This is a genomic window from Bacillus xiamenensis (assembly GCF_001857925.1).
GTDB lineage: Bacteria > Bacillota > Bacilli > Bacillales > Bacillaceae > Bacillus > Bacillus xiamenensis.
Genome location: NZ_CP017786.1, coordinates 2595217 through 2825902, shown reverse-complemented (window position 1 = coordinate 2825902; position 230686 = coordinate 2595217). Strand labels below are relative to the sequence as shown.

Genomic DNA, 230686 nt, shown 5'->3' with positions numbered 1-230686 from the left:
GTCACATCTATGGTTTGAGAAGCCAGCTTCTTTTTCACTTCTTCTGCTTCCAGTTGTTCATTTTTTTCCGCAATGGCACTAGCAATCTGCTCTCTTACTTCGTTTGCGAGTGCGCCCATTTTTGGTCTTTCTTCAGCGGAAAGCTTGCCCATCCCGCGAAGCACTTCTGTAATCGGGCCTTTTTTTCCTAGATATTGAACACGAATGTCATTGACCTCTTTGAGCGAGCTAGCTGCTTCTACCTTCGCTATCGCCTCTGTTTCAAGCTGTTTTAACGTTTCTTGCATGAGTGTAATCCTCCTTTTGATATACAAAACCGCCTGGATAAACGGCTGTTTGATCGTTTAAAGACAATAAAAAAACTCGTCACTTCAATATAGAAGGGACGAGTTGTGGTCGCGGTACCACCCTTGTTAAGCACACATGTGCGAATAAGCTTCATTGACATAACGGAATCAAACGAATCCGGTTCACCTTTACGCAAAACTTGCGGTCCCGGTGACAACTCCAGAGGTGAATTCCTGTTTCAGCATTCCTTAAATGCACTTTCAGTCTACGATGCATTCTCCCTATAAGGACGCTCCTTGAAACAATCTTCCTCTATCATGGTTTTTAAAATATTAGTTTTATTATAGTGAAAAATAGTGCATGATGCAACACTATCCACGCAAATGGTAGACAAGAACAGCGGCTGCGACGGCAACATTTAAGGATTCTGCTTGCCCATACATCGGAACATATAAATTCTGATCTGTCATTTGAAGGATCTCTGGATCAATGCCTGCTCCCTCGTTGCCAACAATTAACGCAAACGGACCTTCTGCCGCTATGTGTCTGTACTCTTTTGCATCCTTTAAGGCGCTTCCGTACACTGGTATGCCCTGCTCTTTAAATACTGGAATCGCCTGTTGAAGTGTTTGCTTTAAGATAGGCAGATGAAAATGTGAGCCTTGTGCTGAACGGAGCGTTTTTCCGTTAAACGCATCAACGGTTCCATCCCCTAAGATCACAGCATCAAGACCAGCGGCATCTGCTGTCCGGATCAGTGTGCCTAAATTTCCAGGGTCCTGCACCGCATCTAACAGAAGAATTCGCTCATACTTCTTTTCTTTAAACTCGGGAAGTGTGCAAACCGCTGCGATATGCTGAGGTGTTTCCGTTTCTGTCATCGCAGCAAAAGCCTCTTCACTTAATTCATACAGCTCAATGTCAGGCTGGGTGTCAGCAGGTAGCATGTCAGGCGCTGTGACCATTAACTCTTTCACAACCCCGTACTTTAATGCTTCTTCTACTAAGTGTTTTCCTTCAACGAGAAACAGTCCTGTTTTCGTTCGTTCTTTTTTTGTATGGAGCTTTTTCCATTGTTTAATGTTTGTGTTTTTAGCAGATTCTATATATTTCAAGCGACTTTAACTCCTTTAAATATCATGAATGTATTATATCTCATGCACACTACATAATAAACCTGTCTTTGAGACAGAATAGGGCTATTACCATCAAAAAAGGAGTGTGGGCAATGGATTTTAATTTAAGAGGTGCAGTCATTCAAAACATTACTGGCCATAATCAAGAGCAGCTTGAGCATACGATTTTAGATGCGATTCAAAGTGGCGAGGAAAAAATGCTCCCTGGTCTTGGCGTTTTGTTCGAAGTATTATGGCAAGAGGCATCAGAGGACGAAAAAAATGAAATCCTTGAAACATTAGAGCAAGGCTTAAAGCCTCAACAGCAGCAATAAAAAGAAGCCGGTTTGCTGATAGATAAGCAAATCGGCTTTGTTCATTTAGCCAGTGATCGGCGTTTCCATTCGAAGAGCTGGATCACGCCAGATTTCGACCCATTTTTTAATAGCGAACACGATAATGACAAAACCTAAGATCAGCATAATGATAGACAGAACCGCATTCAGCACGCTGTAGCCAGATGCTTCAGGATTGAGATAGACATTCGCAACCATCCAATAACCCGCATAATTTACCGTCACATATAAGTAAGCAAGAGGAATTAAACAAGTGAGCATATATCGCCTTTTATCCGCAATTTTCAGCACAACTGTCGCCCCAATGATTAAGCCGACCGAAGCCATTAATTGGTTTGAAACCCCAAAGAGTGCCCAAATGGACCCAATGTCTCCAGAGTAAAGCAAGTAGCCCCACATAAAACAAGCAAGTGCGCTTGCAAAGACAGATCCTGGGACCCAGTCATTTCGTTTGAGTGGTTTATAGGCTTCTCCAAAGAAGTCTTGGATTAAATATCGCGCGACACGGGTTCCCGCGTCAATCGCCGTTAAAATAAAGACAGCTTCAAACATAATAACGAATTGGAAGAAATAAGATGCCAAATGACTAAAGAACGGAATTCCCGTAAAGATGTATGCCATCCCTACAGCTAATGTAACGGCTCCACCAGTTCTTCCTTCTAAATCAAGGCCAATTTCCTTACTCAGCTGCGGAAGGTTCTCGACACTCATACCAAGCGTCCGGAACATTTCAGGTGTACTGTTAATCGCAAAATAATCTCCTGGATGCAGGGCAGTCGCAGCAATTAATGCCATGATCCCAACCAAGCATTCTACCAGCATTGCGCCAAACGCTACAGGCTTCATATCACTCCAGCGATCCAGCATTTTAGGCGTTGTCCCTGAGCCAACAAATGCGTGAAAACCGGAAATCGCGCCGCAGGCAATCGTGATGGAAATAAATGGCCAGACAGGACCAGCTAAAACAGGCCCTCCTCCATTCACAAACTCTGTAAACGCCGGAAATTGAATCGTTGGATTGACCACAAAGATCCCGGCAATGAGAGCGATGAACACACCAATTTTCATAAAACTGCTTAAATAGTCTCTTGGTGCCAAAAGCAGCCACACCGGCAAGGCCGCAGCAAAAAATGCATAGATCGGCAGGGCGAGAGCGAGTGTTTTTGTATCAAGGGTTAAAAGATCACCAAGTGCTGTTCCTTGAATATTTGGTCCAAGGAATACACCAAGCATCAGCAAAATAAATCCTGCAGATGTAGCCAGCTTTAAATTGCCGGTCTTTTTATAATAAAGACCGACCCCCATCGCAATTGGAATCGTGATTCCGACCGCAAATGTTCCCCAAGGATTTCGTTCTAAAGCATGAAGCACAACCATGGACAATCCTGCCATCGTAATCGTAATAATAAATAGCATCGCAAGCCCTGTACAAAATCCTGCAACAGGTCCTAGCTCTTCTTTCGCAACCTCTGATAGTGATTTCCCCTTTTTTCGCATCGAAGCAAATAACACGACAAGGTCATGTACAGCTCCCCCAATCACTGCCCCAATTAAAAGCCAAAGGAGACCAGGTAAATACCCAAATTGTGCGGCTAAAATTGGACCAACTAATGGGCCGGCAGCTGCAATTGCAGCAAAGTGATGTCCAAATGTGACCCATTTATTTGTTGGCACATAATCTTTACCATCCTCTAGCGTATGGGCCGGTGTAGGATGATCGTCTGTGACCTTTAATACCTTCACCATCATAAATGTGCCATAGAGACGATACGCAATCGCTAAAATACACATAGACCCTATAACAATTGTAACCGCATTCATTCAACCATCCCCTTTTTGAAAACAATTTGTTACAAATATAACATAAATTGATTGATTTTTTTTCCTTTAAAACCAAGTTGACAAATAGGAATAATTGATTTAATCTTAAATAAGCTTCACCTACTTCCATAAACTCTCTTTTGGCAGAGCGATCTCTAAGCTCTGTCCTTTTTATTGATTTCATCTTACAAAAATAAAAGATGGATCACATGTGCCTTATTAACTAGAAAATTCTCTCTTCATCCGCTAAAAATAGTTCTTTTGATACAAATTAAAAACGATTCATTTCCTGGGAAATTCAATGGTGCAAAAAAGCCTTTCCTCTACACTGAGGAAAGGCTTTTCTATTAAGAACCATACGTAATTTGTTCGACAGTTTTTTGATCAAGTCTTTTGATAACTTCTGTTAAAAGCTTCACTGCATTTTCATAATCATCTCGGTGAATCATTGCTGCATGGGTATGAATATACCTGCTTGGAATCCCGATGGATAGTGATGGAACACCATGACCTGTTAAATGGATACCCCCAGCATCTGTCCCCCCGCCAGGCACTGAATCATATTGATAAGGGATGTTCAATTCATCCGCTGTCTGGACAACAAAATCGCGAAGTCCTTTATGAGAAATCATAGAAGCATCAAATACGACAATCGTTGGTCCTTTGCCAAGTTTGCTCGTTGCTTCTTTTTCAGTGATGCCTGGCGTATCTCCTGCTACACCAACATCAATGGCAAATCCAATATCAGGCTGGATCGCGGCAGCAGCCGTTTTGGCTCCGCGCAGGCCTACTTCCTCTTGAACAGTTGCCACACTGTAAGCGATATTTTCATGCTGAGCACCATGTAAATTCTTCATGACATCAATCGCCACTGCACAGCCGATACGATTGTCCCATGCTTTTGCAAGGAGCATTTTTTCATCATTCATGACCGTAAACTCAAAGTAAGGAACAATTTGATCTCCAGGCAGCACGCCCCACTCCATCGCCTGTTCTTTGCTTGAAGCCCCAATATCAATAAACATATCAGTAATTTCAATTGTTTTTTTGCGGGCTTCTGGTGATAAGACATGTGGCGGTTTGGAACCAATCACACCTGTGATGTCCCCTTTTTTCGTCACAATGGTGACACGCTGTGCCAGCATGACCTGTGACCACCAGCCACCGACCGTTTGAAAACGAATATAGCCTTTGTCATCAATTTTTGTCACCATGAATCCTACTTCATCTAAGTGACCAGCGAGCATGATTTTAGGCCCATTTGCATTTCCTTCCTTCTTAGCGATGAAGCTGCCAAGGCGGTCTGTAGAAATTTCATCTGCATATGTTTCTATGTATGTCTGCATGACTTTTTTGACATCACGTTCATTTCCTGGAATCCCTTTTGCATCCGTTAGGTCTTTCAGCATAGTTAATGTTTGATCTAGTTTTGTCATTCCGTTCATCCTCCTTTATCTTCATGGTGCATTCTTATTATACAAAACCTCATTCGTTCAATACGATCTTTTTATGAATATTTTTTCGTTTAACGAAATATTTTTTTAAAAAAGTTGAAACCTTTTGGCCTTTTCATTCGTAGTACATCAGATAACGGTATTGGAGGTGCATCCTGTCATGTTTGTTATCCTCATTAGACTTGCTCTTGTTGCACTGCTTGTCTATATTTTCTACATGGCGGTAAAATTCTTCTCAAACCCGAGAAGAAAGCTGAAACAAGCAAAATTAAAAGAAGGCTTTTATTTTATGGACGAACAGCAAAATGCCCGCAAAAATTTTAATTTCGTCTATAAAGGTGTCTTGTTTGAAGGGGAAAAGCACGTTCCTTCTAAGGATCATCCTCTGTTTGTCCACTCCATTTACGTTTGGACGGAGTCACCTGAGAAGCTAAATGAATTTACATTAGAAGACTTTGAAAAACTTGAGGAGAACATCATCGAACGATATCCTCAGACCAAAATTGATTGGGATCAGCCCATCAAAAAAATCAAACAAAAAAAAGGAGCAGACACGCCGTCTTGATGGCGTCTGCTCCTTTTTCAGATGAAATGCAAATATCCTAATATGACCAATTGAACAACAATTAGAACAGGCATGCCGATTTGAAAGGCAGGATGCTTAGTTTTATGACGGAAATACTGCATGCCAAGAAACGACCCAGCAGCACCAAAAAGCACTGCGGTACTCCATAAGTGCGCTTCTGATATTCTCCATTTATGCGCTTTCGCCCGGCGTTTATCTTCTCCCATGAGAAAAAAACCATAGACATTTACCAAGATGAGCAGCACGATCAGAGCGATGTTCATTTCTTTCACCTCACATGATGAGAAAAAAGATCACTCCTCGACGGAATGATCTTTTATATGACTTACTTGTCTAGTTGTGCTTTTGCAGCATCAGCAAGCTGATTGAATGCGTTTAGGTCATTCACAGCAAGGTCAGCAAGCATTTTGCGGTTGACTTCGATACCAGAAAGCTTTAAGCCATGCATTAAACGGCTGTAAGAAAGACCGTTCATACGAGCTGCAGCATTGATACGAGTGATCCATAGTTTACGGAAGTCACGTTTTTTCTGACGACGGTCACGGAAAGCGTAGTTTCCAGATTTCATGACCTGTTGGTTTGCTACTTTGTATAATCTATGTTTTGAACCGAAATAACCTTTTGCTAATTTAAGAACCTTTTTACGACGCTGACGCGACACAGTTCCGCCTTTTACTCTTGGCATTGTATTTCCCTCCTATGATTCCTATTCCAAATTACTTGATGTTTGCAAGTTGTTGTTTGATACGTTTGAAATCTCCAGCACTTACGATTGCGCTCTTACGCAATTTACGTTTTTGCTTTGTAGATTTGTTAGCGAACAAGTGACTTGTGTACGCATGAGAACGTTTAAGTTTACCAGAACCTGTTTTTTTGAAGCGTTTAGCAGATCCGCGGTGAGTTTTCATTTTTGGCATTGGATGTTTCCTCCCTCTGTTACTTTACTTTTCGACTTTTGGTGCAAGCATGAGGAACATGCTACGTCCGTCCATCTTAGGTTTTGTTTCTACTGTTGCTACTTCAGCGCAAGCTTCAGAGAAACGGTCTAACACGCGCTGTCCGATTTCTTTATGCGTAATCGCACGCCCTTTAAAGCGGATAGAAGCTTTCACTTTATCTCCCTTTTCAAGGAATTTGATGGCATTACGGAGCTTCGTGTTAAAGTCATGTTCATCGATTGTCGGGCTCAACCGAACTTCTTTTAAGCTAATGATTTTCTGATTCTTACGTGCCTCTTTTTCCTTCTTCTGCTGTTCGAATCGGAACTTACCGTAGTCCATGATTCGGCAAACAGGTGGTTTTGCATTTGCAGCAACTAACACAAGGTCAAGATTAGCTTTAGCAGCAATTTCCAGAGCTTCCTGGCGGGATTTAATCCCCAGCTGATCGCCATTTTGTCCGATCAAACGAACTTCACGCGCACGAATACCTTCATTAACTAATTGATCTTTGCTAATAGTGAGCCACCTCCATGAGATTTTGAATTGAGTTCACAACTCATTTTGACCATTTCGTTGTATGTTTTACAGGCAAACAAAAAGTGTGGGCATATAAAACACCCACACTGCGAACATTTGCATGAAAAAATAAATGTACGGTCAACCTGTCAACTACAAGCATGTGTCAATCAGGTGAGAAGCGGGTGCTTCTGCTTGTGATATCTATTCAATTCGTTAATTATTTTACACAATTTTCATTTGTCCGTCAAGTAACCGAACTCTTGAAACAACTTTTTCATTTTAGCATGATGAAACGATTTGAGCAAGACTTTTTTAAACCATGATGTCATCAAAGAAGCAATTGCAGAAAGATTGGGATGACAATCACGCTCAAAAGCCCCCAATCATCAGCAAAAGGCTTTGCAAACAGCAGAATAATGATAACTCCATCTCAACACCAAACAGTGCTGCCTGTTGTTACTAAAAGAAGCAAAAATAAAAAAAGGATGTCCTTTTTCCGAAACCCTTGGTTGTGAAGCAGTAGATTGCGAAAGCCCTTCACATGCGCAAGCACAAAACCTAAAATAACGATGATCCCCACATGCTCGATCATCATCAAAATGAAATGAAGCAAACCAGCCACCTCAGTTGATGTCAATAGTCATGAGCAGTCAATGCTCACATCTCTCTCAAATCTTTTCTTTATTGCCCTCTCCTTCTATTGTAAAATGAACATGAGCCTGTCACATGCAATTGAAGGTAACTACATACATAACAAGGGAGAAGATCATGAAAGCCGTATTTTTCGATTTAGATGACACTTTGCTTTGGGATGAAAAAAGCATTCACACGACTTTTCAAGAAACATGCCGGGAAGCGGAAAAGAAATATGGACTTGATTCAGAAACATTTGAGCAGATTGTACGTGAAGAAGCAAGAAAGCTGTACTCTTCCTATGAAACATATGATTATACTGTCATGATCGGTATTAATCCTTTTGAAGGACTGTGGTCAAATTTTAGTGAACCGATTAGCGAAGGCTTTCAAAAGTTGAACGCCCTTGCACCAGAGTATCGTAAAAACGCTTGGACGAACGGCTTAAAAAAGGCGGGAATTGACGATGAGGCATTTGGACAATACTTGGCTGATTTCTTTGCAGCAGAACGGAGAAAACGCCCGTATGTCTATGAAGAAACGTATCCTGTTTTAGACCGCCTGAAAGGCAGATATGAACTACTCCTATTAACAAATGGAGACCCTAGTCTTCAAAAGGAAAAGCTTGCAGGTGTACCAGAGCTTGCGCCTTATTTTAATGAAATTGTGATTTCAGGAGATTATGGGAAAGGCAAGCCTGACCCTGGCATCTTTGAGCACTGCCTCCAGCTGTTAAATCTCACAAAAGATGACGTCATTATGGTAGGAGATAATCCAAAAACAGATATTCTCGGAGCATCTCGCGTTGGCATCCAAACCGTTTGGATCAACCGCCACGGCAAGAAGAATGAAACAGATGTGACGCCAGATTATGAAATTAAAGACTTACATGAATTGTTTGATATATTAAAGTAGATTCAAAGAGAAAACACCCTTCTCCAGACGAGATAGGGTGTTTTTGGTCTCTCGGTTACACAATGTCCGCTAGACTCTGTGCTTGACGATCTAAGCCGCGGGCTGCTTCTCCTACATTGATGAATTCTTCGCTTGCCTGCTTCACAAGATCCCGGTTTGTAAACACACTCGTTTTTGCCCGGCTCGTTCCGCTGCTGACCTTTTCTACTTCTATATGAATTGCTTTCACATATCGATCCACTTTTACGATTGCTTCCTTTGAATCTGTCGCAAGCTTTCGAATTTCCGCCGCCACCACACTAAAGCCATTTCCATAGGAGCCCGCATGTGCAGCTTCTATAGCTGCATTCAGTGCGAGCAGCTGCGTTTGGGAAGCAATGCTGTGAATGGTCGTCGCAATTGAGCTAATCGACTCAACCTGCTCTGTTAAGCCTTCTAGTAAGCTCATGTTTTGATCTGTTTCATTGGCGATATGTTCAAAAGAAGCATTGACACTTTGACTATGCTGAATACCAATTTCTGCCCGCTCCATTAATTTCGCAGACATGTCCTTTAAATCTTTTACGACCTGCTTCATTGAGTTTTCTCTCTCTGTAATATCTGTTGCCACTTTCACAACAGCTACGACGTTCCCCTTGTCATTGAGGACTGGTGTATACGTCGCTTCAAGCCATAAGGTGTCACCGTACTTAGTGATCCGCTGCACCTTTTCCTGGAAAACGCGACCATCCTTTAAACGCTCCCAAAACATTTGATAACTTGTGTGCTCTGCAATATGCGGAGGACAAAATTGTCTATGTTTTAAACCAATCATTTCTTCCTTAGAATAGCCCATGGCTTTTGCGAAAATATCATTGACCCATAGCACCTCACCCGTCACATCAAATTCAATCATTGCTAGTGAATGCTCTAATGCACCAAGAACGGCTGACTGTTCCAATACTTGTGATGATAATACGTTTGTTGTTTGAACCATCTCTTTCATTCCCCCATTTTCTTCTCTCACCAATAGTACATACTTACCCGTACTTTCGTACTATCTAAACGTATCATTCAAGCATCTGGATCACCAGAGGAGAATTTTTTTCCATAAGAAAAAACCAGTGATCTCAAAGGAAAGAGATCACCGGCTGCATTGTTTGAAAAGATTATTTTTTCGCTTCTGCTACTGCATGTTTCACAAAAGCTTCAAGGTCCATTGTTTCTGAATCTTGTTCACCGTATTTTCTTACATTGACTGCGCCATTTTCTGCTTCTTGATCACCGACAACCAGCATGTACGGAATCTTTTGCATTTGCGCTTCTCTAATTTTGTATCCAATTTTTTCATCACGGCTGTCAAGCTCTACACGCAGACCTTCAAGCTGCAAACGTTCTTGCACTTTTTTCGCGTAGTCTAGATGAACAGACGGTGAAACCGGGATGACTTGGAATTGTACAGGTGCCAGCCATGTTGGAAGAGCTCCTTTGTATTCTTCAATTAAGAAGGCAACAAAGCGCTCCATTGTGGACACGACCCCTCTATGAATCACCACTGGACGATGGTGCTTCCCATCTTCTCCGATATATGTGAGATCGAAGCGCTCTGGAAGTAAGAAATCAAGCTGTACAGTGGACAGCGTCTCTTCTTTCCCAAGAGCTGTCTTCACTTGTACATCAAGCTTCGGTCCATAAAATGCCGCTTCGCCTTCTGCTTCATAGTAGTCATGTCCAAGCTCGTCCATTGCATCTTTCAGCATGGACTGTGCTTTATTCCACATGGCATCATCATCGAAATACTTTTCTGTATCCTCTGGATCACGATAAGATAAGCGGAATGTGTAATCATTTAAGCCGAAGTCTTGATACACTTCTTCAATTAAACGAACTGTACGGATGAACTCGTCTTTGATTTGATCTGGACGAACGAAGATATGTGCATCGTTTAATGTCATGCCGCGAACACGCTGAAGGCCAGATAAAGCACCTGACATTTCATAGCGGTGCATTGTCCCAAGCTCTGCAATCCGAATTGGCAATTCGCGATAGCTGTGCGGTTCATTTTTATAAATCATCATATGGTGCGGGCAGTTCATTGGACGAAGGACAAGATCTTCGTTGTCCATTTCCATGACTGGGAACATATCTTCTTGATAATGCGCCCAGTGGCCTGATGTTTTATATAATTCTACACTCGCTAAAACAGGTGTATACACATGTTCATAACCAAGGCGTACTTCTTTATCAACAATGTAGCGCTCAATCACGCGGCGGATGGTTGCCCCTTTTGGCAGCCAGAGCGGAAGGCCTTGACCTACCTTTTGAGAGTTCGCAAACAGCTTCAGCTCTTTCCCAAGTTTACGGTGATCGCGTTCTTTTGCTTCTTCAAGTAGACGTAAATGTTCATTTAAATCTTCTTTATTAAAGAAAGCTGTTCCGTAAATACGCTGCAGCATTTGATTGTTACTGTCACCTCTCCAGTATGCACCTGCAAGGCTTAACAGCTTGAACTCTTTGATTTTTCCTGTAGACGGCAAGTGAATGCCGCGGCATAGGTCAAAGAATTCACCCTGCTCATAAATTGTGACAGTTTCGCCTTCTGGAATCGCCTCTAACAGCTCGAGCTTCAATTCATCGCCAATTGCTTCAAAACGTGCTTTCGCTTCTTCTCTAGATACTTCAACACGCTCAATCGGCAGGTTGCTGTTAATGATTTTCTTCATTTCTTTTTCAATCTTTGGTAAATCTTCAGGTGTAATGGCAACATCGATATCGACATCGTAGTAGAAGCCATTTTCAATCACAGGGCCTACGCCAAACTGGACGTGATGCTCTTTTCCATAAATGCGTTTGATCGCTTGTGCCAGCAAATGGGCTGTGCTGTGACGCATAATATCGAGGGCTTCTTCACTTTTATCTGTGATGATCTCAATTGTTCCACTTTCTAATAGCGGCGTACGCAGATCTATTTCTTTGCCGTTCAATTTACCGGCAAGCGCTTTTTTCTTTAGGCCCGGGCTAATTGATGCCGCGATGTCTTCTGTTGTTGCTGTTTTGTCAAACTCCTTGACTGCTCCATCTGGAAATGTAAGTTGAATTTGTTCTGACATCTCTGGTCACTCCTTTTTTGGCAATATAAAAACCCCGCCCCCTGGAAAGGGACGAGGTTGAATAAACGGAATCGTGGTTCCACCCTTTTTCCCGTATTTGCAGCTTGCTTTGTCAAAAGCAAATACGGCTTGTGGTTCGATAACGGGAATTCCCGTCAGCTATTACTAAAAAAGTTCACAGCTGATGTTCAAAGGTGGTAAAGCAAATGGTCCTCAGCTAGGAAGCTTTCAGCCGCGGCTTCCCTCTCTTTAAGCGGGTGTTCATTTGTTCATGTCCTTATCAATACGGTCTCTGTATGAAGTTACACCGTATTATAAAACGTTTTTTCGTGAAAATCAAGAAAGCTTTTCACTTTTCTTTTCCAAATGGTCATGAACAAATTGAACATTCTGCTCCTGAAACGAATGAGGCGGGAAGACCTCGACTCTTTCTTGAAAAATATTTTGAATGGTTTGTACCATTGAATGACCTGTATCATTTGTAAATAGGTCAATTTTTTGTGGAGCGATGGATACAAGCGGTGCAATCAGCTGCGAATCAATATACATTGGATGCTCTCTTACAAACTGTCTGTCTATGTATTGTTTTTGATCACGTTCAGAAGCGTAGCGAAATTCCCAAATCACCAGACGGTCCTCATGCACAACATGTACTTTCTCAAGCTTAGGTTCTCTTGCCATCACATAGTCTCGAAGGGATTGAATAAAGTTTTGGTATTCTTGTTCCATTTTGTATTCTTCAATGGACACTTCTACATAATTCTTTAGCCTTTGATCATACTCTGCGAGCCTAAATGTCATAAATGAACCAATTGAAAAAATACCTTGCTGTAAAGAGATCGTCTCTAGCTCCTTTTTTAACAGGGCTTCCCTTGACGGGTCTTGATGAATCCCAGGAATATCCTCTATATCCCCTTTCATGATGCTATGGGCGATCGAAAGAATTTGGTGCTGCTCTTCGGGATCTTTAAATAAGTATGTGTTTTCAAGGATGCTGCGCATGCGCTCATTTTCTTTGCATTCTAAAAAAAAGTGAACCAGTAAAGGCCGCACAACGTGCTCAAGTGCTTCTCCTGATTTCTTCGCCTCTATGAGAAGCCGGTCTTTCCCCTGTTGAATCGAGATGTGATGCCGACTGTCCAAGTGTTCAGCAAGGTGTAAAAAAGCGGCGGTATCATATTCATCTTCAAAGATTATTTCAAGCATGTTTGTCCCCCCTAACGACATCTGTTACATATATATGGGGAGAACATCAAAAATAGACGCCTAAAATAAATCAGGCATCTTTCTTTTTAAAATGAGTGGAACAGAGATAAAGATCAAATAAATCAAACAAACAATCGCTAAGGCGGCATAATTGCCACTCACAAAGCTTGACCCGAGAACATTCAATGCAACTGTGCCCGGTATTAGTCCTAAAAAGGTAGCGGCCGTAAATGCACGATAATTCGCATGTGAAGCTGCTGCCGCATAGCTGACAAAATCAAAATGAATTGGAGCAATGCGCAATAACAAAATATAAAGAAACCCATGCTCTTGAATGCGAGACGTCACCGCCTTTAGCTTCCGGCTGCTTGATTTCGTTTCTTGCTTGTTTGAACGGAAGGTGGAAGCAAGCAGGAAAGACCCCGTTGCGCCAGCTGTAGCACCGACGAGGGCATAAATGGTCCCAAGGACACTGCCAAACGCCAAACCTGCTGCTAGTGAAAAGACGGTGAGAGGGACAAGCACAAACGGACGAAAAAGTGATAAGAAAAGAAAAACAAACGGGGCCAGCAGCCCAAATTGAAGAATCCAATTTTTCACATCTTTCGGCGACAGCTGAAGATGCTGTTTGTTCAGCCACCATAGCGCAGCAGCCAGAACGCCGATGACGAGAATAAGCAGCCATTTTCTTTTGTTCATCTCATCCGCTCCCCCCCTCACGTAACGCATCCTTTTATAAATGACGGCGATTTTCTCCTTCAAGCAAAACTGGCTCGGCTAAATAAAGAATCCGTTCCATTAAACGAGCTGCTTTGACCTCTTCTTTTTCCCCGCGCTGCGAGTACGTAAAGTGATGCTTCAAGTCACTCGGTGAGAAATTAGAAGAGAAGAAAGTCGGGAGCTGCTCTGCCATGCGGTATTGCAAGATCGTTCCTAAAAGTTCATCTCGTACCCAGCTCGTCATCGACTCTGCTCCAATATCATCAAGCATTAAAATCGGTGTTGATTTGACCATATTCAGCTTCTCTTCGAGAGTATGATCGGCTAATGAATTTTTTAACTCTCTCACAAATTCAGGCACATAGACAAGGAGAGATGGATATTCTTTTACCGCTAGCTGCTGTGCAATCGCTGCTAGAATAAATGTTTTTCCTACCCCAAACTTTCCGTGTAAATAAAGGCCTTTGCCCTTACCAGTCTCATCATAGCTTTGCAGGAATTGACCTACTTTTTGAATGACCTCTTGTCTTCCCACAACATTCAAATCAGCAAACGTCGCTTGAAGAACATTCTGCGGAATGTACATGCTTTTCATGAGTTCTTGCTGTTTCTTCTGTCGATCGAGCCGCAGTTTTACAGGACAAGGGGAATATTCAATATCAATGCTCTGACCTTTGATCACAAGTTTCGGGTGATATCCGTCTAAAATGGCATTTACATTCTCGTCCTCTAAGCAGTAAGAACAGCCCTTTGATTGCTGAACATATTCAAAGAGCCTGTTTAAGCTGCGATTAATCATGTCTTCTTGTATCTCTTCCTCGTGCTCTTTTAAAAAGGCCTTCACATCTTCATCAGACAATACACTTTCTTTAATCTGATTGTATCTCACGCGAAAATCTACTCGTCCTTTTAGTTGTTCAAATGAACGACCGATCGGTTTCATTTCCATCTCACCTCACATTAATGTGCATTGTACTTTTTCATATTATTAAACTGATTTAACAATTTTTCTTTTTCTCGTTCAAGGTCCTCTGTAGACAAACGATCCGTCTGTTCTTTTGCAGGCTGTTCTTTCGTTTCAGTTTCTTTCATCCAGTCAGGCAGTTTCTCCTCTCGGATGACTTTCCCTGATCCATACGAGTTTCGCTGCTTTTTCTGCTGCGCCCACTCTGTCATTTGTCTGTTCTCTTCTTTGGCAATTTTCATAGCAGCTGCAACGGTTTTGATTTTCTTTCGCACCCAATGAGCGGCGATTTTTTGCATATAGGTTTTGGACAGCTTCATATCCGTTTTCAGCAGTGTATAGTAGATCAAGACATTCATGACCCCAGGCTCTAGCTTCTGCTCAAGCATAATATCTTCAACAATTCTTAAGTCTGCATACGTCGGCTCAATGCCATCTGCCATATCTTTCAAAAGCTCTCTAGGCGAAATATGATCCAGCTTTTCAATCAATGTCGCATCAGGCGTATCTGCCTCTTTATGCTGCGCGGCATCGTGTCGTAAATGCCTTGGCTGTTTTTGATCAATCAGCTTCGGCTGTTCGCCTCTGTATTCGATTTGGTACCAGTCTCTCGCTGCTTTTCGTAGATCTTCAGTTGAAATCATCTGATCCGGCCCACAGGCGCCTGCGACAATATTTTGCATTTGCAGCGGCGTAATGCCATATACGACAGCTAACTTCTTAATTGTCTCTTTCACTTGCTTTGTCAAAGCCTTTCTTGGGATCATCATGTCTGACATACCTGCTAATAACAGATCAAAATCAAAGGATTCATCTGAAAGCGGCGCAGACTGACTAGATCCGACGGTCACATATTCGTAGCCCTCGTCAAGCGATGACGCCTGATTGATTTCCTCTGTCATCTTGCGCTCTCCCGGCTGCAATACGTGAAACACTTCTTCAAACGATCGTGAAATGTTCTTTGCATCAGCAGGAACACTTGGATAAGAAAAATAATCACGAAGCTGCATATATTTTGCTTTCTCTACCCGATGATACAAAAGGACATTCAGCATACCGTCTTGGAAAAACTCATCCGGTCTTAGCGGCGGCACAAGCTCATATGTAAACAGTCTGCCCTCTTTCGTTTCCTGTTCATATGTGCGGAGTAAGCCGATCGCTTCAAGCTTTAAGCGCTCTTCAAAAATATCATTTAAATTCGTTTGCAGCATGACCATGAGCTGCCGATGAGGTGCGGGTTTACCCCATATCCGATTTTGTTCCAGCTCTCCCCACAGCGTCATGTATAAACTGAAAGCGGACATGCCAATAAGCGGCTGATATAAAAGAGTGATGAGCTGTCTATCGATGTCACCGAGCAATGAAGCGCTTTTGACGACATACGGATCGACGGCTAGCACTTCCTTCCAATGCTCTGTCATATGCTGATCCTCCCTTAATGCGGTTGTTTCCATTGTACACTCTTTTTGCGTTTTACGCTTTACGCAGGAAAAAGAGCATGAAGAATCTTCAGCTCTTTTTTAGCGTTCTTTCTTTAATAAATCTTTTAATTCATCAATAAAGACATTGATATCTTTAAACTGACGATAAACCGAGGCAAACCTGACGTAAGACACTTCATCAATTTTCGCCAGCTCGTCCATCACCATTTCACCGACAAGCTCGCTTTTCACCTCTGACATGCCTTGATTACGCAATTCCTTTTCAATGTTAAAGCAGACATCTTCCAGCTGTTTTAAAGCGACAGGGCGCTTTTCACACGCTTTGATCAGTCCTCTTAGCATCTTTTCCCGGCTGAATTCTTCTCGGATTCCTTCTTTTTTCACCACAATCAGCGGCAATTCTTCTAATTTTTCAAACGTCGTAAAGCGATATTGGCAGCTTTCGCACTCTCTTCTGCGACGGATGGATTTCCCTTCATCTACTGGTCTTGAATCAAGCACCCTTGTACCAAGGTGCTGACATGTGGGACATTTCATTTCATCAGCTCCGATCTATTCTTGGAAGTTGTTTGTCTAGTTCTTTATAAAGGGACAAAACTGCCTTTTGACTAAAGCCAAAGTCTGTTGGCAGGGCCGTTTCTGTTGTCACATTAAAATCGACAGCTGTTTCAAAAGGACGAATTGAAATGACAGTCGCCACGAGAAAGGCTTTTTTCGGCGTTCGTATGTTTGCGCTGATTTCACCTCGTTCTGCTGAAACAGATGTCACTTGATAGGATTCGTTGCGGGAAAGAATGGCTTCCACCGCTTGAAAAACTTGTGTATTTGTCGATTTGTAGTAATGGCTTTTCAGCTCTGACACCGGATGATGGTCAGATGTTTCCGTATGATTGGAAATGAATCGTTTTAGCTTTTGTCCTAAAGTCATACACGTATCCCCTTTGTCTTTAACCCTCTTCTTTATTTTATAAAAAAAACCTTTGTTTTCCTAGAACAAAAGTATAGTCAGGTTGGAGAATGTTGGATGCTGTGTATGAAACAAATATAAAAAGGAGCATAACACAAAGGCATTTAATGCTTTTGGCCAGCTCCCATTGCAATCTTTTTTATGTTTACAGTGCTTTGGCTTGCGCCTGTTTCACTTGTACAGGTCCCATGCCTCGAGGAATTTCGATGTTTTCTCTTGTTTCAGCACCTAGTTCATCTCCGATATGATCTGCTGCAATATTCGGATCTAGATCGCCGCAAGTATAAACATCTATGCTCGCATAACCATGTTCAGGAAAGCTGTGAATTGTCAGATGAGATTCAGAAATAATGACAACTCCACTTACTCCTTGAGGTGCAAATTTGTGAAAAGCAACCTCTCTTACTTCAGCTCCTGATTTCAAAGCTGCATTTACAAATGTTTTTTCAATAAAATCCATGTCGTTCAGTTTATCACAGTCGCATCCCCATAATTCAGAGATAACGTGACGTCCGATTGTTTCCATCATGGACCCCCCTTAAACAAGAATGAAAGAGTGAAGTTCTAAGCAGCCGGACCGGACATATACCACGGGGGAAAGTTAGTCCTAAGAGGTCCTAACCCTTTAAGTATACCCGAATGAGTCTGCGAACAAGAAGTTCACGAAAAATAGTATACTTTGTTTAGACCCATTTTGCAAGCTGTGTTTTTAGTGGGATTTTCTCTCATTTCTTGAAAAGGGACGTTCGTCTTCTTCATTTCAAACAGCAGACAGCTCTTTCATCTGTGCCCCAACAAACTTCACAAGATCGACCACCCTGCATGAATAGCCCCATTCATTGTCGTACCATGCAAGAACTTTCACTTTTCTGCCTTCCATCACCATCGTTGTAAGTCCATCAACGACAGCTGAATAAGGGTTTGTGTTAAAGTCTGTGGAGACAAGCGGTTCTTCCGTGTAGTCTAAAATGCCAGCAAGAGATGTTTTTGATGCAGTTGCGAAGGCAGCATTTACCTCTTCTGCTGTCACATCTTTTTTTAAGTCGACCACAAGATCGACCATCGACACATTTGAGACTGGGACGCGTAGCGCAAGTCCATGCAATTTCCCTTTCATATGAGGAAGCACTAAAGAAAGCGCTTTAGCGGCACCCGTCGTTGTAGGAATGATGGACTGAGCACATGCTCTTGCTCGGCGCAAATCCTTGTGCGGGTTGTCGATATTTTTTTGATCATTTGTATAAGCATGAACCGTTGTCATTAAGCCGTTGTCGATGCCAAATTCATCATCTAACAGCTTGACAACTGGAGCTAAACAGTTTGTTGTACAGGATGCATTTGAAATAATGACGTGCTTTTCAGGATCAAGATCATCCTCATTGACACCCATCACAATTGTAATGTCTTCATTTTTACCTGGAGCTGTTAACACGACCTTTTTCGCTCCGGCATCTATATGGCTCATCGCTTGATCTTTTGAATTAAATTTCCCAGTTGCTTCTATGACGATATCAATTCCAAGCTCTCCCCATGGAAGCTGCTTTGGATCTCTGTTATTGAGCAAAAGCACTCTTTTTCCATTGACAATCAAAGCGTCATCTTCTGCTGTCACATCACATTCGTAGCGTCCATGATTTGTGTCATATTTGATTAAATGTGCTAGTGTTTCGGCAGGATAGCTTGCGTTCACCGCTACAATTTGAATTTGATCGTCAAGCATTGCTTTTCTGAAGACCATGCGTCCAATTCTGCCAAACCCATTGATCGCTGCTTTTACTTTCATGAACAGGTCACTCCCCTATTATGTGTTATACTTAATAAATTCATTCACGAAATTAGTATATCACATTAGAATGTAATTACCAGTATATAAACGTACATTTTCGAAAAAGGGCTGTTCTTTTCAAAGGAAATGACAAAAAAGCATAAAAAAAGAAGAGTACGTGTATGTACTCTTACTTATCTGTATGTTCCCATTCGTTTAATATGTTCTGTAATTGCTTTCTCATAAAAGCGAGATCTTTTGTGTTATCTATCACGCGGTCTGCTTTTTGGCATTTCTCCTCAAGAGGCAGCTGGGAGTGAATGCGGTTCAGCGCTTCTTCCTCGCTAAGGCCGTTGCGATTCATGAGCCTTGATAGCTGCAATTCAGGCGTCGTGTACACAACGATGATGCGGTCGACCAGCCCCTCCAGCTTGCTCTCAAATAACAGCGGGATATCGAGCACAACAAATGTTTCTTGCTGATTGATCCCTTCATCTCGCTGCTTGAGCATTTCCTTTCTGACCTCTGGATGAACGATGGCATTGAGCTGTTTTCTTTTCTCTTCGTCAGAAAAAATGATTGCTCCAAGCTGCTGCCGGTTCAATTCACCATTTGGCAGGAGGACTTCCTCACCGAAGGTTTGAACGATTTGATGAAGGGCCTTCGTTCCTTTAGAAACGACTTCTTTTGCAATGACATCTGCATCCACCACGCGGATGCCCTTCTCTTTTATCATCTGCGAGACTGTGCTTTTTCCACTAGCAATCCCGCCTGTTAATCCAATGACAAGCGTCAATTGATTTCCTCCTTTACAGCTTCCATACACCAATGAGAATAAGCAAAAACCCTGGTAAGCATGCAAGCTTATCGATCCAGCGCCAATTTGCCAAGTAATGTCCGGCACGAATCCCGATACATACAAAAAGTGAACTCATGACCGCAACCGTTATACTCATCACAATTGGAGAAAACCCTAGAATCGCTGCGCCGATCCCTGCTCCGAATGCATCAATAGATAAAGCAATCCCAAGGAGCACAGCTTCTATCCCATTGATCGTACCAGAGCGGTCAATATCTGCACTTGTCGGCTTTCGTAAAATTTGAATGACAAGACCGAGCGACTGCACTTCTACATTGACGAGTGTTCTTTCTTGAAGAAGCAAGTCACGTTCTTTCGCTGGTTTGTAAAATTGATACAACACCCAAAGTCCAATCGCAATCAAGATTCCTCCGCCAAGCTTATCGGTCACTGAGACAGGGAGGAATGTCGTCAAGAGGTTCCCAATCAGCATGGAAATCAGCAGCACAATTCCTGAACAACAGGCAATAATGACAATGGCTTTAAATGGAATTCTCATTTTGCGAAGACCATACGTAAAGCCTACAGAAAAGCTGTCAATGCTGACTGCAATAGCTAAAAACAGAAGCGAAAACGAAATCATACCTGAACTCTTCCTTTCTGTTCATGCAACGATGATCAAGAGTCTCTAGGCGTCCTTAGACTCTTCTTCACTATATGAAGAGCAGGTGGGCTGTGTGTCAGTCTACACCTCGCTGAAAAAAGAATGTTTTTTATCGTATGCATGGCAAAAAGGAAGCATGCTGATGGCTTTACCTTTATTGAGGACGTTTTTGGCAGGTCACGCAAAAATGAGTGCCTCGCCCTCCAACAACTGTTTTCTCGATGATACTTCCACATGTCTGGCACGGCTCTCCCCGCCGGTCATATACAAGAAGCTGCATTTGAAATGTGCCAATATCGCCCTGTGAATTGATGTAAGAGCGAATGGTGCTTCCTCCCGCATCAACTGCGACTTGAAGCGTGTCGATGATATGTTTGTGGAGCACCTTGCATGATTCAAGGCTTAGCTGATTTGCTTTTGTTTCTGGGTGAATGCCTGCCTTAAATAGAACTTCATCCACATAAATATTACCAAGTCCTACAACAATCTTTTGATCAAGTAAAGCTGTTTTGACCACGCGGGAGGTTTTCTTCAATTGCTCCCATAGATATGCTGGTGTAAATGCGTCTGAAAAAGGCTCATATCCGAGCTGAGACAGCGGAAGTTCTTTTTCTTCCTCCCCTGGATGAAAGAGATGCATTGTGCCAAATTTGCGTACATCATGATACCGAAGCTCGGTCCCATCTGTAAACGTAAAGACGACGTGTACATGTTTATCATAAGGATCATTTGCTTCATGTACACGGTATTTCCCTTCCATCCTTAAATGGGAGACCATCACATAGTGGTCTAAATGAAAGAGTAGGAACTTCCCTCTTCTTTCAATGGTTTGAATGGTTTCTCCTGCCATCCTTCTAGCGAACTCTTCCGGTTCCCCAGGACGTTTGATGATATTTGGCCATTTGATATCGACCGTTTCAATCGTTTTTCCTTTGACTAACCGCTTGAGAGTTCGCCGGACGGTTTCAACTTCTGGTAATTCCGGCATGCTCCTCGCTCCTTTGTTCTCTCTTTATTTAGCGTCGTACCAAGATGGGCCTGAAGCAAAATCGACTTTTAGCGGCACATCGAGCTGAAGTGTGTTTTCCATCACTTCAGGGACAATTTTTTCTAGTATGGCGATTTCTTCTTTCGGTGCTTCGAAAATCAGTTCATCGTGCACCTGCAATAAAAGATTTGCCTGCAAGTTTTCTTCTTTTAGCTTTCGCACCATATCAATCATTGCTTTTTTAATGATATCTGCGGCACTGCCTTGAATTGGTGTGTTCATTGCCGTTCTTTCCGCAAAGCTTTTGATATTAAAATTACGGCTTGTGATATCCGGGATATATCGTCTGCGTTTGAGAAGCGTCGTGACATAGCCTTTTTGTTTTGCTTCCTGCACGATCTCTTCCATATATGTTTTGACGCCTTTAAAACTTGTTAAATAGCGTTCAATAAAGGCGGCTGCTTCTTTTCTTGTAATTCCAAGGTTTTGAGAAAGGCCATAATCACTAATTCCATACACAATTCCGAAGTTGACAGCTTTGGCTTGTCTTCTCATAGAGGAAGTCACTTCTTCTTCCGAGACATGGAACACATCCATGGCTGTTTTCGTGTGAATATCCATATCCTGCGTAAAGGCTTCAATCAAGTTCTCGTCTTGAGAAATGTGCGCAAGTACACGCAGCTCGATTTGAGAATAGTCAGCAGCAAACATAAGCCAGCCCTCTTTTGACGGGATAAATGCTTGTCGAATCTTTCGGCCTTCTTCTAACCGAATCGGGATGTTTTGAAGATTTGGGTCTGTAGAGCTTAGTCTTCCTGTTTGTGTAAGCGCCTGATTAAATCTTGTATGGACTTTATGGGTATCTTTGCGCGTCACTTTCATTAAGCCTTCGACATAGGTAGATTGCAGCTTGCCAATTTGGCGGTAATGCAGAATCGACCGAATGATTTCGTGCTTGTCTTCAAGCTTTTCAAGAACATCCGCAGACGTAGAGTAGCCTGTTTTGGTCTTTTTGATAATCGGCAGTCCTAATTTTTCAAATAAAATCACACCAAGCTGCTTCGGTGAATTGATGTTAAAGGTTTCTCCCGCTAAACGGTGAATGGTTTCTTCATACTCCTTCAGCTTCTTCGTTAGTTCTTCACCCATTTTCTGAAGGCGTTCAATATCCACTTTTACCCCAAGAGATTCCATTTCACCTAAGATAAGCGCAAGTGGCAGCTCTAAATCTTCATACAGCTCATGCTGATCATTTTTTTCTAACGCTTCAAGTGTCAAATCATGCAGGGCAGAAATCGCCGCTGCTTTCCGTCCAAGATGATCTTTGAGCTCATCTTCTGGCGGAATGGCCTGCTTCGCTCCTTTTCCGTATACCTTTTCATCGGAAAGGGCGATATTCAGGCCGTATTCCTTCGCCACACTTGCCACGTCCTCATAGGATTTCTGTGGATTGACGACATAGGAAGCGAGCAAGACGTCGTTATCGACACCTTTTAGATCAACACCATGCCACCTGAGGGCGACAACCGCTCTTTTGGAATCAAAGACCCATTTTTTCTTCGTTTCATCTTGCGCCCATTGTTTAAACGCTTCTGATTGAAGAGCATCTTCTTTTGTGATAAAAAACGCACCGTTTTCATTATGGATCGCAAAACCGATCAAATCTGCTTCGTGATAATTGTCTCCCAGCTGTTCTACCACAAGCGCCGCATGATCTGTCAGCATGTCCTCTGTGACATCTGTTATTTTCTTCACATCTATTTCGTCTATTTCAACTGGTTCATCTGATTCTGGCGCTTCTCCTAAACGCTCTAGCAGCGTTTGAAAGCCCAGTTCTTTATAAAGGGAGATGACCTGCTCCATGTGAGGGCCTTCATAAGCGAGATCTTTGCTTGACACATCAATTGGTGCTTCTACGAGAATCGTCGCCAGCTTTTTACTCATTACCGCTTGTTCTTTATATTCTTCAAGCTTTTCTTTTAGCTTTTTCCCGCTGACTTCGTCAATATGTTCAAGTAGATTTTCAACCGTTCCAAACTGCTTTAACAATTTGATCGCTGTTTTTTCACCAACACCAGGAACGCCTGGGATATTATCTGATGAATCTCCCATCAGTCCTTTCATGTCGATGATTTGATCTGGGCGCAGGCCATATTTCTCTTCAATATGGGCCGGTGTGTAGTATTCTACTTCAGTGATGCCTTTTTTCGTAATGGCTACCGTCGTGCGGTCTGTTGAAAGCTGTGTTAAGTCTTTATCTCCTGAGAAGATTTTGACCTCAAAGCCGTCTTTTTCTGCTTCTACAGCCAGTGTACCGATGATATCATCTGCCTCATATTGCGGCAGCTCGTACCTTTTCACCTGATATGCATCTAATAGCTCACGGATGAACGGCATTTGTTCTGATAGTTCTGGCGGTGTTTTTTGTCTTCCGCCTTTATATTCCTTAAATGTCTCGTGACGAAAGGTGGTTTTCCCCGCATCAAATGCAACAAGCATATGAGTCGGCTTCTCATCCTCCAGCATCTTCATTAAGATCATCGCAAAGCCGTAAATGGCATTCGTATGTACGCCTTTATCATTAGATAATAGCGGCAAAGCAAAAAAAGCTCGATAGGCGAGACTGTTTCCATCCACAAGTACTAATTTCTTTTGATCTGTCATGTTTTAATCCTCCATCGACTGAGCCGGCTCAGTCGTCTCTTTCACACATTGTATGTTCATTTTATCAAAGTTTATTTTGAAAAGAAAATAGACGAGCCTGCATAAAAAAAGGGACGAAAACAACAAGTGTTTTCGTCCTTCCAAAATTGGCTCCTTGGATGAAGGGGTTCCTATTCATCCTACCAATGATTGTTTAACAAAACATGAATTCATTGTAAAGATCATGTAAATTTTGACGTCACTTTCCTTTTTACTCTATTTTGCCTTCAAACTCACTGTAAACGTCGTCCCTTTGCCTTGTTTGCTATGGACAGAAATCGTCCCTTCATGCGCCTCGACAAGGTGTTTCACAATCGCAAGGCCAAGCCCTGTACCACCAGAGTTTCTACTTCTATCTTTATCAATCCGATAAAATCTCTCAAATATTCTTGGAATCTCACTTTTTTTCATGCCGATCCCTGTATCTGCTATATCAAATTCACAGCTGTTTTTCCTCGGTCTCGCTGTGATCGTGACACTTCCTCCATCCGGTGTATAAGTGAGGGCGTTGTTGACGAGATTGAGGAAAATTTGCTTTAATCTCAGCGGGTCTGCCATGACATAGACCGGCTCTTTTGGGACACGTACTTGTAATTGAATGCCTTTTTCTGCAGCCTTTTGTTTTAGCAGCACTTCAATCTCTTGAATGATTTCTGACGCATTGGCTTCTTGAATATTCAGCTTAAAATGCTGCTGTTCAATTTTAGAGAGATCTAGTAAATCTTGAATAAGCGTTTCTAAACGGATGCTCTCTTTTAAGATGATTGAAAGGAATTCTGTCAGCGCTTCTTTGTCATCAATGGCTCCATCGAGAAGCGTTTCGGAAAATCCTTTAATAGATGTAATCGGTGTCTTTAATTCATGTGACACGTTAGCGACAAAGTCTTTTCGCATTTGTTCTAGTTGCTTTGTTTCTGTCACATCATGAAACACAAGGACAATTCCTTTCCATTCATCATCTGTACTTAAGATCGGAACACCATCGACTTGGAAATAGCGGCGCTCGATGTCAACAGCAAGACGCAGAAACTTGCGTACTTTGGTTTCTGTCATGAAAATTTCGTCAATTAGTTCAATTACCTCTTCATGTGTAAAGGCTTCATGATACAGCTTGTGCATGTAAATATGCTTTTGCACCTTAAATTGCTTACGGAAGGTTCGATTGACCAAGTGAATATAGCCCATCTTATCAATCAAAATAATCCCTGCTCCGATGTTTTCAATGACTGTTTGCAGACGATCTCGCTGCATTTCACCAGCGCTTGTCATGTCTTGAAGGCTTTCTGCCAGACGCTTCATGGATGTATTGAGTTCACTTGTTTCAATGATCAGCTCTTCATAGTTATTCGTATCATAGTTCCCACGTTCAAGCTGTTTGGCTACCTTGGTGGCATAATCAATCGGTTTCACATACTTCATCGACATGCGGTAGCCAAAAAAGACGATGATCACGATAGCCGAGCCAAGACAAAAGGCTAATGCAAGCCAGAGCTGGCCGTCAATTTCATTTAAAGGCTGGTATGAGGCATGGAGAAATAAATATCCCGCCGGCTCGTTTTGTTTCATAATAGGGACTGCATAATGAAAAAGCGCATCCTTCTCATCATCAATAACCGTTCCTTTTGTTTGGAGGCGTTCATTTTTCAGCGTGTTTTGAATGATAGCTCTTTGCTCTGCTTGACCCGTTGTATGTATGATATTCCCCTTCACGTCCACAATCGACGCATTCATATCGAGATGCTGCTTGGCTTGATTGAGGATCTCCTGGTTCTGCTTTGCCTTCAGGTCATCCCCATTCATTGAAGAAAGGAGAAAGCTTGCTTCTTTTTCCATTCGCTGCGTTAATTTTGTTTCATAGAAAACATGAAACATATGATCCAAGAAAAGGCCAAGTGCGACAAACACAATAAAAAGGAGAAAAATGAGCCCAGAAAACAGGCGGGTTCTAATTTTACTCATTTGCCTTTGGCTCCTCCAATTTATAGCCTAAGCCACGAATGGTTTTAATATATGTTGGTTTTTTTGTGTTTTTTTCAATTTTGTCCCGCAAGTGGCTGATATGTACATCCACAATACGAGTATCACCTGCAAAGTCATAATTCCAAACCGCACTTAACAATAGATCACGCGTGAGGACACGGCCTTTATGCTTAGCCAAATAAAGCAGCAGTTCAAATTCCTTTGGCGTGAGCTCCAGACGTTCTTCTTGGAAATAGACTTCGTAATGTTCGGGTAAAATGCGCAGTTCACCAATTTTCATTTGGTCTGCAATGATCTCTTCCTTCTCCTCTTGCGAAGGGGCAGGTTGAGATTGCTGCGCTCTTCTCAAAATCGCTTTTACCCGAGCACCCACTTCTCTAGGACTGAACGGTTTTGTCATGTAATCATCGGCTCCAAGTTCAAGACCGAGCACCTTATCAAATTCATCGTCCTTTGCTGTCAGCATTAAAATAGGGAACATCATTTTTTGAATTCTCAGCTGCTTGCACACTTCAATGCCGTCCATCTTCGGAAGCATTAAATCTAACACAATGAGATCAGGCTGTTCACTTGCCGCTTTTTCAAGCGCTTCTTCTCCGTCTCTTGCTGTGACGACATCGTAGCCCGCCCTTTCAAGGTTATAGCTTAGAAGTGTTACAATCGATTCTTCATCATCCACAACTAATATTTTTTTATTCATGTTGTGCCTCCAATTAGTGATTTCCCCTGCATCCGTTTTTTTGTATCTTATGTGAAAAGCGAGAAGTCATGCTTTCTCTTTCATTTTAACGAAAGCTTAACAAGAGGACAATTTAAAATTTCGACAAGATTTATTTTGTAAACAAAAAGAAGACTCCCCTTAAGAGAAGTCTTCTTTTTTATTCATATTAAGACAATACTTTCATGACGTTCTTAACAGACTCAACAGAGCGATCAAGCTGACTTCTTTCTTCTTCTGTCAGTTCAAGCTCAATGATCTGTTCAAGGCCGTTTCCGCCTACGATTGTTGGAACACCAAGGTAAATGCCTTCGTAGCCATATTCACCTTCAAGGTATGCAATCGTTGGGATGACGCGGCGCTGATCTTTTAAGATGGCCTCAACCATTTCAACGAGTGAAGCAGCAGGTGCATAATACGCACTACCGTTACCTAATAGGTTGACGATTTCACCGCCGCCTTTTCTTGTTCTTTCCACAATCGCATCAATTCGATCTTTAGGAATCAATGTTTCAAGCGGGATACCGCCTGCATAAGAGTAACGAACAAGCGGAACCATGTCGTCGCCATGCCCGCCAAGAACAAATCCTGTCACATCTTTAACAGATAGGTTTAGTTCTTGTGCAACGAATGTACGGAAACGGGCTGTATCAAGAATGCCTGATTGTCCGATGACCTTTTCTTTTGGTAATCCTGATTCTTTATAAACTGCATATGTCATTGCATCAACTGGGTTTGTTAACACAACGATGATCGCTTCTGGAGAATATTTGACGATTTCGCGTGTCACACTGCGCATGATTTTTTCATTTGTTGACACGAGGTCGTCACGGCTCATTCCCGGCTTTCTTGCAATTCCTGCCGTAATGACCACGACATCAGAACCGGCTGTATCTTCGTAGTTAGAAGTTCCTGTAATATTCGCATCGAAGCCTTGAACAGGGCTTGCTTCCAGCATATCAAGTGCTTTCCCTTTTGTCGGGTTTTCAAGCTGCGGGATATCAACTAATACGACATCCGCTAATTCTTTTTGAGCTGTTAGAAATGCTGTAGTGGCTCCAGTAAAGCCTGCTCCGATGACAGATACTTTTTTACGCTTGTTTGCCATTTCCCTTTTCCCCTTTAACTTTAAAGTTTAAGAATCAAGACAAGTTTTTGATGAGCTCGTCAGCGAACTCAGAACACTTCACTTCTGTTGCGCCATCCATTAATCTAGCAAAATCGTACGTGACGACTTTTGAAGCAATTGTTTTTTCAACAGATTGAATCACGAGATCAGCTGCTTCCTGCCAGCCAAGGTGCTCTAGTAAAAGCACGCCTGATAGAAGAACAGAAGACGGATTCACTTTATCAAGACCAGCATATTTTGGTGCTGTTCCGTGAGTTGCTTCAAAGATAGCGTGTCCTGTTTCGTAGTTGATGTTCGCACCCGGTGCGATACCAATTCCGCCCACTTGTGCTGCAAGTGCATCAGAGATGTAGTCTCCGTTTAAGTTCATTGTTGCCACAACATCGAACTCAGCTGGACGAGTTAAAATTTGTTGAAGGAAAATATCTGCAATGCTGTCTTTGACAATGATTTTCCCAGCAGCTTCTGCTTCACTTTGCGCTTTGTTTGCCGCGTCTTTTCCATCTTTTTCTACAATACGATCATATTGTGCCCATGTAAAGACTTTGTCGCCAAACTCTTTTTCAGCCACTTCGTAGCCCCAGTTTTTGAAGGCACCTTCTGTAAATTTCATGATATTTCCTTTGTGAACAAGTGTCACAGATTTACGACCTTGGTCGATTGCATATTGAATAGCTGCTCTGACAAGGCGAGATGTTCCTTCTTCAGAAACTGGTTTGATTCCGATACCTGAAGTTTCTGGGAAACGGATTTTATTCACACCTAATTCGTTTTTCAAGAAGTCGATTAACTTCTTCACTTCGTCTGATCCTTTTGCATACTCGATCCCTGCATAAATATCTTCTGTGTTCTCACGGAAGATAACCATATCTGTGTCTTCTGGACGTTTCACAGGAGATGGTACGCCTTTGAACCAGCGAACTGGACGTAAGCATGTGAATAAATCAAGTTCTTGTCTTAGTGCCACGTTCAATGAACGGATTCCACCACCAATTGGTGTTGTCAGTGGTCCTTTGATGGCAATTAAGTATTCACGAATGTCTTCAAGCGTTTGCTCTGGAAGCCACTCTCCAGTTTTATTGTAAGCTTTCTCACCTGCATATACTTCTTTCCAAGTGATTTGCTTTTCACCTTTATATGCTTTTTCAACAGCGGCTTCAAGAACTCTTGATGCTGCTTTCCAAATGTCAGGACCAATTCCGTCCCCTTCGATAAACGGGATAATTGGATTATTTGGTACATTCAATACGCCGCCAGTAACTGTAATTTTTTCGCCTTGTGACAATGATATTACCTCCCAGATTATGTAGTGAATATTTGAAACTTCTTGGCTTGATGTCTGCAAGCGAAGAAGTTTTTCACATGATTCATTTTTTGTTGATATGGAGGCTGATGGGTTTGTTTGGATCAGCCTCCGCTTATTCTATAAACATTAGTCTCTTTCACTGATCGGAACAAACGTTTGAAGATCAGGCCCAATGTATTCAGCTCTTGGACGGATCAGACGATTGTTGTCATATTGCTCTAAAATGTGAGCAATCCATCCAGAGAATCGGCTGATCACGAAAATAGGTGTAAACAGGTCATGATCAATCCCAAGACTGTGATAGACAGAAGCAGAATAAAAATCAACATTCGGTGGAAGATTTTTCTCTGATGTCACGATTTCCTCTGCGCGAACAGACATTTCATACCATTTCGGCTCGCCTGTGAGGTTTGTTAAACGCTGGCTCATTTCTTTTAAATGCTTTGCACGCGGGTCACCTTTACGGTATACGCGGTGGCCAAAGCCCATAATTTTTTCCTTCTTCTCTAGCTTACCATGAATATAGGAATCTACGTTTTCAAGTTCGCCAATTTCTGAAAGCATCTTCATTACGCCTTCATTGGCGCCGCCATGAAGTGGTCCTTTAAGCGCACCGATAGCCGCTGTTACACCAGAGTAGATATCTGATAGTGTAGCAACACATACACGCGCTGTAAATGTCGAGGCGTTTAATTCATGATCCGCATGTAAAATGAGGGCCTTATCAATTGCCTCAATTTCTACTGGTGATGGCTCTTCACCATTTAGCATATACAAGAAGTTCGCAGCATAGCTGTACTCTTCTTTTGGCTGTACAGGCTCAAGTCCCTTTCGAATGCGTGAAAATGCAGCGACAAGTCCAGAAATTTTCGCCTGTAATCGAATGGCTTTTCTGTAATTCGCTTCTTTGTCCATAATCTCTGATTCGTCATCTAGTAAACCTAGTAAGGATACGGCTGTACGAATCGCAGACATTGGATGAACCCCATCCATCGAGTAAGATTTAAAGTGCTCAATGATTTCTTGCGGAATATGAGCATTTTCATTGAGCTGCTGCTTTAACTCACTCAACTCTTGCTCATTCGGTAGCTTTAAGTGCCATAACAGGTAGACAATTTCTTCGAATGTAGCTTTTTCAGTTAAATCATCGATATTGTACCCTACATAAGTAAGAGTATCATCAATAATTGAGCTTACGGATGAAGTTGTTGCCACAATACCTTCAAGACCTCTTGTTGCTGTCATGTTCAATCTCCCCTTTTTAAAAAGATTCCCCTTTGTTGCAGAATTCTCGCTTTTTGAAAGCGCTATCCAACCTGAATATGCTGGCAGGTTCAAAAAAGAAAATGCTTACATTTACCTATATGGTTAGAGCGCTTTTAACCTCATTTCTCCTATGTGATCAATGAGTTCAAAATTAAGCCTATTCCCATTATAAACAATAATCAGACATTTGTTAAATGTTTAACTATAATTTTTTTTGATAATTTTTTTTCCAGCCTGCCGTTTAGGGCATGGAATAAAGGGATTTTGCTACTTTTAATATATTTAATTATGTTTTTTTGCAAAAGCTCGCGTAAGAAAAAATAAAAAAGAAAGTGACATACGCCACTCTCTTTTCATCCGCTGAAAAATTTCACAGCCTGCATCGCCAAATAGGCAATTCCTGCACCAATCAGCGGACCGACAGCCACACCTTTGAATAAACTGACGGCCAAAATGGTACCGAATACAAGCGCCGCCGTAATATGGGGATCATTTTCGAGTAGCACAATGCCGTTTTTTGCAATCAGTGCTACTAATATACCCGCTCCAAGTGCAATCCAAGCATAGGAAGATTTCATCGCTTCTCCAAGCTGTTTAAATCCAATGTCACCTGTTGCAATCGGTACAAGTACAGCGATTGTAATGATGGTTACACCCCAATTGATGCCTTTAGATTGCAGAACCGGGAAAATTTTTTGATCCAGGCCCATGAGCTTAATCACAATCAGCACAGAAACCGCTAAAATTAACGAATTGTTCTTCGCAATGAGTGCAATAACGAGTAAAAGAGCCAAAAATAAATTGGCTTGTGTCAACATATGCCGCCACTTCCTTTCTTTTTATTGCGACCTTTTCATATTACTAATCTTTTTGAATAAAATGAAGTATCGGACATGCTTGTTTTTTGGAGGGGATTGTGTGAATCACACCTATGTGGCCATTTTTCTGCGCAGTTTGATGATCATCAGCATTGCCGTTTTTGCTGTTGTCTTTTTATATCAGTCTTTTCCGTTTTTATATCCATTTTGGATTGCACTTGCCCTGTCATGTTTGATTCATCCAGCCGTATGTAAAATAGAAGAAATGACCGGGATGCCAAGAGGTTTTGTCGTCATCATTGTGCTATTGCTCTTTTTAGTGGCGGCAGCAGGTTTCATGACGCTTTTAGTGGCGGAAATCATTTCAGGAAGTGCTTATTTAGCAAAGGTTCTACCTGGCCATCTTGATCAAATGGTCAGTATTGTGGAACGGTTTTTCACTGATAAAATTCTACCTTTATATCATGATTTGACTGCTCAATTTAATACACTTCAAGCTGGTCAAAAGGAGTCTATTTTGGGACAAATTCAAGCGCTTGGCGACGAAGCAGCGGCGAAAGTCGGAGCTCTTCTTTCAAAAACACTTGAATTCATTCCGGCTTTTTTAGGTCTTTTGCCTGATGCAGCAGCGACTCTTTTATTTTCCGCACTGGCGACTTTTTTTATCACAAAAGATTGGTTTACATTAAAAAAATATGGTGCCCGTATCTTTCCCGCAAAGTGGATGCTGCATACACGCGCAATCTTATCTGAAATCAAAAAAGCCATTACTGGCTTTATGAAAGCCCAGCTTCTGCTCGTTGCCATGACCATCGGTATTGTGCTGATTGGGCTGATCATCTTAAAGGTCGAGCATGCGATTGTGATCGCTCTTTGTATTGGACTTGTCGATTTACTTCCTTACATCGGCAGCGGTACTGTTTTTCTTCCGTGGATCATTTACTCCGCCATGACAGGAAATCTTTCACTTGCCATCGGGCTAGGCATTTTGTATATCGTGGTGCTCATTCAAAGACAAATATCAGAGCCGAAAGTCTTAAGTAAATCGATTGGGCTTAATCCTTTAGCAACACTTGTGGCGCTATTTGTTGGATTAAAATGGTTTGGTTTTCTAGGACTTGCTCTAGGTCCCGCTTCTCTTGTCGTGTGGCAGGCGTTTCGTAATGCTGGTGTTTTCAGCGAAATTTATCAGTACATTCGGTATGGTATGCAAAAGTAAAAGAGACCTCAGCTGCAGGTCTCTTTAACGAATGATCGTATAACGATTGCGATTGGACATGTTTCTAAGCCAGCGCTCAAAGAGCGGCTTGATCCGTTTTCTCGTCACCGGAATGAGCAGAAAAGCCCCAATCAAATCTGATAGAAATCCAGGAATGAGCAGCAGTAATCCGCCGATAAGAATACAGAAACCATCAACAATGGTTGCCCCTGGCATCTTGCCATATTGTAAATCTCGTTGCACTTTTTGGAATGCTTCCATTCCTTGTTTTCTTGCAAAGTAAGCACCTAGTGCACTTGTCAGCACAATGACTAGCATCGTTGGTAAAATGCCAATGATTTTACTTGAGATTAAAAATAAACTAATTTCCACTGCGGGAAACAGAATGAATAATAGTAGAAAATATTTTTTCAACCATATCACCTCATGGGGTCTCTTTCATCGAAAGCTGTTGCTTTTTTTAGTGTAACATAAAAAAAGAGAGGAGTCAGACAACTCCCCTCGAGTGTGATTTAAAGGACGCTTGCACGGCCTTTGTAGATCGCTCCGCGTGATGGATCTACTGTAATTTCTTCGCCCTCTTTTAGAAGTGTTGTTGCGCTGTCAAGACCAACAATCACCGGAATGCCAAGACTGAGCCCAACGACTGCTGCATGACTTGTTAAACCGCCTTCTTCAGTGATAAGGGCAGAAGCTTTTTCTAAAGCACCCATCATATCACGATCTGTGCAGTTTGCTACAAGAATCGCACCATCGTACATTTTTTCGTCTGCTTCTTTTCCGCTTTGTGCAATGACAACCGGTCCAAATGCAGATTTGCGGCCAATTCCTTGACCCTTCGCAATGATATCGCCAACAACATACACTTTCATTAAGTTCGTTGTACCTGCTTCGCCAACTGGCACACCAGCTGTAATGACAATCAGGTCGCCATGTCTTACATAGCCAGATTCAATTGACTTTTCTACTGCATTCTCAAGCATTTCATCTGTAGAAGACGTATTTGATCCGCTCTTCGCAAATACACCGAAGACAAGAGATAGCTTTCTAGCCACTGATTCGTTTGCTGTTACTGCAACGATTGGTGCTTTTGGTCTATATTTTGAAATCATTCTCGCTGTATGACCACTCTCAGTCGGCGTCACAATCGCTGCCACATCAAGCTTCATCGCTGTATGTGCTACAGATTGACCGATGGCATCTGTAATACTGACTTCTACTTCTTCGCTTCTGCGAGAAAGAATGGCTTTATAGTTAAGTGCTTCTTCTGAACGTGATGCAATGTTATGCATCGTTTGAACAGCTTCCACTGGATATGTCCCAGCTGCTGTTTCACCAGAAAGCATAATGGCATCTGTGCCGTCAAAAATGGCATTTGCCACGTCACTTGCTTCCGCTCGAGTTGGGCGCGGGTTACGCTGCATGCTGTCCAGCATTTGAGTAGCTGTGATGACAGGCTTGCCTAAACGATTGCATTTTTTGATCAGCATTTTTTGAACAAGCGGTACTTCTTCTGCCGGGATCTCTACACCAAGATCTCCACGTGCCACCATCAAGCCGTCTGATACCTCAAGGATTTCATCAATGTTATCAACGCCCTCTTGGTTTTCAATCTTCGGAATGATTTGAATGTCAGCTGCGTTATTCTTTTCAAGCAGCTCACGAATTTCAAGAACATCAGAAGCTCGTCTAACAAAAGAAGCTGCGATGAAATCGACGCCTTGTTCAATTCCAAACAGAATATCATTGGCATCTTTTTCTGTAATACCTGGCAGGTTCACACTGACTCCTGGTACGTTCACACCTTTTTTGTTTTTGAGGGTGCCTGTATTCATGACCTTTGTGACGATTTCTTTGCGGTCCATGTTCAGTTCTTTTACCTCTAAACCAATAAGACCATCATCTAATAAAATCGTTGAACCCACTTCTACATCATGAATTAAATCTTCGTATGTCACACTGATTTTTTCCTTATTCCCAACAATGTCTTCCATACTAACGATAAGATCATCACCAGCGACTAGCTCAATTGAGCCGTTTTCAACTGTACGTGTACGGATCTCTGGACCTTTTGTGTCAAGAAGGATCGCAATGTCCTTGCCTAATGCTTTACCTGCTTTACGAATGTTTTCAATGCGTGCACCATGCTCTTCAAAATCTCCATGTGAGAAGTTTAGTCTGGCTACATTCATTCCTGCTTCAATCAATTCAGTCAGCTTTTCAATGCTTTCACTTGCTGGACCAATTGTACAAACGATTTTTGTCTTTCTCATTACTGTTCCTCCTAAGGTCTTCTCGTTTTATATAGAGAGCTCTTGTGAAAGTCGGTACATATTTTGATCGACTGTATGTTTTTTATCTAAGATTTCTAAAATATCGTGGTGAACGAGTTCATTGCTTTGAATGCCTACACAGCGTCCGCCTTTTCCTTCAAGAAGAAGTTCTACTGCATACGCTCCTAAACGGCTTGCCAGCACTCGGTCAAACGCACTTGGAGAACCTCCGCGCTGAATATGCCCTAAGACAGATACACGCGTTTCAAGGCTTGTCTCCTCTTCAATTCGCTTACCAAATTCAACACCGCTGCCTACGCCTTCTGCTACGATGATGATACTGTGCTTCTTGCCGCGCTCATGTCCTCTTCTCAACCTGGCAATAATTTCGTCCATGTCATAGTCTGCCTCAGGAATCAAAATGGATTCGGCTCCGCCCGCAAGACCTGACCAAAGGGCAATATCTCCAGCATGTCTTCCCATTACTTCAACTACGTATGTACGTTCATGAGATGTGGCTGTATCACGAATTTTATCAATGGCATCAATCACTGTATTAAGTGCCGTATCAAAGCCAATAGTGAAATCAGTACCTGGAATATCGTTATCAATCGTGCCCGGGACACCTACACATGGAAAACCGAGCTCTGTTAATTTCTTCGCTCCCATGAATGAGCCATCTCCACCGATGACAACAAGTCCTTCGATACCGAATTTTTTTAAGTTTTCAATCCCTTTTTCACGGCCTTCAACTGTCTTGAATTCAGGACATCTTGCCGTGTAAAGTTTTGTTCCTCCACGATGAATGATATCGCCTACCGAACCTATTTCGAGTTTCTCAATTTTACCGTTAATTAGACCTGAATATCCATTATAAATACCATAAACTTCAACATTATGATAAATTGCTTTTCTTACAACTGCGCGCACAGCTGCATTCATTCCTGGGGAATCCCCACCGCTCGTTAAAACTCCTATACGCTTCATCTTTTTCACCTCAGAGACCATATATGAATTAAACATACCATTTCCATTGCTTGAAAACAATCATGAGCCAAACCAGATGTTTTCAATATGAATTTCTAAAACCGTCCTTATTATACAATTAAATAAACTGTTTTTAAACAAAAGTTAAGAAAGATATGAAAGCAAATCTTTGAGCAACTAGTCAGTTCAAGTGCTCTAAACCTTATCATATCAAGGTTTTTAGACGTTTCAAATTTTATGAAAACAAAAGAAAATTATTTTCAAATAGCGCTTACATAAGGGGGTGTTTCATGAAAAAGACGAAAAAAATAAACGCCAGCCAAAAGGCTGTACGTTTATTTAGTTTACCCCAATATATTGATTTTCAATCGAGACTTTCCCGATTGCTTTGTATTTTTGATATCTTTGTTCGACTAATTCTTCAGGCGAAAGTTTGAGCAAAGATGAAAGTGATTGTTTCAATGTTTTTTCCATGTAGGCTGCTTGTTGTTTCACGTCTCGATGTGCTCCACCTTGCACTTCTTTAATAACATCATCTATAATATCTAATTCTTTTAGGTCTGGAGCGGTAATTTTCATTGTTTCTGCAGCTTTTTTAGCAAGTGACGAGTCCTTCCAGAGCAGTGCTGCTGCACCTTCAGGTGAAATCACTGAATACGTTGAGTTCTCTAGCATGAATAGGTGGTTTCCTACGCCTAAGCCCAGTGCCCCGCCACTTCCGCCTTCTCCAATGACAATACAGACAACCGGTACACGAAGTCCTGCCATTTCGAATAAGTTTTTCGCAATTGCTTCACTTTGTCCGCGTTCTTCAGCTGCTTTACCAGGATAAGCTCCTTTTGTATCAATAAAGCAAATGATAGGGCGATTAAATTTATCTGCCTGTTTCATCAAGCGCAATGCTTTACGGTAACCTTCTGGATGAGGCATCCCGAAATTACGGCGCAAGTTTTCTTTTGTGTCTTTTCCGCGCTGATGGCCAATAACTGTGACAGGAAGCCCTTTAAACGTAGCAATTCCTCCAACGATGGCTTCATCATCGCCATAGAAACGGTCACCATGACATTCGAAAAAGTTGTCAAACAGCTCTTGAATGTAATCGAGAGTTGTTGGGCGCATCGCATGACGAGCAATTTGTACTCTGTCCCACGGCTTTAAATTTGTATAAATGTCCGCTTCAAGCTTACTCAGACGTGTTTCAAGGCGCTCAATTTCCGCACTTAAATCCATCTCTGAATTTTGTGTGAGCTTTTTCAATTCATCAATTTTTGCTCGAAGTTCAATGACAGGTTTTTCAAATTCTAGTTCTCCAGCCACTCTCGTTCACCTCCTGTGCTGTGTAATGCTAAGATTCGGCCTAATGTTTCTTTCATGTCGGCACGGTGGATCACAGCATCGAGCTGACCATGCTTCAATAAAAATTCAGCCGTTTGGAAGTCCTCTGGCAGGTCTTCACGAATGGTTTGTTCAATGATTCTGCGGCCAGCAAAACCAATCAATGCTCCCGGCTCTGCAAAGTTGTAATCACCGAGAGACGCAAAACTAGCTGATACACCGCCAGTTGTAGGGTTCGTCATCACTGAGATAATCAAACCTTGATCCTCGCTGAACAGCTTTAATGCTGAGCTTGTTTTGGCCATCTGCATCAGACTAAGAATACCCTCTTGCATTCTTGCTCCTCCAGATGCAGTAAAGATAATAAATGGCACCTTGTCCGCTTTTGCTTTCTCGATCGCCAGTGTGATCTTTTCACCCACAACCGAGCCCATGCTGCCCATACGGAATGTGGCATCCATGACAGCGATCACAACACTTTGGCCTTCAATTTCACCTTTACCTGTCACAATGGCTTCATTCAAAGATGTTTTTTCTCTGTCTTTCTCAAGCTTTTCTTCGTAGCCTGGGAAACCGAGCGGGTTCTCAGAAATGAGGTGTCCGTTAAATTCTTCAAATGTGCCTTCGTCTACAAGGCTTTCAATACGCTGTTTTGCATTCATTTGCAAATGTCTGCCGCAATTCATACAAACACGTAAATTTTTATCTAGTTCTTTGGTGAGCATTATTTTTTTACATTGCGGACATTTGGTCATGATGCCTTCAGGCACATCTTGACTTGCCTGTTCAGAGGGTACAGAAGCATACTTTTTCTTTTTACTGAAAATGTTCTTGATTGACAAATGACTACCTCCCTTTTTGAAGGGTTTTTTCTTTACACGCACATCCACTATTATAGGACATGTCATAACTGTACCGAAACTATTGTACTTTTTTTGTCAAACGCTGTCATCCTTCATTCAATTTTTTCAGGGGGGAATTGATGAGAAATGAGTATAGGTTTGGGGCGCTGAGCAGTTGATATATTTGAATTGTGAACGTCTACAAAAAAATCTCATTCCGGATGAAAAAAATTTCACATAAGAGAGGAAATGGTGCACGTTTTTCATCCAAATTCAGAAAGAACGTGCACACTTTTCCAGTTCGATTACTCGCCGATAATCGTTAATTTTCTTGTTTTTTCTGCAACAGCTTCTGGGTCTACTTTAATTCTTGCAACACCCGTTTCCATTGCTGCTTTTGCTACTGCTTTTGCTACCGCTGGTGCTACGCGTGCATCAAATGGTGCAGGAATGACGTATTCTGCTGTCAATTCTTCATCTGATACAAGAGAAGCAATCGCTTCAACAGCTGCAATTTTCATTTCTTCGTTAATATGTGTTGCCCGTACATCGAGCGCTCCGCGGAAAATACCTGGGAATGCAAGTACGTTGTTCACTTGGTTTGGAAAGTCAGAACGACCAGTTCCTACAACACTTGCACCTGCTGCATGTGCATCTTCTGGCATGATCTCTGGATTTGGATTAGCCATTGCGAAGATCACAGGATCTTTTGCCATTTTTCCTACCATTTCTTTTGTTAAAGCACCTGCTACTGAAACGCCGATGAAGACATCTGCGCCTTCAATGACTTCTTCTAAAGAACCTTCTTTACGGTCTTGGTTCGTGAATTTAGCTACTTCGTTTTTCACTGCATTCATACCATTTGGGCGGCCTTCATAAATAGCGCCTTTTGTATCACACATGATGATATCACGTACACCGAAATGATAAAGAAGTTTGATAATCGCAATACCTGCTGCTCCAGCGCCGTTTGCAACCACTTTAATTGAAGACATTGATTTTCCAGACAGTTTAAGGGCATTCACAAGTCCTGCCACTGTCACAATCGCTGTTCCGTGCTGATCATCGTGGAAAACAGGAATGTTTGTCTCTTTTTTCAAACGCTCTTCAATGATGAAGCAGTTAGGAGCTGCAATATCTTCAAGGTTCACACCGCCAAACGTTGGCTCAAGAAGCTTCACTGTTTCAACGATTTTGTCTACATCGTTTGTGGAAAGCGCGATTGGGAATGCATCAACGCCTGCAAAGCTTTTGAATAATACAGCTTTCCCTTCCATCACTGGAAGAGATGCTTCTGCACCAATGTTTCCAAGCCCTAAAACAGCGCTTCCGTCTGTCACAACAGCGACCATATTGCCTTTCATTGTATAATCATACACTTTGCTTGTGTCGTCATAAATATCTTTACATGGTTCAGCAACACCCGGTGAGTAAGCCAAGCTTAAGTCTTTTGCGTTTTTCACTTGTACTTTTGATTTTGATTCGAGTTTGCCTTGATTCTCTTTGTGCATATGTAATGCTTCTTCTCTTAATGACATGTAATGAACACTCCTTCAACTGGAAATTGATTTAATGAATTGCTAAGTTGATAAGCACATACTGGCAGTTTTAAATACACAGAATCTTTAAAATGATAACACAATAGGCGAAATTGTAAAACGTATTCAGACGATTTGTCATCATTTAATTACAACATTTTGTTCACCGAGCAGCTCTTTTAACTGGAAGATCACGGCATGATCTGCATGAACTTTGTATGCATCTGGAAGTCTCATCGTCTTTTTTTGCTTTTCATAATACAAATAGACATCTGCTTCTCCGCTGTGCATGGAGATCACTCGTTTTACTTGCTCAAGCAGCTCCTGCGTATGGTTCTCCTCTTTGACTCGAATGTAGACAGACTCTTTTCTTTTTGTGCCCATCTCTTCAAGCAGAACAGCCTCCTGCACGATGATTTGACTGCTGTCGTTTCTGGCCTCTACTCTGCCTTCGACATACAGCATTGCGCCCTCCTCAAGTAAGGGGGACAGCTTTCTAAATTGCTCTGGAAAGACGACGCCTTCCATTTCTCCTGTTTCATCCCCAAATGTGACAAATGCCATCGATTGTCCATTTTTTGTCCGAATCGATTTCACCTTTGTCAAAAGACCACCCATTGAGATTTTTCGCTTCATATAAGAAGAAAGTCTGATGATTTCCACTGCACCATTCTCTCTCAAGCGATCTCGATACGCTTGTACTGGGTGATTTGATAAATATAACCCGAGTGCCTCTTTTTCAAATTGCAAGAGGTCGACAAGCGGCAACTCGTCTATCTCAGCATATTTTGGCTTAATGGAGAAGGTGGTATCCCCAAGAAAGTCCAGCTGACCCTCAGGTGTTAAAAATGACACGTGGTCTAACGCAATATCTATCGATGCTAATAACGAAGCACGATTTGGATGAAGCTCATCCATTGCCCCTGAAAAAATGAGCGCTTCGATCGTTTTTCGGTTAACACTCTTTGGTGATACCCTTGCGCAAAAATCAAATAAATCTGCAAACGGCTTTTCCTGTCTTGCTCTGTATATATCCTTTACAGCTGACACTCCGACATTTTTGATCGCTCTTAAGCTGTAGCGGATCTCCCCTTTTTCAACCGTGAATGGAAATTCGCTCTTATTAATAGAAGGCTTCAACACAGAGATCCCTTTTTCCTTTGCCTCATAGAAATATTGAGCCACTTTGTCTTCATTTCCAATCACACTCGTTAAAAGTCCGCACATAAAATATAACGGATAATGCGCTTTTAAATAAGCAAGCTGAAAGCCGATCATGCTATATGCGACAGCATGGCTTCTATTAAAACCATAGTTTGCAAATTTGACGATTAGGTCATAAACGTCATTTGCAATGTTAACAGGATACTCCTTTTTTAGGCATCCTTCAACAAAACGGCTTCGCTGTTCATCAAGCACCTTTTTATCCTTCTTTGAAACGGCTCTTCTTAAAAGATCGGCTTCTCCCAGCTGAAAGCCTGCCATCTTGGCTGCAATCAGCATGATTTGCTCCTGATAGACAATGACTCCGTATGTGTCCTTTAAAATGTCATACAAATCTGGATGAGGGTAAGAGACTTCGACTCTGCCATGCTTTCGGTCGATAAAAAGCGGGATATTCTCCATCGGACCTGGGCGGTATAGGGCATTGACTGCCACGATGTCTTCTAGACTGGATGGATTCAGCCGTCTTAGCACCTGACGCATTCCTTGTGATTCAAGCTGGAAAATCCCTGTCGTATCTCCCGCCGATAACAATTCAAACGTTTTTTGGTCCTGATACGATATATCACTAAAATGAATGTGGACGTTTTCCTGTCTTTCAATCTGGTTTTTAATGGATTCAATTAAGGTTAAGTTTCTCAATCCTAAAAAATCCATTTTTAAAAGACCAAGATCTTCTAAGTAATTCATTGCATATTGCGTCAAATACACCCCATCATGGCCTTCTTGAATAGGCACGACTTGTGTGAGCGGCTCCTCGCTTAGTACAACGCCGGCTGCATGTGTCGACGTATGTCTAGGCAAACCTTCTACCTTTAACGCGGTTTGGAAGACCTTTCGAAGCTCTTCGGATTGCTGGAGCAGCGTTTTTAATTCAGAAGAGGTGGCCACCGCTTCTTTCAGCGTCGTCCCTGGCTTGGATGGGATAAGCTTTGCAAGGCGGTCTGCTGCCTTTGAATCAATTCCCATCACACGTCCGACATCCCTTAAGGCTGCTTTTGCGGCAAGCGTCCCAAACGTGATAATCTGCGCTACATGCATGTCCCCGTATTTGTTTTTGACATAAGCAATGATTTCATCTCTTCTCGTGTCAGGGAAATCGATATCAATATCCGGCATGCTGATTCGTTCCGGATTCAAAAACCGTTCAAATAAAAGTCCGTGACGGATCGGATCAACATCGGTAATCGACAGAACATAAGCAACAAGAGAGCCTGCTGCTGATCCCCGTCCTGGACCTGTCACAATGCCTTGGTCATGAGCATACTTCATAAAATCCCACACAATGAGAAAATAATCACTGAAATTCATTTTTTGGATAATGCTCAGCTCATACTCAAGCCTTTTGATATACGTTTCATTTGAAGCAATTTTTCTTCGCTCCATGCCTTCTGCACACACTTTGCGTAAAAACTGATCGGCTGTTGATTGATCAGGAGTCGGATAGGTTGGCAGTTTTGTCTGTCCAAGATTTAAATCGACTTCACAGCGATCTGCGATCTCGACCGTTCTTGTCAGCAGTTCTGGATCATCCGCATACCATTCCATCATTTCTTCTATTGATCTGAAATGCTTTTCCCCTCGGTCTTCCTCTATTTCTGATAGCTGCTGTCCGGCTTTAATGGCCTTCAAACATGTGTATGCGGTTTTGTCCTCTCGATTGATGTAGTGGACGTCACCCGTCGCTACAAGAGGAATATTCACCCTTGTTGAGACCTCCCGCAGCTGATTAGACAGCTCTTCGTCCTGCTGAAATGGCTGAACCGCTAAATACACATGCTCCTCACCAAAAATACTTTTTAAATGGCTGGCCGCATCCTGCGCCTCTTCTAGCTGATCATTTTGCAGCAGCGTTTCAATATAGCCGTTCGCACCTGGTGTGATAGCAATAAGTCCATGATGATAGGCTTTCAGCCAGTTCTCTTTTAAGCCGGCTTTTGACTTTGATTTCAGCACACTGCTAATTTTGATCAAATTTTGATAGCCTTCATTGTTTTTTGCAAGGAGCACCAAAGGATAAGCCTCTGTCTCTTGTTCATCTATGAAGACAGAAGCTGTTAAACCGATTACCGGCTTGATGCCATGTTTTTTACATTCCTTATAAAATTCAACCGTTCCATACATCACATGGTCATCGGTAAGAGCGAGCGCTTTATAGCCAAGTTCTTTCGCTTTCAGTACGAGCTCCTTGACCTTAGCAGCACTGCTCAACAAGCTGTATCCACTGTGGACCTGAAGATGAACATAAGACATGCTTAATCCACTCCTTTCGTCTAAATTCATTCTTTCATTATAAAACGCGATGCGGTGAGAAACAAATGTTCTTTCTTTTTCGCCCGTTCATACTTGTCCAGCAAACGCCATATATTGAATAGAGTGAGGTGGAAAAAATGGATGTGAAGGAAGCCTTTATTCCGAATTTTATTAGTTGTTACTTTATCGCACTGGGGGTCATTTTGGGCGGTGCCATTATAGGCGGTGTAGGTGCATATTTATCTGGTCAGCCGCCACTATCAATCATTTCAAGTCTGGCCAATCGCTTAAAAATTTGGGCGCTTGTCGCCGCAATCGGCGGAACATTTGATGCCGTCTATAGCTTTGAAAGAGGTATTTTTGAAGGGAACACGCGTGATATTTTCAAGCAGATTTTATTGATTGTCTCTGCTATGGGCGGGGCACAAACGGGCTATCTCATTATTACATGGCTCACCCAGGAGCATGTGTCATCATGAGGGTGCCGGAGCTGTATAAACGTCCAGGCTGGCAGCGTTTTTTTGCTGGAATGATGTTCGGCGCGATTATCAGCTGGCTGATTTTCCTTTTTACGTATGGAATCTTTCAGGAAAAGCAGGTGACGCTCCTCAGAAGCCAGCAGCACCATATGGACAGTCTGAAAGAACAAATCACACTCTATCGGGAAGATCTGCATAAATTAAATGAAGACAATAAGCAGCGGCTGCTGATCCAAAGCATAGACGTTCATCTCGTCAATCGTGAGCAGTATAAAATCCCTGAGCCAGATACGCTAAAGTTTGAAGAACAGGTCAAAGAGGATATCTCAGAGGTCATTACAAAGGATATTGAAAGTGTCTATAAAACAAAAGAGCTGTTAAAGCGGACAGTGGAAAATAAAGAATATACGATTAGGGAAAAGGCATACCGCGCCAAAGTCACAGAGCTAACGATTTATACGAAGCTTTCACTTGAAGTACGGATTTCATTTGCTGAATAAATGATGATGTGGAATTTTTATGAATTTCTGCTCTCAATGATCGCTTTTCACTCTTCATTTTTATACACTAAAAGAAGAACGAGATCTTCACAAGAAAGAGGTGAGAACAATGGAGGTTTACAGCTATCGTCAAATGGCACGAGACAAAGCAAGCCGAATTAAAGACGGCATGTGCGCTTATGCTGAGACAGAAATGATGGCCCATTTAATTAAAAAAGAATTAAAGCATCAAAATCTCCAAGCCTATGAAGATTCAACTGACATCGGCTGCTGGTTTATTCCTGTATCCAAGTAACCCTTTTCTCAAAGCTCAAAAAAAGAGAGGGGGACTTGAAGCCCCTCTCTCACGATGATTTACATACTTCTTCTAAATCACGCAAAATTTCATCTGCCACGGCCCAATCATATATGGACGCACCGGCTGCAAGCGGGTGACCGCCGCCATGATATTTTTTAGCAATGGTGTTAATCACAACGCCTTTTGAGCGGAACCTGACACGAATCTGATCGTTCTCTTCCACAAAAAAGACCCAAGCCTTAATCCCTGCAATATTTCCAAGTGTCCCAACAAGCTGTGAGGCTTGCTGCGCCGTTGTTTGGAACGATTCCAAAATGTCACGCTTAATAAAAACAGAGGCTACCCCATTTTCTGACAAAGAGATATGCTGAAAAATATAGCCATTTAATTTCACGACATTCAAATCCGTTTCATACAATTGATTGAAAAGGTCTGATGATGAAAACGGATATTCGATAAGTTCCCCTGCATATTTGAGTGTCTTTTTCGTCGTATTTGGGAAAAGGAAACGGCCTGTATCTCCTACAATGCCGGCATAAATGAGTTCAGCCGCCTTTGTATTCAGCTGATATCCTTCTTCTTTCCCCTCTAAATACAGCTCATAAATCATTTCACTCACAGAGCTTGCCTCTGTATCAACCCAAAGCAAGTCACCATACGGATCTTCATTTGGATGATGATCAATTTTCATCAGCTTATCACCCATAGAATAGCGCTGATCATCAATTCTTGCTTGATTCGCCGTGTCACAGACAATGACAAGGGCGCCTTTATACACTTCATCCGGCACCTCATCTAATTCATATAAAAATGAAAGGGATGGCTCAGGGGTTCCTGTCGCATAAATATTTTTTTCTGGATAGGTGGCACGCAAGATTTCTGTAAGGCCGCACTGCGATCCATACGCGTCAGGATCAGGTCTTACATGTCTATGAATGATGATGGTGTCATATAATGATATGGTTTTAATCAGTTCTTTTTTCATAAAAACTCCTTCTCATGCGATACTCTTTTTATTATTAAATCATAATCTATCCTGACGGAAAAGTGAGGAATAGACAATTTATTCTAGTAAGCAAGCCTATTTACGTTTAAAATAGGGTTGTAATCACTTACAATGGAGGCTTGGCACATGCTTGTTTTGATTGTGTTTATTATTTGTTCTGCCATGTTTTATTTATACTACAAAGCAAAAAACGTCCGTACGAACCGGCCGGTCGAGAAAAAATTCTGGTCTGCAAAATCAAGTATGGCACTCGGCTGCTTTGTCCTGCTCTTCGGTGTGAATCAATTATTTTTAAACCGCTCGTCACTCGCATTTGTCATTGGATTTATTTTTGTTGCAGTCGGTATCGGCAGTACGTGGGCTGGGTATAAAGCCTACAAGCACTACCTTCCGCTTTTTTTAAAGGAAGGCGAAAAAGATCACGCATAATAGAGGAAAGGGCGAGTGTATGTCGCCCTTTTTTGTCATTTATCCTCTCTCCATCAGCTGCACCATCAGCATCGCTTTCCCTACGATATTTGATTGGTGGTAAACCTCCACTTCCAGCTTTCCAAACTTGCGTCCTACTTCTAAAATATTTGGCTTGATTTGAATCGTTGATTCCATTTGAACCGGTTTCAAGAAGTAGACAGAGAGACTTTCCACAATCAGTTCGCCTTTTTTATGAGATTTTAAGAAGCGATTGGCTGATTCAATTAAAATTTGCGTAAACACACCATATGAAATATTGCCAAGCTGATTTGTCATTTGTGGTGTGACCTCATATTGATACACCGCATCTGTTTTTGGCTTTTCCGTATCGGTCTCTTTAAATCCTCTTGAAACGACATCATCCAGCTTTTCACCAACCTGCGGCTGCTTCTGAATCATTTGCAGCGCCTTCAGCACATCTTGCCGGCTGATCATCCCAATCAGCTTCGCATGATCATCTACAACTGGTAGCACTTCAATGCCTTCCCATACCATCATTTGGGCTGCTGAGGCGACTGATGTTTTGCCAATGACGGTGAGCGGATTTTTCGTCATCACCTTTTCAATCGGTGTGGAGCGGTCATGACCTGCAATATCCTTTGAGGTAAGAATGCCGTGAATCTTCATTTGATCGTCTGCTACTGGAAAGCGGCCGTGTCCTGTTTCGTAATTCTTCTCATACCACTTCTCAAGCTTGTCCTCTGGCGATAAATAGACGGTCCGTTCAATCGGCGTTAAAATATCTTCTACAAGCACAATCTCTTTTTTAATTAACTGGTCATAAATGGCCCGGTTAATGAGAGCCGCTACCGTAAATGTATCGTAGCTTGTCGATAAAATGGGAAGCTCAAGCTCATCTGCAAGCTGAATGATCTCCTCATCTGTTGAGAATCCGCCTGTGACTAGCACAGCCGCTCCTGCCTCTAACGCCTGCCTATGAGCATTGATTCGGTTTCCGACGATCAGCAGGTTGCCAGCTGCTGTGTATCGCATCATCGCATCCAGTTCCATTGCACCGATGACAAATTTATTTAAGGTTTTATGTAAGCCGGCTCGTCCTCCAAGCACCTGCCCATCAATGACATTGACCACTTCCGCATAGGTCAGCTTTTCAATATTTTCTTTTTTCTTCTGTTCAATTCGAATGGTACCGACTCGTTCAATGGTACTGACGAATCCTTTATTTTCAGCATCTTTGATGGCCCGATAAGCGGTGCCTTCACTTACTTTCATTTCTTTCGCTATACGCCGGACAGAAATTTTCTCCCCGACGTCTAATGAATCAATATACGATAAAATTTGCTCATGCTTTGTCGCCAATCCCGTTCACCCTTTTTGTTTTCAGCGTTTTCATCTATGTTTCATTATAAGGGCAGGAGGCTTTTAATAGCAATTTGTCTTTTACGCCAGCACGAGACAGGCAAACAAAAAAACCGGCATTTGTGTACCGGCTTTACTTAATGAAGATCAAATATTGATGGATTCTCCGCTGTTTAACACGTGACCCACACCGCCATGCAGGCTGTCTGCAAATGCATGAGGATCTTGCTCAATCGGCGGGAATGTACTGTAATGAATCGGAACGACCTGCTTAGCACGAAGCCATTCTGCTGCAATTCTTGCATCCTCTGGTCCCATGGTGAAGTTATCACCAATTGGAAGGAAGGCTAGGTCAATATGATTCAGCTCCCCAATCAGCTTCATATCTGAAAAGAGGGCCGTGTCCCCAGCGTGATAAATCGTTTTGCCTTCAGCTGTAAATAAAATTCCTGATGGCATGCCGGTATACGTAATCGTTTTTGCCTCTTCATCAATGATAGCAGAACCATGGAACGCTTGTGTGAGCTTAACTTTACCAAATTCAAACTCACGTCCGCCTCCAATAGAAAGCGGGTGCGTTTTCACCCCTTGCCAGCTTAAATAAGTGGCAAGTTCGAATGGCGCAATAACGAGCGCATCATTGTTTTTAGCGATTTCAATGGTGTCACCGACGTGATCTCCATGCCCGTGCGTGAGTAAAATGACATCCGCTTTGACATCTTGCGGCTTGATATCTGTGTGCTTATTTCCATTTAAAAATGGATCAATCCAAATATGGTATCCGTTTGTTTCAATGTGTACGACTGAATGTCCGTGATATGTAGCTTTCATGTGAGTATATCCACCTTTCGAATTTGATCTCATTTCATCTATTCCCTCTATAAAAAGCTGAAAAACTTAGTGTCTGTGAATCACGTTAAGACCACCTGTCGCTTCAATAACGGTTCCTGTAATCAGGTCAGAGCGGTCATCGCATAAAAATGAAATGATGCGCCCGATATCTTCTCCAGTACCAGACCTGCCAATTGGTGTTTCATCGTCTTTCATCTGACGGGCTGCTTCTATTGTCGATTCTTTCATATCTCCAACGATTTTGCCTGGACAAACCATATTGGCCGTGATGCCATTTTCAGCTTCCTCTATCGCAATGGTTTTCGTCAATGACGCCAGTCCCACTTTTGCCGCTCCAAAGGCTGATCTGTGCATCCAGCCTGGTGCATGATCTGCCCCTTGGAAGCCATACGTAATGATGCGGCCAAAGCCTTGCTTTCTCATCATGGGGATGACCATTCGGAACAAATGGAACACCGCTGATAGGTTGCCTTCCATCATTTGATACCATTCATCTTCAGAGTAATCTGCGAGTTTCTTTCGTTCAAAAATATAAGGCCCGGCATTATTGATTAGAGCGTCAATCCGCCCAAACCGCTCTATTGCCAGCTCGACCATGTTTTTTAAATCTTCTTTGTTTGTCACATCACCTTGGACAAATTGAAGCTTATCTTCATATTCCTGCAATTCTTCTTTCATCTGCCGCACAGCTTCATCATCACTTCGATAATTCACTGTCACAGAATACCCCATATTCAGTAAAGACTCGGTGACTTTCCGGCCAAGCCCTTTAGAACCCGCTGTTATTAATGCGTGTCGCACACAATCTCCTCCTAAAGCAAAGGTTGCAAGTTCATGTGTTTCTCATACTATCTTTACTTTACTATAAACCGGCTCCCTTCGCACTTTTGAACCCTTCATTGTTGCTCGTAAACCGTACAGGGTGATTCATCCACTTTTTCATATCCCATGAGCCATGGATATCGAGAAGGAGCGAAACAAAACGATAGCATTCTCTCACCTCATGAAGCTGGCGAGGAAGCGGACAAATCTCTTCATAGCCCGCTTGAACATCCTGTGCAGCTTCTTTCGTCAAAAGGTATTCCAGTGCAATAAAATCAAACGCAGCTGGTCCATATACGACATATTCCGTATCAACTAGACTCGTCACTTGATCATTTTTTTCAATATATTGCGACGGATCTAAATCAATTAAAATGAGACTGGCTGAATCAGGAGGCCTCAGCTTGCCAAGCTTTTGCTGCACAATTTCTGCATAACACTGAAGTTCAGTCTGATCAGCGTAATAGCAGCTGATCAGTTTGGACACGGCCTTTTTTAACAGAGCATGAAATTCTCTCAAATGCCGCTTTTCAGCTCCGTATACTGCACCGAAAGAGTGGATTCGATCTGAATGAAGACGTGCTAGTTTCCTCCCATAATCTTGATAGAAGTTTGATGAACGACCCTCAAAAGATGTTAAAGGTGTTCCTTCTACTTTTTCCATGATATAAAAATATCTCCCTGCCTTCTTCACTTTACGAACAACTTCTGGAATATGAAAGGAATTCGTATGAGACAGCTTTTGATTGATTTGATCGATATGCTCTTGTACAGTATGGGCATCTACTCCATAGATCATGTTGATCCCAAAGACAAATTCACTTTCTTCTCTTGCCATTTTAGGAGATTTAATCACGTATTCCGTTTGATCTTGTAAGGAGACAAGCCACACATCATTAGCCCGTCCGGCATATTGTTCTCCTAACGTTTGAACTGATACGATCGGTTGATGAAACAAAGCCTCCAGCGTTTTCTTCATGATCTGCTGTCACTCCTTCCTCAGCTTGACTCTGGTACGCTTTCATTTTCTCCAATGATGATCAATCTCCTTTTTTCATTACAAAAAACCATCCGTATCAACGAATGGTTTTGGTGAGTTACGCTAGGCAGGCTTTTGCTTTTTCTAAAGCAAGCTGAATTTGTTTGAATCCAGTACCTCCTGCACTTGTTCTTTTTTCAACAGCAACATATGGATCAAGAACAGTGTAAATGTCTTGTTCAAAAAGATCGCTTGCTTCTGTAAATGTTTCAAAAGGAAGATCACTTAGATAGATACCTTTTTGAATGCATGTATACACAAGTTTTCCAACGATTTCGTGTGCTTCACGGAATGGCATGCCTTTTTTCGCAAGATAGTCTGCCACCTCTGTCGCATTTGAGAAATCTTCTTTTGTTGCTTTTTTCATAACGTCTTCGTTCACTGTCATTGTTTGAATCATGCCTGTGAAGATTTGAAGGCTGCCAGCGATCGTTTTTACCGTATCAAACATGCCTTCTTTGTCCTCTTGCAGATCTTTGTTATACGTAAGCGGCAAGCCTTTCATAATGGTGAGAAGCCCCATCAGGTTGCCATATACCCGGCCTGTTTTCCCGCGGATCAATTCTGCCATATCCGGGTTTTTCTTTTGCGGCATCATGCTGCTGCCTGTTGCGTACGTGTCATCAAGTTCAATGAATTTGAATTCTTGAGAGCACCATAAAATGATTTCTTCACAAAGACGTGAGAGATGCATCATCACAAGGCTACTATTAGACAAGAATTCTAAAATGAAGTCCCGATCACTTACGCCATCAAGGCTGTTCTCGTAAATATGATCAAAGCCAAGCAGCTCTGCTGTATATTCACGATCAATTGGGAATGTCGTTCCTGCTAACGCCCCGCACCCAAGCGGAGAGACGTTAATCCGCTTCAAAGAATCTTGAAAGCGCGCTTTGTCACGCTCAAGCATCCAAAAATACGCAAGCATATGATGGGCAAAGGAAATAGGCTGTGCACGCTGCAGGTGCGTATATCCTGGAAAGATCGTTTCAACGTGCTGTTCTGCCTTTTCTACAAGCACCGTTTGAAAGGAAGAGATCAGCTCAATGATATGCTCTACTTGGTTATTCAAATATAAATGCATATCGGTTGCGACCTGATCATTCCGGCTTCTCGCTGTGTGCAATTTGCCTCCAAGCGGACCAATCTCATCAATGAGCATTTTTTCAAGGTTTAGGTGAATATCCTCATAGTCTACTGAGAAATCGAGTTCATCCGCCTCTGCCTTTTTCATCAGGGTATTCAATCCGTCTTTGATGACAGCGGCCTCCTCATCGCCGAGGATACCGCATTTATTCAGCATACTTGCATGGGCAAGGGAGCCGGTCAGATCTTCTTTGACTAATTGTTTGTCGAAATGAATGGACGCGCCAAACTCATCGACCCATTTTTCTGGTGTTTTTTGAAATCGGCCTCCCCAAAGCTTTTTCATGCTTTAACCTGCTCCTTTTTATTCACGATGCTGTTTACTTTTGTTGGTAAACCCCAAAGGTTAATAAATCCTACAGCTGCATCATGATCGAATTCATCTGCTTTTGTGTAAGTCGCTAGATTTTCATCATAAAGTGAATATGGTGATTTACGTCCTTCTACAATGGCATGGCCTTTAAATAGTTTCACACGTACAACACCTGTTACGTTCTTTTGTGTTTCTTGTAAGAATGCATCTAGTGCTGCTTTTAGTGGTGAGAACCATAGGCCGTTGTATATTAATTCAGCCATTTTTTGTTCAACGATTGGCTTAAAATGCGCCACTTCTTTGACAAGTGTTAAGTCTTCAAGCTCTTTATGTGCTTTTAATAGTGTAACTGCGCCTGGGCACTCGTACACTTCACGAGATTTGATTCCAACAAGACGGTTTTCCACGTGATCGATTCTGCCAACACCATGCTGACCAGCGACTTCATTTAAATGAAGGATGAGATCAGATAATGAATACTGGATACCGTCAATGGCTGTTGGTTTTCCTTTTTCAAACGTGATTTCAATGATCTCAGGTGTGTCAGGTGTTTTTTCAAGTGGGTTTGTCAGGTCATATGCACCTTCTGGCGGCGCAGCCCAAGGATCTTCTAAGATGCCGCATTCGTTACTTCTGCCCCAAAGGTTTTGGTCAATTGAATACGGGCTGTCTAAGTTAATCGGAATTGGAATGCCGTGTTTTTGTGCATATTCGATTTCTTCATCACGAGACCATTTCCATTCACGCACTGGTGCAAGAACTTCTAGGTCTGGATTCAATGCTTTAATGGATACTTCGAAACGAACTTGGTCGTTTCCTTTTCCAGTACATCCGTGTGCAACGGCTACTGCATTTTCTTTCTCTGCTACTTCCACTAATTTCTTTGCAATAAGCGGACGAGATAGTGCAGACACAAGCGGGTATTTCCCTTCATACATCGTGTGTGCTTGCAGTGCAGCAAGTGCAAATTCTTCAGCAAATTCTTCTTTTGCGTCGATCATGTATGATTGAACGGCTCCGACTTGAAGTGCTTTTTGCTGAACGAATGCTAAGTCTTTTCCTTCACCTACATCCAGGCAGCAAGCGACAACCTCGTATCCTTGCTCTTGTAACCATTTAACTGCAACAGAGGTATCAAGACCTCCGGAATATGCTAATACGACTTTTTTATTTTGTGACATGTTTGAAAAGCTCCTCTCGCTTGTTTTGATTCTGTGAATGTTTTTTTGCATAAAAATAAGTTTTAATTTATAAACATGCATTTAGTATGTATACACTGTAACAAGGAAAAATTGTTTTTTCAACCCCTTTATGAAAAAAACTCTGCCAAATTTTCTTGGCAGAGTCATTTTGGGCTATTTTTGATCTTTTTCAAGCTCTCGCAACACATGAGGAAGCTCTGGAATAATGAGTTTGGTCATGGCTAACCGAACTGCTCCGGTAGAGCCTGGTGTGGCAAAAACGGCTTTTTGGTTCATCACCCCTGCCGTCGCTCTAGATAAGATAGCGGCTGATCCAATATCTTCTGTATAGCTCAGCATGCGAAAAATTTCTCCAAAGCCCGGCAGCTCTTTTGAGAAAAGAGGTGTAATGGATTCAATGGTGACATCCCTTGCTGCAATCCCTGTTCCCCCGTTTAACAAGACCGCATCAATCTTCGCTTCACTCGTTCCTTCTAATACAGCGTCTTGAATCGCTCCAATGTCATCTTTTACAATATCGTATGCCAAAATGAGATGCCCCTGTTCTTTAAGCAAATCAATCATCAGGCGGCCGCTTTTATCTGTTTCTTTTGTCCTTGTATCACTGACTGTAATGACTTTTATGTTCAGCCTCTTTTTCGCTTCTCGTTTATGTTCTTCAACGCTCATTGCTCACACCGTCCCTTTCACTTCGTATTGCACCACATTATAGCATGCTGCTTTGAATAGAAAAAAGCTCTTTCCCTTATAGGGAAAGAGCTGCACAACTTATTACGCTAAACGCATAACGTCTCTTGCAATCATGACTTCTTCGTTCGTTGGAATGACAATCACTTTCACAGGAGAGTGAGGGTAGCTGATGAATGCTTCTTCGCCTCTCATGTTGTTAAGAGAAGGATCCCAGTATACGCCCATGAATTCTAGACCACGAAGTACACGTGCTCTCACTTCTGAACTGTTTTCACCGATACCAGCTGTGAAAATGATTGCATCTACGCCATTCATTCTCGCTGCATAAGAACCGATGTATTTATGAATACGGCTTGCAAAAATATCAAGCGCTACTTCTGCACGGTCGTTTCCTTCTTCTGTTGCTTCTTCGATATCACGAAGATCACTTGAAAGACCAGACACCCCTAAAAGACCACTCTTCTTATTTAAAGTAGAAAGAACTTCTTCAGCAGTATGTCCTGTTTTCTCCATAATAAATGGAATAAGGGCAGGGTCAATGTTACCTGAACGTGTACCCATCGCAACACCCGCAAGTGGTGTGAAGCCCATTGATGTATCGATTGATTTTCCGCCTTCAACTGCGGCAATACTTGCACCGTTTCCTAAGTGACAAGAAATCAAACGAAGCTCTTCAAGAGGACGGCCTAATAGCTCTGCTGCACGCTCTGTGACGAATTTGTGGCTTGTCCCGTGGAATCCGTATTTACGAATACCATATTTTTTGTAGTAGTCGTATGGAAGGCTGTATAGGTAAGACTGCTCTGGCATCGTTTGGTGGAAGGCTGTATCGAACACAGCCACCGCTGGAACGTCAGGCAGAATTTGTTTGAATGCTTTGATTCCTACAACGTTTGCAGGGTTGTGAAGTGGTGCAAGCTCAGAAAGCTGATCAATTTCATTGATGACTTCGTCTGTTAATAGAACAGAATCGCTGAACTTTTCTCCACCGTGAACGACGCGGTGTCCTACACCATCAATTTCGTTAAAGTCTTTGATGATGTTGAATTCAATGAGCTTTTCAAGCAGCATTTTTACCGCTACTGCGTGATCTGGGATATCAGTGACTTCTGTTTTCTTTTCTCCATCTACAGAAATCGTAAAGATACTGTTGTCCATTCCAATTCTTTCAACAAGACCTTTCGTTAAAACGGTTTCTTCTGGCATATTGAACAATTGAAATTTAAGAGATGAGCTTCCTGCGTTGATTGCAATAATTTTGGACATTCTTGTCGCTCCTTTTACTCTGTTGTTATATAAGGTTTCACGTTTTTTCCGGTGCTATATTCAACCTGTTGAACGGGTCTTTTATAGTTTAACGATAAGTCCGAAAAATATCTGACTTTTTCATTTAAACATTGAAAACTTCGCATTTCAAGTACACCTTCGAACTGTTACCGCTTACATCGATAAGTCGTTATTTTCTGAATAATAAAATAGCCAGACATCACTCTGGCTATTCTTTCGTTTCTTTTTCTTCAATAAACCACTGGTCTAATTTTCTCATGACACTCACCATCGCTTCCTTCTGTGAGAAAGATGGAAGGTTCGCAAACAGCATACGTTTCGGCGCTTTTAGTCCTTCTTTTTTCTTTTGCATCACGAATAGGCTTTTGGCGTGCTTTTTGTCTTTGAACATGGAGACTGGCAGCTGAATTAAAGCATTCATATACGCGTGATCTTTGATGAAATCCTTCAATTGCACGCTTTCTTTTCCTTCAAACAAATCGTTTGGAATGATGAAGAATAAGAAGCCGCCTTCTTTCGTGTAACGAAGACTTTGTTCAATGAATAAATAATGGGCAAAGGAATGGCCTTCTTTTGCCTTTAATTCATAGTCTGCCGCACGCTCATCATTTGGATAATAGCCGACTGGAAGACTGCACACGGTCACATCTGCCGGTGAGATGAGAAGCGGCTCAAGGCTGTCCTGATGGAAAAGCTCTACTTCTTTCTCTTCTAAATTCGCCTGTGCCCACGCAATTTTAATGAGCACATCATCAATTTCAGAGGCAAAACCACGTTTTGTTTCTGCAGTGAGATTGTTTAAGACTGCTAGCAGTAAATTCCCTGTTCCCGCTGCTGGATCAAAGACAACCAGCTCTTTTTGTCCTTCTAAAAATTTATTGACCAAATAGCTGACAAACAGACCAATTGTATCAGGTGTCATCTGCCGGTTTGGATGTGAAATATCCTTTTGTCCTTTTAATACGGCGAGCTGAAACGCTTTACGAATCTGCTCATGATCATAAGAGGCGAAATCTGCTTTCTCTATTAAATCTTTTAGTAAACCGTTTCGATCATTTGCCTGGAAAAAGGCTTCTCCTGCTTCTGCCAATGCTTCAATATAGGAAATGTCCTGTTCCTTTTTTAAACGAATGGACGCTGTATCGAGCAGCTCAAAAATCGTACTCACTTGATCTTTCTGCAATGCTTTTCTCTCCTCGCTTTGCTAAAAGCTATATATTCTCATTGAAAAGAGCCCCAGTATGAAGCCGGAGCTCTTGTCGATGCTGCTTTTATAACAGTGCTTTTGCAGCTTCAATGGCCTTTTCATAATTTGGATGATTCGTTGCTTCGCTTACGTATTCAGTGTAAACCACTTTTCCGCTCGGGTCTAATACGAAGACTGCACGCGCCAATAAACGCAATTCTTTCATATAAACACCAAATGCTTCACCAAAAGACATATCTCTATGATCAGATAATGTTTCGACATTTTCAATTCCGTTTGCTCCGCACCAGCGTGCTTGTGCAAATGGAAGGTCTGCACTAATCGTATAAATATTGACTGGACCTAAACCAGCTGCCTCTTCATTGAAACGTCTTGTTTGTGCGTCACACACACCTGTATCAATAGAAGGAATCACTGAGATGATCGTCACTTTTCCTGTTAAATCAGAAAGTGAAACTTCCCCTAGTGAGTTCGTTAATACCGTAAAATCAGGAGCCTGCTCGCCTACTTTCACTTCATTTCCTACAAGCGTTACTGGGCTCCCTTTAAATGTGATCGATGCCAAAACAATTCCTCCCTTATCAAATGTATGGTTCTATCATAGTAGAGAACGCCAAAAACTGCAAAGCCTAATCGTCCATTTTGAAAAAAAAGTTAACTGCATCGCAGCTAACTTTTTAAAGGTCTATGTCATCTAGTTTTCGTTCTTTGTGACGGTGCTCCCGTTCATCCTTCTTAAACATGTGCTGAAGACGTTCAATTGCTTGAGGAGCAGAATCCAATATTTTATCGAGCAGATGTGTGTGTTCATCCAAATGAAGCATTCGAACACCATTTGTTCCCACAATTAAAAAGGCGATTGGTGTAATGGATACCCCGCCGCCGCTTCCGCCGCCAAATGGGAGTTTCGGTTCTTTTCGTTCTTGTTCATCAGAACGTTTTTCTTTCTTTTGGTTACCGTTGAATTCACTGCCGCCGGCTGCAAATCCAAAACCGACCTTTGACACAGTGAGAATGACACTGCCGTCAGGGGTTTCGACTGGATCGCCGATGATCGTATTCACATCAATCATTTCTTTTAAGTTTTCCATCGCTGTCTTCATGAGACCTTGGATTGGATGATCTGCCATTTTCGGGTTCCTCCTTAAACAGATGATTCATTCTTCGTTGCTTGAAGAGAGGCATTTTTCCTCGCCTTTCTCCCTTTTAACCAATGGACAAGTAATCGAATGGCTGCAAGCATAGCATGTCCAATACGAAAATAAGCTATACATGTAAAGTGTGTCTGTGACACATTGTGCTGAAAAGCGGGAATCACTTCATAGACAGGTTTACGCTTAAAGGTGAGATGCTCCTGCATAAAGGCAAGGAGCGCTCCTTTGACTGACCAAACGCCGCCGGCTGCCACACCTGTTAAAGCTGCGTCATGAAAACCAATCCATGTTGACCAGTGAAACGAGACAATTTTTATATGAATGAAGAACTTACGCATGATCCTGTTTAGATCGACAATCTCTTTTGTGATGCGCTCCATTTGCTGAAGGATTTCCTTCACATCACGCTTGCCGACTTTTTTATGGATGGTTTCTTTTTCGTGATTAGGCGTTTTGGAGCTGGCCATTTTCTTTTCACGAATATCAATGGTTTGATCTTCCGTGTTCAATTTCACCATCGGAATGTCTTTCTTCAGTCTAACGATTCCGTATAAGGTGATGACCTTCACCGCAATGTGGTCATTGTCATTTGCATGTGAATAGTCCAGTGAAAGGGTCACTTTCATGAAGATCAATAAGATCACCAGAAACAAAAAAGCTGCGATCCAAACGTACAGCACTGCGCTCACTTCCTCCATAACAAATCTTGCTTCCTCTACGATTATGGCTTTGATTCCAGATTTTATACCCAATCATCAAAAAAGAGTTTGACCGGCACCGGTCAAACTCCCTGTAAGTTACACGTTTGATTCTGTTTTTTCATATAAATGCTCATGGACGACCACTGTATCCGCAAAGTAGTCATGAACCCCTTGCTTTTTCGGTGAGAACCCAACAACAGCATAGAGAACAAAAAGCGTGTTAATATATCGGCCAACAATTTCTCTAAAGAAAATGACATCCCATGACAGCTGCTTCTCAGGCTGAAGTGAGACAACTTTGATTCCAAATACCATCTTCCCAAGGGTTTGTTGAAACATTTTCGTCATGATCGCAAAATAAAGCAGAAAGACAATCGTCGTCGTGACGGAAAATGGCGAAAACCAGCCGCCGCCTTTTGACCAGCCAAACAGACTAAAGATTGGAGAAACCGTCAAATGGTTAACACCCCAGACGACGAGCCAATCAAGGATAAATGCCCAAAATCTAATCCAAAAACCGGCAAAGGCCTGTGTCTCAATTGAAGCGCGCTTCGCAAGGACCGGCTTCGAGTCTTCCTCTTGGCTGCGGCTTCCCTTTACTTCATCGAATGTAGAATCCATCTATGATCCCTCCTTTATTTTGAATAGAGATACATCGGTTTAGACCCATTTGAGCCAGCCAGTGTTTCTTTTAAATTCAGAAAATCAATTTCACTTTTAAAGAGCTTGGTTGCACTCATATTAAGGAGAGAGTTCCAGCCAAAGCTTTGAGAATAGCTGATAACCTTTGCTCCTTTTAAGCCTTTTTCATTTTTCTTCATCGCTTTTAGCGCATCTTCATAGTATCCAAGCTCATCCACTAACCCGTTGGCCTTCGCCTGTGTTCCGTCATATACTCGGCCATCGGCAATTTTCTTCACGTCTTTTTTAGACATGCCGCGTCCTTCCGAGATGACTTTGACAAACCCTTCATAAGAGTTGTCGACCATGCTTTGCATGATGCTGCGTTCATCCTTTGTCATATCACGATTTGGAGACATGATGTCTTTATATTTTCCACTCTTAATGGTTTCATATTTAATGCCTAAATTATCCGCAAGCTTTGAATAATTCAAGCTTTGCATGATGACACCTAGAGAACCGGTTAATGTTTCAGGTGAAGCAAAGATTTTATTCGCTGGTGTCGACACGTAATAGCCGCCAGAAGCCGCCATTGATCCCATAGATACATAAATTGGCTTCTTTGCTTTTTTCACTTCTTCTAATTTTTTATGTATTTCAGCACTTTCATAGACACCGCCGCCAGGAGAGTTGACGCGAAGCAGTATACCTTTTACAGAAATATCATCTTTTGCTTTATCTATTTCTTTTAAGAACGCACGATGGTCATACGCTTCTCCGCCTAAAAGGCTTGATGCACCGCCGTTATCTTGAATCGTTCCATTAATCTCAAGAACGGCAATTTTATTCGCTCCGCTCCCTTCCTCTAGTACCTTTTCTTCGATTTCATCCCCAAATTGATAGCTCATTTTATTGTCATTGAAGTTTTCGAACACGGCCATCGTGATACTAATCACAATCGAAAATCCGAAAACACCAAGTGCAATGATTAACGCTACCCATCTTTTCGCATTCATCTCTTTCTCCTCCTTTTTTGTCTCACTTCATTCATACGAATACACACATGAAATGTTTCACAAGAACTGTGGTTTTTTTACATTTCATTTCAACATATGATAGCACCGATCTTAAATGACGATCAACTTTACATCTTTTATCATGAGAATCTCACCACGAGAAATTGGCTATTTTATCCTCTCCCCACACCTAATAGCATAGATACTCACCACAACGAAACACCCAAACCTCTCCTGCATCAAAAAACAGCTATTAAATTATGCTCAAAGTCCGCGAGTTCGAATCACTTACATCGACTCATTTCTAAAAGAAGAACCTAGTATCATCTGCGTCTTTCTAATATTTTTACTTTCATATGAAAAAAGTGTAAAATGTGACCAAGGGTTTTATATGTAAGCCCTTTAATAATGGAAATCTATTTTTGACAACAAAGGGGAGAACGTCAATGACAGACAATCGCCGCAATGTATTTTTCTTTTACAAAAAAGATCATGAATTGGATGGACATATTTCTTCTCTGGAGAAGCTCGCTACCGATCAAGGCTTTCAAGTCGTCAAGCGTGCAGAAGATGCCCATATTATTGCTTCAATTGGCGGAGATGGCACATTTCTTCAAGCAGTTCGTAAAACGAAATTCCGTGATGACTGCTTGTATGTAGGGGTATCAAAAACAGAGAATTCACATTTATACTGTGATTTTTCATTAGAGCATTTTGATAAAATGATTGATGCCATGAACACCGAAAAAATTGAAGTAAGAAAATATCCAATCATTGATGTAAGCATCGACAGTACAAATCAATTCCATTGCTTAAACGAACTGTCGATCCGCTCTAGCATCATTAAAACATTTGTCATCGATGTGTATATAGATGATTTTCATTTTGAAACCTTTAGAGGTGACGGGATGATTATTTCCACTCCGACCGGCTCAACGGCATACAACAAATCCGTAAACGGCGCCGTGGTTGACCCGATGCTTCCTTGTATGCAAGTGACAGAGCTTGCATCTCTGAATAACAACTCGTACCGGACACTTGGCGCCCCATTTATTTTAAGCAGTGACCGCAAGCTGACGCTGAAGGTGGTCCAAGATGGAAACGACCATCCGATTATCGGACTTGATAACGAAGCGCTCGGTACAAAACACGTCAAACAAATTGACATTGGGCTTTCAGGCAAAGTAATTAAAACGGTCAAATTGAAAGATAACTCCTATTGGGAAAAAGTCAAACGCAGATTTCTTTAAAGGAAAGCCCCTATATGGGGCTTTCAAATTGTTGACAAAGGGCTAAAATGTTGTTGATTTTAGCCCTTTGTCTTCTTTTCAGCGTGACATGAAAACCTTTGCAGTCTAGGAAGGACGAGTACTGGCGCGGAGCGAATTTGACAATCGTGAGCACCAGCACGCAGGACTGACACCAAATGCGAGGGTTTGTCTACACGCTGAAAGCTCCTATATGGGGCTTTTTTTCATGTGAGCATGGCGTCTTTGAAAAGATATGGTATGATGTCACAAGTATGAATGTACGAAAAGGAGAACACGATGCCATTACAACAATTTGATCAATATCCATTAAGTGATGAATTAAAACAAGCGCTAGAAGCGCTTCACTTCCATACACCTACACCCGTTCAGCATGAGACGTTGTCCGTTGCTTTTTCCAAGCAGGATTTAATCGTCAAATCTCAGACAGGCAGCGGCAAGACAGCGGCCTATGGTCTGCCCATTTGTGAAATGGTGGATTGGGCTGAAAATAAACCTCAAGCCCTTATTCTCGTCCCAACGAGAGAACTTGCGATGCAGGTCAAACAGGACCTTACCAGCATTGGACGATTTAAACGAATCAAAGCCGCAGCCATTTATGGAAAAGCTTCTTTTCAAGCACAAAAAGTAGAGCTTGCACAAAAAAATCATATTGTATGCGGAACACCAGGGCGCATATTGGATCACCTTGAAAAAGGGACACTTTCTTTAGAAAATCTCAAATTCTTCGTGTTAGATGAAGCAGATGAGATGCTGAACATGGGGTTTATTGAGCAAGTTTCATCTATTATTCAGCATCTGCCGGCAAAGCGTATGTCGATGCTGTTTTCAGCGACAATGTCTGATGAAATGAAGGATTTGAGCGAGCAGTTTTTACAATCGCCAAAAGTGATTGAGATTGCACGGGAGGAAACGACTGTACAGCACATCACCCACACGTTGATTGAAACAGAGGAAGAAGCCAAATTTTCATTGCTTCAACGAACGATCGTCATGGAAAATCCAGATAGCTGCATCATTTTCTGCAATACGCAGGAACGAGTGAATGAACTGACGATGAAGCTGGACGAGTGGGATGTTCCTTGCGACAAAATTCACGGCGGAATGAAGCAGGAAGACCGTTTTGCCGTCATGGATGAATTTAAAAACGGGGAGTTCCGTTATTTGATCGCAACAGATATTGCAGCCCGAGGAATTGATGTAAGTGATATGACACACGTCATTCATTACGACCTGCCTTATGAAAAAGAACGCTATATTCACCGAACTGGAAGAACCGGCAGAGCGGGCAAAAGCGGGAAAACGATTGCGTTTATGACAAGGCATGCGCAGCCGCTCATTGAAGAATTAAAGCAGGATGCCGGCATTGACTTTCAGACTCAGCCTTATCCTACAAAAGAAGAAGCAGAGCAGCATGTAGAAGCCTTTGAAGAGAAGATTGAAACGCCTATTCAAAAGGAAAATAAGCAGGCCGGTGTAGAGAAGGATATCATGAAGCTTTATTTTAACGGCGGGAAGAAAAAGAAACTCAGGGCCGTCGATTTCGTTGGGACCATTGCCAAAATAGAAGGCGTTGCATTTGATGACATTGGGATTATTACCATTCAGGAAACGAAAACGTATGTAGATATTTTAAATGGCAAAGGCCCTCTTGTGCTAAATGCGATGAGGCATACTACCATTAAAGGCAAGCAGTTAAAAGTACATGAAGCACGCTCATAACAAGTGAGGGCCTGGCGCCTTCACTTTTTTTTAATCAATATCACCACTTACAAACCCTTATACCGCAAGCTTTTTTCATGACCAACATGACAAATGTCATGTTGTATACATGATGGGTACTACTATGAGCATCACACCTTTCCTTCTATACTTTGAAGTAGAAAGAAACGGAAAGGACTTGAACCTTCATGACAAATTCAACAAACACACAGCAGCAAGCCACTTTAAGAAAACAAGTAGGTCAATTTTCTGGTGCTGACTCTAAAAAAAGTATCATGCAGCTTTTCAATACATTTATCCCATTTTTCGGACTTTGGTTTCTAGCCTATTATAGTCTGAACATCTCCTATCTTCTCACCCTCTTCATTGCGGTTATTGCAGCTGGATTTTTAGTGCGCGTCTTTATCATTTTTCACGACTGCTGCCACCAATCTTTTTTTAAACAGAAGCCGCTGAATCACCTGTTTGGTTTCTTAACGGGTGTCCTCACCCTTTTCCCTTATCTTCAATGGCAAAGAGATCATTCGATTCACCATGCCACAAGCAGTAATTTAGATAAACGAGGTACTGGTGACATTTGGCTTCTGACAGTCAAAGAATATCAAGAAGCATCTGTATGGACGAAAATTCGTTACAGAATTTATCGTAATCCCTTTGTGATGTTTATTTTAGGACCGATCTTTGTGTTTCTCATTCAAAACCGTTTCAATGTGAAAAGTGCTCGTAAAAAAGAGCGCTGGAATACGTATTTGACAAACGTGACGATTGTTTTATTAGCAGCAGCCACATGTCTACTCTTTGGCTGGCAGGGCTTCCTACTTGTTCAAGGTCCGATTTTCCTCATTTCTGGATCAATCGGTGTATGGTTATTTTATGTGCAGCATACATTTGAAGATTCTTACTTTGAAGCAGATGAACATTGGAATTATGTGCAGGCAGCTGTAGAAGGCAGTTCCTTTTACAAATTGCCAAAGCTCCTTCAATGGTTAACAGGTAATATCGGGTACCACCATGTCCATCATTTAAGCCCGAGGGTACCAAATTATCATTTAGAGCATGCCCATGAGCATAGTGAGCCGCTTCAAAATGTTCCAACCATCACGTTGAAAACTAGCATTGAGTCAATGAAGTTCAGGCTATGGGATGAAGATACGAAAGCATTTGTTACCTTTAAAGAAGCACGTCAGATTAGAAACACCCCTGTGATAAAAGGAGACATACTCAAGAAGAATGCATAATTGGCGCAAGCTCTTTCTTACAATAGAAGGAGCTTGTTGTATTTGCAGGATGCGGTAACGTGTTCAATTTGATAAAGTAGTGAAAAAGACTGAAAAAATGGAAAAGGTGAATCACGGATGAAAAAACAACTAAAAATTCAAAAACTGCATGGGATTTCCCCATATATATGGGCGATTTTTTTCATCCTGCCCTTTTACTTTATCTTTAAGACCCCTTCCACTTTAGGCATTGTGATCGGCATTATTTTAAACGTCGTCTTTTTTGCTGTCTACCGTTTCGCCTTTGTCGCAAAAGGGTGGTCTTTATATGTATTCGGCCTTCTATTAATCGCCATTTCGACTGGCTATGTGATGCTTTACAGCTACATTTATTTTGCTTTTTGTATCGCCTATTTCAATGGACATATCAAAAAAAAGGTTCCTTTCTATATCCTATACTATATTCATCTAGCGAGCGCCGCCGTGGCGGTGAACTTTAGTTTGATCTTAAAAAAAGGCTGGTTTCTCACACAAATTCCGTTTGTTGTGATCACACTTATTAGCGCCATCCTCCTCCCTCTGAGTATTCGAAGCAGGAAGGAACGTGAACGGCTCGAGGAGAAATTAGAATATGCAAACGAACGGATCGCCGATCTTGTGAAGCTTGAAGAAAGACAGCGCATTGCACGCGACCTGCATGACACACTTGGACAAAAGCTCTCTCTCATCGGTTTAAAGAGTGATCTTGCCCGTAAACTTGTGTATAAAGATCCTGAACAGGCCCGTGCCGAACTAAAAAGCGTGCAGCAGACAGCTAGAACGTCTCTTAATGAAGTGCGAAAAATTGTTTCCTCCATGAAAGGTATTCGGATCAAAGATGAAATATTGAACATTCGGCAAATTCTTAAAGCGGCCGATATTGAATTGATTTATGATGAAAAGGAAGCACCAAAACAGATCACTCTCCTCAACGAAAACATTGTGAGCATGTGCATCAAAGAAGCTGTAACGAATGTCGTCAAACATAGTGATGCCACTGTCTGTAAGCTCACCATTCATCAAAAATCAAAAGAAGCCGTCATTACCGTTGAGGATAATGGAACATTTAAAGGTGATCATCCATCCTCGCAAACGAAGGGACATGGCCTTTTAGGCATTAGAGAAAGATTGGAATTTGCAAATGGACGCCTGCGCATTGAGACAAAGGACGGGACAAAGCTGATCATGAGCATTCCAAATGATTCAGCAGCAAAACATAAGGAGGCAATAAAATGATTAATATCTTTATCGCAGAAGATCAGCAAATGCTGCTTGGTGCTCTTGGGTCGCTTCTCGATTTAGAAGACGATATGACCGTTGTTGGAAAAGGGACAAACGGCCAGGACGCCATTGATTTTGCTAAAAAACATCCAGTCGATATTTGTTTAATGGATATTGAAATGCCCGGGAAATCTGGGCTCGACGCCGCTGAAGAACTCAAAAAGTCTGATGTGAAGATCATCATTTTAACGACCTTTGCCCGCTCTGGATATTTCCAAAGAGCACTGAAAGCTGGCGTTAGCGGCTATATGCTGAAAGACAGCCCAAGTGAGGATCTGGCAAGTGCCATCCGCAGCGTGATGAAAGGGAAAAAGGTGTACGCCCCTGAATTAATGGAAGACTTATACAGTGACGAAAACCCTTTAACCGAACGAGAAAGATCTGTTCTTGAACTCGTCGCAGACGGCAAAAACACAAAAGAGATCGCAAAGGAACTAAGCATTAAAAGCGGCACTGTCCGAAACTATATATCCATTATTTTAGATAAACTAGAAGTCAAAAATCGAATTGAAGCCATCACACGCTCAAAAGAAAAAGGCTGGTTTAAATAAGAAAAAAGATCAGGTCACATGCTGCCTTGATCTTTTTTTCTTTCTATGAGAAATTCTCTGTTTTTTTTATCACCAACTATCAAAATGTAATTGACAACAGACCGCAATTCTGTGATATGATAACTTAGTGATAATAATTATCATTATCACTAATACAACCAAATATCCGGCTCATGTGCCGATTTCAAAGGAGTCTACATTCATGAAGAAAATATTGTTCCCTCTGATGCTCATTTTCGTACTTGCGTTGAGCGCATGTGGCAATAGCAGCAACTCTTCCTCAAATAAAGGAAATCAATCAACGTCATCTGACACGATTACATATCAATCTGAAAATGGACCTGTGAAGCTACCAGCGAATCCAAAACGTGTCGTGGTTCTCGGCTCTTATTCAGGAAATGTCATGTCACTTGGTGTGAACCTTGTAGGCGTTGACTCTTGGTCAAAAAAGAATCCACGTTTCCAAAAGAAATTAAAAAATGTAGCAGAAGTTTCGGATGAAAATGTAGAAAAAATCATGAAGCTAAAGCCTGATGTCATCATCGGTTTGAGCAATGCAAAAAATGTAGAAAAACTTAAAAAAATCGCCCCGACAGTCTTGTTCACGTACAACAAAGTCGATTACCTTCAGCAGCATATTGAAATTGGAAAAGTCTTAAACAAAGAAAAAGAAGCGAGAGCTTGGGTAAAAGATTTCAAAAAACGTGCAACTGAAGCTGGAAAAGAAATCAAAGCAAAAATTGGTAAAGATGCGACAGTATCTGTCTTTGAAAGCGGCACAAAAGATCTCTATGTATTTGGAGATGCATGGGGTCGTGGAACCGAAATTCTCTATCAAGCAATGAAACTGAAAATGCCTGAAAAAGTAAAAGAAAAAGCATTAAAAGCCGGTTATTACGCGGTGTCACAAGAGGTTATCCCTGAATTTGCCGGGGACTACATGATCATTAGTCAAAACAATGAAATGGACAATTCCTATCAAAACAGTGAAATCTATAAGTCCATCCCTGCTGTGAAAAAACATCGTGTGTACGTAGCAAATGCTGAAGAATTTTACTTTAATGACCCACTCACACTTGAATATCAACTATCATTCTTTAAAAAGCATTTTTTAGGTAAATAAGCTGAAGCAAGGGATCTTCTTCCCTTGCTTTTTTTGTCTGCTTCTAGCGGGAGTACTGGCCCTATGATGTGTATGAGATCAACGATTTTCATCAGGCGATATACAGCTGTCAAAGTACGACCACTGTCATTGGTGCCGGATGATTTCACATTTATTCAAACAAATGAATGAAAGCGAAGAAAAACAAAGCTTGTACACGATCCTGCGTAGGTTTCATTTTACGGAAAAAGATCTCTTAAAAGGTGTTCGGCTAAAGCAGCTATTTAACTTTGACATTCCGTTTCTCGCCGGGCTGCTGCACAGCTGCTTTGCTGTACAATCTGGCTGTTTTTTTATTCGGCGGTGAGCTGTGAATACAAATGCGGATGGTCGTATCAATTGATACCGTTTTTGTCATGTACTTCCCATAGGCAAAGGCCTATGGGGGATTGTGCTTTATTTTGTTGATTCAAACTGATGCGATAAGATGTGATCTCTTGCTGCATAAGCTTTTTGTTTGATCTCGTCTAGGTTCACTCCAACTAGCTTCCCATTTTGCTTCACTGCCTTTCCGGCAACATAGACGGAATCAACATTTGAAGGGTGTGCCGTTTGGACAACCGCTCCAGCTGGATCTGTCATTGGAAGTAGATTCATGCTTGTCCGATCAATCAAGATGAAATCAGCTTCTTTTCCAGGTGTGAGTGATCCAATTTTGTCATCAAGCTTCAATGCACGGGCTCCATTTATCGTTGCTGCTTCCAGCATTTGATGAGCAGACAGGCCAAGCTCAGGTCCTGGCATCGTCCCCTCCATCAATAAAGCTTGATTTTGGATCGCCCGCTCTGCCTGAAGTCCGAATTTCATTTGGGTAAACAAATCCCCTCCTGTGGCTGTCACCACATCTACACCGAGCGTTGGAAGAACTCCATTCTCAATGGCGAGCCCCGTTACAGGATAACCGTGCCCCATCATCATTTCAATCTCCGGTGTAATGGATATTGAGCTTCCACTGTCGGCGAGCATTTTCATTTGTTCTGCATCAATTGCATTGATATGCACCATATTCAGATCAGGCCCCAGCAGCCCTGCTTGATGAAGCCGCTCAATCGAACGATCCGCTGCCCCCCAATTTCCAAAGCCAATGTGCATACTACATAATGCATCTAGGGATCTTGCTGTTTCAATTTCATATACCGAGGTCTCCCATGAGGAAAACTCAGGGCCACGAATGGCAAGTCCCATCGTCAGCAGCTGGTCTGACGATTGAAAATGCGTTTTTTTCACGCGGGCTGCGTCTTCCATATTCGTTAGTGTACTCTCTCTATCCCAATACTCTGCATCTCCAGAGGTACCAAAACCAAAGACAGCACGAATGCCTGCATCTTTTAATCCTTCAATGAGCTCATCTGTATGATCTATTGAATTGATCATCGTCCAATCGAAAAATGTGGTTACCCCTGCATCTAAAGCCTCTAGTGCCCCTAAGTAATTAGCAATTCGATCATCTGATGGCCGTCTCATGGCTCCATAGTTGCCATAATAGATTTTGCTCAAATACGTCTGTAAAGACCAATCTGCTCCTATGCCCCTTATGACAGACTGCCACACATGACGATGGGTATCCACAAGCCCTGGCATGATGACCATGTCAGATGCATCGACAATGTCAGCACCACTTGCTTCAATCGAAGGTCCAACTTCTACAATGTGTGCCCCTTCAATTAAGAGATCTCCCTTTTCCAAAAAACCTAAAGATGGATCAAGTGTAATGAGCGCCGCATCTTTAAACAATGTTTTCTTCATTCATATCCCCCTTTTCAAATAACGAGGATGAGTCTCACCCTCTATGACATTTTAAAACATAATAGGATCAAATTAGAAGAAAAGTGACTCAAGGAATGTGGTTTATGAGCTAATATTCCGAAAATAGTCGTATATCCGTTTTAATTTCACGTCATGCTTCCCTTTTGGACTTTCCATCATGCCAAATTCGAAGAACTTCACCGGTTTAATCCCGACATATTGTAAAAGAGCTCGTTTCATTAAGATTTTGTGGGCATTTTGCAAAAAGAAGAAAGGGTAGTGGGTCGGTCCTTGCATTGTCGATACACATACAGCCCTCTTTCCTTTTAACAAGCCTTCTGGAAGCAGCCCGCCTGTTTGACGGTAAGCAAAATTTGCTGCAAACATTCGATCAATAAAACCAAGCAGCATGGCTGGCGGCCGCCCCCACCAAATCGGATAAACAAACACGATATTGTCTGCCCATTTGATTTTCTCTTGATATTCTTGAATCTCAGGGTCCTTATGCATATCACGTCTTTTTTTCTCTTCATTAAAAATAAGTACAGGATCAAATTTGTCTTGGTATAAATCTATGATTCTCACTTCTTGAACGTTTGGATTTTCTTTACTGCCCTTTAGGATTTCTTTAAAAAAAGCACCATTTAAACTATTGTGATGGGGGTGAGTATAAATCATGAGTACATTCATGGCTTGTCTCCTTTAGTTATCATTTGATAACAAAAAGCATACACCCCTCTTTTTTGGTTGTCAAATGATAATTGTTTTTTGATAATAATTTTGGTATGGTACGTAGGAGGTGAAAAATGATGAAAAACCCACATTTTTTCAAAGAGTTTGTCACATTTGCTTCTACTTTTTCGGAGCTGAAACACGCTATGATGAGCAAGATCAAACCATCTGATCTAACCACTCTACAATATTTGATTCTGGAGCAGTTAGCCGTCAGTGAGCCGCTAACACCTAGTGAAATCGCCGATTGTCAGCACATGTCTCTTCCGAATGTCAGCAGAGAATTGAAAAAGCTTCACGAAAAACAATTCATTGATAGACAAGAAGATAAAGATGACAAGCGAAAACATGTCATTATGCTGTCTAAAAAAGGCCGTGCGTGTATGGACAAAGCATTTCAACAAATTGAATCCATGCTCATGGACAGCCTTTCTTCCTCTGACCAAAATCAAATGGATGATATCGTACAAGCTCTCCGTCTATTAAATCAAACCATCTTCAAAAAATGATCGAATGAAAAAAGCATGAGCGTATCGCTCATGCAAATGATTTTTGAACACATTAGTAAAGAGATGCCAAAAGATACGTGATGAAACCTACTATTGGAATAATCGGGATCATCAGCTTCAATGTTTTATTCGTATTCTTATATAAATTCCACAACAAGACTGGTACACCAAACGTCAATGTATCAAAGACAGCAAGCACTGCCCCTTTACGCTGTTCTTTATGAGCCATTTGAAAACCTCCAATTCACCAAACTTTTTTCACACAATAACCTGCTATCCCAGCCGATATTCCTGCATTAATGACTGTACATGCTATACAACCAACAGGTCCTGTTAAACAAACATAATAACAAGCCCCAAGAACCATTGAACGAAGCGGAAGAGATTCATTCGGGCCACTTTTCTTTTTTAAACAACTCCAAAATTTGTTCCAATTAAAGCTCGTTTGAATTTCCGAATCTTCAGCATTCATAATTTTTCTATTTAATTCCATCATATCTTTTTTCGCACCGTTTTCACCATAGGTAAAAGATCCTTTTAAAAACTCCCCATTTGGATTGATATGAAACTCATTCTTCAACTTTCCATTTAAATCCCATAAAAATCATACCTTTTTATGGAAAATGGCATAAGAGGCTTATTTACCAAAAAAAACCACTATAAATAGTGTAGCATATCTCCTACTTGATATCATTTCCTTCAGGTAATTGAATCGTCAGTATGTCTGAGATAAATGAACGGGGTGTAACTGATGCTTGCCCCGAGACAGTAGACAACAAAAAAGCGCCAGATGTTTTCCATCCAACGCTTTTTTCCCATGACATGTTCAGCACTCATTTTCATGCATCACGTCGCTTTTGCTCTATGTATCCTTTATCCAATAAGCTGATAGGCGATATATAATGCAACCAGCCAGATCATGACCGCAGAGGCTTTATTGATCCGGTTCATCCACTTGCCGTTTGTATCTAGCTTTCCTAACATTTTCCCGAGAAGAGCAAGACCCATAAACCATAACCACGAGACAATGATACAGGCTGCGGTAAATGCCACCTTTTCCGCCCCATGATATTGAAGAGAGTTCGTCCCTATCACTCCTATTGTATCGAGAATCGCGTGAGGATTTAAAAGTGAAACGGAACAGGCAAATATGATTTGTTTTCTCACAGGCATCAGGTCCATCTTTTCTTGATTACCTGTTGCAGAGCTCGTGTTCCAAACTGACCACCCCATATAAAGTAAAAAGAAAAATCCAATGATAAAAAGAGCTATTTGCAAGATCGGAATGGTGAGAACAACAACCGAAACCCCAATGACAGCTAAAGTGATTAAAAGTGTGTCGCAGAGGGCGGCTGTGATGACCACAGGCAGCACGCGATATAATCGAGGCTGAAGGGCTCCTTGCTGAAATACAAATACATTTTGCGCGCCCAAAGGTAAAATAAGACCAAAGGCAAGCACAATCCCATGAATTATCGCAATCGACATTTTCAGAACATTCTCCTTTTATGGAAATACTTTAATACGTATTAATAGCTTAAAACTTTCTAAAAATTTGATTTTCCGTACAAAAAAGCGCTGGATGCTTCAATCCAAACGCTTTGATATTGTAGTTAGTGTTTAAAAGTGTACTGACTTGGTACTATACCATTTTCTTCGGCTTCAGCAATAACTTCACTAATTAAAGATTCAATACTAAATTTAAATTTTGTCAGATCTGAATTTGGCGTCAGGGGTAAAAATGAAATGCTTCTTCCTGCTATTTCCTCTAGATTAATGTTATTTTGTTTTTGTTCAGGATATAGTACCACGACTTTGTGAACTGGCCTAATTCTATCTGTTTTTTTTCTACCATAAATAAATTTAGACCTTACATTATCTGCATAACTAGTTAATTGAACCGATTGATTATTCTTTACTTCATTTTCTACAAAATGTCTTGCTCTATATTTTGTGTCTAACAAAATAGTCCCAACATAAATCTCTTTAATATATACGTCTAATCGCATGTCAGGTTTCGTATTCTTTCCTGTTGTATATATAGGCTTATCGTGTAGATCAGTTTTCTCTTGTTTTTTTGGAATCAAACTATTATACAAAACATTTACCACTAAATCACCTTTAATAAGTTTAAATTTTGTTCCTTCCGGTATAATAGGTATTAATAAATTTTTGCTATTCCCCCAATAAGAATTGTTAAAATAGTCGCTTGGATCAATTTCAAAATTATATTCAGTCTTACTAAGTACTTCTATTAATTGAATAAATCCCCAAATTTCATATAGTTGATCAGTTCTTTTCCAATGATAATTCCACTTAGAATCAAAGTCTATATTTTTTTCATTTGAAAACATCAATTTATTTATTTCAATAAATTTTTTGTAACGAAAATCTAAATATACTTTACTGTAATTTAAGAAGGTAGTATTTTTATTTTCGATTTCTTTATACCAATTATTTTCTCTCAACTTATTTAAAGAGTTTATCATTTTAGTCGCATCAGCAGAATAACTTTCTAATTCTTGAAGTAAGTCTTCCTTTATGCTATTGGGTGTATATTCCGAAAACTTTTTATAATATTTATTATTTTCTTCCAAACTGTATTTTATGGATTCTAAAAATTTATTTAAAAGAACAACCCAATTCTCCACAATTTTTTTTAATATTATATTTTCAGGGTTGTTATAACTGATTACTTTTTTGAGAGATTTTATATATTGAGTAGACTCAGGGTGTTTAAGTCTATGCCTTATAGAAATCGAATCTATGTTTAAAGACTGATTTATACTTCTCATCTCGTAATCTTTTTTAATTGAGTGCCTCGGATTTCCAATTAAATCAGTGAGAATACTTAGTATTTCATTAAAATGTTGCTTTAAAACAAAGTATTTATCTAGCATTTGCGAATTTACTTTTATATTACTATCTTTCTTTTTATTAGGCTGTTTCCTTACAATATCTATTGCTAGGCCTTTTAAGTAAGTTTGTACATCCTCTCTCATAATTGATATGGAGTCTTCTGTTAAATGTTTTGCTTTAACTTTTATATAAGAATAATAAACAATATCTTTGATTATTACTTTTATTGTATAAATTCCAGGTATATATGGATAATATTCTTTTCCGCTATTTGGATATTCAAATAATTTAACAGTTGTATTTGAGAATATATACTTTTCTTCAAGTTCTTCATCGTATATTAATGCTTCATCATTCAATATATCAAATCCATCCATGTAACAAGTCGCAGATTGATCTTCACTATAAAACGTTAATTTTAAAGGTGAATTTTCTTCAAATTCAATATATTTTTGATAGTTTTCATCCAAATCATTTAAATTCGTAAAAAAATATAATTCACTATACTCCTTTGTAGCATGAGGCTCCTTTCTTTTTAAGTAAGTTAAAATAATTTTAAATTGATTTTTATCTTCAAATAGAGTATCCATTATAATTTATTTCTTCCACCTTCTGATTTATAATTTCTCTACTCTTATAAAATCTCGAAACATGCTCATACTTATCAAATAATTCAACAATACTACTTTTCTCCTTTTTATTTGTCTCAATCAATAAATTTTTTAATTGTTCACCAGTTCCTCTTACCTTAGTTAGAATACGCTGTACGATTTGAATATCAAAAGCATCTCCTCTTGTAATACTACTTATATTAGGGAGGTTTTTTATGTACATATCTATTTGTTTAACTATTCTTGGACCTACTCCTAGTTGCTTATTAGTTATTTGAAACAGATTATGAAGATCCCATAGGAAATCTAGTTCATCGTCATTTAATCTCAAATCTGTACCTTGATCCCTGAAAGAATTATAAGTACTTAGTTTAATTTCATCTGTTCTGGCCCTTTTCTTCTCTTCAGAAACCTCTCTTATTCCACGAAATGGTAAAATTTCTAACGAAAAAACATTTGCTCTATCTAAAACTTTATCAGAGAAATGATAAGTTGATTCATCTATATTTACAGTACCTACAAATAGTACGTTGTCCCCTATGGATATCGTTGGTGGAAATTGAGCTGAATTATATAGCCTACTTTCTAAATCATCGTTATAAAGCCTTAGAACTCTTTTGCCTTTACTCATCTCTAAAATTGAAAGAAATTGGGAGAAATAATGCTCTACTCTTGCTAAATTCATTTCATCAAAACAAATAATAAACAATTCATCTTTTTCACTACGCTCAGCCTTTATTAAAGTGTTAATTAAACCCGAATCCCCCGGTCTATACACCATATTAAGGGTATCAGCAAAACCAATTAAATCAGAATCTGATGTCCATGATGGACTAACTGGTATGATTGTCAAATTATCTTTAAGACCTAATGAATATCCATAGGTTTCAACTAATTTTGATTTTCCTGTCCCACTCATTCCTGCTAAAATTACTAGAGACGATATCTTCATTGCTGTATGGAAATTAACTAAATCTTCTTCACTATATTGAAGTCCCCATTCCTTTGTTATTTTCATAAACTGCTTTAAAAAATCTTCCTCTTTTTCTAATGTTGTAATTTCTTTAGGAGTAATTGTTTCGTTTAATTGTTCTTTAACAACTTCAATTGGCTCTGGAGTTATTGTTTTTTCATCTTTTTCAATCTCTTCTGTAAGAGTTAAATACTTCTCCAGAGGCATGAAAAGCAAATCAGGGCAAAATTCTCCATAATAGCATTCATCAGCAATTTCTCTCTTTAATACAGATTCTTTTATTCCTTCTTTCTCCTTTAAATTGAATCCACCGTATGCATACTGATGCTGCACAAACTCACCAAATATTTTGAATTCATCAGTATCTTCTTCTTTCCATATAATTAATGAAGGAGTATCTTCTGGTTCATGAGAGATATTTTCTATTCTTCCTATAAATTTCCCGTTTGATAATTTAAAAAAGAAATCGTCAAAGGTGTATTCATGGCTTTTCGAACTAAAAATAGGTATTGGTATTAGATTTAAATCGTTAGTAAAGCTAGGCAGCTTGTGAATTATCCTAACATTAATCGCATTATAAACTTCTTGTTGTCTATAAACACCGTCTTGTTGTGTATTATATATTAAACGTCTTTCTACATTAAATATAAAAAGCTTATCTTCTAGCCAATTTTTTAACTTTTTTTTCCTTTCCTCATCAGTCACTTGTAAATCATCATTAAAGCCCCAATTTTCAAGAGCAGAATTAAAACAAGTAACAGTTTTTACATTAGGAAAACTTGCTGCACCTTGAGAAATTATTCTAATGTTCATTTGTAAGCTATTATGCTTATTTATAAAAATCGAGTCTCTATATTGAGAATCTAATTTTTCATAGTTGTCTAAAACACCTACTAAGTCTGTATTCCATGTTCTTGTGCTCATTTATTCATCCTTCTTTCTAATTCTTCTCTTAAGACCTTAAAATCTTTGAAATCATTTATTGATTGATTTTTCTCAATTTTTATACTTCTTTTATATTGAGCTGGCACTAAAAAACTTAATATCCATATTTCTCTGAAACTCTTAATAAAGTCAGTATTAGAAATTTGGAGAATATCTCTGGTATTCACAACGTTAAGTCCTTTCTTTTTTAAATTATCAGTTATTTCATTTTGTGGATCCCCTAATATTAAAATTTCCGAAAATAAATTTTGAGCCTCCTCTATACTAGATGCGACTTCATTTGTATTAGATAACAATTCCTGTGCTTCTTTTAGTTGTTTATTATAGAGAAGCAATTCAGAATTAATTTCCAATATCTTCTTTTCGCTTTTTTTTGATTTTTCTTTTTCAATTTTTAATTCTTTTTTTAATACATTATTACTTTCAGTAAGCACTCTTATATCTTCTTTATATTTTTTGCTAAGAGTATTTAACTCTTTAGTTATTGCCTGATTCTTCTTCTTATACTCATCTAATTTTTTTTCGATTTTTTTGACATTCACTTTAAAATTTTGCGCATTTCCAGATGGTTCATTAGCGTTACTCATTTCAATATCAGCTAAGTTATTTTTTTTATACTTATTCAAAATTAAAACTTTAAAATCTTTTGCTATATTATGGTGTTCCGTTTTTTCACTTGAAAGTAATGCCCCAAAAATAAAGTGCAAGTTTAATCCGTCTTCATACAAGGTTATTAATCTTTCTTTCCCTACACCCCTTATATCTTCTGAAGAAATTTGTTTATCGGAGTTTAAAGGCTTGATATTCAATTTGTTATAATATTTAATGATTTTTTCGAAATTATTAATTAGTTGGACTGTTACAATTTTTTTTGAAGTTGAGATATTTTTAGCATTAAGTTCTCTAAACCCTTTAATTTTGATATTCAAATTTTTAATGATAACAATTAGTTCTGTATCTGGTATAATCCCTATTATTTCTTTCCATATTTCTTTATCCAAAATTATTTCCCTCTCTAAATTACTTAAATTTTAATAACAAAAACAACGACTATCCTCCTAAAAAATTTCTAATTTAAGAAATTTAAACTTAAATTTTCCATAAAAATTATACATCATCCACAAATTAACATCAACAGATTAATTTTTAACTTCATAAACATCGTATATCATGAAATTAGCTTTAAATTAAGAGAAAGTTTGTTGAAATAAAAAAAGCCAGCTTTAGGACATAAACAATGTACTTAAGCCGACTTTTTCTATTAATAAAATATTAAAAAAGATTATCCTTTTCGCGCAAGCTCTCTTTCTCTCAGCTCGACACGACGAATTTTCGCTGACGGTGTTTTTGGCAGCTCGTCAATGAATTCGATTTCTCTTGGATATTTGTAAGGTGCTGTTGTATTTTTCACGTGTGTTTGCAGCTCTGTAATAAGCTCATCACTTTGTGCTGATGCATCGCGCAATACAACGTACGCTTTCACAATTGAGCCTCTGATTTCATCTGGACTCGCTACGACAGCACATTCTTTTACTGCTGGGTGTTTGATAAGCGCATCTTCTACTTCAAACGGCCCAATCGTATAGCCTGAGCTAACAATGATGTCATCTCTGCGGCTTTCAAACCAGAAGTATCCGTCCTCGTCTTTTTTCGCACGGTCACCGGTAATAAAGTAATCCCCGCGGCGCTGCGCTTTTGTACGCTCTGGATCTTTATAGTATTCCTTAAATAAAGCCGGTGTTTCAAGATGTACCGCAATGTCACCAATTTCTCCTGGTGCGCAAATGCTGCCATTCTCATCAATGATGTCCACATCGTTGCCAGGGGTTGGTTTTCCCATACTGCCCGGCTTGATGTCCATTCCTTTTAATACGCCTACTAGCAGTGTGCTTTCTGTTTGGCCGTATCCATCTCGTACTTCTACATTGAAATGTTTTTTGAATGTATCAATGACTTCACGGTTTAGCGGCTCTCCCGCAGAAACAGCACTATGCAATTTCGGCAGCTCGTACTGACTAAGGTCATCCACTTTTGCCATAAATCGATATTCTGTTGGTGTACAGCATAGAACATTGATTTCATTTTTTTGAAGCAGCTCTAAGTACGTATTCGGATTAAATTTCCCTCCATACACAAAGCCTTCCGCTCCGCTTCCTAAAACAGATAAGAGAGGACTCCACACCCATTTTTGCCAGCCTGGTCCTGCTGTTGCCCATACTTTATCTCCTTCATTGATAGACAGCCACGCTTTAGCAGCTGTGCGTAAATGTGCATAAGCCCAGCCGTGTGTATGCACAACCCCTTTTGGGTTACCTGTTGTGCCTGATGTATAAGATAGAAACGCCATGTCTGTGCGTGTTGTTTCTGCCAATTTCAGTTCGTTTGATTGGTGTTCCTTTTGCGCCAAAATGTTTGTCCAGCCATGATCGTTCTCACCAATCGAGAATGTTTTGAAATCTTTTGGCTGATTGGTTCCGTCGAACGATTGAATGAAGGATGCGTAAACAATCGCTCCCTTTGCTTCTGCATGTTCCATTCGGTAATCTAAATCTTTCGCACGGAGCATTTCTGAGCAAGGAATCACAACCATTCCTGTTTTTAAAATCGCTAAATAAATGCTGTATGCCTCTAGCATGCGCGGCACCATTACAATGATTTTATCACCTTTTTTAAAGCCTGCATTTAATAATACATGACCGATTTTATTGGCTTCTTCTATTAATGCTGCATACGTCACATGCGCTTCATGGCCGTTTCCGTCCTGCCAGTGCAGGGCCATTTTTTCCCGGTCATGACTGAATGCTTCAATCTCACTGACTAAGTTATATTGTTCTGGTGCAATTAAGTCTTCTCTTTTCATGGTACAGCTCCTTTTAGCCTCTTTCTATGAAACGAATCATGTTTCAATTTACCTATTCTAACACTCATATCTGAAAAATGCTTGAATTAGGACCTACTCCTAGTATTATGCCATAATTTTTTCGTTTCGTCTTCCTTTTTAGAAATATTCTAACAATTTATATGTACAAAAAGAAAAGAGCGGGAATGATCCCGCTCATAAGCCATAGCTTTTTAATTGTGTGTCTTAGAAAGATCCGCCACCCATATGTTGTTGAGCGTAAGATACAAGACGCTTAGTGATTTCTCCACCAACTGATCCGTTAGCGCGAGCTGTTGTTTCTGGTCCAAGGTTTACACCAAATTCTGAAGCGATTTCATACTTCATTTGGTCGATCGCTTGTGCAGCGCCTGGAACGACTAATTGATTAGAACTGCTTTGTCTGTTTTGTTGAGCCATGTGTTCTCACCTCCTTGTGAATATAGAATGTGTAGAAACACATGACTTCATGCGATTGTTTTTATGGTAATTATTATGAAATTTTTATTTAAAATAAATCAGCGAATTCATCTGCCGCTTTCTTTTCATTCGTGACAACAATCGTTTCGATCTGCTCCACTGCTTCATCAAGCATTGGCTCGAAATCAGCAAAGCTTTCATAGCGCTCTACTTTTTCAAGCTTTGGTTTCGTTTTCGGAGACGGCGGCGTAAAAATTGTACAGCAGTCCTCAAAAGGCTGAATGCTTGTATCATATGTGCCAATTCGTCTCGCTTCTTCGATAATGTCATTTTTATCAACTGCAATCAGCGGACGAATGATGGGGGTATTTGTTACATGATTAATGGCATACATGCTTTCGAGTGTCTGACTGGCCACTTGGCCAAGGCTTTCACCGGTAATGATTGCAAGCGCATCACGCTTCGCTCTTATTTTATCTGCTATTTTCAGCATCATTCTTCTCGTTGATGTCATTGTATAGTTTTCCGGCACTTGTTTGTGTATGAGCTCTTGGATTTTCGTAAAAGGAACAATGTGGAGCTTCACTTCGCCTCCATAGGCAGCCAAGCATTGTGCAAGATCAATGACCTTTTGCTTGGCACGTTCACTTGTATAAGGCGGGCTAAAGAAATGAACGGCTTCAATTTGAATGCCGCGTTTCATTGCTTGATAGCCGGCAACTGGGCTGTCAAAACCGCCTGAGAGCATAAGCATCGCTCTTCCGCTTGAACCCACAGGTAAACCGCCGGCACCCTTTACATCTTTAAATGTAATGTACGTCGCATGTTCCCTGATTTCAATTCGCAAATGAACATCTGGCTGCTTCACATTAACTGTTAAGTTTTCCGTATTCCTTAGAACATGTCCGCCAATTTCCCGGTTCATTTCATTTGAATCAAGCTCAAATTGTTTGTATGAACGTTTTGTTGTGACTTTAAATGTATTCCCCTTTTCGTACACTTCTTGCACAGCTGTCAGTGCTGCTTCTTTGATAGCATCCAAATCCGTCTCACATTTCACTGCAAGGCTAAAGCTTTGAATACCAAAAACACTTTTGAGATGCTCTGAAATTGGTTCAGGGTCTTCTCCGTTCAGCATGATTGTAATGCGGTCTCTATCAGATGCGTACTTGAGTCCTGCAAAATCTTTTAAGACAAAACGAATATGCTGTCTTAATTTTTCAATGAATTTCTTTCTATTCTTCCCTTTTGTTGAGATCTCACCAAAACGGACTAAAATATGATCATACTTCATCTTGTTATCTCATTCCTTTTAATTTTTTCACACTTTGTGCGATGGATGTGATGATACGTGTCGCCAGCTCTGGTCCTTGTCCATATGTCAAGCTGATTCTCATACTGCTTCTAGCCGCCTCTTCTGATTTCCCCATAGCCAGAAGGACATGGCTTGGTTCTTTTTTCTTAGCAGAGCAAGCGGACGTTGTCGAAACGAAAATCCCCTCTTTTTCAAGCATATGGAGTAAGACTTCAATTTGAATGCCTGGCACTGAAAAATTCACAATATGCGGTGCACTGTTCGTAAGCGGTGTGTTGAGGACAACACCTTCTATTTCTCCAAGCTGCTTTTGAAGCTGCGTTTTTAACGACTGCATCTCATCAAGATGCTTGTTCAAATGCTCAAATGAATGTTTCATGGCTTTTGCTAAGCTGACAGCTCCAGCCGGGTTTTCTGTGCCTGAACGGAGTCCAAGCTCCTGCTCTCCTCCTGTGATGAAAGGTGCGAGCACTGTCTCTTTCTTTAAAAAGAGTGCGCCTGTTCCCTTTAAGCCGTGAATCTTGTGGCCTGACATCGTCAAAAGATCAATATCCACCTCTTTAGGCAGGGGCACCTTGCCAATCCCCTGTACGCCATCAACATGAAAAAGCGCCTCTTTTGCATGCTCTCGAATGATGCTGGCCGCTTCTTCGATTGGCTGGACAGCGCCTGTTTCATTGTTTACATGCATCATACTGACCAGCACTGTATCAGGGCGAAGCACTTCTTTTAAATGAGTCATATCGGCATGTCCATGCTCATTTACTTGAACATAGGAGATATCAAAGCCAAATAACGTCCTCAGCTGCTCACACGACTCAATGACAGAGGGGTGCTCAATTGTGGTTGTGACAATGTGTCTGCCACGGTTCATCTTGGCGATAGCCGCCCCTTTAATGGCGATGTTGTTCGCTTCTGTTGCACCTGATGTAAAAATAATTTCATATTGCTTAAAGCCTGTATAGTGAAGCATTTGTTTGCGCGTTTCATTTAGCAGACGGCTTGCATCAATGCCAAGCTGATGAAGTGAGGACGGATTTCCAAAAAAACGCTCACTCACTTGCTGATACACCTTCAAAACTTCTGGGTAAGGCTTAGTTGTTGCACTATTATCAAGATAAATCATTGCGAAACTCCTTATCTTTCTCCATTTAAAGAACGTGAATCTCATTCCTTTTTTTTCAAAATAAAGCGGTGTATTGACAACTAGATCAATACACTATAACATGCATAGTGCCATTGTCATATTTCATTCTTAATTAACAGAATTTTTAAATATGACGGAAAAATAAAATAATAAGGGGGTCCTCTTATGAACAATAAGTTAAGTCAGTCAGACACATTAGCCATCGGCTTAATGCTGTTTGCACTCTTTTTCGGCGCAGGTAATATGATCTTTCCGCCTGTACTTGGACAATACGCAGGTGAAAACGTTTGGCTTGCGATTGGCGGTTTTTTACTGACAGGGGTCGGCCTGCCGCTCTTAGGCGTCATAGCCGTTGCCTTGACAGGAACAGGTGCCAAAGGACTTGCAGATAAAGCACATCCTACATTTGGTACAATTTTCACCGTCATTTTATATTTATCCATTGGGCCGTTTTTTGCGATCCCACGTACAGGAACTGTTTCTTATGAAATCGGACTGGCCCCGTTCCTTTCAGAAGCTCAGTCTGCATCATGGCTTCCGTTATTCTTGTTTTCGATTGCCTTTTTCGGAATTACCTATGCCCTTGCGTTAAATCCATCGAAACTTGTTGATCGAATCGGTAAAATTTTAACACCAATTTTACTCGCTGTCATTGCTTTAATTGTGATAAAAGCCATTGCAACACCGATGGGCGCAATTAGCAGTCCTCATCCTTCCTATGAAACAAGCCCGCTGTTTACAGGCTTCTTGGAAGGTTATAAAACAATGGACGCTCTTGCTTCAATCGTTTTTGGAATTGTCGTTGTCACGGCTGTTAAAGAACGCGGCATTACAGAGCGTAAGTCTCTTGCTGTGGCCTGTATTAAAGCTGGACTTGTGGCAGCTGCTGGACTCGCACTTGTGTACATATCACTTGCTTACGTTGGCGCATCAAGTCCTGATGCAACAGGTATGGTAGGATCAAATGATGGCGGGAAACTTCTTTCCCTAGCCGCTAACTTTTTATTTGGGTCTGCTGGAAATATTGTGCTGGGGGCGGCGATTTTATTTGCTTGTTTAACAACAAGTATTGGGCTCGTTTCTTCCTGCGGAGAATATTTCTCCACGCTATTTCCACGCCTTTCCTATCGAACCGTCATCTTCATCGTTTCTTTGTTTAGTACATTTGTAGCAAACCTTGGTCTGGCACAAATTATTTCACTATCTGTCCCAGTTCTTGTCGCAATTTATCCGTTAGCTATTGTGATCATTCTTTTATCGTTTCTCGATCGATGGATCAATGGAAGACGGATGATTTATATCATTTCCCTTATTTTCACTGGTATCTTTGCCGTCATCGACGGACTTGTAGCTGCAAAGATTCCGCTTGGTGGTTTACATGATTTGTTAGAAGATACTGTTCCTTTATACAGTCTTGGAATCGGCTGGGTCATTCCTGCCGTTATTGGAGCCATTGCCGGTCTTCTCATCTCCATATTCAAGAGTCCGCCTAAACAGCTTGCTTAACATCAGCGTCTCACATCCCCTTCCATCCTGTGAAGGGGATGTTTTTTATTGTTCTCCATATACTAAAATAGAAAAATTCATGACTTTTGTATGAAAACACATGTTGACATCAGGCGTACATCCTTTATAATTAGTGAATGTTAATGATGTACGTTTATCTAGCAAACAATTAACAGAATATTTCAACATAATAATGGAGGCTTTACATTCAATGAAGGCAACTTTGTCGACGAAAGATACGGTTATCATAGGTTTTATGCTATTTGCTCTATTCTTCGGCGCCGGTAATATGATTTATCCACCAGAACTTGGGCAATATGCTGGACAAAATGTGTGGAGAGCAATGGGCGGATTTTTATTAACAGGTGTCGGTTTACCCCTTCTCGGGATTATTGCGATTGCTTTAACAGGACGCGATGCGAAAGGACTAGCTGATAAGGCTCACCCAGTGTTTGGAACAGCATTTACAGTCATTTTATATTTATCCATTGGACCGCTTTTCGCTATTCCTCGAACAGGAACCGTCTCTTATGAGATTGGGGCATTACCATTTTTATCAAGTGTGCCAGCTTGGCTTTCACTTCTTTTATTTACACTTGTCTTTTTTGGTATTACGTATTACCTTGCTTTAAACCCAACAAAGATTGTCGATCGAGTGGGGAAAGTTTTAACACCAATTAAATTTACCATCATTTTGATTATTATCGTCAAAGCGCTTTTAACGCCAATGGGTGTGATTGGCACACCAGATGTATCTTATAGCAATGGATCTTTCTTCAAAGGATTTCTTGAGGGCTATAAGACAATGGATGCTCTTGCTTCGATTGTCTTTGGAATTGTGGTCATCAATGCCATTAAAGGGCGCGGCGTGACAAGTAAAAAGGCACTTGCCTCTGCTTGTATCAAAGCTGGTCTGATTGCAGCATGCGGTTTAACATTTGTGTATTTATCACTTGCTTATTTAGGCGCTTCTAGTACACACGCGATTGGATTCGTTGGAGACGGCAGCAAAATCTTGGCTCAGTCTTCCCAATTCCTATTCGGCAGTCTAGGAAATATTGTGTTAGGTGCTGCCATTACAGTCGCATGTTTAACGACAAGTATCGGTCTTGTCACATCATGCGGGGAGTATTTCTCAAAGTTACTGCCTAAACTTTCATATAAAACGGTCGTAACGCTCGTCACATTATTTAGTTTCATCATTTCAAACTTTGGATTAGCTCATATTGTCGCTTTCTCTGTTCCTGTATTAACAGCGATTTATCCGCTTGCGATTGTGATTATTGTGTTATCACTTGCTGATAAATGGCTTGGACATAGAAGACCTGTCTATGTTCTCTCTTTAATCTTAACAGGCTGCGTCAGCTTATTTGACGGTTTAGCCGCAGCGAACCTCCCAATCGGTCCAGTGAAAGACATCTTTAAAGCCGTACTGCCATTTTATGACCTTGGCATTGGCTGGATTGTTCCTGCTTTACTTGGAGTCATCGCCGGGTTCGTCATTTCTCTTTTCACTTCTTCTGCTTCAGAAGAACAACAGAAACAAGCTTCATAATTTGAAAAAAGCTGAAGTCCTAAAAATGGACTTCAGCTTTTTTATTGGTGCTGGTATTCTTTTTCTTGCTTCGCTAAAAGTTTGTGGACGGCTCCAGGTGATGCTTTTTCAACAGCCGCTGCTGCCACATCAAATGAACCGTTATAATCATAGGCATAAAATCTTCGTTCTGCTTCTTTTAATTGCTCTGACAAGATATGATTTTGACTTCTGAACCGGTTGCCGTATTGAATGATCCGTTCAATTTGATCCACTTTACTGAGCATTTCTTGCGTCTCATGAGCGACACTTCTCACTGTTTCAGAGGCTTCTTTTAATTGTTGGTTCACTGCCGGCATATTCAAAGGCAGGTTCTCAAGCTGCTCATGCACTTGCTGAATCATCTCCTGCGCTTTTTCAGCACGTTCTTTGATGTCAGCAGGTACGCCTGGAATATTGCTTTTATGCAGCTGTCGTACTGTATCTGTCAGCAGTGTTTTAAGTTCAGTCAGTGTTTCTCTCGCCTGCAGTTCTTCTTTTCGTAACGATTGAAGATGATCTTTAAACGATTCATGCAAGGCTTTTGCTTCCTCGATAAAGGTCTCGAGCTGATTGATTTCAGTCATTAATAAAGAATATGCCACATGATCACGATCGAGTTTCTCACGTATTTGCTTCATGAGCTTTTCAATTTCTTCTAAGCGTTTCTCAAAAGCTTTCTGCTGATCAAGCTCTCCTGCTGTCAGCTTGTAGCTTTCTTTCACAAGGGCTGTTTCTGCCTTTGTTTGCGTATGATCCTGTTCAAGCTTTTGGAATGCTTCCTCAAGCTCAGGCATCTTGCTTTTTATTTCCTGACCTGCTTCTACTTCTGCTTCCAGCTGATCATACAATGTCTGAATCGCATCATCGATCAATTGCAGAATGCTGGATGCTTCATCTAAATTGAGTTCATCAATGAGTAATTTTTCTGCTCGAGTCAGCTGTTTATTTAAATTATCTAGTTCTTTTGTGATTTGGATGTGCTCCAGTTTGTAGCCTTTGTCTGTCATTTCTTTATAACCGTCTTTCAGCTTCGTCAGCTGACCTGGTACAGTTTGTTTGCAGTCTGCGATGAGCTTCGGTACATCATTGATATATAATTGCAGCTGATCGAGTCTGCGGTCTTGCTCAAGCAAAATTTTTCTTGCTGTCATGTAGTTTCCGTTTTCTGTCTCTTCTTCATACTGCTTGATCCCTTCCCAGGCCTCATCTAAGTCCTGCTCCATTTTGTCATAAAGGGTGCCATATAAATGGCTGTATGCAAGCAGATTTTTTCGAACGGTTTGGTATTGCTCTTTGACCTTTTCAATGTCTTTGCGGTTTTGCTCCTCGCTTGTGACAAGGTCTGCAATCTCTTTTAAAATGTCTTCAATGTTCGAATCAGCAGCTGCCAGCAAATCCCCAATATGTGCCAGGACTTGCTTAGCTTTGGAGAATCGATATTTATCAGAATACTCCTCTGCATCGTATAATAGCTCCTCTACCTTTGGAAGATGGGCTGTGACGATATCGTCCCACTCTGCACGCCACCTTTCAAAAAACTGCTCTGTTTCTCCGGTCATTTTTAAATGTTTGATTTTTGAAATTTCTTCTACAATTGATCTGTTTAAAATTTCAATTTTCCATGCTTCCAATCGGTCAATCTCTTTATATATATTTTTTCGAAGGAAGTAACCGACTGAAAACAAAGCAAGCAAAATGACAATTAAACCGATGATTAACTCCATAATGAGCCCCCTTGTTGTGATCTAAGTGATGTCAGGGTAAAAGTGTCCCGAATAGACCTGAGAACCCTTTCGTGTCCGCTTTGCATTTGCTTTTTATAAGCAGGATCGTATGTTTTCCAAGACGATCCATTCACGGTTTTATGTATGTTTTTTCAAGAAAGTCATTCAGCGCTTTCTATCATTTGATCACACGTCTCAATGTGACCTGCTTTTATGTATGCGGAAGCTGTCGTTTTCATTGTTATTATGATACCATGTAACCAACATTTTTGGTCATGATTTTTCATTATTTTCACTGATCAACATCACGTTTTTCAAAATATCGACAAGAGGTGACGACATGCTGAAACAAGATGCACATCTACATACTCCGTTTTGCCCGCACGGGACGCTTGATCCTTTTCATTCTTATATTGAAAAAGCAATGAAAAAGGGATTTGATTCCATCACCTTTACCGAGCATGCTCCGCTGCCACCTTCGTTTCGCGATCCAACACCTGAGCAGGATAGCGCCATGAAGCTTCAAGACCTTGAAGCGTATTTGACGAAGCTAGATCAGTTGAAACAGGAATACAAAGGACAATTAATAGTAAAAACTGGGCTTGAGGTCGACTATATCAGAGAGTATGAACAGGAAACAAGTGCCTTTTTAGACTGCTACGGTCCTGAACTAGACGATAGTATTTTGTCTGTTCACTTTCTTCCTGCTGGCGATGATTATATTTGTCTTGATTTTGACGAGCATGCCTTCAAGCAGCTGATCAGCATTTATGGCAGTATCGAGCAGGTCTACGAAAGCTACTATGACCAAATTCATTCTTCTATTCTATCATCTTTAGGTCACTATAAGCCAAAGAGAATCGGTCATATCACCCTTGTCCAGAAATTCAAACAGCTTTTTCCATATGAGATGCCGCCTGAACTACGTCAAAAGGTCACCCTTTGCCTTGAAGAAACGGCAAAAAAAGGCATGTCCTTAGATTTTAATACATCAGGTCTTCGTAAGACATATGCCAGAAGTATCTATTTGGAGCAATGGATGATTGATTTCGCAAAACAGAAAAAAATTCCGCTCATATTCGGGTCTGATGCCCATCAAGCGGAAGATCTCGGGTATGCGTATGATCAGTTTGAAGACATGATCAGTTTCAGGTGAGTATCCAGTGCCGGCTCTTTCGGCTCTAGTAAATGATGGAGTGAGCGGCTTAGTTCCTTAAAGTACGTTTGATAAAAATAAGGCTCACTTGGATTGATATAGAGCACCTCCGCTAAATATTGAGGCTGTAAATACGGCATCATCAGAAGTGATTTCAGCTGAATCATAAAAGAGGAGAGTGAAAGCTGCTCACAAATCACGTGGGTTTTTTTCCCTTTTTCAACGATCAGCTGAAACAAGTATTTTTCTTTTGTTAAATAGGTCGACATGATTTCCCTAATGAGCGTCGAATCAATGGTCACTTCTCGATAAACGAAACGGGTTAATTGACGGTTTTCATGCTGATAAGATAAAATATCAAAAACCACATGAAGTAAACATTCTTTTGCGTGACGGGTTTCCATGTGATGGATGTGCGATTCAATCATGTGAATATAGCCTTCATAAAAATCGGAGACGAGCTGCTCTAGCAGTCCTCCTTTTCCTTGAAAGTAATAAGATATATGGGCAACGTTGACGTTTGCTTCTTTCGCAATCTCACGGACAGAGGTACCAGAAAATCCTTTTTGGTTAAAAAGTCTGATGGCAGCTTCAATAATACGGTCTTTTGTTTGCACGTTTGTTGATGTTTTCATCCGCTCACCCCTCTTCATGTGTACTTACTTCAAGATGAAGGCAGAAGTTCCTTTTACAATTGCTCGACAAATCCCACATGCAAAACGCAAGTTATGTATTTTTGAGATAGAAAGTAGGAGATTTTCATGTTTCATGTCGAAAAACAGTCTGGCGATCCATCGAAAGACTATCAATTACTGATTAAACAAGTAGAAGCGATCACAGACGGCGAACCAGACCTGATTGCCAACTTAGCAAATGCTGCGGCGTTATTGTATCACTCACTTCCTGAAGTGAACTGGGCAGGATTTTATTTGGCAAAGGGTGGCGAACTTGTACTTGGACCGTTTAACGGACTGCCTGCTTGTGTGCGCATTCCTTCTGGAAAAGGCGTTTGCGGCACCGCGTTTGCAACAGGTGATGTGCAGCGTATCGCTGATGTGCATGCATTCCCTGGTCATATTGCATGTGATGCAGCATCGCAGTCTGAAATTGTGATCCCGCTTAAAGTAAATGGACAAATCATTGGGGTACTCGATATTGACAGTCCAGTGAAAAATCGTTTCAATGAAGTGGATGAAACGTACTTAGTTCAATTTACAGAGGTTCTCCAAAATGCGTTATCAGCCTCTACTGATGCATCATGATGCTTGAAAAGCAGACAATGTGTCTGCTTCAGATTGTTGACAAAGGGCTAAAATAAAGGTCATTTTAGCCCTTTGTCTTCTTTTCAGCGTGAATTGAAAACCTTTGCAGTCTAGGAAGGACGAGTACTGGCGCGGAGCGAATTTGACATTCGTGAGTACCAGCACGCAGGACTGACACCGAATGCGAGGGTTTGTCTACACGCTGAAGCAGACAATGTGTCTGCTTTTTTGTTTTGCTTTCTTCCTCGATGAATGCCGACCAGGTTTGACATTCTCCTCTTTAAATAGGTTGACTTCTCCTATCCAGCATCATATAATAGAGTTTGTGTGAAATATGGCAGCCTTTTTGTTCGGCTTTTTTGTATCATTTTGTTCCTTCTATATGGAGGTGCATCTTGTAACTCCCTGCTGCTGGAGCGAGGATGCATGAAAACATAATGACAGAAAAGACAAAGAGCAGACGGTTTTTATTTTTCACAAATAAAAACAATAAGGAGGAGTCACATTATGGCTCGCTATACAGGTCCAAGTTGGAAGATTTCCCGCCGTTTAGGCATTTCATTAAGCGGAACAGGTAAGGAACTTGAAAAACGCCCTTACGCTCCAGGCCCACATGGTCCAGGACAACGCAAAAAACTATCTGAATACGGTTTACAATTACAGGAGAAGCAAAAGCTTCGTCACATGTACGGTGTCAACGAACGTCAATTCCGTACACTATTTGACAGAGCGGCTAAACTTCCTGGTAAACAAGGTGAAAACTTCATGATCCTTCTTGAAACTCGCCTTGACAACCTAGTATACCGTCTTGGCCTTGCTCGTACGCGCCGCCAAGCTCGTCAGCTAGTAAACCATGGCCACATCCTTGTTGATGGAAGCCGTGTAGACATCCCATCTTTCTCTGTGAAACCAGGTCAAACGATTTCTCTTCGTGAAAAATCTCAAAACCTTGCAGTTGTGAAAGAATCAGTTGAAGTAAACAACTTCGTTCCTGAATACCTTTCTTTCGATGCTGAAAAACTTGAAGGAACTTTCACTCGTCTTCCAGAGCGTTCTGAATTAGCGCCTGAAATCAGCGAACAACTAATCGTTGAGTTCTACTCTCGTTAATTTCATGACTCTCTCAAAGAGTGAGCAAACAAACCCTAGAGACCTTGATTGTTCAAGGATGTCTAGGGTTTTTTGTTTGCGTTCCACCATGACCTAACACCTACAAGATGAAAGCGAATGTATGACAGTGTGTAACAACATCCTTATCCAAAACCTTTCTTCGCAGCATCACCACCATCTCCGCTTCACTATGTGATGGTCATTCCCACATACAAATATTTAGCTGCAATTTGTCTATTGGTACAATGATGATAGATGAAATAAAAAGAGCACAGCCGTCTTATCATCTTCTTCTATAGCACTTAGCTGGAGGAATGCATGTTTTTTATATTAGTCATGATTCTCATTCTCTTCGCCTTGTCTATTTTCGCTTATTCTCTTTTAAGAAAAAAACAGATCATAGATGCACCACCAAATGTATTGGCTGCGATGTTGTTCATCTTACTGATCTTTATTTCTCTCTGTTTTGTGATCACAGTTCCAAGTGTCATGCTGTGCATAGTGGCTTTAGGGGGAAACTTTCTTTTTGGAGAATATATAACATATGATTCATTTTTTTCATTGATCTCGTTCTCTTTGTTAGTAGGTGTGATAGTGGTTTTTTTGTCACCTTTTCTTCTATTCATAGGCAAAGGGCTGGCCTATTTACTCAAACTCCCTGCATGGCTGACTTCTGCTTTGGAGTGGATCATTTCTTGGATCGTTTTACATCTCTCTATCAAGTATGTCCTTCACATAAAACTAGTGAATGTATCCATATGGGGACACGGCACATTAATTTTATCTTTCTTTGTCAGCTTTTTATTTATTGGAATTGATCTCATATATTCAGGGATGAAACAGCGAAAACCACCGCTGGATGAACATGCTTAATGGCTTATAACAAAAAAGCGCCTAGATATGATTCTAGGTGCTTTCGCTTGTCCACTTTGTCATCAGCTGTTCTGCTGTCAGGACTGTCGCAAATTCCTCATGCAGTGTTGCAAGTGAGAGGCGATGTATCGTTTCTGGGTCATAATATGTACCAGTTTGATCTGTGAGTCCAAAGGCAGCTACTGCATCCGAAATGAGGTATGTATCAAAGCCTAGGTTTCCACTCATTCTTGTTGTGGTAGATACGCAGTGCGGTGTTGTGAGTCCAGCGATCACGACCGTATCAATCTGGTTTGATCTTAACTGTTCCTCTAAGTTTGTACCTATAAAGCTGCTGTTGACTTTCTTACGTATGACCATTTCTTCATCTAGCGGTTTGGCGATTTCTTTGAAGAGATGCCCTTCATTTGCCGGATGAAATACGGAGTTCGGCTTGTCAGATGTATGCTGAATATGAATGACTGTCCAGCCTTTTTTTCTCCAAAACGTCAATAGACGATTGATATTCTTCTCTGCATCTAGATTATTCCGTTCTCCCCATTTTTCGTGCTCGAACGCCTTCTGTACGTCCACAATAATCAAAGCCTTTTGATTCTTTTGCACAAACGCCCACCCCCAATGATTGTTATTCACTATATGTAGTGTAAAGAATGGTGGTTGATTTGTACATGTTTTTATTCGGCTATGTACGCTGTTTTGTCTGTTTTTGCAGCAAAAAGATAAACCACACACTGGCCATGATGTCATAGATGCTAATGAGCTTCAATCTTTCACATGCCCCGCAAAGCCTATCCCATGGCTTATCTCTAACAACATGAAAAAAGACAGCACATGACGGCTGTCTTTTTTCATTTTTTAATTCGTATTTTGTCCCCCGCCATTCAATCCTTCTTTAATATAGCCTTTGACTTGGCTTGATGCTAATAGTCCGATATGTCCGACGCCATGGATCCGGACGTTTCTTGCGCCAATTAAGTGAGAGAGGCTGTTGACGACGATGAGATCGGCTGAGCTATAGATCGATGTATATAGGATTTTTTGATTTGGATCAGTGCCTGGTAATGCTCTGAGTGAAACGAGTCCGTTCGCTCCACCTAGTGTGACGACGTTTTCAATTTTATCTCCGCCGTCTAGGTTCTTAATGTAATATAATGTGTTGGCTCCACCCATGCTATGAGCCACAATATCTACTTTTTTAGCGCCCGTTTTGGCTAGTACATCTTTAACGTATCTAGAAAGACGAGGGCCATTGTTCAGGTTATTGCCTGTTTTATCTATGAAATCGATTGCAAATAATTGGTTTTGATCCCAACCCTGTGTTACTAAGTATTGTTTGATCGAAGCAAAGTTATAAGACGCACCGCCCATTCCATGTACCATCACAACCGGATTATGTTCAGCCGCTTTGACCTCTTTTGGCTGGATGAAGGCCATTGAACCAATCACCAATGCAAGCGCTACAAGAATTTGCAATCTCGTTTTCTTTAAAAATATCACGTTCATTCCTCCTTATTTTTCTTGTTCCTCTCTATTTTAAACAAGGAAAATATGACAGAAAAGTGAACAAGGTAATATTTATAAAAATATTTAGTAGCACTATAAATGATTAAAAAGCACCTTGGACTTTTTTAAATTAAAACAAAAAGACTACGAGACTTTCTTTCCTATATAATATGAATAGACAAAAGGAGGTTCTACTAGATGCTCTTCACTCAAACACCTGCACCACCCTACTATGCGGTGATTTTCACATCGAAACGAACAAATGTTGAATAGAAAGAGTACGCTGCTGCTGCTCAAAGAATGGATCAATTAGCGAAAGACTTGGGCGGTTTTCTTGGAATTGAAAGTGTACGAGATGAACACGGGACTGGGATTACTGTGTCGTATTGGGATTCATTAGCAGCAATCAAAGAATGGAAAGAACATACAGCGCACCAGCGTGTTCAAAAAAGGGGGAAACAGATTGGTACGAATCCTATACGACCCGAATTTGCAAGGTGGAGCATGATTACACAAACAAAAATTCACTCCTTGAAAAAGAAGCAAATGAATGAGGCCCTGCAAAATAGTGGGCTCTTTTTAACAGGCGCTTGAACTTGCAGCAGCCTTCATCTTCATTCCTGCTTCTAAAAAAGAAAAGCACCCACATATTAATATTTGAGGTGCATTTCAATGATATATTTGCTATTTATTTATACGTCACAAGGAAATATTTCTTTTTCCCTCTTCTTAAGACAGTAAATTGGTTTTCAATGCGGTCTTCTGCTGAAAGGACGTAGTCTTTATCGGTTTGTCTCTCTCCGTTGATGTAGACGGCGCCATTTGTGATATCTTCACGTGCTTGACGCTTTGATGGAGACAGCTTTGATTCGACAAGGACATCCACAAGTGTTAATTCTTCTGTGCTGCTTTTCTCCATTGATGGAACATCCTTAAAGCCTACTTTGACTTCTTCCGCTGTAAGAGATTTGATCTCGCCTTTAAATAGTGCATTTGAGATGTTGACAGCCTGTTCTAATGACTCACGGCCATGTACAAGTGTTGTCACTTCTTCTGCTAAACGGCGCTGTGCTTCTCGCTTTTCAGGAGCTGTTTGCACTTTTTCTTCGTACGATGCGATCTCTTCTTTTGATAGGAACGTAAAGTATTTTAAGTATTTCACGACATCACGGTCATCTGTGTTGATCCAGAATTGGTAGAATTCATATGGTGATGTTTTTTCTTTATCTAACCAGATCGCGCCGCCTTCTGTTTTACCAAACTTCGTGCCGTCTGCTTTTGTGACAAGCGGCATTGTCAGACCGAATGCTTTCGCACCTTCTGCTTCAGACTTACGGATTAGCTCAAGTCCAGATGTGATATTTCCCCACTGATCGCTTCCGCCGATTTGCAGCTTACAGTTTTCATTTCTGTAAAGGTTTAAGAAGTCTAACGATTGCAAAATGACGTAGCTGAATTCTGTGTACGAAATCCCTGTTTCAATACGAGAGCTAACGATATCTTTTGCCAGCATGAAGTTCACACCGAAGTTCTTTCCAATATCACGAAGGAACGTGATGACATTCATTTGACTGATCCAGTCATAGTTATTCACGATGACAGCTGGGTTGTCACCTGCTTCAAAATCAAGGAATTGAGAGAGCTGTCCTTTGATTTTCTCTGACCACTGTTCGACAATTTCTGCTGGGTTTAGTGAACGTTCTGCTTTTTTGAAACTTGGGTCACCAATCAGGCCAGTGGCGCCGCCAACAAGTGCAATCGGATGATGGCCTGCTTCTTGGAATCTACGCAATGTTAAAATTGGCAGTAAGTGACCAATGTGCAGGCTGTCAGCTGTTGGATCGAAGCCTGAGTAAAGCTTGATTTTTTCTTCTGCTAATAATTTTGTCAAACCTTCTTCATCTGTTTGCTGCTGAATTAATCCTCTGAACGCTAAATCTTCCATCAATTGACTCATATCCAAATCTCCTTTATTTACAATTCAACATAAAAAACGCCCCTTCGAATGAACGAAGGGACGATATATATATCGCGGTACCACCCTGCTTAAAAGACAAATATCACGTCTTTTCACTTACACTGATAACGGACAGATCCGTTCTTTCACTAATCAGGCAGCATGTATGCCCCTTTTCGTAAAAGCGGTTCGTGAGGGTAATTCGAATATCTCTTTGTACTGACTCGCACCAGCCGTCAGCTCTCTTGAACAGGGAAAGATGATTCTACTGAATCTCAGTCAAAACCTTTGCATATTCAACTAAAGTCATTTTTAACATACTTTTGATATCAAGTCAACTGACGAAGGAACTTAGTCTTCCATTGTGGAAAGGTCACCAGCAGGTAAATTCAGCTCCCACGCCTTTAGTACACGTCTCATAATTTTTCCGCTTCGGGTTTTTGGCAGTTTGTCTTTAAACTCGATTTCTCTTGGTGCCGCATGTGCAGCGAGTCCTTTTTTCACAAATGTACGAATTTCTTCTTTCAGGTCATCCGATGGCTCATATCCGCTTCTAAGCGCAATAAATGCTTTAATGATTTCGCCGCGCACTGGATCTGGTTTTCCAATGACCCCTGCCTCTGCAATGGCCGGATGTTCCACCAGTTTACTTTCCACCTCAAATGGACCGACCCGTTCTCCTGATGTCATAATGACATCATCCACACGTCCCTGGAACCAAAAGTATCCGTCTTCGTCCATATAAGCTGAATCTCCTGAAACATACCAATCTCCCGGCATAAAGTAAGATTCATATTTTTCAGGATTGTTCCAGATCGTATGCATCATGGACGGCCAGCCTTTTTTGATGGCAAGGTTGCCCATTCGATATGGTGGGAGTTCGTTACCGGCATTATCGACAATCGCAGCTTCAACGCCTGGAATTGGTTTGCCCATTGAACCTGGTTTGATATCCATGCATGGATAGTTACAAATCAGCTGTGCACCGGTTTCTGTCATCCACCATGTATCGTGAATTCGTTTGCCAAATACAGCATCTCCCCAGCGGATAACCTCAGGATTAAGTGGTTCTCCTACACTTAAGACATGACGAAGCGAGCTAAGGTCATATTTTTGAATGAGATCGTCCCCTGCCCCCATCAGCATTCTGAACGCTGTCGGTGCGCTATACCAAACGGTCACCCCTAGTGATTCAATGGTTTCGTACCACGTATCAGGGTTGAACCTGCCCCCTAAAATGACATTTGTTGCTCCATTTAACCAAGGCGAAAAAATCCCGTATACTGTACCTGTTACCCAGCCTGGATCAGCTGTACACCAGTAGACGTCGTCTTCTTTCAGGTCAAGTACCCATTTACCGGTCTGATCTTGCTGCACCATCGCACCATGGACATGCAGCACACCTTTTGGCGTACCGGTTGACCCTGATGTGTAATGCAGCAGATAGCCATCTTTTTCATCCATCCATTCAATGTCGAGTTCCTTTGCTGCGTTTTTAAACGCATCCTCATAGTGAATCGTCCGCACGCCATCGACGTCTTTCTTTTCACCGCCGACTATGACGACTGATTCAAGCTTTGGAAGCTCTGCAAACGGAATCCGCTCAAGCAGATCAGGCGTTGTCACAATCACTTTTGCTTCACTATTTTCTAAACGATCTTTGACGGCACCTTCCATAAATGCCTCAAATAACGGGCCGACGATTGCACCAATTTTGACAGCACCAAGCAAAAGGAAATAGAGTTCAGGCGATCTTGGCATAAAGATAAAAACACGATCTCCTTTTTGTACATGTGCCTTTTCTCTTAATAGATTCCCTGCTTTGTTTGTGTTGATCTTCATATCCCTGAACGTATACTTTTCATCCCGCTGTGAATCTTTGTAGTGAAGCGCCACCTTGTTTTTACGAAACGAGTCCGCATGTCTGTCAATCGCTTCATAGGCTGCATTTACTTTTCCTGTTTCATACCAGGAGAAGTTTTTTCTCGCTTCCTCCCATGAAAAATTTTTGTATGCCTGCTCATAATCATTTAAATGATAGTCCCCTTTTACTGATGGTAGCGTTTCCACTTTCATCAAACAGTCCCCCTTTGCATACGTTTACAATGACTATTATAGTATAGATGACTTTTTTTCTCAATTTTTAAAAAACTTATAGTGAAACCGTTTTAATTCCTGCAAGATTTAAGATAAAATAGAGACGACTCACTAGAATTTGAGGCGGTGGATACGTGGAGCATCCTAAAACTTATTATTCAAAAACAATTGAGCACGAAACAGGCACCATCCTGATTGAAGGCCCGGTACCTGCATCAGAGCTTGCGAACTATACGTTTCATGAAGGACTAACGGCATTTCGCACGCCTGAGGAGCAGAAACAAGCACTTGTGGAAATAGCAGACCTTCCCGAAGGACGTATTATTATTGCAAGAGTGGATGAGCTTGTCATAGGCTATGTCACGTATTTGTACCCTGATCCGCTTGAGCGCTGGTCAGAGGGCAACATGGAGAATTTAATTGAGCTTGGTGCCATTGAAGTCGCTCCTCCATTCAGAGGCTGCTCACTTGGCAAGCATTTACTCGATGTGAGCATGATGGATGAGCAAATGGAGAATTACATCATCATTACAACTGAATATTACTGGCATTGGGATTTAAAGGGGACTAAGAAAAACGTTTGGGAGTACCGCAAAATGATGGAGAAAATGATGAACGCCGGCGGTCTTGTCTGGTTTGCAACAGACGAGCCAGAGATCAGCTCACATCCAGCCAATTGTTTGATGGCCCGAATCGGAAAAAATGTGAGTCCTGATTCGATTGAGCGTTTTGATCGTCTTCGCTTCCATCAGCGCTTTATGTATTAGCATTCCATTCGTTTTTTTCGGCAAAGGGGATTGGTAAACATGATGATTGAACAAATTATGGAGCGTGATGTGATCACGCTGCGAAAAACCGATACGATTGAAGAAGCCATTCAAAAAATGAATGCGCATCACATTCGGCATATTCCCATCGTATCTAATCAAGGCTCTGTCATTGGGATGGTGACAGATCGGGATATTAAAAATGCCAGTCCAAGTATTTTCGAAACAGAAAAAAGGCAGCTTTTTATTCAGAGGCCAGTTGAAGAAATTATGGTGTTAGAGACGATTACCGCTCATCCGCTTGATTTCGTTGAGGAGATTTCGAGCGTCTTCTTTGAGCACGGCATTGGCTGTCTACCAGTTGTCAGACGCGGTAAGCTTGTAGGCATTATCACGAAAACAGATTTACTTCGTACGTTTGTCAGACTGACAGGTGCAGACCAGCCGGGGTCACATTTAGAGGTTGAAGTGGAGCAAGTGACAGAAGGTCTTGCAGACATTACGGCCATTTTAAAGGATCAGCATATTCAATTGCTGAGTGTACTCGTGTACCCGCATGCCAATGAAGCCTCTAAAGTGCTCGTCTTTCGCCTTCAGACCATTCATGCAGATCATGTGACGAAGCTGATTCGTGCAAAAGGCTATCAGGTACTCTGGCCTATGGAGCAGACGATCAAATGAAGGAAGCGGCCTTTGTTTTTTCACCATCTTTTCAAACGTACCAGTTTCATCAAGACCATCCATTCAATCAGCTTCGTGTCTACTTAACATACGACCTTCTTCAAAAAATGAAGGCGTTATCGGATGATGAGATTGTCGCCCCTCGTATGGCGACGCTGGAGGAATTAAAGCTCGTCCATACAGCAGACTATATTCAAGCAGTACAGCGGGCAAGTGAAGGCAAACTGTCTACAAGAGACGGTGAACGATACGGTCTTGGCACTGAGGATACACCGATGTTTGCAGGGATGCATGAGGCGGCTTCTCTCCTTGTTGGCGGAACATTAACCGCGGTTGATCAAGTGATGCTTGGGCATTCACAGCACGCACTCAATCTTGGCGGCGGGCTTCACCACGGATTTAAAGGGCGTGCATCTGGATTTTGTATTTATAATGACAGCTCTGTGGCCATTCAATATATTCAAAAGAATTATGGCGCAAGGATTTTATATATTGATACGGATGCTCATCACGGTGATGGTGTACAGTTTAGCTTCTATGATGATCCAGAGGTATGTACTGTATCCATTCATGAAACGGGACGCTACTTATTCCCTGGAACTGGACAAGTACAGGAAAGAGGCCATGATAAAGGCTATGGCTATGCGTATAATATTCCGCTAGATGCATTTACAGAAGATGAATCGTTTCTAGAAGCATATCGAACAGCAGTGACTGAGATTGCTGCTTTTTTTAAACCAGATGTGATTTTGACGCAAAATGGAGCGGATGCTCACTATTATGATCCTTTAACTCATTTATCTGCCACGATGAAAATATATGAGGAAATTCCTAAACTTGCCCATGAGCTTGCACATCAATATTGTGATGGCAAATGGATTGCTGTGGGTGGAGGTGGATATGACATTTGGCGTGTTGTTCCAAGAGCGTGGAGTCGCATTTGGCTTGAGATGAAAGGCATCACACCGCCGGCTGAACTTCCTCAGGAGTGGATTCAGGCATGGAATAAGCAATCGCCTGTCCCCCTACCATCAACATGGGGAGATCCTGATGATTTGTATCCACCGATTCCAAGAAGAGCAGAAATCACAGAAAAAAATACACAAACGGTAGAAAAAGCACTCATGCCTGTTAGAAGAGAGAGGAAAAATGCATAAAAAAGAAGCAGGCTGTCACTGATGAGGTGAGCCTGCTTTCTTGTTTATTTCGTTGATTGTCTTTCTTCGATTCTGTGTGGCAGTTCGACAATTTGGTCTTCCACTTGTTCTTTGTTCATCAGCTTTGTCAACAGTCTCATTGCGACAGCACCAATATCATATGTCGGCTGAACAACCGTTGTCAGCTGAGGGCGCACCATGAGAGAAAGTCTAGTGTTATCAAAGCCAATCACTTCTAAATCTTCAGGGATGGATACGCCTCTGTCCTGCGCCCCGTGAATCACACCTAGAGCCATCTCGTCAGTAGCTGCAATAACAGCTGTCGGCTTGTCAGATTGGTCAAGCAGATTATCCAAAGCGTCAATTCCAGAATCATAAGAGTAATCACCTTCAGCAACAAGCGCTTCGTCAAACGCAATGCCCGCTTCTTCAAGCGCACGCTTATAACCAGCAAGCTTTCTTACAGAGTTAATTGGTTCTGACAGTGGGCCAGATACGAAGGCAATTCGTTTATGTCCTTTTTCAACTAATAGCTGAACGGAATCATAAACGGCCTGTTCATAGTTAATGTTGACAGATGGTGTTTGTGCCTGCTCTTCAACAGATGCTGCAAGAACAATTGGTACAGGAGAGCGCTTAAATTCTTCCACATGCACATCTGTGATGTTTCCACCCATAAAGACAATTCCGTCCACTTGTTTGCCAAGCATTGTATTTAACAAATGAAGCTCTTTATCAGTATTTTGGTCTGAGTTGCTCAAAATGATGTTGTACTTGTACATTGTCGCGATATCTTCAATTCCTCGTGCAAGCTCAGAATAGAAGATACTAGAAATATCAGGGATGATGACCCCAACAGTCGTTGTCTTTTTACTTGCGAGACCTCGCGCGACTGCATTCGGACGGTAGCCAAGACGATCAATCGCTTCAAGCACCTTTTTTCTTGTTGTTGGTTTTACGTTCGGATTACCATTCACAACGCGTGATACCGTTGCCATACTTACATTTGCTTCTCTTGCTACATCATATATTGTAACATTATTCACATAAATCACTCCTTCAAATACACTTCATATCTATAGCATTCACCAATTGGGTAGAGACATATCAGATACGAGGAAAATAATATCCTATTTGTCATTAAAACGATGAAAAGAGACACATAATTTTTCAATTTACATCAAAATGACATTCTTTTATGAAATTATACACGTTTTTTCATCATATGAAAACGTTCCCTTTCTTTTTATAACTAAATTAAACAAACTTTCATGCGTTTGTTATCTGTAAATTGAATCATATTTCATCAAAAGTCATCGTGAATGTCAGCTATGACAATGATCTTAGCAGATTTTGCCGAATTTTAAAAATGAAAACATTGTGAACAAGCGATGTTTAAGCTTGCAATGTGCTTTCTTCCTTTCATTCCCAATCTCCACCGTATTTTCTCCATAAAAAAACCGCCGGGCTGTCATCCGGCGGTATTTCTACCTATGATTATGCGTGAATGTTGACAAGTGGTCTTAACGCATCTAACCATTTTTCGAATTGAGGGATATCCATTTGCTGCGCTGAATCAGATAGGGCAACAGATGGATCAGGATGTACTTCTGCCATCACACCGTCTGCTCCAATTGCAAGCGCTGCTTTAGCTGTTGGAAGAAGTAGATCTCTACGTCCAGTTGAGTGCGTCACATCAACAAAGACTGGTAAATGTGTCTCTTGTTTCAAGATTGGCACAGCAGAGATATCTAGTGTATTTCTTGTCGCAGTTTCGTATGTGCGGATTCCGCGCTCGCAAAGGATGATTTGGTCATTTCCTTGTGCGATGATGTATTCAGCTGCATTGATGAATTCTGAAATTGTTGCTGCTAGACCGCGCTTTAAAAGAACTGGCTTTTTCACAGATCCGGCTTCTTTTAATAGCTCGAAGTTTTGCATATTACGGGCACCAATTTGAATCACATCAATATGCTCGATGGCTTCTTCAATATGAGCTGGGTTGACGATTTCACTAATCACAGCAAGACCGTATTCATCCGCTACACGCTTTAGAATCTTTAGACCGTCTACGCCAAGCCCTTGGAAGTCGTATGGACTTGTGCGAGGCTTAAATGCGCCGCCGCGAAGAAGTTTTAGTCCCTGTTGTTTAGCTGCTGCCGCTACTTCTGCGACTTGTTCGTAGCTTTCAACAGCACATGGTCCAACGATGAAGCGTTGTTTTCCATCACCGATGGCTTCTCCATTGATGTTCACGATTGTATTTTCTGGTTTTTTCTTACGAGAAACAAGAAGTGCTTTGCTGTGGTCATCTTCTTGAAGCTCTAGACCTGCTTTGAAAATTTCTTTAAAAATATGCTGGATGGTTGAATTTTCAAATGGGCCATCATTTTCTTCAATAATTTGGTTCAGCATTGTGCGCTCTCTGACAGGATCATAACGGTTGACACCTTGCGCTTCTTTTGCCTTTCCAATTTCTTTTACAATATTTCCTCTTTCATTGATCAATTTTAAGATTTGAAGATTCAGTTTATCTGCTTGCTGTCTCAATTGTTCCAATTCATTGTTGCTCATTTTTGTCATCCTTTCCTCTGCCCGCTCTCGCTTTTTATTTTTGATCTCTTATAATAGGGTTTATTATAAACAAAGATTTCGGAATTGTCACGAAAAAATTCTTTATTACCCAAACGCTTTTAAGCGATAAAGTATTATGTGTAAGATTATAGCATACTTTTGATACAAGTAAACCTTTTTTATAAAAAAACGTCAGCGGTTGCTGACGTTTTTCTTTACATATTATGTTCAAGCGCTTCTTGTGTAATGCTTGAGTGAGATGCATGCCATTTTACTTTTCCACCGCTAAAGATAAGTGCCTGCGGGCTTTCGTGCTTAACGCCTGACTTTTCAGCCACATAAGACGAAAGCTCTCTTGTGTTTTGAATTTGCAAGTAATACGTCGGCACGTCTTCATGAGCAGACGCAAATGCTTCAAACTCTTGAAAAGCAGCTTGGCTGATTGGGCATGTCAAACTGTGCTTAAAAAAGACAAAGGTTCCGTCTTGATTCGTTAGTTGATCAAATTGTTCTTCTGTTTCGATAAGTTGCTTTGACATGATGTGCTCCTTCCTCACTTCAAACAGCGAGTTAGCTTTTAGTCGATTGTTCTACTTTTTCTTTGACATCTTTGATGCCTTCTTCAATGTCTGATTTTGCTTCTTGTGCTTTTCCTTTTGCTTCGTCTGCTGCTTCTGACGCTTCACTTGCAATTTGAGCTGCAGCATCTTCTGCTTCACTTTTCACTTGATTAGCTTTACCAGCTGCACGCTCTTTTATGTCTTTCACTTTGTCTAAAATCTGGTTCGACTGCTCCGCCACCAGCTGAGAGAATTCAGATGTTTTATCTTTCGCAATCGTCACATATTCCGTGCCTTTTTCCTTCGCATCTGTTGTGAGTCGATCTGTTTTTTCTTTTAAAGCATTCGCTTGGGTGTTCAAATCATCGCGAAGCTCTTTCCCTGACTTCGGTGCTAAAAATAATGCGGTTGTTGCACCAATAATGCCACCGATAAGTGTTCCGATCAAAAAGTCTTTGCTATTGATTCCGTCTTTGCTCATGATTATTCCTCCTATGCGAATATGGTTTATTTTTGGTGTTTACGCTGTTTCCATTTTTTATAAATTTCAAGTGCTGCGTTACTCCAGCTTACCACATCCGTGACTTTCTCTTGATTCCTTTCAACGGACGAAGAAACCGCTCCAGCTGCCTGCTTTATGCTTGTATTAAATTGGTTGATCGAGCCGCCAATTCCCTGCACCGCATCCACAACTGTGCTTAGTTTTGCTGATTTGTCTTGAATATCTTCTGCGAGCTGATTCGTCTTATGTAGCAGCTGTGTTGTCTCTGTGGTGATGCCTTGCATCTGTCCTTCAAGACCTTCTAAAGTTGATGCGACATTCTTTAATGTCAGCTGTAAGGATTTCAATGTTTTGGACAAGTAGATGACAAGAATGAAGAACGCAATTGCAATGAGTGCAACGCTTAAATAAAGAATAATAATCATCTGATACCTCCTTTGCTGCGGGCATATTCAGTTCAATACCCTCTCGTTGTATCATTCAAACATCGCCTAGAATGACCGATTGAATAATAATTCTACACTTATTCGCCGATTCCTGTCCACAGCGATCGAAAAAAAGCGGCACATCTTGACACATTTAGCCCCTTTGTCACATTTTATTCAAAATAAAAAAAGTGCCGATTGAAACGGCACTTTGATGTCGATACATTTATACAGCAACTTTCTCATAAGCACGCAGATATTTTTGAATATCTCCTGCTCCCATAAAAATCAAAATCGCATTTTCATGCGCTTTCAGCACAGTTGTATCGTCTTCTTCGATCAATTGAGCTTGCGGAATTTTTTCTCTTAAATCTTCAATGCTGAGTTTCCCAATGTTTTCACGAGCTGAACCGAAAATATCACACAGATATACATAGTCCGCTTTCTTTAGGCTGTCAGCGAATTCAGTTAAGAATTGCTGTGTACGTGTGAACGTATGCGGCTGGAAGACAGCGACAATATCACGGTCTGGATATTTCTGACGAGCTGCTTCAATCGTGACCTCAATTTCAGTTGGGTGATGCGCATAATCGTCAATTAAGACCTGCTCACCGACTACTTTTTCATTAAAGCGTCGTTTCACACCGCCAAATGTTGTTAAAGCACCTTTAATGAGTTCTGCATCAATGGCTTCATAGTGACATAATGCAATCACAGCTAACGAGTTGAGAACGTTATGATTTCCATAGGCAGGAATGTAGAAGGTATCGTAAAACGTATTGCGTACAAATACATCAAATGTGGTGCCTTCTGTATTTTTCACAACATTACGTGCTTGGAAATCATTTTCTTCATTGAATCCGTAGTACACAACAGGTACTTTCGCTTGAATCTTGAGCAGATGCTCATCGTCTCCGCAAGCGATAATGGCTTTTTTCACTTGAAGCGCCATGTTTTGAAACGCATCAAACACATCATCGATATCCGAGAAATAATCAGGATGATCAAAATCAATATTTGTCATGATTGCATAGTCTGGGTGGTAGCTGAGGAAATGTCTGCGGTATTCGCATGCTTCAAATACAAAATACTCGCTGTTTTCTTTCCCCATTCCAGATCCATCACCGATTAAGTACGAGGTTGGCTTTGCCGATTGCATCACATGTGCCAGCAGGCCTGTTGTCGATGTTTTACCATGAGCACCTGTAATCGCAACGTTTGTGAATGAATCCATGTATTCTCCAAGAAATTTATGATAACGAATGACAGGTATCCCTTTAGAAAGGGCACGCTCGATTTCAGGGTGTGTATCTGGGAATGCATTACCTGCAATCACCGTCATCCCCGGCTGAATATTATCTGGGTTAAATGGAAGAATTTTGATATTTCGTTCTTCTAATGCTTTTTGAGTAAAGATGTATTTTTCGATATCCGATCCTTGGACAGTATATCCAGTATCATGAAGAATTTGGGCCAGCGGACTCATACCTGTCCCTTTTATTCCAACAAAGTGATAAACAGTCATAATTGTACCTCCAACAAACGTCTATCTGACTTACAGTATATGACGCTCATTTCAATTTGCAACTTGTGATTTTTGTCTCTAGCTGATCACAGATCGCAGCTCCAAATAAAGATTTTTTCCGATCTTCCTATTCTAATCAATATTAACTATGATTAGTATCCGACAACTTTCCCATTTCTAACACCTGTTTTCGCTTATTTCACTTGAAAAGCGGTTAGACAGGCATGCAAAAAGCGTCCAATTCCAAAATTGCACCTATGTGCTATCATACCATGTTTATCAAAAAAATGAAGTGGTTTGTTTAGATCAATTGTTCTAAGTCACTTAGTGTCATGAGGACTTCTCTTGGCTTACTGCCTTTTGCGCCAGAGATCATTCCTTCACGTTCCATCATGTCAATCAATCTCGCTGCACGATTGTAGCCAATTCTAAATCTTCTTTGCAAACTGGATGTACTGGCACTATTTTGCTCGATGGCAAACCGGCACGCATCCATAAACAATTCGTCTTCGTCTGTAATGGCAGAGCCTTGGAGCATTAATTCCTCCTGTTCAAAAAGGAACACGGGCTTGCGCTGTTTTCTTACATGCGCTACAACTTCATCAATCTCTCGGTCTGATACAAAGTTCCCTTGCAGCCTCGTCGGCTTGCCTGAGCCATTTTCTAAGAAGAGCATGTCTCCTTTGCCGAGAAGCTTTTCTGCACCTGCCATGTCAATAATGGTTCTTGAATCGACTTGACTAGAAACAGAAAACGCAATTCTTGTTGGGATGTTCGCTTTAATGAGTCCAGTGATGACATCAACTGACGGTCTTTGGGTCGCAATGAGTAAATGGATGCCGCAGGCTCTTGCTTTTTGTGCAATCCGGCAAATGCTTTCTTCGACTTCATTTGGTGCAACCATCATTAAATCCGCCAGCTCATCAATGACAACGACGAGATACGGCAGCTTTTCACCCATTTGTTTTTCTTTTACCAGTTCATTAAATCGTTTGATTTCTCTCACACCGGAGTGTGCAAACAGTTCGTAGCGTCTTTCCATTTCATCTACTACCCATTTCAGAGCAGCTGTCGCTGTCTTGGCATCGGTAATGACTGGGCTCACAAGATGCGGAATGTGATTATAAGGCGCTAGTTCAACCATTTTAGGGTCGATTAAGAGCATTTTCACTTCATCAGGTGAGGCTTTAAACATTAAGCTCACTAAAATGGTATTTATACAGACACTTTTTCCAGAACCTGTTGCTCCCGCAATTAAGCCGTGCGGCATTTTTTGCAAATCAACGACAACTGGCTGACCTGAAATATCTAATCCGAGCGCTGCTGTTAATGGAGATGGATTGTCTCTAAATGCACTGCTTCTGATCATTTCTCTTAGGAAGACCATTTTGCTGTGCAGGTTCGGCACTTCGATACCGATCGTGTTCTTTCCTGGAATCGGTGCTTCGATTCGAATATCCTTTGCAGACAAACTAAGTTTAATATCATCTGACAGGTTTGTAATTTTGTTCACTTTCACACCTGGTTCAGGATGCACTTCAAATCTTGTGACAGACGGACCTTGTGTGACATGAACCACACTTGCTCTGACATTGAAATTTTTCAGCGTTGCATTGAGCAGTTCTGCCCGTTCTTTTACCCATGTTCCGTCCTCTTCTTTTTGAGCTGGCGGTACGTCTAGAAGGGCTAGGCTTGGAAAAACATATCCATGTGCATCTGCGGTTTTCTTCTGCCCTTGCACGCGCTGGTCACTTTTTAGCATCATGACGTTAAAAGGGACAGTGGAGGTTTGACCGCTTGAACGCCTTGGCTCTGGTGATGACTGCTTTACTTCTTCACGCTTATCTTCATGCGTTTGTTCCTGCTGCTCTCTTTGATTTATGGCGATGCCAGCCTGTTCAGAGGCAGTCAGTTCATCTGTTACTTGTTCTGCCGGCAGGATTTCATCCTCATCTGCGATCTCATCTTCTGCCATAACATGACCTTCTTGCACATCCTGTATGATCATTGGCTCAGCTTCTTCAAATTCTGCTGCTATAGCGTCTTCTTGTTTATCTTCTAGTGAAGATGTCTCTGCATCCTCCATAGCTATATCTTCTACTACCGCAGTTTCTTCTACTGGGCTGTCTATTTCCATTTCAATCGCTGACGGTGTGTTTTCAGCTGTTTCAAATGTGAATGTTTCTTTTCCCTCCGCATCACCTTCAAGCGGATTCAGCTCGTCTTTTTCTTCTTGTTTGACGGTGACGAACTGTTCTTGCCCCATCTCTACCGACTCTTCGTATGCTTCAGCTTGCTCCATATGTAAGAATGCTTCCTGATCGTCTTCGGCCTGTGACAAAGCTTGCTCTTGATCCTCTGTCTCACTAAAAGGCTCGTCATATAAACGTTCCATCGTTGATTGAACGTGATCTTGATAAGCGAGTTCCTCTTGCAAAGTATGCGGCGTCGTGACAGATTGTTTCTCTACTTTTTCTTCTGTTGGAGCTGACACCAAGTCTTCCATACGTTGTTCTTTTCGTATAGACGGGATGTTCATTTGCTGTCTCACATTCCGCTCACGCTCTGCCTCTTCTGACAGCAGTGTGACACGCTGTGACGTTTCTTCTGCTGACTTCATTTGAACAGAGGCAGCTTCTCCTTTGGCTTCTGTGCGTTTTGGACGCATATCCTGATGGTAGCCATAGATGGGTGAAGGGATTTGCTCTGGTTTAAATGGCTTTTTGTTGAGATCAGGCTGCACCGTTTGTTTTGGCTGATTGGTCGTCTGCTTTGCCTTTGGCCGGCTCTGACGCGGGCGCCTTCTTTCCTGCTGCTTCGCTCCCTCACGCGCAGGTTCATCTGGAACAAGAGGAAAGCGGAAGTTCCCTTTTGGATATTCATAATACACTTTTGTATCTTCAATTTTTTTATATTCTTTATTTTGTTCAAAAGCTGACTGCTTTGGCGCAGCCGGACCTGCTTCCGGTCTCTCAGCTTTTTCTTCTTTTTTTTCTTCTCCTAAAAACACACTGAAAAATTTATCTAACCAACTCATCATTTATCACTCACTTTAACTCCCCTTACGTTTTCTTGGGCGATTTTTAGTATACCATTGCTTTTTCATGCAGAAAAGCAAGAAAAGTGCCACTCCTTGCTGTTCGTGCTGTATGGAGATGAAAAAAAGTCACTAAGTACGTACTTAGTGACTTTTGGTATAACACATTCTTCGCTCATATGTGCCCGTTTATGGGAGTTAAACTTCAAAGGGTTCGCCGGCTTGGCGGCTGCCTTCTAGTACAAGAATTCCTTTTTCAGCAGGCGCATTTGGAAGGTCTAATTCTTTTGCTGAACAAATCATTCCGCTTGAAGGGACACCTCTTAGTTCAGCATCTTTGATGACCAAACCGCTAGGCATCACTGCGCCGACCTTTGCAACCACGACATATTGACCTTGGTCGACGTTTGGTGCACCGCAAACGATTTGTAATGTTTCATCGCCAACATCGACTTGGCAAATATTTAATTTATCTGCATTCGGATGTTTTTCCTTTTCCTTCACATAGCCCACAACAAACTTTGGTGATAGATCGACAGTTAATGTTTCACTGACACCGTTGCGGTTTAAAATTTCATTGATATCTTGAACAAGTGTTTCAGAAAGCGGAACAGATCCGTTTTCTTCAATTTTCATGTAAGTAGATGCGTTGAAGATATTAAAGCCTGTTGTTTCTTTTGTTTCTTGATTGAAGATTCTTACGACATCTCCAAACGTCTCATGACCTACTTCTTCTCTTGTGACATCTTTCAATGAAATAAGGAGTGTGTCGCCTACACCTTCTGCATTATAAAAAACATTCATTCGTCAAAATTCCCTTCTACTGCTGTTTTGGTCTGCTTTTTGCAAGAATAAAGATCGGTTCAAGCTTGCCCTCGTCATATAAAAATGACAATGCGGTAATTGGGACTGTGCCGCTAGCGAAGAAGCTCATCGACATTTGTCCTAAAATATCATAGCCTGATTCGTTGCGAACATCTGCAATGATGAACACATCTTGATGGGGAACAGAAATGGCCATCTGCCCCTCTATTTTTTGCGCATATTCTTGTAAAATTGATTCATTTAGTATTCTGCTTGCATCGTACCCGTCATTTGCACGGAAGAAATAAAAACGGTTGCCAGCAACTTCATCCATTTTCACTACCGTTTCAAGCGAGCGGACGTTGAAGCTTGCGGTTTCCCTGATTCGCTCTTTTGTCCAGTTTTCCTTTTGAAGCATCTTCTCGTCAATTAATCTGTAGGTGCTCCCAAGGTCAAGTGCATAGTAGATTCTTGTTTCAGCTGTATGCTCATCAAAAACGAGCGGCGTCTCATCACTTGATGTCTCTGGAAAGGAGGTTGAACGAATGACCGGATAAATCTGCTTCTCTTTGCCTGTTATGTGCTGCGCTTCGCCTTTCATTGCACTTAGTGCCTCTTTCACATAATAGACGATCTCATCCAGGGTTTCATCAGGCTTTACTTCCCACTTCGCAATAATCGGCGGAAGCTCAAGTGTGATGCCTTTCCCTGTTTGTTTATCTTCAATACGAAGCGTATCTTTTTCCCGGTCAAACTGGTGTGTCCAGCTGTCACTCGTCAGACGGCTTTTCAATTGATTGGCAAGCTGTCTGGATGTCATTTTTGCCATAATAAGACTCTCCTTTTGTTATTTAGAAAGAGAATCTGTTAAAAATGCTTCAATCTCTTCCTTTGTCTTACGATCTTTGCTGACAAAACGGTTGATCTCTTGTCCGTTTTTAAAAACTAAAAAGCTTGGAATGCCGTAAATGTCCCACTCTGCACAAGTGTCGATGAACTGATCTCTATCCACATAGAAGTATTCGAATTCTGGATAGTTTGCTTCAAGCTCTGGCAAGAACGGTTCAATAAATGTGCAGTCAGGACACCAGTCAGCTGAAAATAGTAATACGGTTAAGTCTTCTTGAATCACTTTTTGTAATTCTTCGTTTGATTCAATTTTTTTCATGTTTGATTCCTCCAGTTTGTATGGTTAAATCTCCGAATTGTATATAGCCTTTCTTTCTCATCCATTCTGATACTACCAAACTAATCACTGCCGGGCCAACGATATGCAAGAGTGCAATCGCGAGGAAAACGGATGGATGAAACCCCATGACTGTCAGTGTCATGAGCTGACCGACAAGACCGCTCGTTCCCATCCCCGCTCCTGCCGCATTATTGACCATCCCAAAGCCAATAATACCAATTGGCGCAAGAATCAGGCCCGCAATGGTCGGCGGAATGAGAATGAGGGGATTTTTCACAATGTTCGGCAACTGTAGTTTTGACGTCCCAATACCAACAGCAACAAGACCGCCAAAGCGATTTTCTCTAAAACCTGCAGCGGCAAAACCGACCATCTGCGCGCAGCAGCCAATCGTTGCAGCACCGGCCGCTGTCCCGGTCAAATCAAGCATCAGCGCAAGCGCAGCACTTGAAATCGGTGAGCTGAGCGCAAGTCCAACAATGGTTGCGACCAGCATGCCCATCATCAGTGGACTTTGGTCAGTCCCCCATACGATGAGCCTGCCTAGCCCTGTCATCACCGCCTGAATCCCAGGGCCGATGAAAGCAGCGGTGAGAAAGCCTGTCATAATGGTCACAAGCGGCGTTAAAATAATATCAATTCTCGTCTCACCACTAACAAGTTTGCCTAATTCTACACCAATGAGAGCAGCCACAAAACTTCCAGCAGGTCCCCCAAGCTCTGCTCCAGCGGCACCTGAGACAACACTTGCAAAAATGATCAAAGGAGACGCATTTAAGCGATAGGCAACGGCTACACCGATTGCCGGTCCCATGAGCCCCATGGCAAGCGTTCCCATTTTGATGATAAGCGGCAGTGATAACAGACCGCCTGCTGTTTTTAAGATCAGCCCTACCACTAATGTAGCAAATAGACCTAAAGCCATATAAGAGAGTGCATCAATAAAATACACCTTTGGCGAAAGGGAAAGACCCTTTCTTTTCAAATAAGTCATCAATGTCGTCTTCCTGCCTTCTCATAGGAAAGACGAAGAGGCCTGCCCTTCCTATTATATGTAGTATTCTTACGATGAAAAATAGTCTCTACCATGAATATCATAATCATATTTTTTTTGCTTTATCAAGCACTTCTTGTGTAACATGAAAAGAAACAGGGCAAACCTTTACTAAGTTTGTGCACAAGGAGGAGATCGTTATGCAATTAACGGTTTATTTAGCTGGAGAAATACATAGCCAGTGGCGTGATGAAATCAAGGAGAAAAGCCAATCGTTAAAGTTACCAGTGACATTTGTGGGCCCAATGGAGAATCATGACCGCTCGGATCACATCGGGGAAGATATTTTAGGTGAGCAGCCAGATGCCATTTTTAAAGACGATGCGGCTTCTGATTTGAACAATTTCCGGACCGAAATTTTATTGAATAAAGCGGACGTCGTCATTGCGCGGTTTGGTGAAAAATATAAACAGTGGAACACTGCAATGGATGCTTCTTCCGCCATCGCTAAAGGAAAACCTCTTATTTTGATTCGCCCTAAGGAATTACACCATCCATTAAAAGAACTATCCAACAAAGCAAATGTTACTGTGGAAACAGTCAATCAAGCCATTAAGGCGTTATCATACGTGTTTGAACAGGAATAGAAAAAAAAGGCTGCTCTCATGAAAAGGGCAGCCTTTTCTTATTTTTTACACCTGTTGATAAATCGAATCCACCGTGCTTTGATCACAGTTTTTGACAAGTTGGACAATTAATTCTTTTGCGGCAGCATAATCATCTACATGCAAGACAGAATGACTTGTATGAATGTAACGCGCGCACACACCAATCACAGCAGACGGTACACCTTGGTTCGAAATGTGAACACGTCCAGCATCCGTTCCGCCCGGCGATACAAAGTATTGATATGGGATATTGTTTGTTTCAGCTGTATCGAGAACAAAGTCTTTCATGCCCCGGTGCGTAATCATCGTTCGATCAACAATACGAAGAAGTGCACCTTTTCCAAGCTGGCCGAATTGTGTGTGATCACCCGTCACATCATTTGCAGGGCTTGCATCTAAAGCAAAAAATAGATCAGGCTGAATCATATTCGCTGCTACCGCTGCCCCTCTTAGCCCTACTTCCTCTTGAACTGTTGCACCTGAATACAGCTGACATGAAAGGGTTTCGTCTTTTAATTCTTTTAATAATTCAATGGCAAGTCCGCACCCGTAGCGGTTATCCCAAGCCTTGGCTAAAATCTTTTTAGGATTGGCCATTGGGGTAAAGACCGTCGCAGGAACGATTTGCTGTCCTGGGCGAACGCCAAGCTCTTTCGCCTCTTCCTCACTATCTGCACCAATATCAATCAGCATATCTGACGGCTTCACTGGTCTATTTTTTTGTTCTGGTGTCAGAAGGTGGGGAGGTGTGCTTGACACGACACCAGGGATTGGTCCGTGATCGGTATGTACATCCACACGCTGCGCGAGCATCACTTGACTCCACCAGCCGCCAAGTGTTTGAAAACGAATCATCCCGTTTTTCGTAATTGATGAGACCATGAAGCCGACTTCATCCATATGACCAGCCACCATGATTTTCGGTCCCTTTTCCGAACCCTTACGTACGCCAAACACCCCGCCAAGGCGGTCCTGTATGAGCTCATCGGAATATTTCTCAAGTTCTTTTTTCATAAAAGCACGCACATGGTGCTCATTACCTGGAGTTCCCTGTAATTCTGTTAAATTTCGGAAAAGCGACAATGTTTCGTTGTTCATTCGACAGTTACCCTCGTTTCTATGTAATGACCATATAAATTCCTATAAACATACACTCCCTTTATACTATAAGAATTCTTTCGGTTTTCCAAGTATCTCTCCAGAAATTTTGAATATGCTTTCAAGTATTCGGATTTCTTAACATCACAGGACAAGTTTTGTATAATGGAAAAAACAGCAATACGGAGGTGCAGCACGTTGAAGTTAAAACATGTTCTGATTGGTGCAAGTATTGGCGTAGCCGCTGCAATTGTTGCCAAAAAAATCTTTTTCCCTGCGTACATCTCGTCTGAAAAAGCATTGAAAATTGTAAAATCTGCTTTTAAACAACGCGGCCCGATTGATGGCTCTTGGATTTACACTGTACCAGAACCTTATACCGTAAACGGTGAAACAATTGATGTGTACAAATCTGGCATTACACGCTCTGCCTTTGGCGAGCTTGAACAGTACGAAGTCATGATTGATGCAAAAACAGGTATGATTGTTGATGTCATTGATTCTGTTGCTTAAATAAGAAAGCTTCGCAAAGACGTGTCCTTGCGAAGCCTTTTTTATACGGCTTTGATTTTTTTGTACACAGGGTGCCACATGGCATCTTGCACGGCCTGTATGAGATCATCAGGCGTTTCTTCAGCAACCCCTTCGTCAATCGCCGCTTGTGCCACGCGGACAGCCACTGTCGCTGAAACCGTTCGGAGCTGATCGACACTTGGAAGCATCGCCGCACCCGGTTTTCCGACATTGATCATGCTCGCAATGGCTTCAGCACTTGCTACAAACATGCTGTCTGTCATCAGCCGGGCTTTAGACACAATCGTTCCAAGACCAAGACCAGGAAAGACGAGGGCGTTATTTGCCTGCCCAATTTCATAGGTCACCCCATTGTATTCCACAGGATCAAATGGGCTTCCTGTTGTCACAAGCGCACGTCCTTCTGTCCACTCGATCAAATCCTCCGGTTTTGCCTCTGAAAGAGGTGTTGGGTTAGACATCGGTAAAATCGCTGGGCGCTCTACATGTGACGCCATTTCTTTGACAATTTCCTCAGTAAATGCGCCTCCTACGGTCGACGTACCAATTAAAATTGTTGGTTTGGCCTGCTTCACGACCTCTAATAAATCAATGGAGTGCTTTGGGCCATTACGGGCATAATCCTTTACTTCATCAGAACGTCTTGCATATGGCTTTTGAAATGGCTGAATGTCTGGTGAATCATCTGTAAGCAATCCCGTTTTATCAATACACCAGAACTGGTCATATGATGCTTCTTCTTTGACTCCATCTCTTACAATGGCATCACGAATTTGCTCAGCTATTCCAATACCTGCTGTACCTGCTCCAAAGATGACGATTCGGTGGTCTTTCAGCGGAACCTTTGATGCTTTTGCACATGCCAGAACGGCAGCAAGTGAGACGGCTCCAGTTCCTTGAATATCATCATTAAACGTACAAATACGGTCCTTATACTTTTCCAAAATGGCGCGGGCATTTTTTGTACCAAAGTCTTCCCAGTGAAGGAGTGCATTTGGAAAGGTGGCGCGGGCAAGCTCAACATATTGATCAATGAACTGATCATACCGCTCTCCTCGAACGCGGGAGTGCTGATTGCCGACATAAAGCGGATCATTTAAGAGGCTTTCTTGGTTCGTCCCGGCATCAAGCACCACTGCCAGCACACGGCTAGGGTCAATACCTGCCGCCGCTGTATAAACAGCCAGCTTCCCGACTGAAATGGCAATTCCGCCAACGCCCCAGTCTCCGATGCCTAAAATACCTTCTGCATCCGTCGCAACGATTAAATCAATTGATTCATCGACACCGTAAGAGGCAAAAATCTCTGCCATGCCTTCTAAGTCATCAATGGATAAATAAAGTCCTCTTGGTTTTCTATACTCGTGGCTGTAACGTTGAATCGCCGTTCCTACGGTCGGGGTGTATACAATCGGCAGCATTTCCGCCAAATGCTCATTTAATAATTTATAAAAGAGCACTTCGTTTCTGTCATGAAGCGCTGTTAAATACACATTTTTTCCAAGGGCGTCCGGCTGTGCTTGAAACTGCTCATATGCACGCTTTGCCTGATCTTCTAATGTTAAGACCTTAGGTGGGAGAAATCCCTTTAAACCAAGTTCTTCCCGCTCTTCCTTCGTAAATGCAACCCCTTTGTTTAAATAAGGGATAGACATGACTTCTATCCCTCTTAATGGTGTCTCGATGACATCACCGTGTACACGATAAAATTGGTTCACCTGCACTCTTCCTTTCACAAGTTCATTTTGTCGTTATTTTGTGTGAAAGGCGAAAAAACATACTATCTTCCGGTTTCTCTTTTGACTTCATGCGTGATTGTCCCGTCTGGGTCCCACTTCACAGCTCGGTAAATGGCATCATGATAAAACAAGTACCATGCATTTTTTTCTTCTGCGAATGCCTGCCATTTTTGCTTAGCTGGGATCGAGGTCATTGGATAATCATCATATGCCAGAACCCAAAGTGGATTTTTATGAGCGTGTGTCGGCATGATATCAGCTAAATGAATTGCTGTTTCGCCCTGACTTGTGAGTGTTAAGATGCTGTGCCCTTCGCTATGGCCGCCTGTATGATGCAGCTGAATGCCCTCTGTGACTTCAATGCTTTCTTCAAATGTGACCACTTGATCAACTACTGGCTCCCAGTTTTCTTGCCAATATGTATTTCGTGAGCGAATGTTCGGATGTCTCATTTCGTCCCATTCAATTTTGGACGTGATGATTTTTGCCTGCTGAAAAACAGACACGAGCTCATCGCCTTCACGTTTTGTCAGCCCGCTTGCATGATCAAAGTGCAGATGAGTCATTAATACGTAATCTATATCGGCTGGGCGTAGACCGAGAGCGGCAAGTGATTCTTCTATTTTCGTTTCCTCAGTGACGCCATAATTGCGTTTTTGTTTCTCTGTCAGCTTCCCTGAACCGATACCGGAATCTACTAACAGATGAAGACCGTTCCACCGTATGAGAATTGGATCACACCGTAATTCAATTTGATTGCGATCATTCACAGGGTATTTTTTTGACCATAATGGCTTTGGCACCACGCCAAACATTGCACCGCCGTCCATGTGGGTATCTCCCCCGTTTAACCAAAATAGTTCCATGTCACCTATTTTCATTGTCTCCATGCTGTCATCCCTCCTTTTTCTATCGTAGCAAATACAGCCGAAAATCGCATGTGCTAATCTTTTCATCAAAAAAAGCTGCCCGCAATCGTTCGTTGCAGCCAGCTTTTTCTTCACTTGTTATTCTGGGAATTTCACTTCTGATCGATAGATGGGCTGTCCCATAGAAGAGAATTTCTCTTCATATTCTGTCATCACATTTCCTTCTAGACCATCCTCATGTAAATCAAGGCTCACATACGTTAAAAGGAGTCCGTAGGCAGAAAAGCTCTTTAAAGAATATTCAAATAACCCGCGGTTATCTGTTTTAAAATGTAATTCACCGCCTGGGCGGAGGATTTGTTCATATCGCTCTAAAAAAGCTTTAAATGTCAATCTGCGTTTTTCATGCCTTGATTTTGGCCACGGATCAGAGAAATTCAAATACACCCGATCAATCTCATTTTCCTCAAACACATCTGTCAATGTCTCAGCGTTGATGTTCAAAAGCTTTACGTTCTCAACATCTGTTTCTTTGATTTTATCAACTGCCGTCACAATGACACTTTTAAATAATTCAATACCAATATAGTTGATATCAGGATGAAGCTTGCCCATTCCAGCAATAAAGCTCCCTTTTCCTGTACCGACTTCAATATGGATTGGATGATCATTTCCAAACAGCTCATGCCATTTCCCTTTATACTGCTCGGGGTTTGCTAAAGCAATATGAGCATTTTCAGCTAAGTAATCATCCGCCCACGGTTTATGTCGCATTCTCAATTTGATACACCTCTATTTTCTTTACATTTTATCAAGATACCACGAAACATAAAGACCCGCAAGACAGCATCTCATATGCCCATATGAAAAAGACCAGTTCCTATTTGGGCTGGTCTTTTTCATGTATAAAATCAATGCTGAATGCACAGTTTAACCACATAAATGACATGCTTGAAAGGAGCATTCACATGGGATTAAACAGCCAACATCAGCTTCAATTAATCAAAGATATTTTAACTGATCACCAGCTGGATTGCTGCGGGACTATTGCAGAATATGAACAGGTGGGACGCGTGATTCAATTAATGCTGGCAAAAGAAGATCTTGATCCTGATATTCGCCAGCTGCTGACAGATATTTATGATTACAGCCAAAAAGGCACCTCTGTCAGTTCAATTGATGCACATATCGAGGAGCATCAATCTCATCTGTCGGAGTGGGTCGAGAACATTCCACTGTCTTAATGGATGTTTAACCGTTTTAACAATGCGCTTAGCTCCGCTTGCACTTCTTTTTGCGCCTTTTCATTGCCTTTTCTTTTATGCCAAACGACAAACGATACGGTTTCTGCGAGCACATACCATGCCATGCGTTTTCGCAGGTTGTCTGTCAGCGGGGCACCATACATCGAGAGCCAGCTTTCCCAGTTCTCTTCTTCAACATAATGATAGAGGAGCGGTCCAAGATCAATCGCTGGGTCCGCAATCATCGCCCCATCCCAATCAATCAAATAGAGCTGATTTTCATCTGTGAGCAGCCAATTATTATGATTGAGGTCACAATGACATACGACCTTGTCCTCGAATTGGACTGCCTCCACATGCTGCTCTAAATACTGGATAGCACGCGCGATATCATGTGATTCAATCTGCTCTTTTAAGATGGACTGCTTGAGATGCATCAGAATGGATTCAGGGTCAAGCGAGTGCTTTTCTAATCGTTTCAGCATATCAAGCAGCTCTTTCGATGTATGAATTTTCCTTAGCTGCTCCGCAACAGGACGGTCATTCATGTCCTTTGGCTTCAGCTCTCGGCCGCTCAGCCAGTGCTGCGCAGTGATCACATCCCCATTTTCCATCCGTTTTGTCCAGACAAGCTTCGGCACAATGCCTTCAGCTGACAAAACCGCAAGAAACGGTGACGTATTGCGTTTTAAAAATAGCTTTTGGTCATTGTGTGTTGCGAAGTACGCATCTCCCGTAGCGCCTCCAGCAGGAGAGATGTGCCATTCGCTACCTAATATTTGTCCCAACCAGTTCATATCAATTTTCAACCCATCATTTCTTAAAATATTTTAAATCGTGCTTTTTTAGTCGACAAAATTCAGCCGATTGAGATCAATTGGCTGTTTTTTTTTATTTATATGATCATAAAAACAAAAAGGACAGCTATTGAGAATGAGATGCTAAACAATAGCCGTCCCTATAGATTTTATCGCTACCTTCTTATACTCGTCAAGCAAAACTAAAAAATCAGGACAAGAACCTGATGAAAAAGAAGGCTTTTTTCATGGTCTATTTGCCTGCGCATACAGCGGCAGTAGTTTAAGCACGTAATTTTAAGGAGTGTTCACTCGTCTTGACAAAAACAGGCGTTGCGCCTATCACTTCTCCATCTGCATGAAATAAGATTTTTTCATCTGCCTCCAAATAGGCTTCCTCATGCTGAAAAAGGGTGACTCCCTCCATTCCAAGGTGCTTTCGAAAAACCATTGCACTTAAAAACAAGAGGACCTTGAATGGATTCAAATCCGTCACAACAATTGTTTGAAAGCCGGGCTGCCTTGCGCTCGCTTCTGGCGCTGCTTCCAGCCCTCCGCCATAATACGGATGATTGCAGACCATCACAAACCACACTTGGCGAAAAACCTTTCTCTCATTTTCAATAAAAAGAGCAAGGTCAAACGGTTTGAATGACCATAAAGAATGAAGGAATGACAGCGGGTACATGATAAACCCCAGCTTGAGCCGCTTCAGCCACTTTCTCCCTCTGAAATGCACCGTTTTCCTCAAAACATGCGCGTCAAACCCAACACCAATATGATTGAGAAAAAGAACGGATTGCGGACTTTCTGCATGCTCTTGAAAGGAACCGAGAGCAAATGTTTTTGTGAGCATTCTCTTTTGCTTTCTCACTTCTTTGATCACATCGTGACGCTGGATACCAAGCCCCTTCGCAGCGTCATTCCAATGACCCGCCGGGACAAAGCTCAGCTGCACATGTTCGATTTCTTTTAAGCCATTCAGCACTTCATGAATGGTGCCGTCACCGCCAATAACGATTAGACGTTTCAATCTATCGTCTTGCATGGCGCTGATCTGTCTTGCCAAAACTTCAGCATGTCCTTCATGCTGGGTGAGAAACGATCGGTATGAGATCTCCATCTTTTGTAATTCTTTCTCTATGCTCCTCCATGTGCGGAGTCCTTTTCCATGTCCTGCTTCTGGATTGACGATAAAGTACCATTCATTCATATATTAGCTCCACTCAGGTCTCGTTTTTGGTGACCTTCATCTGCCTTTAATCGAGCCATTCCTGCCTTCTTTTGCTGTCTGATTCACCATAGGCGAGCAATGCCTTTGTCGCCTTAAATTGCTGGTGTTTTGTCGGCGCCGTGTTTTTCCGCTGCTTGTCAAACCATTCCTCAGCCTTCTTCTTATCGACAACCTCCATCCCATACGGAACTTCAGGTAAGTCAATATAAGAGGTACGGCTGATGAGGATTTTTTTCACAGGAAGCTCTACACCGCTTTGCTGTAAAATTTTTGACACGACGGTTCCAGAACGAAGAAGGCTTGCGCAAGGGTTCAAGACGGACTGAACAGCTTTTCCAGTCGCGCGCTTTTCCCAAAAACGTTCCTTCGATCCGATATATACGCTGTCTGGCTCTGCCTCTAGAAAAGATAAACAGATCACTTCAAGCGGCGTAATGATCACTGGACATAATTCCATCTCTGCTTTTTGAATGAGCAGCACCGGCTTGTACATGACAAAATAAGAATCGGGCAGCTGCCTTGCAAGCATTCGCAGTTTTTCATCATATCGAATGTGATGGGAGACAGTTGAAATGTGAGAGATCGTCGAGCTGGCCCACTTTAATTGTACATCGTAAAGATGATCCTTAAAAAAGTGAATCAGCTTCGTTTCATCGGTCGGAACGTTTGTAAAGACACCTTGCTCTATATCTGTCGGCTCGTTAAAGAGACTCAGGTCCTGTTCCTTTTTCATATCGGCTTCTTTTTGCTTTCTCTTTAAGGAGAATTTCTTTCTCTTTTCTTCCTCTTGTTCAGGTGCTTGTCTAAGGAATTGGTCAATTTGCTGCTGCGCCTCTTCTTTTGAAGCTCTTTTTAACTCGTCCCATCTTTGCTTTTTCAATCGAATAAACTGATTGATGTAATGATGCGGGTCTTGTTCATATCGTGATATATAATCTTGGATTTTAATGATTTGCGCCATCTGCTGATCACTCCAACTTCTAGAATCATTTATGTAGGGTAAATTGTTTAATTACGTGATAACGCGGGGTTTCTTTGAGACGAATTTCAAATAAAGCGATACTAGAAACCTCCATCGAATATGGCTCTTTACGTAAGGGCGCTTGTTCTATATAGGGGTGATCCGCATTCCATTTTCGCGCAATCGTCATATGCGGATGAAATGGTCTTTTTTCTACAGGGTGATCTGCTGACAATACGGCTTCTTTCACCTTTTCTCTTACATCCATCAAAGGTTTACTTTCACTAGGCTTTGCAAAAAAGACTCTCGGCCGCTCAATTTGACCAAATACCCCTATCTCATTCAGCTTCAGCGGGAAAGCAGACATCTCATGAGACAGCTGTTCAAGCAGCTCAGATATCTTGTTTAAACGGTCCTCTGGAATTGCGCCTAAAAACACAAGGGTGACATGATAATCAATGGGTGCTGTCCATTTTTGAAAAGACAGTTCGCTCCTCTTGTCTATATCCGCTTTTATTTGATGCGCAAGTTGTTCAGGGATTTGAATACCGATAAAATAATGACGGCTTTCTTCCATATCATCACCTGTCCTTTTTTAACAAACTTTACGAATCCCCATTGATGATAGTATAACTAAAGTAATGCGTAATGAGAAGAAAGGGTGTCATATAATGAAGGTTGCACACAATATCGCTGAGCTGATCGGCGACACTCCGCTTGTAAAATTACAGCGGCTTCAGCCAGACAATGCGGCGGCTGTTTATTTAAAGCTGGAATCATTTAATCCGAGTGGAAGTGTAAAAGATCGTGCTGCTTACAATATGATCGTTGAGGCAGAGAAGCAAGGGAAGCTCACAAAAGGGGCTACAATTATTGAACCAACAAGCGGGAATACAGGAATTGGTTTAGCGATGAACGCTGCTGCAAGAGGCTACAAAGCCATTCTTGTTATGCCTGATACGATGACACAGGAAAGAATCAATATTTTAAAGGCATATGGTGCACAGGTCGTCTTAACCCCAGGGGAGGAAAAAATGCCGGGCTGTATTCAGAAGGCAGAGGAACTAGCTGCTCAAATTCCTCACAGCTTTATTCCCATGCAATTTGACAACGGAGCGAACCCTGATGCTCACAGAACGACGACCGCTGTAGAAATAATGGATGCGGTGAAACAGCTCGGTCAACCGCTAGGCGCTTTTGTCGCAACTGCTGGAACTGGCGGTACCATTACAGGCACTGGAGAGGAATTAAAGAAAGCATTTCCTGAATTGACCATACGTGTGGCAGAGCCGAAGGGATCGCCTGTTTTATCAGGGGGGAAACCTGGCAAGCATAAGCTCGTTGGCACAAGTCCAGGATTTATCCCAAATATTTTAAACGAACAGGTCTATGATGACATTGTGCAAGTAAGCGATGAAGATGCGTATCACATCACGCGGCAGCTTGCCCGCCTTGAAGGCATTTTAGTCGGTCCATCGTCTGGGGCGACGTGCTATGCAGCCATTGAAACAGCCAAACAGCTCCCAAAGGATCACATGGTCGTCTGTATGACAGCAGATACGGGTGAACGCTATTTATCAAGTGATGTTTTTCAGGATTAGGATTAAAAAAGGAACAGGGGGATGAGCCCCTGTTCCTTTTTCTTTATTTCACATTGAGTGAACCCTATAAAACCGACTTCACCTCAGCCTGCTCCCCTGTAATGAGTAAAACCTGTTCATCTGTCAGCGGGAACAAAGAGAGCGTTTCTTGATATTTCTTAATGATTTGCTGTGCGGCTTCACCTAAATAGGCATGATGCATGTGCGGAACAGGATAGCTGCTCATGTCATTGAATCCTTCAAACGAAAGTAATTCTGGCGCTTTCTCCTGATCATCCATCAGTGATATATATTCAATGTTTGGCGCCATGATGATACTCCCTGCGGATTCTCCGATGTACAGCTTGCCTTTGCTCATTGCTTCCTTCAACACGTGATCAAGTCCATGCTTTCTTAATTCCTGTAACAAATAAAAGGTATTGCCGCCCGACACATAGATGACATCATTTTTTTCGATCATACGTGTCATCTCTTCAGCCGTATGCTCAGCCATCTGCACAGTCTCTATGTGCATGTCTAATTGATGAAAGGCCTCTTTTGCTGCCTCCACATAGTGCGTGACCTCCTCCACCTCACTGGCTGTTGGAATGAATGTCACGCTTTTTCCTTTTAATGATTCACCCGCAAAGTCAGACAAGAGAGAATAGGTATCTTTAAACGAAGAGCATAAGAACATTTTTTTCACTGCGAAATCCCCTCTTCTCTTTCCTTTTTCTATTTTGCCAATTCATACATGGCTTGTGCATATAGAGCTGTTGCTCTTAGTAAGTCATCAATTTCGATATATTCATCTTTTTGGTGTGCACAATCTGGTCTTCCTGGGAATAGGGGGCCAAAAGCAACTCCTGCCTCTAATGACCTCGCATACGTTCCTCCCCCAATCGCAATGAGGGTCGCAGGATCTCCAGTTTGTTCTTCATATACCCGCTGCAATGTTTTCACAAGTGGATGATCTTTTGAGACGTGATGCGGAGGGCTGTCGTCAAATTTCTCAATGACTGCTCCTTTGATACGTTCCATTCCTTTTCTGACTTCCTTCCCGTCCGCTGTCACTGGATACCGGACATTTAGCCCAAGCTTTGCTTCTTCGTTTTGCGTATAGCGGATCGTCCCCACATTCAAGGTCAAGTCGCCGCTAATGTCATCCTTACAAGCAATGCCCAGCTTTTGTCCTCGTGTGTCTTGATCAAATAACGCATTTATTTGTGATGTAAAAGCAAGCCCTTGTTCATCTAATTCATGCTCACATAAGAAATTTGCCATATGAATGCCCGCATTTGTACCATGCGCCGGCTCCATTGCATGAACCGATACACCTTTTAATGTGAAGGTCAGTCCATCCGCTGTCATCTTTACCTCACCGGTTAATTGATTTTCTGCGAGATAGGCTTCAAAAGCTGTTTTCAATGCTTCAGCATCGTGTTCGTTTGTTGCTGCCACAATCGCTTTGGCTTCATCTGGCACCATATTGAGTCTCATGCCTGATGTGAATTGCTTGAGGGTATAACGCTTATTTTCTTCTGATTGTTCGTATGTAAAGGAGACGATGGCATCAATGATCCCTTTTTCAGCATGAATGATGGGGAAATCTGCATCTGGCGCAAAGCCAATTTGCGGCATTGCCTCATGCTTGAAATAGTGATCCACACAGCGCCAATCGCTTTCTTCATCTGTTCCGATGATCATTCGAATTTTTTTAGACAGCTTCAGCCCTGCGTCTTTTAATATCTTCAGTGCGTAAAAAGCCGCCATGGTTGGCCCTTTATCATCAATGGCCCCTCTTGCAAATAGTTTATTTTCTCTTATGTCGGCTGAAAATGGCGGGGTTGTCCAGCCTTCACCAGCAGGCACGACATCCACATGACATAACACACCGACGATGTCTTCGCCTTCTCCATATTCAATATGACCGGCATAGCCATCAACATTTTTCACTGTAAAGCCTTCGTCTTGCCCTTTTTTCAGCATATACTGAAGGGCCTGATCTACTTTTTCTCCAAATGGCTTCCCTTCTGTTCCACCTTCTTCATCAAGAACACTTTCAATTTGTAAAAAAGATTGTGTGTCCTTTATCAAGTCTTCTTTCTTTCGTATGACTTCAGCTTCCCAATTCATTTTCCATTCCTCCTTGAAAAAAGGTTGCAATCCACCCTTAAAACGAATATTATATTAAGTGTTTTGTAATAATGTTCGTAAATGGAGGATTTTATGTTTCACTTAAAAGAAAATCAAACCAACATAAAGAAAGAATTGCTCGCGGGTATGACGACATTCTTTACTATGGTATATATTGTTGCCGTCAATCCAGGAATTCTTTCAGATACAGGCATTCCTTTTGACCAAGTCTTTACTGCAACAATTATCGCTGCTGTTGTCGGCACGCTCTGGATGGCACTCTTTGCCAACTATCCGATTGCCATTGCACCGGGTATGGGGCTGAATGTCTATTTCACCGTCACTGTTGTCGGCGGCGGCGGTCTCAGCTATCAAACAGCGTTCAGTGCGGTATTTGTTGCTGGTATACTCTTTATTATTTTATCGTTAACATCCCTTAGAAAACAACTGATTGAAGCCATTCCAGATAATTTAAAGTACGGCATTACAGCAGGAATCGGCCTTTTCATTGCATTCATTGGTCTAAGACAGTCTGGCATCATTGCCGCTGATCCGCAAAATCTTGTGAAACTCGGTCATTTAAGCTCACCAGTTGTGATTTTGACACTCGTTGGCTTAATGATTTCGGTTATTTTAATGGTTCTTCAAGTCAATGGAGCGCTGTTTATCGGCATGTTAGCGACCACTTTAATTGCACTTGCAACTGGTCAGCTTCACTTGCCTAAAGTGCCGGTAGACATTCCTGCATTGCCTGAAGGGATGCTAATTACAAATCCATTCGCTGCGTTTGGTGATGTATTCACACATCATTTGTATGCCGTCGTATTCTCATTCTTACTTGTGACGATTTTTGATACAACAGGAACGATGATCGGAGTTGCGGAACAAGCAGGATTAATGAAAAATGGCCAGCTGCCAAAGGTCCGCAGAGCCTTGCTTGCTGACTCTGCTGCGACGACGATTGGTTCTATGTTTGGAACAAGCCCAACCACAGCTTATATTGAATCATCATCAGGGGTTGCTGCTGGCGGAAGAACTGGACTGACCTCTTTAACGGTTGCTGCTTTGTTTATTGTCGCATTGTTTTTTGGCCCACTCGTTCAAGCCATTTCTTCCTTACCATCCATCACATCACCTGTTTTAATTATTGTCGGCTGCTTGATGATGAACTCAGTGTCACGCATTCGCTGGAACGAGCTTGACGAAGCATTTCCTGCTTTTCTTGTGATCCTTTCCATGCCGCTGACATCTAGTATTTCTACTGGAATTTCACTTGGATTTATTTCATATCCACTAGTGAAATTGGCAAAAGGGAAATGGAAAGAAGTGCATATTCTTGTTCTCATTTTTGCCATCTTATTTTTCGTGCAGCTCTTTTTCTTAGAAGGATAAATTGAAAAAAGGGACATTCCCCGTTTGAATGTCCCTTTTTCATTTGATTGATTTTTTTATTTTGTAAATTTTCAATGTTTATTTTTATTCTTTTCTCAGGTGACAATTCACTTCTTACCCCTTGTGTTTATTGGGTTGTAACCGAATTCAATTCATGATATATAACACATGTCCATTCATGAAGACAAGTTTAAAAACACGTAAAGTTGACTTTTTGGTGGAACTAGATGCATAATAACGTGTATAATAGAATAAAACATTAAGAAACACGAACATTTACCATTGTTGCATGTCCTTATTTCGCAGTTTTAGTGTAGTAAGTTGTGGTTAGTCAAGTCCATCCGATCTTATTGATAGGGAGTGGTTTTTTGAAACCTTCAACAAACCGTATGATGACTCGAATAAAATCAGTCTATATGTTCATTCAAGAGAAAGGTCTTGTGACGACACAAGAGCTGGTTGATGAATTCGGGATCACACCTAGAACCATTCAAAGAGACTTAAACGTGCTTGCCTATAACGATCTTGTTCATAGTCCAAGCCGAGGCAAATGGGAAACAACGAGAAAAAAAGTAAAAATATCATCTTAGGCGAATAATGAATTGTCCATATAACAAAAAGAACCGGCGAGATGCCGGTTCTTTTCTTTTGCTCTATTTTAATCACAATGGATTAAGCTGTCTAACTCCTCGTCTGTCAATTCACGGTACTCTCCGGGTGTTAACTCCTCGTCTAATGAGACAGGGCCCATTGACAGTCGTTTTAGAAATATCACTTCATTGCCCACGGCTTGTGCCATCAGCTTCACTTGATGGTATTTCCCTTCAGTAATCGTTAAACGAATTCGTGTATCCGCCTCTTGATTCGCATCCACTTCAACCTTTGCCGGCTTCGTTTGGTAGTCGTCTAAAATCACAACCCCCTCTTCAAGACGTTTCATGTCTTGATCTCCGAGCGGATATTTCAGATGAACTTCATACGTTTTCGGGACATGCTTTTTTGGAGAAAGTAATTGATGTGCGAGCTGTCCATCATTTGTCAGGAGGAGAAGACCAACTGTGTCCTTATCCAGTCTCCCCACAGGGAACGGCTCCCTTGCGATATCCTCCGGCTCCAGTAGATCGACAACCGTCTCATCTCGCAGATCCTCTGTTGCTGAAATGACGCCATCCGGCTTGTTCATCATTAAATAAATGAATTCTTTATACTCTACACGCTCTCCGTGCACGAGCACTTCATCATTTGATGGATCGACATGATCTTTCACCTGCTTCGCCACTTCTCCATTCACTGTGACAGCCCTTGCCTTGACCAGCTTCTTCACATCTTTTCTTGAACCAAAGCCGCTATTGGCAAGCAATTTATCCAGCCTCATGATGATCCACCTCTTCTTAACTCTTTTGTTTTAAAAATGACGGCATACGTCTGCCAAGTACACGCTCTAATAATCCAACTTTGTAAGATAGGAACATGTACACACCACCGCCAGTGATCATTGAAATCAAAATGACAATACCAGCTTGTACAATTCCGCCTTCATAAGAGATCACTTGACTCACAAGCTGACTCGTCACATAAGCCACTACAGCCATGATCGCCGTTAAAATACTAATGAGAATAAAACGTTTAAAAATCCTGCGGAACGAATAGCCTGCATGGCGCTTGATCATGATGAACATATACAAGATCGATGCACTGTAGCCTAGTGCAGTTGCGAGCACAGAACCGTTTCCTTGCAGCCAGCTAATCAGCGGGATATTCAGAACCGTTTTAATGATAATCCCTAACATAAGACTGACAATCGCAAATTTTTGTTTGTTAATCCCCTGCAAAATTGCTGCGTTAATCGTGAATAAAGAAAACAATAACGCAACTGGTGCATACCAGAACAAAATAGAAATCCCAATCTCAGGATGCACAGACGGATAGAAAAACCAATAAACCGGTCCAGCCAATGCCGAGATTCCAAATGACGCAGGCAGAACGAAGAATAAAATCACCTGCATCGTTTGATCAATTTGCCGATTTAGCAGCTTGTAATTACGCGATGTAAAGGATTCCGTAATCGTCGGAATCAGTGTTAAGCCAAATGCGGTTGCAAGTGACACAGGGATCATGACGAGCTTTGGTAAATAAAGCGTCACAATAGACAGAACCGCTGTACTAATGTCCTGATGCCCTGATGCAATCATGGCCCTGTTAATTGTATTTGTATCAATATAAGAATAGATTGGAATCGCAAGTCCAACAAACACATATGGTGCTGCATAGCTGAACAGCTCTGTAAACATTTGCTTATAAGATAAATTAGAATAAGCGCCTGTATTCGGCTGCATAGCCAAAAGCCGATCCTTCCGCTTCAGCCAATACACATACAGCGTAAATAGTCCGCCAAACGCACCGATGAGTGCCGCAAATGTGGCATAACCGACCGCAATGACAAGCCCGCCGTCAAGCACCTTTAAAATAATAAACGTCGCTGTTAATAGGAAGATGATTCTGACAAGTTGTTCGATGACTTGGGAAACAGCTGTCGGTCCCATCATCGAGTGCCCTTGGAAGAACCCCCGCACAAGACTCATAATTGGTACAACCAAAAGACCTAAACTGACCATTCGAATCACATAGACCACTTGATCGACCGTCAAACCGCCTGTTTCATTCGATCCGCCAAGCTGAATTTTGGCAAAAATCGGGGCGGTCAAATATAAAATAGAAAAGGCGATAATACCGGTGACAAGCATGACCGACATACCCGCCCTGAACATTTTTCTTGTTGTCTCATAATCGCCGATTGCATTATATTTGGAGACAAATTTCGATACCGCTGTTGGAAAACCAAGTGTAGCAATACTTAAAAAGATCGTATACTGATTGTATCCATATTGGAATAGCGCACCACCAGTCGCTCCGACCATTGCGCTAAATGGAATTAAGTAAATCATACCGAGAATACGAGAGAGATAAGTCCCAATCGTTAAAACCAACGTACCACGAAGCAGTTTATTAGACATGCGCTTAACCACCATTTTTCTAATGAATATTCAACTTAACTATTTTACCACATCATTTCATCGCACAGGTAACAATTCCAATACAGAAGTCACAAAACCAATCAATTCATATTTCAGCCTTCCCTGATCTTCGTTATAATAGAGAAATGACTGAAAGTAGAAAGAGGAATGTAACATGAAACATTATGATGTCATTGTCATTGGCGGCGGACCTTCTGGACTGATGGCCGCGATTGCATCAGCAGAGCACGGTGCAACTGTTCTGTTAATTGACAAAGGAAACAAACTTGGCAGAAAGCTGGCCATTTCTGGCGGCGGACGCTGCAATGTGACCAATCGCCTTCCAGTAGAAGAAATCATCAAGCATATCCCCGGAAACGGCCGTTTTCTATATAGTGCATTTTCTGAGTTCAATAACGAAGATATTATTTCATTCTTTGAACAGCTAGGTATTGAACTAAAAGAAGAAGACCATGGACGTATGTTCCCTGTCTCAAACAAGGCACAATCTGTTGTGGATGCCCTATTAGACAGGCTCCGTGCGCTCAATGTCACCATTCGAACGAATGAAAAGATTAAAACAGTTCTGTATCAAGACGGACAAGCGGCGGGAATTGTTACAAATAATGATGAAAAAATTTCAAGTAACGCCGTTGTCATTGCCGTAGGAGGAAAAAGTGTGCCGCATACAGGCTCTACCGGCGATGGCTATGCATGGGCACAAGCCGCTGGTCATACCATTACAGAGCTCTTTCCAACAGAAGTACCCGTTACATCAGATGAACGTTTTATTAAGGAGAAAGTGCTTCAAGGTCTTTCGTTGCGAAGTGTGGCGGTGAGTGTATTAAATAAAAAAGGAAAACCTGTTGTCACCCATGTCATGGATATGATCTTTACGCACTTCGGGTTATCAGGCCCAGCTGTTCTCAGATGCAGCGGATTTGTTGTAAAGGAGCTGAAAAAACAGCCGACCGTCCGTCTGCAAATTGACTTATATCCGAAGCTCAATGACGAGGAGCTGTTCCAAAAGCTTCATCGCGATTTAAAAGATGAACCAAAAAAAGCCATTAAAAATGTACTAAAGTCTTGGATGCAAGAACGCTACTTATTATTCCTTTTAGAGCGGAATGGCATTGATCCGCAAGATACGTTCTCTGGCCTCGCCAAAGATAAACTGCGTGCGTTTGCCCATGATTGCAAACATTTCATCGTTCATGCGAATGGAACGTTATCTCTGGATAAAGCATTTGTCACAGGTGGCGGCGTTTCTGTCAAAGAGATTGAACCGAAGAAAATGGCATCTAAAAAAATGCGTGGTCTTTATTTCTGCGGAGAGATTTTAGATATTCACGGTTACACAGGCGGCTACAATATTACGTCAGCACTTGTGACAGGCAGGCTGGCTGGTATGAATGCGGCACTAGAAGTAAAGGAGAGATTTCAATGATTAGACGCGCACTTCCAATTGTCATTGCAGTCGTCATTAGCTTGACAGCGGCTGTCATCATGAAGCTGTCGATTTCCCCGTTAAAATTCGCGATTGTTTTGGCGTTTACCATTTTCGCTGTTTGCTTAAAAGAATATGTCTACCGTCTTCGTAAACGAATTGAGGAAAAATCGTCATCACATATCAATGATCGTTAAACGGAAGGAAACATGTGAACGTAAAAAGGAGGTCGAGTGAGAAACTCGCCTCCTTTTTGTTTGAAAATAGTGGAGAGAGGGGAATTAAAATAAAATCCTCTGCTTAAACGTGTAGAACAACAGGAGAGTGAGATGATGTGAAAAACGTATCAAGTGTATTTTGGATGGTGATTGCTATCACATTTGTTGCTGTTCTATGGGGAGTCTTTTCTCCAGAAACATTGCAAAATGTGACAGATCAAATTCAAACATATATTAATCATGAAGAATATATTGATGAACTGATCTTCAGAACGCCAGGTTACCACGGATGGCAGCAGGAATATTGGTTAAGTCATTGTGGAGATTTTTGCGCGATCGTCCAGTATGTTGGATGGAAAGAGATTGAGCATTTAGAGGAAGAACTCTCAGAGGATATAGAGGAGATTTGCAGCGGCGGAAATGTCACAAAAGAGAACCTTAAACAATGGCTCGTTAACGGAGGAGACTTACAAGGCTACCTCTTTCAATGTGTTCACTGTAAGAAGCATCGGCTGCATATTGACGCTAGTTAAACGAAAAGGACCTTCCAAATAGGTCCTTTTTGGATGCCGTCTATTTTTTATATAAAATGAGCGCAGAAAAACAGTAGAGCTGTTCTCCCCCTTGCTCACAGATCACCGCTACATTGTATTTGATGTCAATAATTTGGTCGTCGTCCATTCCTCTTAAAAAGAGATTGATTTCGCTTTGTAAATCTTTCTCGTGTTCTTCATCAAACACAGCTACCTTCAGCACATATGCCACTCTCCCTTCTCTTGCTACTCTATCTTTATGCATATAAGGGCGGGCATATGAACAAAAAAAGCCTTCCATCTCGTCGATGAAAGGACTTCATTTTACAGCTTCGGTTTTGTTTCTCCTGTCCATGCAAGCATGCCACCAGCGACATTGGTTGCTTGATAGCCTTGGTCTTCTAAGAAATAGCAGACATTCTCACTGCGTTTACCCGAACGGCAAATAATGTAATACTCTTGCGATTTATCGAACGCATCCAGTTTCTCTGGGATATCGCCCATGCGAATGTGGACTGCTTCTGGAATCATACCTTCTGCTACCTCTTCATCCTCACGCACATCAATTAGCTGAATGGCTTCTTCTTGCTCTAGCTTTTGCTGTAATTCTTCTATTGAAATTTCTTTTACTGCCACGATGCTCATCTCTCCTTTTATTCACAGTGACACCATTATAACAAATCATTCACATCACTGCGTATTCACCCGCTTTGATTGCAGGAAAGACGGCAATCGCTTCTTCACATCTACTGCCTGCTGCTCACTTTCAAACTCTATCTTTTTAAATACTTGATAGGCTAGCCACATGTGTCCATATGCAAGAATACTGATGCTAAAAAACGGCACGATGCCCGGCAAATAAGCAAATAGGATAAAGAGAACCGCCGAGAAAACGAGCATAGAGAGCGTATATTGTAAATACGAGATACCGAGTAGAAGGGAAAACTTTAAATAAAGTCGTTTTTTCCAATCATAATGAGCCAGCAGCGGAAAAATATAAAACAGGCTGACAATAAACAGAAAACCAAAGATATAGATTGCAAAACGAAGTACATGTAATAACCAGCTCGTTGGATAAATATAAGCAAGGTCCACATAAATAATTGTCCCAATGATGACTAGCACCGCTCCAATGACATTAGAGCGTACAAATTCTTCGCGGTATACCTTCCAAAAAGTGCGGAATACCTTGACTTGATCGTGCCCTTGTATCCACTTTCTCATCACTGAAAATAACGCTGTTGTTGCAGGCATAAAGCCAAAGATTCCAAGCCCTAATAAGGTGAACAAAAGCCATAGCAAATTCGTATAGGCGAGTCTCATTACCCACTCACACATCCGCAGCATTCTGCTCATTGATCCATCATGATCCATCTCTGTTCCCTCCTCTCTTTCTCGTTACACCGTCTCTTTTTGAAACAATTCTTCTATGTCAATTGGGCGTTTTTCTGCTACTGAGCGCCACATGCCTTCTCCAAGTGCAATCGAATAAGCACCCGCCTCTGCTCCTGCCGAAATGTCATAAGGAATGAGCGGGTCTTTTCCTAAAAATAAATCTGCTAATAACAGCGGATCTCCTCCGCCATGTCCACCTGACTGTTTCACGACTTCAATTGTCTCTTTTCCACCAAACATCGGGTAGTAGAAAATCGTCTGTTCCGGAAATTGAAAGGGAATTCTCGATGGCACATGAAACTCATTTGTTTCAATACGTCCCTTTGTCCCGTTAATCGCAAGCCGGTAGCCTTCATATGGTGCTGAGAATTGAATCGAATAGCTTAACAGAGCCCCTTGGTCATAAGCGACTGACGCCACATATGTATCCTCAATATCAATTTCCTGATCAAAAATACAGGCATCAGGGCGGTAATTTGAGTACAGCTCTGACTGCTCCTGACCTGATTCAATATGGTCGTCCTCCACCTTCGAACGCTCTAACCGCGGATTCCACCTTGCTTCATAATGACATGCATCTTTCACATGGCATGTTCCGCAATATCTATTTTCGTCACTCTGCATAGGATTCCAAGGACTTTCATCCCCATAATAGTTCAGGGCGCCATAGGCAAAGACTTGCTTCGGCTTTTGATCAATCCACCAGTTGACCAAATCAAAATGATGGGTTGATTTATGAATAGAAAGTCCGCCAGAAAATTGACGCGAGCGGTTCCACCTTTTGAAATAACTCGCTCCGTGATACGTATCAATGAGCCAGCTCAACTCAACAGATGTGACCCTTCCAATCTTTCCGTCTAAAATAAGCTCTTTTATCTTCCGATGAAATGGATTGTAGCGATAATTAAAGGTGACTGTGACCTTCCCTTTGCTCTCTGCCTCTTTATCCATCACTTTTTTGGCATCTTTTGCTGTTGTGACCATTGGCTTTTCAGTGATGACATCGAGATCATGGTCAAGTGCCTGCATAATATACGTGACATGCGTATCATCCCGTCCCGCTACAATAACGATATCTGGCTGTGCTTCCTTCACCATCTCATCAAAGGCATCCTCATGAAAAAATGAGACACCCCTTAGTGCTGGAAAACGTTCCTGACAAAGTGTATACCGCTTCACATCTACATCTAAGAGCCCTGTAATTCTATAGTGCTCATTGAAATCCTCGGTGAGCGGTTTGATAAACATATTGAAAGCACGGTGACTAAGCCCGCAAACGACGACCCTTTTCACATTCCCCACCCCTTTGACTAACGATTTTCACGAAGCTGTTTCATAAGAGACAGCGCCTCTTCTGATTTCTCCGCATATATAGGAATGAAGGCGACCATATCTCGATGTAATCGAAAGGTATAGCCGTTTAGCTGCTTCGTTCCTTTATTGATTTGGACCGCATAATCGATTGTATGCCCCGTCTTTGGATCTTCAACCGTGTACGGTCCCGCCCCTTCACCATCTATCCCCATCTCTTCGAGCAGCTGAAAGCTTTCAGGATCATCATACGTTCTAAACATTTCTTCTGGGACAAGCATCACGTCCCCCTCTTTTGCGGTAATTTCAACAAGAAGCTTCTCAGGAATTGCCGGGAAGATGTGAACGTCATATGTCTCCTGATTCGGCTGAAAAGCCTTTTTCACTAATTGATCTTTCATTCCCTTTGACATGTCAGAAAAAATCAGGACATCGATCCCTTCTGTTTTCCCCTGACAGGCTGACAAACAAAAGGCAGCGATGAAACTCAAAAGCCATGCAGCCCTTTGACGCCGCCTCATGCCTTTTGAAACACAGACAGCTTTTCTAGCTCAGTTAACGCCATAATAAAAGCGCCTGCTCCATGCAAATCATTTGTACTCCGCTCTCTTCCAACGTAATAATCATAAAATCCCGCAGATGTTCCAATGCAGATATCGTTTACAACAAAATCACCGTTCTCTTTTTCCGCCGTCTTATACTGAATCAAGCCTTGATACGCTTTGACAACGTGATCAACATATCGAAGACTGACATATCCCTCATTCATGGCTTTAGCCATTGCATACATAAATAGACAAGACCCTGAGCTTTCAAGCCAATTGTCGCTCTGGTTGCCTTTATCAATGATTTGATACCAAAGACCAGTCTCATCATCCTGATACTTAGCCACACTTTCCAGCATATCTGTCAGTGTATCCTTCCACACCTTTCGCCCTTCATGTCCCTCTGGCAGATCCTCGATCATATCGGCTAATGCAAGGACATACCAGCCAAAGGATCTTGCCCAAAATTCCGGGGAACAGCCGGTTTTTTCATCTGCCCATGGCATCACTTTCCGTTCATCCCATGCGTGATAGTAAAGGCCGGTTTTTTCATCTTTTGTATGCTTTCTCATGAGGTGCTCCTGGTGGATGACCATCTCCACAAGCTCCTCCTCTCCTTTCAACTGAGCATACTTTAAAGCAAAAGGACCACCCATATAGAGACCATCAAGCCACATTTGATAGGCATAATGGTCTTTATGCCAAAATCCGCCCTCAGACGTGCGATTGAGCGTGTGATAAAGACCGCGCAGCTTTTCTGCTGCCCGCACATACCGCTGCTCTCCTGTTCTTTCAATTAACGGAAATAAAATGAGCCCTGCTTGGATCGCATCAAGTTCATCTCTGCGAAATAACAGATTTCCATGATCATCAATGAGTGCGTCCGCATAGTTTTTCACATAATCGACATACGCCTTGTTCCCGGTTGCTTCGTAAAGCTTCATCACACCGCAAAGGAACACCCCTTGGTGATAGTGCCATCTTCCCGCTGGCGGAAGTTCAATCGGTGTATACGCTTTCATTATTGTCTGTGCTAATTTCTCTGCTTGCTCAAGCGGTGATAGCTGTTCAGTCGATACTGTCATTGATCTTCATCTCCCTTTTTAGTAAATACCTTCTTCCCCAAACTTCTTCGCTAAACGATTCGCCATCATGACCAAAATAAGTCCAACGGCTGCTTTAAATAAACCAACAGCGGTACTATAGCTGAATTGTCCTTGCTTAAGACCAGCTGTATAGACGTACGTATCAAAAATCTCTGCTACTTCCCGGTTCGTTGCATTCAGCAATAGATAAACATGCTCAAAGCCAAGCTCTAATGTATCACCGATTTTTAAAATCAGCAGAACGACAATGACGCTCTTAATCGCAGGAAGGGTAATATGCCACATTTGTCTCAGCCTGCCGGCTCCATCCATTTTCGCTGCTTCATATAACTGTGGATCTACCGCCGTAATCGCCGCAAGATAAATGATTGTCGACCAACCTGCTTCTCTCCAAATCACCTGTAAAATGTACATCGGTCTAAACCATTCTTGACTAAGGAGAAAGTTAATCTTCTCTCCTCCAAAGAACGCAATCAATTCATTAATTAACCCACCATCTACCGTTAACAAAACAAAAGATAAGGACACAACAATGACCCATGACATGAAGTGAGGGATATAAATCATCGTCTGAACAAATTTCTTAAACAATGCCAATCTCACTTCGTTTAACAAAAGAGCTAATAAAATCGGAATTGGAAAAAAAATCACGACATTCATGGCGAATAGAATTAACGTATTTTTTAATAAGATGAAAAATGTTGGTTCTGTAAACAATCGAATAAAGTGTTTGAATCCAACCCACTCACTCCCAAGAATGCCGAGAAACGGCTGATAATCTTGAAAGGCAATAATCAGTCCCCACATCGGTACATATTTAAAGACAATAAAATAGATGAACCCCGGCAAAATCATTAAATACAAAAACTTTTGACTAAGTAATTGATTAAGTAAGCGCTTTCTCTTTTCTTTTTTCAAAGCTGCCGCAGGCACACCCTTGGCAGTGACATCCTGTGTTTTCATTGATAAAGCCTCCCCCTCATGCTGATGCATGTGTTAACTGTATCTTAAGGATGAAAAATCCGTCTACAATCATATCATCAGATCATATTTCCTTAGGGGGTGCTACTCAAAACGTTACATAAAACATGAGAAAATGATCCTAATCTCAGAAAATGATTATTGACAAACCTACCAGATTTTTGGATTAATAAATTAAGGGGAAAAGTTGCTTCGTTTGAAATGGGGGGTTTTATGAAAAGAAGGCAATATAAATTTTATTACAAGCTTGTGACGTTTTTTTTCATGCTTAGTACAATTCCTGTAATCATTGTCGGTATTTTCTCTTATCAGCATTCGCAAAAAACTGCACTTGAAAATATCTCAAATGAAAAGCTGGACAGCATTAAACAAACACAATCCAATATTGAGCATATTTTAAAGACAGTAGATCATTCTCTCACTCACTATGTCAGTTCGCCGCCTCTCCTTCAAACACTGGCTGAACCTTTACATCCAGACCAATTCCAGCTTTATAATCAAGTACAGCAAGAACTAAATTACCTGCAAACCTTCGATACCGACCTCTCCAATATTACACTTGTTAGTAAGATGGAGGATTGGTACATGAACAATTCCGGTCTTTATCATCTAACGAATGGAGACCAAGAAAAAGCGTTAACTTCTTACCTCAATATTCCGAGTCACTCTAGCTGGGCACTTGAAGAAAATAATCCACTTGTCGCAACAAAAGAAGGAAAAACGTCCTTTTGCAAATACAATGTGAACTTAATTAAACAACTTCCTATGAACAGTGTTCAAAAAAAGGGAGTCGCCGTCGCCAGCATTCCAAGCTGCACGATTGCTGACAACATGCCTGACTTCTCTCAATCTGATAGTATGATGGTCATTGATACAAACGGAAAAGTGCTGCTACATAATCGCAAAGAACAAATCGGTGAATCTTTGAAAAACCAGGATTTCGTCAAGCGTGTGCTGTCACTTGAAGAACGATCAGGACAATTTGATACGAAGATTGATGAACTCAACTATCAAATTACATTTCAAAAATCAGACTATAACGAATGGACGTACCTATCCTTTGTCTCCATTCCAGAACTCAAACAGCAAACGAAATCAATTGGATGGATTACCTTTATTATTTGCTCTATTTTGTTAGCGCTTTCATTACTATTTTCATGGTTTGGTTCCAGACACTTTTATAAACCGATCCGCTTATTATACGAATCCTTTGCACGCAATGAATCCTTTTTGCATAAGCAGCCTTTCCAAAATGAGTTTGAATTAATCGAGTCGAGCATTAAACAAATGAAAGATCAAAACAATGATTTAGAGGAACGCATTGAGCAGCAAGTGACCCATTTACAGCAATACTTTATGGTGCGGCTTTTGCTCGGAAAGCTGACGGAAGAAGAGATTAACAATCGATTCCAAAGTTTAGGCTTCCCTCGTGAATGGTCCCATTTATCCATGCTTGTGACCCAAATTGATACGCTGAAAGGAACGCCGTATGAAAAAAAGGATGCTGACTTGCTTTTGTTTGCGATCAATGGACTGATCGAGCAAATTATTCCGCAAGATGAGCACCTTCAGCCAACCGTTGTCAATCAGCATCAAACAACGATCATCCTCAACCAATCAAAGTCAGAGGAAGAATTTACTGAATATTTAAACCAATTAGCTGAAATCATTCAGCAGCGTATCGAGGAAGAGCTTGGTTTGTCAATCAGCATCGGTATTAGCCGCCAGTTTAAAGAGCTCACCATGGCAAAACATGCGTATATTGAAGGGAAAGAAGCCTTAAAATATAGACTCAAAGCAGAGAAAAAGTCCATTATCTTATATGAGCATATCCAGCCAGGAAAGACCTTTAAAACCCACTTTCCCAAGCAGCTACAGCATGATTTATTTGATGCGATCAAAGCTGGCGATCAAGGCAAGGCGGATCACTATTTACATGTGCTCCTGCAATCCATTTTTTCTAAAAATGCTGGACCGCACGAATACCATATCGCCCTCGCCCGCTTTTTAAATAATTTGATCGAGCTGATGCATTTGCTTGGCATTGAATTATTTGAGGTGGAAGACAATAAAATGCTCTATGATACGATCTTTGAATTTAAAACCTTTGAAGACACAGAGGCATGGCTGAAGCATGAGATCATTCGGCCGATCATTGATCAGCTTGGTGCACGTGAAGACTCGCAGTACAAAAATATTTCAGAGAAAATCATCCATATCATTCATCAAGAATTTGACTCAGATCTCACCTTGGATGAAATCGCCACACGCCTACATTACAATCCAAATTATTTAAGCAGTATTTTCAGAAAGGAAATGGATATCTCCTTTAGTGAATATCTTTCGTCCTACAGACATCATGTCGCCAAAAACTGGCTTGTCGAAACGGATATGTCCGTGAAAGAAATTTCCGAAAAGCTAAAATATAAAAACCCGCAAAATTTCATTCGCTCCTTTAAAAAGCTGGAAGGAACGACACCTGGTAAATATCGCGATCAGAAAAAAGGCATATAAAGCAAAGTCCCGCTCTCAAAAGAAGCGGGACTTTATTTATTTAAACTGTTCATTCAGAATACTGTCTTCCAGCACTGAAAGCGGCTCTCCATACACTCGTTCAATATGGGCTGCTCCCCAATCACATAATGCATTCAAAATTCTTTCGAGTGACTGTCCGTATTCACTTAATTCATATTCCACTTTAGGCGGCACTTGTTCATACACAATGCGGTTAATCCCCCCGTCACTTTCAAGCTCTCTGAGCTGCTGTGTGAGCATTTTCTGTGTGATGTTTGGCATGAGCCGCTTTAATTCACTCGTCCGCTTTTTCCCATGTGTCAAATGGCATAAAATGACGCACTTCCATTTCCCGCCAATGACCTCAAGCGTTGCCTCCACAGAAATATTATATTTCTTCTTTTCCATCGTTTCTTCACTCCTTATTGTTCTGAACAGGCACTTTAACGAATTGGTCCTGATCCAGATAACTTTGACTTTTAAAGAAAACACCCCGCTTTTTTGCTAAGCGGGGCGTTTTGTTTATGATTTTTTAAAGGACGCTTCATATTCCTCGATGATTTTATTTCCACCATTTGATTTCCACTTCTCTATATCTTTCTTAAATTGCTCTTCGTTTATATCTCCAAGAATGAACTTATAGGTGGCATCATCAATGATTTTTTTCAATTCGTTTCCACGCTCTGATGCTGTTTCTGAATACAGGCTTTCAGCAGGGTTGGCGACGATGATTTTTTTATTGTCTTCTTCCAGCTCTTCGTATTTTGTTCGAACTGGGTCTCCTTTATTTTTCAAGTAACGTTTATCAATCCCTACAAGGCTGACAAGCGGCTGTACATCTGTCTGCCAGCTTTTCACTTGGCTTTCTTCTCTCACAAATGTATTTCCATCTTGCTTGTTATAATGCTTTCCATCAATCCCGTAAGTCATGAGACCATACACATCTTCTTCAGCAATGCGGTCAAAGAAGGCCAAAATTCGCTTTAACTCCGCCTCTGTTTTGACGCTTGTTTTAGGGAATGCGAAGATACCATTATGACCGCCTGATGCCCATACACGTTCTTTGCCATCTGGGCCTTTGATTCGGTTGATAATGTCCACTTCCATGTTTTTATCGGTAGCGTCATCTCTTAGGTTCACCGCATCGACCATATTTCCAACATAAATGCCCGCTTTTCCTTGTGAGAACAATTCCTGCTGCTGTGTTTTACTTGTGACAGGGAAATCTTTGTTAATATAGCCATTGTCACGCAGCTTTTTCATGTATTTCATTGTATTCATATACTCATCTGTCATAAAGTCTGGTGTGAATTTGCCGTTTTCTTCTTTCCAATCTGTCGGCATTCCTTCATACGAACCAAGTGTTTTAAATGCCCCATAAATCAAATCGTTTCGATCTGTAAAGCCAATTGTATCGGCTTTTCCATTTTGATTTGGGTCTTTTTCAGTAAATGCCTTGGCTACTTCATAAAGATCATCCAACGTTTTTGGTGTATCCAAATTTAAATTTTCAAGCCAATCCTTTCGAATGACAATCCCTTGTCTTGAAAGCGGTCTCTCTCTATAAATACCATAAAGCTTACCGTCTATAGAGGCGTTTTTATTAATCAGTTCGTTCATCTTACTTAAATTTGGATAATCCTTTAAGTACGGACCGATTTCCCAGAACATGCCTGATCTGAACGCATTAATCGCCGACGAATTCTTAATGTCTTGAATCGTCACAATTTGTGGGAGATTCCCGGCGGCAAGTGCTGAATTTAAACGGTCTTCCTTCACCGCATCAGGCACCCATGTAATATCAAGCTCTGTATTTGTGAGCTTCTCAATCTCTTTTAATACCGTATCTTTCGGCGGCTGCTGGTGATACAAAATGGCCATCCATGTCAGCTTCACCTTTTTGTCTAAATCAACCTTTTCATCTGATGAGCTTGCTCCCTTACTTGAACATGCTGACAAAATGCCGCTTGCAGCAAATAACAAAACAAACGCAATCAGCCATAATTTCTTTCTCCCCATATGATCCCTCCGTTGTTCCATCTTTTTAACCCTTTACAGAACCGAGTAATGCCCCTTTGTTGAAATGCTTTTGAATAAATGGATAGACAAGCAGCACCGGAATGGTCGCCACAACAATAACAGCCATTTTAATGGTTTGGTCTGGCGGCGGCGTAGATGATCCCATATCCGACATATCTCCCTGCATTCCGCTTGATACAATGACGATTTGTCTCAGGAGTACCTGAATCGGCCATTTCACTGAATCATTTAAATACAGGATGGCAGTCATGTAAGTGTTCCAATACGTCACGGCATAAAAAAGTGAAATCGTCGCAATTGCTGGCAAAGAAAGTGGCAGCACAATTTTAAAGAAGATCCCTAAATCATTACAGCCATCCATCTTCGCTGACTCTTCAAGGCTTGCCGGAATGTTTTGAAAGAAGTTTTTCAGAATAATCAAATTGAACGCATTGATGGCTACTGGTAGAATAAGTGACCAGTAAGTATCAAGCAGACCAAGTGTTTTCACGACAATAAACGTCGGGATCATTCCCCCGCTAAACAGCATCGTGAAGACAACGAGAAACATGAGTGTTCTCCGGCCTTTTAGCTCCTGACGAGACAGCCCGTATGCCATGAGTGAGGACAAAAACATGCTGACAGCTGTTCCAACGACCGTGACAAGAATGGAAACGATGAGGCTGCGATATACAATATCTGTAGAAAAAATATAGCGATAGGCCTCAAGAGAAAACGTCGTCGGAAACAAAATAAACTTCTTTGAGATGACCTCTTCTACTGTAGCAAAAGAAGCGGCAATGACATGGATGAACGGTAGCACACATATTAATGCGAACGTGAGTAGAAAAGAGTAATTAAATAAATTGAACAATCGGCCTTTAATAGAACGATCTATGTTCATCACGCCCTTTCTTTGTAAGCGTTATCATTTCGTCTGGAAATAAGCTGCAGCCTTTGACGATATCGTGATTAAAATGTACCAAACGAAGGAAGAAAGCGTCTATAATCATCTTGACAGACCCCACAGGTGATCATGCCATTCGTGCTTTTGTGCTTAGGAAACAAAAGAATAAGTTCATGAGCTAATGTCATGATTATGCCCTATGCCTGATCATCTTCTTCAAGGATCTCTGTTGTATTCACATCTGGCCTGTAGCCTAGCTCCTCCCTCGTTTTATGAGTAGACCAAGGCTTTTCTTCGTTTTCTGATACAGCATAATATGTCCCAAACGGAATATCCGTTTCAATGGCTGCCTTCGTCATGCCAAAGAGATCTTCATGTGAAAGCAGTGTTCTTTTCGTTCTTTTTTTCTTGTGTAATTCCTCCTTCTCATCTGCTGCGACAGTTCCAATACGCAAATTAATGACAGATATCCCAGTTTGATCATGAAACAAACGTCCTAGCTGTTCGGAGGCAAATTTTAATATGCCATACACATTTTTTGTTGAAGGTACATCATCCGTCGTAATCTCTCGCCCTAATAAGGAGCGCCCATCCTTTTCATATCGATCTGTCACGTGGTTACTGCTTGCAAAAATGACTTTTGGAATGCTTAACCGGGCCGCTGAACGAAACATATGATAGGTGCTTCTCCAAAAAACATCATTCATTTTTGCAAATTCCTCTGCATTCATCACATCATGCGTCATTTCCATGTTCAGAAGGTGAATGATGGCATCTGTATCTTGGGGAATGGTTTGATACAACTCCTCTTCATCATTCGCATCTGCTATAAGAACTTTTTCTGCACATCTTGTTTGATCAATGATGGTCACGTCATACTCAGAAGAGAGCTCTTTTGTTAATAGACGTCCGATGATACCACATCCGCCAATCATGGTGATTTTTTTCATCTGTCTCCTCCTTCTTTTGACGTAGTATGTCCAAGCCTTCTATTGATTACAGCCACTTTTTCAAAAAACGTGTCGCCTCGTGCCGCATGGTAGCGGTTTCAAAATGACCTGCATGAAGACCAACAAGCTGATACCGTTCCTTTAATGAGGCCGCTTGATAGATTTGACTTAATGTCTGCTGAATCCGCCCAACACCCGCAGCGGGTGTGAGCTGATCGTGTTTCCCGACTAAGCTTAAATGAGGTCTTGGAAAGATCATTTCCTGGATGTCAGCTGCTGTAAAATGTTTGGCTAAGCTCGGTACATAGTAGTAAAAGCCATGTCTGTCTAAATTGTTCGTTTCAATCAATGTGTGATGATCAACCTGCGCGCAAAGATCAATACACACACTGACCCTCTCATCAAGTGCAGCCGTCCACCATGAAAGAAGGCCACCCATTGACATCCCAAAAACTGCTAATCTCTCTGAGAGCACATCGGAACGAGACAGCAAATAATCAATCGCACACATGCTTTCATACAGCATCATGCCCCACATCACTTTTCCTGTTAACAGCATTTCCTTGAAAATTTCACTTTCCGTTCTGCCCCTTCTTTCCCCAAAGCCTGCATGATCTATTGCCAGTACACTATATCCTTTTGAAGTAAATTCTTTCGCATAAGAAGGCGCCTGCAAATAATGAGCACCCTTTAATAACTCATCTTTTCCATCCGTATAATTCCCGCCATGGGAGTGCTGGAACAATACCACAGGTCTTTTTTTGACTGTATCCTTTGGCTTCACAAAATAAGCCGGAACTTCCTCCACTCCATGAATAGAGAGAATGAGTGTTTCAACCAAGTACGATTCACGTTCCTCAATTTTTAACGTATACGCCTCTACACGATGGCGCTCTGGCATTTCTCCTAATAAGTTGAGCAGTTGTTCACGTTTGCTTTCCTTTTCCATTGACGTCACTCCTCATTTTCTTGATCAACTTTTTAAATACGAGATCGATTGGGAAATCACCTTGTTTTCGACAAAATTATGTCCCGGGAAATAAAGAACACCCACCGGTTGATACCGATGGGTGTGATCATTAGTTCGCAACAATATTGACAAGCTTTCCAGGAACCGCAATCACTTTACGGATTGTTTTCCCTTCAAGCTGTTCTTTTACTCGTGCATCATTTTTCGCAAGTTCTTCTAGCTGCTCTCTTGTTGCATCAGCAGGAACGGTTAATTTCGCCTTTACTTTACCATTCAGCTGTACGACAATTTCCACTTCGTCATCGACAAGCTTCGACTCGTCATATTGTGGCCATGCTTCATAAGAAATGGACCCTTCATGACCAAGTTTATTCCAAAGCTCTTCCGCTAAGTGAGGGGCAATTGGAGAAAGAAGTTTCACAAAGCCTTCAGCATATTCTTTCGGTAATGTGTCAGCCTTATACGCATCATTGATAAACACCATGAGCTGTGAAATTCCTGTATTGAAGCGTAAACCTTCATAATGATCCGTCACTTTCATCACTGTTTCATGATAGCTGCGTTCTAATTCGCCGCCTGATTGCTCTGTCACTTTATCACTAAGTGAGCCATCTTCATTTGTGAATAGACGCCATACACGATCAAGGAAACGACGAGCACCATCAAGTCCTGTTTCAGACCAGGCGATTGACGCATCTAAAGGCCCCATGAACATTTCATAAAGTCTTAATGTATCCGCTCCATGAGATTCTACGATGTCATCTGGATTGACAACATTTCCTTTGGATTTACTCATTTTTTCATTATTTTCACCAAGAATCATCCCTTGGTTGAACAACTTCATGAAAGGTTCTTTTGTTGGGACAACGCCGATATCATACAAGAATTTATGCCAGAAGCGCGCATATAACAGATGCAGTACGGCATGTTCCGCTCCACCAATATACACATCAACTGGAAGCCATTTTTTTAGCTTTTCAGGAGAAGCAAGTTCTTCTGTGTTATGTGGATCAATGTAACGTAAGAAGTACCAGCAGCTTCCTGCCCATTGTGGCATTGTATTGGTTTCACGGCGGCCTTTTTTACCTGTAACCGGATCTACAACTTCAACCCACTCTTTGATATTGGCTAAAGGTGATTCACCTGTTCCGCTTGGCTTAATTTCAGTCGTCTTAGGCAAAATCAGTGGGAGCTCCTCCTCCGAAACAGCTGAAGATGTTCCGTCCTCCCAATGAATGATTGGAATCGGCTCACCCCAGTAGCGCTGACGGCTGAACAGCCAGTCTCTTAAACGGTACGTGACCTTCTTTTCACCTTTCTGATGTTCTTCAAGCCATGCAATGGCTTTTTCAATCGCTTCTTCTTTCCCTAAGCCATTTAAGAAATCAGAGTTAATGTGTGTTCCATCACCTGTGTAGGCTTCTTTTTCAATGTCTCCGCCTTCTACAACCTCTTTGATTGGAAGATCAAATGTTTTGGCGAATTCATAATCACGCTCATCATGGGCAGGTACTGCCATAATCGCTCCTGTGCCATATGTAGCTAACACGTAATCTGCAATCCAAATCGGCATCTTTTCACCATTTATAGGATTGATCGCATACGCACCTGTGAAAATGCCCGTTTTCGTTTTAGCAAGATCTGTCCGCTCTAAGTCACTCTTAGATTGAATCTCTTTGATATATGCTTCCACTGCTTCTTTTTGAGCAGCTGTTGTTATTTTTTCAACAAGGGCATGCTCTGGTGCAAGAACCGCATATGTTGCACCAAAAAGTGTATCAGGACGCGTTGTAAAAACGGTAAATTGTTCGTCATGTCCTTCGACTTCGAAGTGAACATGTGCACCTTCAGAACGTCCGATCCAGTTACGCTGCATATCTTTGATGCTTTCAGGCCAATCAATGTCTTCTAAATCTTCTAACAGCCTGTCCGCATATGCTGTAATCTTTAGCATCCATTGCTTCATTGGACGTCTTTCAACAGGATGTCCTCCGCGTTCACTTTTCCCGTCAATGACTTCTTCATTTGCAAGAACTGTGCCGAGTGCTGGGCACCAGTTCACTGGTACTTCATCAATATACGCCAGCCCTTTTTCGTACAATTTCAAGAAAATCCACTGTGTCCATTTGTAATAATTCGGATCTGTCGTGTTGATTTCCCGATCCCAATCATACGAGAACCCTAGTGATTGAATTTGGCGGCGGAAATTATTGATGTTCTCTTCTGTAAATGCAGCCGGGTCATTTCCTGTATCCAGTGCATATTGTTCTGCTGGAAGACCAAATGCGTCCCATCCCATTGGATGAAGAACATCATACCCCTGCATACGTTTCATACGTGATAAAATATCCGTTGCTGTGTAGCCCTCAGGATGCCCAACATGAAGCCCTGCTCCTGATGGATATGGAAACATATCAAGCGCATAAAACTTTGGTTTATCTTCCGAGTCAGATGTGGCGAATGTTTTATGTGTCAGCCAATAATCCTGCCACTTCTTTTCAATTTCCCGATGCTGAAAACTCAATGTGAAAACCTCCTTTAATATGTACGGCTTTATCTGCTTAGATGACCACTGCAAGAATTCAGATTTTTCTAAAATCAACAAAAAACCCTCATCCCTGAAAAGGGACGAGAGATTTTTTGTTTCCCGCGGTACCACCCTTGTTAGCGTAACTTACTGTTCATACGCTCACTTAATATCTTTAACGCAGACATGCGACAGAAGCTTTAACGCAACTGCAACTCTGAGGCGAGTTCAGAAGCAGATTTGATTGACTTTCACCAGCCGTCAATTCTCTAAAGACAAATACTGCTTTCCTACTACTCCTCTTCACTGTTCTTATCGTAACCGTCATCTAAGTAGTATTTTATAGAATTATGATCATAAGTGCAAGCAGGTTTGTATACAATGGGAATGTACCCTAGACTAGGGTAAAGTAGAGGATATTATTCGTGTGGAGATCGGTTATGACGGTTGGAGTCTGCATCCTGTGAACGCTGTTCTCTGACAAAATCGAAGCTTCGCAGAACTGCTTCTCCTCCGTAACCTGAAATAATTGATAAGATGACCAAGTGCAGACTAGAATCGGGATTTGAGGATAAGACAAGCAGCGTAGCGGCAATCATCCCAACGAGCCAATCTTCAATAAACCCTAGATAAATAAACTTTTTTGTCATTCTGGGCTTCTCTAGCCTGCCTTTTTTCTTTACGTGACCGAGAATGCCCATGACCCCTCCAATGGCGCAAGCAATAATGACTTGTTGCAGCATTTTCATCACCTTCCTAAAGCCCTTAGAATAGTAAAGCGACTTCAGGCTGTCCAGCCCCCTGTAATGCCATTCTGCTGTTCCGTCATAATCCATGTAAAAGGTCTATTCTCTCTAACGAAGAAAAAAAGCTTGTTTCTTCCATTATATGTGAATGACCCAAAAACAACTTGATGCATTGGAATCATTTTTACCTAATCCATATTAACTATTTCTGTCATTTTATGAATTATGAGTAATTGATCCCTTCTTTTTCTAATGAAAAGTCTCCTTACTTATTCTATTCTAATGGAGGACAAACTATGATGACAAATTTAACAAAGCGTTTGCAATCATTGAAACAGAACATATGTTATGTTACGTTTATAAGGAATTGGTTTGGTTGAAAAAACCATTCTACATGTCTGATAGTAGCAGTAAAGGAGGGTAATATGGTCAGCTCGAATATCTTCGGCTTGCAAAAACAGCTTGAACTCATAAAAAAAGCGCTAGATCATGCGCGGATTGGTGTTGTCATTACAGACCCTTCTTTAGAGGATAACCCTATCGTTTATGTGAATCATGGCTTTACACAAATGACTGGATACAAACCAGATGAGATTCTTGGGCGTAATTGTCGATTCCTCCAGGGGAAAGACACAGATCAAGAGCAGCTTGCTCTAATACGTCATGGAATACAACACAAAACACCTATTACCACACAGCTCAAAAATTATAAAAAAGACGGCACTTTTTTCTGGAATGAACTCAATATAGATCCTCTATACATTGAACAAGATGACAAAACATTTTTCGTTGGCTTTCAAAAGGATATTACGAAACAGAAAGAATATGAACAGCTCCTAGAAGATTCGTTAAAGGAAGTCACCTCTCTTTCGACGCCAATCGTCCCAATCAAAAATGGTGTGTCCGCCCTTCCACTCATCGGAACATTATCTGAAGAACGCTTTGATGCCATTGTCGCGAAGTTAACTTGTATATTAGATGATTCAAAGGATGATTATTTAATTGTCGATCTTTCTGGTTTAATCGATGTCGATGATTCCGTTGCAGCACGAATTTTCAAGCTGCATCACCTTCTGAACTTAACTGGAACGGAACTGATCATCACTGGGATCAAACCACAGCTCGCGATGAAAATGAAAGACTTGGATACAAATTTACAGAATACAATTACTTATTTGACAGTCAAAGAAGCAATTAAAGAATTGCCATTAGCTGAAAACCCTGTGTAAACTGGGTTTTTCAGATTGTTGACAAAGGGCTAAAATGAACTTTATTTTAGCCCTTTGTCTTCTTTACAGCGTGAACTGAAAACCTTTGCAGTCTAGGAAGGACGAGTACCGGCGCGGAGCGAATTTGACATTCGTGAGCACCGGCACGCAGGACTGACAAAGAATGCGAGGGTTTGTCTACACGCTGGAAAACCCTGTGTAAACAGGTTTTTTTTAGTTGAATCGCTCCCCAAAATGGAAAAATGAGGTATGATAGGGGTAAATAGCGATTTAGGGGGGCTGCTAGATGATGATGTTACTCATCATAGGTCTTTTATGTGTTTGTTTCGCCATAGGATATGCCGTCAATTTCTTCTTACTCAAACAGCAAAACCAACCAATTTTTTCAAAGAAACTCTTTTATCCTTTTTTGATCATTGGTCTTGTTTTGTCGATGATGTCATTACCGTTTGCCGTCACAGGTGCTCAGAAAGCACAAGCAGATCCATCTTCTGAACAGCTGCTCAAGGATCAAAAACAATTAGCATCTGACATTTCTCGTCTAAAGGAAGATAAAGAGACACTTACGGCCACTTTAAAAGACGTGACAAACGAAAAAGAAGAGCTGTCCAAGAAACTAGAAAACATCACCTCAGAAAAGAAAACAGTCAAACAACAAGAAAAAACCATTCAAGCGCTTGAAAAGAAAATAGACAAACTCACCTCCACCAACGAAACACTCAAAAAAGAAAACAAGAACGGAAACAAAGACACTCAGTCCTCGGCCGTCCAGCGCTCTGCGCCTAAGGATGATGGATCGAATACTGGCGGTCATGAGTCACAAAAAGAAACAAAAAATGAATCGGCTGCCTGTAACATTAAAGGAAGTGTCAACGGCATATATCACACGCCGAGCAGCAGATACTACACACGAACAAAACATGTGACCAAAATGTTCTGCTCCGTAGAAGAAGCAGAGCGTGCAGGATACCGAGCACCTAAGCAATAGCCATTTTTCTAAGAGCAAAAACCTCCTGTCAGCCAGCTAAAGGCACAGGAGGTTCTTTTTTAATTTTCTCTTCTTAATGCTGTTAATACATTCGTTTTCGTTGCCTTACGTGCTGGGTTGAGTCCAGAGATAATCGCTACCCCTGCGCTAATCACTGTTGCAGTGATCACAAGGCTTAGCGGAATATAGGAGAAGGTAATCGAGAATTGATCGCTTGCCCCTCCCTCAGACATGGAAGACAAAATGGCTGGAATGATGAAGTTCACTGCAAAACTAATCACATACGAGATGATAATCCCGATGATCGATCCAATCACCCCAATATAAGCACTTTCCATGAGGAACATCCTCTTAATAATAGAAGGATTCGCACCAATGGCTTTCATGATCCCAATTTCTTGTGTCCTCTCTGTTACCGCCATTGTCATCGTATTGAAAATGCCGATCGCAGAAATAATGACCGCAATACATCCGACAAAAATAAGTCCAATTTTGAAGACCGTAAAGAACATATCCATTCCTTCAAGCTGGTTCGTCACAGAGATGACTTGATAGCCGTCATCTGTCAGCTTATCCGTCAGTGCACCGACATTGTCGAATTTGTCTGCATAAACAGAAGTCATTTTCTCAACATTTCCTGCTTCAGGAGACAGGTCGAGTATTTGACCAAATTCTTTTTCATAAGCATTCGGAATAAGAATTTTATGATCCTGCTGCCACTCTAAATTCGGTTTTTTCAACACGCCGACTACACGGAAATCAAACGTCTTTTCTTCCACAACTTCATTTTCTTCATTAAGCTTTGGCACTTTGATTTGAATGACTTTGTTTAAAATCTCCTTCGTATAGCCTTTTGGCTCTTTCGGTGATTCTTCACCATTTGACGTCTGATTCATTTCTTTTTCATAGGCTGCACGTTCTTTTTCCGTCCACAGCTGCTCTGCCATATGATACCCAACGACAATTTCGTTTGCTGATGTTGGGACTTTCCCTCGGTCTAGTTCAAGGCCTGCCTCTTTTTCTTCTTTCATATCTGTTAGAGCTGCCTGCGTTTCAGTTGAGCGGTCATCGAGCTCGACGTTAACCGATGGATTGATTGCCGTTCTGGCGACGACAGATTTCACCTGATCATATGTCTTTAAATCATCCACCTTGACGTCGCCTTTTTCTTTGCCTAACACTTTAATTTCTGTAATGATTTGTTGTTTCATGATTTCATCTTGAGCCGATTTTTGCAGACCAAAACCGACAGATGCAAGTACGATTAAGAAAGAGCATGCCATTGTCGTTGCAAGAATGGTCATAAACACACGCAATCTATTTTTCTTCATATTTCTTCTGATGAATTTGACCTGATCTCTAAACTTCAATGGACTGTTCCCCTTTCTTTAATACACCATCATGAAGCTGGAACGTTGTGTCTGCGATAGAAGCAACTTCATCGTCATGTGTAATGATGACAAATGTAATCCCTTTTTCACGATTGAGCTGCTGGATAAAGGCTAGTATTTGCCCTTCTGTTTCTGAATCGAGACTGCCTGTCGGTTCATCAGCTAAAATAATAGATGGATTAAGGATCAAGGCTCTTGCAATACTCACACGCTGCTGCTGTCCACCTGACAGTTCATTGGGATAATGTCCAGCGTGATGTTCAAGACCAACTCGTTTCAGCATTTCCTTTACTTTCACTTTTCGCTCAGACGACTTCACACCTTTTAAAGTGAGCGGAAGTTCCACATTTTCAAACGTTGTCAAACTTCCGATCAATTGAAAGCTTTGAAAGATAAAGCCAAAATGATCTAACCGAAAGTCTGCCCACTCTTTTTCATTAAAGCCGGTCACATTGGTGCCATCAACGATAATTTGTCCCCTCGTTGGTGAAATATATCCAGATATTAAATTCAATAAAGTCGATTTCCCCGAACCGCTTCGCCCAACGATACAAGCAATATCGCCTCTTTTAATAGACAAGTCAATGTCTTTGAGCACAGGAATTTCGTTCTCTCTGCCCTTTTTACCAATTTTAAACACATGATCTAACGATTGAATTTGAATCATCTCTGCTCCCCTGCTCTCTGTTTATCTTTTTCTATAGATTAAGAAATAACTCGTAAGCGCACCTACAACTCCACCGATTACCATGCCGGCGATATAACCAAACATGGAATTGTCTGAAGAAAAACCAACCCAGCCAAATCCTAGAACACCGAAGACAATGACCAATATCTGAATGGGCCGGTCGATCGTTCGATAAAGAAAGAAGCGACCATTTCGTTCGATTGGATGTTTCATAAAGCTCAATAAGCCAATTAGATAAAACAACACCATCATGACAATAGGTATAATGAATTCTTCACCCGTAAACCAAAGAGGATAATCCGATTGGAAAGGGTCAGTTGTAATGTAAGTAATTGGAGACATGGGCGAAATCAAATAAGTAAAGCTTTTATCTACCCAGCTCCCGCTTGTCTTCAAGATAAACTCTAAATGAACCATCGGTAATCCAAAAACTAAAAAGGGTAAGATAGCTGTGCTGAACCCAACGATTGCTTGAGAAATGGAACTTCCGGTTAAAGTACCAGCTGCAAAAAATAGACTATAAAACATCAAGGAAGACACAAGGGAAACGAAATAGCCGCTATGCAATCCTGGTGTCTCTAGTGGATTAAGTCCTAAAATAAGTAAATAAGTGAGAACATATGAGACAGCATGAACAACTACAATGATTCCAGTGCCTAAGAAAAACTTTGTGTGATAAATTGTACTTCTGCTAAACGGCAATGATAAGGTAAAATCCATTTGCCCTTTATTTCTCTCAACTCCTAGCTGAATCACAGCAAAAAAGAGCCCCATTAACCAAGAAAGGGAGAGAAACGCATCTGTTTTAAAGATATAAGAAAAACGTGGTGAATCAACGATACAAGTTGTATCCTTTAGACATGTTTCAAAAGACGAATACTCCATTAAGAATAAAAAGGGCGTCGCAAGCGCTGCAACAAGCATCACTAAAATGAATGTCAGCTCAGACTGCTTCCATTCCTTATATAACAATTGCCGCTTTACCATCTGCGTTTCCCTCCAAACTTCGCAATGAATACTTCTTCTAAATTCACAGGCAGTTCATGCCAGACTTTTGGTTCAAGCGATTTCAAATACTCTTTTGCCTCTTCATCTGTTTTGAGTACAAGTGCTGTATAGAACACACCCGCTTGATCTAAAATCGCAACGCCTTTTTTTCGAATACTTAAGTTCATATCCTCTTCAAATGCCATTTGGATTTTGACATAGTCATTCTTTAATTCATCTAAATCCATGACACTTGTGAGCTGATTTCCTTCTAAAAACCCGATTCGATTGCACATACGCTCAATATCCTCTAAGCGGTGAGATGTAATTAAAATCGTCGTTCGTCGATCTGCCACTTCATCAATCATCAGCTGAAGAACGTCATTTCTCGTGACCGCATCAATCCCATCTGTCGGCTCATCTAACAAAATGACCGCTGGTTTGATGGCAAAACTTAAAATGAGGGACAGCTGTTTCTTTAAACCTGTCGATAACTCACGGTATTTCACTTTCTCCGGAATCTCATATCGGTTCACAAGCTCATTGGCATATGTCACGTCAAACTTTGGATACAGTTGTTTTAACAGCTTCACAAGCTGTCCATAATTGTACCTGTCAAAGTAAGGATTTACGACCGGCATATACACAATATTTTGCTTGACTAACGGGTGGTCTTTGACGAGTACATCTTTGAAATAAATCTCTCCTTCATCTGGAAGAAGAATTTGCTGAATCAATCTGAGAAGTGTTGTTTTGCCTGACCCGTTACGGCCGAGCAAACCGAAGATCTCTCCTTCGCCTATCTTGAAGGAAACATCGCTGAGTACTTCACGTCCATTTAATTTCTTTGATACATTTCTAACCTCAATCAACTTGTTTCCCTCCTTTTAGACTTGAGCCGATCTCTTCTAACCACACCTTGAGTTGATGAATATCAATACCGGCATAATGAGCCTCAATCATGAGCTGCCTTAATTGCTCCTTCATCTCTACCACCTTCCCTTCATTCAGCTTTGACTGCGCACCTTCTGTCACATACGTTCCGCGGCCTCTTAACGTTTCAATAATCCCTTCCCGCTCCAGCTCTTTATACGCTTTGCTAACGGTGTTTGGGTTGGCGATAATAATGGTGGCCAGCTCTCTCACAGAGGGCAGTTTGTCACCTGGCTTCACCACGCCTTTTAAGCACAAAATTTTCATCTGCTCAATGATTTGTTCATATATGGGTGCAGCGCTTCGTGGATCTATTTGAATCATGATGGCTCCCTCTTTCCTCATTCATGCTTTTGCAGTCCTATCGTTTGATCCTGTCCTTGCATTAAAGGGACCGAATTTTTAATTAAATCGTTTTGAACTTCAAAACCAATGAAAACGAGAACGAAAAAAAATGTACATGCTAACACAACAGCCAGCACCATCCACTTCAAATTGATTGGTTTTTTTTCTTTTTTCATGGTTAAACACCTTTCTTCACTTTTAAGTGTCTAAAGTGTATTAGTTGATGTAGTACACTTAATACAATATAGACACTCGATCGAAAAGTCAATCACCTTTCGAAAAAATAAAAAACAGATCCTTAAAAGAAGGATCTGTCAGATTGTTGACAATGGGCTAAAATGACCTTTATTTTAGTCCTTTGTCTTCTTTTCAGCGTGACTTGAGAACCTTTGCAGTCTAGGAAGGACGAGTACCGGCGCGGAGCGAATTTGACATTCGTGAGCACCAGCACGCAGGACTGACAAAGAATGCGAGGGTTTGTCTACACGCTGAACAGATCCTTAAAAGAAGGATCTGTTCTCATTCGTTATCGTATGAAATACCTAAAATCATTTGATTTTGCAGACTTTGAATTTGAACACGTGTCCTGTCCAAACGCTCTCTTTGTTGATCATTGGCGACATCTTTTAATTTTTCTAATTCATTCACCGCATCCTCAAGCATGAGCTGCGCTTTCGAAAATTCTTCTTCGTTATAATGCTCTTGGCGAGAGCTCAAATCAAATTGTTCACTTGCAAACTCAAGAGTCTCAGTGCTTTTTTGCACAAATTCATCAATTGATTTTCTTGTTGCCATCTTGCAATCCCTCCATTTCATCATCGCTCCCGCCTATTTTGCCCACGTAAAGCTTTTTCACTAAAGAAAATGTTGGACAGATTCAATTGTTCTCTTTCGTGATTTTTGTTAAACTTTTAGGATGCCTATTATTATGCAAGGAGGTTACTGACTTGGATCAGCATAACCCTTTTTTATATTCAAACAGCGAAAAACGTTATCACACATGGAATTATCATTTGCGTGAACACTTTGGTCATAAAGTGTTCAAAGTCGCTTTAGACGGCGGCTTTGACTGCCCAAACCGTGATGGTACTGTCGCACATGGCGGCTGTACATTTTGCAGTGCCGCGGGGTCTGGTGATTTTGCAGGAAATCGGGCAGATGATCTCATCACTCAATTTAATGAAATCAAGGACCGGATGCATACCAAATGGAAAGACGGAAAATACATGGCGTATTTCCAAGCCTATACAAACACACATGCGCCGCTTCCTGTTCTAAAAGAAAAATACGAAACCGTCATGAATCTGGATGGAGTCGTTGGCTTATCCATTGCCACAAGACCCGATTGTCTGCCAGATGACGTGGTGGAATATTTAGCTGAATTAAACGAACGAACGTACCTATGGGTTGAACTTGGTCTACAAACTGTACATGAGCGAACAGCTATGCTCATCAACCGTGCCCATGATTATGAATGCTACGTAGAAGGTGTACAAAAACTTCGAAAACACGGGATTCGTGTCTGCTCGCATATCATCAACGGCCTGCCTCTTGAAAACCGGGACATGATGATGGAAACAGCAAAAGCTGTCGCTGATTTAGATGTGCAGGGAATTAAAATTCATCTGCTTCACCTTTTAAAAGGAACACCTATGGTGAAGCAATACGAGAAAGGCAAGCTGGAGTTTTTAAGCCAAGAGGAATATGTTCAGCTTGTTTGTGATCAGCTGGAGATTCTGCCGCCAGAAATGATTATTCATCGTATTACAGGCGATGGTCCTATTGAATTAATGGTGGGTCCAATGTGGAGTGTAAATAAGTGGGAAGTGCTTAATGCCATTAATGCTGAGCTTGAAAGACGTAACAGCTACCAAGGCAAACGTTTCGTCAGATTGGAAGAAGCGGCAAAATGATTTTAAAACGGATGCTCCCTTTTAGTAAAGAGCTGTTAGAACGCGCATGCCAAAAAGGTGATATTGTCATTGATGCAACGATGGGAAATGGCCATGATACACGCTATTTAGCTGACCTTGTCGGAAAAGATGGACAAGTTTTCGCATTCGATGTTCAGAAGGAAGCCATTGAGCAAACAAGCAACAGGCTTGGTGAGCAATATCCTTACGTTCACCTTATCCACGACGGACACGAAAAAATGGCTGCCCATCTGCCAGCAGATGCTTATGGTCAAATATCCGCTGCAGTATTCAATCTTGGGTACTTACCAGGAGGCGATAAAACCGTCACGACTCAGGCTCATACGACCATTGAAGCCATCAAACAGCTCCTTGACTGGCTGAAACCCGGCGGTCTGATCGTTCTTGTGATTTACCACGGTCATCCTGAAGGAAAAAAAGAAAAAGAAGTACTTCTTGATTATTGCAGATCACTCCATCATGAAGAAGTACAAGTGTTATCTTATCAATACATGAATATTCATAACGACCCGCCCTTTGTGGTAGCTATTGAAAAAAAGCTCAAATCCTAAATGGATTCGAGCTTTTTATTTTCTCAAAGGAAAGAGCCAATCTTGAATTACTCAGCGTATTGGTCGATGATCTCTTCCAGCACCGATTCAAGCTCTTGTGCACCTTCAAGCTCTGATTGGCTGAAGCGGACGCGTACAAGCTGTTCTCCGTCATTATACATCTCTTCCAGCCAGCCTCGCAGTCCTCTTGCTCTGCGGTCGACTTCGAGGATAATGTCTAAGCCCTCTTCGTCCATAAGGAAAATAAGCTCTAATTCATCAAGTAATTCGCCATAATAGTCTGATACCGGTATGAACTCAAATTCTTGGACAAACGGAAGGCGGCGGCTGAAGTAAGGCGCTTGTTCACAGTCTGCTTCATGAAGACGAAAGCCTAGATTTTCGACAGCTTCCAGCACACGTTTCATCCAAGGATGTGCTTGCACGAAAATGCGGTCGTGATCTGATTTATCAATACCCCCTTGGATATCAAGGTCTGTCACTACAGCAACCTCTACTTTTCCTACTGTGATTGGTGTATCAATAGGGAGGATAAACGAGAACGGAAATTGATGCTCTTCCCCTGGCTGAATGGTAAATGATTCAGTCACCCTTACAGAATGAAGGGTCGTGTCTTTTCGCTGCTCTTCATCATCTTTTACAATGCTGTACCATGTATTAAGCTTTACATCAATAAAGCGGATATCTTGAGAGACTTTCCCGCCCTTTACATGGACTGTTCCCCTTACTTCTTCTCCCGGTTCATATGCCTCTTTCTCCAAAATAGTATCTACTTTCGCCGCACCAATTCCTACACTTGCTGCAAACTTTTTAAAGAAGGACATGCTCGATCTTCCCCTTTTTCATATTTTTCAACAAATATACGTAAGAAGGAGGAAAAAGGACTCATTTAATCGATACTTTTTTCCTACTATTCGTACACTAAGAATTATATCGGCAGCAAATGAGAGGATTGTACTAGGGAAAGTTTGACTAGTTAGCTGTCCATCACCTCGTGTAAAATGAACAAATGTTACTCACGAGCGCCTGTTGCCAGACCGTACAAAACAAAAAAGCTTGTAGAGAAAAACATTGTTTTCCCTACAAGCCGAGCTCACACCCTGTTGAATTTAAACTTATTTATGACGATTTCATCCAAGGCATTTTCTGATAGGTCCGATAGGCTCTGCCGTTGATATAGAAAAAGAAGGACGTTTTCCCGCTCGATTTAATGAGCCGCTTTGCCAGCTTGTTCATCTCTTTTTGAGCTGTCACTTTTTCATCAGACAAATAGACCGCCAGTAACCCTCTATTGATTAGTTTATGAAAGTTCTCATGCGGAATGCCTTTCAGCTGTTCATCCGCTTTTTCAATAAAATGCTGAAGTCTGTCCATCATCTCATGGTGAGAATTGTAGTATGAGCAAAAATTCAGATCGCCCTCAAGCCGGTCCTCTTCTTGATCAATTAAATAGTCCAATAAAATGTGCAGCCCTTGGATATAAGGGAAATAGCTTTCGTAAATTTGCTTCGCTTGTTTCTCTGTAAAATCAGGCTGCAGTGCATAAGCCACAAGACAGAAAATGCCCAGCGTTGATCCTGCACATGCGGAAAACTCATACCATTCCATTTCCGGCAAATCCTTTTCATATTGGCGGAACCATGACTCTAGTCGAGGCACACGTTCATGAGGAACCACATGCTTATGTACTTGTAAATCACTATAGTAATCACACAGCGTGTGCAGATACGGCTGAATGATCGGATAATGCGCTAAGCGTGACAGCACGTCCTGACAGGTTTTGACAAGCGCATGCAGATACCCGTGATCCTCTTGCTCATCACGGAATTGATAATACGGCTTGAGTTCCGCATGAATATCAAGCGCATCCCTCATTGCTTGATGCAGCATATGAAAATCTTTTGGATCAAGCGACGTACTGCGGTCACACAGGTTATCTAAGTAATCACTAATTGTTTGGTACGCCACAATGAATTCAATACATGTTTCTTTCGCTTCACCTGCTAGAAGAGATAAAATCCCCCCGCCTTCACAGTGAAAGGTTTTACTGGATATGCTCGCTAGTGCCTGCGTTCTCAGTTCTTCGTTTTCAATCTTTTCTGCATGAGCCCGCCACTTTTTAAGCTCCTGATGAACTAGCGGAAAAATCTCTTTATACACCTTCGTCATCAGTGCAAAAGGACGTTCTGGTACTGACAATTCAATCCACCCCCAACTTAAGCTCACAATCAAATATACTGATCTGTAAAGGCTCTTGCTGCCTTAAACACATCTTCACGTTCGGGCTCATTAAAAATTTCATGATACAGCCCTTCCCATTCACGATATGATTTATTATATGATTCAATGCCGTTGAACCATTTGATTACCCTCGTTTTATCTACGATCTTGTCATCGCCTGCCTGCATTAAGAGGAGCGGAATCGACCGAAAGACATTCGTTGGCTGCATCGCCGCATCAATATTTTTCACAAGCTCTCGATACCAGCGAACCGACACCTTTGTCACATAAAGTGAATCATTGGAATCTGCCTCAATGACATCCTGATTCCGTGTGGCTAGTTCAATTGACAGCCCAGACTCGACTTTAAACGACGGCGCCAGCACATTTAGCCCTTTTGACGCAAAATCCATCAGCTTCTTCGGTTTAAATTGCAGACCTAAACAAGGTGATGATAAAATAAGGCCATCAATCTTCGTATGGGTATACTGCTTGAACCACTCAATTGAAATGAGCCCACCCATGCTATGCCCAAGTAAAAATGTCGGAAGTCTGAACGACTTCGCATGTTCAATCCATTCATCTACTGTATCAATGTATTCTTGAAAAGAGCGAATGTGGCCTCGCGCACGTGTCGATGTCCCTTGTCCAGGCAGGTCACCCATGACAACGTGATAGCCTGCATTTCGCCACATTTCGATCAGCCATTTATATCGGCCATGATATTCACTAGCACCATGTACAATCACAATTGTACCAACTGGTCTTTCAGCATGCCAAGTCCACAAAGTAAACACCTCACAATTGTTGTATTAGGAAAGGAAGTCGAAAAAGTGATTTATCCATATCATCAGTTTACACCTGAGATTCATGACTCGGTCTTTGTCGCAGATAACGCCACCATTACGGGCGATGTCACCATTGGAGAATATTCGAGCATTTGGTTCCAAACCGTCATTAGAGGCGATGTAGCTCCTGTAAGAATTGGAAAAAACGTCAACATTCAAGACTTGTCCTGTCTGCATCAAAGTCCTGGAAAAACACTTCTGATTGAAGATGGTGCTACCATTGGACACCAAGTGACATTACATAGCTCTATCATTCGACAACATGCCCTCATTGGCATGGGGTCCATTATTCTCGATGGTGCGGAAATTGGCGAAGGTGCCTTTATCGGTGCCGGCAGTCTTGTCCCGCAAGGAAAAGTCATCCCAAAAGGCACACTCGCTTTTGGCCGTCCAGCCAAGGTTGTTCGACTGCTAACAGATGAAGATATCCAAGACATGGATCGTATCCGTAGAGAATATGTAGAAAAAGGACAATACTATCGTTCCCTTTTATCGCGTTAACATCATACGTGTATCTTCACTTTATCATGTTTTTTTCAGGATATTAAGCAATAACTGTGAAGCGCTTGTTATTTTACCCGTTTACACCACTTTCTATCATGACAAAAAAGGTTTTCAGCACAAAGCTGAAAACCTTTTTTCATTAACTAAAGATCACTTCTTTCGGTTGATGATTCAACTGCTCTGGCTCAATACTGCGTTCCACATAAATACTATGCCAGATCATAAAGACGAGGACTGTCCAAATCTTACGGCTATGATCTGCTTTCCCCGCACAATGGTCATTTAATAACTCAAGAACATATGCCTTGTTAATGTATTCATCTGTTTGACTGTTTTGAATGATATCCTTCGCCCAAGCGTTCATCTCATTTTTCAGCCAATGGCGAATCGGAACAGGGAATCCTAGCTTTTTACGATTCAACACATGGTCTGGTACAATGCCTTCTGCTGCTTTACGCAACAGATATTTCGTTGTGCCATCTTTTGTTTTCAGCTCTTCTGGAATTTTAGAAGCCGCTTCAAATACAACCTTATCAAGGAATGGGACACGAAGCTCTAGAGAGTTCGCCATCGTCATCTTATCTGCTTTCAGCAAGATATCCCCGCGCATCCACGTATGAATATCAACATATTGCATTTTGTTAATATCACTGTAGCCTGCACTTTCCTCGAAGTATGTTTTCGTTACGTCACGATACGTGATGTTCGGATCATACTGTTTTAAGAGGTTTTTCTTCACTGGCTCTTCAAAGATTTTCGCATTACCAATATAGCGTTCCTCTAACGGCGTACAGCCCCGAACGATAAAGCTCTTCCCTTTCATTCCTTCTGGCATGATACGAGCCAGACGAAGAAGAAACTTTTTCAACATGGTTGGAACCGATTCGAATGGCTTTAAAGAAAGAGGCTCACGATAAATATTATATCCACCGAACAGCTCGTCTGCTCCTTCACCAGAAAGAACAACTGTCACTTGTTTTTTCGCTTCTTTTGCCACGAAATACAATGGAATCGCCGCTGGATCAGCCAAAGGATCATCTAAATGCCAGACGATCTTCGGAAGCTCGTTCATATATTCCTCAGGGGAAATGACAGCGCTAAAGTTTTGTAAGCCCAGCTTATCAGCTGTCTCCTTTGCCACATCCACTTCACTGAAACCGTCCTGCTGGAAGCCAACAGAGAATGTCTTCAGCTCAGGATGAAATTCCTTTGCGACCGACACGATGAAAGAAGAATCAATCCCGCCTGATAGGAATGAACCAACAGGCACATCACTTCTCATGTGTACTTTTACAGAATCATAGATGGCATCACGTACTTCTTCGATTAGTTTCTGCTCTTGTGTTTGTTCAGGCTTGAATTGGACTTTCCAGTATGTCTTAAATTCAATGTCTTGGCCAGGGCGCAGTGTAAACTGGTGACCCGGCTCCACTTTGTGCACCTTTTGATCAAGTGTATTTGGCTCAGGAACGAACTGGAAGGACATATATTGCTGCAAAGCGGTCTCATCAAATAGGATGTCCTCCTTCACAGCCATTAAGCTTTTGCGTTCAGAAGCAAAGTACACTTGCTCATCCATTTGTGTAAAATAGAGCGGTTTAATTCCAAAAGGATCTCTTGCGCCGTATAATAACTGCGCTTCTTTATCCCAAATTAAAAAGGCAAACATTCCGCGAAGCTTAGATGCTGCTTCTTCTTTATAGTGACAATATGTGGCAAGAAGTACTTCCGTATCAGAATCTGTGCTGAACGTATAGCCTTTTTTCACAAGCTCTTCCTTCAGCTCCACATAGTTATAAATTTCTCCATTGAAAATAATCCAATATTTTTCATTTTCATAAGAAAGCGGCTGCTTTCCGTGCTCCACATCTATAATACTTAAACGTCTAAATCCAAATCCTACATGCTCATCATGAAAGTAACCCTCATCATCCGGACCACGATGAACGATGAGACGATTCATTTGTTTAATTAACTCTTCCTGCTCAGTAGTTTCGGACAATGGACGGTGATTAAATACACCAACAAACCCACACATATTATTGCCTCCACGTTATGTTATTTCTTAAAAGTAGACCTATAATTAGACCGTATTTTGTCTAATTTCGTTTCACATTTTTAGCTTTTTGTAGAATTTTTTTAATCAAAAGGAAAACCGCTTAAAATAAGCGGTTTTGTATGTTGTTATTGTCCTAAGGCTTCCTGACGAAGCAAGTCGGCTTTATCTGTTTTTTCCCATGGAAGATCCAAGTCATGACGGCCAAAGTGTCCGTATGCAGCTGTTTGTTTATAGATTGGACGACGCAAGTCAAGCATTTTAATAATGCCGGCCGGACGAAGATCAAAGTTTGCACGAACCACTTCAATTAATTTTTCTTCAGACGCTTTTCCTGTTCCAAACGTATCAATTGAAATTGAGACTGGCTGTGCAACACCAATTGCATAAGCAAGCTGTACTTCACAAGAATCTGCAAGACCTGCTGCTACGATGTTTTTCGCTACATAGCGAGCCGCATATGCTGCTGAACGGTCAACCTTCGTTGCATCCTTCCCAGAGAAAGCACCGCCTCCGTGACGAGCATAGCCTCCGTACGTATCAACAATAATTTTACGTCCAGTTAAACCAGCATCCCCTTGAGGTCCACCAATCACGAAACGGCCTGTTGGGTTAATGAAGTACTTTGTCTCTTCATCAATAAGTTCACTTGGAACGACAGGACGAATGACATGCTCTTTTAAGTCGCTTTGAATTTGTTCAAGCGTCACTTCTGGTGCATGCTGTGTAGAAATAACGACTGTGTCAATACGAACCGGTTTGTTTTGTTCATCATATTCAACGGTTACTTGTGTTTTTCCGTCAGGACGAAGGTATGCAAGTGTTTCATTCTTGCGTACTTCTGTTAAACGACGAGATAATTTATGCGCTAGTGAAATCGGCAGCGGCATCAGCTCTTCTGTTTCGTTGTTTGCAAAACCAAACATAAGGCCTTGGTCACCTGCACCGATTGCATCAAGTTCTTCTTCAGTCATTGTACCTTCACGTGCTTCAAGCGCTTGGTCTACACCTTGTGCAATATCAGCAGACTGTTCATCAATTGATGTAAGAACCGCGCATGTTTCCGCATCAAACCCATATTTCGCACGTGTATAGCCAATTTCCTTAATCGTGTCACGTACTGTCTTTGGAATGTCGACATAAGTAGACGTTGTAATCTCACCGCTTACTAATACGAGACCGGTTGTTACAGAAGTTTCACAGGCAACACGTGCATTAGGATCTTTCTTTAAAATTTCATCCAAAATGCTGTCTGAAATTTGATCACAGATTTTATCCGGATGTCCTTCGGTCACTGATTCTGAAGTAAATAAACGACGATTTTGACTCATAATGGCTATTTCCTCCTGTACAAGACCACACCATCCCAAGATGAGGCCTCCAATATGATACGGAACTCGTTCCCTCTTATATTTCAAAACGTTTATATTAGAGATGTTATTGGCAATTTGTTCATATGATATCCCAAAAATAAAAAAACCATTTCCTTCATTGCGAGGAAAGGGTCTGAGATCGCATGCCTTTCACTCTTATCGCTCAAGGTGTTTTTGTACCTTGCATCAGGTTAGCACCTTGGTTTCTCAGCATGTTCATGCCTTTTTCATAAGAAACCGGTTGCTGGGCTTCGTCGGGCCTGTCCCTCCACCAGCTCGGGATAAGAGTATCCGTTCAATAAGATATCTTATCTTAAACCCTTGCGTCATGTCAATGCTTCATAGGAATTATCTCCCCTCTTTTTTTACCTCATCTTTCACATCACCAAAAAGCATATTTTCATAGCAGAAATGAAAAAACACACACAAAAATATTTAAATAGTATAGACTATTATTATCAATGTGTTATACTAATCGAAACAAAAACAAATTCAACGGTAAAGGAAGGGTTTTTTATGAACTCAGTGGATTTAAAAGAAGATTTGCAGTCATTGCTCTCATTAGAAAATACGCACCAAAATTTATCTGTTCCGAAACTTGTTGAAAAGATTTTGGCACGTCATGAAGGCGTTTTAACTTCAACAGGTGCTGTCCGCGCGACAACTGGTGCCTACACTGGACGTTCGCCTAAAGATAAATTTATTGTAAAAGAAGAAAGCTCTGCGCATAACATTGATTGGGGCACAGTGAATCAGCCGATCTCAAAAGACGCATTTGATCGTTTATATACAAAAGTTGTGTCATACTTAAAAGAACGTGATGAACTATTTGTCTTTGAAGGATTTGCGGGTGCTGACGAAAGATACCGTATACCCATTACAGTGGTAAACGAATTCGCATGGCACAATCTCTTTGCAAAGCAGCTATTCATTAGACCTGACGGATCAACACCATCATCAAATGAAAAGCCTTTTACCATCTTATCTGCTCCTCACTTTAAAGCAGATCCTGAAACAGATGGCACAAACTCTGAAACGTTTATTATCGTTTCTTTTGAAAAGCGTACAATTCTGATCGGTGGAACAGAGTATGCAGGAGAGATGAAGAAATCCATTTTCTCTGTCATGAACTACCTTCTCCCTGAACAAGATATTTTATCCATGCACTGCTCAGCTAACGTTGGTCAAGAAGGCGATGTCGCATTATTTTTCGGCCTTTCAGGGACTGGGAAAACGACGCTTTCTGCAAGTGCAAGCCGCAAGCTGATTGGAGACGATGAACACGGCTGGTCTAGCACTGGTGTCTTCAATATTGAGGGCGGATGCTATGCGAAATGTGTGAACTTAAGTGAGGAAAAAGAGCCGCAAATTTACAAAGCCATCAGCTTCGGATCCGTGCTTGAAAACGTGGTGCTGGATGAAGAAACACGTGAAGCGGATTATGATGACACATTCTTTACTGAAAATACACGGGCGGCTTACCCAATCGAAATGATTGATAACATCGTGAAACCAAGTATCGCAGGTCATCCATCTGCCATCGTCTTTTTAACAGCGGATGCTTTTGGTGTTTTACCTCCAATCAGCCGTTTAACGAAAGAACAGGCCATGTATCACTTCCTTAGCGGCTACACAAGTAAATTAGCAGGAACTGAGCGCGGTGTGACATCACCAGAAACGACATTCTCTACTTGCTTCGGTTCACCGTTCTTGCCACTTCCTGCTCACATCTATGCTGAAATGCTTGGCAAAAAAATTGATGAGCATGGCGCAAAAGTATTCCTTGTGAACACAGGCTGGACTGGCGGCGGCTATGGTACGGGCAAACGAATGAACCTGGCTCATACAAGAGCGATGGTGCAGGCAGCCATCGAAGGCGATCTTGACAATGCTGAAATAATCACTGACGACATCTTTGGATTACACATCCCGCTTCATATTCCAGGGGTGCCAGATGAAGTCCTTCAGCCTGCTAAAACATGGGCTGATCAAGAGGCTTACCGAGAAAAAGCCTACTTCCTTGCAAACGAATTTAAAAAGAATTTCAAAAAATTCAGCCATGCAGCAAGTGACATCGAAGCAAAAGGCGGACCACTCGTCTAATCAAAAGACAAAAGCTGAGGGGATCATTCCCTCAGCTTTTTTAATTCGTTGAATGCAATGATACAAGACGGTAAGTCACCTTCGTGACATCGTCTGACAGCTCGAGCTTTTCTACATGTGCTGTCCCTGTTTTTTCCCCGTCTTTCGTTTTGCGCACCTCAAGCGGAATATTTAATGGATAAATGCGGTACCCTTCCTTCATGAGCTCAAACACATTTTCTTCAATTCTTGTCTCTTTTCCTTTTGTGACAATCATTGTATTAAATTCAACAGGCATTCCCATAATGAAAATCCCCCTACTTTCTAAATTTCTTTCTACTGTTTATTTTACCACATTTCCGCCTTTACGGCTGTGCATCCATGTCGTCAGCCGTCTGACAATCTCCCGATTATGCTGCGGCGGGAAATAATGATTGTAGCCATGAAAATACCATGTTTCCACAGACTTGCCATGCTGACGCAGCGCATCTTCTAATAAATACGCATGCTCAATGGATACATTCTGATCCTGCTCTCCATGGATGATTAAGACAGGGGCTTCGATTTTGTCCACATCATTCAAAGGGGTTCGCGCCTCATATGCTTCTGGCACCTTGTGCGGCGGACCGCCTATCACGCGCTTCATCATTCTTCTCATATCCACACGTTCTTCGTAGGTGAGCTTCATATCACTTACACCGCCCCAAGTCACAAAGGAGGCGGCTTCCTGTTTCATTTCAACAGCGGTCCAAATGCCCATAATACCGCCACGGGAAAAACCAAAGATATGAATGCGATCCTGCTTCACCTTTTGATGATTTTTTAACAGATTAAAAGCCGCAAATGCATCTTTCCGATCCTCTCCGGCAAAGTCCTCGTTCCCTTCGCCTCCTTGATTCCCTCGGTAAAAAGGAGCAAAGACGACAAAGCCTTGCGCTGCAAATTGCACAATTCGGCCAGGTCTGACCATCCCCACATTTTTAATGCCGCCGCGTAAATACAAAAAACCGTCATAGAGACCTTCTCCGGCCGGTTCAGCGAGCAGCCCTTTCATCCGAAGTCCATCGGCCTCATATGTCACTGTATATAAGTGAATATGCGGATGGGGCGACGGGAACCTTCTTTTTTCCACAATCACTTGAATTCTCTCCTTTTCATTCGGTGTTACGTCAATTGCTTCATAATCGCTTCTGCAACAAGCTGACCTGATTTTGTCACCATCGGAGTACCGCCGCCTGGATGACTGGTGCCTCCAACAAACCAAAGCCCTTCAATATCCTTTGATTGATTATTGATACGGAAAAATGCCTGCTTGAACGAATTCGAAGACATGCCATAAATGGCTCCGTGATATGCTCCCGTTTTTTGCTGCAAATCAAGCGGGGTTTGAACCGCTTCATATTCGACAACCTGATCGATATCAAAGAGACCCTTTTCTTTTAGTTTCGTTTTGATATGCTGACGATACGTCTCCTTTAGCATGTCCCAATTTTGCTCTTTTGTCACATAAGGTGCATTGGCCAGGACAAACAGGTTGCTTCTTCCCGGTCCTCCGCTCAAGGCTGGCTCTGAATGGCCTGAATAACATATGTAAAGCGCCGGGTCCTGAGGGAGCTTTTTTTTCTGAAAAATATCCTTGAATTCTTGCTCATAATTCTCTGGAAAAAATACATTATGATGAGACAACTGTTCATAGACTTTAGGTATTCCAAGTAAAAGAACAAAGCCAGATAACGATGGTTCGATATTTGAAAGCTTTTGATTTAAAAAGCCAGGACGGTCTTTTTCATCAATCAAATGGCGATAGACAGTCAGTGCATCCGCTCCTGCAATGACTTGATCTGCCTCATACACCTGCTGATCTGTTTCAACCCCTTGGATTCGTTTATTCCTCACATGAATTTTATTTACTTGTTCATTGAGATGAATCTGGACGCCCAATTCCTTTGCGAGTGTCTCAAACGCCTCAACTAAACGATACGTACCGCCCTTTATTCCATAAATGCCTTTTTCCCCTTCTAAATACGCCATCATATTAAAAATAGCGGGAGCCTCGTAGGGTGAAGAGCCAATGTATGTTGCATACCGCCCAAACATCGCCAATGTATGAGGATGACGAAAATACTGACGAAGCAGGCGCTGAACGGATGTAAACGGTTTGACAGCAAGAAGTGCTTTCACCAGCTTAAGATCCGCTTTATCCTTCCAGGTCAATAACAAACGATTTAAAAACTGATCCTCCGCCATTTGGAAAAGCTTTTTTGACTCCTGTAAAAAGGCTCGGTATTGCTGCGCATCCTCAGGGCTAAATGCGGCAATTTGCACTTCCATTTGCTCGATATTCGGCGTAAACTCGACCGTATGACCATCAGAGAATACATTTTTGGTCAGGGGAGAGATCGGATAAAATGTGACATAATCCTCCATTCGTCTCTGACAAGAGGTAAACACTTCTTCAAAATACGCCTTCATTGTAATGGTGCTCGGTCCTAGGTCAAAAGAGTAGCCAGCCCCTTGATGACGCTGTAATTTCCCGCCTAAAGCAGCTTCTTTTTCTAAAATGGTGACCTGAACCCCGCGTGACTGTAAGCGAATTGCCGCTGACAACCCGCCAAGTCCGCCGCCAATGATGATCACTTTTTTCATTCGTACCTTCTTCCTTTCCATTCATACCCTTCTTTTTTCAGTCCAATTTTCATAGAAGCAAAACCAATGGCGATCAGGCTCATGATACTTACCGGCAATAAAAAGGCCATCGTAGACGTTCTTCCATTTTCGATATCAATGACCGCTTTAATAGATACACCTAGCCCGTAGCAAAGAATGGCTAAACAGAGATTGACCACATCAAACTGAATGAGGGCGATAATGAAACAAATAACGGGAACCAAATAAAGCATTGTATATAAACAAAAGACACCGCTTAACAAAGCAATGCTCCGATTTACTCCAGGAAACAAATTTTTTCGATAGCCTTCCCACACTTCCTGTCCGCTCTCATACATTCTCATATAGACAAACGGATGAATACTCGCAAGTGTGAACGGAAAGCCCTTCGCTTTCACTCGTTTCGCCAAGGCCATATCATCAACGAGCGAATCCTTGATCGCTTCATGACCACCTATTTCGTGATAACAGTTCTTTTCAATCGCAATAAAGCCGCCATGAGCTGCGGCAAAAGCCGGGTTTTGAGATTTTCTGACCCATTTCACTGGCAGATGACACCCAATCGTAAACATCATCATAGGGACCACAAGATGCTCAAACGGTGTCCCTGTTTTTTGCTCTGGGAAGCCTGACAGCATTCCCGTTTTTTGCGTGCATAACTGCTTGTACACCGCCTCGATGGCTCCTTGTTTTAACCGGACATCTGCATCTAAAAATAACAGCCAGTCAGAAGATGCTGCCTCAGCTAGCTGAGAGCAAGCATAGGATTTACCAAGCCAGCCTCGCTTCAACACTTGACCTGACTGCACACGAATCCACGGATATTTCTCTGCGAAGCCCTCAGCAATTGCTCTCGTCTGATCTGTCGAATGATCATCCAGCACAATCAGCTCCTTCGGATAAAGATGCTGATCAACAATCGACTGAAGACACGCTTCCAGACGTTTTTCCTCATTTCTCGCTGGAATGAGGATCGATAATGAAATCGGTTCATCAGGCGAAAGAGACGCAGGCTTAAGCACAGGGATTTGCTTCATATTCCAGATGGTAAACATCAATTGACAGAGCAGCAAAGCACTGATCACCGTTAAAAAGACCGCCATGTTTTCACCCACTTCTTAAAGGAATCAAACGCATCACTTGTTGACCGGCTTGTCCTTGTCATCTGTCTAAATTGTTCCTTTACTGTAAAATCAGGATCAGCGACGACCTGCGCTTGATGTTGGTTTAACTGTGTTTCAAGCAGGTCTCCAAGTATACTTGTTACTTCCTTGCTTCGAAGTGAGCCGCCAGATAGTACAACGTCTTCTCCAAACACGACCGATACCGTCGGTTTTTGAAATTGATTAAATGTATAATGCAGCGTCACCGGCTTGACGATGACCTGCTCAAATTGTCTCACCAAAAAAGAAGCTCCGCCCTCCAGTTCAAGCGGCCTTGTATCCTGATGCATGATTTTCCCCTGCGGAAAAAGCCAAACTGCCGCGCCTTCCTGCATATTTGCTTTTGCCGTCATCAATGCTTGTTTTACACTTGTCAACTTCTCTTTATGGACTGGAAATGCACCTAGCTTACGAAAAAAAGCATATTGCTTTAGCTGCTTCTCCTCCATCATCATGTAATGATCTCGTTCAGATGTTTTTTCTGTTAATAGAAAGATGATCAGTCCATCCCACCATGAACTGTGATTCGCAAGATAAAGAACAGGTAACTTCTCTTTTGGGTCCACCGTACCTTGCATCATCACACAGTGGAAATGTTTATTCAGTAAATATCGTTCAAGATAAAGATAAAATAATCGGCTAAACGCTCGGCTTTTGTCGCTTTCTTTCAAATTGAACCCTTCCTTCACACAAGATGACAATGATCAGTGCTAAATAAAAAATCACATCCAGCCCGCCCTTTAATGCCAGAAGACCAAAGAACATCACCATCGCTTGATAAATACGGCCATTCCAGCGCAATACCTGCTGATCAATCGAGACGAGCGGAAAAAGAAACGAAAGCCCTGCTCCAATCATACCCCAGCTCACAAAATTCTCAAAAGGAATACCAAAAAAACCGTCACCGTCATACCACACCCAAAACTTACGGTCAGCCGCTACTGGATCTAATATGAGATCAAGCAGTACAATCCATAGCCCCGTTTCGGCGGCTCGCACCCACTTTGATTGTTGTCCGGATAAAAAAAGACTATTTAAAAACACGCCAACCCATGCAAAAGCGATCGTTAAGGGCACACCCGCCACAAGAAAACCTAAGGCCGGGTAATAATCATAGGCCCCGAATGGAAAGCCCGTTGTGATTCCGACCCATTCAATCGTAAACGTAAGAGCTCCCACAATCGCCGCTCGTTTGATCACAAAGCGCCATGATCCATACATATGTCGGCACAGCTCCATCACGCAGCAGGCGTACAGCACAAGGAAGATTCCATTTGCAAACTGAAGCCATGCCGGCACTTCGAAAAAAACCATTAATATGAGTCCTACCAAATACCATCCAACAAATATCCAACTCAATCTATACACGAAACCGCTCCTTTATTTTTGCCAAATTCAAGAAAGCATTCATGCTTCTAGTATAGAAAAAAAGGCACGATCTATAAATAAACAATGCGCTTCTTATTTCATCTAGGCACTCACCAAAAATCCCTTTTGACATACTTTAATTAGTGATCTAGAACAAAGGAGGCGAATTACTCTTGAATCGTTCCATTAAAGTCAGACTGGCATTCATATTCGTTGTCTTGCTCTTTCTTCCATTTGTCGCCTGTAAAAAAGAACAAGAGCAGACCGTACAAGTTGCAGAGGTGACCCATTCGGTCTTTTATGCTCCGCTTTATGTCGCCTTATCAGAGGAGTTCTTCAAAGAAGAAGGGTTAGAGGTTGAATTAAAAACCACTTGGGGCGGCGATAAAACGATGACAGCTCTTTTATCCGGCGGTGCCGATATCGCCCTGACCGGATCTGAATCCTCTATCTATGTGGAAGCCCAAGGGACAAAAGACTCTGTCATGAACTTTGCGCAGCTGACTCAAACAGACGGTACTTTTCTTGTCTCAAGGGAGAAAATCGACGAATTCTCTTGGGATCAATTAAAAGGAAAAGACTTTCTCGGACAGCGGAAAGGCGGTATGCCGCAAATGGTCGGTGAATATGTCCTGAAAAAAGAAGGCATTGATTTGAAAAAGGATCTTCGGATGATTCAAAATATTGATTTTGCCAACATTTCAGGCGCTTTTTCCTCTGGAACTGGCGATTTTGTCCAGTTATTTGAGCCGACTGCATCCTTAATCGAAAAAGAAGGCAAAGGGTACATTACCGCCTCCTTTGGAGAGGCTTCTGGCAAGGTGCCTTATACCACTTTTATGGCAAAGAAGAGTTACTTAGAAAAAAACAAAGAAACAGCCGAAGCCTTTACTCGTGCCATTTATAAAGCACAGAAGTGGGTAGAAACGAAGCGTCCAGAGGAGATTGCCAAGACAATCCAATCGCATTTTCCTGATACGGATGTTGACGTCTTATCAAATGCCATCAAACGCTACAAGCAGCAGCACTCATATGCAACAGATCCCCTTCTAAATGAAGATGAATGGAACAAACTACAGGAAATCATGAAGGCGAGCGGTGAACTGCCGGAATTTATCCCGTACAAACAACTTGTCGATTCATCCATTGCAAAGAAGGTCACAGATCACAAATAGAATAGGAGGTAGCACATGTCTTTCCTTCAAATTGACCATGTGACCCACACGTACTTCTCTTTAAAAGAAAAAACAACGGCCATACAGCACATCAATATGGAGATAGACCAAGGTGAATTCATCTCATTTATTGGTCCCAGCGGCTGCGGGAAAACAACCCTGCTGTCCATCATCGCAGGCATTACACCGCCCTCTGAAGGTCGAATCTTAATCGAAGGAAAAGAGCCGAACCAAAAGGAGCATCAAATCGGCTACATGCTCCAGCAAGATTATTTGTTCCCGTGGAAAACGATCAAGGAAAATGTCATTCTCGGGTTGAAAATTGCAAAACAAGATTCACATGAGGCCTCCTCAGCTGCCCTTAGCTTACTGCCAAAGCTTGGACTGCATGATGTGGAGGAAAAGTATCCGAAGGAGCTGTCAGGCGGCATGAGGCAGCGTGCAGCACTCGCCCGAACACTTGCGGTTGATCCCGGCCTGCTTCTACTAGATGAGCCATTTTCAGCACTAGACTACCAGACCAAACTGACATTAGAAGATCTCGTCTTTCACACATTAAAAAACTATCAAAAAACAGCCGTCCTTGTCACGCATGATATTGGTGAAGCCATTGCCATGAGCGATCGGATTTTCTTATTCTCAAAACATCCCGGCTCTATTCAGCGGATCTTTATCGTTCCAGATGACCTGAAAGCCCTCTCTCCCTTTGAAGCGAGACAGACACCAAGCTTTCAAGAGCTCTTTCAAACGATTTGGAAGGAGCTGAAAACAGTTGAAACACAGTGACCTTTTACATGAAGCCTATCGAAAAAAAGTTCGAATGGAAAAACGCATCACACGAGTCTATCAGCTGATCATTTTCGCCAGTTTCTTTTCACTTTGGGAGCTTGCCAGTCATTTTAGGCTCATTGATCCACTCATTTTCAGTTCACCATCTGCAGTCTGCCAATTGTTTATACAAAAAATATCAGATGGCTCTTTAGTGAATCATATAAGTATTACGTTGTTTGAAACGGTGCTTGGGTTTCTTCTTGGTACGTTTTGCGGCATTTTGTTAGCCGCCGCCTTATGGTGGTCCACCCGGCTGGCGAACGTACTTGATCCTTATTTGGTCATTTTAAATGCGATGCCGAAAGTCGCTTTAGCCCCGATTTTAATTGTTGCCCTTGGGCCTGGCATGATCAGCATTGTCGCGATGGGCGCAATCATTAGTGTGATCATTACAACGATCGTCATTTATACGGCCTTTCAAGAAGTCGATGAAAATTATTTAAAGGTCATGAAAACCTTTGGTGCGGAAAAAAGAGTGGTCTTTCGTGAGGTCATTTTGCCAGCAAGTATTCCAACGATGATCTCTGCCATTAAGGTCAATGTTGGTCTTTCTTGGGTTGGGGTGATTGTGGGAGAATTCCTTGTTTCCTCAAAAGGGCTCGGCTACATGATCATTTACGGTTTTCAAGTCTTCAACTTTACACTCGTGTTCTTAAGTCTTTTCATTATCGCCGTCTTCGCTACCATCATGTACCAGCTTGTAGAATGGCTTGAACGCCGTTTTCTTCAAAAATAAAAAGCACAGGGAGTATTTTCCCTGCGCTTTTTTTAACGAATCAAACCGTTCTTTTCTAAATAAGCAAGACTTTTCCTTAAGACATCATCTTTCATAATAAAACTGAAATTTTTATTTCTTGCGATGGATCTTGGCAGGTCTGCGAAAAGAACCGGCCCTTTCGTTTCAAAATACGTATCCTGCTTGACGAGCTTTTCAATATCAGCGAAATAAATATTTTTGACAATGACCTTCTCTCTGCCAAGCACCTGATATTGACCAATATACGTTAATTCACGAACAACAGCACCCGTCTCTTCCTGAATCTCCCGTATAGCGGCTTGGTCTGCTTCTTCATTTGGCTCAACTTTCCCTCCTGGAAACTCATAGCCGCGATCCTCATGTTCAGTGAGCAGCCATTTTCCCTGATAGCGGCAAATGGCCCAAACATGCTTAGGATGACTCGAAAAAGGCTGCTTTTCAAAAGAGAGCTTGACCGTATTATGATAATAGTCTTTAAATACATGCATGTGAAATCCCTCATATCCTGTCCTTGCTTCTTGTAAAACATCATACCACAGATCACATTTCTCTGAAGAATTTTTATGAAAAGTGAAACAAACGAGTGCTTCCATCTCGTCTGTATGTAATAAGTATTCTTGCTAAAACCTTTTTATCATCTCCATCCTCATTCCATTTTAATCATGAAACCTTTTATCCATGATGACGTAAATCAATAAGTGTTTGTTTGATACAGGCGAGGAGGAAACCAACATGAACAACACAAATGGATCAGAACAAGAACAAAACAACGCACTCCCGATTAGGCAACATGAGAACGAAGATGCTGCTCATGAGGCAGTGAAGGCCCACCTCATGAAAGGACAAAATCTTGATTTAACGAAAGACCATCCAAGTGTAGACCAAATTCATATCGGACTTGGCTGGGATTTATCTGGTCAGCCAATTGATTTAGATACGCAAGTATTTCTCTTAAATGAGGAAGACAAGCTTTTGTCTCCAAAGCACCTGATCTATTATCAGCAGCAGCAAAGCATAGACGGAGCTGTTCGCCATCTAGGTGATCATCAGGTCGGCGGAGGCCAACGAGATCATGAGATCATCATTATGCAGCTAAGCAGAGTCTCACCCGATATTCATAAAATCGTCGTAACCGCCACCATACATGATGCCCACGAGCGGGCACATCATTTCGGACAGGTCACCAATGCCTACGTACGCCTTTCTGATCAGATCACCCAGCAAGAGATTTGTACCTTTCAGTTAACAGAGGATTATTCGTATTGTACATCTATCATTTGCGCTGAACTAACGAGAGATCAAAACGAATGGAAAATCACCGCTACCGGACAAGGTACAACCCTGGATTTAAACGACTTATGCCGCATCTACGGATTCACACCTTGACGAAGGAAAGGAGCTGGCACCAATGGGATTTCATTTCAACACAATAGAAGAACTCACCTTACAAGCAGAAGGCAGCGGAATCTTTTTTGCCAAAAAAGGCACTATGATTGCCGATCAAGGCACATTTCAATACCGTAAACGATTACTTGGAACAAATAAAGGAAATGTGGTCAGTCAAGTATTTAACCATATCAGCAGAAAATTGACAGGTGAAAACCTTGAGATGATGGAAGTGAGTGGACAAGGTACGTGTTATTTGGCTGATTCAAGCGAGCATGTGACCGTGATCAATCTTGAGCCAAGCGGTCCTTGGCAGCATGTGAGCGTAGAAAGTGAAGATTTACTAGCCTTTACTGAAGAATGTCACTATGGCGTGACACCAGTAGGCGTTGGTATTTTATCACAGAAGGGGTTATTTACTTCAAAGCTCTCCTATCAAGGTCACGGAGCGCAGGTTGCCATTAAAACGAATGGAAACCCGCTGATTTTAAAAGCACCTTGCCGTGTAGATCCTGACGCCCTTGTCGCTTGGACGGGCAAAGCACCGAAGATCAAATTCGATGTAAACTGGAAAACCTTGATTGGACAAACATCTGGCGAATCGTACTTATTTGAATTCCAAGAGCAGGACCAAATTGTCATTATCCAGCCATTTGAGCGCACATCCGGAATGCGGATCGGTTTAGACGATAACCGCTACAAACCTCAGAACCAGAGCACCTCACACGAATTCACCAATTCACAGCAGGAAAATAGAGGCGGAATCAGTGATTTAATCGGAGGCATCTTACATCCTCGAAAATAAAAGCATGTAGAAAAAAATCTCTACATGCTTTTTTCAATTCATTAATCCATTTGTCTCAATGAAGTTCTTTGTCTCTTCGTTTCCAAGATCATAAATCATGGTGTAAATCTCTTTTCTTTTCCTGTCCATTTCGTCATTTGGGCTATCATAATGATATTCAAGAAATGGGACATGCGCCCGAAAGAAGCCTTTCCAATCGGACATATACTGTTCATCGAAATACTCTCTTAGCTGCAAAATTTGATCATCATCTGCTTCTATTTGAAATTGCCAAGCAGCCGTATCTCTATGCTGTGAGATCGACCCGTCTTGAACGGATACATAGTATGTGTGTCTTGCCATCTGATTCATCCTTTTTTCCTTTAGTATGACCAGATACCGAGAAATTACGGCTTTTTACGCAATTTATTTTTCATCATGTCTAACACATCAATAAACAACTGCGGAATGGGAATTCCGAGAGCTTTAGCGGTCGAGACAATTTGGTAAGATTCATAAATGATATAAAAGATGATCGCTAAATCCTTCATCGTCCCGCCAGTCTTCAGCATGACATCGAAGAAATGTGCCATAGATATTAAAGAGAGCGTCACAACCTTTCGAACAAGCCTTGTAAACAAGCGCTTCAGTGTGAGCTGTCCAGTCAAAGATTCTCTTAGGCTTGAACAAATGAATTCAATGGCCATCAGTGTCACTAATATCGTTAGTAAATACCCTGCTCCACCAAACAGAAAGCCCATTGCCGACAAACAGACTGTAAACAACGAAAAGATGCCTAAATCCTTGCTCACTTGGCATCAACATCCTTTCATAGTGGAACTTCTTACCTCAATAGTATATGCCGCATCTGATGAATAGCTTGGACAACAACAAATAAAGGCGTAGTCTGCTGCTCAAACACATTCGTAAAAGCCGTAAAAAAAGCCGCCTGTGACGGCGGCTTGCTTAGTTACACTCTGACATCAATAAACGTAGCATCTGAATCTTTGGGCTGAACAGCTTGAGGCTGCTGCTGCACTTGATCCAGCATCACCATGGCTTGGGCTGTGTTCGTGGCAAGCTGTGAATTCAATAAACTGATATTAAGTGTTTTTTGAATACTCGCCACTTGCTGACTCATCATTCCTGCAATTGAGGACATCTTTTCCCCTCCCTTCTCTTTTCTCTTCGGCTTAAAGCCCTATGATTTCAATGGGCTGTCTGTCACAATTCCACTAAAAAAGAATGCCGATCTATTCATGATCAACATTCCTTCCATCCCTCTTATCCTAAATATGCTTTTAGCATCCAGTTGTGTTTTTCAATGGATTGATGAATGGCAAGCAGCATATCACCTGTTGTTTCATCGCCAACCTCTGCAGCCAGCTCCATTCCTTGCTTTAACTCTTCTGCAATATTTGAGAAATCCTCATATAGATTTTTCACCATTTGCTCGGCTGTTTCATTTCCTTCCGCTTCTTGAATGCTTGAGATTTCTAAGCACTCTTTCATTGTCGCAACAGGCTGTCCGTTTAATGCAAGCATACGCTCAGCCAAATCATCAATATATGTGGCTGTTTCTGTATATAATTCCTCGAATTTTTCATGAAGTGTAAAGAAGTCTTTTCCCTTTACATACCAGTGATAATTATGTAATTTCACATAAAGCACAGTCCAATCCGCTACTTGTTTATTGACGACGTTTAATAATTTTTCAGACATGTTGATTCCTCCTTATGTAGTTGCATTTAGTATGGGAATACCCTTTTTTTATTATACTGAAACCTGCCATCATTTTCTTCTATTTTGACCGCATGATATATATGTTAATATGGAAATAAGGAGGGAGCTAGATGCTGTTACTTGGGATTATCAGCTTTATCATTATCTCAATCGTTGTCTTTTTATCACTGTGGACGACATCAAAGGCGTATGATTACAAGCATAAAGTCGATTCACCACAGGATGCTGAACCAAATCAACGTTCTAACCCAAAATAAAACCGCTTTCAATGATGTGAACTATCTTCTTCTTCAGTAGATGAACTCTCTTTTTTCACATCACCTACTTGGATATTTGTCTTCGGCATATTATGCTGCTGTTTAGCTGTCACATGGACTTGTATGATATAAAGGCCATCTTTTTTGAAAGCTGTATGCAATTCATATACACCTTTCTCCTCTTTCTTTGGCTGAATCATCTTGCTGTTATCCTTGTCACCATCTTTCCACACTTCAAATTGCACATCATCTGCATCATCAACAGGCGTATCACCATATGTGACAGCTGCTTTTACTATAACGCTTTCATTTTTCTCCACTTGCTCTGGCCCTGTGAGCTTAACTTCTAATAGCTCAGGCACTTCCCCTTTGTCATTGCTCGCTGCGGAGTTTCCACACGCACTAAGTAACGCGAGCATTAGAATGATCCCCATCATCTTTCGCATCCGAATGTCCCCCTTCTTTTATCGACATGTCCATTTTAACAAATATCCCCTATTTTGACATCTCATGATTGATTTCATATAAAAAACCGGACATTTGATATGTCCGGTTCCAGATTGTTGACAAAGGGCTAAAATGTTGTTGATTTTAGCCCTTTGTCTTCTTTTCAGCGTGACATGAAAACCTTTGCAGTCTAGGAAGGACGAGTACCGGCGCGGAGCGAATTTAAGATTCGTGAGCACCGGCACACAGGACTGACAAAGAATGCGAGGGTTTGTCTACACGCTGAAACCGGACATTCGATATGTCCGGTTCATCCATCCATTAACCAAATACTTTTAATAGGTCTTCTTGATCCTGAGACAGCCAGAAACGCATGAGACGTTTTGCTCCTTCAAGATCATGTAGCTTCGCTTGACCGCATTGTTTTTCATTTGCAGCAGGGATTTCTGTTACCTCAACTGCATCCTTGAATGTTGCATCAAGCAGTTCAACAATCTCTTTTGGTGTTGGTGCACCACTGACGACTAAATAGTAACCAGTCTGGCAGCCCATAGGAGAAATATCAATGATATCAAAATGATCGTATTTCTCTGAGTGTGTTCTAATATTAAACGCAAGTAAATGCTCTAATGTATGAATTGTATCAGGTTTCATCGCCTGCTTGTTCGGCTGACAAAAACGAATATCAAATTTATTCACTTCACCATCTGATCCCACTTTATGAACGCCGCAATGACGAACGTAAGGCGCTTTTACAGCATTATGGTCAAGTTCAAAGCTTTCAACTGAAGGCATAAAATCACCACTCCTATAATTGCAATTTCCTATATTATAGCATATTGATCCGACCTGTTTAGTTTATAAAACTTTCCTTCCTTGTCCTTTTTTCTTATACTGTGAAAGACAGACAAGGAGGAACCTCTATGAAACAGATTTTTATCGGCATCATCCGCTTTTATCAAAAATGTATTTCCCCGCTTACACCGCCTAGCTGCCGATTTTATCCCACCTGCTCAAACTATGGGCTAGAGGCAATCAAAACGCATGGCGCTTTAAAGGGCGGCTGGCTCACAATCAAACGGATATTAAAATGTCATCCGCTGCATCCTGGCGGCATCGACCCGGTCCCGCCTAAAAAGGAGAAATAAATTATTTTTCTTCATAGCCATTGACAACTAAGTCAAGCTTACCTGTCCCTGGATCAATTACAAGGCCGTGTACAGGCACATCAGATGGAAGAAGCGGGTGATTTTTAACAACAGACACACTGTCTCTCACACTTTCTTCAACTGAACTAAAGCTTTTAAGCCACTGTGTAAAATCGATTCCTGAGTATTCCAGTACTTCAATTCGTTTTTCTGGAATACCACGCTCAACGGCTTTATTTAGAAGTGTTCGGCTATCTATTTTGCTCATACCGCAATCATGATGCCCGATGACGTACACCTCATCAGCATTTAATTCATAAACAGCCACTAAAATGCTTCGCATAATACTTCCAAATGGATGAGAAACAAGAGCGCCAGCGCTTTTGACAATCTTAATATCTCCATTTTTCATGTTCATTGCACGCGGAAGCAGTTCAACAAGTCTTGTATCCATACAAGATAAAATAACGGCTTTTTTCTGTGGAAACTTCGTTGTTGTAAACTCTTCGTATCGCTTTTCTTCAATAAACTGTTGATTATATTCAATGATTTCGTCTAAAAGTTTCATAAGTTTGTCCATTCCTTTTTCTTTTTTAAAAATAAATATAGCACAATGTTTTAAATTTCGTCACGTTTTGAAACCTATTTTTTAGAGGAAACATCTGCTTGACGAAAATTTTTTATTTTCCTCTTTTCAAATCGTAATTATTACGATACAATAACTCAGGACATTAAATCGTAATCATTTCTATCTAATAGGTTGAGAGGAGACATTTTTTAGATGAAAAAAATCTTTTTTATTTTAATAACGGCTTTATTAACGATCGGCCTTGCCGCTTGCTCAAGCAGTGCGGGGACAAATGCTTCAAAAGGAAAGGCGGACAGGAAATTAACCATTTACACCACGATCTTTCCAATTCAAGATTTCACTGAAAAAATTGGCGGCTCTCACGTTAACGCTCAAAGTGTGTACCCTGCCAATGCTGATGCACACAGCTTTGAACCAAGTTCAAAAACAATGGTTGAAATGGCGGAAGGAGATGCCTTTATTTACAGCGGTACTGGAGCAGAAGCATTCGCTGACAAAACAGCTGCTACGTTAAAAGACCAAGGTGTGAAAACGGTTAAAGCTGCTCAAGGCATCAAACTATTATCAACAAAAGAAGAACATGCACATGAAGAAGATGAAGATCATGATGGACACGAGCACGGAGATAAAGATCCACATGCATGGCTAGACCCTGTTTATGCACAGCAAATGGCGAAGAACATTAAAGACACACTCGTCTCATTAGATCCAGATCATAAAGACGAATATACAAAAAACTACGAATCTCTAAAAAAAGAATTACAATCATTAGATCAGGAATTTAAAACAACGTTATCTAAAGCACAACATAAAGAAATTCTTGTTTCTCACGCAGCTTACGGTTACTGGGAAAAGCGCTATGGCATTGAGCAAATCAGTGTCCTTGGACTATCCGCTTCTGAAGAGCCATCACAAAAACAGCTCGAAAATATTGTAAAACAGGCGGAAAAGCATCACATCAAGTATGTCATTTTTGAAAATAACGTCAGCAGTAAAGTATCAGATACGATTCGCAGTGAAATTGGCGCTAAAAGCCTGACACTTAAAAATCTAGAATCCATTACAGAAGAGGACGCTAAAAATGGCGAAAGCTACGTCAGCTTAATGAAACAAAATTTAAACACCTTAAAAACAGCCTTAAATGATTAATGCGTTAAACCCCGTGCGGTCAGCCGGGGTTTTTTTCTTCGTAAAAAAACACACCTTGATAGGGTGTGCTTCTTTTTTACATTTGGTATTTTTTCTTAAACAGCTCGGCTCTGCCGCCTTTTTCCCCGAATTTCTGGCGCCCTGTATAAAAAGGATGCGTGTCCGAGCTTGTTTCTACCTTAATGACAGGATATGTTTTTCCATCCTCCCACTCTATTGTCTCATTAGATGTCTTAGTTGATCTACTCAAGAAGCGATAACCGCTGTTTACGTCCATAAATACAACTTCATGTGAGGTTGGGTGAATACCTTTTTTCAATGTCAAAACTCCCTTCATTATCAAAACGTAATCATTACGTTTTATAATTATATTCTACTCCCTCTTTGACAACTTGTCAAAAAACAAGCTTTCTTAGTCAGGAAGAATAATCTAAAAATGGTGGCGAATAATAAACAGCATGAAAAAGAGAAGCGATAAGAAAGGCGGAGAAAAAATTGACTGATCTCGTTTTAGCTAGAAGCCTGTTCGGTACAACAATGGGCTTTCACATTATTTACGCCTCGCTTGGCGTCGGCATCCCGCTAATGATTTTGTTAGCTGAACTCATCTTTCAAAAAACGAAGGACCCACATTATGCCATCATGGCCAAGCGCTGGACGAAAGCACAGGCTGTTTTGTTAGGCGTCGCCATTCCAACTGGCACGATTGCAGGTACTCAGCTCGCTCTTCTATGGCCTGGTTTTATGGAGGTCATCGGAAAAGTCATGTCACTGCCGTTTCAAATAGAAATTTATGCTTTCTTTATTGAAGCATTATTTATGTCTATTTATGTGTACGCAGCGGATCGCCTATCCCCAGCTATGCGCATCATTACCGTTATTTTTGTTGTGATTGGCGCAGCAGCTTCAGCGATTCTGATTACAAACGTACATGCTTTTGAAGGAACACCTGCCGGCTTTCAGATGGTCAACGGAGAAATCACGAATATCGAGCCTTGGAAGGCCTTTTTCAACCCAAGTTTCGTTGTGACCGCTACTCATGTCGTGCTGTCTGCTTTTACAACAGGCGCTTTTGTGATTGCCTCTGTAGCTGCTTTCAAAATGCTGAAAACAAGGAAAAATGAGAAGCTCTATACCTTTCATCGAAAAGCCCTTTTTCTTGGACTGATTGTAGGTGGACTTTTCTCTTTTCTTACAGCCTTAAATGGTCACGAATCAGCTCAGCTACTGTATGAATATCATCCTGAAAAATTAGCGGGTGCAGAAGGCTTATTTGAAACGCAGTCACACGCGCCTCTTGCAATTGGCGGTTTTACAGACCCAAATACGCAGGAAATAAAAGGGGCGATCGAAATTCCTTGGGCCCTTAGTTTTCTAGCTGGAAATAGCTTTGATACTGTCGTAAAAGGCTTAAATGATTTCCCTAGAGACGAGTGGCCGCCCTTATTTATTCACACGTTATTTAACGGGATGGTTATAATTGGATCAGTGCTCATTCTATTTGCTGTGTTGGCCCTGCTCTACCGCAAAATATTAAAACGTGAACATTATCCGAAGTGGTTGCTTTTTCTTTACTTATTCGGCGGGCCTCTTAGTCTCTTGGCCATTGAATTCGGCTGGATCTTTGCATGTACAGGCCGTCAGCCATGGGTCATTTATCGAATGCTCAAAACCTCCGAGGTCGTCACGTCATCAGGCTCTATCGGCACACTTTTCATCCTGTTTGCCATTGTCTATCTCATTTTAGGCATCGCAACAGTGATTGTGCTGACGTACTACTTTAGAAAACATTCAATTGAAGAAGACCTACGGTTAACAGAATCTTAAAAAGGGAGCGATTTTGATGCAGATGGATATAACAACTGATGCACTCATAGCAATCACCATCTTATGGGGATTCGTGTTTATCTATGCAGTGATGGCATCAATGGATTTCGGAGCAGGGTTTTGGTCGATGATATATATGAATAAAGAGCAAACTAAGGCCGCTAATATCGCAAACAAGTATCTCTCTCCCACTTGGGAAGTGACAAACGTCTTCATTGTGGCCATCGTCGTTGCATTGTTTAGCCTGTTTCCAGGTGCAACATTTGTGCTTGGTACTGTTCTATTAATACCAGGCAGCATTATTTTATTGCTTCTTGCACTGCGCAGCGGATTTCTCGTCTTTTCGCATTCACTGCCTAAAAAATATAGAAAAGCCGTTACATATATTTCAGGAATTAGCGGCTTTATTATTCCGTCCATTCTCATTATGGTTCTCCCCATTACCCATGGTGGATTTATTTTTCAGGAGAATCACGTCTACTCGTTAGATTTAGGATTGGTCTTTACAAGTGCAAACGTCTATTCATTTGTAGGTTTTGCAATTTTCAGCACCCTTTTCCTCTCATCTTTGCTGCTAGCTGATTTTTCTAATGTTGCAGGTGAAGATGAGGCTTATCACATTTATAGAAGGGGAGCGCTCATGACAGGACCTCTTTCTCTCATGATGGCCTTCTTTATCATGCTCACACTGCGAAGTGAAGCCAATTGGTTATTCACGAAAATGATGCAGAACATCCCCATTCTCCTTGTTTCTCTGCTCATGTTTTTACTTGCAGGATTGGCTCTCTTTTTACCAAACAGCCGATTTAAGCATCGGAAAGGGAAGCCACGTTTAGCCGTCATTGCCATTACGATCCAATATTTCTTAGCAAGCTATGTGTATGGACATGCCCATCTGCCCTATATGGCCTATCCAGATATCACCATCATGTCAGGGTTTACAGACCCTGTTACATTTAGGGCATTATTCATTACGTATATTGTAGGCTTTATCATCTTGTTTCCTGGGTTCTATTACTTCTGGAAATTGTTTATGAAGGATAAGCGCTATATTCGCCAGGAAGATTGACATGAATGGGCGACGTTCATTTCGGTTACATTATAAATGAAAGACACACTCAAAAGGAGGTCATCTGTATGAGTCAAAAAATCCTTTGTGAAGTAAACAACTGTTCTTACTGGAATGCTGGAAACCGCTGCGGTGCAGATGCAATCTATGTCGTCAGCCATACAGGAAATACGGCTGAAAAAAGTGAAGAAACTGATTGTAAAACATTTAAACCGCAAGATCTTTAAGTCTCATTAAAGGAGGCGCTTCACTTTGAAAAACGATCGGCTTGCTCAAACGTTTTTTGACGAAATTCAGGACGCGGACGAAGCCGCATTTTATCAAGCCGCTCACTCCTTTTTAAATCTTTGGGATTATGAATATGGACATGTAACCGGCATGCCCAATGAAATGCATCAGTATATTGGACAACTTGCTTACGACAGCGAGCTGGTAGAAGAGTAAGAAAGAGCGGATGACCGCTCTTTCTTTTTGATTCAGACAGGAAGGAAAAACTTTTCTCAACTATACATATGTTCTATTGGTTGTGCAAAAGGCCATTTTTTCGTTTTCATTTCACAAAATCATGTTTTGTAAACACGTCAATTTTATCTGAGAACGAACGAAGCGCTTGATAATCAACTTCTACCCCCATCCCTTTAGAACGAGGCACCTCAATAAACCCATTTTCAACTTTGATTTCAGGAAAAATGATATCCTGCTCCCAGTATTTTGACGATGCTGAAATATCCCCCGGAATCGTAAATTGCGGCAGTGATGCAAGTGCCACATTCTGTGCGCGGGAAATACCTGTTTCAATCATCCCCCCGCACCATAACGGAATCTGATGCTCCTTGCAAAACGCATGAATTTTAAGGGCTTCAGTCAGCCCTCCAACTCGGGAAGGCTTCACATTGATCATCTGGCAGCTGCCAAGTTCTACAGCTTTTCGAGCATCGTCTAAAGAACAAATACTTTCATCCAAACAAATCGGTGTTTTTAAATGCTTTTGCAAATGACGATGATCGACAATATCATCTGCAGCTAAAGGCTGTTCAATCATTAATAAACGAATGTCATCGAGCTGCTTCAGTTTGCTAATGTCCTTTAATTCATAGGCAGAGTTTGCATCTGCCATTAACGGAAGGTCAGGGAAAGACTCTCTTATCTTTTGAAGCAGTCCAATATCTTGTCCCGGCTTAATCTTCACCTTCACACGCTGATAACCTTGATCTACATATTGCTGGATTTGCTGAATCATTTCGTCAACAGGCCCTAAACCCGCCACAACGCCAGATGGGATTCTGTCTTTTGTGCCGCCTAATACGTCACGTAAGGACTTATTTTCACGCTTCGCATAAATATCCCACACAGCCGCTTCAATCCCTGCTTTGGCCATTCTATTGCCTTTAAAGTGGTACAAGCTGTCGGGTATTTCTGAAGGATGTGTAAAAGATCGGGTCAGCACGTTAGGGATAAAGAAAGCTCTCAGCATGTGATAGCAGGTCTCAATGGTTTCTTCTGTATACCACGGGGAAGAAAAGGCAGACACCTCTCCCCATCCAGTTAATCCTGTTTGGTCTTTGACCTCAACAATAATAAACTCACGCTCTGAAATGGTTCCAAGACTTGTTGTAAATGGCTGCTTGAGTTTCATCGTGACATGATATAAGATCACACGTTCAATTTGAATCATCTAAAAACCCCTTTGATTTGAGTCTGTGCCTCTGCAATTTATTCGACGCATTCCTTGGAAGCTCATCCACAAAGTGAAAAGCGGCTGGCCATTTATACTTGGCTAATTGCGACTCGCATAAAGCATAGAGCTCACTCTCCGATATCTGACGGTCTGCCACAAGAAAGGCGGCAGGTACCTCTCCCCATCTTTCATGATACACCCCCGTCACTCCGGCTTCCTTTACATGCGGATGTGTTAAAAGAACCGCTTCAATTTCCGCTGGATAAATATTCTCTCCACCAGAAATAATTAAATCTGAACGCCGGTCAAGTACAAATAAGAACCCTTCCTCATCCACATATCCAATATCACCCGTTTTCAGCCAGCCTTGTTCAAAGGCAGCAGCAGTTGCTTCTTGACGATGAAGGTATCCTTTCATAACATTTGCACCTTTCACCATGATTTCGCCATGCTCAAAAGGACGGCAAATACGTTCACCATCTTGAATCTTCAGTTCACACCCAAAAAGTGGTTTCCCCGCTGATCCAAGCTTCTCCATACTAAATTCGGGCGCAAGTGTCACAATTTGTGAACACGTTTCTGTCATACCGTACGATTGAAACACAGGAAATCCCTTCTCTTTACTTTCTTGAAGCAGCGTATAAGGCGCAGGGCCTCCGCCTAATAACAGGCAACGTAAAGAAGACGGACATTCTTCAAGCCTACTTAATAAACGAGACAGCATCGTTTGAACAACTGAAATCATCGTCACATGATGGCGTTCAATAGAATCCTTTACTTCATCCACATCAAACTTCTGGTGCAGCACGACTGCCATACCGTATATGACAGATTTAAATAAAGCAGATAAACCGCTTATATGAAAAAGGGGCAGCGCAATGAGCCATCGATCTTCCTCTCTGATGCCTAAATTCAGTGCAGATGAAACAGCACTATGAAAATGATTGCCAAACGTTTGCTCCACCCCTTTTGGCCGCCCTGTCGTTCCAGATGTATACATAATGGTCGCGGTCTCATTCAAATCAACGTCATTCTCTATTTTCTTTTCATCATCTTGACCTGCTACAGGTAAAGTCTCCATTGTATACACAGGTAAATCACCGTCATGATCCTTTGCATAAAAAGGTTCTGTTAATAAAGCCTTGGCTTTTGCATCTTCAAGCTGATAGAGCCTCTCAGCTTTTGTCAGCTTATTGTTCAATAACACGATCTTTACTCCTAATAAAAAACAAGCGTGAACAAGCATCACCATGTCAGGATGATTGTTCATCAATATTGCGACCGTCTCCCCTTTTTTAAGGGAGGCACGTGACAATCTATTCGCAAGCCTGTCCACTTCGAAAGCTAAATCACGAAATGTCCATTCTTGGTCTTGATATATGAGCGCGACCCGATCTGGCGTTAAATAGGCACGGTGCAGCAGCCAATTTGGTTGCTTCATCATGACACCTCCTTTTCATAAAAGAAAACAGCTCAGTCTGATGCACTAAGCTGTTTTCGTCCATATCATTGAATCAAGGGAAACGCGGGAACTGACCGAAGTCCGGCTTCCGTTTTTCCTTAAAGGAATCGCGTCCTTCTTTTGCTTCATCTGTTGTGTAATAAAGAAGAGTCGCGTCTCCTGCAAATTGCTGAATTCCAGCTAATCCATCAGTGTCTGCATTAAATGCAGCCTTCAAGAATCGTAAAGCAGTCGGGCTCTTCTCTAGCATTTCCTCACACCACTTCACTGTTTCTTCTTCAAGCTGCTCTAATGGTACAACTGTATTGACAAGCCCCATATCAAGCGCTTCCTGTGCATTGTATTGACGGCATAAGTACCAGATTTCTCTCGCTTTCTTATGACCAACAATACGTGCAAGATAGCCTGAACCATAACCGGCATCAAAGCTGCCTACTTTTGGTCCTGTTTGTCCGAAAATCGCATTATCTGCTGCAATTGTCAGGTCACACACGACATGAAGTACATGTCCGCCGCCAATCGCGTAACCCGCAACCATCGCAATAACTGGTTTTGGAATAACCCGAATTAAACGCTGTAAATCTAGTACATTTAGACGCGGAATTTGATCGTCTCCTACATAGCCGCCATGACCGCGTACTTTCTGGTCTCCACCAGAACAGAATGCTTTCCCTCCAGCACCTGCAAGTACAATCACACCAACATTTGAATTGTCACGAGCACGTGAAAATGCATCAATCAATTCACTCACAGTTTTCGGCGTAAACGCGTTATGTACATGTGGACGATTAATGGTGATTTTTGCAATCCCATTGTACGTTTCATATAAAATTTCGTCATACTGACGCTCAGTTTGCCATTCAATAGCCATCAATATTTCCTCCTCTAATCTTACGCTAAAATAAACTCACTTACTATTTTACCAAAAAAATGTGGTTGTTCCACATGAACTGTATGCCCGGCATGCTCCGCCAATGTCAAATGACTGTCTTCAAGCTCCTGCTGCATACGTTTGGCGATATTGCAGAACTTTTCATCAAGCGTTCCGCAAATGAGCAAAACAGGCAATTTAATCTGCTTTAATGACGCCCACATAGACGGCTGTGAACCTGTTCCTATGCCTTCTAAGCTGCGAGCCAGTCCATAGGGATTGGCTTTTAACCTTCCCTCTCTCAGCTGAGCCAGCCTGTCAGCGGGTAAGGATTTCTGCGAAGCAAACAGCGGAATGTTCTCCCAAAAATCCACAAACTGAGCTAACCCTTCATGTCTGATCTTTTGAGCAAGCTGGTGATCATGATGAAGCCTTGCCATCCGCTCCTTGAAAGAGCGAAGCCCTGGAGATGTACTCTCAAGAATCAGTTTGTTGACACGTTCTGGATAACGGGAGGCAAACGATAAAGCAATACGCCCTCCCATAGAATATCCGAGAATGTTCACTTTGTGAAGTTTTAATTGATCTAAAATCTCAGCAAGATCTGTCAGCTGCTGTGACATCGCATATCTTCTTATACTCTTTGGAGAGTCTGTGCGGCCATGTCCAAGCAAGCTGACCTGAATCAATCTTGTATGTTTTTCTGTATAAGTATTTAAAAACGACCAAGAAGCTGCACTCCCTGTAAAGCCGTGTAAACATAACGTGGCATTTTCAGCAGATGGATGATCGTCTATTACCTCATACGCCACACCATCATGCATTCGTATTATGAGTGAAGGCATTCTTTTTTCACTTCCATCAATATCTCGCTCATCATTTGACGATGTTTGTCTACACGAGAATGCCGGTCTGTTTCAATCTCGATTAAATGAAGCCCAGGCTCATGTATATGCGCCGAGTACACCTCATGTAATTCTTGTTTTGTTGCCGGCTTCGAATAGGTTCCCCCATATAACTTCGATGCATACTCAAAATTCAGCCCTGTCGGCGTACCGAAGAGTTTTTCATAATACGGTTCATCAGAAGCCTGTGGAAGGAAAGAAAAGATTCCTCCCCCATCATTGTTTAACAAAACAACCGTGAGCGGAATGTCCATCAGCTTAGCAGCAAGAAGACCGTTCATATCATGGTAAAAAGACAAATCTCCGATCACTAAAGTAATTGGTTGTTTCAAGGCCGCATATGTTCCAAGAGCTGTTGACACAACCCCATCAATGCCATTTGCTCCGCGATTGGCCATCATTCGAAACGGTTTTGACTGCGTTTCAAAAAATGTATCTACATCTCGAATTGGCATACTATTTCCAATAAAGAGCACACTCTCTTTTGGCAAGAGGTGCTGCAGCTGACGATACACATTTCCCTCAAATGTAAGGTCCTCATCAGAATATTGATTTGCATGCAGTCTAAAAGAAGAATTGACACTCTGCCAGCGATGTAAGTAATTTGTATTCTCTTGTTGATTTGCCCTATTCAACACTTCATTTACAAAAGCAGACACATGACTTTCAATCACGTATGACGCGCTTAATCCAGGATCTCGAAAACCTCCTGCAGCATCGACGACAATTTGCTTCACTTCCACATGCTTTTCCAGCCACTTAAATAACGGCTTAGACACAGGCATCGGTCCAAAACGTATGACCATATCAGGCAATAAATGCTGCTGTAATGCTTCATCCTTCAGCAAAGAGTCATATGCATCTATGATGTACTCTTCACTTTCATGTCCATTTCGCAAAAGAGAGAGCGGGTCAGCTAAAATCGGCAAATGCATGGCTCTTGCAAGACGTAACACTGACTCTTTCTCTTCCTGCGAATGAAGTTCACCGGCCACAATCAGACCTCTTGTTGATTTATTCATAATGGACACTAATTCTGACATGACATGATCATTTGGTAGAGCCTGACCTGCTGCCAATACTTTTTTCACAGCTCCTTCTTCTCTATCAAAAGGATCGATGGACAGATCAGGCAGCAATGGTTCTCTCAGCGGTACATTAATCTGAACTGGTCCCTTTGGCTCCTGCATTGAGATGTGAGCCGCTCTAGCGGCAGCAGTCTGTACATACCGAAGCATCATTTGACCTTCTTCTGGTAAGGCTAAGTCTGTGAACCATTTAACAAACTTACCGAATAAGAATTGCTGATCAATCGCTTGAGGTGCCCCGACTTCCCTCAATTCGTGCGGCCGATCAGCAGTTAAGACAATCAGTGGTACCCTGGAATAATGAGCCTCTACAACGGCTGGATAAAAGTTAGCAGCTGCCGTACCTGATGTACAAATAAGTAGCACTGGTGTTTGACTCGCTTTCGCAAGACCTAGTGCATAAAAAGCAGCAGACCGTTCGTCTACTAACACATGGACATTGATCTCTTGATGGGCAAGAGCCAACATGGCAAGCGGGGTTGAACGGGAACCAGGACAGACAACCGCCTCCTTCACACCACCTTGTACAAATTCATCCATCAATCTACCAATATATGTTGTCATGATTTGATTATTCATTCGGACGGCCTCCAAGAGCAGACAGCATCGGTCTTAATTTCACTTGCGTTTCCTCATATTCCTGTGTTGCAAGGGAATCCTCTACAATTCCGCAGCCAGCAAACAAACGCACATGATCTTCCTCAATCAGGCCTGACCGAATGGCTACAGCAAACTCTCCATTATCCTGAGAATCGATCCAACCAACCGGTGCGGCATACCATCCACGTTTCAAAGGTTCAATTTCCCGGATGACCTCAACCGCTTTTTCCTTTGGATATCCTCCAAGTGCTGGCGTTGGATGGAGCTGCTCAATTAATGAGAAGAGAGAACAGCTACTTTTGATTTCTCCTACAATTGGTGTAAATAAATGCTGAATGTTTTTGGTTTTATAAAGACTTGGTTGATGAGGCTTATGCACATGATGGCAGTTTGCTTCAAATGCTTGCTCAATCATATTGACGACAATTTGATGTTCAATCAAATTCTTCTCATCATGAAGCAGTTCTTCACCCAATGCTTGATCTTCGATTTCATCTTGACCACGCACAATGGAACCAGCTAAACAAGATGAAAAGACTTCTCCACCGCTTTTTTTCACTAAACGTTCAGGTGTCGCCCCGACAAACGCTTGTCTTCCCTGCTCTATAGCAAATACATAACTCGTGGTTTGATGTTTTAGCAATTCTGCTAATAATGGTGCAAGTTCAATTTGATTTTTATAGTGAAGCAAGACTTCTCTTGCTAAAACAACCTTTTCATATTCGTTCGCACGAATGTGTGCTGTCGCTTCATGGATCGCTTTCATCCATTCCTTGACATCCAGCTCTTCCATGTGAACAAGCTCTGCTTGTCCATCATGTCGTACAGGCAATGCATCAAAATTAGAAGCTTTCTGTTCTAACTCTTGAATGAGCTGATGAACATTCCCGTCCACCTCGTTCCATTCATTGATCGTTAGAAACGTACCTTCTTTGGAAACAGTCAGCATCATCGAAGGCACAAAAAAATGAGCCTCGCCAAATGCTTCCCAGTGACGCGCCTTCTCTTCATATGGATCAAATGAAAACCCTCCAAATAAAAGCGGGCCAACTGCCGCTTGCTTTAACTCCTTCTCATCATGAAAATGGAACATGTGCTGCTTCAATTGTTCCCATTCTTGATGAACGATATCGAATCGTTCTTTGCCTTGCTCTGATGATTTAATGACGGCCGCTCTGCCCAGTCCAGAAAATATCATTTGGCTTTCTGGATCAGACCAAAAAAACCGCTCACCTAAAAAATCCGCTTCACCGCTTTGGAAAAAGGCAAGAGGATCCAGATCGTCAACTCTTCTGGAGTAGCTTATCAAAACAGCATGGTTGACGTTATTCGCTTCTTCTAATGTCGCAAGCGCTTCCTGCCGGAAAGTACGTTGCACTGTTGTCACCATGATACATTCCTCCAAAATCCATGAAATAACATATAAAAATAAAACCATCATGTAAAAAATACATGAACATTCGAGTATGTCGAATGACCTGCTTTTCTATTATAAACCTTAACAGATGAACTTAGTAAAGAAAACAGCTTTTAAAACCTCGAATCCTTATTATATCACGCTTTCAAGTTTTTTTCGCTCCCGCTCATTGAAACGAGAACATCTAACGAAAAATGGTAAGACCTGTTCTAAGTTCAAGCTTTCTCTCTATATGGGAACGATTAGCAAACATCTTTTTCAGGTTTCATCGCATCAATATATTGACACCTTTTTGAACTTTGCTAAACTGGAATTTGGACGTGTACGTATTTTCTTATTTAAAGGAGTATATTTTATGCAGCATCAATCGATATCAGATCAGCTTTCACCAATGAAGCCTGATAAGAACTGGCGGATTTGGTGGAATTTACTACGACCGCATACATTAACAGCGGCATTTATTCCCGTTACGTTAGGAACTGTTCTCGCACTTCCTAGTGGTCAAATACATGTTGGGCTATTTTTAGCGATGCTATTTGCATCGATGTTTATCCAAATTGCAACGAACATGTTTAATGAGTACTTTGATTATGTTCGCGGATTAGACAATGAGGAATCTGTCGGCATCGGCGGAGCAATTGTTAGAAACGGTGTAAAGCCAAAAACAGTCTTAGGCCTCGCTTATGCATTATTCGCGCTTTCTTTATTACTTGGGGTGTATATTTGCATGATGTCTAGCTGGTGGATTGCACTCATAGGACTGATTTGTATGGCAGCAGGTTATTTTTATACCGGCGGCCCTGTACCAATTGCTTATACACCATTTGGAGAACTTGTGTCAGGTGCTTTTATGGGGTTAGGCATCATTTTAATTAGTTTCTATATCCAAACAGGAACACTGACATCAAAAGCTGTGCTCATTTCATTACCAATCTCCATTTTAGTTGGTGCCATCTTGCTGTCGAACAATATCCGCGATTTAGACGGTGATAAGGAAAATGGACGAAAAACACTTGCTATCCTGGCTGGACGTAAAGCTGCAGTCAACATTCTTCTTTCCATGTTTTTGATATCATATGTACTCATTTTTGTTTATATCTTCACAGATATCGTTGGCCTTTGGAGTCTTCTTGTTTTACTCAGTGTGCCAAAAGCTTATACAGCCATTAAAGAATTTAAGCAAAAAGAAAAACCGATTGAATTAATGAATGCCATGAAGTCGACAGCACAAACCAATACATTTTTTGGTTTCTTGTTAACGATCGCATTGATCTTACAATACTATCTCGCATAACATCAAACGCCTGCAGCCGCAGGCGTTTTTTAATGAGAAATTGCTTCAAATTGGAACAAGTCTTACATACAAAATTGCTCATACTAACAATATGTTTGATATGAAAGGATGATCGCTTTGTTGTCAAAAGACGAATTACAACATTTGAAGCAGCGCCTTCTTGAGGATAAACAAGAAATTGAAGCCAAAAGCCATGACGATGAACAGAACGTATCATTTCCTTATGATGCAGTCGGTGAACTGTCAGCCTATGATAACCACCCAGGTGATCAAGGGACAGAACTATTTGAGAGAGGAAAAGACATTGCCTTAAACAGTTTGGAACATGAACATCTGTCAGATATCAACGAAGCACTTCAAGCAATGGATGACGGCTCTTATGGTCTATGTAAGGTATGTGGCGCTCCTATTCCTAAAGAACGTTTAGAAGCCCTTCCTTCAGCCGTCACATGCACAGAACATTCAAAAGAACAAACTGTTTCACAAAACCGTCCGATTGAGGAGGATTTATTAAATCCGCCATCAGGGCAATTCGAAAATGAACAAAGTGCCGCCTACGATGGAGAGGATGCCTATCAGGATCTAGAACGCTATGGCAACTCTGATACTCCGTCCGATATGGAATTTCCACCACTGACATACGATGATGTGTATACACAATCAGAAGATGAAGATGATGTGGAAGCCTATGAAGGATTCGCATCTGCTGATATTGAAGGCAAAGCAAGCAAGGTATACCCGAATAAAGCACATGAAGCCTATGAAGAAGCATTAGATGAAGAAGGCGTCATGACGATGTTTGGTGACTTGAAGCCGTACGAAGAAGATCCTTATACCGAAAAAAAGCATTAGTCCCCTCATATTGGGGGCTATATGTTTATATCATGTAATAATTGGGAAATAAATTGAAGAATGAATAGATTGGGAGGAGATTCTTGATGGCAAAAAAAAGTATCATTTGGGCGGTTATCGTCTTCTTTATTACATACGCATTATTTTCTATTGCAGGGTTCCTGTTCCCCATTGACAGAGAATGGTATGATGCATTAAATAAACCTGAATGGACACCTAGTGGTGGTGTGATAGGAGCAGTTTGGGCTGTCTTATTCGCCCTCATTTCATTATCTGCTGCAATGATATATGGAAAGTATGGATTTCAGAAAATCACTTTCCCCTTCTGGATACTCTTTCTTTTAAATTACGTTTTCAATCAGGCCTTTAGTTTTTTTCAATTTACACAAAAGGATTTGTTCGCCGCTACAATTGACTGCCTGCTTGTTGCACTGACAGCACTTGCACTGGTGATCGTTTCACGAAAACTAAGCAAAATCGTTCCAATTTTATTGATTCCTTATGTTTTATGGGGATTCTTTGCGACATACTTGTCTTATACGATCTACTCCATGAATATGTAGAAAAAGACCGATAGAGCGGTCTTTCAGCGTGTAGACAAACCCTCGCATTCTTTGTCAGTCCTGCGTGCCGGTGCTCACGAATGTTACATTCGCTCCGCGCCGGTACTTGTCCTTCCTAGACTGCAAAGGTTTTCAGTTCACGCTGAAAAGAAGACAAAGGGCTAAAATAAAAAAGAGATCTATCACAAGATCTCTTTTAAAAATGACCCGTACGGGATTCGAACCCGTGTTACCGCCGTGAAAGGGCGGTGTCTTAACCGCTTGACCAACGGGCCATAAAAATGGCGGAGAAGGAGGGATTTGAACCCTCGCGCCGCTCGCGCGACCTACACCCTTAGCAGGGGCGCCTCTTCAGCCACTTGAGTACTTCTCCATTTGGCTCCGCAGGTAGGATTCGAACCTACGACCGATCGGTTAACAGCCGATAGCTCTACCACTGAGCTACTGCGGAAGGTCATGGTGGGCCTGAGTGGACTCGAACCACCGACCTCACGCTTATCAGGCGTGCGCTCTAACCAGCTGAGCTACAGGCCCATGAACGATATACAAATGGAGCGGGTGATGGGAATCGAACCCACGACATCAGCTTGGAAGGCTGAGGTTTTACCACTAAACTACACCCGCAAAAATATGTATGGGGCGATTGATGGGAATCGAACCCACGAGTGCCAGAGCCACAATCTGGTGCGTTAACCACTTCGCCACAACCGCCATACTGTCAATATTTATTTGTAAAAGTGGCTCGGGACGGAATCGAACCGCCGACACACGGATTTTCAGTCCGTTGCTCTACCAACTGAGCTACCGAGCCATGTATTCATTTAAAAATGGCGGTCCGGACGGGACTCGAACCCGCGACCTCCTGCGTGACAGGCAGGCATTCTAACCAACTGAACTACCGGACCATTATAGACATAAGAATAAAATTTGGTTGCGGGGGCAGGATTTGAACCTGCGACCTTCGGGTTATGAGCCCGACGAGCTACCGAACTGCTCCACCCCGCGATGATATGGTTTCTTAAAAATATGGCGGAGGAAGAGGGATTCGAACCCCCGCGGGCTTTGACACCCCTGTCGGTTTTCAAGACCGATCCCTTCAGCCGGACTTGGGTATTCCTCCGTATAGATGGTGGACCTTGTAGGACTCGAACCTACGACCGGACGGTTATGAGCCGTCTGCTCTAACCAACTGAGCTAAAGGTCCTTTATAGCGGCGGAGGGGATCGAACCCCCGACCTCACGGGTATGAACCGTACGCTCTAGCCAGCTGAGCTACACCGCCATGATCAAAATATTTTTTTTAGAAAGTGGAGCCTAGCGGGATCGAACCGCTGACCTCCTGCGTGCAAGGCAGGCGCTCTCCCAGCTGAGCTAAGGCCCCATAAAAAGATGGTCGGGAAGACAGGATTCGAACCTGCGACCCCTTGGTCCCAAACCAAGTGCTCTACCAAGCTGAGCTACTTCCCGATCTTAATGGCGCGCCCGAGAGGAGTCGAACCCCTAACCTTTTGATCCGTAGTCAAACGCTCTATCCAATTGAGCTACGGGCGCTTATTTCATAATGCCGAGGGCCGGACTTGAACCGGCACGGTAGTCACCTACCGCAGGATTTTAAGTCCTGTGTGTCTGCCAATTCCACCACCCCGGCGTGGATGGTATAAGCGGAAGACGGGATTCGAACCCGCGACCCCCACCTTGGCAAGGTGGTGTTCTACCACTGAACTACTTCCGCATTACAGGATTTCTTTATGTTATTTGGCTATGCGGGTGAAGGGACTTGAACCCCCACGTCATAAAGACACTAGATCCTAAGTCTAGCGCGTCTGCCAATTCCGCCACACCCGCATGAACATGGTGAGCCATGAAGGACTCGAACCTTCGACCCTCTGATTAAAAGTCAGATGCTCTACCAACTGAGCTAATGGCTCGCTTTTAAAGCGACTTGTCTATCTTACCATATGAAAGTGGTGCCGGCAAGAGGACTTGAACCCCCAACCTACTGATTACAAGTCAGTTGCTCTACCAGTTGAGCTACACCGGCTTTATCTATCCTAACATTATGTAAGAATAAATATGGTGGAGGATGACGGGCTCGAACCGCCGACCCTCTGCTTGTAAGGCAGATGCTCTCCCAGCTGAGCTAATCCTCCACTATGTAGGAATCTCTCGATCCGACAAAGATTATTATATACAGGTTTCACACATTTGTAAAGGCTATATTAAAAAAATTTTATCTCATTTTTCATTACGTATTTCTTTTAACAAATGATATTAATTCACCCTGTCAAAACTGCTTCAATTCAACGTTTAACAGCTATACTTCTCTCCTCTATATTCTCTTTAAATACATGCAATTCCTTCAAAATATGAGCAACCTATCATCTTTATACTTTAATGATATAGATATTCCTTAGATTTAGCAGATAGATACACTGTCTATTTATTTCAAAAAAATAGACTTATACACCCTACTCTACTATTCTATTGCTTTTTTCATAGTCAGAGGTTCAAAAACATGCTTACCAGGCTTTCTTCTTGCTTTTAGACACCTGACACTCTTGTAGTAAATCGTATAGAAATGAAATCATTCATAAAACATATGAATCAAGTAGCTTTCTTGTCAAACAAGTACAAAAAAGACCAGTTCCAAATGGAACTGATCCTTAGAAAAGCTTGGCGGCGTCCTACTCTCACAGGGGGAAACCCCCAACTACCATCGGCGCTGAAGAGCTTAACTTCCGTGTTCGGTATGGGAACGGGTGTGACCTCTTCGCTATCGCCACCAAACCTGATGGAGAGAATGTTCTCTCAAAACTAGATAACAACGTTCATGCTTCACATTAAATATAGGTTAAGTCCTCGATCTATTAGTATCTGTCAGCTCCACGTGTCACCACGCTTCCACCTCAGACCTATCAACCTGATCATCTTTCAGGGATCTTACTTCCTTGCGGAATGGGAAATCTCATCTTGAGGGGGGCTTCATGCTTAGATGCTTTCAGCACTTATCCCGTCCGCACATAGCTACCCAGCGATGCCCTTGGCAGAACAACTGGTACACCAGCGGTGCGTCCATCCCGGTCCTCTCGTACTAAGGACAGCTCCTCTCAAATTTCCTGCGCCCGCGACGGATAGGGACCGAACTGTCTCACGACGTTCTGAACCCAGCTCGCGTACCGCTTTAATGGGCGAACAGCCCAACCCTTGGGACCGACTACAGCCCCAGGATGCGATGAGCCGACATCGAGGTGCCAAACCTCCCCGTCGATGTGGACTCTTGGGGGAGATAAGCCTGTTATCCCCGGGGTAGCTTTTATCCGTTGAGCGATGGCCCTTCCATGCGGAACCACCGGATCACTAAGCCCGACTTTCGTCCCTGCTCGACTTGTAGGTCTCGCAGTCAAGCTCCCTTGTGCCTTTACACTCTGCGAATGATTTCCAACCATTCTGAGGGAACCTTTGGGCGCCTCCGTTACATTTTAGGAGGCGACCGCCCCAGTCAAACTGCCCACCTGACACTGTCTCCCTGCCCGATAAGGGCAGCGGGTTAGAAGGTCAATACAGCCAGGGTAGTATCCCACCGATGCCTCCACCGAAGCTAGCGCTCCGGTTTCCAAGGCTCCTACCTATCCTGTACAAGCTGTACCAACATTCAATATCAGGCTGCAGTAAAGCTCCACGGGGTCTTTCCGTCCTGTCGCGGGTAACCTGCATCTTCACAGGTACTATAATTTCACCGAGTCTCTCGTTGAGACAGTGCCCAGATCGTTGCGCCTTTCGTGCGGGTCGGAACTTACCCGACAAGGAATTTCGCTACCTTAGGACCGTTATAGTTACGGCCGCCGTTTACTGGGGCTTCAATTCGCACCTTCGCTTACGCTAAGCGCTCCTCTTAACCTTCCAGCACCGGGCAGGCGTCAGCCCCTATACTTCGCCTTACGGCTTCGCAGAGACCTGTGTTTTTGCTAAACAGTCGCCTGGGCCTATTCACTGCGGCTTCTCGGGGCTTTAACACCCTAAGAAGCACCCCTTCTCCCGAAGTTACGGGGTCATTTTGCCGAGTTCCTTAACGAGAGTTCTCTCGATCACCTTAGGATTCTCTCCTCGCCTACCTGTGTCGGTTTGCGGTACGGGCACCTCTCACCTCGCTAGAGGCTTTTCTTGGCAGTGTGGAATCAGGAACTTCGCTACTATATTTCGCTCGCCATCACAGCTCAGCCTTCACGGGAAACGGATTTGCCTATTTCCCAGCCTAACTGCTTGGACGCGGATATCCATTACCGCGCTTACCCTATCCTCCTGCGTCCCCCCATTGCTCAAATGGTGAGGAGGTGGTACAGGAATATCAACCTGTTGTCCATCGCCTACGCCTTTCGGCCTCGGCTTAGGTCCCGACTAACCCTGAGCGGACGAGCCTTCCTCAGGAAACCTTAGGCATTCGGTGGACGGGATTCTCACCCGTCTTTCGCTACTCATACCGGCATTCTCACTTCTAAGCGCTCCACCAGTCCTTCCGGTCTGGCTTCACAGCCCTTAGAACGCTCTCCTACCACTGTTCGTAAGAACAGTCCGCAGCTTCGGTGATACGTTTAGCCCCGGTACATTTTCGGCGCAGAGTCACTCGACCAGTGAGCTATTACGCACTCTTTAAATGGTGGCTGCTTCTAAGCCAACATCCTGGTTGTCTAAGCAACTCCACATCCTTTTCCACTTAACGTATACTTTGGGACCTTAGCTGGCGGTCTGGGCTGTTTCCCTTTCGACTACGGATCTTATCACTCGCAGTCTGACTCCCAAGGATAAGTCATCGGCATTCGGAGTTTGACTGAATTCGGTAACCCGGTAGGGGCCCCTAGTCCAATCAGTGCTCTACCTCCGAGACTCTTACCTTGAGGCTAGCCCTAAAGCTATTTCGGAGAGAACCAGCTATCTCCAGGTTCGATTGGCATTTCACCCCTACCCACACCTCATCCCCGCACTTTTCAACGTGCGTGGGTTCGGGCCTCCATTCAGTGTTACCTGAACTTCACCCTGGACATGGGTAGATCACCTGGTTTCGGGTCTACGACCACGTACTCATGCGCCCTATTCAGACTCGCTTTCGCTGCGGCTCCGCATCTTCTGCTTAACCTTGCACGGGATCGTAACTCGCCGGTTCATTCTACAAAAGGCACGCCATCACCCGTTAACGGGCTCTGACTACTTGTAGGCACACGGTTTCAGGATCTATTTCACTCCCCTTCCGGGGTGCTTTTCACCTTTCCCTCACGGTACTGGTTCACTATCGGTCACTAGGGAGTATTTAGCCTTGGGAGATGGTCCTCCCGGATTCCGACGGAATTTCACGTGTTCCGCCGTACTCAGGATCCACTCTGGAGAGAATGACATTTCAGTTACAGGGCTGTTACCTTCTCTGGCGGGCCTTTCCAGACCTCTTCGCTTATATCATTCCTTTGTAACTCCGTATAGAGTGTCCTACAACCCCAAGAGGCAAGCCTCTTGGTTTGGGCTGTTCCCGTTTCGCTCGCCGCTACTCAGGGAATCGCATTTGCTTTCTCTTCCTCCGGGTACTTAGATGTTTCAGTTCCCCGGGTATGCCTTCTCATACTCTATGTATTCAAGTATGGATACTACTCCATTACGAGCAGTGGGTTTCCCCATTCGGAAATCTCCGGATCAAAGCTTGCTTACAGCTCCCCGAAGCATATCGGTGTTCGTCCCGTCCTTCATCGGCTCCTAGTGCCAAGGCATCCACCGTGCGCCCTTTCTAACTTAACCATTTCTTACTTTAGAAAGAATCACTATGTGTGATGAACTTTGCATTGCATTCAATGTGAATGTATTACTTATTGTTATCTAGTTTTCAAAGAACAATCCTGTCTCGCTAGAGACATGTTTTGAAGGAATGATCCTTCAAAACTAAACAAGACCAAAACGCACACTGCTCCATATATCCTTAGAAAGGAGGTGATCCAGCCGCACCTTCCGATACGGCTACCTTGTTACGACTTCACCCCAATCATCTGCCCCACCTTCGGCGGCTGGCTCCATAAAGGTTACCTCACCGACTTCGGGTGTTGCAAACTCTCGTGGTGTGACGGGCGGTGTGTACAAGGCCCGGGAACGTATTCACCGCGGCATGCTGATCCGCGATTACTAGCGATTCCAGCTTCACGCAGTCGAGTTGCAGACTGCGATCCGAACTGAGAACAGATTTGTGGGATTGGCTAAACCTTGCGGTCTCGCAGCCCTTTGTTCTGTCCATTGTAGCACGTGTGTAGCCCAGGTCATAAGGGGCATGATGATTTGACGTCATCCCCACCTTCCTCCGGTTTGTCACCGGCAGTCACCTTAGAGTGCCCAACTGAATGCTGGCAACTAAGATCAAGGGTTGCGCTCGTTGCGGGACTTAACCCAACATCTCACGACACGAGCTGACGACAACCATGCACCACCTGTCACTCTGTCCCCGAAGGGAAAGCCCTATCTCTAGGGTTGTCAGAGGATGTCAAGACCTGGTAAGGTTCTTCGCGTTGCTTCGAATTAAACCACATGCTCCACCGCTTGTGCGGGCCCCCGTCAATTCCTTTGAGTTTCAGTCTTGCGACCGTACTCCCCAGGCGGAGTGCTTAATGCGTTAGCTGCAGCACTAAGGGGCGGAAACCCCCTAACACTTAGCACTCATCGTTTACGGCGTGGACTACCAGGGTATCTAATCCTGTTCGCTCCCCACGCTTTCGCTCCTCAGCGTCAGTTACAGACCAGAGAGTCGCCTTCGCCACTGGTGTTCCTCCACATCTCTACGCATTTCACCGCTACACGTGGAATTCCACTCTCCTCTTCTGCACTCAAGTTTCCCAGTTTCCAATGACCCTCCCCGGTTGAGCCGGGGGCTTTCACATCAGACTTAAGAAACCGCCTGCGAGCCCTTTACGCCCAATAATTCCGGACAACGCTTGCCACCTACGTATTACCGCGGCTGCTGGCACGTAGTTAGCCGTGGCTTTCTGGTTAGGTACCGTCATGGTGCAAGCAGTTACTCTTGCACTTGTTCTTCCCTAACAACAGAGCTTTACGATCCGAAAACCTTCATCACTCACGCGGCGTTGCTCCGTCAGACTTTCGTCCATTGCGGAAGATTCCCTACTGCTGCCTCCCGTAGGAGTCTGGGCCGTGTCTCAGTCCCAGTGTGGCCGATCACCCTCTCAGGTCGGCTACGCATCGTCGCCTTGGTGAGCCGTTACCTCACCAACTAGCTAATGCGCCGCGGGTCCATCTGTAAGTGACAGCCGAAACCGTCTTTCATCCTTGAACCATGCGGTTCAAGGAACTATCCGGTATTAGCTCCGGTTTCCCGGAGTTATCCCAGTCTTACAGGCAGGTTACCCACGTGTTACTCACCCGTCCGCCGCTAACATCCGGGAGCAAGCTCCCTTCTGTCCGCTCGACTTGCATGTATTAGGCACGCCGCCAGCGTTCGTCCTGAGCCAGGATCAAACTCTCCGAGGTATGCAGGATGCATATCACACATGCGTTGCTACACGATGTAGCGAACTTAGCATGTGATCATTTCCTGCCTCGTCAGTTTGACTGACTACCTATGATGTTTCATAGGATTTTTTTATTAAAACTCGAATTAACAGGTACGTTTTGTCTTGTTTAGTTTTCAAAGATCATTTTCGTTATCGCTCAGAGGCGACTTTATTAATATAACATTCTATCAAGATGAAGTCAATAACTTTTTTCTCGAATGTTATTTCTCAACCGCGCTGTTTCAGCGGCGAATACAAATATAACACCTTTTGAAATAAGAAACAAGTATTTTCTCTAAATAATTTATTTTTCCTCATTTCTTTCTATATATAGATATAAAAAGTGGTTCTCTCAGTAATTCACTATTGTTGATCCTGTAGGTCTTTAGTATATTTATAATAGATTGAAACTAAATAACCGCAGGGGGAGCTTTGTGCTGAGAGTGAACAATTCGTTGTTCTGACCCTTTGAACCTGTCAGTTAATACTGAAGTAGGAATGTGGAATCACTTGCATACATGCACTGTATCCAAGCCGATATGTTTTTCTATGAATCACATACTCATCCTGACATGGTCTCTCCTTGCACAATTCGTGAAAAGGGGATTTTTTTATGCAGAAATCAAATCAATTAGTACGACTGATGGAGATCGCCATCATGACTTCTCTTGCACTTGTATTAGATTATTTATCAGGTCTCTTTTTAAGAATGCCGAACGGCGGGTCAATTGCGCTGATCATGATTCCTGTTATTCTCATGTCTATTAGATGGGGAGTGTCTACTGGGTTTATCATCGGGGTGTTAATCGCTGGACTACAGCTGATGAATAGTCCTATCATCGCCACACCTGTACAAGGATTCCTCGATTACTTTGTCGCATCTGTAGTGATTTGTTTAAGTGGGCTATTCTCAGGATCAATTAAAAAAGCCCTTCAGGATAAAAAACGAAAGAAACAATTCTTCTATATTACTCTATCTGTCTTTACCGCCAGTTTCTTCAGGCTGCTGACGTTCTTTATTTCTGGCGTTGTTTTCTTTTCTCACAATGCACCAAAAGGAACGCCAGGATGGCTATACTCTTTATTATATAACAGCACATATATGGTTCCTTCATTTATCATTTGTAGTATTGTTCTTTGTTTACTCATCCCTAGTGCGTCTCGTTTGGTTTTTCCTCAACAAAAATAACCTGGCTTTTTCAGCAGGTTATTTTTTTATGCATAATTTTCTGCTCTATTGAATCTATTAATAGTAGAAGATTTTAAGCTGGAGGTGCGCCAATGAATTCTTACTCCATTATGCTGTGCTGCTATATTCTTAGTCTTGCCTACTTTTTGGCCAGTTTCTATGAGGCATTAAAAATAGCAGCTGTGAAAGGAAAAGTAGAGGCTGCTCCTTTTATCTCTTATATTTTACTCGCCACACTTTTTACTTTTTTCTCTCATTATTACTGGAAGCTGACGATATAATTCGGTGTACATGATCATTTAGTACAGACAACTCCCATCCATACCCAATTTCCTCATGGTTCTCACCAGCCAGCTCGAATTGGCTGGTGACGACAAAACTAGGTTGAAGCTTTTGATAAAATTGCTTCGCTGAATTCTGCTCAAATACCCAAAGCAGCATATTTTGATAGCCTTTCTTTAGTAAATAATCCACACCTTTTGCAATCAGAGCCATGCCCGCTCCTGATTTCTGTTTTTGCTGCAACAAATAGATGGCATAAAGCTCACCATCATATATTGAATAGCGCTCATCACGCTGTTTTCCAAAGGAAGCAAAACCAAATACTCCGTCCGCATCTTCTGCGACAAATGTGCCTTCAAGCGATCTGCTTCTCCAGCTCTCTTCCCGCTCCTCTACATTTAAAGCATCCAAATACGCCTGCGAAATAATGCCGTGATAAGTCGTTTGCCAGCTTTTCACATGAATCTCGGCGATTTTAGGAATATCACTATGTACTGCATGTCTCACCTTCATCTACGCCACCCCTTCTAGCAGTTTCCTATTCTATATTCATTATAATAAGTTTCTAATGTATAAAATTCAATTCGTTGACAATTTGTCAACACACCTTTATATTGGGTACGACTTCTTCTATTAAAAAGTTGATACATATGAAAGGGTGAAATAAAAGATGGAGTGTAAGACAACTGAGCTTCGGCAGCTCTTAAAGGAACAACTACAACTACGTTCTCTCTCATTAAGAGAACTCAGCACACAAACAGACATTGATAAAGCGACACTTTCTAGAATAATGAATGGCAAAAGAAAACCGACTTTGAACCATTTACAGCGGCTTTCAGATGCTCTAAACATTTCTTTAGATCGACTATTGGCCGCTGCTGGATTTCCCATTAAAAATGAGAAAGTTCACGGTGATACGTTCATTCAAGCGGTAGAAGAGATCGAAAGAACACTGAAAGATCATGATGTCTATGACGGTACATTCAGCGAGGAGAAATTGAAACAGAAGCTAAATGCATACGAGACCTACAGTCAATCAGTCGAGGGAAAAGAAACGATCTCAGCAAAGTTTGAAAAAAAGATGGACTCAATAAGCGGCGTTGGGCCATTTCTTGATCAATTGAAAAGCATGTACAACTCTTTCATGAGCGGCCGGGGTACTTCTCGTGAATTGATGTTGATGGGAGGCGCCCTTCTTTATTTCATTATGCCCGTTGATTTAATACCAGATTATATTTTTCCGATCGGCTATATTGATGACGCTGCAGCAGTGCAGGTCGTATTAAACCAGCTGACAAATAGGTCATAGCAGGTGACGGAGACATGAAAAAACAGAACGGCATTGACTTCGTATTATTATTCACTGTCATTTGTTTCTTTGTGATCAGCCTGCTGGCTGTGTATAGCGGATCGGGACAGTATGAAACGCAAGATATGTTTTATTTCGTCAAAAGACAAATTTTCTGGTATATCGTCGGTTTTGGCCTCATGGCGGCAGTTGCTTACTTTGATTACGAGCTGCTTGAGCGTTTATCTTTTCGACTATTTGCAGGTGGTCTCTTCCTCATCATTCTCGTACATTTTTTTGGAACGAATCAAAATGGCTCCCAAAGGTGGATCAGTTTTGGCTCCATTAAAATTCAGCCATCAGAATTTATGAAAATTTTTGTCATTCTCCTGTTAGCGGCTGTTTTAAATCGATACAAACATGAGCGCTTTACATTTAAGGAGAGCATGATTCCTACAAGTAAAGTCATCTGCTGGACCGCTGTCCCTTTTTTCCTGATTTTAATTCAGCCAGATTTAGGGACTGCACTTGTGATCTTGTCTATCGCTTTTACACTGATACTTGTTTCAGGAATTTCAAGTAAGATGATCGCTGCATTAATGGCCGCTTTTCTCGCGCTTCTTGCATTTTTGACCTACTTGCACAATGAACATTTTGAGCACTTTACAAAAGTAATTAAACCTCATCAGCTTGACCGCATTTATGGGTGGCTCTCTCCAGATGAATTTGATTCAACTTATGGATATCAGTTGAATCAAGCGATGCTCGGCATTGGGTCAGGGCAATTATCAGGAAGCGGGTATACGAAAGGAAATCAAGTACAAGGTGGAAATATTCCTGAGGCCCATACAGATTTTATATTTGCAGTCATTGGTGAGGAGTTTGGTTTTATCGGCGCTTCCCTATTGATTTGTTTGTATCTTATGATGGTCTATCGAATGATTCATGTGGCTATGCATGCGAATACCCTTTATGGGCTGTACATATGTGCTGGTGTGGTTGGACTGATCGTCTTTCAAGTCTTCCAAAACGTAGGAATGACAGTAGGTTTAATGCCTGTGACGGGTCTTGCACTTCCATTTATCAGCTACGGCGGCAGTGCGCTTTTGACCAATATGATGGCCATTGGGCTTGTATTTAGTGTCAATCTGAGGTCGTCATCCTATATGTTTGGACGCAACTGGGATTGAGGGTGATGTCATTGATTCTTTCTCACCTCAAAAAAATCGACCACATTCTTGCTGGGACGATCGTTTGTCTTTGTTTATTTGGTTTACTCATGGTTTACAGTGCGAGTTATCCTTTAGGTGAAATGAAGTATGAGCAAGGCAGCTATTTTTTCATGAAACAATGGCAATGGCTCTTGATTGGGTTATTCTTTTTTATCATTGCCGCTCTTTTTCCTTATCACGCTTATCGTAAATGGATACGATGGCTTGTCATGCTGTCAATGTTATGTCTCATCATTGTCCTGCTTCCAGGGATCGGCGTTGTCAAAAATAATTCACAGCGGTGGATTCATATTGGTTCTCTTATGATCCAGCCGTCTGAGGCTGTGAAATTAGTGATGATCCTCTATTTTGCCTATGTGTATGCAAGGAAACAAGCATACATCACATCCTTTAGAAAAGGGGTACTGCCTCCGCTCATTCTGTTAGGTCTAGTTTTTTTATTGATCTTAAAGCAGCCTGATTTAGGTACGGCGGTATCTATTTTATTAAGCTGTGGCATCGTCTTATTATGCGCTGGGCTAAACATGCGCCACCTCATTTTTCTAGGAACGACCGCTGCGGCAGGGATTACCTTTTTTGCTGTGACAGCTCCTTATCGTTTGAAACGGCTCACCTCATTTCGTGATCCTTTTCAGTATGAGGATGGGGATGGCTATCAGCTGATTCATTCATATCTCGCCATGGATTCAGGCGGGATGACCGGGAATGGCTTAGGCGGGAGCATTCAAAAATTAGGTTTTCTTCCTGAAGCCCACACAGATTTCATTATGGCCGTCATCAGTGAAGAGCTGGGATTCATGGGGGTATCGTTTGTGATTGGCGCATATCTTCTCATTATGTATCGCGCCGTCCGAATCGTTCGATCATTGCAGGATCCGTTTGGAAAGTTGTTAACGGTCGGTCTCACTTTTCAAATCATGCTTCAAGCAGGCTTTAATCTAGGGGCTGTATTTGGACTTCTCCCCATTACAGGCATCCCCCTTCCCTTCATTAGCTATGGCGGGTCCTCATTAGTGTTCATGATGATAACCGCAGGCATTCTTGTGAATCTTTCTTCTTATATAAAAAGACCAAAACAACAGGCCCAAGCAAAATAGACACCTTCTATCAGAAGGTGTCTATTCATTTTATTCTTCTATTTGACGATCAGCTGCTTCTTTTTTTCTTGGCTGCTTGATTTCATTTGTCAGTTCCTGAATGCTTTGCTTCACATTCCCTTTGCCAGAGAAGTTCTCAATAATTTCTTTGACATCAATCCCAGAGGATGCTTTCAGGCTTTCTTGCAGACTGGACATGAGGTTTGTGGCATAGCCTGTGACTTTATTGGCGCCGCTGCCTTCCCCGTTACCGCCCGTATCAACAACTGTAATTTTATCAATGTTAGAAAGTGGTGCAGATACTTGCTTCGCATATTCAGGAAGCATTTTCACAATCATATCAAGGATCGCTGCCTGACCATACTGTTCGAATGCTTCAGCAATTTTCTCTTTCGCTTCGGCTTCTGCAAGTCCTTTTAACCTAATGACTTCTGCTTCTGTTTCCCCTTTTGCACGATCTGCTTCCGCTTTGGCAAGCCCATCAATACGAACTTTCTCAGCTTCTGCTTTCGCCATTGCTTCAATGCTGTATTTCTTCGCATCTGCTTCCGCAAGACGCTTTGCTTTTTCAGCAGCAGCTGATTGTTCAACAGCATAACGATCTGCATCGGCTTTCTTTTTCACTTCGGAATCATATTGACGTTCACGACGCTGAATCTCTTTTTCTTCCAATTCAATTTGCTTCTGACGTTCGATGATTTTGACTTGCATTTCTTGTTCCGTTACGTGCTGACGGTTGCGAGCTGTTTCTAGATCGTAAGCTTGGTCAGCGCTTGCTTTCGCTGTATCTTGTTCACGTCTAAATTCCGCTCGTTTCAATTCATTGATTTTTTCCGCCTCTGCGATTTCGGTCGCACGCTCAAGCTCAGACTTCTTCGCATCTTTATCTGCTTCAGCACGTTTGATACGTGTTTCTTTATCTGCTTCGGCTGTTGCAATATCTGCATCTCGCTTCACTTGGGCAATTCTTGGCTTACCTAGGGATTCTAAATAGCCATTTTTATCTCGGACATCTTTGATCGTAAAGGAGACAATGACAAGACCCATTTTCGCTAAATCTTGAGAAGCGACACGTTGTACTTCTTGAGAAAATTTCTCTCTGTTCTTATAAATCTCTTCAACTGTCATTGATCCTAGGATCGAACGCAGATGACCTTCTAGAACTTCTCTTGCTTCATTTTCACGGTCTTCTTTTGTTTTACCTAAAAACTGCTCTGCAGCAGTGGCGATTTCTTCAATTGATCCGCCAATTTTGATGATTGCCGTTCCGTCGGCCATCACAGGTACACCTTGCTCTGTATATACTTCAGGAGTGGAAACATCTAGTTTGCTAGATAGTAAGCTGAGCGGCTCTGCTTGTTGAAAAACAGGAAGTACAAAAGTACCGCCGCCTCTGACAATCTTAATCTTATTTCCACCTTCATCCACATGGACATTTTTACTTCCTAGATAACTCCCTGTGACGATCAACGCTTCATCAGGACCTGCCGTCCGATATTTTGTTACAAATACGCCAATAAGTGCAATCAGAATCACAAGGACAATTCCAATAATAATTAAAATGGTTGTTCCTGGCATAGCATTCCCTCCTAGATTTCTTCATTTGGTATGACAGATAAAACGCCTTTGTTCACTTCGACCACAAGCACGCGGGTTCCATATGGAATCTCCTCTTGGTCGAAACTGATGGCCGGCTTTGAGATTTTCCCGCTATTACTAATTAACAGCACTTCTCCAAACCCGTCTTTTGGGACTGATACAATGATCTCCCCAGTTCTTCCTTTTAAATCGGCTTCAGTATATGAAAGAGATTCTTCAGCAGAGGAAAGCGGGACTAACACAAATACATGTAAACAGGTCACAAGGACCACTGCGAGAATGGCAGATAATACTGCTCCAAAACCGCTTCCTACGATTGCTGTTTTCTCAGAGATAAAACCACCAGCCGAGAAAAATGTAAGAAATGCGAGGATCAATGTCGGTTGAAGGAATGGAACAGGGATCGCTTCAAACAAGCCATCAAATACATCACCGAAAAAGACGAAAACAAGTGTCAGGATTCCTGATATCATCAATATGTATAAGTACAGCGTCTGAAGAGGCAGCCCGAATATATCCATCTTCCTCACCCTTTCTTTATGAAATGAACAGCCTTTGTTTCATGTAGATGACACTCACCTCCAGTGTATTGCTTCTAACAGGTAATACGAACCACTTTTGTAAAGGTTTCATATTTCATCACAATTCCTCAAAGGAATTCTCGGGAAGCTAAAGAATGATTGTCATGTACCATTATGATAAAATTTGATCTTGAGGTGATGGAAATGAGTTTATTACATGATGCAAGACAAGAATTGTGGCAAGAACTGCAAGGGTTGAATGAAGAACAATTAAACCAAAAATTATCTGATGATACCTGGAGTATTCAAGAGGTGGCAGATCATTTAAAGAAAATGGATTTAGTTGCAGCAAAGCATCTAGCTGCCGAGGGAAAAAAAGCACCGATCAAAGAATATGAGCCAAAACCAGTAGAAATGGCAGAAGATCGTTCAAGAAAGGCCACTGCACCTAGTATTGTCGCACCTGAGCGTAAGCATGTGACGCCTACACAATTAAAGGATGAACTTGATACAGCACGTGAGAAATTAAATCAAATTTTATCAACGTTTACGGAGGAAGATTTCAAACGAGTGATTGCACATCCTGTGTTTGAAGAGCTTTCACTGAAGCAATATCTTGATTTTATCGGCGCACACGAAAAACGCCATATTCATCAAATCAAAGAAATTAAAGAAATTAAAGAAATTAAAGAACAGCTATAAGATGTAAAAAAGACTCCCTTTTGGGAGCCTTTTTTCATTGTTACACTGTTTTAGGTGTTAGGTTAAAGCAGCGAGCGTAAATCCAGTTGTATGCTTTTTCGTTGAGGTCTCTTGGGTTTCCAACGGTTTGCGGATCTTTCATTGCTTCTTTAGATAAACGGTCGATCATATCTTTTGGTACACCTTGTTCTTCTAATGAAGGAACTTCTAGGTCTTCCACTAAATCATACATCCAATTCACTGCTGCTTTAGCTGCTTCCTCTGTTGACATTCTGCTTGTATCAATACCGAATGCTTGCGCAATTCGAGCGAATTTCTCTGGGTAGCCTTTCCAGTTATACTCCATAACAGGTCCCATCATCGCCGCTACACATTGACCATGCGCTACAGGAATAATGCCTCCGAGTGTTTGACTCATCGCATGGGCAGCGCCAGCTGATTCACTTCCATAGGAAAGTCCTGCAAGCATTGCAGCTTGTGCCATTCCGTATCTTGCTTCTAAATCCTCTCCATCCGCAAAGGCACGGCGAATGTAATGAGCAGCATATTCAATGGCCATAAGTGCCACAGCATCCGTAATCGGCTGAGCAAATTTCATTGTATAGCATTCGATAGCGTGTGCAAGCGCATCAATTCCGGTCATTGCCGTCACATGAGGCGGCATGGATACATGAAGCTCTGGATCAATCACTGTGAGGTGAGCGGCAATAAGTGGTCCACCTGTATTAAATTTGAACTCCCTTTCTTCATCTGTAATTACTGCCCACTGCGTGACCTCTGAACCTGTACCTGCCGTTGTCGGGATTGTTGTTAATGGAGGAATTCTATTTTCAAGCGGTTTTTTCCCCTCTGCCGCTTCGTAATCAAGAACTGAACCTTCATGAGTCGCTTCTACACCGATGGCCTTCGCTGTATCCATTGAGCTTCCGCCACCAACTGCGACTAATCCATTACAGCCTTCTTTTTCATATAACGCAGATCCTTCATTCACTAGGCGTACCGGCGGGTTTGGCTCTACTTTATCAAATAGGACCACATCAATTTGTGCTTCTTTTAATGAAGCAATCACTGGATCTACAACGCCCGCTTGATAAATACCAGGGTCCGTTACAAGTAAGACCTTTGAAACGCCGTATGCTTTCACTTCTTCTCCAACATGTTTCACCGCACCAATACCATGCTTGATCACAGTCGGGATTTCAAATGTATGGAATTTTTGCATGCTTTCAATTTTCATATTTAATGTCATGTTCAATCTCCTCCAAATCATTTTATTTAAACCAATGAACTGCTTCTGGTTTTGTGTTTCTATATACATGTTTCAATTCGGTATATTCTTCAAGACCCGTACGTCCTAACTCACGTCCAAGACCTGATTGCTTATATCCACCCCACGGTGCTTGAGCAAAATAAGGATGGAAGTCGTTAATCCAAACAGTGCCTAATCGTAGCTGACGAGCGACCCTTTCCGCTTTTGCGATATCTGAAGACCATACTGCTCCTGCTAATCCATAGATCGTATCATTTGCAAGCTCGGTCACTTCTTCTTCTGATCGGAAGGATTCGACGGTCAGTACTGGGCCAAAAACTTCTTCCTGTACAATCCGCATATCTGATGTACAGCCTGAGAAAATCGTTGGCAAGTAGAAAAATCCATTTTGAAGCTCCTCTGCATCAGGTCGTTTTCCGCCTGTTTCTAATCTTGCGCCTTCTTCTAGACCGATGCTGACGTATTTTTCTACTTTTTCTCGATGCTCAGCTGAGATGAGCGGTCCGCTCTGGGTTCCTTCATCAAAGCCGTTGCCTAGCTTGATTTTTTTCGTACGCTTCACCAGTTCTTCTAAAAATTCATCATGAATGGATTCTTCGACTAACAAGCGTGAACCCGCTGAACACACTTGCCCTGCATGGAAGAACACAGCATTCATTGCCTGGTCAACCGCTACGTCTAAATCAGCATCTTGAAACACAATATTCGGATTTTTCCCGCCAAGCTCAAGAGCGATTTTTTTCACATTCCCACTGGCTCCCTGCATGATTTTCTTGCCAGTTTCAATACCGCCGGTGAACGAAATTAAGTCGACTTGGTCGTTAACAGCAAGTTCATCGCCAACTGTTGCCCCTGGTCCAAGGACTAGGTTTGCAACACCTGCCGGAACGCCTGCTTCTTCCATGAGTTTGAAAACTTTAATCGTGGTTAGTGGTGTAATTTCACTTGGCTTTAATACGATTGTATTTCCGGCTGCAATCGCAGGAGCGATTTTCCAGCTCGCTTGAAGCAACGGATAGTTCCAAGGAGTGATTTGACCGCATACACCGACAGGCTCTCTGACTAATTCACTTTTTGAATTTGGAATAGGCGATGCAATGATTTCCCCGCCATCCTTATCAGCAAGCCCTGCGTAATATTGGAACACATTTGCAATATCGTCCATATCTGCTTTACTTTCTTCTAATGTTTTGCCAGTATCAAGTGATTCTAATCTGGCTAATTCATCAAGGTCTCGTCTAATCAATTCAGCAATCTTAAAGACAATATTTCCTCTTTCAAGTCCAGGAAGATTTGCCCAATCTCCTTGATCGAAGGCTTTTCTTGCTGCTTTGATGGCTAGCTGCGCGTCATTTCTTGATCCTTCACTGACTGTCGCGATCACTTCTTGATTAAATGGATTGATGATATCTCTTGTGTCGCCACTCTTAGCGCCAACCCATTGTCCATCTATAAATAGTGTTTGACTCATAGAAGGAACCTCCTCTGATTCTCTTTGGTAAGTTTGTTAAATAAAAATTTAACGTTTTGAACATAATTAACTTAACATGTTCAAATTTTTCTGTCAAAGGGAGATATGCTTCATTTATTTTGACATTTTGCATTCTTTCGTTAACATATAGTCCATAAAGATTTTTTTGAACGTATTGAATTCTCTTAATAGAAAGCAGGGACAAGATGAAAAAGCAGGAACAGCCACAAGCAGAAGATCGTATTTTAGCGGCGAAAGATCTAGTCATTGATTCCATCGCTGAAACAATGGATCTCTATGGCATTACTAGAAGTGCGGGTATTCTGTATGGGACGATGTATTTAAATGAGGAAATGACGCTGGATGAAATGCGTGAAGAGCTGCAAATGAGTAAGCCTAGTATGAGTACAGGTGTGAAAAAACTGCAAGACATGAATATTGTCAAAAAGACCTTTCATCGCGGCCGAAGAAAACACAGCTTTGTTGCTGAAAAAGATTTTTTTAAGTTTTTCATGAACTTTTTCCCGCAAAAATGGGAACGAGAGGTCGAGGTCAATCTAGCGGCGATTGAAGAAGCGCAAGAGCGCCTTCAAGATGTGGCTCGTGATGAGCAGGCGGAGGAACACGAAAAAGAGGAAGCCCAGCAGCTCCTTGAACAGCTTGAGAGCTCAAAAGCCTATTATGACTGGCTTAGAAGATTAGCCCATTCTGTTCATTCCGGGGAAATCTTTGATTATATTCCGATCGATCAGAAAGAAAAATAGACAATATGATTGCATTTTACAGCTTGAAGTTTACAGAAGGATTGATTATAATAAGTTATGTCGTAACACTTCGGGGCATTAGCTCAGCTGGGAGAGCGCTACGCTGGCAGCGTAGAGGTCAGCGGTTCGATCCCGCTATGCTCCATACACAAAACCCTTACAGCAGTAAGGGTTTTTCTTATTTTCAATATATTTATTTTTCATCTTTTTTTGCTGTTAGGGCCATTTGATTAAAAACACTCAAATAAAATAAAAAAAGTCGTCCTTTTGGGCGGCCAAATTGTGAGTAATATAAGAAGAAGTTCATTATTGAAATATACGAATTTTTATAATACCTGTTTCAGGTTAAACCGTACTTTAATTATATACCACACTTAGAAACCGAATTAGGTTGTAATCTCTAATGAGGTGATACTGTGTGGGATGAAAGAAAAGAGCAGAATAGATGGCAGATGAAATTTATCTTGCAAGAACATAATGAGGCATTAATAAGACAGCTACATTTTGCAAAACAACAAATAGAACGGCCAACACTAAGCTATAAACAATTGTAGGAATTTGAATTTACCATTGCAGCTGCTATGAGTGAGGACTTGTCTCTTACTTTCGACCTGTTTGATCAAGGCTTCACTCGTGAGATCACTGGTAAAGTTGTTTTTGTTGATCATCTAAGAAAAAAATTCAAGGTTAAGGATACACTTTGATTTTATCTTCAATTGTAAATTTAGCCAAAAAAAAAAAAAGCACTTCCAAATGTTAGACTGTGTCTAATATTTGGGGTGCACTTCATTATGAGAGGGTTTTTCACTTTTATTTCAATGCTTTTTCAATGGTTTTCTTTGTTTTCGGTCCGTAAATGCCGTCAGCAGAAAGTCCATGCATGAGCTGGAATCGCTTGATTGCATCCGCTGTTTTTGGCCCATAATAGCCGTCAATGCCGTTGTTTTCCGCTCCCTTTTCAGGGTAGAAGGAAAGAGCGGCTAGGGCTTCCTGTACGACTTTTACGCCTGCACCTTTCGTTAATGGCTTGGTTACTTTTAAAACGCCAGTAGGTAGATCGTATGTTGTTTTAGTCTTAATTGTGCTTTTGGCTGGCAATATTTTAACTGGCGTTGTCTTGATTGGCTTTGCAGAAACTTTATTTGATAAAAATGACACCAAGACAGGGCGCCTTCCCGCTTGAAGTTGTGATATTGTCAAACCACCCATCATTTCAAGATGTGGGTAGTCCTTAAAACTCTTCCAATCCCCCCCCATGAAAAGCCTAGGGATTTTCCAATCTGCGCTACTCGGCGCCATTTTTCGTTGACTGTCCAAAGTGGTTTTTTCCCGTCTGAACTTAATAGAACATAATCAACCGCTAAACCATAGTTGTGATTAGATTGACCACCTCTGGCATTAGTCACAATTTTTCCTGAATCGGTACGCCCTTGAGCATAAAGCTTATTTTGTTCTGCAATCGAACGATAGCCAGCTGTGATCTGAACAAAGATCCCTTCTTTGTATGCTTGTTTGATCATTTCAATTGCGCCTTCTTTGACCACACTGTTAATACCGTCACCCATATTTCTAATGGAACGGTCTACAAGAGTTTGCAATCCAATTTTTTCAGCCATGTTCATTCTCCTTTTTAAGTTTATTGAGCATTAAAAAAAGCCCCTGTTAAGGGACTCAGAAATTCGTATTTTTTTCTTCCGGTTTTGGTTTTAATAATCCTGTTAGTTTTTTGATAGTATCTAAGGGGGATGTGATAAACCAACTGACTGCCGCGAAAAAATTTGATCCTAGCATGCTTACAATTACAAATGTTAATGCAAAATACAAAACAAGTTGGGTATCCCCGCTCCATTCGTTTATAAATTCAGTTCTCCTTAACAAGAACACAAAAACCGGATGGAACAAGAAAATTCCTAGTGAATAATCTCCCCATTTTGTCAAAATGCATTTCTTGCTATTTACCGAAATGAGTATGAGTAAACATATCCAAGCTGACAAGAGGTAATGAAGAAGCATTTTAAGCATATAACTTTCATCATTTGCTAAAAACCTCTTTATTCCAAAGCTACCACGAAAAAGCCATTCTAAGTTCGGTGTGTATTCAATAAATAGTATGGTTAGTGTTCCAGTGACAATTAGTAAAACCTTTGCTAGTGAAGGTTTTATAAATTTATAAACAACATGCAAATTTTCTTTTGTCATAAAAAACCCAGCAAAGAAGAATGGTGCAAATGAAATTGTCCTTTGATAACTAAGAGTGTAAGACGTGAAATTTGGATAAAAACCTTTAACTGCATCTGCAACCACACCTGTGTACTGGCGTGAAATAAAACAGACAATGAACATAATAAAAAAGATACTTAATTTCCCTATTAAACTTAGCCTTAATTTTGTTAAACCCCAAGCTATTACATACCAAAAAATCATACTCACGATGTACCACAAGTGAAATTGTGGCTTACCGTAATGGAACGATAGGGTTTTATATTCTCCTATAAAATAGAGAAACCAGTCAAAAAACGACTGAAATATGATATACAAAAGAAAAAGGTTTATTATTTTGCTCATTTTAATTCTTTTAGCTAGATAGCCACTGATGAAAATAAAAAGTGGCATATGAAAAGCGTAAATAAACACAAAAAGCTGATAATAATTCTGTTTATTGAGTTCTATTAGGTGTCCAAAAACTACTAAAAAAATCAACAAACCCTTTATATTACTTAACTTTAAATCCTTTTCTAACAACTGGCTTCCCTCCAACTCCAATTTTAGGATATATGAAGAAGGAAGCCAGCGCAACTATACATTTATTTTGTTAATCCTTTTTGTTTCAAGACTTCTTTCTGCTTCTTTCCTTTAGATGTCACATAGTTGTTCTTAAACCATGCCACCAAGGTTGTGACAATTGTAAAAACCATTGATCCCGCAAGATACAATGTGTCAGCCAACGATGTGACTTGATCCTCGCTGATTAGTAAAACGGGTTTTCCAAACATAATTAAAGTTTGGTTGACTAAAGCAATTAAAAGAAGCACTGTACGGATCACAGTGCCTTTGTCGAAGTTTTTCATATTCAATTCCTCTTTTCTTTTTATTTTTGAAGCATTGTATAAACAAGAGCGATCCCGCCGCCAATTACACCCGTGCAAACAGCGGTTATAATCGCACCAGTAATAGTTCGCTTAATCCATGTGGTGTTTTCTTCAATTTTGTTAAGCTGATTGCTCAAGCTAATGATTTGCTGATCGTGCTTGTCTTGCCCCCTTTCGAGTACAGAAACACGCTGCTCCAAAGCTTTTTGACTGGTCTTTAATTCCGACATATCCTTTTGTATAATGTTCACATCGTTAACCTCCGTCATCCCTGACATCAGTAAGCCCCCCTAGTCCTTTTCAAGTATCCTCATCTCCTTAAAGAAGGTAAAATAAAAAAGCCTTTCTACTCAGCTTCTAACGTTGCTTTATATACTTTCCCAGTTATTTCTTTATATTGTTCTTGAGAAACATATTCTTTTTGAATACCATCTTCTAAATCTTCAATTGAACAGTCCTTAAACGCCATTGCTTGTTTAACCAATGCAGTTGTCGCCCATTTATAAAAAAGAGCTAACACCCAAAAATTAAGATTCATTAGTAACCCCTCCTTTTAATTTAAGGATTTCTATTCTCATTTCGACAAGTTGCTGTCCTAACGTTGCATTAACTCTATCTGATTGTTGACGTGCAATTTTTTCTAACGCTAATTGCTCGCCAAGCAGCAGCAGTTGCCTTTCAACGTTTGATAATGGCTTATCATTGTTCTTGGCTAGGTATTCATTCCATGCGACTTCTAACACTTCATCGGATGGTACAGGATCTTCTAATGACCACTTGTCTATGAACTGACCTTCTCCGTCATCCCGAACTAAGTAATCCTTACCCAGTTCTGCATTTGGATATAGATATTTGATCGCTAGTGCTTTATTCAATATTTTCCCTCCTATCTTAACTGAGACATGGTAACGTAAGCTGTGTTTATTGATACTGTTTTGTTGGTCCCTCTTGGTGTTATATAGAAAGTTACTTTATCTCCAGCTTTTAATTTTTGTAATAAATAAAGCACGCACGTACTTGATGATGTTGCCGGATTCCAGTTTCCAAACCTTTGATACTCTGATCCATTGACATAACAGGCTAAAATATTATCTGACCCAACTGTAATGTTAGTGCTAGTTATATAAAGCCTGATCAAATAAAGGCCGCTGTTTTTTAGCGTGATTTCAGCCCGAGAGCGGTTATACTCTGATAAATCGTCCGCTCGTGTCTTCCCAAAAACAAGCTTTGTCGCAACATTTTCAGCAGCGGAAACCAATGAATTATCTTGATCATACGTATCAACAAAAGAAGTATTTTCCATATCCTCTTTTGTTAACACACGTTTCCAACCTTGCCATCCCAAATTTAAGTCAAGATAGTTTGTATACATGTAATTGTTATAATCGATTGCCATGATCCATCCAAATGTACCTTTACCATTGCTATCTTGAGAAGTAAAATGATACATACCACGACATGATCTAGTTGTTGGAGTGTTCAAAGCTTTTCCTGTAACATAAAATGTTCCATGCCTCGAACCTAAAGAAACTATCTTTTCCAGTAAATCTTCACCGTCAGAAATAGATATAATGACTCCTCCATTGTCTGCTGTGATCTTAGATAATTGCCCTTCATTCCATTTATTTTTATCTGTGTTTGTCGGGAGCTTTGTCCAGTTAATAGCGGTATGACCATCATTATAGTAAAAACTATAAGCATTACCGGCTATATCTACGGCAAAACCAGTGCCAATATTATCTTGGCCTACAGTCTGAATACCTCTCAGTGAAATATTAGATGGGGTTGGAGAATCCTCGACGCCAGCAGCTGCAAAAAATGTACATGTTCCTTTATTTTTTATCGCATCAAAAATTCTCGCATCAGCTGGCACATTAATTAACTGACTTCCATTATCTGCTGTAATTTTATAGCTCTGCGACTCATTCCATTTCTTCTTTTCTGCTTCAGTTGTATGTGATTTCGTATCATGTGTATGGTTTGTGAGTTGTCCTAATAGTCCAGTATCATTTTCAAGAAGTACTTTGACCATGTCATTAAATAAATCAGCATGCGCTTTATCGTTTACTTCAAAAGGTTTTGGTTCTTTTATTTCCATTTAGCTTTCACTCCTTCGCTTTGAAGCTTGGATCGATCTCTTGTAGCTGCTCTACCGTGAGCACCCTTTGCTGACAGCCTACATTTAGTTCTTCAATTGAACAGTCACCTAGCTCGATTGCTTGCTTGACCATTTCAGGAGTCACCCATTTAAAATATAAAGCCATTACCCAATAATTCATGTTTCACTCTCTCCTTTATATAAAAGGATCTCTCTTTTTAACGCCTTTAGTTCGTTTGTTAGATGATCACATTGATGTTCAAGTTGTTTTCTCATCAGCTTTTCTTTCGCTACTTCCTGCGCTAGAAATTCAAGCGGCAGAGGTGGTTGATATCGAGGATTGATTTGAGATGCCTCCCACCATTCCTTCAATTCTTCTGCCGTTGGCTTTGGCACATCTAGATGCCATTCGTTTATATACGAACCGTCGCCGTCATTTCTAAGCTCAAAATCCTTTTGCGGATCCGCATCGGGGTATTTATACTTAATGGCTTCATATAAAATCATCAGAATCCTCCTACACTCTCGGGAAATTTCGTCCGCCTAATTCCGTAATATCGAAATAGTTGTACCAGCCTGAATTATCAGATATATAACGATCGGAATTTCCCGCATATCCTATATACATGTAAATTTCAATGTAATCTCCTTTATTCGCTGGCACATTCGCAGCCCCATATAAACCTATATCAAGTTTTGCCGTTTCAGAGGGTGTGGCAGGGAGATGTCTATAATGAGATATATTTTTATAATTTTTACCATTTAAAAAAATAGACAGCTCAAAATTTGCATACATTTGAACCGTCTCAATATAGACTCCAGCGTTTACTAGATACATACCGTTTTCCGGACAAATAAAACGACTATTTTTTATATCAAAATGATTGTGACTATCTTTTATTTTTCGATTAAAAAGGATTTTTTGTCGCTCTGCATTATTAAGCAGCTGCTTACCAGTTGTGCCAATATTCGTATGAAGAAAACCAGAGAGTTTATGCCAGTCTGTCCACCCCGATCCCGTCCACCAATGCCTGCACCAAATTCCAGTACTATCAAAATAATTACCAGCTTCGTTTCCAGTACCATAATAGTATTGTACAAATCGAAAATTACTGATCTTCTCATTCTTCACAAAGCCATATCTCGTCGGATATCCCTTATCATTGGCTTGGCCAATATCCATAAACGTAATGCCAATTGGATATTCCTCACCGCTGACTGATGCATCTTGAATGGCTTGGTCGCCTGTTAAAATAAACAAGCTTTCATTCGTGATTCCTGCTATTTGATGACTGAGCGCATTGTCATTCTCCACAAGTGTGTTGACCATTCGGTTAAATAAGTTCGCATGGGCTTTGTCAGAGGTTTCAAACGGTAAAGGTGATTTTATGTCCACTTCTTTTCCCCTCCATTAATAAATATCATCAATCTCAAATACGAATTCGATGTCGCCGTCTTTTTGTTTGTCTGTCATGGTGCGGACGGCGGTGAATTTGCCGGCTTCGTCGACAAGGGCTAGTTCATTGATGACTTCTCCTGTGAGTTCTCCTTCGGCGATCGTGCAGGTGTAGCGGATTTTTGCTGGTTCCATGAAGGTAAATGAATCGATATCTTTTTGAACTAATTCTTTTTTGAGTGCTTGTTCAGTACCGTCAAGAGAGAGAGGTTTTCCATCCTTTGTTCCTCCATTTCCGAACGCCATTTTGACGACTTTTGTGAGTTTTGTTCCTTCTGCTCTTGCCTTTGCCATTTGTTGACGTGCATAAAGTGTTGTTACGGTTAATTGATCAGCCATTGTGATCCTCCTTATAGCTCTATTTTTGTAGAAGTTGCTGCCAGCATTTTTGATCCGTCAAGCGGAACGGATCCATCTAGAATCCAGTAATGATCCTTAATCAGTAAGCTGCCGCCCTGTTCATTTTGAACATGCACTGGCAGGCGGAACGTCATCCTCTTTTTCGTGTGGTGCGGGAGCTGGTTCTTTGCGTGCAAAGTCAGTGCCGCGGCCTGCTTCGTTTCATGCACTGCTCCGGTCATGACATAATGCATGCGGTATGTTGTTTCCTTCTCTTGTTGAAGCGGCATCCTCATCTTCAACGAATGCCTAAAACGAGCAGGGACATCCGTTGTACCTCGTGTCCCGCTCAGGTAGAACGTACCATTTAATACAAATTCACCATTGAGTAAAATCGGGATATGATCAAAAAAACCCACCCTGCTTCGCAGTGTGAGCCGCTGATGATGATCGTTTTTTTCATGAACATCGGTATGATGATTAGCGGTGAACGTATACGCCAAATGTGCAGGCTTTAACGTTTCGAGTATTTCGACAATATATCTTGTGTTTTGCAGGTCATCCAGATTTACATGTAACGCAAAATGATAGCGATTGGCTGTGAGGCGGATGATCGCACTTGGATTTTTAAGAAATCGATTCACCGATTTCTCTAAAGAAAGATACGTGATTGGCGGAATGTTTGACATCATATTGAGTAAGCGTGCCCTGCGCAGCTCAATCGAATCATCTGATTCTCGCTGCACCTTGAGCATTCTTTCCCACCTATTCAATCCCCACGTCGCTGTTAATGGAAAGAACTGATCCGTTACATCAAAAATGGATTCGTCCAATTGCTCAAACTCTGGCGCCTCTGTCCTTAGTAAATGGTCCACATCATAAATTTCCGTGAAATATGGCGGCAAGTAGTTTTTCATTTCATCATGTTTGCTCAATAACCTTCACCTGCCTAAGACGCGGTATTTCAATGTCCTGTAATACTAAGTTTTTCGATTCACCATTCAGTAAGACGTTTGCATAATCTGACACACTTTCTGAATGATACAAAATATCATTTAAGGCGGACATGCGGATCGTACTTTTTTCAAATGCGATTGATTTTAACAACGCTTTGATCTTTTCTTCTATTTCTTTTTGCGCCCCTTCAAGTGTCCAGTCCATTTGAAGTTCGACGGCCATTTCTATGTCAATATCCAGCCATTTGGCGCTTTCAACGGTTGCTTTTGCACCAATAGGAGATTGTCCTTCCCCTTCTCCTGGCACAGGGTCGATATACTCCTGTACCCTTTTGACAAGTAGATCAGAGGCTACATCTAGATTGCCGTCAGTGATGACAATTTTGACCGTTCCCTCTCCATTCCAAAGCGGGAACACTTTCGCTCTGCCGACACCAACCACTTCCTCAGCCCACTTTTTGTAATGGGCTCTGTTGGCACTGACAGCCTCTCTCCTTGCACGTATTAAATATCGATCATATAATGAAGCGTCATCTTCCTCCTCTTGCCCCGGTATCACGAGTTCTTTCATGATCATCGATTCAAGGCCTGGGATTGTATCAAGTGATAGCAGCGGTTGACCTGTTAATTGCCCATTGCCGGCTGTACCAGTTGTCTCGCATTCCAATGTGCCATCCTTCGAATATTGAAAATAAACATCTTCAATAAAAAACCTTGAGCCTATAGGGATGTTTACATTCTCCGGTTGAATGGCTGCGGACCAGACCGCTGTGGTGGCCGGCTTTCGTTCAATTCCTACTTCAGCCGCTCGTCGATCTAAAAATTCGCCCTGCGCTGTATCAGCAAACACAAGATCAAATACTTGATCAAGCCAAATATACGACTGAGCCAGTTCAGCGGCAGCAGGTGCCAGGGCATTCCAAATGATGCTGTTTTCTCTTTTATCTATGTCATCTGGCAGCCTGTCCAGCATTCTTTCCATCAATGCTTCATACGTTTGCTCCTCAAACATCGGCCTCCATCACCTCCTCTATTTCTAATGTGCCCTCATCTGTGACGACGGCTAGTCTGACTTGAAACGTGTCATTTTGCTTCGTGACCTCTATTTCTTCAATATGATCAATCCGCTCGTCAACGATTAGTGCTTCTTCTAGCAATCTTGGAATCTCCATTTCTTTGTATTCGTCCGTTGCTTCTGTGTCTGTCAATAGTTCCTGAATTTCAGTGCCAATGTCGTGGCTGTAGATAGGATGTGCATACCGCTCTGTTCGCAATGTCATATAAATGAATTGCCTGATCGCCTCAATCCCCGAAATGGCTTCATTTGTCAGCCTGCCATTTTCAACATCTATGCGATACGTCATCGAGGTTTCTACCTCGTCGTCTTCTTCTGTTTCCTCGATTTCTTCCTCTGGTGAAAGTGCCACGTTCATCACCTCCCTTACAATTTGTCGATGATGTAGAAAGACTGTCCTCCCGCCATTGCGAGCACCATAATACTGTCTCCCGCTTTTAATTCATCATCCTCCCCCTTATTTAAGCGCTTTGGCCAAATAAGCAGTTCTTCTGGAATGATCAACTTACTATTTTCATTTAATCTGATATTGAAAGGCGAAACCGCCGTGACTTCTCCAATGACCAGATCAATTGGAGAGGCTGCGTCTACTGCATTGACAGCGAGTCGTTTAATCGCTTCACTTAATCTCACGCTTGATCACCCTTTGGCATAACATTTTTCTCAACAACGTCAATGGTCATGGTGTGTTTCACTCCATTGAATTCATGCTTGTCTTGATCAATCCAGTAGGTTTTTTTTACGTTGATTTCTGGGATTTTCAAATAGATTGGCAGACCGCTTTGCAGTTCAGGAATTCCGAGTGCTTGTATGCTTTTCACTTCTTGTTTGACGCCTTTTTTCTCTGCCAGACGAACTTTGGCTCTTTGCTGGAGCTGCGGCTGATTCATTTGCCCAGTCACTGTCTCAACATGCTGTAAAATGCCATACTTACTTTGACCCGCTTTATCCTGTTCGATCACCACAATATCTGATTTGCTTCCTTTTTTCTTATTCTTCCCCTGTTCATCTACAGACGTACGCATCTTCACACGTGTTGCTGTCTCTTCAATAGAGGTGCTGTACTGATAATCAATAAGATTGACGCCTGATTCAATGACCCAGATGTCCTCTGGATCAGGCCAAGCTCGCAGTCCCATCTTGCCTTTAGCAGAATAAATTTGATAATTTCTACCGGTTTGCCGCTTCGTTTCCTTGAGTGCTTTCAGAATGATGTCATACAAACTCGTGTCATTTTTAAAAACAAGAGACTTCATGACATGTCCTGTATTGGCGATGGAGGTCATAGGGATTTGAAAGTCAGTTCCAATTCGCTTCAAAATTTGATCTGCTCTTTGATTTGAAAACACATATACATCTTGGTTTTTCACTAAATATTGGAGCATATCGTATGCGGTAAAGGTCAGTTTCCCATCAACAGGCGTCCTAGAAAAAACGATGCCTCTGAACAGCTCTTTTCCTTTCCATTTAAAAAGAACCGTGTCTCCTTCTGAGACACGGTAATATGTTTGACTGCCTTGCTTTGTGATAATATTCGCCTGAATAGAGCGAGGAGCTTGATACCTTTGCCCCTGAAGTGTCACACTTTCTGTAACAAGCTCATACATAGTGCCGCTTCTAATGGCAAAAAGCTCAATCAATGTCAGCCCCCCTATTGTGGTATTTTTAGTTTTTGTCCAGGAAAAATCCAATGTCCCGGCTGCTTAATATTGCGTTTACTTCGTTTAATCATCGCTGCTTTATTGGCATTCCAAATACGCCGCCATTTTGTACTATCGCCATAAAACCGGCCTGAAATGGCCCACAAAGTATCGCCTTTTTTGACGGTGTACAATTTTGGTGGTGATGCTGAGGGTCTTTTCTTTTTGGTTTGTTTCGCTTTTTTCTTTTGTTTGATTTTCCTAGGCGATGCTGTTTTATATTCCTTTAGCTCAATCGTAAATTCACGATCACCAATATCATATGACCCTTCCTTGTGGGTAAAGCTTTCAATGCTGCACGTCATATTGATTTTAGTCCCTGTAACAATCAATCGCACGGACTTCTTCGACCGCATCATTCGTTCAATTTTCGCTATTGCATTCTCTGGTGATGGAATGCTTTTATATTCAGCAATCGGCGAATATTTCTTAGGAAATAATGAGGTGAATGATACTTGTTTAGCCGATGGCACATCAATAAAGGTCAGTTCTCCGAAAGAGGCGACCTTCACTGTTTCATTTTGTACATGATTTGTGATTTCGAGTTCGGATGGAAGGACAGGGAATCGCAGCTTGTCCTTTCCTTGGGAAATCCACAATTGATACACTGATTTACCCATCGATCACGACTCCCTTCGTTCCTGTATGAAGCTCTACTTCCAGTTCGTCTACGAGCATTTGTCTTATTTTTTCGACAAGAGACTGTTGATCTTGTCCATTGTGGAAATGCTGATCTCCATTGAACTGGATGGTGATTTGTTTCGTTCCCGATGATGTAGAACCGCCAGCTGATGATTGAGCTGAGGTCACTTGCTGCATCTGGGATTCTGGTAAAGGAGCAGATGCATTTGATGGATCATAGACTTGCATCCCAAGTGCCTTGGCTGCCTGCGTCAATAAATATCTTCCGCGAATGCCTCTTTCTTCTGGAATAATCCATTCACGTTTGTTTCCTTCACCGACTCTAGCTACCTGCTCCTGAGTAATCAGTCCGCCATTTGCGTAGCCTTTATAAGGACCGCCTCTTCTTATACTCCGTAATCCCGGTGTATTGAAGACTGTGCCATATCTGCCCTTAATGTAGTTAATGGCTGCTACGGCATTATGAATTGGGTTCCAAATATCATTCATGCCCTTGCCTTTATTGGAGTTAAACGTCGGATCAATGGTCTGCATCAATCCTTTAGACGGCGTTCCTCTCTTGGCGTTTGAATCCCATAGGTTGATCGCTTTCGGGTTTCCACGTGACTCATTCTGCGCAATCGTCATCAAACCAGGTAGCCAGCTCATAGATGTGCCGGTTGCCATTAATGCAGCCATGAGCCATTGTTGAACAGTCATGTTAGATGCACCCATGCCACTAAATGCAGCGATTAAGGAACCGGCTTGATTCTCTGCAAATTTCTTCACGTCAACCGAATCAAGACCTTTGACGACACCAATCGATGCAAATTTCCCAAGACTCATCATGACACGTGAAGGGGAATGAATGTCTAATTCCTCTCTAAATGCCTGCTCTACTTTCTTCGCCATTTCTTTAGCTGCCTGAGTGACTTCACTTGCTTTCGAACGCATCCCGCTATTGAAGGCATCCATCATTCCTGAACCCCAGCCTGGTGATTCTTGTTTTGTTTGCAGGAATGGTTGTTTGATGTGCTGATCTACGTATTGGCTTGTGCTAGATGATGTGGCATTTTGACCTGTTGCAAAACCACTAACCGTTCCAGAACCCCAACTCGGTGACGCTGTCATCACTTGTTGGTATGGTGCTTTTACACGACTTTGCAAAAAGCTGTCTGTTCCTGTTGGTGTCATCTGCTGGCCCGTCGCAAAGGCAGAAACCACTTGTTGGCCGTACTTTCCTGAATCTGATGTCAAGTGATCAAATGGCTGCTGAATATTTTTTTGTTTCCATTGATCCAGCGAAACCACCTTTTGATTTAGTCCTTGTTCAAAATCATGATTAAATTGCTCACCTATGCTTGCAGCTTGAATGTTTCCATCCAATGAAACCGATCCACCAATTGAACCGACAGAAGCATTTGGAGCTGCTTGAGCTGGAGAGCTGGAAACTGGGTTTGCTGCACCGCCGCTGCTTGGCACAACAGACATTCCAAGGTGAGAAGCAGCCTGTGCAAGCAGCATTTTCCCCCGTCCACGGTTATTTTGAGTTGGAATGACAAATTCGTTACCAGCTTCACCAACCCATGATAGGGTAGGCTGAGTGATATAGCCGCCTGTGGCTCTTTTATCAGGATCTCCAAATAAATGCTTTATTACAAAATTAATACCATCGCCAGCCTTGTCAAAAATCTCTTTGACCCAGCCAAATGCCTTAGAAAAACCATCACTTATGGCACCTGCCACTTTTAGGATCGGTGTCTGAATATTATCTTCAAACCATTTGGATAATCCATCCCATATATCTGTCACTACTTTATACGCTTCTTCAAACTTCTTTCCAATGCTATCTTTAATGGTTCCGACGGTTTCTACAAGCGGGGTCCAGACGTTGTTCATAAACCAAGAGGATACTGCTCCAAAAATCGATTGAATGGTTTTCCATGCATTTGATAATGCTGTCCAAATTCCTGTAGCTACTGTAACAACTGTGCTGCTTAGCGGGGTCCAGACGTTTTCGATAAACCACCCTGCTACTGTACTGAATGTTTCTTGAATCCATGTCCATGCATTGACTAGACTTGACCAAATCGTGGTTGCTACTGTAATGACTGTACCGCTTAGCGGGGTCCAGACGTTTTCGATAAACCACCCTGCTACTGTACTGAATGTTTCTTGAATCCATGTCCATGCATTGACTAGACTTGACCAAATCGTGGTTGCTACTGTAATGACTGTACCGCTTAGCGGGGTCCAGACGTTTTCAGTGAACCAACTAGCGACTGTTGACCAAACTTCAACAATTTGATCTTTGATTTCGATGGCTTTTTGGCCAATCTTGTCAAATCCGCCGCCATCAAACCATTTTCCAATCGTTTCACCGATAGATTCTCCGCCCATACTTCCAGCGATACCGCCTACTAGACCACCGATGGCTGTACCTACTCCTGGAACTACACTTCCAATCGCAGCACCTGCTGCAGCACCTGCCATCCCGCCGGCGATTCCGCCTCCAGTCGTACCGATTTTTTCACCAGCATTCTTTTTGTTTATGCCAATTAGATTTGTTGCACTAAGTACACTTCCTAGAATAGGTACTTTCTTTAATAATTTACCGCTCCCTTTACCGATATTTTTCACCGCATTCCCTAATCCACTTAACCCCTTGCTGCCTTTTACCAAACCCGTAAGTCCACCAACTGAAGCTGCGATACCCGCACCTTTCTTTAGTCCACTAGGGATTTTCCCAAATAATTTACCTGCATTTGTTTTCAGTTTTCCTAATTTACTTGGAGGTCTTCTATTCATTTCGGTTCTTGTTGTGGCATTTGGATTTCTAGGCTGTCTTCGTGATTGACCATTTCGATTTTTCGTTTTAGTAGAGCCTCCCCTGGTTAAACCTCTTGCACAACAGGGACAACAACTATTGCGAAACAAACCTTTTCCACCTTGCGGCTGAGGTTTCGTATTGGGAGCTGGATTAGTTGGTGTTGGTGAAGTTGTTGGTGCTGTTGTTGGTGCCGGAGTGGTACTGTTGTTTTCACTTGATTGATCACTTGCACCTAAGAAACGATCTAGTACGTTATTCACCAATTGATCTAGTTTTTTTTCAGGATTCAATTTAATCTTCTCTTTTATTCTTCCGATCACATCTTGCTTGTACTCTTCCATTTTATTTTCAACCCAAGGAAGTGCCTTTTCATCCCAAAACTTTCTAGGACTTAATTTTTCTTTCACTTTTTCTGCAACGTCACCTGCATATTTTTGAATTTCATTTAATCCTTTATTGGCAACGTTCTGGAGCCAACTCTGTTTAGTGTCATCCGTTTTAACCGACGGACTACCAGCCTCAGGCTCTTTTTTTAAGTTCTGTTCTTTCACAATCGACTCTGCCTGATCTCGTTTTTTCAACTTATTCTTTGCATTGTCTTGAACAGATACTCTGATTTCGTGTTTAGCCATCGTCAAGCTTTTGAGTGTCTTTTTGATTCGTTGAATCGCAGCGGTGGCTTGATCAATCATGTTTACTCTCATATAGTACGTTCTGTTCATGAGCTGGAGAATAGATTTTTTGATCATTGACATTTTACCTGACAACTGATCGTTTAATTTAAACGTCAGCAGAATGGGACTTGTTCCCACTTGTTTCAAACGATTTATGCTGGATTTAATGACATCTAATCCTTTTGCTTGAATGGATATGACCATATGATTTGGGATCATATTTAACTGATCGTTTAATACTTTTAGATCACGATAGATTCCCTGATCGAGTCTCATGGAAATCACTGAAATTTTCCGAAGTGATAAACTGAAGTTTCTTAGCTTCTTTTCATCTATTTCCAGGTTTATTTTCACCGGTTTTCTAAATGGTTTAAGCTGCTTCTCAAACGTTTGAAATCGTTTTTGAATGCGCAGTAGCTTCTTTGATACTTTGTCTTCTAATTCAAATCGTGCAGTGAGTTTCGCCAGTTTATTTCCCTCCTTTCTTTGCTTCTTTTTCTAGCATGTCGAGTTTGTAGCTGATGAGTCCGAAAAGGAATGCTTTGAATGGTCTTGGTGCTTCGTATAAATCAAGCAGTTCTGATGGGGAATAGTGAAGCTCGTGCATGGCGTAATATAGAAACACGGCTTCTTTATCCCCATCTTTTATTAGTTTTTTGCTGCGTCTTCTAAATCTTCAATTTCGTCTTCGAATCCGTTAATTTCAATGGCTTTGTTTAACCAGTTTGCGTATTCACCGCCGACAGATAAAACACGTTTTGCGACTTCAACTGGATCTTGTGTGCTGTAGGCTTCTCTTAATTCCTTTGAGCGGAAATCTGGATAAATAGTCGATTCAATCGCAATTCGTGCATAGAAGCGCTGGCTGTCTAAGTCTTTCACGCGGCCTCTGCCTTTGATATTTTTGAACGTTGTGTTTTCTTTTTCTAGTTCATCAATACGCTCAGTGGTAATCGCTTTGAAAACAAAAGGGATGACATTTCCTTTTTTATCAACAAAACGCTTGGAAATCGGTACTTTGACTTCTTCTGCTTCTACTGTTTGTCCTGGCATAAAAAATGAAAGATCAAATGTTTGTTTTTCGCTCATGTTTAAAAACTCCCTTTGTTATGTTTTTGAATACAAAAAAGCACATCCATTTTTGAATGTGCTTTCCAATCTTTTCATGTATAATTGAGAACGTACAATTGAACGGCTTGCTCAAGGGCGTCTGGCTCATCCCCGATAGGAAGGGGGTGATGCTCATGTCAACATTCCAAGCACTGATGTTAATGCTTGCTTTCGGGTCATTTATCATTGCCCTGTTGACATATATAGACAAAAAATAGACTCCCCTTGAGCTGTGGAAGGTTGAAGGGAAAGTCTACCTAAAGAACCTATTCGATAAGCCAGCCCCTTGAGGGCCAAATTGTACATTGCCGGGATGTTGACGCATCCTGGCTTCTTTTTATTTTATGCAAAGTGCTTTGCATGTAAACATATTTCTAAGAAACTCTTGAGGGTTACACAGTAACTCTTTTATAGCTACTCTGTCACTACGAAAAATTATACCATATCGTTGAATAAAATAAAAACAACATCTATTTTTCGTCATTCGTCATGTCTTTTCTATTGTAATTTAGAAAGAATTCTTCAGTTTTTCAGGCAGATCAAAGTCTTCAAATGTAAATGGAACTTCTTCTTCAAGTGCCTCTGAATCGACATCCAATCCAGCAATTTTAGCTGAATCAAAGTTGACATCAAATAACGTCACACGCTCAGCGCCTCGGCCTGATGACTTATCATCAAGCACCGCTTGAAGAGTGAAATAAGGGTCTTCCCCTTTTTTCACATAGTTGAGCATTAATTGAACAAAACGTGAAGTGACTTTATAGAATGTTGCCGTTCCTGTTCCGTTTGCCCCTGTTGTTTTATGACCAGTCATTCGGCGTCCCATGACGTTGACTTCGGATTTGTTTTTCTCCACGTTTGCTTCGAAGGTTTTGATAAATGCAAGCTCCTCACCTTCTAAGAAAAGACGACCCTCTTTACCTGAAATTGTATTTTGCGCTTTAAAAGCCATCTTACTTCACCTCCACATTGAAATAGAATTTTTCTGCTGCGTCTACTGGTTGAATCGCTAAATCAATAATAAATCCATCACGATCCTCATTGAGACCAATGACGATATCTGTTTCTGAGTTAAAGCCTGTAATGCCGCTTCCGTCTTGAAGTTGCGTGAGATACTGCGTAATCAGTGTTTTCACAAGCTGCATACCGTCATCTGATGCTGGAATGTCATTTCCATTGGCTTTGCGTAATTTGATCATATTTTTCAATTCAAATGTTAAATCATTGTTGATTGCATCAAGCACACGAATGATTTTGTTTTTCGCCATTTGCTGGTTCTTTTCAGCCGTGAAGCTTGTCAAGGAGTTAATATCTTTTTCAACACTCACTGTACGGTCTCTCGCATCAAAGGTGAAAAGAAACTCCCCTTGTGATAATCGGTATTCTACTTGATCATTGTCAAGGCGCTCTAGTGTGTCTACTGCTCCCTCGTATTCAACAAAGGTAAGTGACTGATTAAAATTCGCTCCTGCACTTGCACCTGCGACCCAAGCTGTTGTTTGAGCAGGCGTCAGTTCTGTTCCATCTTCTAGAACAACACCACTTGTGACATTGATGATTCCTTCTTGGTCCGCTGCATAATTGGCGACAACCCCTTGCACCTTACGTCCTTGCTTATCGCGTAACCGTTCGATAAACGAGGCAAAGGTTGCTTTTAATTGCTCACTATTATTGACTGGAAGGGCAATGACATCAAAGTATTCTGTTTCTGCTGCTTCTAGGAAAGTTGTATAATCTGCGACACTTGCCACGCCATTTTTCCCGCCGCTTAGAGCCGTGCCAGCTGTAATGACCGCTTCACCTTCACCAGAAAATTGAACATATTTGTTTTTCACAAGCTCTTTGACATCTGTGACAACCTGCTTATCGACAATATCTGTTCCAAGATAGGTGATGACGTCACGTTTTGTGCTGTCGAGTACATTTTCTGCCACTTGAATGGTGATCTCATTTCCTTTTTGACCGCCATAATTTGCTGTGACCACAAAGCTTTCTGCGATTTCAGCTTTGGCTGGCTCTCCTTCGTTTAAACGGTAAAGTAAGACCGTTTGCGCTTTTTTCTTCGCTTCGCGGAAAAGAAGAAGTGACTTATCATCAATGTTGAGTCCGACCTTTTTATTTAAGTCTTCCATATTGGAAACGGAAATAAAGGTTTTTGGTTCTCCCCAGCTCATCACAAGAGGAAGTGCCACCGTGCCTCGATCGCCTAAAGTAATTCGCTGCTCTGCTGTTGTTTTAAAATTAAAGTAAATGCCAGGACGCTTTTTCTCTGTACCTGGTGTAAAAGTGCCTCCGTTCATCCTTTAAACCTCCTTGGACAAAAAAGCATCAATGTGCTTCTTTGCTTCTGTTTTTGTAATTGGTTGATGTTTGATATAAAAAAGAGCACCTTCAAGGATTTCTGGTTTTACCCCAAAAAGATCCTTACTGTGCTCTTTTAAGGCTTCAAATGAAAAGCCAAATTCTTTTTCTTCGCCAGCTGCTTGATCGAGCTGTGCTTTTTTAGTCTTGCTCACGTTTGATCACCCCATCTGAAAAGTTGATATCCTCTAGGCTTGGCTGTTTGTCTCGATAGTACCAATAGCTGCTATCCCACGTCAGGACAATCGCTGCTACACCTTGATCTATGATTCTTGTTTCCACTCTTTTGATGCGGACATAATCATCAAGCACTTTGCCATCTTCACTGATCATCTGAATCATTTGACGATCAGCAAGTAATGCATCAACGACAGTTTCTGCCGCATCATGTGCTCTCTCAGTATCGATATGAAACACTTTCACTTGCAGCGAATAAGATTTCATAAAGGTAGACACCGTATCCAGGCCGCTGATGACTGTCACTGGCGGCACATAAACAGATGGCACTTGAAAGCGCTCTGGCAGAAGACGATCATACATTTTCACAGGAAAGTGTGTGTATATATAATGCATGATTGCCCCGACTTCTTGATTCATTCCATCACCTCCCAAAATGTCGATCGATCCAGCTTTGAAGCTTCCGATCCAGCGAGTGTTCAAACATTTGTTCATAGAGCATGACAGCATGATCCCAGTAACCATTTCCATCGATCCATTGAGTTGAAAGCATCATGCCTGTACTCGCGCTCGGATCATATTCAAAGCGGCTGCCAGCCCATCTGCCAGGCACCCACCTTCGTTCTCCATTTGAAGAAACGGCATGTCCATCATTGACGTAAGAAGCATATTCAAGCTGCGTTCCAACTTCAAGCGTGAGCCCACCTCGTGAAGTGAGAAAATGATTCTCCCTGTCACCTTTTTGAAAGGAATTTAGAAGACGGCCTGTATCGACAGCCTTTTCCTTGATTAATTCATCTTGAATGATGTCTAAAAGCTGTAAGCCCATTTCCTGTAACCAATTTTGGTACTGCTCCGTCAAGCCGCCACTATTCGCCTTTTGGAGCTGTGACAGCAGCCGGTCAAGTCCATCAATTTTCATAGATTTTCCTTTCTGACAGCCATCACTTCAATATGATGCTGTTTCACTCTTTTCGGCTGCTGCAATTTGAGTGAAATGCCGTTCCACACCATTTTGTCATGCAAACGAATATCACTTGCTATAGGGAAATGGACAAGATAGGACTGATAAATCACTGTATTTGGTTCTTCTTGCACGAGTGACTGGTTTTTTTCTACGACATAGCAAGCCAAATCTCTTATACTTGGTGCATCAGGATAGGCGGGTGTCATTTGCATATCTCCTGCTGGAATACCATATTTACCGCGGACTGGCTCCTCGTTCTCCAGGTGAAAAAGATCACAGCGATCCGTTAAGAGAGACTCATAGCTCATAACGATCTCACCTTTAAATTGGC

The 230686-nt window shown here is 41.8% G+C and carries 233 protein-coding genes, 22 tRNA genes, 3 rRNA genes, 3 pseudogenes, 2 riboswitches and 4 other annotated features (2 of these 267 running past the window's edge); of the genes and pseudogenes, 66 read left to right on the top strand and 195 right to left on the bottom strand.

Going from position 1 to position 230686, the window contains the following annotated elements; all coding sequences use genetic code 11:
• Window positions 1-287: the 5' end (the start) of a phenylalanine--tRNA ligase subunit alpha gene (gene pheS, locus BK049_RS14390; protein ID WP_008355994.1), read on the bottom strand. It extends 748 nt beyond the left edge of the window; 287 of the gene's 1035 nt are visible here — the first part of the coding sequence; the start codon lies at window positions 285-287; its stop codon lies off the left edge, out of view.
• A 372-nt stretch (window positions 288-659) separates the two neighbouring features.
• A complete protein-coding gene (locus BK049_RS14385; RefSeq protein ID WP_071168809.1) occupies window positions 660-1403 on the bottom strand; it encodes a TrmH family RNA methyltransferase in 744 nt (247 codons plus the stop codon).
• A gap of 113 nt (window positions 1404-1516) precedes the next feature.
• On the opposite strand from BK049_RS14385, the gene sspI reads away from it, so the two are divergent.
• Window positions 1517-1738 (top strand): small acid-soluble spore protein SspI, encoded by a 222-nt coding sequence (gene sspI, locus BK049_RS14380; RefSeq protein WP_071168808.1) that lies wholly within the window; start codon window positions 1517-1519, stop codon window positions 1736-1738.
• 45 nt (window positions 1739-1783) lie between these two features.
• Here the strand turns inward: sspI and cstA are convergent, their stop codons facing one another.
• Together cstA and BK049_RS14370 are read right to left on the bottom strand one after the other, a co-directional pair.
• Window positions 1784-3580, bottom strand: coding sequence for a carbon starvation protein CstA (cstA, locus tag BK049_RS14375; protein WP_008356000.1), 1797 nt, complete (start codon window positions 3578-3580; stop codon window positions 1784-1786).
• Window positions 3581-3927: 347 nt separating this feature from the next.
• Window positions 3928-5016, bottom strand: coding sequence for a M42 family metallopeptidase (locus BK049_RS14370; RefSeq protein ID WP_008356002.1), 1089 nt, complete (start codon window positions 5014-5016; stop codon window positions 3928-3930).
• A gap of 178 nt (window positions 5017-5194) precedes the next feature.
• Here BK049_RS14370 and BK049_RS14365 point away from each other — a divergent pair, with 178 nt between their 5' ends.
• A complete protein-coding gene (locus tag BK049_RS14365; RefSeq protein ID WP_071168807.1) occupies window positions 5195-5599 on the top strand; it encodes a sigma-w pathway protein ysdB in 405 nt (134 codons plus the stop codon).
• A gap of 17 nt (window positions 5600-5616) precedes the next feature.
• Here BK049_RS14365 and BK049_RS14360 read toward each other — a convergent pair whose 3' ends face one another.
• From BK049_RS14360 to BK049_RS14340, 5 genes are all read right to left on the bottom strand, one after another.
• Window positions 5617-5883, bottom strand: a complete 267-nt coding sequence (locus tag BK049_RS14360) for a DUF1294 domain-containing protein (RefSeq protein WP_071168806.1) — start codon at window positions 5881-5883, stop codon at window positions 5617-5619.
• Window positions 5884-5945: 62 nt separating this feature from the next.
• The gene (gene rplT / locus BK049_RS14355) at window positions 5946-6305 is read right to left on the bottom strand and encodes a 50S ribosomal protein L20 (RefSeq protein ID WP_007501659.1); all 360 of its coding nucleotides are present in this window, start codon (window positions 6303-6305) and stop codon (window positions 5946-5948) included.
• 31 nt (window positions 6306-6336) lie between these two features.
• Window positions 6337-6537, bottom strand: coding sequence for a 50S ribosomal protein L35 (gene rpmI, locus BK049_RS14350; RefSeq protein WP_003216324.1), 201 nt, complete (start codon window positions 6535-6537; stop codon window positions 6337-6339).
• A gap of 24 nt (window positions 6538-6561) precedes the next feature.
• Entirely contained in the window at window positions 6562-7077 is a 516-nt protein-coding gene (infC, locus tag BK049_RS14345; protein WP_034738338.1) for a translation initiation factor IF-3, read from the bottom strand.
• 71 nt (window positions 7078-7148) lie between these two features.
• Window positions 7149-7280: a sequence feature (ribosomal protein L20 leader region), on the bottom strand.
• A 230-nt stretch (window positions 7281-7510) separates the two neighbouring features.
• Window positions 7511-7693, bottom strand: a complete 183-nt coding sequence (locus BK049_RS14340) for a hypothetical protein (RefSeq protein WP_008356012.1) — start codon at window positions 7691-7693, stop codon at window positions 7511-7513.
• Between the two features lie 155 nt (window positions 7694-7848).
• On the opposite strand from BK049_RS14340, the gene BK049_RS14335 reads away from it, so the two are divergent.
• Window positions 7849-8628: an HAD family hydrolase gene (locus tag BK049_RS14335; protein WP_071168805.1), complete on the top strand. Its 780-nt coding sequence runs from the start codon at window positions 7849-7851 to the stop codon at window positions 8626-8628.
• A 55-nt stretch (window positions 8629-8683) separates the two neighbouring features.
• On the opposite strand, the gene BK049_RS14330 is transcribed toward BK049_RS14335, so the two are convergent.
• The 20 genes from BK049_RS14330 to BK049_RS14235 all read right to left on the bottom strand — a co-directional run bounded on the left by BK049_RS14330 (window position 8684) and on the right by BK049_RS14235 (window position 31152).
• Complete coding sequence (locus BK049_RS14330; RefSeq protein WP_071168804.1) at window positions 8684-9604, bottom strand: methyl-accepting chemotaxis protein; 921 nt, start codon at window positions 9602-9604, stop codon at window positions 8684-8686.
• Between the two features lie 172 nt (window positions 9605-9776).
• The gene (gene thrS, locus BK049_RS14325) at window positions 9777-11717 is read right to left on the bottom strand and encodes a threonine--tRNA ligase (RefSeq protein WP_008356019.1); all 1941 of its coding nucleotides are present in this window, start codon (window positions 11715-11717) and stop codon (window positions 9777-9779) included.
• Window positions 11718-11761: 44 nt separating this feature from the next.
• Window positions 11762-12010: a binding site (T-box leader), on the bottom strand.
• Window positions 12011-12053: 43 nt separating this feature from the next.
• On the bottom strand, window positions 12054-12923 hold the full coding sequence (gene ytxC, locus BK049_RS14320; RefSeq protein ID WP_008356021.1) for a putative sporulation protein YtxC: 870 nt from the start codon (window positions 12921-12923) through the stop codon (window positions 12054-12056).
• 60 nt (window positions 12924-12983) lie between these two features.
• Window positions 12984-13622: a TVP38/TMEM64 family protein gene (locus BK049_RS14315; RefSeq protein WP_008356024.1), complete on the bottom strand. Its 639-nt coding sequence runs from the start codon at window positions 13620-13622 to the stop codon at window positions 12984-12986.
• A gap of 34 nt (window positions 13623-13656) precedes the next feature.
• Window positions 13657-14586 carry a primosomal protein DnaI gene (gene dnaI, locus BK049_RS14310; protein WP_071168803.1) on the bottom strand — a complete coding sequence of 310 codons (930 nt, stop codon included), beginning with the start codon at window positions 14584-14586 and terminating at the stop codon, window positions 13657-13659.
• Between the two features lie 17 nt (window positions 14587-14603).
• A complete protein-coding gene (gene dnaB, locus BK049_RS14305; RefSeq protein WP_008356027.1) occupies window positions 14604-16028 on the bottom strand; it encodes a replicative helicase loading/DNA remodeling protein DnaB in 1425 nt (474 codons plus the stop codon).
• Between the two features lie 99 nt (window positions 16029-16127).
• Complete coding sequence (gene nrdR, locus BK049_RS14300) at window positions 16128-16586, bottom strand: transcriptional regulator NrdR (protein WP_003216720.1); 459 nt, start codon at window positions 16584-16586, stop codon at window positions 16128-16130.
• A gap of 4 nt (window positions 16587-16590) precedes the next feature.
• Window positions 16591-16977, bottom strand: a complete 387-nt coding sequence (locus BK049_RS14295) for a hypothetical protein (protein WP_008356030.1) — start codon at window positions 16975-16977, stop codon at window positions 16591-16593.
• 184 nt (window positions 16978-17161) lie between these two features.
• Window positions 17162-17542: an adenosylmethionine decarboxylase gene (gene speD, locus BK049_RS14290; RefSeq protein WP_003216492.1), complete on the bottom strand. Its 381-nt coding sequence runs from the start codon at window positions 17540-17542 to the stop codon at window positions 17162-17164.
• A gap of 234 nt (window positions 17543-17776) precedes the next feature.
• Entirely contained in the window at window positions 17777-18799 is a 1023-nt protein-coding gene (locus tag BK049_RS14285; protein ID WP_008356032.1) for a glyceraldehyde-3-phosphate dehydrogenase, read from the bottom strand.
• Window positions 18800-18971: 172 nt separating this feature from the next.
• The gene (coaE, locus tag BK049_RS14280; protein WP_008356035.1) at window positions 18972-19577 is read right to left on the bottom strand and encodes a dephospho-CoA kinase; all 606 of its coding nucleotides are present in this window, start codon (window positions 19575-19577) and stop codon (window positions 18972-18974) included.
• A 13-nt stretch (window positions 19578-19590) separates the two neighbouring features.
• Window positions 19591-20223, bottom strand: coding sequence for a sporulation membrane protein YtaF (gene ytaF / locus BK049_RS14275; protein ID WP_071168802.1), 633 nt, complete (start codon window positions 20221-20223; stop codon window positions 19591-19593).
• A gap of 175 nt (window positions 20224-20398) precedes the next feature.
• The gene (mutM, locus tag BK049_RS14270; RefSeq protein WP_008356038.1) at window positions 20399-21232 is read right to left on the bottom strand and encodes a DNA-formamidopyrimidine glycosylase; all 834 of its coding nucleotides are present in this window, start codon (window positions 21230-21232) and stop codon (window positions 20399-20401) included.
• Window positions 21233-21256: 24 nt separating this feature from the next.
• Window positions 21257-23896, bottom strand: coding sequence for a DNA polymerase I (gene polA / locus BK049_RS14265; RefSeq protein WP_071168801.1), 2640 nt, complete (start codon window positions 23894-23896; stop codon window positions 21257-21259).
• 255 nt (window positions 23897-24151) lie between these two features.
• On the bottom strand, window positions 24152-25894 hold the full coding sequence (gene pnpS / locus BK049_RS14260) for a two-component system histidine kinase PnpS (RefSeq protein ID WP_071168800.1): 1743 nt from the start codon (window positions 25892-25894) through the stop codon (window positions 24152-24154).
• The gene (locus tag BK049_RS14255; RefSeq protein WP_008356045.1) at window positions 25887-26615 is read right to left on the bottom strand and encodes a response regulator transcription factor; all 729 of its coding nucleotides are present in this window, start codon (window positions 26613-26615) and stop codon (window positions 25887-25889) included. Before BK049_RS14255 ends, pnpS begins: the two co-directional genes overlap by 8 nt.
• A gap of 187 nt (window positions 26616-26802) precedes the next feature.
• Window positions 26803-27741: a malate dehydrogenase gene (gene mdh, locus BK049_RS14250; RefSeq protein WP_008356047.1), complete on the bottom strand. Its 939-nt coding sequence runs from the start codon at window positions 27739-27741 to the stop codon at window positions 26803-26805.
• Window positions 27742-27775: 34 nt separating this feature from the next.
• Window positions 27776-29047, bottom strand: coding sequence for an NADP-dependent isocitrate dehydrogenase (icd, locus tag BK049_RS14245; RefSeq protein ID WP_008356049.1), 1272 nt, complete (start codon window positions 29045-29047; stop codon window positions 27776-27778).
• Window positions 29048-29194: 147 nt separating this feature from the next.
• Window positions 29195-30313, bottom strand: a complete 1119-nt coding sequence (gene citZ / locus BK049_RS14240) for a citrate synthase (RefSeq protein WP_008356051.1) — start codon at window positions 30311-30313, stop codon at window positions 29195-29197.
• A gap of 374 nt (window positions 30314-30687) precedes the next feature.
• Window positions 30688-31152 (bottom strand): DUF441 domain-containing protein, encoded by a 465-nt coding sequence (locus tag BK049_RS14235; protein ID WP_008356053.1) that lies wholly within the window; start codon window positions 31150-31152, stop codon window positions 30688-30690.
• Between the two features lie 100 nt (window positions 31153-31252).
• On the opposite strand from BK049_RS14235, the gene ytvI reads away from it, so the two are divergent.
• The gene (gene ytvI / locus BK049_RS14230) at window positions 31253-32371 is read left to right on the top strand and encodes a sporulation integral membrane protein YtvI (RefSeq protein ID WP_008356055.1); all 1119 of its coding nucleotides are present in this window, start codon (window positions 31253-31255) and stop codon (window positions 32369-32371) included.
• 24 nt (window positions 32372-32395) lie between these two features.
• Here ytvI and BK049_RS14225 read toward each other — a convergent pair whose 3' ends face one another.
• The 7 genes from BK049_RS14225 to dnaE all read right to left on the bottom strand — a co-directional run bounded on the left by BK049_RS14225 (window position 32396) and on the right by dnaE (window position 42823).
• Window positions 32396-32785, bottom strand: a complete 390-nt coding sequence (locus tag BK049_RS14225; RefSeq protein WP_008356057.1) for an FxsA family protein — start codon at window positions 32783-32785, stop codon at window positions 32396-32398.
• Window positions 32786-32883: 98 nt separating this feature from the next.
• Window positions 32884-34644, bottom strand: coding sequence for a pyruvate kinase (gene pyk, locus BK049_RS14220; RefSeq protein WP_008356060.1), 1761 nt, complete (start codon window positions 34642-34644; stop codon window positions 32884-32886).
• A 27-nt stretch (window positions 34645-34671) separates the two neighbouring features.
• On the bottom strand, window positions 34672-35631 hold the full coding sequence (gene pfkA, locus BK049_RS14215) for a 6-phosphofructokinase (RefSeq protein ID WP_008356062.1): 960 nt from the start codon (window positions 35629-35631) through the stop codon (window positions 34672-34674).
• Window positions 35632-35970: 339 nt separating this feature from the next.
• Window positions 35971-36948, bottom strand: coding sequence for an acetyl-CoA carboxylase carboxyl transferase subunit alpha (gene accA / locus BK049_RS14210; RefSeq protein WP_008356064.1), 978 nt, complete (start codon window positions 36946-36948; stop codon window positions 35971-35973).
• Window positions 36933-37808 (bottom strand): acetyl-CoA carboxylase, carboxyltransferase subunit beta, encoded by an 876-nt coding sequence (gene accD, locus BK049_RS14205; protein WP_008356066.1) that lies wholly within the window; start codon window positions 37806-37808, stop codon window positions 36933-36935. The genes accA and accD overlap by 16 nt, the downstream gene beginning before the upstream one ends.
• A 305-nt stretch (window positions 37809-38113) precedes the next feature.
• Window positions 38114-39346 (bottom strand): NADP-dependent malic enzyme, encoded by a 1233-nt coding sequence (ystJ, locus tag BK049_RS14200; RefSeq protein WP_008356068.1) that lies wholly within the window; start codon window positions 39344-39346, stop codon window positions 38114-38116.
• Between the two features lie 141 nt (window positions 39347-39487).
• Window positions 39488-42823 carry a DNA polymerase III subunit alpha gene (gene dnaE, locus BK049_RS14195; protein WP_071168799.1) on the bottom strand — a complete coding sequence of 1112 codons (3336 nt, stop codon included), beginning with the start codon at window positions 42821-42823 and terminating at the stop codon, window positions 39488-39490.
• A gap of 137 nt (window positions 42824-42960) precedes the next feature.
• Here dnaE and ytrH point away from each other — a divergent pair, with 137 nt between their 5' ends.
• The 3 genes from ytrH to BK049_RS14180 all read left to right on the top strand — a co-directional run bounded on the left by ytrH (window position 42961) and on the right by BK049_RS14180 (window position 44097).
• Window positions 42961-43302: a sporulation membrane protein YtrH gene (gene ytrH / locus BK049_RS14190; RefSeq protein WP_008356072.1), complete on the top strand. Its 342-nt coding sequence runs from the start codon at window positions 42961-42963 to the stop codon at window positions 43300-43302.
• Window positions 43299-43802, top strand: a complete 504-nt coding sequence (ytrI, locus tag BK049_RS14185; protein WP_008356075.1) for a sporulation membrane protein YtrI — start codon at window positions 43299-43301, stop codon at window positions 43800-43802. Before ytrH ends, ytrI begins: the two co-directional genes overlap by 4 nt.
• 109 nt (window positions 43803-43911) lie before the next feature.
• Window positions 43912-44097, top strand: a complete 186-nt coding sequence (locus BK049_RS14180; RefSeq protein ID WP_008346082.1) for a YtzJ family protein — start codon at window positions 43912-43914, stop codon at window positions 44095-44097.
• A 49-nt stretch (window positions 44098-44146) separates the two neighbouring features.
• On the opposite strand, the gene BK049_RS14175 is transcribed toward BK049_RS14180, so the two are convergent.
• On the bottom strand, window positions 44147-45085 hold the full coding sequence (locus tag BK049_RS14175) for a DHH family phosphoesterase (protein WP_008356077.1): 939 nt from the start codon (window positions 45083-45085) through the stop codon (window positions 44147-44149).
• A gap of 147 nt (window positions 45086-45232) precedes the next feature.
• Between BK049_RS14175 and BK049_RS14170 the strand changes: the two genes are divergently transcribed.
• Complete coding sequence (locus BK049_RS14170) at window positions 45233-45535, top strand: YtpI family protein (protein WP_003216665.1); 303 nt, start codon at window positions 45233-45235, stop codon at window positions 45533-45535.
• 39 nt (window positions 45536-45574) lie between these two features.
• On the opposite strand, the gene BK049_RS14165 is transcribed toward BK049_RS14170, so the two are convergent.
• From BK049_RS14165 to sppA, 14 genes are all read right to left on the bottom strand, one after another.
• Window positions 45575-46897, bottom strand: a complete 1323-nt coding sequence (locus BK049_RS14165; protein WP_071168798.1) for a CBS domain-containing protein — start codon at window positions 46895-46897, stop codon at window positions 45575-45577.
• Window positions 46898-47044: 147 nt separating this feature from the next.
• Window positions 47045-47728: a metal-dependent hydrolase gene (locus BK049_RS14160; protein WP_008356083.1), complete on the bottom strand. Its 684-nt coding sequence runs from the start codon at window positions 47726-47728 to the stop codon at window positions 47045-47047.
• Window positions 47729-47794: 66 nt separating this feature from the next.
• Entirely contained in the window at window positions 47795-48550 is a 756-nt protein-coding gene (locus BK049_RS14155) for an SDR family oxidoreductase (protein WP_008356086.1), read from the bottom strand.
• A gap of 61 nt (window positions 48551-48611) precedes the next feature.
• On the bottom strand, window positions 48612-49550 hold the full coding sequence (locus BK049_RS14150; protein WP_071168797.1) for a phosphotransferase: 939 nt from the start codon (window positions 49548-49550) through the stop codon (window positions 48612-48614).
• A gap of 118 nt (window positions 49551-49668) precedes the next feature.
• Window positions 49669-51042, bottom strand: a complete 1374-nt coding sequence (gene argH / locus BK049_RS14145) for an argininosuccinate lyase (RefSeq protein ID WP_071168796.1) — start codon at window positions 51040-51042, stop codon at window positions 49669-49671.
• Complete coding sequence (locus tag BK049_RS14140) at window positions 51039-52250, bottom strand: argininosuccinate synthase (protein WP_008356091.1); 1212 nt, start codon at window positions 52248-52250, stop codon at window positions 51039-51041. Before BK049_RS14140 ends, argH begins: the two co-directional genes overlap by 4 nt.
• A gap of 174 nt (window positions 52251-52424) precedes the next feature.
• Complete coding sequence (locus tag BK049_RS14135) at window positions 52425-52940, bottom strand: MogA/MoaB family molybdenum cofactor biosynthesis protein (protein ID WP_071168795.1); 516 nt, start codon at window positions 52938-52940, stop codon at window positions 52425-52427.
• A 102-nt stretch (window positions 52941-53042) separates the two neighbouring features.
• Window positions 53043-54227 (bottom strand): acetate kinase, encoded by a 1185-nt coding sequence (locus BK049_RS14130; RefSeq protein ID WP_008356096.1) that lies wholly within the window; start codon window positions 54225-54227, stop codon window positions 53043-53045.
• A 229-nt stretch (window positions 54228-54456) separates the two neighbouring features.
• Complete coding sequence (locus BK049_RS14125; RefSeq protein WP_071168794.1) at window positions 54457-55431, bottom strand: class I SAM-dependent methyltransferase; 975 nt, start codon at window positions 55429-55431, stop codon at window positions 54457-54459.
• Window positions 55432-55519: 88 nt separating this feature from the next.
• Complete coding sequence (gene tpx / locus BK049_RS14120; RefSeq protein WP_008356100.1) at window positions 55520-56020, bottom strand: thiol peroxidase; 501 nt, start codon at window positions 56018-56020, stop codon at window positions 55520-55522.
• A gap of 112 nt (window positions 56021-56132) precedes the next feature.
• Complete coding sequence (gene ytfJ / locus BK049_RS14115) at window positions 56133-56585, bottom strand: GerW family sporulation protein (protein ID WP_008356102.1); 453 nt, start codon at window positions 56583-56585, stop codon at window positions 56133-56135.
• A gap of 14 nt (window positions 56586-56599) precedes the next feature.
• Complete coding sequence (locus BK049_RS14110) at window positions 56600-57307, bottom strand: DUF2953 domain-containing protein (protein WP_008356104.1); 708 nt, start codon at window positions 57305-57307, stop codon at window positions 56600-56602.
• A 99-nt stretch (window positions 57308-57406) separates the two neighbouring features.
• Window positions 57407-57931: an RDD family protein gene (locus BK049_RS14105; RefSeq protein ID WP_071168793.1), complete on the bottom strand. Its 525-nt coding sequence runs from the start codon at window positions 57929-57931 to the stop codon at window positions 57407-57409.
• A gap of 14 nt (window positions 57932-57945) precedes the next feature.
• Window positions 57946-58947, bottom strand: coding sequence for a signal peptide peptidase SppA (gene sppA / locus BK049_RS14100; RefSeq protein WP_071168792.1), 1002 nt, complete (start codon window positions 58945-58947; stop codon window positions 57946-57948).
• A 446-nt stretch (window positions 58948-59393) separates the two neighbouring features.
• Between sppA and BK049_RS14095 the strand changes: the two genes are divergently transcribed.
• The 7 genes and pseudogenes from BK049_RS14095 to BK049_RS19870 form a co-directional block, all read left to right on the top strand.
• On the top strand, window positions 59394-60197 hold the full coding sequence (locus tag BK049_RS14095) for an NAD kinase (protein ID WP_008356109.1): 804 nt from the start codon (window positions 59394-59396) through the stop codon (window positions 60195-60197).
• Between the two features lie 297 nt (window positions 60198-60494).
• Entirely contained in the window at window positions 60495-61937 is a 1443-nt protein-coding gene (locus tag BK049_RS14090) for a DEAD/DEAH box helicase (protein WP_071168791.1), read from the top strand.
• Between the two features lie 188 nt (window positions 61938-62125).
• Window positions 62126-63175, top strand: coding sequence for a Delta(5) desaturase DesA (gene desA, locus BK049_RS14085; RefSeq protein ID WP_071168790.1), 1050 nt, complete (start codon window positions 62126-62128; stop codon window positions 63173-63175).
• A 117-nt stretch (window positions 63176-63292) separates the two neighbouring features.
• On the top strand, window positions 63293-64429 hold the full coding sequence (locus tag BK049_RS14080) for a sensor histidine kinase (protein WP_071168789.1): 1137 nt from the start codon (window positions 63293-63295) through the stop codon (window positions 64427-64429).
• Entirely contained in the window at window positions 64426-65025 is a 600-nt protein-coding gene (locus BK049_RS14075) for a response regulator transcription factor (protein ID WP_071168788.1), read from the top strand. The genes BK049_RS14080 and BK049_RS14075 overlap by 4 nt, the downstream gene beginning before the upstream one ends.
• A gap of 202 nt (window positions 65026-65227) precedes the next feature.
• Window positions 65228-66148 (top strand): iron-hydroxamate ABC transporter substrate-binding protein, encoded by a 921-nt coding sequence (locus BK049_RS14070; protein WP_071168787.1) that lies wholly within the window; start codon window positions 65228-65230, stop codon window positions 66146-66148.
• A gap of 154 nt (window positions 66149-66302) precedes the next feature.
• Window positions 66303-66498: pseudogene (locus tag BK049_RS19870) on the top strand (bacitracin ABC transporter permease); the annotation flags it as partial.
• A gap of 85 nt (window positions 66499-66583) precedes the next feature.
• Here BK049_RS19870 and BK049_RS14060 read toward each other — a convergent pair.
• Window positions 66584-67933: an amidohydrolase family protein gene (locus BK049_RS14060; RefSeq protein WP_071168786.1), complete on the bottom strand. Its 1350-nt coding sequence runs from the start codon at window positions 67931-67933 to the stop codon at window positions 66584-66586.
• A 102-nt stretch (window positions 67934-68035) separates the two neighbouring features.
• Window positions 68036-68623, bottom strand: a complete 588-nt coding sequence (locus BK049_RS14055; protein WP_071168785.1) for an NAD(P)H-dependent oxidoreductase — start codon at window positions 68621-68623, stop codon at window positions 68036-68038.
• A 119-nt stretch (window positions 68624-68742) separates the two neighbouring features.
• Here BK049_RS14055 and BK049_RS14050 point away from each other — a divergent pair, with 119 nt between their 5' ends.
• Window positions 68743-69174, top strand: a complete 432-nt coding sequence (locus BK049_RS14050) for a MarR family winged helix-turn-helix transcriptional regulator (RefSeq protein ID WP_045034203.1) — start codon at window positions 68743-68745, stop codon at window positions 69172-69174.
• A 52-nt stretch (window positions 69175-69226) separates the two neighbouring features.
• On the opposite strand, the gene BK049_RS19570 is transcribed toward BK049_RS14050, so the two are convergent.
• From BK049_RS19570 to BK049_RS14005, 10 genes are all read right to left on the bottom strand, one after another.
• Window positions 69227-69403, bottom strand: coding sequence for a hypothetical protein (locus BK049_RS19570; protein WP_008356320.1), 177 nt, complete (start codon window positions 69401-69403; stop codon window positions 69227-69229).
• Window positions 69404-69418: 15 nt separating this feature from the next.
• A complete protein-coding gene (locus BK049_RS14045) occupies window positions 69419-69754 on the bottom strand; it encodes a hypothetical protein (protein WP_008356321.1) in 336 nt (111 codons plus the stop codon).
• A gap of 293 nt (window positions 69755-70047) precedes the next feature.
• On the bottom strand, window positions 70048-70662 hold the full coding sequence (locus BK049_RS14040; protein WP_071168784.1) for a LysE/ArgO family amino acid transporter: 615 nt from the start codon (window positions 70660-70662) through the stop codon (window positions 70048-70050).
• Window positions 70663-70787: 125 nt separating this feature from the next.
• Window positions 70788-72623, bottom strand: coding sequence for a DUF2357 domain-containing protein (locus BK049_RS14035; RefSeq protein WP_071168783.1), 1836 nt, complete (start codon window positions 72621-72623; stop codon window positions 70788-70790).
• Window positions 72607-74541: an McrB family protein gene (locus BK049_RS14030; protein WP_071168782.1), complete on the bottom strand. Its 1935-nt coding sequence runs from the start codon at window positions 74539-74541 to the stop codon at window positions 72607-72609. Before BK049_RS14030 ends, BK049_RS14035 begins: the two co-directional genes overlap by 17 nt.
• A complete protein-coding gene (locus BK049_RS14025) occupies window positions 74538-75563 on the bottom strand; it encodes a hypothetical protein (protein WP_071168781.1) in 1026 nt (341 codons plus the stop codon). Before BK049_RS14025 ends, BK049_RS14030 begins: the two co-directional genes overlap by 4 nt.
• A 281-nt stretch (window positions 75564-75844) precedes the next feature.
• Complete coding sequence (mbcS, locus tag BK049_RS14020) at window positions 75845-77422, bottom strand: acyl-CoA synthetase MbcS (protein ID WP_071168780.1); 1578 nt, start codon at window positions 77420-77422, stop codon at window positions 75845-75847.
• A gap of 225 nt (window positions 77423-77647) precedes the next feature.
• Complete coding sequence (locus BK049_RS14015; RefSeq protein ID WP_003216385.1) at window positions 77648-77860, bottom strand: alpha/beta-type small acid-soluble spore protein; 213 nt, start codon at window positions 77858-77860, stop codon at window positions 77648-77650.
• An 88-nt stretch (window positions 77861-77948) separates the two neighbouring features.
• Window positions 77949-79154: a tRNA uracil 4-sulfurtransferase ThiI gene (gene thiI, locus BK049_RS14010; RefSeq protein WP_071168779.1), complete on the bottom strand. Its 1206-nt coding sequence runs from the start codon at window positions 79152-79154 to the stop codon at window positions 77949-77951.
• Window positions 79155-79158: 4 nt separating this feature from the next.
• Window positions 79159-80301 carry a cysteine desulfurase family protein gene (locus BK049_RS14005; RefSeq protein WP_071168778.1) on the bottom strand — a complete coding sequence of 381 codons (1143 nt, stop codon included), beginning with the start codon at window positions 80299-80301 and terminating at the stop codon, window positions 79159-79161.
• A 186-nt stretch (window positions 80302-80487) separates the two neighbouring features.
• Here BK049_RS14005 and brnQ (BK049_RS14000) point away from each other — a divergent pair, with 186 nt between their 5' ends.
• Both brnQ (BK049_RS14000) and brnQ (BK049_RS13995) read left to right on the top strand, forming a co-directional pair.
• A complete protein-coding gene (gene brnQ / locus BK049_RS14000; protein ID WP_071168777.1) occupies window positions 80488-81828 on the top strand; it encodes a branched-chain amino acid transport system II carrier protein in 1341 nt (446 codons plus the stop codon).
• A 211-nt stretch (window positions 81829-82039) separates the two neighbouring features.
• Complete coding sequence (gene brnQ, locus BK049_RS13995; protein WP_008356335.1) at window positions 82040-83383, top strand: branched-chain amino acid transport system II carrier protein; 1344 nt, start codon at window positions 82040-82042, stop codon at window positions 83381-83383.
• Window positions 83384-83424: 41 nt separating this feature from the next.
• On the opposite strand, the gene ezrA is transcribed toward brnQ (BK049_RS13995), so the two are convergent.
• Window positions 83425-85128, bottom strand: a complete 1704-nt coding sequence (ezrA, locus tag BK049_RS13990) for a septation ring formation regulator EzrA (RefSeq protein WP_008356337.1) — start codon at window positions 85126-85128, stop codon at window positions 83425-83427.
• Between the two features lie 340 nt (window positions 85129-85468).
• Here ezrA and hisJ point away from each other — a divergent pair, with 340 nt between their 5' ends.
• On the top strand, window positions 85469-86284 hold the full coding sequence (gene hisJ, locus BK049_RS13985) for a histidinol-phosphatase HisJ (RefSeq protein WP_008356339.1): 816 nt from the start codon (window positions 85469-85471) through the stop codon (window positions 86282-86284).
• Here hisJ and refZ read toward each other — a convergent pair.
• Window positions 86254-86919: a forespore capture DNA-binding protein RefZ gene (refZ, locus tag BK049_RS13980; protein WP_071168776.1), complete on the bottom strand. Its 666-nt coding sequence runs from the start codon at window positions 86917-86919 to the stop codon at window positions 86254-86256. The genes hisJ and refZ overlap by 31 nt on opposite strands.
• A gap of 126 nt (window positions 86920-87045) precedes the next feature.
• Between refZ and BK049_RS13975 the strand changes: the two genes are divergently transcribed.
• The 3 genes from BK049_RS13975 (at window position 87046) to BK049_RS13965 (ending at window position 89529) form a co-directional block, all read left to right on the top strand.
• The gene (locus BK049_RS13975; RefSeq protein WP_071168775.1) at window positions 87046-87546 is read left to right on the top strand and encodes a GAF domain-containing protein; all 501 of its coding nucleotides are present in this window, start codon (window positions 87046-87048) and stop codon (window positions 87544-87546) included.
• A gap of 507 nt (window positions 87547-88053) precedes the next feature.
• Window positions 88054-88656, top strand: coding sequence for a 30S ribosomal protein S4 (gene rpsD / locus BK049_RS13970; protein WP_008356344.1), 603 nt, complete (start codon window positions 88054-88056; stop codon window positions 88654-88656).
• A 318-nt stretch (window positions 88657-88974) separates the two neighbouring features.
• The gene (locus BK049_RS13965) at window positions 88975-89529 is read left to right on the top strand and encodes a hypothetical protein (RefSeq protein WP_071168774.1); all 555 of its coding nucleotides are present in this window, start codon (window positions 88975-88977) and stop codon (window positions 89527-89529) included.
• A gap of 33 nt (window positions 89530-89562) precedes the next feature.
• On the opposite strand, the gene BK049_RS13960 is transcribed toward BK049_RS13965, so the two are convergent.
• Entirely contained in the window at window positions 89563-90132 is a 570-nt protein-coding gene (locus BK049_RS13960) for a cysteine hydrolase family protein (protein WP_008356348.1), read from the bottom strand.
• 252 nt (window positions 90133-90384) lie between these two features.
• Window positions 90385-90963, bottom strand: a complete 579-nt coding sequence (locus tag BK049_RS13955; RefSeq protein WP_425304342.1) for an esterase/lipase family protein — start codon at window positions 90961-90963, stop codon at window positions 90385-90387.
• A 267-nt stretch (window positions 90964-91230) separates the two neighbouring features.
• Between BK049_RS13955 and BK049_RS13950 the strand changes: the two are divergent.
• Window positions 91231-91586 (top strand): annotated as a pseudogene (locus BK049_RS13950) (antibiotic biosynthesis monooxygenase family protein).
• Between the two features lie 134 nt (window positions 91587-91720).
• On the opposite strand, the gene tyrS reads toward BK049_RS13950, so the two are convergent.
• Both tyrS and acsA read right to left on the bottom strand, forming a co-directional pair.
• Window positions 91721-92989: a tyrosine--tRNA ligase gene (tyrS, locus tag BK049_RS13945; RefSeq protein WP_071168772.1), complete on the bottom strand. Its 1269-nt coding sequence runs from the start codon at window positions 92987-92989 to the stop codon at window positions 91721-91723.
• Between the two features lie 53 nt (window positions 92990-93042).
• Window positions 93043-93281 (bottom strand) — a binding site (T-box leader).
• A 59-nt stretch (window positions 93282-93340) separates the two neighbouring features.
• On the bottom strand, window positions 93341-95065 hold the full coding sequence (gene acsA / locus BK049_RS13940) for an acetate--CoA ligase (RefSeq protein ID WP_071168771.1): 1725 nt from the start codon (window positions 95063-95065) through the stop codon (window positions 93341-93343).
• A gap of 155 nt (window positions 95066-95220) precedes the next feature.
• Between acsA and BK049_RS13935 the strand changes: the two genes are divergently transcribed.
• The 3 genes from BK049_RS13935 to BK049_RS13925 are packed head-to-tail and all read left to right on the top strand — an operon-like array spanning window position 95221 to window position 97691.
• Window positions 95221-95853, top strand: coding sequence for a GNAT family N-acetyltransferase (locus BK049_RS13935; protein WP_008356362.1), 633 nt, complete (start codon window positions 95221-95223; stop codon window positions 95851-95853).
• A gap of 39 nt (window positions 95854-95892) precedes the next feature.
• On the top strand, window positions 95893-96534 hold the full coding sequence (locus BK049_RS13930) for a CBS and ACT domain-containing protein (protein ID WP_071168770.1): 642 nt from the start codon (window positions 95893-95895) through the stop codon (window positions 96532-96534).
• Complete coding sequence (locus tag BK049_RS13925; RefSeq protein WP_071168769.1) at window positions 96531-97691, top strand: acetoin utilization protein AcuC; 1161 nt, start codon at window positions 96531-96533, stop codon at window positions 97689-97691. Before BK049_RS13930 ends, BK049_RS13925 begins: the two co-directional genes overlap by 4 nt.
• 44 nt (window positions 97692-97735) lie before the next feature.
• Here the strand turns inward: BK049_RS13925 and ccpA are convergent, their stop codons facing one another.
• From ccpA to BK049_RS13870, 11 genes are all read right to left on the bottom strand, one after another.
• Window positions 97736-98737, bottom strand: coding sequence for a catabolite control protein A (ccpA, locus tag BK049_RS13920; RefSeq protein ID WP_008356367.1), 1002 nt, complete (start codon window positions 98735-98737; stop codon window positions 97736-97738).
• A 451-nt stretch (window positions 98738-99188) separates the two neighbouring features.
• Window positions 99189-100265 carry a bifunctional 3-deoxy-7-phosphoheptulonate synthase/chorismate mutase gene (locus tag BK049_RS13915; protein ID WP_008356369.1) on the bottom strand — a complete coding sequence of 359 codons (1077 nt, stop codon included), beginning with the start codon at window positions 100263-100265 and terminating at the stop codon, window positions 99189-99191.
• A gap of 215 nt (window positions 100266-100480) precedes the next feature.
• Window positions 100481-100804 (bottom strand): bacillithiol system redox-active protein YtxJ, encoded by a 324-nt coding sequence (gene ytxJ / locus BK049_RS13910; RefSeq protein WP_008356371.1) that lies wholly within the window; start codon window positions 100802-100804, stop codon window positions 100481-100483.
• Between the two features lie 31 nt (window positions 100805-100835).
• Complete coding sequence (locus tag BK049_RS13905) at window positions 100836-101306, bottom strand: YtxH domain-containing protein (RefSeq protein ID WP_071168768.1); 471 nt, start codon at window positions 101304-101306, stop codon at window positions 100836-100838.
• 26 nt (window positions 101307-101332) lie between these two features.
• Complete coding sequence (locus tag BK049_RS13900; protein ID WP_071168767.1) at window positions 101333-101752, bottom strand: DUF948 domain-containing protein; 420 nt, start codon at window positions 101750-101752, stop codon at window positions 101333-101335.
• A 226-nt stretch (window positions 101753-101978) separates the two neighbouring features.
• Window positions 101979-103277 carry a UDP-N-acetylmuramate--L-alanine ligase gene (gene murC / locus BK049_RS13895; protein WP_008356378.1) on the bottom strand — a complete coding sequence of 433 codons (1299 nt, stop codon included), beginning with the start codon at window positions 103275-103277 and terminating at the stop codon, window positions 101979-101981.
• Window positions 103278-103578: 301 nt separating this feature from the next.
• A complete protein-coding gene (locus tag BK049_RS13890; RefSeq protein ID WP_083381130.1) occupies window positions 103579-106317 on the bottom strand; it encodes a DNA translocase FtsK in 2739 nt (912 codons plus the stop codon).
• A gap of 195 nt (window positions 106318-106512) precedes the next feature.
• Window positions 106513-107118, bottom strand: a complete 606-nt coding sequence (gene ytpR / locus BK049_RS13885; RefSeq protein WP_071168766.1) for a YtpR family tRNA-binding protein — start codon at window positions 107116-107118, stop codon at window positions 106513-106515.
• A 16-nt stretch (window positions 107119-107134) separates the two neighbouring features.
• Window positions 107135-107947: a DUF1444 domain-containing protein gene (locus BK049_RS13880; protein WP_034738405.1), complete on the bottom strand. Its 813-nt coding sequence runs from the start codon at window positions 107945-107947 to the stop codon at window positions 107135-107137.
• An 18-nt stretch (window positions 107948-107965) separates the two neighbouring features.
• Window positions 107966-108286: a thioredoxin family protein gene (locus tag BK049_RS13875; RefSeq protein WP_071168765.1), complete on the bottom strand. Its 321-nt coding sequence runs from the start codon at window positions 108284-108286 to the stop codon at window positions 107966-107968.
• Window positions 108273-109301: a PTS sugar transporter subunit IIC gene (locus BK049_RS13870; protein ID WP_008356388.1), complete on the bottom strand. Its 1029-nt coding sequence runs from the start codon at window positions 109299-109301 to the stop codon at window positions 108273-108275. The genes BK049_RS13875 and BK049_RS13870 overlap by 14 nt, the downstream gene beginning before the upstream one ends.
• Window positions 109302-109501: 200 nt before the next feature.
• Between BK049_RS13870 and BK049_RS13865 the strand changes: the two genes are divergently transcribed.
• Window positions 109502-109948, top strand: a complete 447-nt coding sequence (locus BK049_RS13865) for a YtoQ family protein (RefSeq protein WP_008356391.1) — start codon at window positions 109502-109504, stop codon at window positions 109946-109948.
• 45 nt (window positions 109949-109993) lie between these two features.
• Here BK049_RS13865 and BK049_RS13860 read toward each other — a convergent pair whose 3' ends face one another.
• A complete protein-coding gene (locus tag BK049_RS13860) occupies window positions 109994-111067 on the bottom strand; it encodes a M42 family metallopeptidase (RefSeq protein ID WP_008356392.1) in 1074 nt (357 codons plus the stop codon).
• A gap of 198 nt (window positions 111068-111265) precedes the next feature.
• Here BK049_RS13860 and BK049_RS13855 point away from each other — a divergent pair, with 198 nt between their 5' ends.
• Window positions 111266-111580 (top strand): PepSY domain-containing protein, encoded by a 315-nt coding sequence (locus BK049_RS13855; RefSeq protein ID WP_008356395.1) that lies wholly within the window; start codon window positions 111266-111268, stop codon window positions 111578-111580.
• A 41-nt stretch (window positions 111581-111621) separates the two neighbouring features.
• Here the strand turns inward: BK049_RS13855 and BK049_RS13850 are convergent, their stop codons facing one another.
• From BK049_RS13850 to trmB, 3 genes are all read right to left on the bottom strand, one after another.
• A complete protein-coding gene (locus BK049_RS13850) occupies window positions 111622-113319 on the bottom strand; it encodes an NAD-dependent malic enzyme (RefSeq protein ID WP_071168764.1) in 1698 nt (565 codons plus the stop codon).
• A gap of 62 nt (window positions 113320-113381) precedes the next feature.
• Window positions 113382-114230: a YtnP family quorum-quenching lactonase gene (locus tag BK049_RS13845; RefSeq protein WP_008356398.1), complete on the bottom strand. Its 849-nt coding sequence runs from the start codon at window positions 114228-114230 to the stop codon at window positions 113382-113384.
• Window positions 114231-114347: 117 nt separating this feature from the next.
• Window positions 114348-114989, bottom strand: coding sequence for a tRNA (guanosine(46)-N7)-methyltransferase TrmB (gene trmB, locus BK049_RS13840; protein WP_008356399.1), 642 nt, complete (start codon window positions 114987-114989; stop codon window positions 114348-114350).
• 188 nt (window positions 114990-115177) lie between these two features.
• Between trmB and BK049_RS13835 the strand changes: the two genes are divergently transcribed.
• Window positions 115178-115453, top strand: coding sequence for a YtzH-like family protein (locus BK049_RS13835; RefSeq protein WP_008356401.1), 276 nt, complete (start codon window positions 115178-115180; stop codon window positions 115451-115453).
• On the opposite strand, the gene BK049_RS13830 is transcribed toward BK049_RS13835, so the two are convergent.
• The 4 genes from BK049_RS13830 to thpR form a co-directional block, all read right to left on the bottom strand.
• Complete coding sequence (locus tag BK049_RS13830) at window positions 115450-116250, bottom strand: phosphotransferase family protein (protein WP_008356403.1); 801 nt, start codon at window positions 116248-116250, stop codon at window positions 115450-115452. The two genes, BK049_RS13835 and BK049_RS13830, sit on opposite strands and share 4 nt — an antisense overlap.
• A gap of 283 nt (window positions 116251-116533) precedes the next feature.
• On the bottom strand, window positions 116534-117463 hold the full coding sequence (locus BK049_RS13825) for a YegS/Rv2252/BmrU family lipid kinase (RefSeq protein ID WP_071168763.1): 930 nt from the start codon (window positions 117461-117463) through the stop codon (window positions 116534-116536).
• A 46-nt stretch (window positions 117464-117509) separates the two neighbouring features.
• Window positions 117510-118445 (bottom strand): hypothetical protein, encoded by a 936-nt coding sequence (locus BK049_RS13820; protein ID WP_071168762.1) that lies wholly within the window; start codon window positions 118443-118445, stop codon window positions 117510-117512.
• A gap of 25 nt (window positions 118446-118470) precedes the next feature.
• Entirely contained in the window at window positions 118471-119022 is a 552-nt protein-coding gene (gene thpR / locus BK049_RS13815) for an RNA 2',3'-cyclic phosphodiesterase (RefSeq protein WP_071168761.1), read from the bottom strand.
• A 94-nt stretch (window positions 119023-119116) separates the two neighbouring features.
• Between thpR and cysK the strand changes: the two genes are divergently transcribed.
• Window positions 119117-120046, top strand: a complete 930-nt coding sequence (cysK, locus tag BK049_RS13810; RefSeq protein ID WP_071168760.1) for a cysteine synthase A — start codon at window positions 119117-119119, stop codon at window positions 120044-120046.
• A gap of 64 nt (window positions 120047-120110) precedes the next feature.
• Here cysK and BK049_RS13805 read toward each other — a convergent pair whose 3' ends face one another.
• Window positions 120111-120731, bottom strand: a complete 621-nt coding sequence (locus tag BK049_RS13805; RefSeq protein ID WP_071168759.1) for a Type 1 glutamine amidotransferase-like domain-containing protein — start codon at window positions 120729-120731, stop codon at window positions 120111-120113.
• Window positions 120732-120760: 29 nt separating this feature from the next.
• The gene (gene pepV / locus BK049_RS13800) at window positions 120761-122161 is read right to left on the bottom strand and encodes a dipeptidase PepV (protein ID WP_008356415.1); all 1401 of its coding nucleotides are present in this window, start codon (window positions 122159-122161) and stop codon (window positions 120761-120763) included.
• 93 nt (window positions 122162-122254) lie between these two features.
• On the opposite strand from pepV, the gene BK049_RS13795 reads away from it, so the two are divergent.
• Entirely contained in the window at window positions 122255-123553 is a 1299-nt protein-coding gene (locus BK049_RS13795; protein WP_071168758.1) for an NCS2 family permease, read from the top strand.
• 368 nt (window positions 123554-123921) lie between these two features.
• Entirely contained in the window at window positions 123922-124143 is a 222-nt protein-coding gene (locus tag BK049_RS13790; protein WP_008356419.1) for a DeoR family transcriptional regulator, read from the top strand.
• A 68-nt stretch (window positions 124144-124211) separates the two neighbouring features.
• Here the strand turns inward: BK049_RS13790 and BK049_RS13785 are convergent, their stop codons facing one another.
• Both BK049_RS13785 and BK049_RS13780 read right to left on the bottom strand, forming a co-directional pair.
• Window positions 124212-124928: a pseudouridine synthase gene (locus BK049_RS13785; RefSeq protein ID WP_071168757.1), complete on the bottom strand. Its 717-nt coding sequence runs from the start codon at window positions 124926-124928 to the stop codon at window positions 124212-124214.
• Between the two features lie 16 nt (window positions 124929-124944).
• Window positions 124945-126567 (bottom strand): putative polysaccharide biosynthesis protein, encoded by a 1623-nt coding sequence (locus tag BK049_RS13780; RefSeq protein ID WP_008356424.1) that lies wholly within the window; start codon window positions 126565-126567, stop codon window positions 124945-124947.
• Between the two features lie 175 nt (window positions 126568-126742).
• Here BK049_RS13780 and BK049_RS13775 point away from each other — a divergent pair, with 175 nt between their 5' ends.
• From BK049_RS13775 to BK049_RS13765, 3 genes are all read left to right on the top strand, one after another.
• Entirely contained in the window at window positions 126743-128014 is a 1272-nt protein-coding gene (locus tag BK049_RS13775) for a BaiN/RdsA family NAD(P)/FAD-dependent oxidoreductase (protein WP_071168756.1), read from the top strand.
• Entirely contained in the window at window positions 128011-128211 is a 201-nt protein-coding gene (locus tag BK049_RS13770; protein ID WP_008356429.1) for a hypothetical protein, read from the top strand. The genes BK049_RS13775 and BK049_RS13770 overlap by 4 nt, the downstream gene beginning before the upstream one ends.
• 164 nt (window positions 128212-128375) lie before the next feature.
• Window positions 128376-128765, top strand: coding sequence for a CbrC family protein (locus BK049_RS13765; protein ID WP_425304341.1), 390 nt, complete (start codon window positions 128376-128378; stop codon window positions 128763-128765).
• A gap of 40 nt (window positions 128766-128805) precedes the next feature.
• On the opposite strand, the gene BK049_RS13760 is transcribed toward BK049_RS13765, so the two are convergent.
• From BK049_RS13760 to BK049_RS13730, 7 genes are all read right to left on the bottom strand, one after another.
• A complete protein-coding gene (locus BK049_RS13760; RefSeq protein WP_008356431.1) occupies window positions 128806-128988 on the bottom strand; it encodes a sporulation protein Cse60 in 183 nt (60 codons plus the stop codon).
• Between the two features lie 101 nt (window positions 128989-129089).
• Window positions 129090-129401, bottom strand: coding sequence for a rhodanese-like domain-containing protein (locus BK049_RS13755; RefSeq protein WP_071168755.1), 312 nt, complete (start codon window positions 129399-129401; stop codon window positions 129090-129092).
• A 54-nt stretch (window positions 129402-129455) separates the two neighbouring features.
• Entirely contained in the window at window positions 129456-130139 is a 684-nt protein-coding gene (locus BK049_RS13750) for a YesL family protein (RefSeq protein WP_071168754.1), read from the bottom strand.
• Window positions 130140-130163: 24 nt separating this feature from the next.
• Window positions 130164-131453: a Gfo/Idh/MocA family protein gene (locus BK049_RS13745; protein ID WP_071168753.1), complete on the bottom strand. Its 1290-nt coding sequence runs from the start codon at window positions 131451-131453 to the stop codon at window positions 130164-130166.
• Window positions 131454-131470: 17 nt separating this feature from the next.
• Window positions 131471-131992 carry a lipoprotein YteS gene (locus tag BK049_RS13740; protein ID WP_071168752.1) on the bottom strand — a complete coding sequence of 174 codons (522 nt, stop codon included), beginning with the start codon at window positions 131990-131992 and terminating at the stop codon, window positions 131471-131473.
• Window positions 131989-133101: a glycoside hydrolase family 88/105 protein gene (locus BK049_RS13735; protein WP_071168751.1), complete on the bottom strand. Its 1113-nt coding sequence runs from the start codon at window positions 133099-133101 to the stop codon at window positions 131989-131991. The genes BK049_RS13740 and BK049_RS13735 overlap by 4 nt, the downstream gene beginning before the upstream one ends.
• 18 nt (window positions 133102-133119) lie before the next feature.
• A complete protein-coding gene (locus BK049_RS13730; protein ID WP_008356442.1) occupies window positions 133120-134085 on the bottom strand; it encodes an ABC transporter permease in 966 nt (321 codons plus the stop codon).
• Window positions 134086-134316: 231 nt separating this feature from the next.
• Here BK049_RS13730 and BK049_RS13725 point away from each other — a divergent pair, with 231 nt between their 5' ends.
• Window positions 134317-136617 carry a helix-turn-helix domain-containing protein gene (locus BK049_RS13725; protein WP_008356444.1) on the top strand — a complete coding sequence of 767 codons (2301 nt, stop codon included), beginning with the start codon at window positions 134317-134319 and terminating at the stop codon, window positions 136615-136617.
• A 36-nt stretch (window positions 136618-136653) separates the two neighbouring features.
• Here BK049_RS13725 and BK049_RS13720 read toward each other — a convergent pair whose 3' ends face one another.
• The 7 genes from BK049_RS13720 to BK049_RS13690 form a co-directional block, all read right to left on the bottom strand.
• Entirely contained in the window at window positions 136654-137025 is a 372-nt protein-coding gene (locus BK049_RS13720) for a winged helix-turn-helix transcriptional regulator (protein ID WP_071168750.1), read from the bottom strand.
• A gap of 114 nt (window positions 137026-137139) precedes the next feature.
• Window positions 137140-138636 (bottom strand): extracellular solute-binding protein, encoded by a 1497-nt coding sequence (locus tag BK049_RS13715; RefSeq protein ID WP_008356446.1) that lies wholly within the window; start codon window positions 138634-138636, stop codon window positions 137140-137142.
• 25 nt (window positions 138637-138661) lie between these two features.
• Window positions 138662-139522, bottom strand: coding sequence for a carbohydrate ABC transporter permease (locus BK049_RS13710; RefSeq protein WP_145939434.1), 861 nt, complete (start codon window positions 139520-139522; stop codon window positions 138662-138664).
• A gap of 218 nt (window positions 139523-139740) precedes the next feature.
• Window positions 139741-140493: an NAD-dependent epimerase/dehydratase family protein gene (locus tag BK049_RS13705; protein WP_071168749.1), complete on the bottom strand. Its 753-nt coding sequence runs from the start codon at window positions 140491-140493 to the stop codon at window positions 139741-139743.
• Window positions 140494-140539: 46 nt separating this feature from the next.
• Window positions 140540-141442, bottom strand: coding sequence for an alpha/beta hydrolase family protein (locus tag BK049_RS13700; RefSeq protein WP_008356452.1), 903 nt, complete (start codon window positions 141440-141442; stop codon window positions 140540-140542).
• A gap of 130 nt (window positions 141443-141572) precedes the next feature.
• Window positions 141573-143987: a leucine--tRNA ligase gene (gene leuS / locus BK049_RS13695; RefSeq protein WP_071168748.1), complete on the bottom strand. Its 2415-nt coding sequence runs from the start codon at window positions 143985-143987 to the stop codon at window positions 141573-141575.
• A 97-nt stretch (window positions 143988-144084) separates the two neighbouring features.
• Window positions 144085-144306: a binding site (T-box leader), on the bottom strand.
• Window positions 144307-144409: 103 nt separating this feature from the next.
• Window positions 144410-144739, bottom strand: coding sequence for a DUF4257 domain-containing protein (locus tag BK049_RS13690; RefSeq protein ID WP_223249904.1), 330 nt, complete (start codon window positions 144737-144739; stop codon window positions 144410-144412).
• A 422-nt stretch (window positions 144740-145161) separates the two neighbouring features.
• Here BK049_RS13690 and ytvA point away from each other — a divergent pair, with 422 nt between their 5' ends.
• Both ytvA and BK049_RS13680 read left to right on the top strand, forming a co-directional pair.
• Window positions 145162-145965, top strand: a complete 804-nt coding sequence (ytvA, locus tag BK049_RS13685) for a YtvA family blue-light photoreceptor (RefSeq protein ID WP_071168747.1) — start codon at window positions 145162-145164, stop codon at window positions 145963-145965.
• Between the two features lie 286 nt (window positions 145966-146251).
• Window positions 146252-146953 carry a sunset domain-containing protein gene (locus tag BK049_RS13680; RefSeq protein ID WP_008362017.1) on the top strand — a complete coding sequence of 234 codons (702 nt, stop codon included), beginning with the start codon at window positions 146252-146254 and terminating at the stop codon, window positions 146951-146953.
• A 59-nt stretch (window positions 146954-147012) separates the two neighbouring features.
• Here BK049_RS13680 and BK049_RS13675 read toward each other — a convergent pair whose 3' ends face one another.
• From BK049_RS13675 to BK049_RS13645, 7 genes are all read right to left on the bottom strand, one after another.
• Window positions 147013-148323: an ABC transporter permease gene (locus tag BK049_RS13675; RefSeq protein WP_071168746.1), complete on the bottom strand. Its 1311-nt coding sequence runs from the start codon at window positions 148321-148323 to the stop codon at window positions 147013-147015.
• Window positions 148313-149011, bottom strand: a complete 699-nt coding sequence (locus BK049_RS13670; protein WP_008362020.1) for an ABC transporter ATP-binding protein — start codon at window positions 149009-149011, stop codon at window positions 148313-148315. The genes BK049_RS13675 and BK049_RS13670 overlap by 11 nt, the downstream gene beginning before the upstream one ends.
• Window positions 149012-149032: 21 nt before the next feature.
• Window positions 149033-150019 (bottom strand): ABC transporter permease subunit, encoded by a 987-nt coding sequence (locus BK049_RS13665; RefSeq protein WP_071168745.1) that lies wholly within the window; start codon window positions 150017-150019, stop codon window positions 149033-149035.
• Window positions 150013-150891, bottom strand: a complete 879-nt coding sequence (locus BK049_RS13660) for an ATP-binding cassette domain-containing protein (RefSeq protein WP_008362023.1) — start codon at window positions 150889-150891, stop codon at window positions 150013-150015. The genes BK049_RS13665 and BK049_RS13660 overlap by 7 nt, the downstream gene beginning before the upstream one ends.
• Window positions 150884-151276 carry a GntR family transcriptional regulator gene (locus tag BK049_RS13655; RefSeq protein WP_008362024.1) on the bottom strand — a complete coding sequence of 131 codons (393 nt, stop codon included), beginning with the start codon at window positions 151274-151276 and terminating at the stop codon, window positions 150884-150886. Before BK049_RS13655 ends, BK049_RS13660 begins: the two co-directional genes overlap by 8 nt.
• 17 nt (window positions 151277-151293) lie before the next feature.
• A complete protein-coding gene (locus tag BK049_RS13650) occupies window positions 151294-151473 on the bottom strand; it encodes a hypothetical protein (RefSeq protein ID WP_071168744.1) in 180 nt (59 codons plus the stop codon).
• Between the two features lie 343 nt (window positions 151474-151816).
• Window positions 151817-152092 carry a YtzC family protein gene (locus BK049_RS13645; RefSeq protein ID WP_008361717.1) on the bottom strand — a complete coding sequence of 92 codons (276 nt, stop codon included), beginning with the start codon at window positions 152090-152092 and terminating at the stop codon, window positions 151817-151819.
• A 152-nt stretch (window positions 152093-152244) separates the two neighbouring features.
• On the opposite strand from BK049_RS13645, the gene mnmL reads away from it, so the two are divergent.
• Window positions 152245-153210: a tRNA modification radical SAM protein MnmL/YtqA gene (gene mnmL / locus BK049_RS13640; RefSeq protein ID WP_008361718.1), complete on the top strand. Its 966-nt coding sequence runs from the start codon at window positions 152245-152247 to the stop codon at window positions 153208-153210.
• On the top strand, window positions 153207-153782 hold the full coding sequence (gene mnmM, locus BK049_RS13635) for a tRNA 5-(aminomethyl)-2-thiouridylate-methyltransferase MnmM (RefSeq protein ID WP_008361720.1): 576 nt from the start codon (window positions 153207-153209) through the stop codon (window positions 153780-153782). Before mnmL ends, mnmM begins: the two co-directional genes overlap by 4 nt.
• Before the next feature lie 47 nt (window positions 153783-153829).
• Here the strand turns inward: mnmM and BK049_RS13630 are convergent, their stop codons facing one another.
• From BK049_RS13630 to BK049_RS13620, 3 genes are all read right to left on the bottom strand, one after another.
• Window positions 153830-154606 carry a sporulation protein gene (locus tag BK049_RS13630; RefSeq protein ID WP_071168743.1) on the bottom strand — a complete coding sequence of 259 codons (777 nt, stop codon included), beginning with the start codon at window positions 154604-154606 and terminating at the stop codon, window positions 153830-153832.
• Window positions 154607-154901: 295 nt separating this feature from the next.
• Window positions 154902-155981 (bottom strand): tetraprenyl-beta-curcumene synthase family protein, encoded by a 1080-nt coding sequence (locus BK049_RS13625; RefSeq protein WP_008361724.1) that lies wholly within the window; start codon window positions 155979-155981, stop codon window positions 154902-154904.
• Window positions 155982-156010: 29 nt separating this feature from the next.
• The gene (locus BK049_RS13620; protein ID WP_008361725.1) at window positions 156011-156790 is read right to left on the bottom strand and encodes an alpha/beta hydrolase; all 780 of its coding nucleotides are present in this window, start codon (window positions 156788-156790) and stop codon (window positions 156011-156013) included.
• 45 nt (window positions 156791-156835) lie between these two features.
• On the opposite strand from BK049_RS13620, the gene BK049_RS13615 reads away from it, so the two are divergent.
• On the top strand, window positions 156836-157351 hold the full coding sequence (locus BK049_RS13615; protein ID WP_008361728.1) for a gamma carbonic anhydrase: 516 nt from the start codon (window positions 156836-156838) through the stop codon (window positions 157349-157351).
• 142 nt (window positions 157352-157493) lie between these two features.
• On the opposite strand, the gene asnB is transcribed toward BK049_RS13615, so the two are convergent.
• Together asnB and metK are read right to left on the bottom strand one after the other, a co-directional pair.
• Entirely contained in the window at window positions 157494-159392 is a 1899-nt protein-coding gene (asnB, locus tag BK049_RS13610) for an asparagine synthase (glutamine-hydrolyzing) (protein ID WP_008361730.1), read from the bottom strand.
• 146 nt (window positions 159393-159538) lie between these two features.
• The gene (gene metK, locus BK049_RS13605; protein WP_008361732.1) at window positions 159539-160741 is read right to left on the bottom strand and encodes a methionine adenosyltransferase; all 1203 of its coding nucleotides are present in this window, start codon (window positions 160739-160741) and stop codon (window positions 159539-159541) included.
• Between the two features lie 195 nt (window positions 160742-160936).
• Window positions 160937-161071: riboswitch (SAM riboswitch) on the bottom strand.
• A 228-nt stretch (window positions 161072-161299) separates the two neighbouring features.
• On the opposite strand from metK, the gene pckA reads away from it, so the two are divergent.
• Window positions 161300-162886 carry a phosphoenolpyruvate carboxykinase (ATP) gene (pckA, locus tag BK049_RS13600; RefSeq protein ID WP_071168742.1) on the top strand — a complete coding sequence of 529 codons (1587 nt, stop codon included), beginning with the start codon at window positions 161300-161302 and terminating at the stop codon, window positions 162884-162886.
• 40 nt (window positions 162887-162926) lie between these two features.
• On the opposite strand, the gene BK049_RS13595 is transcribed toward pckA, so the two are convergent.
• Genes BK049_RS13595 through BK049_RS13570 form a run of 6 tightly spaced genes read right to left on the bottom strand, consistent with a single transcriptional unit; the run spans window position 162927 to window position 168063 of the window.
• A complete protein-coding gene (locus BK049_RS13595) occupies window positions 162927-163169 on the bottom strand; it encodes a DUF2584 domain-containing protein (protein WP_008361929.1) in 243 nt (80 codons plus the stop codon).
• Window positions 163170-163208: 39 nt separating this feature from the next.
• Window positions 163209-164003, bottom strand: a complete 795-nt coding sequence (locus BK049_RS13590; RefSeq protein ID WP_008361927.1) for an alpha/beta hydrolase family protein — start codon at window positions 164001-164003, stop codon at window positions 163209-163211.
• A gap of 26 nt (window positions 164004-164029) precedes the next feature.
• Window positions 164030-165511 carry a phytoene desaturase family protein gene (locus BK049_RS13585; protein WP_071168741.1) on the bottom strand — a complete coding sequence of 494 codons (1482 nt, stop codon included), beginning with the start codon at window positions 165509-165511 and terminating at the stop codon, window positions 164030-164032.
• On the bottom strand, window positions 165508-166635 hold the full coding sequence (locus BK049_RS13580) for a glycosyltransferase family 2 protein (RefSeq protein ID WP_008361923.1): 1128 nt from the start codon (window positions 166633-166635) through the stop codon (window positions 165508-165510). The genes BK049_RS13585 and BK049_RS13580 overlap by 4 nt, the downstream gene beginning before the upstream one ends.
• On the bottom strand, window positions 166620-167366 hold the full coding sequence (locus tag BK049_RS13575; RefSeq protein ID WP_008361921.1) for a lysophospholipid acyltransferase family protein: 747 nt from the start codon (window positions 167364-167366) through the stop codon (window positions 166620-166622). The genes BK049_RS13580 and BK049_RS13575 overlap by 16 nt, the downstream gene beginning before the upstream one ends.
• Complete coding sequence (locus tag BK049_RS13570) at window positions 167335-168063, bottom strand: carotenoid biosynthesis protein (RefSeq protein WP_071168740.1); 729 nt, start codon at window positions 168061-168063, stop codon at window positions 167335-167337. Before BK049_RS13570 ends, BK049_RS13575 begins: the two co-directional genes overlap by 32 nt.
• A 173-nt stretch (window positions 168064-168236) precedes the next feature.
• Here BK049_RS13570 and BK049_RS13565 point away from each other — a divergent pair, with 173 nt between their 5' ends.
• The 3 genes from BK049_RS13565 to BK049_RS13555 are packed head-to-tail and all read left to right on the top strand — an operon-like array spanning window position 168237 to window position 170805.
• Window positions 168237-169238 (top strand): ABC transporter substrate-binding protein, encoded by a 1002-nt coding sequence (locus BK049_RS13565; RefSeq protein WP_071168739.1) that lies wholly within the window; start codon window positions 168237-168239, stop codon window positions 169236-169238.
• A 15-nt stretch (window positions 169239-169253) separates the two neighbouring features.
• Window positions 169254-170024: an ABC transporter ATP-binding protein gene (locus BK049_RS13560; protein ID WP_008361915.1), complete on the top strand. Its 771-nt coding sequence runs from the start codon at window positions 169254-169256 to the stop codon at window positions 170022-170024.
• 34 nt (window positions 170025-170058) lie between these two features.
• Window positions 170059-170805 (top strand): ABC transporter permease, encoded by a 747-nt coding sequence (locus BK049_RS13555; protein WP_425304340.1) that lies wholly within the window; start codon window positions 170059-170061, stop codon window positions 170803-170805.
• A gap of 32 nt (window positions 170806-170837) precedes the next feature.
• Here the strand turns inward: BK049_RS13555 and ytkD are convergent, their stop codons facing one another.
• Window positions 170838-171314 carry an RNA deprotection pyrophosphohydrolase gene (gene ytkD / locus BK049_RS13550; RefSeq protein ID WP_008360652.1) on the bottom strand — a complete coding sequence of 159 codons (477 nt, stop codon included), beginning with the start codon at window positions 171312-171314 and terminating at the stop codon, window positions 170838-170840.
• A gap of 244 nt (window positions 171315-171558) precedes the next feature.
• Here ytkD and BK049_RS13545 point away from each other — a divergent pair, with 244 nt between their 5' ends.
• Both BK049_RS13545 and BK049_RS13540 read left to right on the top strand, forming a co-directional pair.
• A complete protein-coding gene (locus BK049_RS13545) occupies window positions 171559-172212 on the top strand; it encodes a TerD family protein (protein ID WP_071168737.1) in 654 nt (217 codons plus the stop codon).
• A 22-nt stretch (window positions 172213-172234) separates the two neighbouring features.
• Window positions 172235-173017, top strand: a complete 783-nt coding sequence (locus tag BK049_RS13540; protein ID WP_008360657.1) for an AIM24 family protein — start codon at window positions 172235-172237, stop codon at window positions 173015-173017.
• A gap of 33 nt (window positions 173018-173050) precedes the next feature.
• Here the strand turns inward: BK049_RS13540 and BK049_RS13535 are convergent, their stop codons facing one another.
• From BK049_RS13535 to BK049_RS13520, 4 genes are all read right to left on the bottom strand, one after another.
• Entirely contained in the window at window positions 173051-173359 is a 309-nt protein-coding gene (locus BK049_RS13535) for a hydrolase (RefSeq protein ID WP_071168736.1), read from the bottom strand.
• Between the two features lie 44 nt (window positions 173360-173403).
• A complete protein-coding gene (locus BK049_RS13530) occupies window positions 173404-173808 on the bottom strand; it encodes a phage holin family protein (protein ID WP_071168735.1) in 405 nt (134 codons plus the stop codon).
• A 158-nt stretch (window positions 173809-173966) separates the two neighbouring features.
• Window positions 173967-174158, bottom strand: a complete 192-nt coding sequence (locus BK049_RS13525) for a hypothetical protein (protein ID WP_008342942.1) — start codon at window positions 174156-174158, stop codon at window positions 173967-173969.
• A 122-nt stretch (window positions 174159-174280) separates the two neighbouring features.
• Window positions 174281-174718 (bottom strand): Dps family protein, encoded by a 438-nt coding sequence (locus BK049_RS13520; protein WP_008360664.1) that lies wholly within the window; start codon window positions 174716-174718, stop codon window positions 174281-174283.
• Window positions 174719-174849: 131 nt separating this feature from the next.
• On the opposite strand from BK049_RS13520, the gene ytzI reads away from it, so the two are divergent.
• Window positions 174850-174996 (top strand): YtzI protein, encoded by a 147-nt coding sequence (ytzI, locus tag BK049_RS13515; RefSeq protein ID WP_008360665.1) that lies wholly within the window; start codon window positions 174850-174852, stop codon window positions 174994-174996.
• Between the two features lie 8 nt (window positions 174997-175004).
• Here the strand turns inward: ytzI and BK049_RS13510 are convergent, their stop codons facing one another.
• Both BK049_RS13510 and BK049_RS13505 read right to left on the bottom strand, forming a co-directional pair.
• On the bottom strand, window positions 175005-175442 hold the full coding sequence (locus BK049_RS13510; protein ID WP_008360667.1) for a FixH family protein: 438 nt from the start codon (window positions 175440-175442) through the stop codon (window positions 175005-175007).
• A 322-nt stretch (window positions 175443-175764) separates the two neighbouring features.
• The gene (locus BK049_RS13505) at window positions 175765-176238 is read right to left on the bottom strand and encodes an S-ribosylhomocysteine lyase (protein WP_008360669.1); all 474 of its coding nucleotides are present in this window, start codon (window positions 176236-176238) and stop codon (window positions 175765-175767) included.
• Window positions 176239-176366: 128 nt separating this feature from the next.
• Here BK049_RS13505 and yidD point away from each other — a divergent pair, with 128 nt between their 5' ends.
• A complete protein-coding gene (gene yidD / locus BK049_RS13500; RefSeq protein WP_003217666.1) occupies window positions 176367-176591 on the top strand; it encodes a membrane protein insertion efficiency factor YidD in 225 nt (74 codons plus the stop codon).
• Window position 176592: 1 nt separating this feature from the next.
• Here the strand turns inward: yidD and BK049_RS13495 are convergent, their stop codons facing one another.
• Entirely contained in the window at window positions 176593-177159 is a 567-nt protein-coding gene (locus tag BK049_RS13495) for a beta-class carbonic anhydrase (protein WP_071168734.1), read from the bottom strand.
• 213 nt (window positions 177160-177372) lie between these two features.
• On the opposite strand from BK049_RS13495, the gene BK049_RS13490 reads away from it, so the two are divergent.
• Window positions 177373-178329, top strand: a complete 957-nt coding sequence (locus tag BK049_RS13490; RefSeq protein WP_008360674.1) for a metal ABC transporter substrate-binding protein — start codon at window positions 177373-177375, stop codon at window positions 178327-178329.
• A 76-nt stretch (window positions 178330-178405) separates the two neighbouring features.
• Here BK049_RS13490 and BK049_RS13485 read toward each other — a convergent pair whose 3' ends face one another.
• A complete protein-coding gene (locus BK049_RS13485) occupies window positions 178406-178648 on the bottom strand; it encodes a type B 50S ribosomal protein L31 (protein ID WP_008360676.1) in 243 nt (80 codons plus the stop codon).
• Window positions 178649-178824: 176 nt separating this feature from the next.
• Between BK049_RS13485 and BK049_RS13480 the strand changes: the two genes are divergently transcribed.
• The 4 genes from BK049_RS13480 to BK049_RS13465 all read left to right on the top strand — a co-directional run bounded on the left by BK049_RS13480 (window position 178825) and on the right by BK049_RS13465 (window position 181669).
• Complete coding sequence (locus tag BK049_RS13480) at window positions 178825-180156, top strand: cytochrome ubiquinol oxidase subunit I (RefSeq protein WP_071168733.1); 1332 nt, start codon at window positions 178825-178827, stop codon at window positions 180154-180156.
• A gap of 22 nt (window positions 180157-180178) precedes the next feature.
• Window positions 180179-181225, top strand: a complete 1047-nt coding sequence (locus BK049_RS13475) for a cytochrome d ubiquinol oxidase subunit II (RefSeq protein ID WP_008360680.1) — start codon at window positions 180179-180181, stop codon at window positions 181223-181225.
• Between the two features lie 68 nt (window positions 181226-181293).
• Window positions 181294-181452, top strand: coding sequence for a DUF1540 domain-containing protein (locus BK049_RS13470; protein WP_008360682.1), 159 nt, complete (start codon window positions 181294-181296; stop codon window positions 181450-181452).
• A gap of 25 nt (window positions 181453-181477) precedes the next feature.
• A complete protein-coding gene (locus tag BK049_RS13465) occupies window positions 181478-181669 on the top strand; it encodes a hypothetical protein (RefSeq protein ID WP_008360684.1) in 192 nt (63 codons plus the stop codon).
• A 106-nt stretch (window positions 181670-181775) separates the two neighbouring features.
• Here the strand turns inward: BK049_RS13465 and menC are convergent, their stop codons facing one another.
• The 6 genes from menC to BK049_RS13435 all read right to left on the bottom strand — a co-directional run bounded on the left by menC (window position 181776) and on the right by BK049_RS13435 (window position 189219).
• Window positions 181776-182900, bottom strand: coding sequence for an o-succinylbenzoate synthase (menC, locus tag BK049_RS13460; RefSeq protein WP_008360686.1), 1125 nt, complete (start codon window positions 182898-182900; stop codon window positions 181776-181778).
• Window positions 182887-184347: an o-succinylbenzoate--CoA ligase gene (locus BK049_RS13455; protein ID WP_071168732.1), complete on the bottom strand. Its 1461-nt coding sequence runs from the start codon at window positions 184345-184347 to the stop codon at window positions 182887-182889. The genes menC and BK049_RS13455 overlap by 14 nt, the downstream gene beginning before the upstream one ends.
• 70 nt (window positions 184348-184417) lie before the next feature.
• The gene (gene menB / locus BK049_RS13450; RefSeq protein WP_034665273.1) at window positions 184418-185236 is read right to left on the bottom strand and encodes a 1,4-dihydroxy-2-naphthoyl-CoA synthase; all 819 of its coding nucleotides are present in this window, start codon (window positions 185234-185236) and stop codon (window positions 184418-184420) included.
• A 20-nt stretch (window positions 185237-185256) separates the two neighbouring features.
• A complete protein-coding gene (gene menH, locus BK049_RS13445) occupies window positions 185257-186081 on the bottom strand; it encodes a 2-succinyl-6-hydroxy-2,4-cyclohexadiene-1-carboxylate synthase (RefSeq protein ID WP_071168731.1) in 825 nt (274 codons plus the stop codon).
• A complete protein-coding gene (menD, locus tag BK049_RS13440) occupies window positions 186066-187808 on the bottom strand; it encodes a 2-succinyl-5-enolpyruvyl-6-hydroxy-3-cyclohexene-1-carboxylic-acid synthase (RefSeq protein WP_071168730.1) in 1743 nt (580 codons plus the stop codon). Before menD ends, menH begins: the two co-directional genes overlap by 16 nt.
• Complete coding sequence (locus BK049_RS13435) at window positions 187801-189219, bottom strand: isochorismate synthase (protein WP_008360695.1); 1419 nt, start codon at window positions 189217-189219, stop codon at window positions 187801-187803. Before BK049_RS13435 ends, menD begins: the two co-directional genes overlap by 8 nt.
• 382 nt (window positions 189220-189601) lie before the next feature.
• Between BK049_RS13435 and BK049_RS13430 the strand changes: the two genes are divergently transcribed.
• The 3 genes from BK049_RS13430 (at window position 189602) to BK049_RS13420 (ending at window position 191955) form a co-directional block, all read left to right on the top strand.
• A complete protein-coding gene (locus tag BK049_RS13430; protein ID WP_008360696.1) occupies window positions 189602-190540 on the top strand; it encodes a 1,4-dihydroxy-2-naphthoate polyprenyltransferase in 939 nt (312 codons plus the stop codon).
• Window positions 190541-190657: 117 nt separating this feature from the next.
• Window positions 190658-191392: a TraR/DksA C4-type zinc finger protein gene (locus BK049_RS13425; RefSeq protein ID WP_071168729.1), complete on the top strand. Its 735-nt coding sequence runs from the start codon at window positions 190658-190660 to the stop codon at window positions 191390-191392.
• 86 nt (window positions 191393-191478) lie between these two features.
• Window positions 191479-191955, top strand: a complete 477-nt coding sequence (locus tag BK049_RS13420) for a TspO/MBR family protein (RefSeq protein WP_008360700.1) — start codon at window positions 191479-191481, stop codon at window positions 191953-191955.
• A gap of 203 nt (window positions 191956-192158) precedes the next feature.
• Here BK049_RS13420 and BK049_RS13415 read toward each other — a convergent pair.
• The 24 genes from BK049_RS13415 to BK049_RS13300 all read right to left on the bottom strand — a co-directional run bounded on the left by BK049_RS13415 (window position 192159) and on the right by BK049_RS13300 (window position 199464).
• Window positions 192159-192230, bottom strand: a tRNA-Glu gene (locus tag BK049_RS13415).
• 7 nt (window positions 192231-192237) lie between these two features.
• Window positions 192238-192328 (bottom strand) — tRNA-Ser (locus BK049_RS13410).
• Between the two features lie 3 nt (window positions 192329-192331).
• Window positions 192332-192406, bottom strand: a tRNA-Asn gene (locus BK049_RS13405).
• 6 nt (window positions 192407-192412) lie between these two features.
• A tRNA-Ile gene (locus BK049_RS13400) sits at window positions 192413-192489 on the bottom strand.
• 16 nt (window positions 192490-192505) lie between these two features.
• Window positions 192506-192579 (bottom strand) — tRNA-Gly (locus BK049_RS13395).
• An 11-nt stretch (window positions 192580-192590) separates the two neighbouring features.
• Window positions 192591-192666 (bottom strand) — tRNA-His (locus BK049_RS13390).
• Window positions 192667-192693: 27 nt separating this feature from the next.
• Window positions 192694-192766, bottom strand: a tRNA-Phe gene (locus tag BK049_RS13385).
• Window positions 192767-192783: 17 nt separating this feature from the next.
• Window positions 192784-192860, bottom strand: a tRNA-Asp gene (locus BK049_RS13380).
• 23 nt (window positions 192861-192883) lie between these two features.
• Window positions 192884-192960: transfer RNA gene (locus tag BK049_RS13375), tRNA-Met, on the bottom strand.
• Window positions 192961-192982: 22 nt separating this feature from the next.
• Window positions 192983-193075 (bottom strand) — tRNA-Ser (locus BK049_RS13370).
• A 7-nt stretch (window positions 193076-193082) separates the two neighbouring features.
• A tRNA-Ile gene (locus BK049_RS13365) sits at window positions 193083-193159 on the bottom strand.
• A 4-nt stretch (window positions 193160-193163) separates the two neighbouring features.
• Window positions 193164-193237 (bottom strand) — tRNA-Met (locus tag BK049_RS13360).
• 26 nt (window positions 193238-193263) lie between these two features.
• A tRNA-Ala gene (locus BK049_RS13355) sits at window positions 193264-193336 on the bottom strand.
• Window positions 193337-193345: 9 nt separating this feature from the next.
• Window positions 193346-193422 (bottom strand) — tRNA-Pro (locus tag BK049_RS13350).
• A 7-nt stretch (window positions 193423-193429) separates the two neighbouring features.
• Window positions 193430-193506: transfer RNA gene (locus tag BK049_RS13345), tRNA-Arg, on the bottom strand.
• Between the two features lie 11 nt (window positions 193507-193517).
• Window positions 193518-193603, bottom strand: a tRNA-Leu gene (locus BK049_RS13340).
• A gap of 12 nt (window positions 193604-193615) precedes the next feature.
• Window positions 193616-193687, bottom strand: a tRNA-Gly gene (locus tag BK049_RS13335).
• Between the two features lie 30 nt (window positions 193688-193717).
• A tRNA-Leu gene (locus tag BK049_RS13330) sits at window positions 193718-193800 on the bottom strand.
• 7 nt (window positions 193801-193807) lie between these two features.
• A tRNA-Lys gene (locus tag BK049_RS13325) sits at window positions 193808-193883 on the bottom strand.
• 37 nt (window positions 193884-193920) lie between these two features.
• A tRNA-Thr gene (locus BK049_RS13320) sits at window positions 193921-193996 on the bottom strand.
• 33 nt (window positions 193997-194029) lie between these two features.
• Window positions 194030-194105 (bottom strand) — tRNA-Val (locus BK049_RS13315).
• A 521-nt stretch (window positions 194106-194626) separates the two neighbouring features.
• Window positions 194627-194742, bottom strand: a 5S ribosomal RNA gene (gene rrf, locus BK049_RS13310).
• 60 nt (window positions 194743-194802) lie between these two features.
• Window positions 194803-197733 (bottom strand): 23S ribosomal RNA (locus BK049_RS13305).
• A gap of 182 nt (window positions 197734-197915) precedes the next feature.
• Window positions 197916-199464 (bottom strand): 16S ribosomal RNA (locus BK049_RS13300).
• The 16S, 23S and 5S rRNA genes sit together here, the layout of an rRNA operon.
• A gap of 436 nt (window positions 199465-199900) precedes the next feature.
• Window positions 199901-200003, top strand: a riboswitch (TPP riboswitch).
• Window positions 200004-200100: 97 nt separating this feature from the next.
• On the opposite strand from BK049_RS13300, the gene thiT reads away from it, so the two are divergent.
• Complete coding sequence (gene thiT / locus BK049_RS13295) at window positions 200101-200676, top strand: energy-coupled thiamine transporter ThiT (protein ID WP_071168728.1); 576 nt, start codon at window positions 200101-200103, stop codon at window positions 200674-200676.
• Between the two features lie 92 nt (window positions 200677-200768).
• Window positions 200769-200957 carry a hypothetical protein gene (locus BK049_RS19020; protein WP_083381128.1) on the top strand — a complete coding sequence of 63 codons (189 nt, stop codon included), beginning with the start codon at window positions 200769-200771 and terminating at the stop codon, window positions 200955-200957.
• Here the strand turns inward: BK049_RS19020 and BK049_RS13290 are convergent.
• A complete protein-coding gene (locus BK049_RS13290) occupies window positions 200917-201471 on the bottom strand; it encodes a GNAT family N-acetyltransferase (RefSeq protein WP_071168727.1) in 555 nt (184 codons plus the stop codon). The two genes, BK049_RS19020 and BK049_RS13290, sit on opposite strands and share 41 nt — an antisense overlap.
• A gap of 157 nt (window positions 201472-201628) precedes the next feature.
• Here BK049_RS13290 and BK049_RS13285 point away from each other — a divergent pair, with 157 nt between their 5' ends.
• Genes BK049_RS13285 through ftsW form a run of 3 tightly spaced genes read left to right on the top strand, consistent with a single transcriptional unit; the run spans window position 201629 to window position 204575 of the window.
• The gene (locus BK049_RS13285; RefSeq protein WP_008361704.1) at window positions 201629-202267 is read left to right on the top strand and encodes a DUF1232 domain-containing protein; all 639 of its coding nucleotides are present in this window, start codon (window positions 201629-201631) and stop codon (window positions 202265-202267) included.
• 14 nt (window positions 202268-202281) lie between these two features.
• Window positions 202282-203436 carry a rod shape-determining protein RodA gene (gene rodA / locus BK049_RS13280; protein WP_008361702.1) on the top strand — a complete coding sequence of 385 codons (1155 nt, stop codon included), beginning with the start codon at window positions 202282-202284 and terminating at the stop codon, window positions 203434-203436.
• A 5-nt stretch (window positions 203437-203441) separates the two neighbouring features.
• Window positions 203442-204575 carry a putative lipid II flippase FtsW gene (gene ftsW / locus BK049_RS13275; RefSeq protein WP_425304328.1) on the top strand — a complete coding sequence of 378 codons (1134 nt, stop codon included), beginning with the start codon at window positions 203442-203444 and terminating at the stop codon, window positions 204573-204575.
• A gap of 30 nt (window positions 204576-204605) precedes the next feature.
• Here the strand turns inward: ftsW and BK049_RS13270 are convergent, their stop codons facing one another.
• The gene (locus BK049_RS13270) at window positions 204606-206153 is read right to left on the bottom strand and encodes a flotillin lipid rafts scaffold protein FloT (protein WP_008361697.1); all 1548 of its coding nucleotides are present in this window, start codon (window positions 206151-206153) and stop codon (window positions 204606-204608) included.
• An 11-nt stretch (window positions 206154-206164) separates the two neighbouring features.
• Window positions 206165-206695: an NfeD family membrane protein gene (locus BK049_RS13265; RefSeq protein ID WP_008361696.1), complete on the bottom strand. Its 531-nt coding sequence runs from the start codon at window positions 206693-206695 to the stop codon at window positions 206165-206167.
• A gap of 204 nt (window positions 206696-206899) precedes the next feature.
• On the opposite strand from BK049_RS13265, the gene BK049_RS13260 reads away from it, so the two are divergent.
• Entirely contained in the window at window positions 206900-207397 is a 498-nt protein-coding gene (locus tag BK049_RS13260; RefSeq protein WP_071169235.1) for a DinB family protein, read from the top strand.
• Between the two features lie 40 nt (window positions 207398-207437).
• Here the strand turns inward: BK049_RS13260 and BK049_RS13255 are convergent, their stop codons facing one another.
• Window positions 207438-208646, bottom strand: coding sequence for a choline dehydrogenase (locus tag BK049_RS13255; RefSeq protein ID WP_008361692.1), 1209 nt, complete (start codon window positions 208644-208646; stop codon window positions 207438-207440).
• A gap of 22 nt (window positions 208647-208668) precedes the next feature.
• A complete protein-coding gene (betB, locus tag BK049_RS13250; protein WP_071168725.1) occupies window positions 208669-210138 on the bottom strand; it encodes a betaine-aldehyde dehydrogenase in 1470 nt (489 codons plus the stop codon).
• A 206-nt stretch (window positions 210139-210344) separates the two neighbouring features.
• Between betB and cudC the strand changes: the two genes are divergently transcribed.
• Together cudC and BK049_RS13240 are read left to right on the top strand one after the other, a co-directional pair.
• Window positions 210345-210902, top strand: a complete 558-nt coding sequence (gene cudC, locus BK049_RS13245) for a transcriptional regulator GbsR (RefSeq protein WP_071168724.1) — start codon at window positions 210345-210347, stop codon at window positions 210900-210902.
• Between the two features lie 72 nt (window positions 210903-210974).
• A tRNA-Ala gene (locus BK049_RS13240) sits at window positions 210975-211047 on the top strand.
• A 665-nt stretch (window positions 211048-211712) separates the two neighbouring features.
• On the opposite strand, the pseudogene BK049_RS20180 reads toward BK049_RS13240, so the two are convergent.
• The 20 genes and pseudogenes from BK049_RS20180 to BK049_RS13145 all read right to left on the bottom strand — a co-directional run bounded on the left by BK049_RS20180 (window position 211713) and on the right by BK049_RS13145 (window position 226829).
• A pseudogene (locus tag BK049_RS20180) lies at window positions 211713-212518 on the bottom strand (peptidoglycan-binding protein).
• A gap of 55 nt (window positions 212519-212573) precedes the next feature.
• Window positions 212574-213644, bottom strand: coding sequence for an acyltransferase family protein (locus BK049_RS13230; RefSeq protein ID WP_071168723.1), 1071 nt, complete (start codon window positions 213642-213644; stop codon window positions 212574-212576).
• A 62-nt stretch (window positions 213645-213706) separates the two neighbouring features.
• Window positions 213707-213970 carry a phage holin gene (locus tag BK049_RS13225; protein WP_071168722.1) on the bottom strand — a complete coding sequence of 88 codons (264 nt, stop codon included), beginning with the start codon at window positions 213968-213970 and terminating at the stop codon, window positions 213707-213709.
• 20 nt (window positions 213971-213990) lie between these two features.
• Entirely contained in the window at window positions 213991-214269 is a 279-nt protein-coding gene (locus BK049_RS13220) for a hemolysin XhlA family protein (RefSeq protein WP_071168721.1), read from the bottom strand.
• A 68-nt stretch (window positions 214270-214337) separates the two neighbouring features.
• Window positions 214338-214529, bottom strand: coding sequence for an XkdX family protein (locus BK049_RS13215; protein WP_071168720.1), 192 nt, complete (start codon window positions 214527-214529; stop codon window positions 214338-214340).
• Window positions 214519-214866, bottom strand: coding sequence for an XkdW family protein (locus tag BK049_RS13210; RefSeq protein ID WP_071168719.1), 348 nt, complete (start codon window positions 214864-214866; stop codon window positions 214519-214521). Before BK049_RS13210 ends, BK049_RS13215 begins: the two co-directional genes overlap by 11 nt.
• 11 nt (window positions 214867-214877) lie before the next feature.
• Window positions 214878-216089 (bottom strand): hypothetical protein, encoded by a 1212-nt coding sequence (locus tag BK049_RS13205; protein WP_071168718.1) that lies wholly within the window; start codon window positions 216087-216089, stop codon window positions 214878-214880.
• Between the two features lie 7 nt (window positions 216090-216096).
• The gene (locus BK049_RS13200; protein WP_008361661.1) at window positions 216097-216270 is read right to left on the bottom strand and encodes a phage portal protein; all 174 of its coding nucleotides are present in this window, start codon (window positions 216268-216270) and stop codon (window positions 216097-216099) included.
• The gene (locus tag BK049_RS13195) at window positions 216267-216596 is read right to left on the bottom strand and encodes an XkdW family protein (RefSeq protein WP_008361659.1); all 330 of its coding nucleotides are present in this window, start codon (window positions 216594-216596) and stop codon (window positions 216267-216269) included. The genes BK049_RS13200 and BK049_RS13195 overlap by 4 nt, the downstream gene beginning before the upstream one ends.
• A 10-nt stretch (window positions 216597-216606) precedes the next feature.
• Entirely contained in the window at window positions 216607-217485 is an 879-nt protein-coding gene (locus BK049_RS13190) for a hypothetical protein (RefSeq protein WP_071168717.1), read from the bottom strand.
• 15 nt (window positions 217486-217500) lie between these two features.
• Complete coding sequence (locus BK049_RS13185; RefSeq protein ID WP_071168716.1) at window positions 217501-217884, bottom strand: phage tail-collar fiber domain-containing protein; 384 nt, start codon at window positions 217882-217884, stop codon at window positions 217501-217503.
• Between the two features lie 11 nt (window positions 217885-217895).
• Window positions 217896-218819 carry a YmfQ family protein gene (locus BK049_RS13180; protein WP_071168715.1) on the bottom strand — a complete coding sequence of 308 codons (924 nt, stop codon included), beginning with the start codon at window positions 218817-218819 and terminating at the stop codon, window positions 217896-217898.
• Complete coding sequence (locus BK049_RS13175) at window positions 218806-219852, bottom strand: baseplate J/gp47 family protein (RefSeq protein ID WP_008361647.1); 1047 nt, start codon at window positions 219850-219852, stop codon at window positions 218806-218808. Before BK049_RS13175 ends, BK049_RS13180 begins: the two co-directional genes overlap by 14 nt.
• Window positions 219845-220267, bottom strand: a complete 423-nt coding sequence (locus BK049_RS13170) for a DUF2634 domain-containing protein (RefSeq protein ID WP_071168714.1) — start codon at window positions 220265-220267, stop codon at window positions 219845-219847. Before BK049_RS13170 ends, BK049_RS13175 begins: the two co-directional genes overlap by 8 nt.
• Window positions 220268-220281: 14 nt before the next feature.
• Complete coding sequence (locus tag BK049_RS13165) at window positions 220282-220548, bottom strand: DUF2577 family protein (protein WP_071168713.1); 267 nt, start codon at window positions 220546-220548, stop codon at window positions 220282-220284.
• Complete coding sequence (locus BK049_RS13160; protein WP_008361639.1) at window positions 220545-221555, bottom strand: XkdQ/YqbQ family protein; 1011 nt, start codon at window positions 221553-221555, stop codon at window positions 220545-220547. The genes BK049_RS13165 and BK049_RS13160 overlap by 4 nt, the downstream gene beginning before the upstream one ends.
• An 11-nt stretch (window positions 221556-221566) precedes the next feature.
• Window positions 221567-222235, bottom strand: coding sequence for a LysM peptidoglycan-binding domain-containing protein (locus BK049_RS13155; protein WP_008361637.1), 669 nt, complete (start codon window positions 222233-222235; stop codon window positions 221567-221569).
• The gene (locus BK049_RS13150; protein WP_425304339.1) at window positions 222228-226208 is read right to left on the bottom strand and encodes a transglycosylase SLT domain-containing protein; all 3981 of its coding nucleotides are present in this window, start codon (window positions 226206-226208) and stop codon (window positions 222228-222230) included. Before BK049_RS13150 ends, BK049_RS13155 begins: the two co-directional genes overlap by 8 nt.
• A 1-nt stretch (window position 226209) precedes the next feature.
• Complete coding sequence (locus BK049_RS19365) at window positions 226210-226347, bottom strand: hypothetical protein (protein ID WP_095410046.1); 138 nt, start codon at window positions 226345-226347, stop codon at window positions 226210-226212.
• Window positions 226348-226388: 41 nt separating this feature from the next.
• Complete coding sequence (locus BK049_RS13145) at window positions 226389-226829, bottom strand: phage tail assembly chaperone (RefSeq protein WP_034740076.1); 441 nt, start codon at window positions 226827-226829, stop codon at window positions 226389-226391.
• A 149-nt stretch (window positions 226830-226978) separates the two neighbouring features.
• On the opposite strand from BK049_RS13145, the gene BK049_RS19360 reads away from it, so the two are divergent.
• Entirely contained in the window at window positions 226979-227068 is a 90-nt protein-coding gene (locus BK049_RS19360; protein ID WP_072368332.1) for a putative holin-like toxin, read from the top strand.
• 290 nt (window positions 227069-227358) lie between these two features.
• On the opposite strand, the gene BK049_RS13140 is transcribed toward BK049_RS19360, so the two are convergent.
• The 7 genes in view from BK049_RS13140 to yqbG are tightly spaced (at most 4 nt apart) and all read right to left on the bottom strand, a layout consistent with a single transcriptional unit that may run on beyond the window.
• Window positions 227359-227802, bottom strand: a complete 444-nt coding sequence (locus tag BK049_RS13140) for a phage tail tube protein (RefSeq protein ID WP_008361420.1) — start codon at window positions 227800-227802, stop codon at window positions 227359-227361.
• Between the two features lies 1 nt (window position 227803).
• Window positions 227804-229150 carry a phage tail sheath family protein gene (locus tag BK049_RS13135; protein ID WP_071168711.1) on the bottom strand — a complete coding sequence of 449 codons (1347 nt, stop codon included), beginning with the start codon at window positions 229148-229150 and terminating at the stop codon, window positions 227804-227806.
• Window positions 229151-229153: 3 nt separating this feature from the next.
• Window positions 229154-229366, bottom strand: coding sequence for a YqzN/YkzM domain-containing protein (locus BK049_RS13130; protein WP_008361424.1), 213 nt, complete (start codon window positions 229364-229366; stop codon window positions 229154-229156).
• Window positions 229353-229808: a phage tail terminator family protein gene (locus tag BK049_RS13125; protein WP_071168710.1), complete on the bottom strand. Its 456-nt coding sequence runs from the start codon at window positions 229806-229808 to the stop codon at window positions 229353-229355. Before BK049_RS13125 ends, BK049_RS13130 begins: the two co-directional genes overlap by 14 nt.
• Before the next feature lie 4 nt (window positions 229809-229812).
• Window positions 229813-230310 (bottom strand): HK97 gp10 family phage protein, encoded by a 498-nt coding sequence (locus BK049_RS13120; protein WP_071168709.1) that lies wholly within the window; start codon window positions 230308-230310, stop codon window positions 229813-229815.
• Entirely contained in the window at window positions 230307-230663 is a 357-nt protein-coding gene (locus BK049_RS13115; RefSeq protein ID WP_008361430.1) for a YqbH/XkdH family protein, read from the bottom strand. The genes BK049_RS13120 and BK049_RS13115 overlap by 4 nt, the downstream gene beginning before the upstream one ends.
• On the bottom strand, window positions 230660-230686 hold the end of the coding sequence (gene yqbG, locus BK049_RS13110; protein WP_071168708.1) for a protein YqbG. Its footprint extends 357 nt past the window's final position; only the last 27 of its 384 coding nucleotides appear in the window; its start codon lies off the right edge, out of view; its stop codon occupies window positions 230660-230662. The genes BK049_RS13115 and yqbG overlap by 4 nt, the downstream gene beginning before the upstream one ends.

Coding starts and splice junctions, on each gene's coding strand:
- BK049_RS13690 (WP_223249904.1), bottom strand. CDS start 144,739: ATGAAAATGCTGCAACAAGTCATTATTGCTTGCGCCATTGGAGGGGTC.
- BK049_RS13700 (WP_008356452.1), bottom strand. CDS start 141,442: ATGGAAAAGGAAAGCAAACGTGAACAACTGCTCAACTTATTAGGAGAA.
- BK049_RS13470 (WP_008360682.1), top strand. CDS start 181,294: ATGAGTCAAAAAATCCTTTGTGAAGTAAACAACTGTTCTTACTGGAAT.
- BK049_RS13545 (WP_071168737.1), top strand. CDS start 171,559: ATGAACAACACAAATGGATCAGAACAAGAACAAAACAACGCACTCCCG.
- dnaI (WP_071168803.1), bottom strand. CDS start 14,586: ATGAAACCGATCGGTCGTTCATTTGAACAACTAAAAGGACGAGTAGAT.
- BK049_RS14140 (WP_008356091.1), bottom strand. CDS start 52,250: ATGTCACAAAATAAAAAAGTCGTATTAGCATATTCCGGAGGTCTTGAT.
- BK049_RS13215 (WP_071168720.1), bottom strand. CDS start 214,529: ATGAATCTTAATTTTTGGGTGTTAGCTCTTTTTTATAAATGGGCGACA.
- BK049_RS13255 (WP_008361692.1), bottom strand. CDS start 208,646: ATGACATTAAATATGAAAATTGAAAGCATGCAAAAATTCCATACATTT.
- thiT (WP_071168728.1), top strand. CDS start 200,101: ATGCAGAAATCAAATCAATTAGTACGACTGATGGAGATCGCCATCATG.
- BK049_RS14135 (WP_071168795.1), bottom strand. CDS start 52,940: ATGAGCGTTGAAGAACATAAACGAGAAGCGAAAAAGAGGCTGAACATA.
- ezrA (WP_008356337.1), bottom strand. CDS start 85,128: ATGGAGTTAATCATCGGTTTAATTGTCATTTTGCTTGCTTTGTTTTCA.
- BK049_RS14315 (WP_008356024.1), bottom strand. CDS start 13,622: ATGAACAAAAGAAAATGGCTGCTTATTCTCGTCATCGGCGTTCTGGCT.
- BK049_RS13725 (WP_008356444.1), top strand. CDS start 134,317: ATGAAAAGAAGGCAATATAAATTTTATTACAAGCTTGTGACGTTTTTT.
- pyk (WP_008356060.1), bottom strand. CDS start 34,644: ATGAGAAAGACAAAAATCGTTTGTACAATTGGTCCAGCAAGTGAAAGC.
- polA (WP_071168801.1), bottom strand. CDS start 23,896: ATGACAGATCAAAAGAAATTAGTACTTGTGGATGGAAACAGTCTCGCC.
- BK049_RS13965 (WP_071168774.1), top strand. CDS start 88,975: ATGTTTTTTATATTAGTCATGATTCTCATTCTCTTCGCCTTGTCTATT.
- BK049_RS14285 (WP_008356032.1), bottom strand. CDS start 18,799: ATGAAAGTAAAAGCAGCGATCAATGGGTTTGGCAGAATTGGACGCATG.
- BK049_RS13595 (WP_008361929.1), bottom strand. CDS start 163,169: ATGGGAATGCCTGTTGAATTTAATACAATGATTGTCACAAAAGGAAAA.
- ytaF (WP_071168802.1), bottom strand. CDS start 20,223: ATGATTTCGTTTTCGCTTCTGTTTTTAGCTATTGCAGTCAGCATTGAC.
- pckA (WP_071168742.1), top strand. CDS start 161,300: ATGAACTCAGTGGATTTAAAAGAAGATTTGCAGTCATTGCTCTCATTA.
- BK049_RS13785 (WP_071168757.1), bottom strand. CDS start 124,928: ATGAGGCTGGATAAATTGCTTGCCAATAGCGGCTTTGGTTCAAGAAAA.
- BK049_RS13830 (WP_008356403.1), bottom strand. CDS start 116,250: ATGAACTGGTTGGGACAAATATTAGGTAGCGAATGGCACATCTCTCCT.
- BK049_RS14005 (WP_071168778.1), bottom strand. CDS start 80,301: ATGATTTATCTTGATAATAGTGCAACAACTAAGCCTTACCCAGAAGTT.
- brnQ (WP_071168777.1), top strand. CDS start 80,488: ATGAACAATAAGTTAAGTCAGTCAGACACATTAGCCATCGGCTTAATG.
- BK049_RS14060 (WP_071168786.1), bottom strand. CDS start 67,933: ATGAAGAAAACATTGTTTAAAGATGCGGCGCTCATTACACTTGATCCA.
- BK049_RS13630 (WP_071168743.1), bottom strand. CDS start 154,606: ATGTCCTTCTTTAAAAAGTTTGCAGCAAGTGTAGGAATTGGTGCGGCG.
- BK049_RS13125 (WP_071168710.1), bottom strand. CDS start 229,808: ATGAATCAAGAAGTCGGGGCAATCATGCATTATATATACACACACTTT.
- BK049_RS13900 (WP_071168767.1), bottom strand. CDS start 101,752: ATGATTATTATTCTTTATTTAAGCGTTGCACTCATTGCAATTGCGTTC.
- murC (WP_008356378.1), bottom strand. CDS start 103,277: ATGACTGTTTATCACTTTGTTGGAATAAAAGGGACAGGTATGAGTCCG.
- BK049_RS13820 (WP_071168762.1), bottom strand. CDS start 118,445: ATGGCGCAAATCATTAAAATCCAAGATTATATATCACGATATGAACAA.
- BK049_RS13795 (WP_071168758.1), top strand. CDS start 122,255: ATGTTTCACTTAAAAGAAAATCAAACCAACATAAAGAAAGAATTGCTC.
- BK049_RS13870 (WP_008356388.1), bottom strand. CDS start 109,301: ATGACTTATTTGAAAAGAAAGGGTCTTTCCCTTTCGCCAAAGGTGTAT.
- BK049_RS13455 (WP_071168732.1), bottom strand. CDS start 184,347: ATGATGAAGCAACCAAATTGGCTGCTGCACCGTGCCTATTTAACGCCA.
- pnpS (WP_071168800.1), bottom strand. CDS start 25,894: ATGAGTAAAATTAGAACCCGCCTGTTTTCTGGGCTCATTTTTCTCCTT.
- BK049_RS14160 (WP_008356083.1), bottom strand. CDS start 47,728: ATGAAAGCTACATATCACGGACATTCAGTCGTACACATTGAAACAAAC.
- BK049_RS13645 (WP_008361717.1), bottom strand. CDS start 152,092: ATGGCAACAAGAAAATCAATTGATGAATTTGTGCAAAAAAGCACTGAG.
- BK049_RS13285 (WP_008361704.1), top strand. CDS start 201,629: ATGGAGTGTAAGACAACTGAGCTTCGGCAGCTCTTAAAGGAACAACTA.
- BK049_RS13525 (WP_008342942.1), bottom strand. CDS start 174,158: ATGTCCTCAATTGCAGGAATGATGAGTCAGCAAGTGGCGAGTATTCAA.
- BK049_RS14255 (WP_008356045.1), bottom strand. CDS start 26,615: ATGAATAAAAAAATATTAGTTGTGGATGATGAAGAATCGATTGTAACA.
- BK049_RS13865 (WP_008356391.1), top strand. CDS start 109,502: ATGCAATTAACGGTTTATTTAGCTGGAGAAATACATAGCCAGTGGCGT.
- BK049_RS14150 (WP_071168797.1), bottom strand. CDS start 49,550: ATGAAGAAAACGCTGGAGGCTTTGTTTCATCAACCGATCGTATCAGTT.
- BK049_RS13555 (WP_425304340.1), top strand. CDS start 170,059: ATGGAAAAACGCATCACACGAGTCTATCAGCTGATCATTTTCGCCAGT.
- BK049_RS13560 (WP_008361915.1), top strand. CDS start 169,254: ATGTCTTTCCTTCAAATTGACCATGTGACCCACACGTACTTCTCTTTA.
- BK049_RS14130 (WP_008356096.1), bottom strand. CDS start 54,227: ATGTCCAAAATTATTGCAATCAACGCAGGAAGCTCATCTCTTAAATTT.
- BK049_RS13225 (WP_071168722.1), bottom strand. CDS start 213,970: ATGAAAAACTTCGACAAAGGCACTGTGATCCGTACAGTGCTTCTTTTA.
- ytvA (WP_071168747.1), top strand. CDS start 145,162: ATGGTCAGCTCGAATATCTTCGGCTTGCAAAAACAGCTTGAACTCATA.
- mnmM (WP_008361720.1), top strand. CDS start 153,207: ATGATTTTAAAACGGATGCTCCCTTTTAGTAAAGAGCTGTTAGAACGC.
- cstA (WP_008356000.1), bottom strand. CDS start 3,580: ATGAATGCGGTTACAATTGTTATAGGGTCTATGTGTATTTTAGCGATT.
- BK049_RS13495 (WP_071168734.1), bottom strand. CDS start 177,159: ATGAAACTTTTAGACGAAATCATTGAATATAATCAACAGTTTATTGAA.
- dnaE (WP_071168799.1), bottom strand. CDS start 42,823: ATGTCTTATGTTCATCTTCAGGTCCACAGTGGATACAGCTTGTTGAGC.
- metK (WP_008361732.1), bottom strand. CDS start 160,741: ATGAGTCAAAATCGTCGTTTATTTACTTCAGAATCAGTGACCGAAGGA.
- BK049_RS14075 (WP_071168788.1), top strand. CDS start 64,426: ATGATTAATATCTTTATCGCAGAAGATCAGCAAATGCTGCTTGGTGCT.
- ytxJ (WP_008356371.1), bottom strand. CDS start 100,804: ATGTCAAAGCAACTTATCGAAACAGAAGAACAATTTGATCAACTAACG.
- BK049_RS13770 (WP_008356429.1), top strand. CDS start 128,011: ATGATTAGACGCGCACTTCCAATTGTCATTGCAGTCGTCATTAGCTTG.
- sppA (WP_071168792.1), bottom strand. CDS start 58,947: ATGAATGCGAAAAGATGGGTAGCGTTAATCATTGCACTTGGTGTTTTC.
- BK049_RS13580 (WP_008361923.1), bottom strand. CDS start 166,635: ATGGCGGTCTTTTTAACGGTGATCAGTGCTTTGCTGCTCTGTCAATTG.
- BK049_RS13925 (WP_071168769.1), top strand. CDS start 96,531: ATGAAGGAAGCGGCCTTTGTTTTTTCACCATCTTTTCAAACGTACCAG.
- BK049_RS13120 (WP_071168709.1), bottom strand. CDS start 230,310: ATGAAAATTGATGGACTTGACCGGCTGCTGTCACAGCTCCAAAAGGCG.
- BK049_RS13730 (WP_008356442.1), bottom strand. CDS start 134,085: ATGAAAACACAGGATGTCACTGCCAAGGGTGTGCCTGCGGCAGCTTTG.
- BK049_RS13220 (WP_071168721.1), bottom strand. CDS start 214,269: ATGTCAGGGATGACGGAGGTTAACGATGTGAACATTATACAAAAGGAT.
- pepV (WP_008356415.1), bottom strand. CDS start 122,161: ATGAATTGGGAAGCTGAAGTCATACGAAAGAAAGAAGACTTGATAAAG.
- BK049_RS13430 (WP_008360696.1), top strand. CDS start 189,602: ATGCAGCATCAATCGATATCAGATCAGCTTTCACCAATGAAGCCTGAT.
- dnaB (WP_008356027.1), bottom strand. CDS start 16,028: ATGACAGAGCATTGGAAGGAAGTGCTAGCCGTCGATCCGTATGTCGTC.
- BK049_RS14235 (WP_008356053.1), bottom strand. CDS start 31,152: ATGTTGACACAAGCCAATTTATTTTTGGCTCTTTTACTCGTTATTGCA.
- BK049_RS14095 (WP_008356109.1), top strand. CDS start 59,394: ATGACAGACAATCGCCGCAATGTATTTTTCTTTTACAAAAAAGATCAT.
- BK049_RS14070 (WP_071168787.1), top strand. CDS start 65,228: ATGAAGAAAATATTGTTCCCTCTGATGCTCATTTTCGTACTTGCGTTG.
- BK049_RS19020 (WP_083381128.1), top strand. CDS start 200,769: ATGAATTCTTACTCCATTATGCTGTGCTGCTATATTCTTAGTCTTGCC.
- BK049_RS13140 (WP_008361420.1), bottom strand. CDS start 227,802: ATGGCTTTTAAAGCGCAAAATACAATTTCAGGTAAAGAGGGTCGTCTT.
- hisJ (WP_008356339.1), top strand. CDS start 85,469: ATGCTGAAACAAGATGCACATCTACATACTCCGTTTTGCCCGCACGGG.
- thrS (WP_008356019.1), bottom strand. CDS start 11,717: ATGTCAGAACAAATTCAACTTACATTTCCAGATGGAGCAGTCAAGGAG.
- ftsW (WP_425304328.1), top strand. CDS start 203,442: ATGTCATTGATTCTTTCTCACCTCAAAAAAATCGACCACATTCTTGCT.
- BK049_RS13585 (WP_071168741.1), bottom strand. CDS start 165,511: ATGAAAAAAGTGATCATCATTGGCGGCGGACTTGGCGGGTTGTCAGCG.
- BK049_RS14370 (WP_008356002.1), bottom strand. CDS start 5,016: ATGACAAAACTAGATCAAACATTAACTATGCTGAAAGACCTAACGGAT.
- BK049_RS13720 (WP_071168750.1), bottom strand. CDS start 137,025: ATGGAAAAGAAGAAATATAATATTTCTGTGGAGGCAACGCTTGAGGTC.
- BK049_RS13750 (WP_071168754.1), bottom strand. CDS start 130,139: ATGGATCATGATGGATCAATGAGCAGAATGCTGCGGATGTGTGAGTGG.
- BK049_RS13200 (WP_008361661.1), bottom strand. CDS start 216,270: ATGAATTATTGGGTAATGGCTTTATATTTTAAATGGGTGACTCCTGAA.
- BK049_RS13930 (WP_071168770.1), top strand. CDS start 95,893: ATGATGATTGAACAAATTATGGAGCGTGATGTGATCACGCTGCGAAAA.
- BK049_RS13115 (WP_008361430.1), bottom strand. CDS start 230,663: ATGAGCTATGAGTCTCTCTTAACGGATCGCTGTGATCTTTTTCACCTG.
- acsA (WP_071168771.1), bottom strand. CDS start 95,065: ATGAAAGTGGAAACGCTACCATCAGTAAAAGGGGACTATCATTTAAAT.
- BK049_RS13175 (WP_008361647.1), bottom strand. CDS start 219,852: ATGTTTGAGGAGCAAACGTATGAAGCATTGATGGAAAGAATGCTGGAC.
- nrdR (WP_003216720.1), bottom strand. CDS start 16,586: ATGAAATGTCCCACATGTCAGCACCTTGGTACAAGGGTGCTTGATTCA.
- argH (WP_071168796.1), bottom strand. CDS start 51,042: ATGAAAAAGCTTTGGGGAGGCCGATTTCAAAAAACACCAGAAAAATGG.
- cudC (WP_071168724.1), top strand. CDS start 210,345: ATGAAAAAGCAGGAACAGCCACAAGCAGAAGATCGTATTTTAGCGGCG.
- BK049_RS13135 (WP_071168711.1), bottom strand. CDS start 229,150: ATGAACGGAGGCACTTTTACACCAGGTACAGAGAAAAAGCGTCCTGGC.
- asnB (WP_008361730.1), bottom strand. CDS start 159,392: ATGTGTGGGTTTGTTGGTGTATTTAATCACCGTCCATTGTCCGAAACT.
- BK049_RS13890 (WP_083381130.1), bottom strand. CDS start 106,317: ATGATGAGTTGGTTAGATAAATTTTTCAGTGTGTTTTTAGGAGAAGAA.
- BK049_RS14050 (WP_045034203.1), top strand. CDS start 68,743: ATGAAAAACCCACATTTTTTCAAAGAGTTTGTCACATTTGCTTCTACT.
- ytrH (WP_008356072.1), top strand. CDS start 42,961: ATGGATGTGAAGGAAGCCTTTATTCCGAATTTTATTAGTTGTTACTTT.
- thiI (WP_071168779.1), bottom strand. CDS start 79,154: ATGAAGTATGATCATATTTTAGTCCGTTTTGGTGAGATCTCAACAAAA.
- BK049_RS13540 (WP_008360657.1), top strand. CDS start 172,235: ATGGGATTTCATTTCAACACAATAGAAGAACTCACCTTACAAGCAGAA.
- BK049_RS13705 (WP_071168749.1), bottom strand. CDS start 140,493: ATGAAAAAAATCACCATGATTGGCGGATGTGGTATCATCGGACGTCTA.
- BK049_RS13205 (WP_071168718.1), bottom strand. CDS start 216,089: ATGGAAATAAAAGAACCAAAACCTTTTGAAGTAAACGATAAAGCGCAT.
- rpsD (WP_008356344.1), top strand. CDS start 88,054: ATGGCTCGCTATACAGGTCCAAGTTGGAAGATTTCCCGCCGTTTAGGC.
- BK049_RS14015 (WP_003216385.1), bottom strand. CDS start 77,860: ATGGCTCAACAAAACAGACAAAGCAGTTCTAATCAATTAGTCGTTCCA.
- menB (WP_034665273.1), bottom strand. CDS start 185,236: ATGGCTATTGAATGGCAAACTGAGCGTCAGTATGACGAAATTTTATAT.
- BK049_RS13185 (WP_071168716.1), bottom strand. CDS start 217,884: ATGGCTGATCAATTAACCGTAACAACACTTTATGCACGTCAACAAATG.
- citZ (WP_008356051.1), bottom strand. CDS start 30,313: ATGACAGCAACAAGAGGTCTTGAAGGTATTGTGGCAACAACTTCATCC.
- BK049_RS13505 (WP_008360669.1), bottom strand. CDS start 176,238: ATGCCTTCAGTTGAAAGCTTTGAACTTGACCATAATGCTGTAAAAGCG.
- ystJ (WP_008356068.1), bottom strand. CDS start 39,346: ATGTCATTAAGAGAAGAAGCATTACATATGCACAAAGAGAATCAAGGC.
- brnQ (WP_008356335.1), top strand. CDS start 82,040: ATGAAGGCAACTTTGTCGACGAAAGATACGGTTATCATAGGTTTTATG.
- BK049_RS19570 (WP_008356320.1), bottom strand. CDS start 69,403: ATGGCTCATAAAGAACAGCGTAAAGGGGCAGTGCTTGCTGTCTTTGAT.
- BK049_RS13655 (WP_008362024.1), bottom strand. CDS start 151,276: ATGATTCAAATAGATCCACGAAGCGCTGCACCCATATATGAACAAATC.
- ytzI (WP_008360665.1), top strand. CDS start 174,850: ATGCTGTTACTTGGGATTATCAGCTTTATCATTATCTCAATCGTTGTC.
- BK049_RS14330 (WP_071168804.1), bottom strand. CDS start 9,604: ATGGTTCAAACAACAAACGTATTATCATCACAAGTATTGGAACAGTCA.
- thpR (WP_071168761.1), bottom strand. CDS start 119,022: ATGGAAGAAAGCCGTCATTATTTTATCGGTATTCAAATCCCTGAACAA.
- BK049_RS13435 (WP_008360695.1), bottom strand. CDS start 189,219: ATGGTGACAACAGTGCAACGTACTTTCCGGCAGGAAGCGCTTGCGACA.
- ytxC (WP_008356021.1), bottom strand. CDS start 12,923: ATGCTTGAAATAATCTTTGAAGATGAATATGATACCGCCGCTTTTTTA.
- rplT (WP_007501659.1), bottom strand. CDS start 6,305: ATGCCAAGAGTAAAAGGCGGAACTGTGTCGCGTCAGCGTCGTAAAAAG.
- BK049_RS13195 (WP_008361659.1), bottom strand. CDS start 216,596: ATGATTTTATATGAAGCCATTAAGTATAAATACCCCGATGCGGATCCG.
- menD (WP_071168730.1), bottom strand. CDS start 187,808: ATGAATAATCAAATCATGACAACATATATTGGTAGATTGATGGATGAA.
- BK049_RS13270 (WP_008361697.1), bottom strand. CDS start 206,153: ATGCCAGGAACAACCATTTTAATTATTATTGGAATTGTCCTTGTGATT.
- BK049_RS14090 (WP_071168791.1), top strand. CDS start 60,495: ATGCCATTACAACAATTTGATCAATATCCATTAAGTGATGAATTAAAA.
- BK049_RS14365 (WP_071168807.1), top strand. CDS start 5,195: ATGTTTGTTATCCTCATTAGACTTGCTCTTGTTGCACTGCTTGTCTAT.
- menC (WP_008360686.1), bottom strand. CDS start 182,900: ATGATTCAAATTGAACGTGTGATCTTATATCATGTCACGATGAAACTC.
- BK049_RS13715 (WP_008356446.1), bottom strand. CDS start 138,636: ATGGGGAGAAAGAAATTATGGCTGATTGCGTTTGTTTTGTTATTTGCT.
- ytkD (WP_008360652.1), bottom strand. CDS start 171,314: ATGCATGTATTTAAAGACTATTATCATAATACGGTCAAGCTCTCTTTT.
- BK049_RS14295 (WP_008356030.1), bottom strand. CDS start 16,977: ATGACTTTAGGACAAAAGCTAAAACGATTCATTTCCAATCATACGGAA.
- BK049_RS13975 (WP_071168775.1), top strand. CDS start 87,046: ATGTTTCATGTCGAAAAACAGTCTGGCGATCCATCGAAAGACTATCAA.
- BK049_RS13680 (WP_008362017.1), top strand. CDS start 146,252: ATGATGATGTTACTCATCATAGGTCTTTTATGTGTTTGTTTCGCCATA.
- BK049_RS14035 (WP_071168783.1), bottom strand. CDS start 72,623: ATGGATACTCTATTTGAAGATAAAAATCAATTTAAAATTATTTTAACT.
- BK049_RS13665 (WP_071168745.1), bottom strand. CDS start 150,019: ATGGTAAAGCGGCAATTGTTATATAAGGAATGGAAGCAGTCTGAGCTG.
- BK049_RS13260 (WP_071169235.1), top strand. CDS start 206,900: ATGAGTTTATTACATGATGCAAGACAAGAATTGTGGCAAGAACTGCAA.
- BK049_RS13875 (WP_071168765.1), bottom strand. CDS start 108,286: ATGAAAAAAATTGAATCAAACGAAGAATTACAAAAAGTGATTCAAGAA.
- refZ (WP_071168776.1), bottom strand. CDS start 86,919: ATGAAAACATCAACAAACGTGCAAACAAAAGACCGTATTATTGAAGCT.
- BK049_RS13735 (WP_071168751.1), bottom strand. CDS start 133,101: ATGACAGTATCGACTGAACAGCTATCACCGCTTGAGCAAGCAGAGAAA.
- BK049_RS13780 (WP_008356424.1), bottom strand. CDS start 126,567: ATGTCTAATAAACTGCTTCGTGGTACGTTGGTTTTAACGATTGGGACT.
- BK049_RS13775 (WP_071168756.1), top strand. CDS start 126,743: ATGAAACATTATGATGTCATTGTCATTGGCGGCGGACCTTCTGGACTG.
- BK049_RS14030 (WP_071168782.1), bottom strand. CDS start 74,541: ATGAGCACAAGAACATGGAATACAGACTTAGTAGGTGTTTTAGACAAC.
- BK049_RS13535 (WP_071168736.1), bottom strand. CDS start 173,359: ATGGCAAGACACACATACTATGTATCCGTTCAAGACGGGTCGATCTCA.
- BK049_RS13860 (WP_008356392.1), bottom strand. CDS start 111,067: ATGAACAACGAAACATTGTCGCTTTTCCGAAATTTAACAGAATTACAG.
- mbcS (WP_071168780.1), bottom strand. CDS start 77,422: ATGAAAAGAGAAGACTTAATTGCACCAGAACAATATAACTTAGTCAGT.
- menH (WP_071168731.1), bottom strand. CDS start 186,081: ATGCCTTCACTCATAATACGAATGCATGATGGTGTGGCGTATGAGGTA.
- BK049_RS14335 (WP_071168805.1), top strand. CDS start 7,849: ATGAAAGCCGTATTTTTCGATTTAGATGACACTTTGCTTTGGGATGAA.
- BK049_RS14055 (WP_071168785.1), bottom strand. CDS start 68,623: ATGAATGTACTCATGATTTATACTCACCCCCATCACAATAGTTTAAAT.
- BK049_RS13520 (WP_008360664.1), bottom strand. CDS start 174,718: ATGTCTGAAAAATTATTAAACGTCGTCAATAAACAAGTAGCGGATTGG.
- BK049_RS13955 (WP_425304342.1), bottom strand. CDS start 90,963: ATGGCCTTCATCCAGCCAAAAGAGGTCAAAGCGGCTGAACATAATCCG.
- BK049_RS13905 (WP_071168768.1), bottom strand. CDS start 101,306: ATGAGCAAAGACGGAATCAATAGCAAAGACTTTTTGATCGGAACACTT.
- BK049_RS19360 (WP_072368332.1), top strand. CDS start 226,979: ATGCTCATGTCAACATTCCAAGCACTGATGTTAATGCTTGCTTTCGGG.
- BK049_RS19365 (WP_095410046.1), bottom strand. CDS start 226,347: ATGCACGAGCTTCACTATTCCCCATCAGAACTGCTTGATTTATACGAA.
- BK049_RS14105 (WP_071168793.1), bottom strand. CDS start 57,931: ATGGATTCTACATTCGATGAAGTAAAGGGAAGCCGCAGCCAAGAGGAA.
- BK049_RS14170 (WP_003216665.1), top strand. CDS start 45,233: ATGCTTGTTTTGATTGTGTTTATTATTTGTTCTGCCATGTTTTATTTA.
- BK049_RS13835 (WP_008356401.1), top strand. CDS start 115,178: ATGGGATTAAACAGCCAACATCAGCTTCAATTAATCAAAGATATTTTA.
- pfkA (WP_008356062.1), bottom strand. CDS start 35,631: ATGAAGCGTATAGGAGTTTTAACGAGCGGTGGGGATTCCCCAGGAATG.
- mutM (WP_008356038.1), bottom strand. CDS start 21,232: ATGCCGGAATTACCAGAAGTTGAAACCGTCCGGCGAACTCTCAAGCGG.
- BK049_RS13880 (WP_034738405.1), bottom strand. CDS start 107,947: ATGGCAAAAATGACATCCAGACAGCTTGCCAATCAATTGAAAAGCCGT.
- BK049_RS13145 (WP_034740076.1), bottom strand. CDS start 226,829: ATGAGCGAAAAACAAACATTTGATCTTTCATTTTTTATGCCAGGACAA.
- ytpR (WP_071168766.1), bottom strand. CDS start 107,118: ATGAATGTTTTTTATAATGCAGAAGGTGTAGGCGACACACTCCTTATT.
- ytfJ (WP_008356102.1), bottom strand. CDS start 56,585: ATGGCAGATCATCCAATCCAAGGTCTCATGAAGACAGCGATGGAAAAC.
- BK049_RS13155 (WP_008361637.1), bottom strand. CDS start 222,235: ATGGGTAAATCAGTGTATCAATTGTGGATTTCCCAAGGAAAGGACAAG.
- BK049_RS13510 (WP_008360667.1), bottom strand. CDS start 175,442: ATGCGAAAGATGATGGGGATCATTCTAATGCTCGCGTTACTTAGTGCG.
- BK049_RS14080 (WP_071168789.1), top strand. CDS start 63,293: ATGAAAAAACAACTAAAAATTCAAAAACTGCATGGGATTTCCCCATAT.
- BK049_RS13765 (WP_425304341.1), top strand. CDS start 128,376: ATGGTGATTGCTATCACATTTGTTGCTGTTCTATGGGGAGTCTTTTCT.
- BK049_RS13265 (WP_008361696.1), bottom strand. CDS start 206,695: ATGGATATATTCGGGCTGCCTCTTCAGACGCTGTACTTATACATATTG.
- BK049_RS13290 (WP_071168727.1), bottom strand. CDS start 201,471: ATGAAGGTGAGACATGCAGTACATAGTGATATTCCTAAAATCGCCGAG.
- desA (WP_071168790.1), top strand. CDS start 62,126: ATGACAAATTCAACAAACACACAGCAGCAAGCCACTTTAAGAAAACAA.
- BK049_RS13420 (WP_008360700.1), top strand. CDS start 191,479: ATGGCAAAAAAAAGTATCATTTGGGCGGTTATCGTCTTCTTTATTACA.
- rpmI (WP_003216324.1), bottom strand. CDS start 6,537: ATGCCAAAAATGAAAACTCACCGCGGATCTGCTAAACGCTTCAAAAAA.
- BK049_RS13475 (WP_008360680.1), top strand. CDS start 180,179: ATGGATATAACAACTGATGCACTCATAGCAATCACCATCTTATGGGGA.
- yidD (WP_003217666.1), top strand. CDS start 176,367: ATGAAACAGATTTTTATCGGCATCATCCGCTTTTATCAAAAATGTATT.
- BK049_RS14040 (WP_071168784.1), bottom strand. CDS start 70,662: ATGTCGATTGCGATAATTCATGGGATTGTGCTTGCCTTTGGTCTTATT.
- rodA (WP_008361702.1), top strand. CDS start 202,282: ATGAAAAAACAGAACGGCATTGACTTCGTATTATTATTCACTGTCATT.
- BK049_RS14360 (WP_071168806.1), bottom strand. CDS start 5,883: ATGAACATCGCTCTGATCGTGCTGCTCATCTTGGTAAATGTCTATGGT.
- tyrS (WP_071168772.1), bottom strand. CDS start 92,989: ATGAGTCAATTGATGGAAGATTTAGCGTTCAGAGGATTAATTCAGCAG.
- cysK (WP_071168760.1), top strand. CDS start 119,117: ATGAAGGTTGCACACAATATCGCTGAGCTGATCGGCGACACTCCGCTT.
- BK049_RS13845 (WP_008356398.1), bottom strand. CDS start 114,230: ATGGAGACAATGAAAATAGGTGACATGGAACTATTTTGGTTAAACGGG.
- BK049_RS13670 (WP_008362020.1), bottom strand. CDS start 149,011: ATGATTCAAATTCAATCGTTAGATCATGTGTTTAAAATTGGTAAAAAG.
- ytrI (WP_008356075.1), top strand. CDS start 43,299: ATGAGGGTGCCGGAGCTGTATAAACGTCCAGGCTGGCAGCGTTTTTTT.
- BK049_RS13915 (WP_008356369.1), bottom strand. CDS start 100,265: ATGAGCAACAATGAATTGGAACAATTGAGACAGCAAGCAGATAAACTG.
- BK049_RS13490 (WP_008360674.1), top strand. CDS start 177,373: ATGAAAAAAATCTTTTTTATTTTAATAACGGCTTTATTAACGATCGGC.
- BK049_RS13740 (WP_071168752.1), bottom strand. CDS start 131,992: ATGAGGCGGCGTCAAAGGGCTGCATGGCTTTTGAGTTTCATCGCTGCC.
- BK049_RS14180 (WP_008346082.1), top strand. CDS start 43,912: ATGGAGGTTTACAGCTATCGTCAAATGGCACGAGACAAAGCAAGCCGA.
- BK049_RS14110 (WP_008356104.1), bottom strand. CDS start 57,307: ATGGAGGAAGTGAGCGCAGTGCTGTACGTTTGGATCGCAGCTTTTTTG.
- BK049_RS13650 (WP_071168744.1), bottom strand. CDS start 151,473: ATGAAAAAAGAAAAAAAACCAATCAATTTGAAGTGGATGGTGCTGGCT.
- BK049_RS14175 (WP_008356077.1), bottom strand. CDS start 45,085: ATGAAAAAAGAACTGATTAAAACCATATCATTATATGACACCATCATC.
- mdh (WP_008356047.1), bottom strand. CDS start 27,741: ATGGCAAACAAGCGTAAAAAAGTATCTGTCATCGGAGCAGGCTTTACT.
- speD (WP_003216492.1), bottom strand. CDS start 17,542: ATGGAAACAATCGGACGTCACGTTATCTCTGAATTATGGGGATGCGAC.
- betB (WP_071168725.1), bottom strand. CDS start 210,138: ATGAGTCAAACACTATTTATAGATGGACAATGGGTTGGCGCTAAGAGT.
- BK049_RS13825 (WP_071168763.1), bottom strand. CDS start 117,463: ATGAATGAATGGTACTTTATCGTCAATCCAGAAGCAGGACATGGAAAA.
- sspI (WP_071168808.1), top strand. CDS start 1,517: ATGGATTTTAATTTAAGAGGTGCAGTCATTCAAAACATTACTGGCCAT.